Annotated in this window: 208 protein-coding genes, 2 tRNA genes, 1 other RNA gene and 2 pseudogenes (2 of these 213 running past the window's edge); 99 read left to right on the top strand and 114 right to left on the bottom strand. The window is 66.9% G+C overall.

Annotation, left to right across the window (positions count from 1 at the left end):
- From LRA87_RS15295 to LRA87_RS15290, 3 genes and pseudogenes are all read left to right on the top strand, one after another.
- Positions 1–359: the 3' end of a hypothetical protein gene (locus LRA87_RS15295; RefSeq protein ID WP_230632738.1), read on the top strand. 454 nt of this gene lie to the left of the window's left edge; 359 of the gene's 813 nt are visible here — the last part of the coding sequence; the start codon falls outside the window, past its left edge; it ends in the stop codon at positions 357–359.
- Positions 356–532: pseudogene (locus tag LRA87_RS18510) on the top strand (pentapeptide repeat-containing protein); the annotation flags it as partial. The gene LRA87_RS15295 and the pseudogene LRA87_RS18510, both read left to right, overlap by 4 nt.
- A gap of 219 nt (positions 533–751) precedes the next feature.
- On the top strand, positions 752–1,015 hold the full coding sequence (locus LRA87_RS15290) for a hypothetical protein (protein WP_230632736.1): 264 nt from the start codon (positions 752–754) through the stop codon (positions 1,013–1,015).
- 12 nt (positions 1,016–1,027) lie between these two features.
- On the opposite strand, the gene LRA87_RS15285 is transcribed toward LRA87_RS15290, so the two are convergent.
- From LRA87_RS15285 to LRA87_RS15255, 7 genes are all read right to left on the bottom strand, one after another.
- Positions 1,028–1,465, bottom strand: a complete 438-nt coding sequence (locus LRA87_RS15285) for an ExbD/TolR family protein (RefSeq protein ID WP_230632734.1) — start codon at positions 1,463–1,465, stop codon at positions 1,028–1,030.
- A 516-nt stretch (positions 1,466–1,981) separates the two neighbouring features.
- A complete protein-coding gene (locus tag LRA87_RS15280) occupies positions 1,982–2,641 on the bottom strand; it encodes a thermonuclease family protein (RefSeq protein ID WP_230632732.1) in 660 nt (219 codons plus the stop codon).
- Positions 2,642–2,695: 54 nt separating this feature from the next.
- A complete protein-coding gene (locus tag LRA87_RS15275; protein ID WP_443024894.1) occupies positions 2,696–3,031 on the bottom strand; it encodes an HNH endonuclease in 336 nt (111 codons plus the stop codon).
- Between the two features lie 96 nt (positions 3,032–3,127).
- A complete protein-coding gene (locus LRA87_RS15270) occupies positions 3,128–3,781 on the bottom strand; it encodes an opacity protein (protein ID WP_230632730.1) in 654 nt (217 codons plus the stop codon).
- Positions 3,782–3,970: 189 nt separating this feature from the next.
- On the bottom strand, positions 3,971–4,588 hold the full coding sequence (locus LRA87_RS15265) for a hypothetical protein (protein ID WP_230632728.1): 618 nt from the start codon (positions 4,586–4,588) through the stop codon (positions 3,971–3,973).
- Positions 4,589–4,686: 98 nt separating this feature from the next.
- Positions 4,687–5,028 carry a DNA primase gene (locus LRA87_RS15260; protein ID WP_230632726.1) on the bottom strand — a complete coding sequence of 114 codons (342 nt, stop codon included), beginning with the start codon at positions 5,026–5,028 and terminating at the stop codon, positions 4,687–4,689.
- 63 nt (positions 5,029–5,091) lie between these two features.
- Positions 5,092–6,369 carry a multidrug effflux MFS transporter gene (locus tag LRA87_RS15255; protein WP_230632724.1) on the bottom strand — a complete coding sequence of 426 codons (1,278 nt, stop codon included), beginning with the start codon at positions 6,367–6,369 and terminating at the stop codon, positions 5,092–5,094.
- Between the two features lie 106 nt (positions 6,370–6,475).
- On the opposite strand from LRA87_RS15255, the gene LRA87_RS15250 reads away from it, so the two are divergent.
- Positions 6,476–6,964: a hypothetical protein gene (locus LRA87_RS15250; protein WP_230632722.1), complete on the top strand. Its 489-nt coding sequence runs from the start codon at positions 6,476–6,478 to the stop codon at positions 6,962–6,964.
- Between the two features lie 24 nt (positions 6,965–6,988).
- Here LRA87_RS15250 and LRA87_RS15245 read toward each other — a convergent pair whose 3' ends face one another.
- On the bottom strand, positions 6,989–7,444 hold the full coding sequence (locus tag LRA87_RS15245) for a peroxiredoxin (protein ID WP_230632720.1): 456 nt from the start codon (positions 7,442–7,444) through the stop codon (positions 6,989–6,991).
- Complete coding sequence (locus LRA87_RS15240; RefSeq protein ID WP_230632718.1) at positions 7,437–10,091, bottom strand: bifunctional [glutamine synthetase] adenylyltransferase/[glutamine synthetase]-adenylyl-L-tyrosine phosphorylase; 2,655 nt, start codon at positions 10,089–10,091, stop codon at positions 7,437–7,439. Before LRA87_RS15240 ends, LRA87_RS15245 begins: the two co-directional genes overlap by 8 nt.
- Positions 10,092–10,162: 71 nt before the next feature.
- Here LRA87_RS15240 and LRA87_RS15235 point away from each other — a divergent pair, with 71 nt between their 5' ends.
- Positions 10,163–10,336: a hypothetical protein gene (locus LRA87_RS15235; protein ID WP_230632716.1), complete on the top strand. Its 174-nt coding sequence runs from the start codon at positions 10,163–10,165 to the stop codon at positions 10,334–10,336.
- A gap of 16 nt (positions 10,337–10,352) precedes the next feature.
- On the opposite strand, the gene LRA87_RS15230 is transcribed toward LRA87_RS15235, so the two are convergent.
- Positions 10,353–10,931 (bottom strand): sigma-70 family RNA polymerase sigma factor, encoded by a 579-nt coding sequence (locus tag LRA87_RS15230; RefSeq protein WP_230781635.1) that lies wholly within the window; start codon positions 10,929–10,931, stop codon positions 10,353–10,355.
- Here LRA87_RS15230 and LRA87_RS15225 point away from each other — a divergent pair.
- A complete protein-coding gene (locus tag LRA87_RS15225) occupies positions 10,824–11,084 on the top strand; it encodes a hypothetical protein (protein ID WP_230781650.1) in 261 nt (86 codons plus the stop codon). The genes LRA87_RS15230 and LRA87_RS15225 overlap by 108 nt on opposite strands.
- Before the next feature lie 20 nt (positions 11,085–11,104).
- On the opposite strand, the gene LRA87_RS15220 is transcribed toward LRA87_RS15225, so the two are convergent.
- Together LRA87_RS15220 and LRA87_RS15215 are read right to left on the bottom strand one after the other, a co-directional pair.
- Complete coding sequence (locus LRA87_RS15220) at positions 11,105–11,242, bottom strand: hypothetical protein (RefSeq protein ID WP_230632714.1); 138 nt, start codon at positions 11,240–11,242, stop codon at positions 11,105–11,107.
- Positions 11,243–11,292: 50 nt separating this feature from the next.
- Positions 11,293–12,102, bottom strand: coding sequence for a response regulator (locus tag LRA87_RS15215; RefSeq protein ID WP_230632712.1), 810 nt, complete (start codon positions 12,100–12,102; stop codon positions 11,293–11,295).
- A 125-nt stretch (positions 12,103–12,227) separates the two neighbouring features.
- Here LRA87_RS15215 and LRA87_RS15210 point away from each other — a divergent pair, with 125 nt between their 5' ends.
- The 3 genes from LRA87_RS15210 (at position 12,228) to LRA87_RS15200 (ending at position 14,526) form a co-directional block, all read left to right on the top strand.
- Positions 12,228–12,518: a NepR family anti-sigma factor gene (locus tag LRA87_RS15210; protein ID WP_230632710.1), complete on the top strand. Its 291-nt coding sequence runs from the start codon at positions 12,228–12,230 to the stop codon at positions 12,516–12,518.
- A gap of 53 nt (positions 12,519–12,571) precedes the next feature.
- Positions 12,572–14,119: a sensor histidine kinase gene (locus LRA87_RS15205; protein WP_230632709.1), complete on the top strand. Its 1,548-nt coding sequence runs from the start codon at positions 12,572–12,574 to the stop codon at positions 14,117–14,119.
- Between the two features lie 272 nt (positions 14,120–14,391).
- Positions 14,392–14,526 (top strand): entericidin A/B family lipoprotein, encoded by a 135-nt coding sequence (locus LRA87_RS15200; RefSeq protein WP_230632707.1) that lies wholly within the window; start codon positions 14,392–14,394, stop codon positions 14,524–14,526.
- 171 nt (positions 14,527–14,697) lie between these two features.
- Here LRA87_RS15200 and tatC read toward each other — a convergent pair whose 3' ends face one another.
- The 10 genes from tatC to LRA87_RS15150 all read right to left on the bottom strand — a co-directional run bounded on the left by tatC (position 14,698) and on the right by LRA87_RS15150 (position 23,871).
- Positions 14,698–15,483, bottom strand: a complete 786-nt coding sequence (gene tatC / locus LRA87_RS15195) for a twin-arginine translocase subunit TatC (protein WP_230632705.1) — start codon at positions 15,481–15,483, stop codon at positions 14,698–14,700.
- Positions 15,480–15,893, bottom strand: coding sequence for a Sec-independent protein translocase protein TatB (gene tatB, locus LRA87_RS15190; RefSeq protein ID WP_230632703.1), 414 nt, complete (start codon positions 15,891–15,893; stop codon positions 15,480–15,482). The genes tatC and tatB overlap by 4 nt, the downstream gene beginning before the upstream one ends.
- Positions 15,894–15,923: 30 nt before the next feature.
- Positions 15,924–16,163, bottom strand: coding sequence for a twin-arginine translocase TatA/TatE family subunit (locus tag LRA87_RS15185; RefSeq protein WP_230632701.1), 240 nt, complete (start codon positions 16,161–16,163; stop codon positions 15,924–15,926).
- A 27-nt stretch (positions 16,164–16,190) separates the two neighbouring features.
- Entirely contained in the window at positions 16,191–16,757 is a 567-nt protein-coding gene (gene scpB, locus LRA87_RS15180; protein ID WP_230632699.1) for an SMC-Scp complex subunit ScpB, read from the bottom strand.
- Entirely contained in the window at positions 16,754–17,479 is a 726-nt protein-coding gene (locus tag LRA87_RS15175; RefSeq protein ID WP_230632697.1) for a segregation and condensation protein A, read from the bottom strand. The genes scpB and LRA87_RS15175 overlap by 4 nt, the downstream gene beginning before the upstream one ends.
- Before the next feature lie 4 nt (positions 17,480–17,483).
- The gene (locus LRA87_RS15170; protein ID WP_230632695.1) at positions 17,484–18,485 is read right to left on the bottom strand and encodes a glycoside hydrolase family 3 N-terminal domain-containing protein; all 1,002 of its coding nucleotides are present in this window, start codon (positions 18,483–18,485) and stop codon (positions 17,484–17,486) included.
- Positions 18,486–18,730: 245 nt separating this feature from the next.
- Positions 18,731–19,450 (bottom strand): SPOR domain-containing protein, encoded by a 720-nt coding sequence (locus LRA87_RS15165; RefSeq protein ID WP_230632693.1) that lies wholly within the window; start codon positions 19,448–19,450, stop codon positions 18,731–18,733.
- Positions 19,450–21,174, bottom strand: a complete 1,725-nt coding sequence (gene argS, locus LRA87_RS15160; RefSeq protein WP_230632692.1) for an arginine--tRNA ligase — start codon at positions 21,172–21,174, stop codon at positions 19,450–19,452. Before argS ends, LRA87_RS15165 begins: the two co-directional genes overlap by 1 nt.
- A 56-nt stretch (positions 21,175–21,230) precedes the next feature.
- Complete coding sequence (locus LRA87_RS15155) at positions 21,231–22,370, bottom strand: DUF1501 domain-containing protein (RefSeq protein ID WP_230632690.1); 1,140 nt, start codon at positions 22,368–22,370, stop codon at positions 21,231–21,233.
- 4 nt (positions 22,371–22,374) lie between these two features.
- Positions 22,375–23,871, bottom strand: coding sequence for a DUF1800 domain-containing protein (locus LRA87_RS15150; protein ID WP_230781634.1), 1,497 nt, complete (start codon positions 23,869–23,871; stop codon positions 22,375–22,377).
- A 195-nt stretch (positions 23,872–24,066) separates the two neighbouring features.
- Here LRA87_RS15150 and LRA87_RS15145 point away from each other — a divergent pair, with 195 nt between their 5' ends.
- Complete coding sequence (locus tag LRA87_RS15145; protein ID WP_230632688.1) at positions 24,067–24,360, top strand: hypothetical protein; 294 nt, start codon at positions 24,067–24,069, stop codon at positions 24,358–24,360.
- A 142-nt stretch (positions 24,361–24,502) separates the two neighbouring features.
- On the opposite strand, the gene LRA87_RS15140 is transcribed toward LRA87_RS15145, so the two are convergent.
- The 21 genes from LRA87_RS15140 to LRA87_RS15040 form a co-directional block, all read right to left on the bottom strand.
- On the bottom strand, positions 24,503–25,681 hold the full coding sequence (locus tag LRA87_RS15140) for a deoxyguanosinetriphosphate triphosphohydrolase (RefSeq protein WP_230632686.1): 1,179 nt from the start codon (positions 25,679–25,681) through the stop codon (positions 24,503–24,505).
- Entirely contained in the window at positions 25,678–27,867 is a 2,190-nt protein-coding gene (locus tag LRA87_RS15135) for a tetratricopeptide repeat protein (protein ID WP_230632684.1), read from the bottom strand. The genes LRA87_RS15140 and LRA87_RS15135 overlap by 4 nt, the downstream gene beginning before the upstream one ends.
- 234 nt (positions 27,868–28,101) lie before the next feature.
- Positions 28,102–29,610 (bottom strand): cell division protein FtsZ, encoded by a 1,509-nt coding sequence (gene ftsZ, locus LRA87_RS15130; RefSeq protein ID WP_230632682.1) that lies wholly within the window; start codon positions 29,608–29,610, stop codon positions 28,102–28,104.
- Between the two features lie 110 nt (positions 29,611–29,720).
- Positions 29,721–30,983, bottom strand: a complete 1,263-nt coding sequence (ftsA, locus tag LRA87_RS15125) for a cell division protein FtsA (protein WP_230632680.1) — start codon at positions 30,981–30,983, stop codon at positions 29,721–29,723.
- On the bottom strand, positions 30,983–31,930 hold the full coding sequence (locus tag LRA87_RS15120; RefSeq protein ID WP_230632679.1) for a cell division protein FtsQ/DivIB: 948 nt from the start codon (positions 31,928–31,930) through the stop codon (positions 30,983–30,985). The genes ftsA and LRA87_RS15120 overlap by 1 nt, the downstream gene beginning before the upstream one ends.
- Positions 31,927–32,832, bottom strand: coding sequence for a D-alanine--D-alanine ligase (locus LRA87_RS15115; protein WP_230781633.1), 906 nt, complete (start codon positions 32,830–32,832; stop codon positions 31,927–31,929). The genes LRA87_RS15120 and LRA87_RS15115 overlap by 4 nt, the downstream gene beginning before the upstream one ends.
- A 23-nt stretch (positions 32,833–32,855) precedes the next feature.
- Positions 32,856–33,761, bottom strand: coding sequence for a UDP-N-acetylmuramate dehydrogenase (gene murB, locus LRA87_RS15110; RefSeq protein WP_443024893.1), 906 nt, complete (start codon positions 33,759–33,761; stop codon positions 32,856–32,858).
- A complete protein-coding gene (locus LRA87_RS15105) occupies positions 33,755–33,955 on the bottom strand; it encodes a hypothetical protein (RefSeq protein WP_230632677.1) in 201 nt (66 codons plus the stop codon). Before LRA87_RS15105 ends, murB begins: the two co-directional genes overlap by 7 nt.
- On the bottom strand, positions 33,952–35,367 hold the full coding sequence (gene murC, locus LRA87_RS15100; protein ID WP_230781631.1) for a UDP-N-acetylmuramate--L-alanine ligase: 1,416 nt from the start codon (positions 35,365–35,367) through the stop codon (positions 33,952–33,954). The genes LRA87_RS15105 and murC overlap by 4 nt, the downstream gene beginning before the upstream one ends.
- Complete coding sequence (gene murG / locus LRA87_RS15095) at positions 35,367–36,524, bottom strand: undecaprenyldiphospho-muramoylpentapeptide beta-N-acetylglucosaminyltransferase (protein ID WP_230632676.1); 1,158 nt, start codon at positions 36,522–36,524, stop codon at positions 35,367–35,369. Before murG ends, murC begins: the two co-directional genes overlap by 1 nt.
- Positions 36,509–37,741 carry an FtsW/RodA/SpoVE family cell cycle protein gene (locus tag LRA87_RS15090; RefSeq protein ID WP_230781630.1) on the bottom strand — a complete coding sequence of 411 codons (1,233 nt, stop codon included), beginning with the start codon at positions 37,739–37,741 and terminating at the stop codon, positions 36,509–36,511. Before LRA87_RS15090 ends, murG begins: the two co-directional genes overlap by 16 nt.
- An 11-nt stretch (positions 37,742–37,752) precedes the next feature.
- Positions 37,753–39,048: a UDP-N-acetylmuramoyl-L-alanine--D-glutamate ligase gene (gene murD / locus LRA87_RS15085; protein WP_230632674.1), complete on the bottom strand. Its 1,296-nt coding sequence runs from the start codon at positions 39,046–39,048 to the stop codon at positions 37,753–37,755.
- Positions 39,045–40,115 (bottom strand): phospho-N-acetylmuramoyl-pentapeptide-transferase, encoded by a 1,071-nt coding sequence (gene mraY / locus LRA87_RS15080; protein WP_230632672.1) that lies wholly within the window; start codon positions 40,113–40,115, stop codon positions 39,045–39,047. The genes murD and mraY overlap by 4 nt, the downstream gene beginning before the upstream one ends.
- Complete coding sequence (locus LRA87_RS15075) at positions 40,116–41,510, bottom strand: UDP-N-acetylmuramoyl-tripeptide--D-alanyl-D-alanine ligase (protein ID WP_230632670.1); 1,395 nt, start codon at positions 41,508–41,510, stop codon at positions 40,116–40,118.
- A gap of 103 nt (positions 41,511–41,613) precedes the next feature.
- A complete protein-coding gene (locus tag LRA87_RS15070; RefSeq protein WP_230632668.1) occupies positions 41,614–43,029 on the bottom strand; it encodes a UDP-N-acetylmuramoyl-L-alanyl-D-glutamate--2,6-diaminopimelate ligase in 1,416 nt (471 codons plus the stop codon).
- 10 nt (positions 43,030–43,039) lie between these two features.
- A complete protein-coding gene (locus LRA87_RS15065) occupies positions 43,040–44,755 on the bottom strand; it encodes a peptidoglycan D,D-transpeptidase FtsI family protein (RefSeq protein WP_230632666.1) in 1,716 nt (571 codons plus the stop codon).
- The gene (locus tag LRA87_RS15060; RefSeq protein WP_230632664.1) at positions 44,752–45,390 is read right to left on the bottom strand and encodes a hypothetical protein; all 639 of its coding nucleotides are present in this window, start codon (positions 45,388–45,390) and stop codon (positions 44,752–44,754) included. Before LRA87_RS15060 ends, LRA87_RS15065 begins: the two co-directional genes overlap by 4 nt.
- Positions 45,387–46,325 carry a 16S rRNA (cytosine(1402)-N(4))-methyltransferase RsmH gene (gene rsmH, locus LRA87_RS15055; protein ID WP_230632662.1) on the bottom strand — a complete coding sequence of 313 codons (939 nt, stop codon included), beginning with the start codon at positions 46,323–46,325 and terminating at the stop codon, positions 45,387–45,389. The genes LRA87_RS15060 and rsmH overlap by 4 nt, the downstream gene beginning before the upstream one ends.
- A complete protein-coding gene (locus LRA87_RS15050; RefSeq protein ID WP_230632660.1) occupies positions 46,322–46,822 on the bottom strand; it encodes a division/cell wall cluster transcriptional repressor MraZ in 501 nt (166 codons plus the stop codon). Before LRA87_RS15050 ends, rsmH begins: the two co-directional genes overlap by 4 nt.
- Before the next feature lie 312 nt (positions 46,823–47,134).
- Positions 47,135–47,380, bottom strand: coding sequence for a hypothetical protein (locus tag LRA87_RS15045; RefSeq protein WP_230632658.1), 246 nt, complete (start codon positions 47,378–47,380; stop codon positions 47,135–47,137).
- A gap of 90 nt (positions 47,381–47,470) precedes the next feature.
- Complete coding sequence (locus LRA87_RS15040; RefSeq protein WP_230632657.1) at positions 47,471–48,439, bottom strand: cysteine synthase A; 969 nt, start codon at positions 48,437–48,439, stop codon at positions 47,471–47,473.
- Between the two features lie 105 nt (positions 48,440–48,544).
- Here LRA87_RS15040 and LRA87_RS15035 point away from each other — a divergent pair, with 105 nt between their 5' ends.
- The 5 genes from LRA87_RS15035 (at position 48,545) to aat (ending at position 52,584) form a co-directional block, all read left to right on the top strand.
- The gene (locus LRA87_RS15035) at positions 48,545–49,855 is read left to right on the top strand and encodes a Y-family DNA polymerase (RefSeq protein ID WP_230632655.1); all 1,311 of its coding nucleotides are present in this window, start codon (positions 48,545–48,547) and stop codon (positions 49,853–49,855) included.
- Between the two features lie 81 nt (positions 49,856–49,936).
- On the top strand, positions 49,937–50,323 hold the full coding sequence (locus LRA87_RS15030) for a hypothetical protein (RefSeq protein WP_230632653.1): 387 nt from the start codon (positions 49,937–49,939) through the stop codon (positions 50,321–50,323).
- Between the two features lie 109 nt (positions 50,324–50,432).
- Positions 50,433–51,143: a ParA family protein gene (locus LRA87_RS15025; protein ID WP_230632651.1), complete on the top strand. Its 711-nt coding sequence runs from the start codon at positions 50,433–50,435 to the stop codon at positions 51,141–51,143.
- A gap of 106 nt (positions 51,144–51,249) precedes the next feature.
- Positions 51,250–51,810 (top strand): hypothetical protein, encoded by a 561-nt coding sequence (locus LRA87_RS15020; RefSeq protein WP_230632649.1) that lies wholly within the window; start codon positions 51,250–51,252, stop codon positions 51,808–51,810.
- A 45-nt stretch (positions 51,811–51,855) separates the two neighbouring features.
- Positions 51,856–52,584 (top strand): leucyl/phenylalanyl-tRNA--protein transferase, encoded by a 729-nt coding sequence (aat, locus tag LRA87_RS15015; RefSeq protein WP_230632647.1) that lies wholly within the window; start codon positions 51,856–51,858, stop codon positions 52,582–52,584.
- A 35-nt stretch (positions 52,585–52,619) separates the two neighbouring features.
- On the opposite strand, the pseudogene LRA87_RS15010 reads toward aat, so the two are convergent.
- The 7 genes and pseudogenes from LRA87_RS15010 to LRA87_RS14980 all read right to left on the bottom strand — a co-directional run.
- Positions 52,620–52,853 (bottom strand): annotated as a pseudogene (locus tag LRA87_RS15010) (DUF2155 domain-containing protein); the annotation flags it as partial.
- Positions 52,854–53,065: 212 nt separating this feature from the next.
- Entirely contained in the window at positions 53,066–53,461 is a 396-nt protein-coding gene (locus LRA87_RS15005) for an NADH:ubiquinone oxidoreductase subunit NDUFA12 (protein ID WP_230632645.1), read from the bottom strand.
- A 48-nt stretch (positions 53,462–53,509) separates the two neighbouring features.
- Positions 53,510–54,025, bottom strand: a complete 516-nt coding sequence (locus tag LRA87_RS15000) for a hypothetical protein (RefSeq protein WP_230632643.1) — start codon at positions 54,023–54,025, stop codon at positions 53,510–53,512.
- 24 nt (positions 54,026–54,049) lie between these two features.
- Positions 54,050–54,808, bottom strand: a complete 759-nt coding sequence (locus LRA87_RS14995) for a Crp/Fnr family transcriptional regulator (RefSeq protein WP_230632641.1) — start codon at positions 54,806–54,808, stop codon at positions 54,050–54,052.
- Between the two features lie 232 nt (positions 54,809–55,040).
- Entirely contained in the window at positions 55,041–55,520 is a 480-nt protein-coding gene (locus tag LRA87_RS14990; RefSeq protein ID WP_230781629.1) for a DUF192 domain-containing protein, read from the bottom strand.
- Between the two features lie 19 nt (positions 55,521–55,539).
- On the bottom strand, positions 55,540–56,154 hold the full coding sequence (locus LRA87_RS14985; protein ID WP_230632639.1) for a cold-shock protein: 615 nt from the start codon (positions 56,152–56,154) through the stop codon (positions 55,540–55,542).
- Positions 56,155–56,218: 64 nt separating this feature from the next.
- Positions 56,219–56,761 (bottom strand): regulatory protein RecX, encoded by a 543-nt coding sequence (locus LRA87_RS14980; RefSeq protein ID WP_230632637.1) that lies wholly within the window; start codon positions 56,759–56,761, stop codon positions 56,219–56,221.
- A 98-nt stretch (positions 56,762–56,859) separates the two neighbouring features.
- Between LRA87_RS14980 and LRA87_RS14975 the strand changes: the two genes are divergently transcribed.
- Both LRA87_RS14975 and LRA87_RS14970 read left to right on the top strand, forming a co-directional pair.
- Positions 56,860–58,629 carry a fatty acyl-AMP ligase gene (locus LRA87_RS14975; protein WP_230632635.1) on the top strand — a complete coding sequence of 590 codons (1,770 nt, stop codon included), beginning with the start codon at positions 56,860–56,862 and terminating at the stop codon, positions 58,627–58,629.
- An 85-nt stretch (positions 58,630–58,714) separates the two neighbouring features.
- Positions 58,715–61,072 carry a putative bifunctional diguanylate cyclase/phosphodiesterase gene (locus tag LRA87_RS14970; protein ID WP_230632633.1) on the top strand — a complete coding sequence of 786 codons (2,358 nt, stop codon included), beginning with the start codon at positions 58,715–58,717 and terminating at the stop codon, positions 61,070–61,072.
- A gap of 16 nt (positions 61,073–61,088) precedes the next feature.
- Here LRA87_RS14970 and LRA87_RS14965 read toward each other — a convergent pair whose 3' ends face one another.
- The 7 genes from LRA87_RS14965 to LRA87_RS14935 form a co-directional block, all read right to left on the bottom strand.
- Positions 61,089–61,442 (bottom strand): DUF3140 domain-containing protein, encoded by a 354-nt coding sequence (locus LRA87_RS14965; RefSeq protein WP_230632631.1) that lies wholly within the window; start codon positions 61,440–61,442, stop codon positions 61,089–61,091.
- A gap of 130 nt (positions 61,443–61,572) precedes the next feature.
- On the bottom strand, positions 61,573–61,851 hold the full coding sequence (locus tag LRA87_RS14960; protein ID WP_230632629.1) for a hypothetical protein: 279 nt from the start codon (positions 61,849–61,851) through the stop codon (positions 61,573–61,575).
- Positions 61,851–62,777, bottom strand: a complete 927-nt coding sequence (locus tag LRA87_RS14955; protein WP_230632627.1) for a hypothetical protein — start codon at positions 62,775–62,777, stop codon at positions 61,851–61,853. The genes LRA87_RS14960 and LRA87_RS14955 overlap by 1 nt, the downstream gene beginning before the upstream one ends.
- A gap of 204 nt (positions 62,778–62,981) precedes the next feature.
- Positions 62,982–64,376, bottom strand: a complete 1,395-nt coding sequence (lpdA, locus tag LRA87_RS14950; protein ID WP_230632625.1) for a dihydrolipoyl dehydrogenase — start codon at positions 64,374–64,376, stop codon at positions 62,982–62,984.
- A 37-nt stretch (positions 64,377–64,413) separates the two neighbouring features.
- Positions 64,414–64,797: an acyl-CoA thioesterase gene (locus LRA87_RS14945; RefSeq protein ID WP_230632623.1), complete on the bottom strand. Its 384-nt coding sequence runs from the start codon at positions 64,795–64,797 to the stop codon at positions 64,414–64,416.
- Positions 64,794–64,994 carry a hypothetical protein gene (locus tag LRA87_RS14940; protein ID WP_230632621.1) on the bottom strand — a complete coding sequence of 67 codons (201 nt, stop codon included), beginning with the start codon at positions 64,992–64,994 and terminating at the stop codon, positions 64,794–64,796. The genes LRA87_RS14945 and LRA87_RS14940 overlap by 4 nt, the downstream gene beginning before the upstream one ends.
- A 7-nt stretch (positions 64,995–65,001) precedes the next feature.
- Positions 65,002–66,354: a pyruvate dehydrogenase complex dihydrolipoamide acetyltransferase gene (locus LRA87_RS14935; RefSeq protein ID WP_230632619.1), complete on the bottom strand. Its 1,353-nt coding sequence runs from the start codon at positions 66,352–66,354 to the stop codon at positions 65,002–65,004.
- A 110-nt stretch (positions 66,355–66,464) separates the two neighbouring features.
- Here LRA87_RS14935 and LRA87_RS14930 point away from each other — a divergent pair, with 110 nt between their 5' ends.
- Both LRA87_RS14930 and LRA87_RS14925 read left to right on the top strand, forming a co-directional pair.
- The gene (locus LRA87_RS14930) at positions 66,465–66,920 is read left to right on the top strand and encodes a universal stress protein (protein ID WP_230632617.1); all 456 of its coding nucleotides are present in this window, start codon (positions 66,465–66,467) and stop codon (positions 66,918–66,920) included.
- Between the two features lie 55 nt (positions 66,921–66,975).
- A complete protein-coding gene (locus LRA87_RS14925) occupies positions 66,976–68,262 on the top strand; it encodes a M20/M25/M40 family metallo-hydrolase (protein WP_230632615.1) in 1,287 nt (428 codons plus the stop codon).
- Between the two features lie 179 nt (positions 68,263–68,441).
- On the opposite strand, the gene LRA87_RS14920 is transcribed toward LRA87_RS14925, so the two are convergent.
- The 4 genes from LRA87_RS14920 to LRA87_RS14905 all read right to left on the bottom strand — a co-directional run bounded on the left by LRA87_RS14920 (position 68,442) and on the right by LRA87_RS14905 (position 71,488).
- The gene (locus tag LRA87_RS14920; protein WP_230632613.1) at positions 68,442–69,710 is read right to left on the bottom strand and encodes an RcnB family protein; all 1,269 of its coding nucleotides are present in this window, start codon (positions 69,708–69,710) and stop codon (positions 68,442–68,444) included.
- A 159-nt stretch (positions 69,711–69,869) separates the two neighbouring features.
- Positions 69,870–70,352 carry a GAF domain-containing protein gene (locus LRA87_RS14915; protein ID WP_230632611.1) on the bottom strand — a complete coding sequence of 161 codons (483 nt, stop codon included), beginning with the start codon at positions 70,350–70,352 and terminating at the stop codon, positions 69,870–69,872.
- A gap of 28 nt (positions 70,353–70,380) precedes the next feature.
- On the bottom strand, positions 70,381–70,806 hold the full coding sequence (arfB, locus tag LRA87_RS14910) for an alternative ribosome rescue aminoacyl-tRNA hydrolase ArfB (protein ID WP_230632609.1): 426 nt from the start codon (positions 70,804–70,806) through the stop codon (positions 70,381–70,383).
- Between the two features lie 16 nt (positions 70,807–70,822).
- Entirely contained in the window at positions 70,823–71,488 is a 666-nt protein-coding gene (locus tag LRA87_RS14905; RefSeq protein ID WP_230632607.1) for an RluA family pseudouridine synthase, read from the bottom strand.
- A gap of 46 nt (positions 71,489–71,534) precedes the next feature.
- Here LRA87_RS14905 and LRA87_RS14900 point away from each other — a divergent pair, with 46 nt between their 5' ends.
- Positions 71,535–72,299 (top strand): M15 family metallopeptidase, encoded by a 765-nt coding sequence (locus LRA87_RS14900; RefSeq protein WP_230632605.1) that lies wholly within the window; start codon positions 71,535–71,537, stop codon positions 72,297–72,299.
- Between the two features lie 28 nt (positions 72,300–72,327).
- Positions 72,328–72,513: a hypothetical protein gene (locus LRA87_RS14895; protein WP_230632603.1), complete on the top strand. Its 186-nt coding sequence runs from the start codon at positions 72,328–72,330 to the stop codon at positions 72,511–72,513.
- Here the strand turns inward: LRA87_RS14895 and trmB are convergent, their stop codons facing one another.
- Complete coding sequence (gene trmB, locus LRA87_RS14890; RefSeq protein WP_230632601.1) at positions 72,514–73,194, bottom strand: tRNA (guanosine(46)-N7)-methyltransferase TrmB; 681 nt, start codon at positions 73,192–73,194, stop codon at positions 72,514–72,516. It lies immediately after the preceding gene.
- A 97-nt stretch (positions 73,195–73,291) separates the two neighbouring features.
- Here trmB and LRA87_RS14885 point away from each other — a divergent pair, with 97 nt between their 5' ends.
- The 3 genes from LRA87_RS14885 to LRA87_RS14875 are packed head-to-tail and all read left to right on the top strand — an operon-like array spanning position 73,292 to position 75,144.
- Positions 73,292–74,131: a formate/nitrite transporter family protein gene (locus tag LRA87_RS14885; RefSeq protein ID WP_230632599.1), complete on the top strand. Its 840-nt coding sequence runs from the start codon at positions 73,292–73,294 to the stop codon at positions 74,129–74,131.
- Entirely contained in the window at positions 74,128–74,727 is a 600-nt protein-coding gene (locus tag LRA87_RS14880; RefSeq protein WP_230632597.1) for a phosphatase PAP2 family protein, read from the top strand. The genes LRA87_RS14885 and LRA87_RS14880 overlap by 4 nt, the downstream gene beginning before the upstream one ends.
- 60 nt (positions 74,728–74,787) lie before the next feature.
- On the top strand, positions 74,788–75,144 hold the full coding sequence (locus LRA87_RS14875; RefSeq protein WP_230781628.1) for a PilZ domain-containing protein: 357 nt from the start codon (positions 74,788–74,790) through the stop codon (positions 75,142–75,144).
- Between the two features lie 94 nt (positions 75,145–75,238).
- On the opposite strand, the gene metK is transcribed toward LRA87_RS14875, so the two are convergent.
- Together metK and lnt are read right to left on the bottom strand one after the other, a co-directional pair.
- Positions 75,239–76,456, bottom strand: coding sequence for a methionine adenosyltransferase (gene metK, locus LRA87_RS14870; protein ID WP_230632595.1), 1,218 nt, complete (start codon positions 76,454–76,456; stop codon positions 75,239–75,241).
- Positions 76,457–76,496: 40 nt separating this feature from the next.
- A complete protein-coding gene (gene lnt / locus LRA87_RS14865) occupies positions 76,497–78,038 on the bottom strand; it encodes an apolipoprotein N-acyltransferase (RefSeq protein ID WP_230632593.1) in 1,542 nt (513 codons plus the stop codon).
- A 245-nt stretch (positions 78,039–78,283) separates the two neighbouring features.
- Here lnt and LRA87_RS14860 point away from each other — a divergent pair, with 245 nt between their 5' ends.
- Both LRA87_RS14860 and LRA87_RS14855 read left to right on the top strand, forming a co-directional pair.
- Positions 78,284–78,718 carry a VOC family protein gene (locus LRA87_RS14860; RefSeq protein WP_230632591.1) on the top strand — a complete coding sequence of 145 codons (435 nt, stop codon included), beginning with the start codon at positions 78,284–78,286 and terminating at the stop codon, positions 78,716–78,718.
- Positions 78,715–79,017: a polyhydroxyalkanoic acid system family protein gene (locus LRA87_RS14855; protein ID WP_230632589.1), complete on the top strand. Its 303-nt coding sequence runs from the start codon at positions 78,715–78,717 to the stop codon at positions 79,015–79,017. The genes LRA87_RS14860 and LRA87_RS14855 overlap by 4 nt, the downstream gene beginning before the upstream one ends.
- An 18-nt stretch (positions 79,018–79,035) precedes the next feature.
- Here LRA87_RS14855 and LRA87_RS14850 read toward each other — a convergent pair whose 3' ends face one another.
- The 3 genes from LRA87_RS14850 to wrbA all read right to left on the bottom strand — a co-directional run bounded on the left by LRA87_RS14850 (position 79,036) and on the right by wrbA (position 81,570).
- A complete protein-coding gene (locus LRA87_RS14850; protein WP_230632587.1) occupies positions 79,036–79,572 on the bottom strand; it encodes a response regulator transcription factor in 537 nt (178 codons plus the stop codon).
- Positions 79,569–80,849 (bottom strand): ATP-binding protein, encoded by a 1,281-nt coding sequence (locus LRA87_RS14845; RefSeq protein WP_230632585.1) that lies wholly within the window; start codon positions 80,847–80,849, stop codon positions 79,569–79,571. Before LRA87_RS14845 ends, LRA87_RS14850 begins: the two co-directional genes overlap by 4 nt.
- Positions 80,850–80,970: 121 nt before the next feature.
- Positions 80,971–81,570, bottom strand: a complete 600-nt coding sequence (gene wrbA, locus LRA87_RS14840; RefSeq protein ID WP_230632583.1) for an NAD(P)H:quinone oxidoreductase — start codon at positions 81,568–81,570, stop codon at positions 80,971–80,973.
- 121 nt (positions 81,571–81,691) lie between these two features.
- On the opposite strand from wrbA, the gene LRA87_RS14835 reads away from it, so the two are divergent.
- Complete coding sequence (locus LRA87_RS14835) at positions 81,692–82,615, top strand: LysR family transcriptional regulator (RefSeq protein ID WP_230632581.1); 924 nt, start codon at positions 81,692–81,694, stop codon at positions 82,613–82,615.
- Here LRA87_RS14835 and LRA87_RS14830 read toward each other — a convergent pair.
- The 7 genes from LRA87_RS14830 to LRA87_RS14800 all read right to left on the bottom strand — a co-directional run bounded on the left by LRA87_RS14830 (position 82,594) and on the right by LRA87_RS14800 (position 87,434).
- The gene (locus tag LRA87_RS14830; protein ID WP_230632579.1) at positions 82,594–83,346 is read right to left on the bottom strand and encodes an SDR family NAD(P)-dependent oxidoreductase; all 753 of its coding nucleotides are present in this window, start codon (positions 83,344–83,346) and stop codon (positions 82,594–82,596) included. The genes LRA87_RS14835 and LRA87_RS14830 overlap by 22 nt on opposite strands.
- Before the next feature lie 759 nt (positions 83,347–84,105).
- Entirely contained in the window at positions 84,106–84,417 is a 312-nt protein-coding gene (locus LRA87_RS14825) for a hypothetical protein (RefSeq protein ID WP_230632577.1), read from the bottom strand.
- Positions 84,414–85,526: a hypothetical protein gene (locus LRA87_RS14820; RefSeq protein ID WP_230632575.1), complete on the bottom strand. Its 1,113-nt coding sequence runs from the start codon at positions 85,524–85,526 to the stop codon at positions 84,414–84,416. The genes LRA87_RS14825 and LRA87_RS14820 overlap by 4 nt, the downstream gene beginning before the upstream one ends.
- Positions 85,527–85,703: 177 nt before the next feature.
- Positions 85,704–86,099 carry a hypothetical protein gene (locus LRA87_RS14815; protein ID WP_230632573.1) on the bottom strand — a complete coding sequence of 132 codons (396 nt, stop codon included), beginning with the start codon at positions 86,097–86,099 and terminating at the stop codon, positions 85,704–85,706.
- A complete protein-coding gene (locus tag LRA87_RS14810) occupies positions 86,096–86,530 on the bottom strand; it encodes a hypothetical protein (RefSeq protein WP_230632571.1) in 435 nt (144 codons plus the stop codon). Before LRA87_RS14810 ends, LRA87_RS14815 begins: the two co-directional genes overlap by 4 nt.
- A gap of 16 nt (positions 86,531–86,546) precedes the next feature.
- Entirely contained in the window at positions 86,547–87,221 is a 675-nt protein-coding gene (locus LRA87_RS14805; protein WP_230632569.1) for a hypothetical protein, read from the bottom strand.
- 137 nt (positions 87,222–87,358) lie between these two features.
- A tRNA-Thr gene (locus tag LRA87_RS14800) sits at positions 87,359–87,434 on the bottom strand.
- 163 nt (positions 87,435–87,597) lie between these two features.
- Here LRA87_RS14800 and LRA87_RS14795 point away from each other — a divergent pair.
- Positions 87,598–88,878 (top strand): PAS domain-containing protein, encoded by a 1,281-nt coding sequence (locus LRA87_RS14795; protein WP_230632567.1) that lies wholly within the window; start codon positions 87,598–87,600, stop codon positions 88,876–88,878.
- A 27-nt stretch (positions 88,879–88,905) separates the two neighbouring features.
- Here the strand turns inward: LRA87_RS14795 and LRA87_RS14790 are convergent, their stop codons facing one another.
- On the bottom strand, positions 88,906–89,721 hold the full coding sequence (locus LRA87_RS14790; protein WP_230632565.1) for a hypothetical protein: 816 nt from the start codon (positions 89,719–89,721) through the stop codon (positions 88,906–88,908).
- Positions 89,722–90,152: 431 nt separating this feature from the next.
- Between LRA87_RS14790 and LRA87_RS14785 the strand changes: the two genes are divergently transcribed.
- Positions 90,153–94,757, top strand: a complete 4,605-nt coding sequence (locus LRA87_RS14785) for an NAD-glutamate dehydrogenase (RefSeq protein ID WP_230632564.1) — start codon at positions 90,153–90,155, stop codon at positions 94,755–94,757.
- A gap of 113 nt (positions 94,758–94,870) precedes the next feature.
- Here the strand turns inward: LRA87_RS14785 and LRA87_RS14780 are convergent, their stop codons facing one another.
- From LRA87_RS14780 to LRA87_RS14735, 10 genes are all read right to left on the bottom strand, one after another.
- Positions 94,871–95,953: a PepSY-associated TM helix domain-containing protein gene (locus LRA87_RS14780; protein ID WP_230632562.1), complete on the bottom strand. Its 1,083-nt coding sequence runs from the start codon at positions 95,951–95,953 to the stop codon at positions 94,871–94,873.
- Positions 95,950–96,249 carry a ribbon-helix-helix domain-containing protein gene (locus LRA87_RS14775; RefSeq protein WP_230632560.1) on the bottom strand — a complete coding sequence of 100 codons (300 nt, stop codon included), beginning with the start codon at positions 96,247–96,249 and terminating at the stop codon, positions 95,950–95,952. Before LRA87_RS14775 ends, LRA87_RS14780 begins: the two co-directional genes overlap by 4 nt.
- Positions 96,242–96,925 carry a Fe2+-dependent dioxygenase gene (locus LRA87_RS14770; RefSeq protein WP_230632558.1) on the bottom strand — a complete coding sequence of 228 codons (684 nt, stop codon included), beginning with the start codon at positions 96,923–96,925 and terminating at the stop codon, positions 96,242–96,244. The genes LRA87_RS14775 and LRA87_RS14770 overlap by 8 nt, the downstream gene beginning before the upstream one ends.
- 53 nt (positions 96,926–96,978) lie before the next feature.
- The gene (locus tag LRA87_RS14765) at positions 96,979–99,483 is read right to left on the bottom strand and encodes a TonB-dependent receptor (protein WP_230632556.1); all 2,505 of its coding nucleotides are present in this window, start codon (positions 99,481–99,483) and stop codon (positions 96,979–96,981) included.
- 54 nt (positions 99,484–99,537) lie between these two features.
- A complete protein-coding gene (locus LRA87_RS14760; RefSeq protein WP_230632554.1) occupies positions 99,538–100,641 on the bottom strand; it encodes an NAD(P)H-dependent flavin oxidoreductase in 1,104 nt (367 codons plus the stop codon).
- Positions 100,638–102,464, bottom strand: coding sequence for a cobaltochelatase subunit CobT (gene cobT / locus LRA87_RS14755; protein ID WP_230632552.1), 1,827 nt, complete (start codon positions 102,462–102,464; stop codon positions 100,638–100,640). Before cobT ends, LRA87_RS14760 begins: the two co-directional genes overlap by 4 nt.
- Positions 102,464–102,730, bottom strand: a complete 267-nt coding sequence (locus LRA87_RS14750) for a hypothetical protein (protein WP_230632550.1) — start codon at positions 102,728–102,730, stop codon at positions 102,464–102,466. Before LRA87_RS14750 ends, cobT begins: the two co-directional genes overlap by 1 nt.
- Positions 102,727–103,209 (bottom strand): DUF2778 domain-containing protein, encoded by a 483-nt coding sequence (locus LRA87_RS14745; RefSeq protein ID WP_230632548.1) that lies wholly within the window; start codon positions 103,207–103,209, stop codon positions 102,727–102,729. The genes LRA87_RS14750 and LRA87_RS14745 overlap by 4 nt, the downstream gene beginning before the upstream one ends.
- 3 nt (positions 103,210–103,212) lie before the next feature.
- Positions 103,213–104,217, bottom strand: coding sequence for a cobaltochelatase subunit CobS (gene cobS / locus LRA87_RS14740; RefSeq protein ID WP_230632546.1), 1,005 nt, complete (start codon positions 104,215–104,217; stop codon positions 103,213–103,215).
- A 109-nt stretch (positions 104,218–104,326) separates the two neighbouring features.
- Entirely contained in the window at positions 104,327–105,019 is a 693-nt protein-coding gene (locus tag LRA87_RS14735) for a winged helix-turn-helix transcriptional regulator (RefSeq protein WP_230632544.1), read from the bottom strand.
- A 65-nt stretch (positions 105,020–105,084) separates the two neighbouring features.
- Here LRA87_RS14735 and LRA87_RS14730 point away from each other — a divergent pair, with 65 nt between their 5' ends.
- The 5 genes from LRA87_RS14730 to LRA87_RS14705 are packed head-to-tail and all read left to right on the top strand — an operon-like array spanning position 105,085 to position 108,218.
- On the top strand, positions 105,085–105,525 hold the full coding sequence (locus tag LRA87_RS14730; RefSeq protein WP_230632542.1) for a VOC family protein: 441 nt from the start codon (positions 105,085–105,087) through the stop codon (positions 105,523–105,525).
- Entirely contained in the window at positions 105,522–106,232 is a 711-nt protein-coding gene (locus LRA87_RS14725; protein ID WP_230632540.1) for a glutathione S-transferase family protein, read from the top strand. The genes LRA87_RS14730 and LRA87_RS14725 overlap by 4 nt, the downstream gene beginning before the upstream one ends.
- Complete coding sequence (locus tag LRA87_RS18505) at positions 106,229–106,945, top strand: DUF1428 domain-containing protein (protein ID WP_443024892.1); 717 nt, start codon at positions 106,229–106,231, stop codon at positions 106,943–106,945. Before LRA87_RS14725 ends, LRA87_RS18505 begins: the two co-directional genes overlap by 4 nt.
- Before the next feature lie 14 nt (positions 106,946–106,959).
- On the top strand, positions 106,960–107,751 hold the full coding sequence (locus tag LRA87_RS14710; RefSeq protein ID WP_230632538.1) for a VOC family protein: 792 nt from the start codon (positions 106,960–106,962) through the stop codon (positions 107,749–107,751).
- Positions 107,748–108,218 carry an SRPBCC family protein gene (locus tag LRA87_RS14705; protein ID WP_230632536.1) on the top strand — a complete coding sequence of 157 codons (471 nt, stop codon included), beginning with the start codon at positions 107,748–107,750 and terminating at the stop codon, positions 108,216–108,218. Before LRA87_RS14710 ends, LRA87_RS14705 begins: the two co-directional genes overlap by 4 nt.
- Before the next feature lie 123 nt (positions 108,219–108,341).
- On the opposite strand, the gene LRA87_RS14700 is transcribed toward LRA87_RS14705, so the two are convergent.
- On the bottom strand, positions 108,342–108,896 hold the full coding sequence (locus tag LRA87_RS14700; RefSeq protein ID WP_230781626.1) for a DnaJ domain-containing protein: 555 nt from the start codon (positions 108,894–108,896) through the stop codon (positions 108,342–108,344).
- A gap of 95 nt (positions 108,897–108,991) precedes the next feature.
- Here LRA87_RS14700 and LRA87_RS14695 point away from each other — a divergent pair, with 95 nt between their 5' ends.
- The 6 genes from LRA87_RS14695 to LRA87_RS14670 all read left to right on the top strand — a co-directional run bounded on the left by LRA87_RS14695 (position 108,992) and on the right by LRA87_RS14670 (position 113,079).
- Entirely contained in the window at positions 108,992–109,288 is a 297-nt protein-coding gene (locus LRA87_RS14695; protein WP_230632534.1) for a BolA family protein, read from the top strand.
- A 3-nt stretch (positions 109,289–109,291) separates the two neighbouring features.
- Positions 109,292–110,005, top strand: coding sequence for a glutathione S-transferase (locus tag LRA87_RS14690; protein WP_230632532.1), 714 nt, complete (start codon positions 109,292–109,294; stop codon positions 110,003–110,005).
- A 75-nt stretch (positions 110,006–110,080) separates the two neighbouring features.
- A complete protein-coding gene (locus LRA87_RS14685; protein WP_230632530.1) occupies positions 110,081–110,530 on the top strand; it encodes an NUDIX hydrolase in 450 nt (149 codons plus the stop codon).
- Positions 110,520–111,419 carry a pirin family protein gene (locus tag LRA87_RS14680; RefSeq protein WP_230632528.1) on the top strand — a complete coding sequence of 300 codons (900 nt, stop codon included), beginning with the start codon at positions 110,520–110,522 and terminating at the stop codon, positions 111,417–111,419. The genes LRA87_RS14685 and LRA87_RS14680 overlap by 11 nt, the downstream gene beginning before the upstream one ends.
- Before the next feature lie 124 nt (positions 111,420–111,543).
- Positions 111,544–112,428, top strand: coding sequence for an alpha/beta fold hydrolase (locus LRA87_RS14675; protein ID WP_230632526.1), 885 nt, complete (start codon positions 111,544–111,546; stop codon positions 112,426–112,428).
- Between the two features lie 168 nt (positions 112,429–112,596).
- Positions 112,597–113,079, top strand: a complete 483-nt coding sequence (locus LRA87_RS14670; protein ID WP_230632525.1) for a DUF1090 family protein — start codon at positions 112,597–112,599, stop codon at positions 113,077–113,079.
- A gap of 33 nt (positions 113,080–113,112) precedes the next feature.
- Here LRA87_RS14670 and LRA87_RS14665 read toward each other — a convergent pair whose 3' ends face one another.
- The gene (locus LRA87_RS14665; RefSeq protein WP_230632524.1) at positions 113,113–114,375 is read right to left on the bottom strand and encodes a DUF2254 domain-containing protein; all 1,263 of its coding nucleotides are present in this window, start codon (positions 114,373–114,375) and stop codon (positions 113,113–113,115) included.
- Between the two features lie 122 nt (positions 114,376–114,497).
- Between LRA87_RS14665 and hisG the strand changes: the two genes are divergently transcribed.
- From hisG to LRA87_RS14645, 4 genes are all read left to right on the top strand, one after another.
- A complete protein-coding gene (gene hisG / locus LRA87_RS14660; protein WP_230632523.1) occupies positions 114,498–115,160 on the top strand; it encodes an ATP phosphoribosyltransferase in 663 nt (220 codons plus the stop codon).
- Complete coding sequence (hisD, locus tag LRA87_RS14655) at positions 115,157–116,452, top strand: histidinol dehydrogenase (RefSeq protein WP_230632522.1); 1,296 nt, start codon at positions 115,157–115,159, stop codon at positions 116,450–116,452. Before hisG ends, hisD begins: the two co-directional genes overlap by 4 nt.
- Positions 116,453–116,516: 64 nt before the next feature.
- Positions 116,517–116,786, top strand: a complete 270-nt coding sequence (locus LRA87_RS14650; RefSeq protein WP_230632521.1) for a hypothetical protein — start codon at positions 116,517–116,519, stop codon at positions 116,784–116,786.
- Positions 116,787–116,980: 194 nt separating this feature from the next.
- Positions 116,981–117,535 (top strand): fasciclin domain-containing protein, encoded by a 555-nt coding sequence (locus tag LRA87_RS14645; protein ID WP_230632520.1) that lies wholly within the window; start codon positions 116,981–116,983, stop codon positions 117,533–117,535.
- A gap of 179 nt (positions 117,536–117,714) precedes the next feature.
- On the opposite strand, the gene LRA87_RS14640 is transcribed toward LRA87_RS14645, so the two are convergent.
- Entirely contained in the window at positions 117,715–117,975 is a 261-nt protein-coding gene (locus LRA87_RS14640; protein WP_230632519.1) for a hypothetical protein, read from the bottom strand.
- A 121-nt stretch (positions 117,976–118,096) separates the two neighbouring features.
- Between LRA87_RS14640 and nusB the strand changes: the two genes are divergently transcribed.
- The 5 genes from nusB (at position 118,097) to LRA87_RS14615 (ending at position 125,675) form a co-directional block, all read left to right on the top strand.
- Positions 118,097–118,555 carry a transcription antitermination factor NusB gene (gene nusB / locus LRA87_RS14635; protein WP_230632518.1) on the top strand — a complete coding sequence of 153 codons (459 nt, stop codon included), beginning with the start codon at positions 118,097–118,099 and terminating at the stop codon, positions 118,553–118,555.
- A gap of 217 nt (positions 118,556–118,772) precedes the next feature.
- Positions 118,773–119,672, top strand: a complete 900-nt coding sequence (gene thiL / locus LRA87_RS14630; protein WP_230632517.1) for a thiamine-phosphate kinase — start codon at positions 118,773–118,775, stop codon at positions 119,670–119,672.
- A 148-nt stretch (positions 119,673–119,820) separates the two neighbouring features.
- Positions 119,821–121,989 carry a sodium-translocating pyrophosphatase gene (locus LRA87_RS14625; protein ID WP_230632516.1) on the top strand — a complete coding sequence of 723 codons (2,169 nt, stop codon included), beginning with the start codon at positions 119,821–119,823 and terminating at the stop codon, positions 121,987–121,989.
- Positions 121,990–122,085: 96 nt separating this feature from the next.
- A complete protein-coding gene (locus LRA87_RS14620) occupies positions 122,086–124,068 on the top strand; it encodes a S9 family peptidase (RefSeq protein ID WP_230632515.1) in 1,983 nt (660 codons plus the stop codon).
- A 158-nt stretch (positions 124,069–124,226) separates the two neighbouring features.
- A complete protein-coding gene (locus LRA87_RS14615; RefSeq protein WP_230632514.1) occupies positions 124,227–125,675 on the top strand; it encodes a DNA methyltransferase in 1,449 nt (482 codons plus the stop codon).
- 112 nt (positions 125,676–125,787) lie between these two features.
- On the opposite strand, the gene LRA87_RS14610 is transcribed toward LRA87_RS14615, so the two are convergent.
- Positions 125,788–126,090 (bottom strand): hypothetical protein, encoded by a 303-nt coding sequence (locus LRA87_RS14610; RefSeq protein WP_230632513.1) that lies wholly within the window; start codon positions 126,088–126,090, stop codon positions 125,788–125,790.
- 540 nt (positions 126,091–126,630) lie between these two features.
- Between LRA87_RS14610 and infA the strand changes: the two genes are divergently transcribed.
- The 13 genes from infA (at position 126,631) to LRA87_RS14545 (ending at position 141,575) form a co-directional block, all read left to right on the top strand.
- A complete protein-coding gene (infA, locus tag LRA87_RS14605; RefSeq protein WP_017977808.1) occupies positions 126,631–126,876 on the top strand; it encodes a translation initiation factor IF-1 in 246 nt (81 codons plus the stop codon).
- A gap of 17 nt (positions 126,877–126,893) precedes the next feature.
- Positions 126,894–127,463 (top strand): Maf family protein, encoded by a 570-nt coding sequence (locus tag LRA87_RS14600; RefSeq protein WP_230632512.1) that lies wholly within the window; start codon positions 126,894–126,896, stop codon positions 127,461–127,463.
- Entirely contained in the window at positions 127,456–128,397 is a 942-nt protein-coding gene (locus tag LRA87_RS14595) for a ribonuclease (protein ID WP_230632511.1), read from the top strand. The genes LRA87_RS14600 and LRA87_RS14595 overlap by 8 nt, the downstream gene beginning before the upstream one ends.
- Positions 128,394–128,567, top strand: a complete 174-nt coding sequence (locus tag LRA87_RS14590; protein ID WP_230632510.1) for a DNA gyrase inhibitor YacG — start codon at positions 128,394–128,396, stop codon at positions 128,565–128,567. Before LRA87_RS14595 ends, LRA87_RS14590 begins: the two co-directional genes overlap by 4 nt.
- A 40-nt stretch (positions 128,568–128,607) precedes the next feature.
- Positions 128,608–128,683 (top strand) — tRNA-Phe (locus LRA87_RS14585).
- 102 nt (positions 128,684–128,785) lie between these two features.
- Entirely contained in the window at positions 128,786–132,364 is a 3,579-nt protein-coding gene (locus tag LRA87_RS14580; RefSeq protein WP_230632509.1) for a hydantoinase B/oxoprolinase family protein, read from the top strand.
- The gene (locus LRA87_RS14575) at positions 132,364–133,017 is read left to right on the top strand and encodes a DUF969 domain-containing protein (RefSeq protein ID WP_230632508.1); all 654 of its coding nucleotides are present in this window, start codon (positions 132,364–132,366) and stop codon (positions 133,015–133,017) included. The genes LRA87_RS14580 and LRA87_RS14575 overlap by 1 nt, the downstream gene beginning before the upstream one ends.
- Positions 133,014–133,913, top strand: coding sequence for a 5-oxoproline transporter, DUF979 family subunit (locus LRA87_RS14570; RefSeq protein ID WP_230781625.1), 900 nt, complete (start codon positions 133,014–133,016; stop codon positions 133,911–133,913). Before LRA87_RS14575 ends, LRA87_RS14570 begins: the two co-directional genes overlap by 4 nt.
- Positions 133,910–134,914 carry a DUF2891 domain-containing protein gene (locus LRA87_RS14565; RefSeq protein WP_230632507.1) on the top strand — a complete coding sequence of 335 codons (1,005 nt, stop codon included), beginning with the start codon at positions 133,910–133,912 and terminating at the stop codon, positions 134,912–134,914. Before LRA87_RS14570 ends, LRA87_RS14565 begins: the two co-directional genes overlap by 4 nt.
- Before the next feature lie 294 nt (positions 134,915–135,208).
- Positions 135,209–135,637 (top strand): hypothetical protein, encoded by a 429-nt coding sequence (locus tag LRA87_RS14560; RefSeq protein WP_230632506.1) that lies wholly within the window; start codon positions 135,209–135,211, stop codon positions 135,635–135,637.
- Complete coding sequence (locus LRA87_RS14555; protein ID WP_230632505.1) at positions 135,634–136,890, top strand: efflux RND transporter periplasmic adaptor subunit; 1,257 nt, start codon at positions 135,634–135,636, stop codon at positions 136,888–136,890. The genes LRA87_RS14560 and LRA87_RS14555 overlap by 4 nt, the downstream gene beginning before the upstream one ends.
- Before the next feature lie 87 nt (positions 136,891–136,977).
- Complete coding sequence (locus LRA87_RS14550; protein WP_230632504.1) at positions 136,978–140,157, top strand: efflux RND transporter permease subunit; 3,180 nt, start codon at positions 136,978–136,980, stop codon at positions 140,155–140,157.
- An 11-nt stretch (positions 140,158–140,168) separates the two neighbouring features.
- Entirely contained in the window at positions 140,169–141,575 is a 1,407-nt protein-coding gene (locus LRA87_RS14545) for an efflux transporter outer membrane subunit (protein WP_230632503.1), read from the top strand.
- Between the two features lie 3 nt (positions 141,576–141,578).
- Here LRA87_RS14545 and bla read toward each other — a convergent pair whose 3' ends face one another.
- The 6 genes from bla to LRA87_RS14515 form a co-directional block, all read right to left on the bottom strand.
- Positions 141,579–142,445 (bottom strand): subclass B3 metallo-beta-lactamase, encoded by an 867-nt coding sequence (gene bla, locus LRA87_RS14540; RefSeq protein WP_230632502.1) that lies wholly within the window; start codon positions 142,443–142,445, stop codon positions 141,579–141,581.
- Between the two features lie 86 nt (positions 142,446–142,531).
- Positions 142,532–142,948 (bottom strand): MarR family winged helix-turn-helix transcriptional regulator, encoded by a 417-nt coding sequence (locus LRA87_RS14535; protein ID WP_230632501.1) that lies wholly within the window; start codon positions 142,946–142,948, stop codon positions 142,532–142,534.
- Positions 142,945–144,132: an HlyD family type I secretion periplasmic adaptor subunit gene (locus LRA87_RS14530; RefSeq protein ID WP_230632500.1), complete on the bottom strand. Its 1,188-nt coding sequence runs from the start codon at positions 144,130–144,132 to the stop codon at positions 142,945–142,947. The genes LRA87_RS14535 and LRA87_RS14530 overlap by 4 nt, the downstream gene beginning before the upstream one ends.
- Complete coding sequence (locus LRA87_RS14525; RefSeq protein WP_230632499.1) at positions 144,129–146,267, bottom strand: type I secretion system permease/ATPase; 2,139 nt, start codon at positions 146,265–146,267, stop codon at positions 144,129–144,131. The genes LRA87_RS14530 and LRA87_RS14525 overlap by 4 nt, the downstream gene beginning before the upstream one ends.
- The gene (locus LRA87_RS14520) at positions 146,264–147,571 is read right to left on the bottom strand and encodes a TolC family protein (protein ID WP_230632498.1); all 1,308 of its coding nucleotides are present in this window, start codon (positions 147,569–147,571) and stop codon (positions 146,264–146,266) included. Before LRA87_RS14520 ends, LRA87_RS14525 begins: the two co-directional genes overlap by 4 nt.
- Before the next feature lie 114 nt (positions 147,572–147,685).
- On the bottom strand, positions 147,686–156,916 hold the full coding sequence (locus LRA87_RS14515) for a BapA/Bap/LapF family large adhesin (protein WP_230632497.1): 9,231 nt from the start codon (positions 156,914–156,916) through the stop codon (positions 147,686–147,688).
- A 237-nt stretch (positions 156,917–157,153) separates the two neighbouring features.
- Here LRA87_RS14515 and LRA87_RS14510 point away from each other — a divergent pair, with 237 nt between their 5' ends.
- From LRA87_RS14510 to LRA87_RS14500, 3 genes are all read left to right on the top strand, one after another.
- Positions 157,154–157,402 (top strand): hypothetical protein, encoded by a 249-nt coding sequence (locus tag LRA87_RS14510; protein WP_230632496.1) that lies wholly within the window; start codon positions 157,154–157,156, stop codon positions 157,400–157,402.
- Between the two features lie 125 nt (positions 157,403–157,527).
- Complete coding sequence (locus LRA87_RS14505; RefSeq protein ID WP_230632495.1) at positions 157,528–157,707, top strand: hypothetical protein; 180 nt, start codon at positions 157,528–157,530, stop codon at positions 157,705–157,707.
- Positions 157,708–157,758: 51 nt separating this feature from the next.
- Positions 157,759–158,031 (top strand): hypothetical protein, encoded by a 273-nt coding sequence (locus LRA87_RS14500; protein ID WP_230632494.1) that lies wholly within the window; start codon positions 157,759–157,761, stop codon positions 158,029–158,031.
- A gap of 135 nt (positions 158,032–158,166) precedes the next feature.
- Here the strand turns inward: LRA87_RS14500 and LRA87_RS14495 are convergent, their stop codons facing one another.
- On the bottom strand, positions 158,167–160,005 hold the full coding sequence (locus tag LRA87_RS14495) for a YhjD/YihY/BrkB family envelope integrity protein (RefSeq protein ID WP_230632493.1): 1,839 nt from the start codon (positions 160,003–160,005) through the stop codon (positions 158,167–158,169).
- A gap of 203 nt (positions 160,006–160,208) precedes the next feature.
- On the opposite strand from LRA87_RS14495, the gene LRA87_RS14490 reads away from it, so the two are divergent.
- Positions 160,209–161,528: a DUF418 domain-containing protein gene (locus LRA87_RS14490; protein ID WP_230632492.1), complete on the top strand. Its 1,320-nt coding sequence runs from the start codon at positions 160,209–160,211 to the stop codon at positions 161,526–161,528.
- 21 nt (positions 161,529–161,549) lie between these two features.
- Here LRA87_RS14490 and LRA87_RS14485 read toward each other — a convergent pair whose 3' ends face one another.
- Complete coding sequence (locus tag LRA87_RS14485; RefSeq protein WP_443024891.1) at positions 161,550–163,487, bottom strand: rhamnogalacturonan lyase; 1,938 nt, start codon at positions 163,485–163,487, stop codon at positions 161,550–161,552.
- Between the two features lie 371 nt (positions 163,488–163,858).
- Here LRA87_RS14485 and LRA87_RS14480 point away from each other — a divergent pair, with 371 nt between their 5' ends.
- From LRA87_RS14480 to LRA87_RS14440, 9 genes are all read left to right on the top strand, one after another.
- Positions 163,859–167,116, top strand: coding sequence for a TonB-dependent receptor (locus tag LRA87_RS14480; protein WP_230632491.1), 3,258 nt, complete (start codon positions 163,859–163,861; stop codon positions 167,114–167,116).
- A 107-nt stretch (positions 167,117–167,223) separates the two neighbouring features.
- Positions 167,224–168,018: an IclR family transcriptional regulator gene (locus LRA87_RS14475; protein WP_230781623.1), complete on the top strand. Its 795-nt coding sequence runs from the start codon at positions 167,224–167,226 to the stop codon at positions 168,016–168,018.
- An 18-nt stretch (positions 168,019–168,036) separates the two neighbouring features.
- Positions 168,037–168,798 carry an SDR family NAD(P)-dependent oxidoreductase gene (locus tag LRA87_RS14470; RefSeq protein ID WP_230632490.1) on the top strand — a complete coding sequence of 254 codons (762 nt, stop codon included), beginning with the start codon at positions 168,037–168,039 and terminating at the stop codon, positions 168,796–168,798.
- Between the two features lie 133 nt (positions 168,799–168,931).
- The gene (locus LRA87_RS14465) at positions 168,932–170,452 is read left to right on the top strand and encodes a rhamnogalacturonidase (protein WP_230632489.1); all 1,521 of its coding nucleotides are present in this window, start codon (positions 168,932–168,934) and stop codon (positions 170,450–170,452) included.
- A 73-nt stretch (positions 170,453–170,525) separates the two neighbouring features.
- Positions 170,526–170,840: an L-rhamnose mutarotase gene (rhaM, locus tag LRA87_RS14460; RefSeq protein WP_230632488.1), complete on the top strand. Its 315-nt coding sequence runs from the start codon at positions 170,526–170,528 to the stop codon at positions 170,838–170,840.
- The gene (locus LRA87_RS14455; RefSeq protein WP_230632487.1) at positions 170,833–173,889 is read left to right on the top strand and encodes a beta-galactosidase; all 3,057 of its coding nucleotides are present in this window, start codon (positions 170,833–170,835) and stop codon (positions 173,887–173,889) included. Before rhaM ends, LRA87_RS14455 begins: the two co-directional genes overlap by 8 nt.
- The gene (locus LRA87_RS14450) at positions 173,886–175,097 is read left to right on the top strand and encodes a glycosyl hydrolase 53 family protein (RefSeq protein WP_230632486.1); all 1,212 of its coding nucleotides are present in this window, start codon (positions 173,886–173,888) and stop codon (positions 175,095–175,097) included. The genes LRA87_RS14455 and LRA87_RS14450 overlap by 4 nt, the downstream gene beginning before the upstream one ends.
- Positions 175,098–176,213: a beta-galactosidase BglB gene (bglB, locus tag LRA87_RS14445; RefSeq protein ID WP_230632485.1), complete on the top strand. Its 1,116-nt coding sequence runs from the start codon at positions 175,098–175,100 to the stop codon at positions 176,211–176,213.
- A 163-nt stretch (positions 176,214–176,376) separates the two neighbouring features.
- On the top strand, positions 176,377–177,930 hold the full coding sequence (locus LRA87_RS14440) for an MFS transporter (protein WP_230632484.1): 1,554 nt from the start codon (positions 176,377–176,379) through the stop codon (positions 177,928–177,930).
- A 397-nt stretch (positions 177,931–178,327) separates the two neighbouring features.
- Here LRA87_RS14440 and ssrA read toward each other — a convergent pair.
- Positions 178,328–178,669, bottom strand: a transfer-messenger RNA (tmRNA) gene (gene ssrA / locus LRA87_RS14435).
- A gap of 42 nt (positions 178,670–178,711) precedes the next feature.
- Between ssrA and LRA87_RS14430 the strand changes: the two genes are divergently transcribed.
- Entirely contained in the window at positions 178,712–179,143 is a 432-nt protein-coding gene (locus LRA87_RS14430) for an RrF2 family transcriptional regulator (protein WP_230632483.1), read from the top strand.
- Between the two features lie 41 nt (positions 179,144–179,184).
- Here the strand turns inward: LRA87_RS14430 and mscL are convergent, their stop codons facing one another.
- On the bottom strand, positions 179,185–179,628 hold the full coding sequence (gene mscL / locus LRA87_RS14425; RefSeq protein ID WP_230632482.1) for a large conductance mechanosensitive channel protein MscL: 444 nt from the start codon (positions 179,626–179,628) through the stop codon (positions 179,185–179,187).
- 109 nt (positions 179,629–179,737) lie between these two features.
- On the opposite strand from mscL, the gene LRA87_RS14420 reads away from it, so the two are divergent.
- Genes LRA87_RS14420 through LRA87_RS14405 form a run of 4 tightly spaced genes read left to right on the top strand, consistent with a single transcriptional unit; the run spans position 179,738 to position 182,454 of the window.
- Complete coding sequence (locus LRA87_RS14420; RefSeq protein WP_230632481.1) at positions 179,738–180,343, top strand: LemA family protein; 606 nt, start codon at positions 179,738–179,740, stop codon at positions 180,341–180,343.
- Positions 180,344–180,348: 5 nt separating this feature from the next.
- Complete coding sequence (locus LRA87_RS14415; protein WP_230632480.1) at positions 180,349–181,257, top strand: TPM domain-containing protein; 909 nt, start codon at positions 180,349–180,351, stop codon at positions 181,255–181,257.
- 1 nt (position 181,258) lies between these two features.
- Complete coding sequence (locus LRA87_RS14410) at positions 181,259–181,930, top strand: TPM domain-containing protein (RefSeq protein ID WP_230632479.1); 672 nt, start codon at positions 181,259–181,261, stop codon at positions 181,928–181,930.
- Positions 181,927–182,454, top strand: coding sequence for an NUDIX hydrolase (locus LRA87_RS14405; protein ID WP_230632478.1), 528 nt, complete (start codon positions 181,927–181,929; stop codon positions 182,452–182,454). Before LRA87_RS14410 ends, LRA87_RS14405 begins: the two co-directional genes overlap by 4 nt.
- Before the next feature lie 27 nt (positions 182,455–182,481).
- On the opposite strand, the gene LRA87_RS14400 is transcribed toward LRA87_RS14405, so the two are convergent.
- Both LRA87_RS14400 and hrpB read right to left on the bottom strand, forming a co-directional pair.
- Positions 182,482–182,763, bottom strand: coding sequence for an ETC complex I subunit (locus LRA87_RS14400; RefSeq protein ID WP_230632477.1), 282 nt, complete (start codon positions 182,761–182,763; stop codon positions 182,482–182,484).
- 11 nt (positions 182,764–182,774) lie between these two features.
- Positions 182,775–185,234 carry an ATP-dependent helicase HrpB gene (hrpB, locus tag LRA87_RS14395; protein ID WP_230632476.1) on the bottom strand — a complete coding sequence of 820 codons (2,460 nt, stop codon included), beginning with the start codon at positions 185,232–185,234 and terminating at the stop codon, positions 182,775–182,777.
- An 87-nt stretch (positions 185,235–185,321) separates the two neighbouring features.
- Between hrpB and LRA87_RS14390 the strand changes: the two genes are divergently transcribed.
- Both LRA87_RS14390 and LRA87_RS14385 read left to right on the top strand, forming a co-directional pair.
- A complete protein-coding gene (locus LRA87_RS14390) occupies positions 185,322–185,642 on the top strand; it encodes a hypothetical protein (RefSeq protein ID WP_230632475.1) in 321 nt (106 codons plus the stop codon).
- A 139-nt stretch (positions 185,643–185,781) separates the two neighbouring features.
- Positions 185,782–186,708 (top strand): cation diffusion facilitator family transporter, encoded by a 927-nt coding sequence (locus LRA87_RS14385; RefSeq protein WP_230632474.1) that lies wholly within the window; start codon positions 185,782–185,784, stop codon positions 186,706–186,708.
- A 47-nt stretch (positions 186,709–186,755) separates the two neighbouring features.
- Here the strand turns inward: LRA87_RS14385 and LRA87_RS14380 are convergent, their stop codons facing one another.
- On the bottom strand, positions 186,756–187,766 hold the full coding sequence (locus LRA87_RS14380; RefSeq protein ID WP_230632473.1) for a polyprenyl synthetase family protein: 1,011 nt from the start codon (positions 187,764–187,766) through the stop codon (positions 186,756–186,758).
- Between the two features lie 101 nt (positions 187,767–187,867).
- On the opposite strand from LRA87_RS14380, the gene LRA87_RS14375 reads away from it, so the two are divergent.
- From LRA87_RS14375 to tmk, 3 genes are read left to right on the top strand one after another with little or no spacing between them, the layout of a single operon-like run.
- Positions 187,868–188,146: a chorismate mutase gene (locus tag LRA87_RS14375; RefSeq protein WP_230632472.1), complete on the top strand. Its 279-nt coding sequence runs from the start codon at positions 187,868–187,870 to the stop codon at positions 188,144–188,146.
- Between the two features lie 22 nt (positions 188,147–188,168).
- Positions 188,169–188,558, top strand: a complete 390-nt coding sequence (locus LRA87_RS14370; RefSeq protein WP_230632471.1) for a DUF2147 domain-containing protein — start codon at positions 188,169–188,171, stop codon at positions 188,556–188,558.
- On the top strand, positions 188,558–189,196 hold the full coding sequence (tmk, locus tag LRA87_RS14365; protein WP_230632470.1) for a dTMP kinase: 639 nt from the start codon (positions 188,558–188,560) through the stop codon (positions 189,194–189,196). Before LRA87_RS14370 ends, tmk begins: the two co-directional genes overlap by 1 nt.
- Before the next feature lie 53 nt (positions 189,197–189,249).
- Here the strand turns inward: tmk and LRA87_RS14360 are convergent, their stop codons facing one another.
- Positions 189,250–190,026, bottom strand: coding sequence for an enoyl-CoA hydratase (locus LRA87_RS14360; protein WP_230632469.1), 777 nt, complete (start codon positions 190,024–190,026; stop codon positions 189,250–189,252).
- Between the two features lie 11 nt (positions 190,027–190,037).
- On the bottom strand, positions 190,038–191,081 hold the full coding sequence (locus LRA87_RS14355) for an enoyl-CoA hydratase/isomerase family protein (RefSeq protein WP_230632468.1): 1,044 nt from the start codon (positions 191,079–191,081) through the stop codon (positions 190,038–190,040).
- 104 nt (positions 191,082–191,185) lie between these two features.
- Between LRA87_RS14355 and LRA87_RS14350 the strand changes: the two genes are divergently transcribed.
- Entirely contained in the window at positions 191,186–194,182 is a 2,997-nt protein-coding gene (locus tag LRA87_RS14350; RefSeq protein WP_230632467.1) for a PAS domain-containing protein, read from the top strand.
- Positions 194,183–194,309: 127 nt separating this feature from the next.
- Here LRA87_RS14350 and LRA87_RS14345 read toward each other — a convergent pair whose 3' ends face one another.
- The 4 genes from LRA87_RS14345 to LRA87_RS14330 all read right to left on the bottom strand — a co-directional run bounded on the left by LRA87_RS14345 (position 194,310) and on the right by LRA87_RS14330 (position 199,603).
- Positions 194,310–195,926 carry an NAD-dependent malic enzyme gene (locus LRA87_RS14345; RefSeq protein WP_230632466.1) on the bottom strand — a complete coding sequence of 539 codons (1,617 nt, stop codon included), beginning with the start codon at positions 195,924–195,926 and terminating at the stop codon, positions 194,310–194,312.
- 12 nt (positions 195,927–195,938) lie between these two features.
- On the bottom strand, positions 195,939–197,429 hold the full coding sequence (locus LRA87_RS14340) for an alginate export family protein (RefSeq protein ID WP_230632465.1): 1,491 nt from the start codon (positions 197,427–197,429) through the stop codon (positions 195,939–195,941).
- Between the two features lie 131 nt (positions 197,430–197,560).
- Positions 197,561–198,898 (bottom strand): dicarboxylate/amino acid:cation symporter, encoded by a 1,338-nt coding sequence (locus LRA87_RS14335; protein WP_230632464.1) that lies wholly within the window; start codon positions 198,896–198,898, stop codon positions 197,561–197,563.
- 207 nt (positions 198,899–199,105) lie between these two features.
- Positions 199,106–199,603 carry a methylated-DNA--[protein]-cysteine S-methyltransferase gene (locus LRA87_RS14330; RefSeq protein WP_230632463.1) on the bottom strand — a complete coding sequence of 166 codons (498 nt, stop codon included), beginning with the start codon at positions 199,601–199,603 and terminating at the stop codon, positions 199,106–199,108.
- A gap of 277 nt (positions 199,604–199,880) precedes the next feature.
- On the opposite strand from LRA87_RS14330, the gene LRA87_RS14325 reads away from it, so the two are divergent.
- The 4 genes from LRA87_RS14325 to LRA87_RS14310 all read left to right on the top strand — a co-directional run bounded on the left by LRA87_RS14325 (position 199,881) and on the right by LRA87_RS14310 (position 206,148).
- Positions 199,881–200,645: a histidine phosphatase family protein gene (locus tag LRA87_RS14325; RefSeq protein WP_230632462.1), complete on the top strand. Its 765-nt coding sequence runs from the start codon at positions 199,881–199,883 to the stop codon at positions 200,643–200,645.
- Positions 200,642–201,505, top strand: a complete 864-nt coding sequence (locus tag LRA87_RS14320) for an NAD(P)H-hydrate dehydratase (protein WP_230632461.1) — start codon at positions 200,642–200,644, stop codon at positions 201,503–201,505. Before LRA87_RS14325 ends, LRA87_RS14320 begins: the two co-directional genes overlap by 4 nt.
- Before the next feature lie 170 nt (positions 201,506–201,675).
- Positions 201,676–203,286 (top strand): DUF5597 domain-containing protein, encoded by a 1,611-nt coding sequence (locus LRA87_RS14315; protein WP_230632460.1) that lies wholly within the window; start codon positions 201,676–201,678, stop codon positions 203,284–203,286.
- Between the two features lie 9 nt (positions 203,287–203,295).
- Positions 203,296–206,148, top strand: a complete 2,853-nt coding sequence (locus LRA87_RS14310; RefSeq protein ID WP_230632459.1) for a TIM-barrel domain-containing protein — start codon at positions 203,296–203,298, stop codon at positions 206,146–206,148.
- 188 nt (positions 206,149–206,336) lie between these two features.
- On the opposite strand, the gene LRA87_RS14305 is transcribed toward LRA87_RS14310, so the two are convergent.
- Genes LRA87_RS14305 through LRA87_RS14295 form a run of 3 tightly spaced genes read right to left on the bottom strand, consistent with a single transcriptional unit; the run spans position 206,337 to position 211,426 of the window.
- Positions 206,337–207,923, bottom strand: coding sequence for an alpha-L-fucosidase (locus LRA87_RS14305; protein WP_230632458.1), 1,587 nt, complete (start codon positions 207,921–207,923; stop codon positions 206,337–206,339).
- Positions 207,920–208,909: an alpha/beta hydrolase gene (locus LRA87_RS14300; RefSeq protein WP_230632457.1), complete on the bottom strand. Its 990-nt coding sequence runs from the start codon at positions 208,907–208,909 to the stop codon at positions 207,920–207,922. The genes LRA87_RS14305 and LRA87_RS14300 overlap by 4 nt, the downstream gene beginning before the upstream one ends.
- A 57-nt stretch (positions 208,910–208,966) precedes the next feature.
- Positions 208,967–211,426 (bottom strand): glycoside hydrolase family 3 N-terminal domain-containing protein, encoded by a 2,460-nt coding sequence (locus LRA87_RS14295; protein WP_443024888.1) that lies wholly within the window; start codon positions 211,424–211,426, stop codon positions 208,967–208,969.
- A 180-nt stretch (positions 211,427–211,606) separates the two neighbouring features.
- On the opposite strand from LRA87_RS14295, the gene LRA87_RS14290 reads away from it, so the two are divergent.
- From LRA87_RS14290 to LRA87_RS14280, 3 genes are read left to right on the top strand one after another with little or no spacing between them, the layout of a single operon-like run.
- The gene (locus tag LRA87_RS14290; protein WP_230632456.1) at positions 211,607–213,631 is read left to right on the top strand and encodes a glycoside hydrolase family 97 protein; all 2,025 of its coding nucleotides are present in this window, start codon (positions 211,607–211,609) and stop codon (positions 213,629–213,631) included.
- A gap of 16 nt (positions 213,632–213,647) precedes the next feature.
- Complete coding sequence (locus LRA87_RS14285; RefSeq protein ID WP_230632455.1) at positions 213,648–214,409, top strand: SGNH/GDSL hydrolase family protein; 762 nt, start codon at positions 213,648–213,650, stop codon at positions 214,407–214,409.
- The gene (locus LRA87_RS14280; RefSeq protein WP_230632454.1) at positions 214,409–215,878 is read left to right on the top strand and encodes a carboxylesterase/lipase family protein; all 1,470 of its coding nucleotides are present in this window, start codon (positions 214,409–214,411) and stop codon (positions 215,876–215,878) included. The genes LRA87_RS14285 and LRA87_RS14280 overlap by 1 nt, the downstream gene beginning before the upstream one ends.
- A gap of 33 nt (positions 215,879–215,911) precedes the next feature.
- On the opposite strand, the gene LRA87_RS14275 is transcribed toward LRA87_RS14280, so the two are convergent.
- Positions 215,912–216,817 carry an ROK family protein gene (locus LRA87_RS14275; RefSeq protein ID WP_230632453.1) on the bottom strand — a complete coding sequence of 302 codons (906 nt, stop codon included), beginning with the start codon at positions 216,815–216,817 and terminating at the stop codon, positions 215,912–215,914.
- Positions 216,818–217,007: 190 nt separating this feature from the next.
- Here LRA87_RS14275 and LRA87_RS14270 point away from each other — a divergent pair, with 190 nt between their 5' ends.
- Entirely contained in the window at positions 217,008–218,249 is a 1,242-nt protein-coding gene (locus tag LRA87_RS14270; RefSeq protein WP_230632452.1) for an ROK family protein, read from the top strand.
- Complete coding sequence (locus LRA87_RS14265) at positions 218,246–220,093, top strand: glycoside hydrolase family 9 protein (protein WP_230632451.1); 1,848 nt, start codon at positions 218,246–218,248, stop codon at positions 220,091–220,093. The genes LRA87_RS14270 and LRA87_RS14265 overlap by 4 nt, the downstream gene beginning before the upstream one ends.
- Here LRA87_RS14265 and LRA87_RS14260 read toward each other — a convergent pair.
- Both LRA87_RS14260 and LRA87_RS14255 read right to left on the bottom strand, forming a co-directional pair.
- Positions 220,068–221,090, bottom strand: a complete 1,023-nt coding sequence (locus LRA87_RS14260) for a cupin-like domain-containing protein (protein ID WP_230632450.1) — start codon at positions 221,088–221,090, stop codon at positions 220,068–220,070. The genes LRA87_RS14265 and LRA87_RS14260 overlap by 26 nt on opposite strands.
- 113 nt (positions 221,091–221,203) lie before the next feature.
- A complete protein-coding gene (locus tag LRA87_RS14255) occupies positions 221,204–224,548 on the bottom strand; it encodes a TonB-dependent receptor (RefSeq protein WP_230632449.1) in 3,345 nt (1,114 codons plus the stop codon).
- 223 nt (positions 224,549–224,771) lie between these two features.
- Between LRA87_RS14255 and LRA87_RS14250 the strand changes: the two genes are divergently transcribed.
- The 4 genes from LRA87_RS14250 to LRA87_RS14235 all read left to right on the top strand — a co-directional run.
- Complete coding sequence (locus LRA87_RS14250) at positions 224,772–226,268, top strand: tryptophan halogenase family protein (RefSeq protein ID WP_268934870.1); 1,497 nt, start codon at positions 224,772–224,774, stop codon at positions 226,266–226,268.
- Positions 226,265–227,707, top strand: a complete 1,443-nt coding sequence (locus LRA87_RS14245) for a tryptophan 7-halogenase (protein WP_230632447.1) — start codon at positions 226,265–226,267, stop codon at positions 227,705–227,707. Before LRA87_RS14250 ends, LRA87_RS14245 begins: the two co-directional genes overlap by 4 nt.
- On the top strand, positions 227,704–229,176 hold the full coding sequence (locus tag LRA87_RS14240) for a tryptophan halogenase family protein (protein ID WP_230632446.1): 1,473 nt from the start codon (positions 227,704–227,706) through the stop codon (positions 229,174–229,176). Before LRA87_RS14245 ends, LRA87_RS14240 begins: the two co-directional genes overlap by 4 nt.
- A gap of 67 nt (positions 229,177–229,243) precedes the next feature.
- On the top strand, positions 229,244–230,686 hold the 5' portion of the coding sequence (locus LRA87_RS14235; protein WP_230632445.1) for a sensor domain-containing protein. The gene runs 1,164 nt beyond the window's last position; 1,443 of the gene's 2,607 nt are visible here — the first part of the coding sequence; the start codon lies at positions 229,244–229,246; its stop codon lies beyond the right edge, outside the window.

The raw sequence follows: 230,686 nt of genomic DNA, 5'->3' as shown, positions 1-230,686 counted from the left end.
ATAGTTGGCAGTTAAGGCCATCAAGCGGTGACAAACTCGAAGGGAAGGTTTGGGACGCCGTCAACGAACCGCGAGGCCGGGTTCGCGATACAAGAAAATCACAGTCTGCAATAGAAGGCACTTGTAGGATTGAGGTAAGGTGTAAAAAAGAAGATATACTAATTGAAGATCTTTCTCTTAAAGACGAAAGCCTTTTAACTAGGCTTATCAAGGATAATGGATATCTCACTCGGGTAGCAGCCGCCGAGTCATACATCAGATCTAAGATCCAATCCCTGGGACTTTCTACTAAAAACTACGAAGATCCTTTTGGAGACATTTGCCTTGGCGAAGCTCAAGTTGAGCCTCTTACTCAATGACATCTCATTGGTCGAATATAATTGTTACTATTCTCAATAGTAGGACGGTCGATCTCCGTCAGTTAGCTGAGATAGCTGGATATGATCCCGAAAATTTTTATGTTGGATCCGACCTATCAAAAGCGGATTTGAGAGGACAAGATCTTCGAGATATTAATTTTCACGGTGCAAACCTGCGCGGCTCGCTGATCGATAGCCACACTAAATTTAACGAGGAATGGGATCCGCGCCTTGATTGGAAAAAGACTCGGAGAAAGAGGCATACTTTACTACCTCACGACCTTATAAAATTGGTAACGATCTTTCAACGAGCGTCAAACTACTCATCACCAGGCTGGGCAATTAGAGGGCTGCTTTCATACACATCCCACGCGTTAAATAATGAGTCTTTGATGGATTACTGGGCATCAAAGATAATGGAAGATAAAGTATTTGATCCGTTGTTTTATGCAGCAACAAAAAAGAGGGAGCAGTACGTTCTTACGGTGAAAGATGATCTATATAACAGCCTTCTCCAATATACAGTGGGGCTGAAGACCAGAAGTGCCGCGATGATTTTGGGTATTTTAATGGGCCTTGCGATATGGGCTGAGCAAAACCCAAACCGCGCCATCCAATTCAAAGTGTCAGAGCCAGACTGGCTAGATCAATTCTAGTCTGTTTTACTCTCACTCCACCATCCCCTCATTCCCCGCAAACCCCAGCCGCGTGATCCCCGCGCGCTTCACCTCGGCCAGTACCTGATCGAAGCGATCATAGCGCGCCTCCGGATCGGTGCGCATCACCAGCAGCGCGGCAGGGTCCGCGCGCAACGCCTTGAACCGCGCCGGCATCGCCGCATCCGCCAGCGCCACGCCGTCCAGCGTCACCTCCCCGCCGCGCGCCAGCACCAGCGGGTGCGTCACCGTCTCGCTCGGCGGCGCGTAGCCCTGCGGCAGGTCGACCGCCACCTTGTGCAGCACCGTCGGCAGCGTCAGGATCATCATCACCAGCAACACCAGCATCACGTCGATCAGCGGCGTGATGTTCAGCTCCGATAGCGGCTCCTCGAACGCCGGCGATCCGGCGAAACTGCGGGAGGGGGAGAAGGCACGCTGGCGTAGCATCGGAACTCTCCTTGGCTATGTGATGGTATGACATCACGATCCCGTCCCGCCGTCAAGCGCGCGTCATCCCGTCCCCGGATCCGGCGGCAATGTGGTCCGCCTATCCTGCCGCCGCCATGCTCCCTCGCCGCGCCCCTCCCGCAGCCGCTGGACCGCATTGCTCCGCGTCGGCGGTCCGGTGGCTGGCCTGTGACAGCGCCGGCACACCCTCACACGACGGCAGTCCGGCAAGCCCCGCCGCCACCACGATCCCGACGCCAGCGGCGGCGCCGCCGACATCACCGATCTAACCGCGCTCGCCTGTGTCATCGGCCGACAGGATCGCTCGACGGAAAACGCTATGGCAAACCACCGGACTTCCCCGACCCCTGTCCTGTAGCCCGGACCTATGCCCGGACCGGAAGGGCGCACATCATCCCGATCCCGCCGACGGCGCGACACGGACGATCGGGCCGACGTCCAGACGGGTCGCCGCACGCGAAACGCTCGACGTCCCCGACGTCACACCGCCGCGTCTCAGGCCCAGCCGCACCATCCGCGCCGATGGCCGCCGTCGTACCGCCGCGCCAGTCCTTCCCCGACCAGCCGCTCGCCCAGCGACACGCCGTCGCGCATCACCACCGCCAGCCGCCGGCCATAACGGTCGTGCGGGCGCTTGTACGGCGCGATCGTCACCGGTCCGGCGTTGAGCAATTCCTGCATCCGCACCGTCGCCCGCTCGCCCAGCCGCGCCTCCCGCGCGCACCGCGGCGGGTGCGTCTCCGGCGTGTCGATATCGGCAATGCGGATCGTCTCGCCGGCGAATTTGAAGGTGTCGCCGTCCACCACGCAATCGCCATCATGCCCGCGGCGACAGCGACCGAATTGTGCAGTGACGGCCTCGCCCGCCGTGGTCGCACGCGTCGGCGTCGGCATGGACAGTCCATCCGGCAACGGCGGCAGGTCGATGGCGCCCGCCGGCCACGTCACCCGGCCCGGATGCGGCAGCTCCACGGTCATCCCGGCAGGCAGCAGGGCGTGCCAGTCGGTCCCGCGCAACGACGGCATCGCCAGCCCCAGCATCACCCCCAGCAGGGCGATCCGCAGCTGCGCCCACCGCCCGGCACCCTGCCGCCGCCGCCCGCGACTCGACGCGCCGCCGCTGATCGCGCGTGCAAAATCAAACACATACTCCATGAGTCGGGCATGGACATAAAAAGCTGAAGGATCGATTACCGACCCGCATCGTCCTCACCGCCGTCGACGCACCGGTGCGGAAAAATCGGCGGGCTTGTCCGCGATCCAGGCCGCGAACCGCGCGATACCGGGATGCGCCCGCAGCACCGCCGGGTCGGCATAGGTGCGCGCCAGCTCCGCATTGGGGATCAGCGCATGGACGGTCCGGTGACAGATCGGGTGGACCGCAGCGGTGATCCGTCCGCCCTCCGCCTTCGGCACCAGATGATGCCACTCGACTTTGCACCCCAATGGCCGCTCGCATATCGGACACGGCGGCATCGCGACCTCGCGCGCCGCCCGCTCCGCCGCCTCGATCAGCCCCGCCCTGCGCTTCACCCGTCCGACCATGACGGGGAATATAGGTGCTGCGACAGGCGCTTGCATGGAAAAGGGCGGGCCTGCCGAAGCAGACCCGCCCTCGCCTGTTGCCCTGACGGGAAACGCTTAGAAGTGCGCGACCACACCCGCCATCGGACGGAAGCTGTTCGCGTCGTCGAAGGTCGAGACCTCCATGCGCAGGCGCAGGCCCGAATTGCCGGTGATGCCGCCCAGACCGATGTCCTTCGGACCGATCTCGGCACCGACGCCATAGACCGTCGCATGGTAATCGCGGTTCAGGTCGCCGGCGACGCCCGGAGCGAACTTGTCGAAGTTGTTCCAGCGATAACCGACCTTGCCGTAGAACAGGCCGCTGTCACCGGCGCGGAAGCCGAAGCGACCGTATGCGCCATACTGCCAGTCGATATCGCCCGACACGCCCTTGGCGACCGAACCCTCGGCACCGACGAACACCGGCCCCAGCGGCACGTTCACGCCGACGATGCCCTCGACCAGCGCGCCGTCCAGCTTGTAGCCGCGCGGCTGCGCGGGGATACCGGCGACTGCCTCGCGATCGAACTGCTCCCAGCCGCCCATCACGGCGACATACGGCTCGATGCCGAACGCGCGGGTGCCATCGGGGGCACGCGGCGCGGTGTCGACCTGCGCATCGGTGGCGACCGTGGTGTCGGTCGTGCTGGTGGCCGACATGTCCTGCGCGAACGCGGGGACGGCAAAGGACGCTGCCGCAACGGCGGCCGCGAGGGCGAGCTTACGCATGTGTGATTACCTTGTATTGCCTCAACTCGGGCCGCGACGCCGCAGCGTCGATCAACCCAGGTCCGTCCAAACCCCGCAATTACGGCTTTGTTGCAGCGCATCGCGGCATTTGCGTGGAACCGGAAAAGATGTGGCTTCCACGCCACACTTCCTGTCACTGGGATGAACGAAGTGGCTGATTTACGTAGGTTAGTCGATCGTTGTTGCAGACTTGACGGGACGTGGTTTCATCTCGCTACTGCGAATACGCCAGTCATGCGCATGCGGATCGTCGCTCTCGATCCCATCGGCGGCCTTATGCAAGACCACCGGCCCTTCCAGCCGGAACGGACCGCCGGACTTCAGGGAACCGGTAACGACGACAGGCACGGTGATGTACCGCTGCCCCGCCCCCGCATCCGCGTCGAAGGGCGTTCCCACGGTGGCGCGATACGTCGCATATCGCTCGAAACTCGCGGCAAAGGCCTCCCGCGTCATACCGGACGCGGCGCCGCCATCGTCCCACAGCGCCCAGGCCTCGTCATAGCGCCTCGCAGCCAGGGCATTGGTGTAGCGGCGGACGACCCCGGCGGGCGACACATCGTCCACACCGGCAACCGGCGTCGTCGAAGCGGCCGGCGACGGTGCCGCGGCGGGAGCGCCGGCGTCCGGCATCGCCGCATAATTGGCGATGTCGGACTCGGCCTTGGAAGCCGCCGCCGCCACGTCGACGGTATTCCCACCACCGCCGCCACCGGAACAGCCCCCGATGGCCAGCAACGGGATCAGCGCCAACGACGCCACGACCGGGAATAGAGCGATACGCATGTCACTGGTCCGATACACAGGAAGGCGGCACGAACGCCGCCCCCACCGCTTCGTTCCCCGCGAACCACGGGGCCGACGCCAGGCCCCGTGAGACCGGCCTACGGACGCAACGCCGTGTCGTCGCTATCCTTCATGTCCTCGTCGTCGGCCGTGCCGGCGTCGAAATCGTCCTGCGCATCGTCCTCGTCCATGTCCTCTTCGTCCATGGTGACGCTGGCATCGGTCTCGCCGACCTCCTCGGAATCCATATCGATGTCGTCGATCGATTCCTCTTCGGCGTCGTCGTCGCCCAGATCGGGGTCGAGGTCGGTCAGCACCGTTCCGTCGCTCGGGCCGTTGCGCGTCGCCTCGAGGATCTCGGCGCGCTGGCTCTCGTCATACCCTTCCTCGTCGTAGCCGTCGTCGCCCGATCCGTGGCCCATGACCTGATGTCCGCCCATTACAACCTCCATATGTGTGGGGTGCGAACGGCGGGACCGCGACGGCGGTTCCCCCGCGACGCGTCAGGCCGAACGGAACAGGCGACCGCGCTCGGTCAGCGCCACTACCGTCAGCGCCACAACGCCGCAGATCAGGAACCCCGCAGCCAGCGGCGCGGTGCTGCCATCGAACGCCTGACCGATGACGACGCCGATCACCGCGCCGAACGTCACGCTGGTAAAGCCCTGCACGCTCGATGCGGTGCCGGCGATTCCGCCCATATTCTCCATCGCCATCGACGAGAAGTTCGACGTCGCGAGGCCGAAGCACCCCATCGTCAGCGCCTGCAGCACGACGAACCCCACCAGCGTTTCGTATCCGGCAAGCGCGATGGCCAGGTGGATCGCGCTCAGCACCACCAGCGCGGTGACCGCGCTGTGGCTGATCAGCCGCGTCCCGAGCCGCATCACCAGCCGCGCATTGGTCAGGTTCGCCGCCGCCATCAGCATCGCCGTCAGCGCGAACATGACCGCCAGCAGCGTCGGCCGTTCGAACGTGTCGAACATGATCTGCTGCACCGAATTCAGATAGCCGTACAGCGCGCCCATCAGCGACGTCGACGCCAGCGTATAGCCCAGCGACCAGCGATCCCCCAGCGTCTGCTTCCACCCCGCCGCGATACGCGCGATCGACAGCGGCTGCTGCGCCTCGACCGCCAGCGTCTCCGGCATCCGCACATAGAACCACGTCCAGATGCCGATGCTGATCCCGGCGATCACCCAGAAGATGCCGCGCCAGTTGGCGAACAGCAGCACCGTCTGGCCGAATGCGGGGGCGAGCACGGGGACGATCATGAACACCATGAACGCGATCGACATGACGCGCGCCATCGGCCGCCCGTGATAGCAGTCGCGCACCATCGCCACCGTCGCGACGCGGGTGGCGGCGACCATCGCCCCGCCGAACACGCGGGCGGCAAGCAGCAGCGTGAAGCTGGCGGAGATCGCACAGGCCACGTTGGCGATCGCATAGCCGCCGATCGCGAACAGCAGCACGGTCCGCCGGCCGAAGCGGTCCGCGAGCGGTCCGTGCGCCAGCTGCGCGATGCCGAATCCCAGGACGAAGGCGGTGATGATGAACTGCCGCTGGTTCTCGGTCGCCACGCCCAGCGCACGGCCCATCGCGGGCAGCGCCGGCAGCATCGAATCGATGCCCAGTGCCGCGAGCGACATCAGCGCCGCGACCAGCGCGACGAATTCGGTGAAGCCGATCGGCGCGCCGCCCATGGCGGGCGTCGGATCGGCAGCGACGGGCGGAACGCCGGATGTCACCGGCGCGGTGGATGCAGTTATTCGGGTCACGATGCTGTCCTGATACGCGCCGAAGCCGTCCGGCGGAACCCCGCTTGAACCCTGCGCCACACCGGCCTACGTGTATTGGAACAACAACACACGAACGGGATGACCGATGAACCGCACGCTTATGCTCGCCGCCACGCTGGCGCTGCCGCTCGCCGCCTGCGATCGCTCCGGACAGGGTACGTCGGTGTCGATCAACGCCGATGGCGGCAACGTGCTGGGTGCGGTCGATGCGCGCGCGGGTGAGGTCAAGCTGAACGTCCCGGGCTTCTCGGGGCAGATCAAGCTGCCCAAGCTCCAGCTGGACGCCTCCGATTTCGATCTCAACGGCGTGCGGCTGTATCCCGGCTCGACGATAGACAATATGGATATCACCGGCGACGGCAAAGGCGGCGGCGTCCGCATCCGCTTCACCAGCCCGGCCACGCCGGAAGACGTCCGCGGCTGGTTCCAGCAGCGGCTCGGCAAAGCGGGCTTCACCATCACGCCGTCCGGTCAGGGTCTCACCGGCACGACTAATGAAGACAAGCCGTTCCGCCTCGACCTGACCGGTGATGGCGAACGGCAAGCCAAGGGAACGATCGTGCTCGGCAGCTGAGCCCGATCGACCGGAACCGGTCCGCTACAGCGCGCGGACCGCGTCCAGTACTGCGGCGGCGTGGCCGGGCACCTTGACCTTGCGCCACGATCGCACCAGCCGGCCGTCCGCCCCGAACAGGAAGGTCGCGCGCTCGATCCCCATGTACGTCTTGCCGTACATTTGCTTTTCTCCCCACACGCCGAAGGCGTCGCAGACGCTGCCATCCTCATCGCTCGCCAGACCGACGGTCAGGCCATGCTTCGCGACGAACCTGGCGTGTTTCGCCGGCGGATCCTTGCTGATCCCCGTCACGCTCGCACCGGCCGCGGCGAACGCATCGGACAGGCTGGAGAAATCCTGCGCCTCGCGCGTGCAGCCCGGCGTATCGTCCTTGGGATAGAAATAGACGACCGCCGGCATCGGCAGGTCGGTCAGGCGGACCGGCATACCGTCGGGCATCGTCGCCGTTACCGCGGGCATCGTCATACCGTCATCCATGCGTCTCTCCCGTCATCCGGTGCCAGGCGGTTTCTACGTCGTGGCGTGTCGCGGCGAAGCCGGCAAGCACCGCGTCCCAATCGTCACGCTGCAAGGCCCTTGCGATCAACGCGCGCGTCGCCGGCGGCGGCTCGGCGGCATCCGGCGCCACCAGCCGTAATGTGACGAGCAGACGCGTCAGCAGCGCGTTCGCATCCACCAGATTCGCCGGCAGCAGATCCCGCCGTACCAGCGCGTCGATCGCCTTGCCCAGATGTGGATCGAAACCGGCCCGGTGCTGCAATTGCGCGAGATGGACGGTGAATTCCAGGTCGACGAGGCCGCCCGGCAACAGTTTGGCATCCAGCGGACCCTGCGGTGGTTTGTGCCGGGCCATCTCCGCCCGCATGTCCGCGGCTTCCGCAACCAGATCGCGCGATGGTCGCGCGCCCTGCAGCACTTCGGCGATCACCGCCGACGCTGCCACCCGCGCGGCAGGAGAACCGAAGACGGGACGGGCGCGGGTCAACGCCATATGCTCCCACGTCCAGGCCTCCTCGCGCTGATACCGGGCGAAGGACTCGAGCGATACGACCAGCGGTCCCTGCGTGCCCGACGGCCGCAGCCGCGTGTCGACGGCATAGAGCGGCCCGGCCGCGGTCGGCACCGACAGTGCCGCACTGACCCGCTGCGCCAACCGATTGTAGTACAGCGTCGCGCCCAGCGGTTTCCCGCCATCGGATTCCCGGCTGAAATCCCCCGTGAACAGATAGACGAGGTCGAGGTCGCTGGCATGCGTCAGCGCCCCTCCGCCCAGTCGTCCGTACGCGAGGATGATCAGTTCGCTGTCCGGCACACTGCCATGCACCTGCTCGAAGGCCGCAACCGTCGCCTGCGCCAGGACCTCGATCGCGGCTTCCGCGAGCCGGGCGTAGCCGGACGCCGCGTCGAGCGGGTCCGCGACCGCCGCGACGACCTGCGACCCCAGCGCGAACCGTTTTTCGCCGATGACGCGGCGGACATGATCCAGCAGCGCCTGATAATCGCGCGCCTCGCCGGTCCGCATCTCCGCCGCCAGCCGGTCCACGCTGTCGAGCGGTTCGAACGCGCTGGCATCGATCAGCCAGTCGATCAGTTCCGGCCGTGTCGCCAGCGCATCGGCCAGCGGGGGCGCATGGCTCAGGATCGTCGCCAGCAGCGCGGCCAGACCGGGCCGGGCTTCCAGCAGCCGCAAGATATTGATCGCGCTCGACAGGCGCTCCAGCAGCATGTCGAGCCGCAACAGCGCCGCCGCCGGATCGGGCGCCGCGACCAGCGCCGGCATCAGCACCGGCAGCACCGCTTCCAGCGCATCGCGCGCCGCTGCGCTGCGCAACGCCGGATAACGACCCGCGCGCCACACTGCGATCCGGCCCGCCGCCGCCTCGCCGTCGTCGAAACCGATATCCGCCAGCCGCGATGCCAGGGCCTGCGCTTCGTGCGGAAAGGCCGCGGATCGGCCATCGTCCAAGGCATCGTAGATCCGCCCCGCCGTCTCGACCGGCCGGCGAAGCAGCGCGATCAGCTCGCCGCCGGCGTCCAGCCCATGCAGCTTCGCCACGTGATCCAGCGCGGCACCCGACGGCAGGACATGCGTCTGGCGATCGTCGATCATCTGCACGCGATGCTCGATCGTCCGCAACACCGTGTAGGATTCCGTCAACGCGCCGGCCTGCTCGTCGTCTATCCATCCGGCGACCGCGAGTGCCGCGAGCGCGTCCCGGGTCGCGGGCAGGCGCAGTGCCGGATCGCGCCCGCCATGGATCAGCTGGTGTATCTGCGCGAAGAACTCGGCCTCGCGAATACCGCCCCGGCCTCGCTTCAGGTCGAACCCCGGTCCGAACGCCTGCCCGCTGGCATAATGATCGCGGATGCGCCGCGACAGATCGCGGATTTCGCCGATCGCACCGAAATCGAGGCCACGTCGCCAGACGAACGGGCGGATCGCATCGAGGAAATACGCGCCCAGCGCCATGTCGCCCGCCGCAACGCGGGCGCGGATGAACGCCGCCCGTTCCCACGTCAGCGCCTGACTTTCGTAATAGCCGATGGCGCCACCCACCGGCAGTGCGATCGGCGTCACCTCGGGGGACGGCCGTAGTCGCAGGTCGACCCGCAGCACGTATCCATCGCCATCCCGCGCCTGCAACAATTCGACGACCCGCTTCGCGATGCGCACCGCCGCCTCTTCGGGCTCCTCACGTGCCCGGCGGGGCAGTGTCGCCGGATCGAAGATCAGGATCGGGTCGATGTCCGAAGAATAATTGAGTTCGCGGCTGCCCTGCTTGCCCAGCGCGATGGCGGCAAAGCCGCAGGGTTCCGCGCCCGGCGTGCGTTCCTCGATCGCCGCGCGGATGGCACGATCGAGCGAGCGATCGGCGAAGTCGGTCAGCGCATGCGTCACCGCCGTCAGATCGAACGTGCCGGACAGGTCGCCGATCGCCACGCTCAGCGCCAGTGCCCGGCGATCGAGGCGCAACTGCCGGCCGATCGGCATGTCGGGACGGGCGGTGCTCCACTCCAGGTCGATCACGCCGTCGGCCAGCCGTGCGGCCAGTTCCGGCTCGCGATCGATCAACAGCGCCAGAAACGGCGCATGCTGTCGTGCCCGCGACAGGGCATCGTTCATGTCCGGTAACATCCGCACCTCCGTCCGACGCATATGCGCAACATTTCCGGAAGACGGTCGTTGAGCATGGTATGACGATGGACCAGCATCACGTATCGGGAAAGGCGGAACGCGGCGACTATATCGTGCGCGGACCTAGTCCTGCGGACGCGATCGGCCACACGTTGCGCGGCATCTTCCGCGAAACGACGCTGCCTGACGACTTCACGGTATTGCTGCACCGGCTCGATCGCGTCGTGCACTGAACCGGCCGCCGCGGCGTCAATGACCGCGGCTGAGTTCGTCCACTTCGCCCATAATCGTGTCGAGAGCGGTTTTGTTCACGTCCGTCTCATGCTCGCGACGAGAGGGCAAGGACCCCTCGGTAAGAATAGTCTCCAGCGCCACCCGCCCCCGCGCCACCCGACTCTTGATCGTGCCCACCGCGACCTGACAGATTTCCGCCGCCTCTTCATAGGCGAAGCCGCCTGCACCGACGAGGATCAGCGCCTCACGCTGCGGCTGCGGCAGGTGCAACAACGCACGCTGCATGTCGCCGAGTTCGACGTGACGGTCTTGGCTGGCCGGTGCCGCAAGGATTCGATCCGCGACCAGATCGTCCCACTCACCCTTGAAGCGGGCGCGTCGCATCTGCGACAAGTACAGGTTGCGCAGGATGATGAACGTCCAGGCACGCATGTTGGTCCCAGCCTGGAAGCGCTGACGCGCCGCCCATGCCTTCAACAACGTTTCTTGCACCAGATCGTCGGCAAGATCACGACTGCCAGACAGGGATCGACCAAAGGCCCGAAGATGGGGAATGACCTGCGCGAGCTGCTTCTTGAACTCGGGATCGGACAGGGCGACATGTTCGACGGGCTCAATCGGCGCGTCGTCGTCTTCATAGTCATCATCACGCGAAGCAGGCTGGGTCATGCAAATCCGTTCGAAGCCGGGGACATTGTTGCCGCCTCAGACGACAAGGTAATGATCCTCTTCGGCAAATTCCAGTGAAGTGTCCGGACCGGGCCAGTTCAGCGCAGGATCAGGAACGCAAAGATCGCGATGACCAGCACCAACGATATACCAAGTACATATCGGGTCACGCCCGGCGTCGCACCCGCACGGGCTTCGGTGGTGGTCACATGCACTGTTTCGTTCGGATCAGCCATGATCGTCAAACCCCCGAAGTCCGTTTTGGGTCCGTAACTTTTTTTCTGGATTAGGCCAGCGCGGCGGGGATCGTGGCCTGATCGAAAAACAGCGCTTGGCTTATCGCCGCCTTCACCGTCGACCGCTGGAACGGCTTGGTGATCAGGAACGTCGGCTCGGGCCGCTCGCCGGTCAGCAGGCGCTCGGGGAACGCAGTGATGAAGATTACCGGAACTTCGAATTCGGCAAGGATGTCCTTCACCGCGTCGATGCCCGAACTGTCGTCCGCCAGCTGGATGTCGGCGAGCACCAGGCCTGGCCGATCCTCCATCGCCAGCGCGACCGCTTCGTCGCGGGTCACTGCGACGCCGGTAACCTCATGACCCAAGTCGCGAACGATCGTCTCGATATCCATCGCAATGATCGGCTCGTCCTCGATGATCAAAACCCGCGCCCGTGTCTGCTTCTCGATCTCGGCCAAGGCTTCGGCAACCAGCGTTTCAACCTCGCTGGTATCGACCTCAATCAGATACGCTGCGTCTTCCGGGGTGAAGCCCTCCATGGCGGTCAGTAGCAGCGCCTGACGCGACAATGGCGTCATTCGCGCGAGCCGAGCACGTGCAACCGCCTCCGTTCCTTCCGCATCGCTCTGCGAGGTCTGCTCTTCGCCGTCGACATTCGCCGACGACCAAATCCCCTGGAACATACGGTATAAGCCCAGCCGCGGATCAACGTCGCGCGGGAACTGGTCGGGGGCGGCGACAATCGCCTCCAGCGTCGCGCGGACATATTTGTCGCCCTGATGTTGGCTGCCGGTCAGGGCTCGGCCATAGCGCCGCAGGAAAGGAAGATGCGGTGCGAGTTGCTGTCCAAGCGACATGGGTGGTGTTCACTCCCTGAAATACTGAACGGACGCCTGATCTGTGCCTGCGTCCACGGCTTTGCAACGGTGTTTGTCGAAGAACCCAGCCGCCCCCTTCGGACCTGCGGAATTTTCGCGCGTCGATGGAACCAACGAACGCGACTTTGGTTTCATCGGCAATTGAATGGGCAAACCGCTTCGAAAAAAGCGGCCCCGTTTGCGTTGCGTCGATTGCCCGGTACGCGCCGGGCCACCAGGGGGACATGTTGGAATTGCCCGGCGACAAGGATAAGAAAACGTCTTCCAAGAAGTCTCCTGCAAGGGTTCAGAGCAAGGATCGCGACATGGGCGCGGCCCTGCGTTCTGCCTATCAGAGGACAATCGATGAAAGCGTTCCGGATGAAATGCTCGACCTGTTGAATAAGCTCGCCTAGCAGGGGGCATGGCCTCCACGTTAGACGCTGCCTCATCCACCCGACGCGCGGCGATGGCTCCGGTGTCGGCGTTTTCACGCCTGCCCACGGGCGCCAAGCTATTTATCACATTGAGCATCGCGCTTCTCTTGCTCGCACTCATCGCGATCGGTGCGACGCTTCAGACCGGCCGAACCGCCGATGCGGAAGCGCGGGCCAGGTTGCGCATCGCTGCCAATGAAAGTGCGCGAAGTATCGCTATCGAGTTGGTCGGCGACATGACTGCCTTGCGCGTCGCCGTGAACGCGTTGCAGGTCGATGCCGCCGACGCCCCTAGCTGCGCCCGCGCTCAGGGCGTCTTCGCGCAACAGGCAACGACAGGAACGCGCTTCTCGATCGTTGACCGCAATGGCCGGCTTTTGTGTGGCGAGGCGCTGGATAACGACGTCACCCTCGATACCAGTACCGCGGTAGGGGCAGCGGTGATACCCGATCGCGGATTGATCCTCGCGATTGCTGGCCCGCGCCGCGGTCCCAGCGCACGCGTGTTCTTCCCGCGGAATTTTCTAGCCCGGCTTGCGGCCCCCGCCAGCAGGGCCATGCCTCTCGCCAGCGCCCTGATCCATGACGACGAGACGCTGGATCTGGCGTCTATTCCCGATCTCGGCCCACTCGATCGGGTCGAGACAGTCACGAATGACCTCGGCCTCGGCGGCCTGACGCTGCGGACCAGTATCCGCAGTGCCCCTATAACCTCCTCATTCCTCGTCGCTTTGATGCTCCCGCTGCTCATGTGGGCCGCCGCGGCGGGCCTGTCGTGGTTCATCGTTGACCGGCTGCTGATCCGTCCACTGCGTCGGCTGCGCGCCAGCGTCGCTTCCTATACGCCGGGCGAGGAGATCGATCCTGGTAAGCTCGGCCCGCTACCGGCGCAGGAGATTCGTGAGCTCGGCGATACCTTCCGCGCGATCAGCCGCACCGTCGCGTTACATGAGGCAGGGCTCGCCGATGCCGTGGTGCGCCAGACGAAGCTGACGCGTGAGGTGCATCACCGCGTGAAGAACAACCTTCAGGTTATCTCCAGCCTGATCAACTTTCACGCCCGCGGGGCGCCCAGTCCCGATGCGACCGCCGCCTACGCCTCGATCCAGCGCCGCGTCGATGCGCTTGCGGTCGTGCATCGCAACCATTTCGCCGAAATGGAGGATAACCGCGGTCTCAATCTGCGATCGGTGATCGGCGAACTCGCCTCCAACATTCGCTCGACAGCGCCCGAAGGAGCAACCAGCCTGTCGATCTCGCTCGATATCGACCCCTACCTCGTCAACCAGGACGTGGCGGTCGCCGTTGCGTTTCTTGTCACCGAAACGATCGAACTCGCGATGAATTGTGATCCCGCTGCGCAAATACGCGTGGCCATCAACCCCGGCGACGATGCGAACAAGGCCAAGCTGCGCGTGGTATCCCGCGCCTTCGTCGAAAGCGAAACGCTGCAGGCACTGTTATCGACCCGCTATGGGCGAGTGATGGAAGGACTGTCCCGACAGCTTCGCGCTCCTCTCCACCACGACCCGATGGTTGGCGCATACGAGATCGCGATCGCCGTCATCGGCCGCGACTGACACCCCGGCTCTCTCAACAAATTCCGGACTGGGCAGGGAACCACCGTCGGACGCCGGTGTTATGCAATACGGATCGCGACCTTATGCCCCCCCCGCTATCGCGATCCACGACATAGGCCCGAAAGCATTCACCCTCCCCCCGGTGATGTTTTCGGGCCTTTAACGTTGCGGCCTCCGCCCATTGCGTTGGACTCCGATCAATGAGTTGCGCAGCCGGAACGAATGTCCGTCCCGAACATTTCATCATCGGTTTATATGCCTCAGGAGGTTCTATGCGTAAGGTTCTTGGAATGGTCGTCATTGCCGGCGCGCTAATGGTCAGCGCCTGCAACACGGTCGAGGGCGTCGGCAAGGACGTCAGCTCGGCGGGCAGCACAGTCGCCAAGACCGCTGACGACGCCAAGTAAGCGCATTCTGCTGTATCAGGCTGGCAGGCCCTCGCTCGCAAGAGCGGGGGCCTTTTAATTTAAGCGAAATATGGAAGCTGGTCGCACACCGGCGACAAACATTAGACGAGGCGCAGCCCGCGCGGATATCAGCATGCGCTGTCGAGTAAACTAGTGCCCATCGGACCGACCTCAGGCTTCAACGATGTCAGTCCCCGCCTCCTTATGCCGCTTCCGCTCTGTGAACCAGATACCGATGATCGCAACTTCGTAGAGCAAAATCAGCGGCACAGCGAGTAGCACCTGACTCATAAGGTCGGGCGGCGTCAGCACCGCCGCAATCGCAGTCGCGCCCACGATCGCGTAGCGCCGCGCGGCAATCAGCTGCTTGCGAGTAACGATCCCTGCCCGTTCCAGCAGCATCAGCAGCACCGGCAACAGGAAAGCGAGGCCGAACGCGAACAGGAATTGCATCACGAACGACAGGTAATTGCCGATCGCGGGTAACGCTTCCTGATTGACGCCGCCAACATTGCCCTGAAAGCTCAACAGGAAATGCAGCGCCATCGGAATTGCCATATAATAGGCCAGTGCCGCGCCGCCGATGAACAGGACCGGGGTCGCGAGGATGAACGGCAGCAATGCGCGCTTTTCCTTCCGATACAGGCCAGGAGCGACGAATTGCCACAATTGGTTGGCGATCACCGGAAACGAGATCATCATCGCCGCAAAGAATGCGACCTTAACCTTGACGAAGAACGCCTCAAATATCTGCGTGTAGATCACCGTCTTCTGCCCCGCCGACAGCAGAGGCTGGACGAGAAAGGCAAAGATATCCTCAGCAAAAAAATAGCTGACGCCGAAGGCCACCACCAGCGCGGCCATGCAATACAGCAAACGCCGCCGCAACTCGATCAGGTGATCCAACAACGGCGCCCGGCTCGCGTCAATCTCGTTTTCGATTTCCGGCTCGCTCATGAGGGAGTGCTATCAGGCCGAGCAGAGGGTTGATGGTCGGCGGCTGGAACCACCATCGTTTTTTCTACCATCGCCGGTGCGTCGATCCCGGATGATTGCTGTGCCGGCTGCGCGCCCGTGGCCGGCGCAGGCACGCCCGGCTCGGCAGCCGCAAGCGATTCGGCATCGGACGAAACCGGATGTTCCGCCATGATCCGCGCGTTCTCCGCGGCCCAGCGCTTCTCCATCTCCTCCAGTTCGGCCTCGCGTACCATGTTATCGAAGCCCTGCCGGAACGAGCGACTCACGCCACGCGCCTTGCCGACCCAATAGCCGACGACACGCATCGCCTTGGGCAGGTCTTTCGGCCCGATCACTACCAGCGCCACGATAGCGATCAGCAGGAATTCGGACGAGTCTACGCCGAACATGGGAAGCTATAGCTCTGTATCGAAGCTGGTTTAACGGTCGTCGCGAACGCGCTCGCCATCGCGATCGAAAGCGGGCTCGGCAGCCTTCTGCGCTTCGATCCGCGGCGCAGGCTTCGTCGCGGCGTCGTCGTCCTGCTCGGCCATGCCCTTCTTGAAGTTTTTCACGCCCTTGGCGACGTCGCCCATCAGGCTTGAGAATCGTCCACCACCCAGCAGCAGGATTGCGACGACGGCAAGAACGAGCAGATGGATCGGGCTGAAGCTGCCCATGGCGTATCTCCTAGAATGCCGTTCCATCTAGTCGCTCTCGCGGTCGTTTTCCACCTCCAAAGCAAGATCGACCGGGTCGAGCAGTCCAGCTGCCTTCAAATCGTCGATACCCGGTAGATCGCGGCGACTTTCCAGCCCGAAATGCGCGAGAAAATCCGGCGTCGTCGCGAACATCAGCGGCCGCCCCGGCACCTCCCGGCGTCCCGCTGGTCTCACCCATCCCGCCTCCATCAGCACGTCGAGCGTTCCCTTGCCCGTCTGCACTCCGCGGATCGACTCGATCTCTGCGCGCGTCACCGGCTCGTGATAGGCGATAATTGCCAGCGTCTCGGTTCCGGCCCGGCTCAACCGCTGCACGTCCTCGCGGTCGCGGCGCAGTAGATGCGCAAGGTCCGGGGCCGTTTCGAAATGCCACCGTTCGCCCCGGCGGACCAGCATGACCCCACGCCCCGAATAGTCGGCCCTCAGGCGCGCCAGCGTAGCGCGTACGTCGATGTCGCCGACATGGGCGCGGATACTGTCAACGCTCATCGGCTCGGCCGCGGCGAACAGCAGCGCCTCTACTGCACGCACGGCATCATCAGATGGCCTCATGCGATCGACCGGATGTAGAGGGGGGTGAAGGGGGCTTGCTGGAGTAGTTCTACGCGCCCTTGTTTGGCGAGTTCGAGTGCGGCGAGAAATGACGATGCGAGCGCCGATTTGCGTAGTCGTCCCGAGCCATCCGGCAGGAAGCTTTCCAGCGTCGACCAGTCGATCCGGGTGCCCACGAGTCGCGACACCCGCGCGAGCGCCGCCTCCAGCGTCATCACCTCGCGATCGGCGACGACGTGCATCACCGGCCGCGTCCGCGCGCTGACCCGACCATACGCGGCGATCAGGTCGTAGATATCCGCCTGCCACCGCGACCGCCGCACCACCCGCAGCCCTTCCGGCGCGCGTCGCATGAACACGTCGCGCCCCAGCCGGTCGCGCGCCATGAGCCGCGCCCCCGCTTCCCGCATCGCATTCAGCCGCTCCAGCCGCGATTGCAGCCGCAACGCCAGTTCTTCCGGATCCGGCTCGACCGCCGGATCGCGCGGCAGCAGCAGCGCCGATTTCAGATATGCCAGCCACGCCGCCATGACGAGATAATCGGCCGCCACCTCCAGCTTCAGCGTCTGGCGCTGGTGGATGTAGCGCAGATATTGCTCGACCAGGGCCAGGATCGACAGCTTGCGCAGGTCGACCTTCTGCGACCGCGCGAGCGTCAGCAGCAGGTCGAGCGGCCCTTCCCACCCTTCCAGGTCGAGCGTGAGTTGTTCCGGCTCAGCCATCGCCTCAGGCGAGCGCGAGCAATGCGTCGCGCCGCGCTATCAGCGCGTCGAAGTCGCCCGTGGGGGCACCGACGCTCGCCATCGCCCGGTCGAGCCGCGCCCGCGCCGCGTCGCCGATCGCACCGAGTCGTCCGGCGATCTCGACCATCTCGTCCATCCGCGCCCAGCAATCGAGCACGAGGTCGCAGCCCGCGGCGATCGCCCCCGCCGCCTTTTCGCCCGCGGTGCCGGACAGTGCCTTCATATCGATATCGTCGGTCATCAGCAGCCCGTCGAAGCCGATCGCACCGCGGATGATATCGGCGATCACCGTCGACGACAGCGTCGCCGGATGCTCGCGATCCCAGGCCTCGAAAACGATGTGCGACGTCATCCCCATCGCCGCATGCGACAGCGTGCGGAACGGCTCCAGATCGACCTCCAGCGCCGCCGCGTCCGCGGTGACCGTGGGGAGCAGATGATGGCTGTCCACCCGCGCACGTCCGTGCCCCGGCATATGCTTGACCACTCCGACGACGCCGCCGGCCGCCAGTCCTTCCAGCATCGCCCGCCCGAGCGCGGCGACCTGCATCGGCTCTGCCCCGTAGGCGCGACAGGTGATCGCCTCGGTGGTGTCGGGCTGCGCGACATCGACGATCGGCGCGCAATCGACGGTGATGCCGACCTCCGCCAGCATCAGCCCGAGTGCCTGCCCATTGGCACGCATTGCCTGGATCGCCGACATCGGTGCGGTCCGATAGAGCGCATCGAACGCCGGCCCCGCGGGGAACGCCGGCCATTCCGGTGGCCCCATCCGCGCGACGCGGCCGCCCTCCTGATCGATCAGGATCGGCAGGTCGTCGCGTCCGGCGAGTTCGCGCAGCGAATCCGTCAGCGCCCGCACCTGCGTGCGGTCGGCGATGTTGCGCTTGAACAGGATATAGCCGGCGGGCTCCGCGTCCGCGAAGAACGCACGTTCGTCGGAGGATAGCGCAAGGCCGGCGATGCCGAAGATGACGGGCTTCATGCCGCGTGGTTAGCGAGTCGAGGGAAGCGACGCTAGGGTTTGGCAAATCCTCCCCGGCACGCGGGGGGGGGGGGGGGGGGGGGGGGGGGGGGGGGGGGGCGGGGGGGGGGGGGGGGGGGGGGGGGGGGGTGGGGAGAGGCAGCGCCTACGTGGCGGTGACGGTGGGGGCCTTCGCACTGTCACCGCCATGTGAAGAGCCCCCCTGAACATCCCGCGATGCCGGACACCCCTGTTTCGGGAAGACGCTAGCTGGCGACGAAGCAGCTTTCGCCCGCTACGCGCAGACGTCCGCAGATGTCGGCGGCCTGATTGGCGCTGCCCGCGTTCACCCGCAGGCGGTACAGGGTCCGCCCGCCCGTCGCGACCGACTGTACCGATTGACCCAGTGGTGCCAGATAGCTGAACCGCTTGGAGAAACCGTTCCAAGCCGCCTTGGCCGCCACCTCGCTGGGATAGGCGCCAAGCTGGACGAGCGAACCGCTGCCCGCTGCGCCAGCGGCTGCGCCGCGCTGCACCGTCACCGGCTGCGTCGCCACCAGTCGCCCGCCGGACGCCGGCACCTGCGCCACCGCATTGCTGCCACCGCTCGCGGAAGGCCTGGCATTCGGTGCGACCCGGCGGCCCTCGATCGGCCTCTCCGGCACCGCATTCAGATCGATCGACCCGTTGCCCGCCTTGCCCGCGCTGGTGGCGATGGCGGCGTCGCCCTCGCCCTTCACCTTCAACCCGCCGGGATCGTCCGGCTTGACCTTGTAGTCACCCTCTTGCGCGGCGATCAACTGACCGTCGGCGGACTGGCGCGTCTGAAGCGCGTAGATGCCGTAGATGATCGCCGCGAGCACCGCGAGGCCGAGCACGACCATCGCGATAACCTTGCCGATCGGTGCTCCACGCTCCTCGTCCGGCTCGACGGTTTCGAGCCACGGCAGGCGGTCCTCCTCACGCAGGTCCATATCGTCCGCCATCACTTCATCTCCGAAACCGCGACAACACCCATGATGCTGAGCCCGTTACGAATAATCTGTGCGACCGCTGTCGCCAAGAACAGACGTGCACGCGTGGCATCATGATCCTCGACCACCAGGAAGCGACGATCGGGACGGTCGTTACCGACGTTCCACAAGGCATGGAAAGCCGCCGCCAAGTCATAGAGATAGAACGCAATTCTATGCGGTTCACGTGCCATCGCCGCGGTCTCGACGATACGCGGGAACTGCGCCGCCAGCTTCACCAGCGCCAGCTCCTCCGTATCAAGCCGGGACAGATCCGCCGAACCGCCGACGATCCCCGCCTCCGCGGCACGACGGTGCAGCGATGCGACGCGGGCATGCGCATACTGGACGTAGAACACCGGATTGTCCTTCGACGCCTCGACCACCTTGGCGAAGTCGAAGTCCATCTGCGCGTCCGACCGGCGCGTCAGCATGGTGAAGCGCACCACATCCTTGCCCACTTCGCGCACCACATCGGCCAGCGTCACGAAGTTGCCGGCGCGCTTGGACATCTTCACCGGCTCGCCACCGCGTAGCAGCCGCACCATCTGGACCAGCTTGACGTCGAACCGCGTCTTGCCGCCGGTCAGCGCCGCAACCGCGGCGACGATCCGCTTGACCGTCCCGGCATGATCTGCACCCCAGATGTCGATCAGTTGATCCGCCGACTGGCTTTTCTGGAAGTGATAGGCGAGATCCGCGCCGAAATAGGTCCATTGCCCGTTGGACTTCTTGATCGGCCGGTCCTGATCGTCCCCGAACTGCGACGAGCGGAACAACGGCAATTCGACCGGTTCCCAATCGTCGGGCGTTTCGCCCTTCGGCGCTTCAAGCACGCCGTCATACACCAGCCCGCGTGCGCGCAGCTCCGCCTCTGCCGCCTCGGGCTTGCCCGCCGCCTGCAATTCCGCCTCGGACGAGAACAGATCGTGGTGAATGCCGAGAAGGGCGAGATCGTCCTTGATCATCACCAGCATCGCGGCGACCGCGCGGGTGCGGAACAGCGCGAGCCACTCCGCCTCGGGCGCATCGACATAGCGATCGCCGAATTCACCGGCGAGTTCCTGGCCGATGCCGACGAGATAATCGCCCGGATACAGCCCCTCGGGGATCGTGATCGTCTCGCCCAGCGCCTCGCGGTAGCGCAGGTGGGTCGAGCGCGCGAGCACATCGACCTGCCCCCCGGCGTCGTTGACGTAATATTCGCGGATCACCGTATGTCCCGCAAACTCCAGCAGGCTGGCGAGTGCGTCGCCGACGACGGCGCCGCGGCAATGGCCCATGTGCATCGGCCCGGTCGGGTTCGCCGAGACATATTCGACATTGACGCTCACGCCCTTGCCGAGCGTCGAGCGGCCGTAATCGTCCCCACCCGCCTGAATCTGCGCCAGCTCGTCCCGCCACGCCGCATCGGTCAGCCGCAGGTTGATGAAGCCCGGTCCGGCGACGCTCGCTTCGGCCACGTCGTCCAGCTTGCCCAGTTCGGTCGCCAGTGCCTCCCCCAGCGCCCGCGGATTGATCCCGGCCGGCTTGGCGAGCACCATCGCCGCATTGGTCGCAAGATCGCCATGCGTGACGTCGCGCGGCGGTTCGACCGTGACGTTCTTGCGATCCAGCCCATCCGGGAGCGTTCCGGCGGCAGTCAACGTGTCGAGGGCCGTCGCGACATGCGCGGCGAAGCGGGTGTAAAGCGTCATGAGCGTCCGTTCGGCAAAAGCGCCGCGCTCTACCGCACAACGCCGGCCGGTTCAAATCACGCGCGCAGCAGCCCCTCGATCGCCGCGGTCCTCGCGCCGGCCGGGAACAGTGCCGCCATCGCCCGCGCCGGCTCCACCCCGAAATGGCTTGCCACCGCGCCGCCGATGAACGCATCGAGCGGCGTCGTCGGCTTCAGGTCGCGGCCCTCGTACAGGTTCGCCGGTGCGAGACCAGGCCAGTCGCCCAGCACGCGCCCGCCCTTCACCGCACCGCCGAACAGCATCGCCGCGCTGCCGGTGCCGTGATCGGTGCCGCCGGTGCCGTTGACCGCGACCGTCCGCCCGAATTCGGTTGCGACCAGCACCAGCGTATCGTCCCACACCGGCCCCAGCCCCGCCTGCAATGCGCCGAGCATCGCATCCAGCCCCTTCAACTGCTGGGCCAGCCGCCCCCGCTGGCCGGCGTGCGTATCCCAGCCGCCGGTTTCGATCGTGGCGATCCGCGCGCCGTTGGCGGGGGCGAGCAGCCGTGCCGCCAGCGCGCCCGTCGCGGCGGCGTTGCGGCCATTGTCCTGCGCCAGATCGCTGGTCAGCTGCCGCGTCGTCAGCGCCTCGTTCCACAGGGCATGCAATTGCTGGTCGCCCTGATACAATTGCGTCACCCGCGCCAGCAGGTCGTCGGAGGCATCGGGCAACGACGAGGGCGCGTAGCTCGCCACCTCACGCCGCCCACGCAATGCCATCGGCACCGTAGCGGCGATCGCGATCGCCCTGGCATCGTCCGTCGGCACGACGCCGAGCAGCCGGTTCATCCAGCCGTCCTTCAGCTGGTACGCGCCGGTGCCGCCCGTCTCCAGCACGTTCTGCCCGTCGAAATGCGACCGGTCGCGGTACGGCGAGGCGATCGCATGCGCGAACAGCGCCTGCCCCTTGCCGTACAGCCCGGCGGCATTGGTCATCGCCGGATGCAGCGCGAACATCGCATCCAGTTTCGTGCCCGCGGTCAGGTCTTCCGCCAGCACGCCGCGAGCGCCGACGAAGGCCGGATCGCCCACCGCGCCGATCGTGCCGAGGCCGTCCGCCGCCCCGCGCTGGATGATAAACACGAACCGTTTGGCCGTCGCCGCCTTCGCGAACGCCATCCGGGGGGCGAAGGTGCCGAGCAGCCCGGCCGCGATAAAAGAGCGTCGATCCATGATCCTACCTCCGCATCATTTCGGGCGATACCAGCAACAGTGCGAGCGCCTGCCCGGGGCTTTCGGCGCGCGACAGTGCCTGCGTCGTCGCGGGCGACACCGCCGCCGGAAACAATCGCTCCGCCAGCGCCCGCGCATCCACGCTCGCGCCGGATCGCGCGGCGAACCGCTCCGCCGCCTCGACCCGGCGCATGATAGCGTCGGGACCGGCCCAGGCGGGCGCGCTATCGTCATATCCGATCGGCTGGCCCGGCTTCCATACCGGCTGGCCGAGCTGGTTGAGCAGCCCGAATGCCGCCTGCGGCTTCACCTCCGTCAGGCCCAGCGCGCGATAGGCGGCGATCGACCAGTCCCACGGTGTGCGGAACTTGGCGGGTGCCGGCGTCCACGCTTCGGGTGACGCGATCAGCGCGCGGTACACCGTCGGGAGGTCGCCACCCGATGTCAGGAACGCCCGCTCCAGTCGCGCCACCATCGCCGGCGGTGGCGTGTCACCGGCGAAGTGCCGCGCCAGCTTGGTCGCGATATGCCGCGCCGTTGCCGGATGGACCGCCAGATCGGCCAGCACCGCGCGCGCCTGTGCCTCGCCGGCCTGCGGATATCCCTTGCCCATGATCGTCCGTGCGCCGGGCTGATGGACCGCCGCCGCGAAGACGAAGCTGCCCGGCGTCGCCGCGCCGGCCAGCCGCGCGCCTGGCCCGCCGCCGATCCCGCCGACCGTCCAGCCCGTCATCGCCCGCGCGAATTCGGTGACATCCGCCTGCGAATAGCCGGTGCGCACGCCGAGGGTGTGCAACTCCATGATCTCGCGCGCCAGATTTTCGTTCAACCCGACCTTGCGCCGCCCGCGCGCGCCGATGCGCAAGCCGAGTGGACTGTCCGGCCCCACCGACACCGCCTGATCCAGATACAACAGCATCGCCGGATGCCGCTCGACCGCGAACAGCATGTCGGCGAAGCGGCCCATCACATGCGGCCGGATCGCCTCCATCTCCAGCGTCCCGGCGAGGCCGACCAGTTCCAGCTTGTCTGCGCTGACCGCGAAATGGTTCGCCCAGAAGTGCACCAGCCGCTCGGCAAACGGCGTGTCGCTGACGATCGCCGCATCGGTGCGGGCGCCGATCAGCGCCACGTAGCGCCCCTGCGCGATGCGACGTGCGGCCTGCCGCGCTGCCATCGTGGCATCCCTGCGCGTCGGTGTCTCCGCCATGGCGGGATCGTTCGCCGGGGCCTGCGCAGCCATCTGCATCGGCGCTTCTGCCGTGTCCGCTGCGGGGGATCGCCCCGATGCCATCTCCTGCCGGATCGTTCGCTGTTCCGCCTGCCAGGCGGCCAGATCGGCCGCGACCAGCGCACTCGTGGGCGCAGACGCCACGGCCGCAGGCGCTGGCCGGTAGCGTGCGATCTGGTCGACGAGCCAGCGTCGCGGATCGTTGGGCGCGGGTTGGTCCGGCCGCGCACCCAGCCCGAATCGGTTCCATGCGATGGCAGCGTCCGACATCATCGTTGCTCCTCGTTCCCTGATGCCGTGTGCGCCCCAATTGTCGCAGAACTATGCCGGTGGACGATTGCGGCGGGTGCAATCGTATACGGATGTCTTTGCAGTTGAGGTCTATGCTGCGCTGCAATAACTGCTGGGTTCGAAAGTTGGGAAGGACCTGATCAGGCTCGACGCTTCAAATTGCGGGAGACGATCATGCGCAAGACCTTTGCTATTCTGGCCACCGTTGCAGCCACGCTGACCTCGACGATCGGCATGGCCCGCGAGGGCGAGCGGACGTTCCGGCATGAGGGGCAGACCTATGTCTACACCACCACGGTGTCCGACGGCCGTCAGGTCATCAGCGGCCGCCGCTATCCTGCCGGTGCACCCTTCCGCCTCGTGGTGCGCGGCAATCGCGTGACCGGCACGGCGGGCGGCGTCCCCGTTTCGTTCAGGACCGCCGACGCGAAGGGCGCGGTCAAGGGGACGCAGCTGGCCTCGCGTTGAACGGTACCGGACGATCGCACGACCCGGGGCAGCACCAGCCGCCCCGGGTCGTTTCGTGTCACCGCGACGGCTCCCTAGCTGGATCGGAGCCACTTGCGGGTCGGGGAGTCACCGCCGGGCACGATGTCGAGACGGGGTCCGGTCAGAACCCTTCCGGCAGATCGATCTTGCCGACCAGTTCGCGATATCGCGCGATCGCGTATCGATCGGTCATGCCTGCGATGAAATCCGCGATATGCCGGCTGCGCTCCGGTTCGGCGGCGGGAACATCCTCCGCCCATTCGTCGCTCATCGCTGCGGGATCGGCGCGATAGGCGGCGAACAACCCGCTGACGATGCCGTGCGCCACCGCCGCCGCCTCGAGTTGCCGCGGATGATGATACAGGTTCGCATACATGAAGCGCTTCAGATCGCGCTCCTCCTCACGCATCGCGGGCGAAAAGCCGCACAAGGGCGATCCCGCGTGCCGCACGTCGTCGGCGCTCGCCACACCCGATGCGGCGACCCGCCGCGTCGTCTCCTCGATCAGGTCGTTGACCATCGTCCCGATCTGGCTGCGCACCAGCTCGCTCGCCAGCCGCTTCGGCGCGACGTCGGGGAAGCGCGCGCACGCCGCCCCCCATCCCCGCGCCACGATCGGCACCGCCAGCAACTGGTCCAGCGTCAGCAAGCCCGCGCGCAGTCCATCGTCGATATCGTGGTTGTCGTATGCGATGTCGTCCGCGATCGCCGCCACCTGCGCCTCGAGACTGGCGTGCGTCGTCAGATCGAGCGGAAAGGTCGTATCCGCGGCACGCAACGCCCAGCCGGGATGCCGCACCGGGCCATTATGCTTCGCCAGACCCTCGAGCGTTTCCCACGTCAGGTTCAGCCCATCCCAGCGGGGGTACGGCCGCTCGATGTGCGTCAGCGCGCGCAGCGTATGGCCGTTGTGATCGAAGCCCCCCGCATCGGCCAGCGCCGCCTTCAGCGCATCCTCGCCGGCATGGCCGAACGGCGGATGGCCGATATCGTGCGCCAGACACAGCGCCTCGGTCAGGTCCTCGTTAAGCCCCAGCACCCGCGCGATCGTCCGGCCGATCTGTGCGACCTCCAGACTATGGGTCAGGCGAACACGGAAATGATCGCCATCCGGCGCCATGAATACCTGCGTCTTGTGCCGCAGCCGGCGGAAGCTGATCGAATGGATGATCCGGTCGCGATCGCGCTGGAAATCATCGCGTGGCCCACGCACGGCGATCGGTGCGGTGCCGGTCTGCTCCTCGTACAACCGGCCTCTGCTCCGGGCCGGATCGGAGGCCCAGGGCGCGCGGGACGTCACTTCGCGGGCAACTTCGTCACCGCCTGCCCGGCATCGCTGGTGAAGGTGAACGCCGACACGCCTTCCCTGGCAAGCTGGTTGACGAACGCTCGCGCCTCGGCGTCCGTCCTGAACGGACCGGTCAGGACGCGGTTGGTCGCGCGCAACGGCGTCGACCAGCCACCGCGGCTGCCGAATACCGCCGGCGCCTTCGCCTTCACCGCGGCATAGGCCTTGGGCAGATCGCCGGCATAGGCACCGCCCGCCACCTGTACCCAGACCCGCGCCGGGTTGGCGCGCGCCGCCTTCTTCTCCTCCGCTGCAGCCTTCGCCTCGGCCAGCTTCTTTTCGTCCGCCAGTTTTTTGGCCGCGAGCGCCTTCTTGTCCGCCACTGCCTTGCGATCGGCAGCACGTTTATCGGCTGCGGCCTTCGCCGCGAGCGCCTTCTCGGCCGCCGCGTCGCGCTCTTCCTTGGCCTTCGCCTCGGCGATCACGCGCGCAGCCGTTTCGGGCGGCGGTACTGCGGCAGTTGCCGTTGGCGCGGGCCGGGCGGGCTCGGCGACGCCGAGCTCCGCCGCCGGGATCGAAAGACCCGCGACGATCCGCGCCAGAACCGAATCGGCCTCGGCCCGCGACGGCGGCGCCGTGAACGCCGGTGCCGGTGCCGGTGCCGGTGCTGGCGGCGCGACTTCGACGACGGCGGACGCGGATCGGGTGGGGAGCGCCGCCATGTTCGTAGCCGCATTCGTCGGCGACGCCGTGGCCGCCCCGATTGCCTTCCCCGGTGCCGCCACGACGGTCGCCGCCGTTTCGACTGCGGGTTGGGTCGGCGGCGTCGTGAAGCCCGGTGCGATCGCCCGCGACGTGACCGCCGGGGTCGGTGCGGCCGCCGGTCCGGCCGAGCCGACCGGTGCCGGAGCAACCCGCGTCGTCGCCGCCACCTGCGTCGATGGAGGCGTCGACGCAGGTGGCGACACAGACGATGCTGCCGGTGTCGACGCCGCTGCCGCCGCCAGATTGGCCGCACGCGCAGCCTCACCGGGCCGGGCGGCAGCCGCCGGCTGTGTCGCCGTCGGCAGCACCGCCGAGGTCGCCGGCGCGCTTGCGACGCTATCGGCACGGGGGGTCGCCGTCAGTGGCACGCTTCGCGTTTCGGTCGGTAACGGCTGGACCCTGGCCAGCGCCGCGGTCGCATCCTGATAGGTCGGGCGCACCGCGGCGGCCGGCACGCTCTGCCGCCCCGGCCGCAAGGTGGCCGCCGGTTGCACGATCGTGTTCGACGCCAATGCAACCCCGGCATCACGTCCGCTCTCCCGACCACGCCGGTCGCGTCCGCGCCGATTGCGATCTTTCCGGTCGGACGCGGCGGGCTGTACCGCCGCCAGCGCCACCGGCTGCACTTCGGGCGCGAGTTGCGGCAGCATCGGAGCAAGGCGCGCATCGGCGACCCGCTCCGGTGTCGCATGCACCTCACCAAAATGCACCGCGAAGGCGCGGTCCGCGGCGGGCAGCGACGGCAGGCGTTGGAAAAACGGCTGCAATCCCTGAGCCATACCGGGCGGCAGCATTGTGGTCGCGATCTTCTCCGCTCCCGCCTGATCGCCCCCCATCGCCAGCACGAAGGCACGGATGCGCCACGCACTGCGATCCGATTTGCGCAGCAGCGGATCGAGTTGCTCCAGCGCCGTGTCCCGTCTGCCGGAAATGCCCAGCGACAGGGCATAGCGCTTGACGATCTCGTCATCGGGGCGGGCCTTCAGCGCCAGCCTGTAATCCCGTTGCGCCCGCTCCTGCTGGCCGATCAGGTCGTACGCCAACCCGCGATCCGCCGCGAAGTTGCGCGCGTCGTAACCCGCTGCCTCGGCTTGCGAGAAATATCGGAGCGCCTCACCCGGCCGTTCGGAGCGGACCAGGATCGACCCCTCGCCCGCCTTGATCCGCGGATCGGTCGCCGACACCTTCTCGGCGCGCGCAAAGAGCGACGCCGCACCGCTGAGATCGCCCAGCGACAGCGACAGGTCCGCCGCGGCGATCAACGCGTTGAGATCGCGGGGATTGGACGCGAGCGCTCGCATCTGTTCCGCAAGGCGATCGGCACTGGTGGTGCCGGGCAACGCCTGCACCACCTCCTGCGCCAGAAGGGCGGCAGGCGCACTCGCCACCAAAAGAGCGGCGGGCGCCAGTAAAGCGGAGGTCAAGAAACGCATGGGATCGCCCCGACTAGAGCGCAGAGCGGCTGAACCGGCAATGTCCGATTCCGGCGGGCGCGATGAAGTGAGGCTGGATGACGACGAAAGCGGGATGTACGGCGTGGGGCGCCGTAATGCCGTCAGGAATGGCGCGATAGGTCGGCCCGCCAGGCGTATCCCGACAAACCGTGTTCCGTCGGGCAGATCCCCGGCGGAGGCAGGCGGCGCCCGGGGCGCCGCCCCACCCGACGCTTACTGGTTGTTCTGCCGATGCAGGAACCGCGGAATGTCGATCGCGTCCTTGGCGTCGCCGTCCGTTTCCTCACGCGCCGGACCGCGGGCCGCATTCGACATACGCTCGAACAGGGTTCCGCCCAGCTTCACCCGCGGCTGAGGCGCCGCATCGGGCGCTGCGGCCTCGCTACCGGGCGCGATCCACGGGCGACGACCGGCTGCCGCCTCGGGCGCCGGCGCACGTGCCGCTGGCTGCGGCTCCGCGCGGGGTGGCGCTTGCGGCACGATCGTCTCCGCACCCAGCACCAGTTCGTCATCCGCCGATTCGGCGGCCGGTGCGGGCGCTTCCGCCTTGACCGCATCCGCCGGGCCGAGATCGAGCGGAGCAGGCTCTGCCGCTGGCTGCGGCGTGAACGACACCGACGGCGCAGGCGCAGCGGCGGGCGCCGCCTCGCTCACGCCGCTCGGACGGAACGAGGTGCTGTCGTCGGTTTTGCGCCCCATGCCGAAGCTGAACGATTTGGCGCTCTCCGGCGCCGGCGCCGATTGGCCCGGCTTTGCGTCCGAATCGATACCCGTCGCGACGACCGACACGCGAATGCGGCCTTCCAGTTCCGGATTGAACGCCGAACCCCAGATGATGTTGGCGTCGGGATCGACCAGATCGCGGATATGATTCGCCGCCTCGTCGACCTCGAGCAGGCGCATGTCGTCGCCGCCGGTGATCGAGATGATGACGCCCTTCGCGCCCTGCATGCTGACGCCGTCGAGCAGCGGGTTGGCGATCGCCTTCTGCGCCGCCTCCAGCGCGCGATTGTCGCCGCTCGCCTCGCCGGTGCCCATCATCGCCTTGCCCATCTCCTGCATCACCGAACGGACGTCGGCGAAGTCGAGGTTGATGAGGCCGGGCATGACCATCAGGTCGGTGATGCCGCGGACGCCCTGTTGCAGGACCTCGTCCGCCATCTCGAACGCTTCCTTGAACGTCGTGTTGGCGTTGGCGATCAGGAACAGGTTCTGATTGGGGATGACGATCAGCGTATCGACGTACTTCTGCAGTTCCTCGATGCCGCCCTCGGCGCTCTTGGCGCGACGGTTGCCCTCAAAGCTGAACGGCTTGGTGACGACGCCGACGGTCAGGATGCCCATATCGCGCGCCGCCTTGGCGATCACCGGCGCCGCACCGGTGCCGGTGCCACCGCCCATGCCGGCAGCGATGAAGCACATGTGTGCGCCCTCGAGCCGCTTGGCGAGATCGTCGATCGTCTCTTCGGCGGCCGCACGGCCGATCTCCGGCCGCGAACCCGCGCCGAGACCTTGCGTGATCTTCGCGCCGAGCTGGATGCGGTGCGGTGCGATCGACGATTTCAGCGCCTGCGCATCGGTGTTGGCGACGAGGAAGTCGACGCCCTGCACGTCGGCGCGCATCATGTTGGCGATGGCGTTGCCGCCGGCACCACCGACGCCGATGACGGCGATACGCGGGGTCAGTTCGTCGACCTCTGGAGTGATGAATTCGATGCTCATGACCTGACTTTCTCCGCCCCTACCGGTGAACGCGCCGGGACCTTGATTAACCTTTTGCCTCAACGACTCGCAACGTTCCACAGAAAACGAAGGCAAGCCATCGACGCGGCTCAATAATTCGCGCGCGCCGCCTGGATCAGCTTGCGCATCATGCCCATGCCCTTCTGGCGATGAACGGTAGTTTGCTGCGGAGCGACCCCGCGCAGATCGATCGGGTCGGTCGCCGCATAGAAGGCGAGCCCCGCCAGCGTCGCGAACGCCGGCCCGCCATGCGCTTCCGGCAGCGCGGTCAAACCGCGTGGCCGACCGATCCGCACCGACCGCCCGAGCGCCTGTTGCGCATAATCGGCGATGCCCTTCAGCTCGGCACCGCCGCCGGTCAGCACGACCTGACGTCCGACCGGCCCTTCGAACTTCAGATGTGCGAGCGCCTTGCGGACCTCGTCCATCTGATGCTCCAGCCGCTGGCGGACGATGCCGATCAGCTGCGCCTTGGTGATCTGCATCCCGCCATGCACGTCGTCCTCGGCGGCGATCGGCATCACCGGGATCATCTCGTGATTGTCGCGGGGGGAGGCGTTCGCGCTGCCGTGGAAGCACTTCATCCGCTCCGCCTGCGCGCGGCGGGTGCCGAACGCGCTGGCGATATCGTCGGTGATGTCCTGCCCGCCCATCGGGATCGAATGCAGCCCGACCAGCATGCCGCCGGCGAACAGCGAGACGTTGGTGATGCCCGCACCGATCTCGACCAGTGCGACGCCCAGCTCGCGTTCCTCCTCCGACAGACAGGCGAGCCCGGTCGCCACCGGAGACGCGATAATCGACTTCACCTCGAGATGCGCCGAGCGCACACACAGGTCGAGGTTGCGCACCGGCGACCCATCGGCGGCGACGACGTGGATGTGCACGCCGAGCCGGTCGGCATGCAGCCCGAGCGGCTTCTTGACGCCGGTCAGCCCGTCGAGCGTGTAGAGCGCCGGCTGCGCGTGCAGCACCATCCGTCCCTGCGGATCGATCGAATTGCGCCCCGCCGCGAGCAGGGCGTCGATATCCTGCTGTTCGACGCGGTGGCCACCCAGTTCGAACTCCACCTCTGCGACGTCGCTGACGAGGCCGCCGGCGGAGAAGCCGACCCAGACATTCTCGATGTTGATGCCCGCGATCCGCTCGGCCTGCTCGACCGCCTCGCGCACCGCCGCCTCGGTCGCGGCCATGTCGGCGATATAGCCGCGCTTGACGCCGCGACTCTCGCGTTGACCGGTGCCGAGCACGATCAGCTCGCCCCCGTCACCCTTTTGCGCGATCATCGCCGACACCTTCGACGACCCGATGTCGAGCGCCGTGATCAGCCCCTCCGGTGCAACCTTCGCCATTATCCCTCAGCCCCCGCATGAGAATCCGCCACGCCACCGTCGTTGGTGGTCGTGGTCGGCGATGTCGTGATTTCGCTCGGGTCCGGCACGTTGTGCGCCATGCTGGCCCCGGGCTTGCGCGCGACCAGCTTCGCCGGATCACGCATGTCGAACCGGATCCAGCCGCGCCCCAGCAACGGGCGTGCGCCATCCAGTTCGGCGAATTTCAGCAGCGCTCCCGGCGCGCCATCCTCGGGCAGCGCCAGCGTTTCGCCGCTGTCGAAGGTCAGATCCCACCGGCGATTGCCGATCCACGTCGCCGCCTTCACCCGTGGTTTCAGCGCCGGCGCGGCGGCGAGCAGCGTCTGGTACGCCGCCTCTTGCCGGTCCGCGCCCGGCCCGATGACGAGCGGCAGGTCGGGGATCGCATCGGGACGCACCGGCTCCAGCAGCACGCCATCCTTGTCGATCAGCGTCAGCTGGCCGTTGTCCTGCCACACCGCGGCGGGCGAGCGTTCGACGATATCGACCAGCAGCGTGTCGGGCAGCCGGCGCGAGACGTGCGCATCCGCGATCCAGCCGTAGCGCAACAGCTTCTGCCGCACCGATTCGAGGTCGACGAGCGGCATCGCCCGGCTCTGCTGGTCGAGCGCCACGGCGTAGACGCTCATCCGGTCCATCCGCTTCAGGCCGGTGACCTCGATCTGCTCGACGCGGAAACCCGCCTGCCCCGCCCCTTCGGCGATGGCGGTGCCGATCATGCCGGGGATGCCGATCCACGTCACCGCGGCGAGCGCGAGCGCGATGCCGCCGCCGGTGATCGTCCACGTCGCCGCCTTGCGGATCGTGTCTTCGCTGACCGGCACCGCGGACACCGCGCGCTCGAACAGCGTCGCCTTGCGTACCGGTTGCCTGCGCCGCGCGCCCGGTCGCTTGGGCGGCGGCCCGCGCTTGATCGTGCGACTCATCCCGCGCGATCCCGCAGCGCTTCGTCGACGATCGCCTGGACCAGCTCGGCATAGCTCATGCCCAGATGCCGCGCCTGTTCGGGGACGAGGCTGAGCGGGGTCATGCCCGGCTGCGTATTCACTTCCAGCAGGAACAGACCGTCGACGTCGCGCTCGTCGTCCCAGCGGAAATCGGATCGCGAGGCACCCTTGCAGCCGAGCAGGCGATGCGCTTCGAGCGCGAGGCTCTTGCAGGCTTCGGCGATGCGATCGGGGATATCGGCGGGGCAGACGTGTTCGGTCAGGCCGTCGGTGTATTTGGCGTCGAAATCGTACCAGCCGTTCCTAGGCTTCAACTCGGTCACGCCCAGCGCGCGGTCGCCGAGCACCGCCGTCGTCAGCTCGCGCCCGCGGACATAGGGCTCGGCCAGCAATTCATCGAATTCCTGCCACGGCCCCTTCACGTCGCGGCCGATCGGGTTGCCGTAATTGCCGTCGTCGGTGACGATCGCGACGCCGACCGACGACCCCTCGTTGATCGGCTTCAGCACGTATGGACGCTGGAGCGGATCGCGTGCGTGAATTTCGGCGGACTTGACGATGCGGCCGCCCGGCATGGGGATGCCGGCGGGGACCAGCACCTGCTTGGTCAGCACCTTGTCGATCGCGATCACCGACGTGGCGAGGCCGGAGTGCGTATAGGGGATACCCATCAGGTCGAGCATGCCCTGCACGCTGCCGTCCTCGCCGGGCGACCCGTGCAGCGCGTTGAAGACGAGGTCGGGCTGCGCCTCCGCCAGCCGCGCGGCGACGTCGCGCCCCATGTCGATGCGCGTGACGCGATGGCCGAGCGATTCGAGCGCGTCGGCACAGCCATTGCCGGATTGCAGCGAGACCGGTCGTTCGGCCGACCAGCCGCCCATCAGCACCGCGATGTGCAGCCCGCTCACGCCGTCACCCCGACCCGCTGGATTTCCCATTCCAGCGTCACCCCCGCATGCGCCTTCACCTTGTCACGTACCTCTTCGCCCAGCGCCTCGATATCCGCCGATGTCGCGGCGCCGAGGTTGAGCAGGAAATTACAATGCTTTTCGGATACCTGCGCATCGCCGCGGGTCAAGCCGCGACAGCCGGCGGCGTCGATCAGCGCCCAGGCCTTGTGCCCCGCCGGGTTCTTGAAGGTCGATCCGCCGGTCTTGCTGCGCAGCGGCTGCGACGCCTCCCGCTCGGCGGCGATACGGTCCATCTCCGCGCCGATCGCAGCGGGTTCGGCTGCATGGCCGCGGAACGTCGCGGCGATCACCACCGCGCCATCCGGCAATGCGCTGTGGCGATAGGTGTAGCCGAGATCGCCCAGGCTCAACGTGCGCCGCTCGCCCGATCGCAGCACCACGTCGCACTCGACCAGCACGTCCTTCACCTCGCGGCCATAGGCGCCACCGTTCATCCGGACGAAGCCGCCGACCGTGCCGGGGATCGAACGCAGGAACTCGACCCCGCCAATCCCCGCATCGCGCGCGGTCGAGGACACCAGAATGCCGCTCGCCCCGCCGCCGCAGCGCAAGGTGGTCGCGTCCAGCCGATCGACCTGCGCGAAAGCCTTGCCCAACCGGATCACCACGCCCGGCACGCCACCATCACGGACGATCATGTTGGAACCAAGGCCGAGCGCCATGACCGGCACGGCGGGATCGAGATCGCGCAGGAACGCGGCGAGGTCGTCGGCATCCTTCGGCTCGAACAGCCATTGCGCCGCCCCACCCGCCTTGAACCAGACCAGCGGCGCCAGCGCCGCCCGCTCGGTCAGGCGCCCGCGCACGGTCGGCAGATCGAGGACGGCATCGCCTACCAAGGCCCGACGCCCCACAATCGGGTCCACGCCTGGAACGCGGCGAGGTTCGCTTCGGCCGCCTTGCGCGTCGCCTCCTGCGCCTGCACCATCGCCTCGCCCGCGCCGACCGCGTGACCGCCGGCATCGAGCGACTTGCGCTGCGCATCGAGCATCTGCTTCTGGAGCTTCAGGCTCGCATCGAACCAGTCGTTCATCGCCGTTCCCCGATCGCAGCGGCCAGCCCTGCGGCCCACTTCGTGATGTCACCAGCGCCGAGGCAGACGATCATGTCGTTCGGCTGCACCGTCGCGGCGAGTTCGTCCGCCAACGCGTCCGCATCGGCCACGGTCGCCGCCGAACGATGGCCGCGCCGTTTCAATCCGTCGACCAGCGCCTGCGCGTCGACGCCCTCGACCGGCGCTTCGCCGGCGGCATAGACCGGGGTTACAAGCACGCGATCGGCGTCGTTGAAGGCGGTCTGGAAGTCTTCCATCAGCGACGCCAGCCGCGAATAGCGGTGTGGCTGGACGACGGCGATCACACGCCCTTGCGCGCCTTCGCGGGCCGCCGCGAGCACCGCACGGATCTCGACCGGGTGGTGACCGTAATCGTCGATGATCGTGACGGCCCCGGTCTCGACGGGCACTTCGCCGACCTTGGTGAAGCGTCGCTTGACGCCGCCGAACGCGGAAAAGCCCCGCTGGATCGTTGCGTCGGGGATGCCGAGTTCCAGCGCCACACCGATCGCCGCCAGCGCATTCTGGACGTTGTGCCGGCCCGGCATCGGCAGTTCGATATTCTCGATCGACCGTGTCGCGCCATCACGGGTGCGGACGATGCATTCGAAGCGGTTGCCGCCCGGGACTGGCGTGACGTTGACGCCGCGGATATCCGCCTGCGCAGAGAAACCGTAAGTGACCACGCGTCGGTCGCGCACCCGCGGCAGTATGTTCTGCACTTCGGGATGGTCGAGGCACAGCAGCGCCGCGCCATAGAAGGGTACGTTCTCGACGAACTCGACGAACGCGTCCTTCACGCCGTCGAAGCTGCCGTAATGGTCGAGATGTTCGGGATCGATATTGGTGACGACCGCGATCGTGCCATCGAGGCGCAGGAAACTGCCGTCGCTCTCGTCCGCCTCCACCACCATCCAGTCGCTCGCACCCAGCCGGGCGTTCGAACCGTAGCTGTTGATGATGCCGCCATTGATGACGGTCGGATCGACACCGCCAGCATCGAGCAGCGCGGCGACCATCGACGTCGTCGTGGTCTTGCCGTGCGTGCCGGCGACCGCGACGGTGGATTTCAGCCGCATCAGCTCGGCCAGCATCTCGGCGCGGCGGACCACCGGGATGCGCCGTTCCAGCGCCGCCTCGACCTCCGGGTTGGAGCGGACGATCGCGGTCGATGTCACCACCACCGCCGCATCCGCAACGTTGCTGGCGGCGTGGCCGATCGCGACGGGAATGCCCTTGTCGCGCAGCCCCTGCACGACATAGCCCTCGGCCACGTCCGATCCCTGTACGGTGTAACCGAGGTTCTTCATCACCTCGGCGATACCCGACATGCCGATGCCGCCGATGCCGACGAAATGGATCGGTCCGATGTCGGTCGCAACGCCGCGGATCATGCGAAAGCTGCCTTCTGCTTGGCAGGTTTTCCCACCGGGAGTCGCGACAGTGGCGCATCAAGGCTCTCGACCAGATCGGCCAGGTCGCTCACCGCCTTCGGTCGCCCGACGCTCTTCGCCCGCGTGGCGGCATTCTCGAGCGCGGCGGGATCGAGGCCCAGCTTCTGCATCTGCTTGGCGAGTTCCACGTTGGTGAATTCGGGCTGCGGGATCGTGCGTGCGCCGCCCGCCCTGGTGATCTCGCGCGCATTCGCCGTCTGGTGATCGTCGGTCGCACCGGGCAACGGCACGAGGATCGCCGGACGACCGGCAGCGGTCAGTTCGGCGATGGTCGAAGCCCCCGCACGCGCAATCACCAGATGCGCCCACGCCAGTTGCTCGGGCATGTCGGGCAGGTAGGTGGCGAGATCGGCCGGGATCTGGTGCTCGGCATATTTCGCACGCACCGCATCGATATCCTCGATCCGCGCCTGATGCGTCACCTGCAACCGGCGACGGAAGGTGACCGGCAGCATCGCGAGGCCGTCCGGCACCACCTGACTCAGAACACTCGCACCCTGACTGCCCCCGGTGACGAGCACGCGGAAGATGCCGTCCTCTTCCAGCAAGGGATAGGGCCGGGTGCGCAGTGCCAGAACGGCCTCACGCACCGGGTTGCCGACGAGATGGACCTTGGGCGACAGCTTCGCCGCCAGCCGCTCGGTCAGCTTGTACGACGTCGCAATGGCGGCAACACGGCTGGCGACCAGCCGGTTGACGCGGCCCAGCACCGCATTCTGTTCGTGCACCGCGGTCGGGATCTTGTCCGCGAACGCCGCCAGCAACGCCGGCATGGCAGGATAGCCGCCGAAGCCGATCACCGCGGCGGGCTTGAACGTGCGGTACAATTCGCGTGCCATCGCCCGCCCGCGCACCATCTCGCGCACCGCCGATGGCCAGCCGAGCGGCTTCTTCACCTGAAACCGCCCGGCGGGCAGGACGTGTGTCTGGATGCCCTCGAACAGCCCCGGGAAGCGCACGCCGCGCGCATCGCTGACCAGCGCCACGCGATGACCGCGCCGGGTCAATTCCTCCGCCAGCGCCGCCGCGGGGACCATGTGTCCGCCCGTACCGCCGGCGGCGAGGACGTAATGCTTGCTCAATTCGAACCCCATCTGACCACATACGGACTGCGCGTCAGGAACGGATTGCGCCGTGTGAACGCCAGCAGCAAGCCCATCCCGATCGACAGCGCGATCATCGACGATCCGCCATAGCTGATGAACGGCAACGTCATGCCCTTCGACGGCGCCAGCCCGGTGTTGACCGCCATCGACACCAGCGCCTGCGCGCCGAACTGTACTGCCAGCCCCGACGCGGCGAGCAGCTTGAATTCATCCTGTTCGTCCAGCAGCTTGACGAACACCCGCACGACGATCGCGAGGAACACCAGGGCGATGATCGAACAGGCGATCAGGCCGAATTCCTCGCCGATCACCGAATAGATGTAATCGGTATGGGCCTCCGGCAGGCCGAACTTCGCCGTACCGCCGCCGGGGCCGGTGCCGGTCCAGCCGCCGCTGGTGATCGTCGCATGCGCGGCGTTGGTCTGGAAGTGATCGCTCGCGCCCTCACCCTCGACGCCGGGAAACAGGAACGCGTCGATGCGATTGCGCGCGGTGCCGTAGAACATATAAGCGGCGACCAGCCCGACCGGCACCATGCCGATGATCGTACCCAGAATGCGCATCGGCGTGCCGGCGATCATGAGCAACGCCATCCATACGGTGCAAAAGATCACCGTCTGGCCGAAATCGGGCTGCAACATCAGCAGCACTGCAATCGTGCCGGTCAGCCCGCCGGTGATGAGGACGGTCGGCAGCTCGGGGTCCTTGGCCTTCAGCGACAACAGCCACGCCACCGTGACGATGAACAGCGGCTTGAGGAATTCCGATGGCTGGAACGAGGCGAAGCCATAGCCGATCCAGCGCCGCGCGCCGTTGATGCTGTTCCCCACGAACGGCGTCAGCGCAAGGCAGACGATCAATATGCCCGCGCCGACCAGCGCCAGCCGCCGTGCGAGCGGCACCGGTAGCATCGACACGCCGAACAGCACCGGCAGCGACACGCCGACCCAGATCAGCTGCCGCCAGAAATAATAGAGCGGGGTGAACTTGTGATGCTCGCCCGAATAACGGACCGCGGTCGCCGGGCTAGCCGCCGCCACCGCGATCAGGCCGATCGCGATCAGGAACAGCGTCAACAGCAGCAGCATCCGGTCGATGTCCCAGAACCACGTGCCGAGCGGCGACGAATCGCCACGCCCGCCGCGCCGCTTCACCCTGGCGATCAGCGTGTCGCTCGTGGGCTCCGCCCCTATCGGCTCCGCCATGCTCGTGCCGTTCATGGAAGGGCCTCCACCGCAGCCCGGAATGCGGCCCCGCGATCTTCGTAATCGCGGAATTGATCGAAGCTAGCACAAGCCGGCGACAACAACACCACGTCTCCGTCGCGTGCGGCAGCGGCAGCATGGGCGACCGCGGTGGCGAGGTCGCCCGCCGCCTCCACGGCCGGGACTCGGCCGGTCAGCAGTTCGTGGAACAGCGGCCCCGCCTCGCCGATCGTGTACGCCGCGACGACGCGATCGAAATAGGGCGCGCAGGCGTCGAGGTCGTCACCCTTGCGCTTGCCGCCGACGATCCAGTGGATGCGCCCGAACGCGCCGAGCGCCGGCGCGGTGCTTTCGGGATTGGTCGCCTTGCTGTCGTCGACGAAGGTCACGCCATCGCGGACGGCGATCGTCTGCATGCGATGCGCCAGGCTGACGTAGGTGGCGAGGCCCCGGTCGATATCGGCTTCGGACACGCCCAGCGCCTTGGCGACCGCGATCGCGGCAAGGGCATTTTGCGCATTATGCGGGCCTTGCAGCGCCGGCCACCGGCTCTGGTCCATGCACACGCCGGGCGCGATCTTGGTCAGGTGCTCGCCCCGCGCCGACAGGCTGCGTGCGATCTGCGCCGATGCCGCATCGCCGATGCCGATCACCGCGTCATGATCCGGGGACTGCATCGCGAAGAGGTGCGCCTTCGATGCGGCGTAACTCTCGAACCCGTCATATCGGTCGAGATGATCGGGCGTGATGTTCAGGAGCACTGCGATCTCGCAGTCGAGGCTCTGCGTCAGGTCGATCTGATAGCTGGAGAGTTCCAGCACGTAGACGCCGCCTTCCGGCAGCGGCTCCTGACCCAGAATGGGCAGGCCGATATTGCCGCCCATCGATGTGGGCCGGCCGGCGGTGGTGAGAATATGATGGACCAGTGCGGTCGTCGTCGACTTGCCGTTGGTGCCGGTGATGCCGACGACCGTGTGCGCCGGCAGTTCGCTGCGGGCCTGCGCGAACAGTTCGATGTCGCCGATCACCGGCACGCCTGCCACCCGCGCCCGCTCGACCAGCGGATGCGTGTTGAGGGGTACTCCCGGCGACACGACCAGTCCCGCCGCGCCTTCGAGGTTCAATGTCGCGATGTCGTGGACGATGACCCCGTTCACCCCGGCCGCACGCTCGCGTGCCGCGGGATCGCTATCCCATGCCACGACATGCGCGCCGCTCTTCGCCAGCGCCCGTACGGTAGCGAGGCCGGAGCGCGCCAGACCCAGCACGGCGTAACGCTTGCCCTCGAAGGTCCTGGAGGCGATCACCGCAACTTCAACGTCGACAGGCCGGCGAGCGCCAGCACGAGGCTGATGATCCAGAAGCGGATCACGACGGTCGGCTCGCTCCAGCCGAGTTGCTCGAAGTGGTGGTGGATCGGCGCCATGCGGAAGATGCGCTTGCCGGTGCGCTTGTAGAAGAACACCTGGATGATCACCGACATCGCTTCTGCGACGAACAGGCCGCCGACGATGCCGAGCACGATCTCGTGGTGCGCGACGACCGCGATCGTGCCGAGTGCGCCGCCCAGCGCTAGACTGCCGGTGTCGCCCATGAACACCGCGGCGGGCGGCGCGTTGAACCACAGGAAGGCGAGCCCCGCGCCGACCACCGCGCCGCAGAAGATAGCCAGCTCACCCGCCCCCGGCACGTGCGGGATGCCGAGATAGGTCGCGAACTTCACGTTGCCCGCGAGATAGACGATCAGCATGAACGCGACGCTGGCGATGATCACCGGCATCGTCGCCAGCCCGTCGAGCCCGTCAGTCAGGTTCACCGCGTTGCCGAACGCGACGATCGTGAACGCCGCGAACAGCGGGAAGAAATAGCCGAGATCCAGGTACATGCGATCGGTGAACGGCAAATACAGATGCGGCCCGTTCTGCCCCATGATGATCCACGACGCAGTGCCGGCGATGGCGAATTCCAGCAACAGGCGCGTACGGCCGGAGACGCCGGCGGTGCTCGCCTTCGTCACCTTGTCGTAATCGTCCATGAAGCCGATCGCGCCGAAGCCCAACGTCACGAACAGGCAGGCCCAGACATAGGGGTTGCTGAGGTCCATCCAGATCAGGATGGCGAGCGCCATGCTGGTCAGGATCATCAGCCCGCCCATCGTCGGCGTGCCGCGCTTGGCGAGGTGCGTCTGCGGTCCGTCGGCGCGGATCGGTTGCCCCTTGCCCTGCCGCACGCGCAGCCAGCCGATGAAGCGCGGACCGATGATCAGCCCGATCAGAAGCGCCGTCGCCACCGCCGCCCCGGTCCGGAAGGACTGGTAGCGGATGAGGTTCAGCAGCCCGGTGAAGCCCAGGTGCTCGGCGATCCAGTACAGCATTTACGTTCCGACCCCCTGCGCCTGCGACGCGCCAGCATTGGCGAGTCCCGCGACGACCCGCGACAACCCGACCCCGTTAGACCCCTTGACGAGCAATGCATCGCCGGCGCGAGCCAGATCCTTCAGACGGCCGAGCGCTGTCGCAGCGTCGGGCACATGCATGACTTCGACCCGCCCCTCAAGGGCTTGCGCGAGCGGCGTCATCGCTTCGCCGACGAGCAGCGCCGCTTCGACGCGTGCGGCCAGAATGGGGTCGGCCAGATCCGCGTGATAACCCGCCGAGGCATCGCCGAGTTCGCGCATCTCGCCCAGCACTGCGATATGCCGTCCCGGCTCTTCGGCAAGCACCGCGAGCGTCGCCCGCATCGATGCCGGATTGGCATTGTAGCTTTCGTCGATGACCAGCATGTCGCCACCCACGGCGGGCGCGAGGAAGCGGGCGCCGCGGCCGGCCAGCCCGCCCATCTCCGCCAGCGCGAGGCCGACGCGCGCCAGATCGGCGCCTGCTACGTCGACGGCGGCAAGAACGGCGAGCGCGTTGGATACCCAATGCATGCCCGGCTGCGACAGGGTGAACGACAATTCCCGATCGCCCAGTTTCGCGGTGACGAACGAGGCGCCGGAGGGCAACCGCATCGCCTCTACCGCGCGCACGTCAGCGCCCTTGTCGAGGCCGAAGGTGATCGTGCGCGCGGCATAGGGCGCGGCGGCGGCGATCAGCCGGTCGCGGTGCGGGCTGTCATAAGGCACGATCGCGACGCCACCGGGTTCGAGCCCACGAAAGATCTCGCCCTTCGCATCGGCGATGGCGCTTTCGTCGGCGAAGAACGCGGTATGGGCGGGTGCGATCGCGGTCACGATCGCGATGTGCGGGCGAACCAGCCCGGTCAGCACGCCGAGTTCCCCGGCGTGGTTCATCCCCATTTCGAACACGCCGACCTTCGTGTCACGCGGCATGCGGGCGAGGCTGAGCGGCACGCCGGTGTGGTTGTTGTAGCTCTTCACCGACCGGTGGACATCGCCGGGTAGCGACCGGTCGAGGGCCGCGAACAATGCTTCCTTGGCGCTGGTCTTGCCGACCGAACCGGTGACGCCGATTACCGTGCCCGCCATACGTGCCCGCGCCGCGCGGCCGAGATCGTTGAGCGCGGCAAAGGTGTCGGCGACGCGGACGTGCGGATGCGCCGTATCGGCCGATACGATCGCGCCCGCAGCGCCTTGCGCGAAGGCCTGGTCGAGGAAGCGATGGCCGTCGGTACTGTCGCCGGTCAGCGCGACGAACAGATCGCCCGGACCGACCTCTCGGCTGTCGAAGGCGACGCCACCGGCGGCAAAGTCGGCAGCGGCGACGCCATAGGTGGCGGCGGCAATCTCCGCGGCAGTCCAGAGCGTCATCCGACCCTCCCCGGCACGGGAAGGGAAACTGCGCTCGCGAAGCGTGGTGGAGTAGGACTTCCGCAAAGGACAGGTTCGCGACGGTGAGCGGCGCGCCGGCCCATCACGCCGCGCACTCGCGTGCGACCGTCACGTCGTCGAACGGCAATTCCATGTCGCCGACGATCTGGCCCTGCTCATGGCCCTTGCCGGCGATCAGGACGATATCCTGCGCCTCCGCCTGCTGGATCGCAAACCGGATGGCCTCGCGACGGTCGCCGATTTCGCGCGCCTGCGTCGCCCCCTTCAGGATCGCGGCGCGGATCGCCGACGGGTCCTCGGTCCGGGGATTGTCGTCGGCAACGATAGCGATGTCGGCTTGCATCTGCGCGACCTGCCCCATCGTCTCGCGCTTGCCGGCGTCGCGGTCTCCGCCCGCCCCGAACACCACGATCAGGCGTCCGCCGGCATGCGGCTTCAGCGCCGCGATCGCCGCTTCCAGCGCATCGGGCGTATGGGCATAATCGACGTAGACGGGCGCGCCGGTCCGCGTGATCACCGCACGCTCCAGCCGCCCTCGAACCGGCTGCAATCGGGCAAGGTCAGAAATCGTCCTGGCGACGTCGCCGCCGGTCGCGATCACCAGCCCCGCCGCGACCAGCGCGTTCGCTGCCTGATAGCCGCCGATCAGCGGCAACGTGACGCGATGCGTCTGCCCCTCCGCCTCGATCGTCAGCCCCTGCCCCAGCAAGGTCGGATCGCGGCCGACCAATCGCAGCGTGGCGCCGCGCTCGCCGACCGTCACCAGCCGGTTGCCGCGCGCCTGCGCCAGATCGATCACCCGCGCCGATTCGACGTCGTCCGCCCACACCACCGCGGTGCCGTCCGTGCTCAGCACCTCTGAAAACAGCCGCAGCTTGGCCGTGAGATAGGCGCCCATGTCGCCGTGGTAATCGAGATGATCGCGCGACAGATTGGTGAACGCGGCAGCGGCGACGTTCAGACCCTCGGTCCGATATTGCACCAGCCCGTGGCTCGACGCCTCGAACGCGACGTGGGTCACGCCCTCGCGCGCCAGTCCGGCGACGTTGGACAGGAACGTCACCACATCGGGCGTGGTCAGCCCGGTCGTCACCCGCTCGTCCGCGGTGGTGACGCCCAGCGTGCCGATCGAGGCGGCATGTTCGCCCGCCATCCGCCACAATTGCCGCGTCATCTCGACCGTCGAGGTCTTGCCGTTGGTGCCGGTCACCGCCACCGCGACACCGGGAAACGGCGCGAAGAATTTGGCGGCCAGCTGCGCGAAACATTCGCGTGGATTTTCCGCATGGATAGCCACTGCGCCATCCACCGTCACGCCCGGCCGTACGACGATCGCTACCGCGCCCGAGCGCACCGCCTCTGCGATATAGTCCTCGCCGTTCACCCGCACGCCCTGGAAGGCGCCGAACACGGTGCCGGGTGCTACCTTGCGGTGATCGATCGCGAATCCGGTGACGGCGACGTCTTCGCCACCGCCGGTCAGGGTTGCCAGCTTCATCGGTCCGCGCTCACTGACCGGTCGGCGTCGTGCGGCTGGGGTCCTGCCACAAGGTCGGGACGATGTCGGACACGTCGATATCGCGCGTCGCGTCGGGAACGACGCCGAGCATCGCGCCCACTCGCGAAATCGTCCGGCCGACCACAGGTGCGGCGTTCCACGCAGCGGTTTTCCACCCGCCAGTCTCCTTCGTCCCCAGTGGCGAATCGAGCATCGCCAGCACGACATAACGCGGCTGATCCATCGGGAACGCCGCGGCGAAGGTGGCGACATTGCGCGACCGATCGTAGCCGCCCGCCACCGCGGCCTCCGCCGTACCCGTCTTGCCGCCGACGCGATAGCCCGGAGCTTCACCCTTGCGGCCCGTGCCGCGCAGGACGATCAGCCGCAGCATCTGGCGCATCCGCGCGCTGGTCTGCTCGCTGATCACGCGGCGACCGACCGGGGCGTGGCCCGGTGCGACCTTCAGCAGCGTCGCCGGCCGCCATACCCCGCCGTTGACCAGCGCGGCATAAGCGCTGGCGAGGTGCAGCGGCGTCACCGCAATGCCATGGCCGTACGCCGTCGTCATCGTCGTCGTGCGCGCCCAATAGGTCGGCATCAGCGGACGCCCCTTCTCGCGCAGCTCGATATCGGGCTTGGTGTCGAAGCCGAGCTTGCGGAACATCGTCTGCATCCGCTGCGGTCCGATTTCGTCGGCCACCCGCGCGGTCGCGATGTTCGACGAATAGATCAGTGTTTCCGCCATGTTGAGCCAGCGCTTCGGATCACCGCGCTCGTCGTGGATGGTATAGCCGCCGACCTTCAGCGGATGCGTCGCGTCGAACCGGCGCGCGAACGACGTCACCACCCCGGTATCCATCGCCGTCGCCATCGTGATCGGCTTGAACGTCGATCCCAGCTCGAACACGCTCTGCGTCGTGATGTTGCGCAGTTCTTCGCTGCCCGCCATGCCGACGCGATTGGGGTTGAACGTCGGCAGAGAGACCATCGCGATCACCTCGCCGGTCGCCACGTCGAGGACGATGCCGCCTGCGCCGCGCGCCGAGAAAGTGCCCATCGCACGGCCGAGTTCGCTCTCCATCGCGGCCTGCACGCGCGCGTCGAGCGACAATGCCACCGGCTGGCCTGCCTTGGTCGGATCGAGCAGCCGCTCGTCGAGCACGCGCTCCATGCCGCTCATGCCGTGGCCGTCGGTCGACAGGAAACCGAGCGCGTGGCTCGCCATCGTCGATTGCGGGTACAGCCGCTGCGTCTCGCGCGCGAACACCAGTGCCGGTTCGCCGATGGCGTTGACCTGTTCGACCAGTGCCGGACTGGCGCGCCGCTGGAGATAGACGAAGCTGACGTTGCGGGTCAGCTGACCATAGAACCACGCCTGATCGCCGCGATCGGGCATCAGGGCCGCCAGACGGCTGGCGATCTCCATCTTGTCGCCGATGATCTTCCTGGGGTGGACCGCGATCGTCCACGCGTCGATCGTACGGGCGAGCGGCGCGCCGTTGCGATCGACGATGTCGCCACGCGCCGCGAGTGCCGCGACCCGCGCCTCCGCCTCGCCGCCCGACAGCACGCCCAGCATCGCCAGCCGCCCGATGACCAACGTCACCGCCGCCGCGAACAGCATCAGCAACATCATCAGCCGCGTATGCGACGTCGCCACCAACGCATGGCGTTGGCCCGCGCTACGCCGCTGCGGCACCGGACGGGCGACGATGACGGTCAACGCTTGCGGGCCTCCGCACGCGCGCTGCTGAGGATATCGCCGAGCGTCGTGTCGGACAGCAGCTTCTTGTCGAGCATCGCCACAGCCTGCGGCCGGACCTTGGCGACTGCCGCCTTGCCGCGAGCCGCCTCGTCCAGCTTGGCGATCAGCGGCGCGCTCTTCGCGATCGCGGCGACACGGATCACCGCGCGTTTGGCGGTCGGCATGGCGGCGGCAACCTGAATGACGGCGGGCGTAGCGGCGGCAGGAGCAGCGGTCGGAGCCGGCGTGGCGATCGTCGGCAGCGACGGCACGACCAGCGCGGCGGTCTGCATGCCCGGCTGCATCGGCAGGCCGATCTGGTTGACGTCGAGGCTGGCGAGCGCCGCTTCGTCAGTGACGAACTGGTGCGCGACCGGCGCGGCGAGCGCCAGCGTCTCGCCGTTCCACTTTTCCAGCTGGGCGAGGTTCGCACGTGTCTCGAACTCGGTCTCGAGCGCGCGGATATCGCGCTCGGCGGAATCGATCTTGCGATCCATGCCTTCCAGCTTCTTGCGCTCCGCCGCGACCTGCAGCGACACCAGGTAGAAACCGAGGACGATGGCGACGCAGCCACCGAACCACCCGATCCCCTTGAACCGATACGCCGCAGTCATAATGCCACCTCCGCCAAGTCGTTGCTGTTCCAAGCGGGGGCCGCCGTCCGCCGCGCAGTCCGTAAAGTCGCCGATCGGGCGCGCGGGTTGCGCGCCACTTCCGCCTCGCCCGCACGCACCGCACGGCCGACCGCTTCGAAACTGGGTGCCACCACCGTACTCGCCTGCGGCAGGTGCCGCGAACCGCCGGGGGTATTGCCCGACCGGTCGCGCAGGAATCGCTTGACCATGCGATCCTCCAGACTGTGGAAGGTGACCACCGCCAAACGACCGCCCGGCTTCAGCGCGCGCTCGGCCGCGGCAAGGCCGTCCGCCAGTTCGCCGAGCTCCCGGTTCACGTGGATGCGAATCGCCTGGAAGGTGCGCGTCGCCGGGTCCTTCTTGTCATGCGGGCGGTAGCCGAGCGCCTTGCGCACGACGTGGGCCAGCTCCGACGTCCGGGTCAGCGGGCGCGCGGCGACGATCGCGCGCGCGACGCGGCGCGACTTGGGCTCGTCGCCGTAATGGTACAGAACGTCGGCGATCGCCTCTTCGTCCGCTTCGTTGAGGAAGTCGGCCGCACTCGCGCCCTCCTGCGCCATCCGCATGTCGAGAGGGCCGTCCGACTGGAACGAAAAGCCGCGCTCCGCCTGATCGAGCTGCATCGACGACACGCCGATATCCATCGTCAGCCCGTCGACCGGACCGTCCAGCGCCGCCTCCAATGCGGAGAAGTCGCTGTGCACCAGCGTCAGGCCGGGAATGTTCGCTGCGCGGCCCACGGCGATCGCGTCCGGATCGCGATCGAAGGCGATGACCTGCGCGCCGGTCGCGAGGATCGCACGCGTGTAGCCGCCGGCGCCGTAGGTGGCATCGACCATCGTTTCGCCCGGGGCGGGAGCGAGCGCGGCGATCACCTCTTCGAGCAGCACGGGGACGTGGGGCGCATCCGTCACAGCGCTATTCCCTTGTCCTGACAGTAATAGCGGCAGGCGGCGACCATCTGCGGCGCGATGCCCGGCGTCGACAGCAGGGTCTTCGGATCCCAGATCTCGATATAGTCGAGCGTGCCCCAGAAGAAGGCGTGCGCGCCGATGTTGGCGTAGAAGCGGGGAAAGCCGGGCATGATGAAGCGCCCGGAACCATCGAACGGCACCGCTTCGCCATTCGCGCCGCCGCGTTTGATATTGTGATCGATCTTGCCGTCGACACCGCGCGACAGGGCGACACGTTCGTTCAGTTCGCGCTTCAGTTCGGCGATGTAGGCGGGGTCATAGGCGATCAGGCAGGGCTGATCCTCGTGCGCGGCGATGATGACGGTGCCGCCGTCCTTGCCGTCGGCGCGGGGCGCATTCTCGGCCAGCGTGCTGCGGAGCGCGTTGGGGATGGCGACCCGTCCCTTGTCGTCGACAAGAGCAAGTCCACTTCCCTGATAATCGCCCCTTTCCGACACGCCCGTCTCGCACCCTGACGCGCACGGCTCACCGTTTCGAAAAACGGCCTGTCGCCGTCTCTCGACGCCTTGCGAAAACGCAAATCGGTGATGCCTGCCCCGTTGTTGACCGTTGGTATCAACAGGCCACCGGGGAAGCAACGGGATTTTTGGGGATGAGCGGGGAAATCACACCCGATGTCAGGCTATCCGGTGTTGATGTGACCCCGTTCCGACGACAATACGCGGCGGTTGCCCGATTGCTGCAGGCGCAAGGCCGGGACCGACGGCATTCCTGTCCCCGGATTTCCCCGAACTACGGCGATAATGATATCAGCGGGCGGCCTGGCTGTTGGCCGTCGGCGGTGCGACGCCGAGTTCGGCCAGCGGCTCGCCCGATCCGTCGATGGCGGCAGCGCCGGCGTTGGTCATCGCCATGTTCGCGACCACGTCCGCCTGCGCCGATCCGGCGGTCGCGATCGGCCGCTCTCGCGTGGCGGAACCCAGGATTGCGCTGGCGACGACGATCAGCAGCACCACGGCGACGAGGCCGATGATCCCGACCTTGATCCGTTGCATCGTCTGGTGCGTGTCTCTAGCGGCTCTCATCTTGCCGTGTCGCTGTACCGCTTCGTCATCCGTTTGTCGAATGGCGGACAAACGGGCGACTCACCCCAGTCCCTTGGCTGCACGCCATTCCGGATCGTGGAGCGTCGACAGATAGCGGAAGCCGGTATCGCACAGGATCGTGGCGATCCTCTTTCCGGGTCCCAGATGCTCCGCCAGCCGCACCGCGCCGGCGACGTTGATGCCCGACGACAGGCCCAGACACAGCCCTTCCTCGTCGAGCAGTCGCCGCACCCAGCGATAGCCCTCCTGATCGGAAATGCGGAACTGCGTATCGATCGGGGCGCCTTCCAGATTGGCGGTGATCCGCCCCTGTCCGATCCCTTCGGCCACCGACGTTCCCTCCGACCGCAATTCGCCGTTGGCGTAAAATTCGTACAGCGCCGCGCCATGCGGATCGCTGAGCGCGATGCACACGCTTTCATCCTTCGCCTTCAGCCCGAGCCCGACACCGGCGATCGTCCCGCCGGTGCCGGCCGCGCAGGTAAACCCGTCGATCCGGCCGTCCATCTGCTGCCAGATCTCCTCCGCGGTGCCGACGATATGCGCACGCCGGTTGGCGACGTTGTCGAACTGATTGGCCCAGATCGCATTGTCGCGCTCCTCGGCAATCCGGCGGCTGGTATGCACGAAGTGACAGGGGCTGGCGTAGGGCGCTGCGGGCACCAGCACCAGTTCGGCCCCGAGCGCCCGCAGCGTATCCATCTTTTCCCGGCTTTGCGTCTCGGGCATGACGATAATCGTCCTGTAGCCCTTGGCGTTGGCGACGAGCGCCAGCCCGATGCCGGTGTTGCCTGCCGTCCCCTCGACGATCGTACCGCCGGGGTGCAGCACGCCGCGCGCTTCGGCATCCTCGACGATCGACAGCGCCGCGCGATCCTTCACCGAAGCCCCCGGGTTGGCGAATTCGCATTTGCCGAAGATGTCGCAGCCGGTCGCCTCGCTTGGTCCACGCAGACGGACGAGGGGCGTGTTGCCGATCAGGGCCAATGTGTCGGGGGTCGTATGCATCACTGCTAGATGGCGTGTGGCAACGCGAGCGGCAAGCGAAGCTGATCTTGGGGTGTATGAAGTCCCCACTCCCGGCTGCACCTGTGTTCTGCTAATGTTCCGATCATGCCGTCCGCGACTCGCCAGCCCCTGGACCTCCCGCCACGGCCGCTGCGCTGGCTATTCCTCGACCTCAATTCCTACTTCGCCAGCGTCGAACAACAGCTTCAGCCGGCGCTTCGCGGCAGGCCGGTCATCGTCGCGCCGGTGGGCAGCGATACCACCGTCGCCATCGCCGCCTCGATCGAGGCGAAGCGTTTCGGCATCTCCACCGGCACGCCGGTGTGGGAAGCAAAGCAGCGGTGCCGCGAACTGATCGTCACACCGGCGCGTCACGAGAAATACGTCGAATTCCACGAACGGATCGTCGCCGAGGTATGGCGCCACATTCCCGTGACTCGCGTCTGCTCGATCGACGAGATGGCCTGTCGCCTGCTCGACAACGAGAACGATCGCGCCTCGGCCGAGGCGCTCGCGCGGCGGATCAAGGCAGGTATTCGCGCCCGTGTCGGCGATCGGCTGACCTGTTCGGTCGGCATCGCACCCAACCGCCTGCTGGCGAAACTGGCGTCCGACCTGCAGAAGCCGGACGGCCTCGTCACCTTCGAGGCGGGCGATCTGCCGCAGGCGCTCTATCCACTGGCATTGCGCGAGATTGCGGGGATCGGCGCGAAGATGGAAGGACGGCTGGCGCGCGACGGCGTCAACGATATCAGGCAGCTTTGCGAGCGCCGTCCGCGCGATGCCGGCACCGCATGGGGCGGCACCAACGGTGATCGGCTCTGGTATCTGCTGCACGGCGTCGATCTGCCGGAAAAGGCGACGATGTCGCGGACGATCGGTCACAGCCACGTATTGTCGCCCGGCCGACGCGGCGCCGATCCGGCCCGCCTCACCGCGCGACGACTGGCGTTGAAGGCCGCGAGCCGACTGCGTCGCAAGGCCTGCCGCGCCCGCCTGCTGGTTCTCCATGTGAAGTTCGAAGATGATAAATCCGCCTGGCGCACCTCGTGCAAGCTGCCGGCGACGCAGGACAGTTTCGTCGTGCTCGAACGGCTGGAGACGTTGCTTCCGCGTTTGCGCGACGCGTGCCGCGGACGGCCCGGTGGCGGACAGCTGCGGATGATCGGAGTGACGCTGTGCGAGATCGAACCCGCGGTCGGGGAGCAGGGGTCGCTGTTCGCCGCACTCGATCCCGACGATCCGCTGGCCCGTGAAACACGTGGACTGTCGCTGTCGCGGGCGATGGACCGGATCAACCAGCGTTTCGGGCGGCATGCCGTCAGTGTCGGACCGATGAACGGCGGTCGACTGGACCGGATCGGCACCAAGATCGCCTTCGGACGAATCCCCGACCTCGACGAATTCCACGAATGACCGCAATTTGAGACAGGGTCTCACATATATCAGCCATCCAGCTTGACGCTCCGTGCTGCATGCGCAAAGCGTCGTGGCGCTATGAAGAGCCCCCTCCTCCTCTCCGCCACTGCCGCGCTGCTTGCGCTGGCTGCCTGCAACTCCAAGCCGGCCGAGCCCGATGTGCTCGATTCCAATCCTGATCCGATGGCGACCGAACTCGCCAATCGCGCACCGGTCGAACTGCCGCCGTCGATCAAGGCGGAGAAGACGTTCCGCTGCAAGGACAACAGCCTGTTGTACGTGACGCTGTTCAACGGCGACAAGCTGGCCTTCGTGAAGACGACGCCGACCGGCACGATCAACCGCCTGACCGCCGAAACCGCCGGCGATCCGCTGACGGCCGAGGGTGGCTGGTCGCTGACCGGCACGCCGTCGAGCATCACGGTGACGCAACCGGGCAAGCCGTCGCAGACCTGCAAGTCGTAAGCGTTTCGGCATAACACGAAACCGGGCCGGCGGATGTATCCGCCGGCCCTTTGCTTATCGGGCGCGGTAGCGGATTGCTGGGACGGGTCCGTCCCGGTACCATCCCGCCATGGCTACGATCGCGATCTACAGTTCGAAGGGCGGCGTCGGCAAGACCACGCTGGCGATCAACCTCGCCTGGTGCTCTGCAGTCCGGTCGAACCGCAGGACGGTGCTGTGGGACCTCGATCCGCAGGCGGCGAGCACGTGGATGCTCGATCGCACGCCGGGCGGTGATCAGGCACGCGCCGTGTTCACACGTGACAGCAAGGTCGCCGCGCATGTCCGGCCGACGGATATCCCCGGGCTCGATCTGATGCCTGCCGACGCCTCGCTCCGCACGCTCGACATCCTGTTGCACGACATCGGCAAGCGGCGGCGCCTCGACCGCCTCATCGAACGGCTGGGCGACTACGATCACGTGCTCCTCGATTGCCCGCCTGGCCTGACCGAGACCAGCGAACAGGTGATCCGTGCCGCCGATCTGATCGTTCTGCCGGTCATCCCGTCGCCGTTTGCCCAGCGTGCGCATGACGAGGTCGTGCGTCACGTCGGCGGCAAGGTGCCGGTCCTGCCCGTTCACACGATGGTCGATCGCCGCCGCCGGCTGCATGCGGATGCCGTCGCGGCGCAGCCCGACTGGCCCACGATCCCGATGGCCAGCGCGGTCGAAGCGATGGCCGAGCATCGCGCGCCGCTGGGCAGCTACGCGCCCCGATCGGCGGCGGCGGTCGCGTTCGGCAACTTGTGGACGACGATCGAACGCCGCCTGTCCGTGTGATGCCGTGCCGGTCTGCACCGGTCCTGCACGATCCTTCCTCCAAAGGCATGTTTCCCGACCTGTGCCCCCGACGCTATGATCCAGCCATCGTTCAGGGAGCTTTTCGATGGCACAAGCCTATGCACAGGAAACATCGCGCCGGGGTCAGCGCTTGCGGATCGCCGTCTGGGCGGGCGCGGCGGCGATCCTGACGCTGCCACTGGTGGCGATGCAATTCACCCGCGAAGTGCGATGGACCGCCGCCGACTTCGCATTCGCCGCCGTCTTGCTGTTCGGCTCCCTTGGCGCCTTCGAATTGTTGACGCGGCGGATGCAGGTGCCCGCCTTCCGCGTGGCCACCGCCCTGCTGCTGCTGGGCACGTTCCTGCTCATCTGGATCAACGCCGCGGTGGGGATCATCGGTGAAGAGGGCAATCCGGCCAACCTCATGTTCGCCGGTGTACTCGGCCTCGGCGCAGTTGGCGCGGTATATAGCCGCTTCCGTCCGACCGGCATGGCCCGCACCGCCGGAGCGATGGCGGCCGCCCAGATCGGCGTCGCGCTGATCGCATTCTCCGGCTTCGCAGGTTCGGTAGCGGGAAGCGAACAGCCGGTGCTGGGACTGACCGCCGTCTTTACGCTGCTCTGGCTCGCGGCGGCGGCGCTGTTCGCCCGGGCCGTGCGCTGACGGCACCTTGCCATCGGCCACTGGACGCGCCACCTGTCCGGTTCGATGGAGATGCTCGATCCGCAACTCGTGCTCGGTGCCTATGCGATCGGCGTGTTCCCGATGGCAGACGATCGCGACGCCGACAGCGTCTATTGGGTTGAACCGCGCACGCGGGCGATCCTGCCGCTCGATGGCTTCCACCTGTCGAAATCCCTGCGCAAGAGGATTTCGCAAAACCGTTTTCGGGTAACCGCCGACACCGCGTTTCACCGGATCATACAGCTGTGCGCCGAGAGTGCCGAGGATCGTCCGGAGACCTGGATCAACACCGGCATCGAGCGGTCGTTCATGGCATTGCACCACCTCGGCTTCGCCCATTCGATCGAATGCTGGGACGGCGACGAGCTGGTCGGCGGCCTCTACGGACTGGCACTGGGGCGCGCGTTCTTCGGCGAATCGATGGTTAGCCGCCGCACCGACGCGTCGAAGGTCGCGCTGGCGTGGCTCGTCGCCCGGCTGCGGGCCGGCGGGTTCGCGTTGCTCGACTGCCAGTTCCAGACATCTCATCTCGCCTCGCTTGGCGCGGTGGAGATCAGCCGGACGGATTATTGCGCGTTGCTGGCCGCCGCGCTCGACGAGACCGCCGGCTCCGCCGCTTCCGTCGGCGCATCGCCGCCGGCCGGAGATTTCTTCGCGCTCGAACGCCGGGCCGGTTCGCCGCTCGCCAGCGAGGTCGTATCCGGCCCCGTCGCCGGCCACGACATCGTGCAGCTCTTGGTCCAGACGTCGTAGACCGGGTGCTGCACGACGTTCAGGCCCGGCCGTTCCTTGAACAGCCAGCCCGAGAATGCCCGTCGCCAGTGTCGGTCGCTGCCGCGGACATCCAGTTGCACGAAGCTGCCGGTCAGCTGGTCCTGCTCCCACGGTGCCGTCCGTTCGCAGGCACGCAAGCGTATGATGGCGTCGCCGACGCGCACCGCCTGACCGGGCTTCAGCGTGACGTCGCGGCTGACACCGTTACGCTTGTTGAGCAACCCGACGATGGCGACCCGTTGCGCCATCGGCGTTCCTCCGGTCGGCAGGGCGACATCGCTCGCGGCGACGGTCTCGATCGTCTGCGCGTCACCGGCCGCGTCCGGCAGCAATTCCTGCGATGCGACCACCGGGCCGCTGCCACTCGATCGGTGCAGCGCGCGATAGCCGAACACCCCGGCGATCGCCAATGCCACCAGCAGGATGCCGGCGGCGAGCCAGCGTCCGACGCGTGGCGATCTCACCCTTCGGGCGTCCACGCCTCGTAATCGCCGGTCGCGGCGGCGCGTTTGCCGCCCTTTTCCAGCGAACCCGAGGGGCGATAGGCGAGCGGCGTGCCGGTCATGTTCGGCACCGCCGGCTTCTGCCACGCGCGGACGGGCGGCATCGCGCGATCGGGTACGTCGTCGATGTGATGATGCAGCCAGCTGAACCATTCGGGCGGCACGCGGCTGGCGTCGTTCGCGCCCTCGTAGATCACCCAGCGGCGTACGCGGCCGCTGCCGTCCTTGCCACCTTCGTAATAGACGTTGCCGAGCGTGTCGGTCCCCATCTGCGCCATGCCACGCAGGCCATAGAGCATCGTGCCCCATGACGCGCCGTTCCACCAGGTGAAGGGATTGAGGTTGATGCCCATGATGCCCCTGCGCTTACCCGCGTCTCGTCCGCCCTTCAACCGGGATCGTCATCGGCTGCACAGCTGTGCACAGGCGGTCGCGACGGCATCGTGCATCGTCGGCTTGTTGAGCAGGGGCAGCTGACGGTAGCAGGCCGGAATGTCGTGCCGATCATAGCCGGTCACCAGCAGGAGCGGGATCGCGCGCTTTGCCAGAAGAGCGATAAGCGGGAACGACGCCTGCCCACGCAAATCGATGTCGATGACGGCATAGTCGATCTCGTTTCCGCACACCGCCGCCGTGGCTTCGTCGAGCGTCGCGATCGGCCCGACGACCCGGGCGCCGAGATCACGAAGCCGGATGCTGATATCGTCCGCGATCAGATATTCGTCCTCGACGACCAGAACGCGTTTGCCATGAAGATCAGTGTGGTTTCCTGAAGTCATCTGATCGGTGCCTCGTTCGCAGACGCCACGATACGCAGCAACGTCGGGTTGGGCGGCTACATTCCACCAGTACCGCAGGGATCCGTGCGACACCCTGTAACGACCTATGCAGGGCCGCGGTAAATTGGCTATACCCATGTTATCGAAAGAGAATTTAGGTGATCAAGCGGCCGGAAACTCCGGAGCAGCCTGATCGTCGAAGAGCATGAAGGTCGGCACGAAGTCGGCAAGGTCGGTAAGCCGGTCCCAGTCGTGGATCTCAACGACGTGCCGGTGCATCGACAGAATGCCCTCCGCTCGCAGGGTCTGCAGCGTCCGGCTGACGTGAGCGGACGTTATCCCCATCGCATCGCCGATCTGTTCCTGACTGACGGGCAGCCGGTATCGATGTCGGGTGCCGAGGTTCGCCCGCTCCATCCGCATGGCCATCTCACACAGAAGATGGGCGACGCGGGCGCGCGAATCCTTGCGTCCGACGTTGGCCACCCATTTGGCGAGGATTGATGCGTCGACCGTCGTGTCTCGCCAGAATGCCATTACGAGGTTCGGGTATCTGGCGGCGATCACGCGGAGATCGGCATGGGCGATCTGCAGCACGACCGCCGTGCTGAGCGCCGTAATGCCCCAGCCCGTGACGGGGGCCACGACGGAATGCAGATCGCACATGTCGCCGGCGATGTGGAATGCCGTGATCTGCCGCCTGCCGTCCGCCATCTGGTCGAACCGGCCGACCAGCCCCTCTGCGACGAGCGATACGAAATGGACGTCGCGGCCGGGAAGGATCAGATCGCGGCGCGCGGGGACCTGCTTCTCCTGACCGTTAAGACCGAGGATCGCGGCCTGTTCCTCGTCGCTCAATCGCGAACGCAGCAGCAGACGTTCAAGGAATCCAGACAAGGCCGCGTGGTTCGGGGTCGTCATGACGTGTTCCGGTTGCAGGCAAGAGCACGTCACATCTCTCAGTCGCCGCGGCCCAGGACACTGATCGACGATGGCCGATCCTAGCGCAGGTTATCCGCACCCGTAACAAACCTATGTTTTCGTACGACATATTCGGTCCCGAACCTCGCGACCGGAGGCGTTGAACGGTCCCGAGATCAGCCACACGCCCGCCGGCATGCGGCCGATTGCGACGCCCGCCGCGGGAGACGCCTCATTTCGCCCAGCTGACCTTGTCGCCTTCTGCGATACCCAGGTCCGCGGCACGGCCGCCAACGATCTCCAGCACGGCGGCGACCGGTTCGCGCGAGGTCACCGGCGCTTCGGAGAACGGTACGGTATTTTCCGCGATCGTCGCGATCGTACCGTCGGCGCGGATGAACAGGATGTCGAGCGGGGTCGGCGTGTTCTTCATCCAGAAGCTCGCCTCGCGCGGGGCGCCGCCGTCCGCCGGATAGGGGTGGAACAGCATGCCGCCATCGGGCTTGAGGTCGGTGCGGTACATCAGGCCCTGCGCCTGCTGCGCGGCGGTGACGGCGCGCTCCACCATGAAGACGTGCCGCCCACGACTGCCGGTAACGGTCACTGCCGTAGTCCCCTGAGCGGCGCCCGCCACGTCCGCCGCCGCATCGGGTCGGCCGGAACAGCCACCGATCGCCAGCAGCAGAACGGCCGCCGCCGCAATCCCTTTCATCGACACCGCCGCCACGCCTTCATTCCTCTTCGACGCTTACCGCCAGCGGTCCCTTGCGCCCTGCCACGATCCGGACCCGCATCCGCTGTTCGGGTTCGATCGCCATGATCCCCGCGCGGCGCAACGTCTCCATGTGAACGAAAACATCGCAGCCATCGCTGTCACGCACCAGAAAGCCGTAGCCTTTCAACCGATTGAACCATTTGACCATGGCCCCTTCGAATGCACCGGCGTCATCGATCAACGCGACCGGATCGACCCTGTCGACCGCACGCGGCGGCCGCGGTGGCTCCTCGACCGCCTGGCTCAGGTCGATCGCCAGCACCTCACGCGCCTGATAGCCGCGCCCGCGCTGGATCGACAGCGTCTCGACCCGCGCACCTTCGGGCAGGCTGCGCCGGCCATGGGGCTGGAGAACCGAAAAGTGGATCAGGACGTCGCCCAATGCCGCATCGTCGGCGACCGCAAAGCCGAAACCGCGGGTGACATCAAACCATTTGATCACGCCCGCGACGCGGATGGCGCCATCGTCCTCGATTGCAGCGGTTTTCGTGGAGGCGGGCGCATCGACGCGATCGCCGGGCATCACCCCGTCGTCGTGCTCGTCGCCCTTACGTTGCGGCTCGCTACGCATCACTGCACCCCTGTTGACGCTACGCTAGCACGGTTCATCGCTGCTGCAATTGCGAAAGACCTGATCAGCGCAATTCTTCCAGCTCGTCTTCACTGCGCGCAAAGACGATGCGACGCGCCAGCTCGAAACCATGCCCGGCGCGCATCATCGCGGCGAGTTGCTTGTCGCGGACCTTTCGATCCTCCGTCGGCGGCCCGAACGGACCGATCCGCTTGCGCCGTGCAAAGATCAGCGCGGCATCACCCGCCCGTTCCTCGATCGCAGGCGCGAGATCCTGCGCATCGGCCTCGGCGATATGCGCCTGCCGCAGCGCGACCGAAACCCGCCGTGCGCCGAGGCCACGACGACCCAGCGCGGCGGCCTTGCTTTCGGCATACAGGCGATCGTCGACATAGCCCAGATCGGCCATCCGCTGCGCCAGTCCGCGCGGATCGGCGGCTGGCCCGTCCCAGCCACGCTCGCGCACCTTGCGGGACAGGTATTCGGCCAGTTTGCCGCGTGTCGTGGCGAAGCGTTCGACGTAACGCAGCGCCAGCCGTTCCAACGCGGCGGCATCGAGCGGGGGTATGGCACGGCGTTCGCGGGGGGCGTCGGGCTTCACGGCCATGTTGTTGCCACACTGGGGACGGATTGAGAACGATGATCGCGCGTTATAGCGTGAGGATTACGACAGCCGCGGGTCGCGGCGAGTGAACAGGATTTTCGATGACCCAGCAGTCTGCGCCTTCGCCGACGCCTCCCATGGCCGCTACGCCGACGCTCGACGGCCTGCCGCGTCGCTATGCGGACTTCGCCACGCTGGGCGAGGCGCTGGACTATGCCGCGCAGGGGCAGCGTGGCCTCAACTTCCACGACGCACGCGGAACGCTGGCCCGTGCCTATACCTTCGCCGAGCTGCGCGACGATGCGATCGCGATGGCGCACCGGCTGATCGCGGCGGGCGTAGGGCCGGAGGATCGCATCGCGCTGGTCGCCGAAACGGGTCCGGAATTCGCCGCCCTGTTCTTCGGCACCGTCTATGCCGGTGCATGGCCGGTGCCGCTGCCCCTGCCGACGTCGTTCGGCGGACGCGATTCGTATATCGAGCAATTGCGCGTCCAGCTCGCCAGTTGCGACCCAAGGATGCTGATCTTCCCGCCCGAGCTGGCGGCGATGGCGGCGGAAGCGGCGAAGCTCGCCGGGACCGAGGGGATCGACTGGTCCGAGTTCCAGACGCGCGAGGCGACGGCGGTGGCACTGCCGCAGGCGGACGGACAGGCGATCGCCTATCTGCAATATTCCAGCGGCTCGACCCGCTTCCCGCACGGCGTCGCGATCACACATCATGCGCTGCTCAACAACCTCGCCGCGCACAGCCACGGCATGGAGATCGACGGCACCGATCGCTGCATTTCGTGGCTGCCCTGGTATCACGACATGGGTCTGGTCGGCTGTTTCCTGTCGCCGGTCGCCAATCAGGTGTCGACGGATTATCTGAAGACCGAGGATTTCGCCCGGCGCCCGCTGGCGTGGCTGGACCTGATCAGCCGGCACGACGGCACCGCGCTCAGCTATTCGCCGACATTCGGATACGACATTTGCGCGCGCCGCATGTCGTCGCAGACCAAGGCGAGCGACCGGTTCGACCTGTCGCGCTGGCGCGTCGCGGGCAATGGCGCCGACATGATCCGTCCCGACGTGATGCAGGCTTTCGTCGACGCCTTCGCCGATGCCGGGTTCAAGGCCAGCGCGTTCCTGCCGAGCTATGGCCTGGCCGAGGCGACGCTCGCGGTATCGTTGATGCCGCCCGGCGAAGGCATCCGGGTGGAGCTGGTCGAAGAGACGCAGCTGTCGGGCGGCGGCGAATCGCTCGCGGCCAACGACGGCCCGCGCCCGCAGCGCTTCCGCGCCATCGTCAATTGCGGCAAGCCGGTGCGCGACATGGCCGTCGAGATTCGCGAAGAGGACGGCACCCCCCTGCCCGACGGCGCGATCGGCAAGCTCTGGTGCAAGGGGCCGAGCGTAATGGTCGGTTATTTCCGCGATGACGCCGCGACCGAAGCGTGCATGAGCGATGGCTGGCTGGACACCGGCGATATGGCCTACATGTCGAACGGCTACATCTACATCGTCGGCCGCGCCAAGGACATGATCATCGTCAACGGCAAGAACCATTGGCCGCAGGACATCGAATGGGCGGTCGAGCAATTGCCGGGCTTCAAGGCCGGCGATATCGCCGCCTTCGCGATCACCACGCCGGGCGGCGAGGAGACGCCGGCGGTGCTGGTCCAGTGTCGCAGCAGCGACGATGCCGAACGCCAGCGCCTGCGCGAGGAAATCCGCGAGCGTGTCCGTTCGGTGACGGGCATGAACTGCGTGATCGAGCTGATCCCGCCGCGTACGCTGCCGCGGACCAGCTCGGGCAAGCTGAGCCGGGCGAAGGCGCGCAACCTGTATCTGAATGGCGATATCAAACCCTATGCGATCGCTGCCTGACCGGTTCGTCCCGGTGGCGCGTTTTTCGACCGCCGGGACCCGCTCATAACGATACGTCAACCTCACCCGCTTAATCGCTGATCGGGTGAGCCAGGATATCGCCCCCGCCACGGATCCGACCGCGATCCGCTTCTCGCAATTGCTCGGCTTCAGCGATGGTGCCGACGCCGCGCAATGGGCCCGCATCCGTTCGACCCAGCTGGACGCGGGGCGTCAGCTCGCGCTGTTCCTGCTCGCCGCCAATTTGAGCGCCGCAGCGATGACCGTGTCGCTGTTCGCCGACGAAGTGCGGCATATGCTACTCACCGGATGGGCGGCACTGGTCGCGATCGTATCGGTGGCGGTTGCCGTTCGCCGCCTGTCGACCCGCCACCGCGACGGGGGCTATGCGACGCAGGCCGATCTTCGAACGACCGCAATCGAAGGCGTGGCACTTGCCGCGGCCTGGTCCATCCCCTGCCTCGTCTTCGATCCGCATCCGGGATCGAACAGCGCCTATGTACTGTGGATGATCCTGTCGGTGCTGATGACGGCCGGCGCGGTCGCCATGGCACCGTTGGCGCTGGCGACGATCGCCTTCGTCGGCGGTCTGGGGACCATCGTCACCGCAAAGTTACTGCTGCTGCACAGCTTCGCCGCCGCCGGTGCGACTTCGCTGTTCACGGCGATGCTCGTCATCATCTGCCTCAATCGCGCGCGTTCGCTCGTCGTGATCCGCGCGAGCCAGATGGCGCTGGGCGAGCGCGACGAGACGGTCAGCCTGTTGCTGCGCGAGTTCGAGGAGACGAGCGCGGACTGGCTGTGGGAAACCGACGCCGCCCGCCGCGTGATCAAGGCGTCGCCGCGCTTCGCCTATGCCTGCGGTCTCGACCCGGTCACGATCGAGGGTATGCCGTTTCTGCAGGTGCTCGCCGGGCCGACCTGGGAATCCGGCAATTTTTCGGCCGGGCTGCGCAGCCTCGCCGACAAGCTCAAGACGCGCGAAAGCTTCCGCGATCTGCGTTTGCCGCTCGACGTGCGGGGCGAGGAGCGGTGGTGGGAACTCGCCGCGAGCCCCCGTTTCGACGAGACCGGGTCGTTCTGCGGCTTCCGCGGTGTCGGCTCCGATGTGACCGAACAGCGCGCCTCGGCGGACAAGATCAACCGGATGGCTCGGTTCGACACGCTGACGGGTCTGCCCAACCGCCTGATGGTCAACGAGACGCTCGTCCGCGCGATGGCGGATGCCGACAAATGGGGCCGGCGCTGCGCGTTCATGATGATCGATCTCGATCGATTCAAGGCGGTCAACGACACGCTGGGCCACCCGATCGGCGACCGTCTGCTGGGTCGTGTATCCGAACGGCTCGGCCAGTTGATGAGCGAAAACGAGATGTGCGGGCGTCTGGGTGGCGATGAATTCGCCGTCGTGATGCGCGATGCGACAAATACCGCCAAGGTGGAAGGCCTCGCCCGCCGGATCATCGAAACGCTGTCGCGCCCCTATGAAGTCGACGCGCACACGCTCTACATCGGCGCCTCCGTCGGGCTGGCGATCGGGCCGCGGGACGGACGAACCGCGGAGATGCTGATCCGCTCCGCCGACCTTGCGCTATACCGTGCGAAAGATGCGGGCCGCGGCGTATACCATGCCTACGAGCCCGAACTGCATGTTCAGGCGGAAGAGCGCCGCGTGCTCGAGATGGCACTGCGACAAGCGCTCGATAACGGCGAGATGCATCTTCACTATCAGCCGGTCGTCGATGCGGGCACCGGCGGACTGAAGGGGTTCGAGGCGTTGCTGCGCTGGCAAAGCCCGCAATTCGGCAACGTTTCGCCTGCCAAGTTCATACCGCTTGCCGAAGAGGCGCGACTGATACAGCCGATCGGCGAATGGGTGTTGCGCACTGCCTGTGCCGAGGCGGCGACATGGCGGTCGGATGTGCGGATCGCGGTGAACGTGTCCCCCGATCAGTTGCAGAACCCCCATTTCGTCACGGTCGTGACGTCGGCCCTGGCCAATTCGGGCTTGTCGGCGGAACGGCTCGAACTGGAGGTGACCGAGAGCGTCTTCATGCATGAAGGCCTCGGTGCGACCAAGGTATTGGAGCGCATCCTCGACCTTGGCGTCCGGCTCAGCCTGGACGATTTCGGGACCGGCTATTCGTCGCTGGGGTATCTGTCGCGAACGCGCTTCTCATCGATCAAGATCGATCGCAGTTTCGTTCAGGGCGCGTCCAAGGGTGTGAAGGAGGCGATCGCGATCATCCGCGCGGTCGTGGCGCTGGCCCAGAGCCTCGGCATGGCGACCACGGCCGAAGGCGTCGAGACCGAGGCCGAGCATCGGATGGTCCAGGACCTGGGCTGTACCAAGGTGCAGGGCTATTATTTCGGGCGACCGCTACCCGTCGACGAGGCGCGGTCCCTGGCTACCCGCCGGTGGGACGATACGGCGGCAGCCTAGCCGTGAAGGGTGCGGGTCACGTCTTCATGGGATCGTGGCCCCAGTTCATCAGCGAATAGCGCCAGTCGCTCCGGGCGACATCGTCGGCTGGACCGCCCTGCGCCAGATGGCGGTGAACGTATCCGACGACCTTTTTCATATGGGCATAATCGTCGTCGGTGAGATCGGCCTTCTTCGTCCGCTTGATCGCGACGATCCGTTTGCCGGAGCGATGCCCGACGCTTTCGCCCGATCCTTTGCCATCCTCGCCCTTCCAGCCGACCCGCTTGCTATCGTCGCTCTCGAGGAAGCGCTCCAGTTCGGCGGGCGCCATGTTCACCGCGTCGCTGAAGTCCTTGTAAGTGTGTTCGTGATCGGTGTGCGTCGTCATGGCCTTCTCCCGGCGATTATCGTGCGATTCACGGAACCGCACGGTCCCACCGATAACGCGAAACGACGAACCGGGTGCCGGACGTGCTGCACGATCCGCAAGCCGCGCAGCAGCTCACGCCAGATCGAGCCTATGCAGCAGGCATGCGATAGGCGGTGACGGTCTGCATCTGGCCGGTTACGAAGACGATGTCGGTGTCGATCACCACACCGGGCGGCTGGGCCAGCGGCATGCCGGGACAGAGCAGGATGTTGCGTGTGCCCGCCTGATCGGTGTCGTAGCTGCCGATCGTCTCCCCTGCCTGATTGCCGATACCGATCAGCGCCTTGCGCGGCCCATCCAGCTCCGTCAGGGCCAACTGCAACTCGGCCAGGCTCAACGATGCGTCGAACGCCTTGTGCTTGATCATCAGAACGCCACCTTCGTTTCCGAGGAAATACGGGTCATCAGCGCCGTCATCGCGCTACGGGTGCAGTAGATCGCTTCCACGCGATCACTGATCGCGTTCGCCTGATCCGCAACGGGCAGAGCCGGGTCGGACCCGATGAGGGTGCTGATGTCCTGCAACGTCTTCGCGTCGGCCGCGAGTGCCGGCTGCAACCGGTCGATTGCCGCCGCGAAAGTATCCCAGTCCCGCCCCACACCTTGCTCCGGACGGCTGCAAGCCGGCGTGACGTTCTCGTACTTCGCTTCCGCCTTCGCCTGTTCCTTTGTTGCGGAAGCGGTAAGCTGGCCGATCGCGGAATCGATGCTGGCGCTGTTCTGGTACGCGAACAGATCGACGACCGCCTGTGCGAGCGGATACGCCTTGGTGTCGCGCCCGAGCCCCGCCATGATCGGTGTCCGCGCGGCGATCCTCTGCGCATCCATGCTGGCGAGGATGGCAGGCAGCGTGCGCTCGAAGTACACCTCCTTGCTCAGAGCCGCCTTGGTTCCCGTCAGTCCGGCCCCACCCGCCGACAGGACATTGGCCAGAGAGGTGGTCACCACCGATCCGGCACCCGTCAACGCGAGCACCCCGAGCTCCAGCCCGAAATTGGCGCCTTTGGACTGGGCGGACAGCTTGCTGCGGAATTGGAGATAGCGGGCGTCGATCGCCGCCATCTGCACGGCAATGAACGCATCGCGATACGACTTCGACACGTCGGACGAGGCTTCGATCCTGTCCGCCGCCATCGCGAGCCCGTATTTTCCATCGGACGCGAGATCGACGATGCTACGCAGCGGAATAACCGTTTTCGGCACGCCTGAAAACGAGGCGCATCCGCCCAGCATGGCAGGCAAGAGCCACAACGCACCTGCGCAATAGCGTGGTGTCGCAATCGTCCTCGTCATATGTCAGCTCCCCCCGCCATCGACTTAAAGCCGACTGGAGGAAGCTGCACGCATCAGGTCCGATGCACAATGGCCGGTGCGGCCACACCCGGTACAAGTGCGGCCGTTTTGGATGTACCGCCGGTACCTAGCAGGCCCGGACTGGCTGACGGATACGCTGTGCCCGGCATGATCCGCGTCTCCGCCCGCGAATGCGGTTCGACTCTAGAAGTGAATCGCCCGATTGTACGACGACAATACGCTCTCATGCATCATTTCGCTCAGCGTCGGATGGGCGAACACCGTCTCCATCAATTCATGCTCGGTCGTTTCAAGCTGGCGCGCGATGACATAGCCCTGGATCAGCTCGGTTACTTCGGCGCCGACCATGTGCGCGCCGAGCAGTTCGCCGGTCTTGGCATCGAACACCGTCTTGACGAAGCCTTCCGCCTCGCCGAGCGCGATCGCCTTGCCGTTGCCGATGAAGGGGAATTTGCCCGCCTTCACCTCGTAACCCGCTTCCTTGGCTTTGGCCTCGGTAAAGCCGACGCTGGCGACCTGCGGGCGCGAATAGGTGCAGCCCGGGATGTTCCACGTCTCGAACGGATGCGGGTTCTTGCCGGCGATCTGCTCGACGCAGACGATGCCCTCGTGGCTCGCCTTGTGCGCCAGCCACGGCGCGCCGGTGACGTCGCCGATCGCATAAATGCCCTCGACGTTGGTGCGGCCATAGCCGTCGACCTTGATATGGCCGCGATCGGTTTCGACGCCCAGCGCTTCCAGACCGATGTTCTCGGTGTTGGGGACGATGCCGATCGCAACGATGGCATGGCTGAACTCGGTCGACGTCACCTTGCCGTCCGCACCCTTGATCGCCGCGGTGACGCCGTTCGCACCGGTTTCCAGCTTTTCGAGGCCGGACTTGGTGAGGATCTTGATGCCCTGCTTGGTCAGCGCCTTGTGCATGAATTCGCTGACTTCGGCATCCTCGACCGGCAGGATGCGGTCGAGCATTTCGACGATCGTCACGTCGGCGCCCATGTCGTTGTAGAAGCTCGCGAATTCGACGCCGATCGCGCCCGATCCGATGACCAGAAGCTTGGTCGGCATCACCTCCGGCACCATCGCGTGGCGATAGGTCCAGATGCGCTTGCCGTCGGCCTTGGCGAACGGCAGATCGCGGGCGCGTGCACCGGTGGCGATCATGATGTGCTTGGCTTCGAGGTCGAGCGTCTTGTCGCCCTGCTTGACCTGCAACTTGCCCTTCCCGGTGAGCGCGCCGACGCCTTCGAAGACCTGGACCTTGTTCTTCTTCATCAGGCCCTTGACGCCGGCATTGAGCTGCCCCGCCACCTTGCGGCTTCGATCGACGATCTTGCCGAGGTCGAACGAGACGTTGTCCGCCTTCAGCCCGTAAGCATCGGCATGGGTCATGTAGTGATAGACTTCCGACGTGCGCAGCAGCGCCTTGGTCGGGATGCAGCCCCAGTTGAGGCAGATGCCGCCCAGCCGCTCGCGCTCGACGATGCCGACCTTCAGGCCGAGCTGGCTCGCGCGGATCGCCGCGACATAGCCGCCGGGACCGGAGCCGAGGATAAGGAGGTCGAAGGTATCAGCCACGTTGGGAGGTCCTTACCGGGGAGGTTTCAAACAAATATCAGGCGAGCGGCGCGACGGGGCGCGGCTTGCGGTCGGCGTCGGTGGCGACGAAGATGAAGCGCGCCTGCGTCACTTTGCACGCGTCTTCGGCATGACGGGCACGGCGCCACGCCTCGACCTCGATCGTCATCGACGTGGTGCCGACCGCGGCGAGCCGACCGTAGACGGACACTTCGTCGCCGACGAGCACCGGCGCGTGGAACTTCATCGCATCGCAGGCGATCGTCACCGCCCGGCCACGGGCGTGGCGCGACGCCACCGAACCGGCTGCCAAATCCATCTGGCCCATCAGCCACCCGCCGAAGATGTCGCCATAGGGATTGGCGTCGGACGGCATCGCAGTGACGCGGATCGTCGGCGACCCCTCGGGAAGGCCGCTCATGCGCGCCTCCGGTCGATCGCGCGGGCGCGGCGCAGCGGGCCGATGCCCATCAGCACCGTCGCCAGCATCGCCCCCGCGCCGCACCACCAGATCACGTCACGTCCCAATGGATAGGCCCAGGCTGCGGCCCACGTCATCGCCACCGCCGCCACCAGCCCGGCAGCGATGTAGAGCAATTCGACCGTGGTCCGTGCCATCGCGAGATCAGGCGAGCATGCCGAGCGGCCGCTCGACCAGCTCCTTGAACACCTTCATCAGCTGGGCGCCGTCGGCACCGTCGATCGCACGGTGATCGAAGCTGCCGGTCGCGGACATCACGGTCGCGACCGCCAGTTCGCCGTTCACGACATACGGCCGCTTCTCGCCTGCGCCGATCGCCATGATCATGCCCTGTGGCGGGTTGATGACCGCCTCGAACTGCTTGATGCCGAACATGCCCATGTTGCTGATCGACGCGGTGCCGCCCTGGAATTCCTCGGGCTTCAGCTTGTTCTCCTTGGCGCGGGCCGCAAGGTCCTTCACCTCGGTGGAGATCGCCGACAGGCTCTTGGTGTCCGCACCCACGACGATCGGTGTGATCAGGCCCGACGGCGTCGACACCGCGACCGACACGTCGGCGCGCTTGAAGCTGATCAGCTGATCGGGCGTGAACATCACGTTGCACTTCGGCACCGCGATCAGCGCGACGCCCAGCGCCTTCACCAGCATGTCGTTGACCGACAGCTTGACGCCGCGGCTCTCCAGCGACGTGTTCAATTCGCCACGCAGCTTGAGCAGCGCGTCGAGCTGGATATCCACCGTCAGGTAGATGTGCGGCACCGTCTGCTTCGATTCGGTCAGGCGACGCGCGATCGTCTTGCGCATGTTGCTGAGCTTGGTCGCCTCGTGCGGGATATCCGGCACGGCGGCGGGCTTGGCAGCAGCGACGGGCGCGGCGGCAGCGGGCGCAGCGTCGCTCTTGGCAGAGGCAGGCGATGCGGCGGCACCGGGCTTGGCGCTGTCGACGTCGGCCTTGACGATGCGACCGTTCGGACCTGATCCGGTGACGCCCGACAGTTCGATGCCCTTTTCGGCGGCGATGCGGCGGGCGAGCGGGCTGGCCTTGACGCGCTGGCCATCACCACCCGAAGGCGCAGCACCGGCGTCGGCGGGCTTGCCGTGATCCTCGGCTTGCGTGACATCACGCTCGGCGGGCTTGGCCTCGGTGCCGGTCTTGTTCGGATCGGTCGGCTCGGGACGGCCCTTGAACTGGTCGTCGGCGGGCTGGGGCGTCTCGCTCTTTGCCGCGGGAGCCGATACGGCGGACGCATCCTCGCCCTCTTCGGCCAGGATCGCGATCACCGCGCCGACCTTCACGCCATCGGTGCCCTCGGCGATCACGATCCTGGCGATCACGCCTTCGTCGACCGCCTCGAATTCCATCGTCGCCTTGTCGGTTTCGATCTCAGCCATGATGTCACCGCTCTTGACGGTGTCGCCTTCCTTGACGAGCCACTTGGCGAGCGTACCCTCTTCCATCGTCGGCGACAGCGCGGGCATCTTGATCTCGATCGACATGCAGGTCCTCTTGCCTGGGGAGCAGGTATTCCCCTTCGCCCGCAGAGGCCAAGGGGTCAAGCCTTGCGCGTCGGGAAGCCGCGGGCCACGTAGCGGAAAAGGGGTCAGCCATGCGCATCTATCTGGTCGTCATCGACGAAAGCCCGGAGGCGGAGATCGCCCTTCGCTTCGCCGCGCGTCGCGCGGTAAAGACCGGAGGCGGCGTGGAAATCCTGACACTGATCCCGCCGCAGGAGTTCATCGCATTCGGCGGCGTACAGGCGACGATCGAGGAAGAGGCGCTGCTGCACGCCGAGGGGCTGGTCGCCGCGGCAGCAGGGACTTTGGTCGAGGAATCGGGACTGAAGCCGGCGATCACCGTCCGCCAGGGCGAAGGACCGAAGATCATCCGCGACATCATCGCCGCCAATCCCGATATCGCTGCGCTGGTGCTGGGCGCGGCAGCGAGCGGCGCGCCGGGCAAGCTGGTCGCCCATTTCGCCGGGACCGACGCCGGCGCGCTGCCGGTGCCGGTGATGATCATTCCGGGATCGCTGACCCGGGAGGCGATCGACCGCCTGAGCTGATCTGCGCATAAACGAGGGCTTGAGCCGACGCGCGGAGCGGGCCACACCGGTCGGCATGTCCATGCTGATCCTGATCGCCGCAGCGGCGGCTCCTGCTCCCGCCCTTCCCCAGCCCAACCCCGCCCGGTTGCAGAGGGACGTCGCGGCGATGGTCGGCTTCGGTACGCGCCACACCCTGTCCTCCACGACCGATCCGAAACGCGGCATCGGTGCGGCGCGCAACTGGGCGGCGAAGCGATTCGAGGCGATCGGCCGCGAATGCGGCGGCTGCATCAGGGTCGAGCGGATCAGCCGCAGCTTCACCGGTCCGCGCGCGCCTAATGGCGTGGTGGTCGAGGACGTGCTCGGGATCCAGCCGGGGCGCGACCCCGATCGCGTCATCATCATCGGCGGGCATATCGACAGCCGCGTCACCGACGTGATGGATGCGACCAGCGATGCGCCGGGCGCCAACGACGATGCATCGGGTGTGGCGCTGGTGCTGGAAGCGGCGCGATTGTTGTCGAAGCGCAGGTTCGACGCGACGATCGTCTACGTCGCCTTTTCCGCCGAGGAGCAAGGGTTGTGGGGCGCGGAACTGCTGGCGGACACCGCGCAGAAGCGCGGCTGGAACGTCACCGCAATGCTCAACAACGACATCGTCGGCAACTCGCTGGGTCAGGGCGGCGTGGTCGACGCCAACCGCGTGCGTGTGTTCTCGGAGGGCATTCGCGCATCGGAAGACCTGCCGCAGCAGCAGCGCCGCCGCGGCGAAGGTGGCGAGGACGACGGCCCCAGCCGCGCGCTCGCCAAGACGATCGACGGCATCGCCGATGCGATCGCCGGCAGGTTCGACGTCGTGATCGATCGCCGCCCGGACCGCTTCGGGCGTGGCGGCGACCACGAACCCTTCCTGAAGCGCGGCTATCCTGCCGTCCGCTTCTCGGTCGGCGCGGAGAATTGGGACCGCCAGCATCAGAATTTGCGGACAGAGAAGGGCGTCGTCTACGGCGACACGATCGAGGGGATGGACTTCGCCTATCTGGCGAAGGTGACCGCGATCAACGCGGCGACGATCGCCCGTCTCGCCGCCGCGCCTGCCGCCCCGGCGACCGTGGGACTGGTCGGCGACCTGTCGCGCGACACGCAGGTCAGCTGGACCCCGGTGCCGGGCGCCGCCGGCTATCGCATCCGCTGGCGGGCGAACGACACGTCCGCATGGGCCAAGTCGCAGGATGTGCAGGGAAGCAGCGCGGTCCTGAAACAGGTGCCGGTCGACGACAATTTCATCGCCGTATCGGCGCTCGCGGCGGACGGGACGGAAAGCTTGCCGACCTTCGGCGGGCGCGCCCCGCGGAGATAAGGGGCAGGCAGGAGCGGAGTGTCGCCGCAACCCGCAGCCGGCCGCGACGACCGGGTTTGCTCCGCGTCACCGGCACGCATTGCAGCCGGACATGACGATGCCGTCCTGCGCGGCGTTCATGCAGGACGGCATCGCCTCGACCCCGATCGGATCGCCGCTCGAAGCCGAGCGTTAGCCGATTAGCGACAGAGGCACTTCGGCGCCGGGCGCCATACGCGCTTCGACTTGGTGCGCACCGTCGGCCTGGGACGATAGGTCACCGTATCCTCGAAGATTTCGGTCGTCGTGGTGGTCACCACCGGTGCGGTCTGGACGACCACCGTCGTGGTGGAAGCGCCGGGATAGTAATAGCCGCCGCTGTAGTAACCGCCCGCCCCGCCCGTCGTCGTCACCGTGGTGGTGCCGTCGGCGGAGCGCCAGTTCGATCCACCGTCGCGATAGGCGACCGGCGGCGGCGGGCCACGATCCGGAGCGACCGGCACGGCATGACCACGATCGTAGCCGGCGGGCGGCGGCGGTGGGCCGCGGCGATCCTCTGCCTTGTCGATCGCGTAGCCGGCCGCGGCACCGACGCCCGCGCCAATCAGCGTGCCGCCCAGTCGGTTTCCCCGGCCGGCGATCAGGTTGCCGGCGACGCCGCCCACCACAGCACCGGTCACCGCACCACCGACACCATTGTCGCGGCGATAGTCCCGCTGTTCGTAGCTGGAGTCGTTGTAGGCACGATCGTCATACCCGCGATCGTCGTAGCCGCCATCGGCATAGACGCGATCGTCGCCGGCATAACCGTCATCGTACCGGTCCCAGTCGATCCCGCTACGCGTGTCGTAGACCGAACCACGACCGTCGACGAGCACCGCGTCATCGTAATAGCGCACCCAATTATAGCCGTAGCTCGGCTGGGTCAGGCCATACGTCTGCCAGTCGCTGACGTAGAAGCGCGGTGCGACCCAATAGCTGGGCAGCGCATAGCCGCGGTACGGGCGGCGGTAGGCGCTCCAGCCGCCCGGCGCGTTCGCCCCGCCCCACCAGCGACCACCGACCTTGCTGCCCCAGCGCTGCTGGCCGGCGTGCACCATCGGCGGACGACCGCCCTGATTCCAGCCGTTCGGCATTTGCGGGCGTCCCGGCTGGACATGACCGGGCTGAACGTGGCCGGGCTGCATCGGGTGCGGCTGCATCGGCTGGACATGACCTTGCTGTCCGCCGCCTTGCCACGTCGCGGGGCGCCATGAGCCGGCTTGCCCGCGCTGCCACTGACCTTGCCGCCGCATCTGCATAGGAGCCTGCTGGTGAATGACCTGCGGCGGCGCCATGCCCTGACGCGGCGCATGGAAGGTCGCGCCGGGTCGCATGCCGGCCGGGCCGTGCGCCACGACGCGATCCTGCGCGCCGGCGCTACCGGCCACCAGTGCCAGTCCAGCCGTCGCGATCAACCAGCTACGCATCGTCTTCTCCCTGTTGCCGGAACCCCGCCCCCGGCGCCGACGGTTAACACAATCTTGACGATCCGCTTACCACCGGCCTTTCCGAGTCGCCATAGCGCCGCCACGCAACTGCCTGTCCCGAATCGGATCAGCGCCGGTCCACAGTCGCAGGGAACCCGATCAACCGAGCCGCGTCGCAAGTATCGCCGCCAGCGCCTCGCACCCTGTCGCATCCCCGGCATCGAATCGCGCGGGCTCCGGACTGTCGAGGTCGAGTACCGCGATCACCGCCCCGTCGCGAACGATCGGCACCACCAGTTCCGACCGGCTCGCGGCATCGCAGGCGATATGGCCGGGAAAGGCATGGACATCCTCGACCAGCTGCGTCGTCGCAGTCTGCGCAGCCGTGCCGCACACGCCCTTGCCGAACGGAATGCGGATACACGCAGCCTTGCCCTGAAACGGTCCGAGCACCAGCTCGTCGCCTGTTGTCCGGTAGAAGCCCGCCCAGTTAAGGTCCGGAAGATACTGCCAGATCAGCGCGGCGGCATTGGCCATGTTGGCGATGCCATCCGGCTCGCCGGCGGTCAGCGCGTCGAGCGCCGATAGCAAATCGCGGTACAGATCGGCCTTGGAGCCGGCGGAGATATCGAACTGGTACATGGGCCGCGATGTAGGCGCGGCCATTCCCTCAATCCAGCCGTACCCTGCCACGTCCGGCCTTTACCGTGCTGCGGCCCTTCTTCTCATCCACCCGCCGCGCCTTGGCCGACTTGCTGGGTTTGGTCGGGCGACGCTTCTTGGGAACGATCGTCGCGTCATGAATGAGCGCGACCAGCCGCTCGCGCACGTCGCGCCGGTTCATCTCCTGCGACCGGCTGCCTTCGCCACGCAGCGTCAGCACCCCGTCCTTGCTCAGCCGCGACCCGGCAAGCACGCTCATCCGCTGCTTGACCATGTCGGGCAGGCCGGGCGATCCCCACACGTCGAACCGCAGCATCACCGCGCTGTCGGTGGTGTTGACGTGCTGGCCGCCGGGGCCGGACGAGCGGGTGAAGCTCTCCTCGATCTCGCGTTCGTCGATCGCGATCGAGCGTGTCACCTGGATCAGCGGCATCGTCCCGCCGCCGTGCTCAGGCCGGTTCTGCCGACGCGATCCCCGGCCACACGCCAAAACGCTCGGGCAACGGGGCTTGTCCGACGATCGGTTCCTTGCCCACGCGCGGCACGGTCAGCGCCGCAGCGTGCAGCATCATGCCGCCCGGCTCGCCGCCGCCGTAATGGGGATCGCCGAGCACCGGCAGGCCCAGCCCGGTCGCGGCATGCACGCGGATCTGGTGCGTCCGGCCGGTTGCCGGGCGGAATTCGACCAGTGCATGGCCATCGCGCGTCGCAACCACGCGCCATGCGGTGCTGGCGGACTTGCCGTTCGGATCGGAGACGATCCGCCAGCCCTCCTCACGCGTGCTGACCTTGCCCAGCGCCATGTCGATCACGCCCTCCGACTCGGTGGGCACGCCGGCGAGGATCGCGAGATAGCGTTTCTCCACCTCGCCCCGCTCGAACGCTTGCTGAAACTTCGCGTGCGCTTTCGGATTACGCGACAGCAACAGGCAGCCGCTGGTGTCGCGGTCCAGCCGATGCACCGCCACAGGCCAGCGTTTGAAGCCGAACTTCAGCGAATCGAGGTGATTTTCCAGACTGAGGGAGCCGTCGCGCGGCTTGTCGACCGGCAGCCCTGCGGGCTTGTCGATGACCAGAGCCTCGCCGTCGATGAACAATACGCGGTCGCCATGCATGCGAAACGCCTTGCCACTCCCCGCCCCTTCGCGCCAGAGCCGTCGTATGCGCTGCGTCCTCCCCCTGCTGCTCGCCGCGATCCTTGCCTCGCCCGCGCAAGGACAGGTGTGCGCCGGCGCCGCGGCCAGCATGGCGAGCGACGGCCGCGTCTACGGCCATCTGCCCTACGGCGATGCCGCCCCGACCGAGCTCGTCGTCGCCCCCGCCGGATTCGCGCTCAACGGCTGCATGGTCCGGCGCGACATCATCCCAGACCTCGAACGGCTCATCGCCGCGGCCGCCGGCGATCCCGCCGTTATGGGGCAGTTGCGCGCGCTGTCGTGCCACCGCTCTATCATTCGTCAGGCCAGCGTATTCTGCCGCGAACACCCCGACGCCGGCGGCGACCCCGATGCGACCCGCGCGATTTCGGTCGCGCCGCCGGGGCACAGCGAGCATTCGACCGGTTATGCGCTCGATTTCGCCGTGCGCCCGGCAAACGGCTGTCCCGACGCCGAAGCGTGTATGGCCGCGACACCGGCGGCGCGCTGGCTGGTCAAGAATGCCCCGCGTTTCGGGTTCGAAATGTCCTTTCCCGGCGGCAACAAACAGAATGTGAAGTGGGAACCCTGGCACTGGCGCTGGGTCGGCACCAGCGCCGCCGCACCCGGGGCCGCCCGCGCCCGATTTCTGTTCGGCAAGGCGCGCGCCCAGTTTCCCGCCGATCCCGCGGTCGATCCGCTGGTAACGATCGCCAGCGTAACGCCGGTCGCGTTCGTGGCCGTGCCGCCATGGGTCGAACCCGGCAAGAAGAAGCGCCGTCGCCGATAGCCGCCTGCCTCCAGCGAGGAGCCGTCCGATGTTCATGGATTTCCGCGACCAGCCGCCACCGCCCCGTTGGGAGCCTAGGCCGGGTCGCCGGCGGCTTACGCCGCGTGAGCGCAAGGCCGTGGAAGCGATCCTGCTGTTCAACGCCGTGATGCTGGTCTGCGGCCCCCTCGCCGGCGCAACGCTGCTTCAGGCGATTCCGGCGCTGTTCCGCTAGTTACTGCCGGATATACCGGAAATACCAGACCTCGTGCCCTTGTCGCCGCGCCTTGCGTTCGTAGCGAGTTTCCGGCCAGTCGTCGGGCCGGGTCAGGAAGTCGCCGGGCTTGCGCGCGGTCCACTCGAAATCGCGACGCTGGTTCATGATCATCATCGCCCAGCGGCAATAGGTCGGATCGTCGGTCCCCAGCCGGAACTCGGCGCCCGGCTTCAGCTTGGCGGCGATCGCATCGAGCGGACCGTGGTTGATCATCCTGCGCTTGGCATGCCGCGCCTTCGGCCACGGATCGGGGTGGAGCAGGTAGACCCGGCTCAGGCTGGCATCGGGAAGCCGTTCCACCACCTCCAGCGCATCGCCCATGTGGAGACGGACGTTGCTCAGGCCGCCGTCGCGGATATGTCCGAGCGCGCCGACGACACCGTTGAGGAACGGCTCGCAACCGATGAAGCCGGTGTCGGGACGCATCGCCGCCTGCCCGGCGAGATGCTCGCCCGCACCGAAACCGATCTCCAGTTCCAGCGGCCGTTCGTCGCCGAACAGAGCCTGCGCATCCAGCGGTCCGGCTTCGGCTATGCTCAGCGGTGCCAGCGTCTCCTCGACCAGAGCGGCCTGGCCGATGCGCAGCTTATGGCCCTGACGGCGGCCGTAAAGGCGACGGATGGTAGTGGGATCGTTCATGGTGGCGCGCCCTAGAACGTTTGGCGCGGCAGGGAAACGCCACGTTTGCGGGAAAGCGGTGGAGCAAAGGGTGCGCATGATCCGTTGCAGCAGCGTAATGGCCGAACACACCTCCGACAGCGCATCCGCCAGTTCTTCCCACAGCGACAACGACGATCTGAAGGCGGCCGATGCCAAGGATCTGCATCGTACCGTTCGTGAAGAGGGGGAGGAAGAGTTACGCCGCCCCGCGCTCTCGCTGTTCTGGTCCGGCCTGGCGGCGGGCGTGGCGATCAGTGTGTCGCTGGTGACCGAAGCTGCCTTGCATGCCGCGTTGCCCGATATGCCGTGGCGTGAACTGGTGGTCGGTCTGGGCTATCCCGTCGGCTTTCTGGTGGTGATCCTCGGCCGGATGCAATTGTTCACCGAAAGCACGATCACGGCGATGCTGCCATTGGTGACCCGGCCGTCGCGTTGGGCGCTGACCCGCACGTTGCGACTGTGGGGGATCGTGCTGGGTGCCAATCTGCTGGGTACGATGATCGCCGCGCTGGCGCTGGCCAGCGGCGCGATGGGGAGCGACGCGATTCGTGAAGCGGCGATCGCCATTTCGCTCGGTATCACGGAATTGTCGGCAGGGCGGACCTTCGTCAATGCGATCCCCGCCGGGTTCATGATCGCCATCCTCGCCTGGGCGCTGCCGAATGCGCGGGACCAGAGCGTGCTGGTGATCGTCATCTTCACCTATGTGCTCACCATCGCGGGCTTCAGCCATTCGATCGTCGGTTCGGACGAGGCGTTCCTGCTGATGTTCGCCGGGCGGACCGGCATATGGCAAACGATCGCGGAATTGATCGCGCCGGCCGTGCTGGGCAATCTCGTCGGCGGAGCAGGCGTGTTCGCGCTGCTCGCCCATGCGCAAGTTCGCGGCGAAATGCCGCAGGGAGACGACAGTTGAGCAAGAAGGGCAAGAAAGCCGCCAGGAAACTCGCAAAGGCGGATCGCAAGACGACCCACGACATCGCCGCCCATCGCGATACGGTACCGGCCCGGATCGCCGGGCTGTTCGGGGAACTGGCGGACCAGCCGCAGTTGATCACCGCATCGATCGGTACGATCGCGGCCGGCCTGATCGTCCGGCGACCCGATCTGGTTCGCGGCGGCGCGCGCATGCTTGCCGCGCATCTGGTCGCCACCGCCGCGAAGACCGCGATCAAGCGGTCCTTCGACCGCACGCGTCCGGCGAAAGCCTTGCGCGACGGCCATCGCTTCCGCGCGGGCGACAGCACGGATCACGAGCTCAACTCCTTCCCGTCCGGCCATACCGCGGGTGCCGTCGCGGTCGCCCGTGCGGCATCCCGCGAGATTGATGGCGCGGCTGCGCCGGCCGCGCTCGGCGTCGGTGCGATCGCCGCGATCCAGCCGGTGGCGGGCAATCACTATCTGTCGGATGTCATCGTCGGCGGTGCCATCGGGTGGATCGCCGAAGCACTCGTAGACCTGGCCTTCGACCGCATCGTGTCCGCAACCGGGACCATCTCGTCGGATCGATAGGCAGATTTTCGCCAAAGTTTACCGTCGCTTCAGAAAGCCATGACAGGAACGGGCGTGGAGATGCCCATGGACAGCCCGCCCGAACCCGCCCGCGAAAAGCGCAGCAGCGTCATCGTACGCGCGATCGTACATGGCACGAACGGCACGCAGGCGGAGCGAAGGGTGCGCAACCTGTCACGCTCCGGAGCTTGCATCGAGCATGACGGCGATTTGACGAACGGTACGACCGTGTTGTTGCAGATGGGTGCGCTCACCGACCTGCCGGCCGTGGTCGTATGGGTCACCGAACGGCTTGCCGGCCTGCGTTTCGCGGACGCCGTCGATCTGGAAGAGGCTCGCAAGCCGCGCGGGACGGGCGTCAAACCCAAGGCAGGCTGGATGACCGACATGAACGATGCCTATCGCAGACCCGCCTGACAAGATTCGGCAAGCGTCGTGCCGGACATGACGAACCCCTCCGCATCCATCGATACGGAGGGGTTGGTCGTTCAGGCCGGTCGGGCGTCCCGGTTCAGGCGACGGCGGCTTTCAGTCGATCGACGAGGTCGGTCTTTTCCCAGGTGAACAGGTCGCCTTCCGGCTCGCGGCCGAAGTGCCCGTAGGCCGCCGACTTCACGTAGATCGGCGCATTGAGCTTCAGATGCTGGCGAATGCCCTTGGGCGTCAGGCGTACGAGCTGTGGCAGCACCTGTTCCAGCTTCGCTTCGTCCACCGTGCCTGTGCCATGCGTGTCGACATAGACCGACAAGGGTTCGGCGATGCCGATCGCATAGGACAACTGGATCGTGCAACGCTTGGCAAGACCCGCGGCGACGACGTTCTTCGCGAGGTAACGCGCAACATAAGCTGCGGAACGATCGACCTTCGTCGGGTCCTTGCCGCTGAACGCGCCACCGCCGTGCGGCGCGGCGCCGCCGTAGGTGTCGACGATGATCTTGCGTCCGGTAACGCCGGCATCGCCATCCGGCCCACCGATCTCGAACGCGCCGGTCGGGTTGATGTAGACCTTGGTCTCGTCGGTCACGAAGCCTTCCGGAAGGATGCCGGTGAAGACGCCGGTGACGTAATTCTTCAGCACCTCGTACTTGGCGGGATCCGCGTTCTCGCCCTGCAGGCAATAACCCGCCTTGTGCTGGGTCGACACGACCAGCGCGACCGCACGGACGGGCACGCCGTTCTCATAAGCGAGCGTCACCTGGCTCTTGGCGTCGGGCTCCAGGAACGGCGCCGCGCCCGAGTGGCGATCGGCCGCCATCGTCTCGAGGATCTTGTGGCTGTAATAGAGCGTCGCCGGCATCAGTCCGGGCGTCTCGTCGGTCGCATAACCGAACATGATGCCCTGATCGCCCGCGCCCTCGTCCTTGTTCGACCCCTCGTCGACACCCATCGCGATTTCCGCGGACTGGCCGTGCAGGTTGTTCTCGAACGTGAAGGTTTCCCAGTGGAAGCCGGTCTGTTCGTAGCCGATCCGGCGAACCGTCGCGCGTACCGCAGCCTCGATCTCGTCGAGCGCGCCGTCGGCCCATGCGCCGTTCTCGTACACGCCCTTGCAACGGATCTCGCCCGCCAGCACGACGAGATTGGTCGTCGTCAGCGTTTCGCACGCGATGCGCGCCTCGGGGTCCTTGGACAGGAACAGATCGACGACCGTGTCGCTGATCTGGTCGGCGACCTTGTCCGGATGGCCTTCGGAAACCGATTCGGACGTGAAGATATAGCTGCTGCGCATCACTGCCTCATAACGATATAAAGATGCCTTTATATCGGCCCTACCGCTCGCGGGGGCGGATGGCAACGGCGGCGATGACGAACATCAGCGCGACGATCAGCGCCGCCCAGTTGCCGATCCGGCTGAACGGCGTCGGCGGGAACGCGGGCGGCATCGCCATCTCGATCGCGCCCGCGGTCTCGTGCGGCACGGCGGCGAGCAATCTGCCGTCGGCGGCGATCACCGCCGAGATGCCGGTCGGCGTCGATCGCACGATCGGCAGCCCTTCCTCGATCGCGCGCATCCGCGCCTGCGCCAGATGCTGCGGCGGCCCCCAGCGCCCGAACCACGCGTCGGTGGAAGGATTGAAGATCATGCGCGGCCGATGCGACGGATCGACGACGTGGCCAGAGAAGATGATCTCGTAACAGATCTGGAAACCGATCGCACCGAAGCCGGGAACCTCAAGCGTGCGCGGTCCGGGACCGTCGTCGAAATCGAAATCGCCCGGCACCAGCCGCGCCAGCCCCAGCGGGCGTAGCAGCCACGGCATCGGCAGATATTCGCCGTACGGCACCAGATGCGCCTTGTCGTAGCGCCCGACGATCTGCGCCTTCGCATCCAGCGCGAACACGGAATTGGATGCACCGGCCACGTCCCCCTGCGCATCGAAGCGCAACGGCGTATGACCGGTCATCAGGATATCGCGCGGACCGAGCCGCTGCGCCAGCCGCCACCGGTTGAACAGCGGACTCTGGCCGTCGTATATCCACCGGGGATAGCCGCTCTCCAGATAGTCGCGGATCACGCCTTCGGGCCATAGTACCAGTCGCGGCCGCGGCCCGGGCTTGCCCGACTGGCGGAGGAGCGCGGCAAGCATCAGCTCCTGATCGTCCTCGCCGCGCGCATCCTGACCGATGTTCGGTTGCACGACGCGCAGCAATGGCGCGTCCGGTGCGGCGGCGGGTGCCTGCGTCCACGATGCCGAGATCGCGGCAAGCGTCAGAGCCGCCGCGATTGCCGCCGACATCCGCCAGCGGCGCTGCGCCAGCATCAGCAGCGATACCGCCGCCAGCACCGTCACGCCCGACAACGCATAGGTGCCGATCCATGCCGACAATCGCGCGACGCCGATCACGGGCAACCAGATCACGCCGATCGGGTCCCAGGCATAGCCGGTGAACAGCACGGCGCGGAGGTATTCGCTGCCGATCCATGCGGCGGCGAAGACCAGCGCGTAGCGGGCATCCGGCCTCCGTGCCCGCCCGAATTGCCAGCCGATCGCTGCCGTCAGCATCGGGAATACCGCCAGATACAACGCGAGGCCGACCGCGGCGAAATAACCGAGCACCGGCGGCATCTTGTCCTGAAAGTCGAACGCGTGCTGAAACCAGTTGTTGTTGATCGTGAAGTGCCCGACGCCCCAGCACCAGCCGATCCATACGGCCCTGCGCCGTGTCGACGCGGCATGGACCAGCATGGCGAGGCCCGCGAGACCGATCACGGTGAGCGGCCATATTTGCAGCGGCGCAAAGCCGGTTGCGGCGATCGCACCGAGCAGCAGCGCTATGAAGGCAGGACGGCGGGTTAGAAAGCTAGGCATCGCCGCGGCATGTAATGGCGCGCCACGCAAAAGTCCTGCCCTGCGAAAGGAGGACCGAAGCAAGATGCAAACGATACGTGCAGTCCCGTCCGCGGGGAGGCAAGCATCGAACTCCAGACCTGAGCGCAATGCTTATGCGCCCGTCAGCGCAGGCATGCGCCCCCCTCCGGCCGGTGACGACGGAATGGACAACCTCGCCTTCAAGACAGTGGCATCTGTCCCTGCCCCGCCCTATCTCCGTCGAGATGAAGCTGCGCCCGTTCCACCTCGCCTTTCCGGTCCACGACCTTGCCGCCGCTCGCGCCTTCTACGGCGGCACGCTCGGCTGCGCGGAGGGGCGTTCGAGCGATCACTGGATCGATTTCGATCTGTTCGGACACCAGATCGTCGCGCATCTCGATCCCGCCGCGCACGCCGTCGCAGTATCGAACGCGGTGGATGGGCACGACGTCCCGGTGCCGCATTTCGGGGTCGTGCTGACGATGCCCGACTGGCAGTCGCTGAGCGAACGCGTGGCCGCCGCCGGGGTGCGTTTCGGTATCGAGCCGCACATCCGCTTCCAGGATCAGCCCGGCGAGCAAGCGACGATGTTCTTCCAAGACCCATCCGGTAACGCGCTGGAGTTCAAGGCGTTCGCCGACGATGGGATGCTGTTCGCGACCACAAAGGACCCCGCATGAGCGCCCCGATCGAGATCAACGTTCCCCATCAGCTCGGCAAACAGGCGGTCCGCGACCGGCTGGACGGCGGTATCGGCAAGATCGGCCGGATGATTCCCGGCGGCGCGCAGGTCGATCACCGCTGGGAAGCGGATACGATGCACTTCACCGTGCAGGCTATGGGGCAGTCGATCGGTTGCCGCGCAACGGTGTCCGACACCAACGTCCATGCCATCGTCGACCTGCCGGGCTTCCTGGGCCTGTTCGCCGGCAAGATCCGCGACGTGATCCAGCAGGAAGCGCCGAAATTGCTGAAGTAGATCGTCGGCTTACGGGGGTCACCCCATGTGCCGCTTGTCGAGCTTTCGCGCCAGCGTGCGGCGGTGCATCCCCAGACGCCGGGCCGCTTCCGAGATGTTGAAGTCCACGTCCGCCAGCGTCTGATGGATATGCTCCCATTCCAGCGTCTTGATCGAGGTCGGTGGCGCGGGCGCGATCGTCGCACCGGCATCGCCGTCGACGCGCGCGAACGCCGCCTCGATATCGTCGGTATTGGCAGGTTTGGTGAGATAATTTGTCGCGCCCAGCTTGATCGCCTCGACCGCGGTAGCGATGCTGGCGAAGCCGGTGAGGACGACGATCTTCATGCTCGCGTCGAGCGCATGTAGCGCCGCGACGCATGTGAGCCCGGACGCGCCGCCCAGCCGCAGGTCGACCACCGCATAATCCGGGCGGAAATCCGCCACCTGCGCCTCCAGACCGTCCGGCCCGGATAGCGTCGCCACCGCATAGCCGCGCCGTTCGAAAGACCGCGCCAGCGTTCGCGCGAAACTGGCGTCGTCCTCGACGATCAGCAGCCTGCGGCCCCCGGTCATGCCGTCGTCAACGCGAGGCTGGCGATTGGCAGACGCAGGACCGTCTCCGCGCCACCGTTCCCGAGATTGCGCGCCTGCAATGTCCCCCCGAGCGTCCGCAGCACATTGGTCGCAAGGAACAACCCGAGCCCCGCTCCCTTCCGATCCTTGCTGCTGTTGTAGGGGCGCCCGAGCGCGGCGAGCACCTCGGCGGAAAAACCGTTGCCATCGTCCCGTACGCTCATCACCACGATCCCGTCCTCCAAGCCCGCAGTCAGCGTGATCGCGGATGCGCCGGCTTCCGCCGCATTGTCGAGCAGATTGGTCAGCGCCTGACCCAGGGCGCGATCCGCGACGATCGGCCGGTCATCGCCCAACCGATCCTCGAACAGGACGCGGCCCGGCCACGCCGCGACGATGCCGGTCAGGAACCGGCGCAACGTCGTTCGTTCGGGCGCCTCACCGGTCACCTCGCCCGCCGCGAACAGGATGCCCGAGACGATCGACTTGCAGCGCATGACTTCCGCCTGCATCTCATCGACTTCCGCCGCCAGCCGCGGCTCGCGACGGATGGCCGGTTCGCTCTTCCAGTCGCCGAGCAGGACCGAGATCGACGACAGCGGCGTCCCGAGTTCATGCGCCGCACCGCTCGCGAGCAATCCCATGCGGATGATATGATCCTCTTCGGCCGCGCGCTGGCGCATCGCGGCGAGATGCGCGTCCCGACTGCGCAAATTGGCGGCGATCCGCGTCACGAACAGCACCAGCAACACCGCCGCCAGCACGAAATTGCACCAGAGACCAAGGATGTAGGCCGGCGACAGGCTGGTCGCCAGCCAAGGCGGCAAATTGAGCGGCGGACTGGCCAGCGCGACGATCGCGAACGCGGCGGACGTGATCCCCACCAGCGCCCAACTCGACCAAGCATGCAGCAGCACCGCACCCATCACCACCTGCAACAGGTACAGCGACACGAAAGGATTGGCGGCGCCCCCGCTCAGGTGCAATTGCACGGTCAGGGCGACGACATCGCACACCAGCGCGCCGAACAGCTGGAAATTGGTCACCGGCCAGTGCGGATGCCCCAGCCCCGTCATCACGTTGAGCATGACGAGCGCGGCGAGCACGACCGCCATCGGTGCGACCGGCAGCTGGATGCCAAGCCCGTAATGGACCGTCAGGATCGTGGCACATTGTCCGCCGACGGCGAGCCAGCGGAGCAGCACCAGCTGGCGCATGTTGCGGGCCGCGGCATCTTCGGGCGCGGGCGGCGGCAGGCGGATAGGATGCGTGGCCATCGCCGCGAGTGTAGGCGCGATCCCGGCTGAGCGCGACAGCGCTCTGCCTCCCCGATACCCCCGCGCATCCTGCATTCGCGGGGGTATCGGGAATATCGGTGCGGCGAGCGCCGGCGTTTGCCTACTTCAGCTTGGCAGCAGTCTCCGCGATGCGCTTGCCCTGATAACGGGCACCCGCCAGTTCCTCCTCATGCGGCTGACGCGAGCCGTCGCCACCCGCGATCGTCGTCGCGCCATACGGCGAACCACCGCGAACTTCGTCGACGCCCATCTGGCCCTGGAAACCATAATCGAGACCGACGATCGTCATGCCGTGGTGCAGCAGGTTGGTAATGATCGAGAACAGGGTCGTCTCCTGCCCGCCATGCTGGCTGGCGGTGGAGGTGAACGCGCCGCCAACCTTGCCGACCAGTCCGCCGCGCATCCACAATCCACCGGTGGTGTCCCAGAAGCTCGCCATCTGGGCGGGCATACGGCCGTAACGGGTCGGCGCACCGACGACGATCGCGTCGTAATTCGCCAGCGCGTCGGGACCTTCGATCAGCGGATGCGCCGTATCGGTCTTGAAATGTGCCGCCTGCACCACCGCATCCGGCGCCGTTTCGGCGACGCGGCGGATGTCGACCTCGGCACCCCCGGCGCGCGCGCCTTCGGCGACCGCGTCCGCCATCTGCTCGATATGGCCATAGGAAGAGTAATAGAGCACCAGAACCTTGGTCATGCGAACGTCTCCAATAAATCTCGTCGACGCCAAGATGGGCGGCGTCGATCGTCGCGTAAACGGAAACGATGGAAACCGATCGTTTCCACGCTAGGTTCCTCCCGCCATCCGGAGGACGAATATGCGACTACCCGATCTGGAAGCCTGGGCGATCTTCGCCGCCGTCGTCGAGCATCGCTCGTTCAGCGGCGCCGCGGATGCGATCGGGCTGAGCAAGGCGACCGTATCGAAGGCAATCACCCGGTTGGAAGAACGGATCGGCCAGTCACTGTTCGCCCGCACATCGCGCCGGCTGGCCCTGACCGAAGCGGGCAAGCCCCTGGCCGAACACGCCAAACGTATCCTTGCCGAGGCACAGGCTGCGGAGGAGGCGGCACGCGATGCGGCCAGCGCACCGACTGGCCGGGTCCGTTTGGCGACACCGATGAGCTTTGGGATCAGCAACGTCGCGCCACTGCTCGCCCGCTTCCTCGCCGCGCATCCGGGCATCGAGATCGACCTGCATTGTTCGGACGCGAGAGTGGATATCGTCGCGGAAGGGTTCGATGTCGCGCTGCGGATCGGCGATCTGCCCGACAGCAGCCTGCGCGCGCGCCGGCTCTGCTCGATCGCAGCGCATCTGGTCGCCGCGCCCACCTATCTGATGGCGCACGGGACCCCGACGCATCCGTCGGAACTCACCCGGCACCGCATTCTCGGCTATTCGAACGTGCTCGGCCCGTGGCGATTCCAGCATGCCGACGGCGGCGATGTCGCGATTAGGCCGCAGGGGCCGCTGACGGCGAACAGCGGCGAGGCGTTGCTGCCGACCCTGATCGCCGGTCTCGGCATCGCGCGCCTGCCCGGCTTCATCGTCGGGCCGCACATCGCCAGCGGGGAGGTGGTGGAGATACTGCCCGAATGGGCGCCGGAACCGATCGGCCTTCACATCCTGACGCCGCCCAGCACGCTGCGTCCGGCCCGCGTCGAGGCGCTGATCGCGTTTCTGTCAGCCACGCTGCACGATCCGTGTGCGGTGAGGGATCAGCCCGATCGCGCAACCTGAAATCCCGCGAACGACTGACTGACCGGCATCAACTCCAGCCGGTTGATGTTGAGGTGCGGCGGCAGCGTCGCGACCCACAGCATCGTCGCTGCGATATCCTCCGCCGTCATCGGATCGGCGCCCTTGTAGAGCGCGTCGGACGCCTGCTGACTGCCGCCGGTGCGCACCTTGGTGAACTCCGTCTCCACCATCCCCGGCTCGATCGAGGTGACGCGCACGCCCTTGCCATGCAGGTCCGACCGCAGGCCGAGCGAGAACTGCTCGACGAAGGCCTTGGTGCCGCCATAGACGTTGCCGCCGGCATAGGGGTAGGTCGCGGCGACCGACGACAGGTTGATGATCGCACCCTTGCGCGCGATCAGCCCGGGCAGCAGCCGATGCGTCAGCGATACCAGAGCCGTGACGTTGGTCGCGATCATCGTCCGCCAGTCGGCCGGGTCCGCCTCGTGCGCCGGTTTCGTACCCAATGCGAGCCCCGCATTGTTGATGAGCAGATCGATCGCCCGCCAATCGTCGGGCAGGCTCCCCAGCGCCGCGTCCATCGCGTCGTCGTCGGAGACATCGAACGCGAGCACATGGACCGATTCCGCCCCCAACCTCGCCTGCAACACCGCCAGCCGGTCAGCCCGCCGTCCGGTCGCGATCACGCGCCAGCCCGCGCCCACGAACTCCTCGACCGCAGCAAGGCCGATGCCGGAGGTCGCGCCGGTGATGAAGGCGGTGGGTGTCATGATGTATCCCTCGGTTGGATTCGCGAGCCGTTCGCTTCGAGACCGCTAGAACCAAATGCCGGCCCGACAATCAACCGGTCTCGCCGCGATGAAACGCCGCCGGCGAGACGGCAACCGAGTAACCCCGCTTTCAGCCCCCCGCGTCGCGCAGCGTGTCCAGCTCGGCCAGCATGACCGGATCGTCCGCCCGCCAGCGCCTCCTCAAGGCAGAAGGTAGAGGCGACGTTCCGCACCACCTCTTTCCCCGCCGTATCGAGGGTCGGTTTATCCTCGTCGGTCAGCTCAACGCGCAACCTGATGTGCGATCATGGTTTCACTACGCTTGTCTTGATGTTGGTGACGTTCATCGGTTTGGAGCGCCCTGGCCTTTACCAAGGAGGGGGAGACTCCCGAACTTTAACGGCCGATGCTGGGCCAGCACTTCGGATTTCCGCAAGAGCTGAGTTCGCGCATTTGGTGCTTGATCACCTTCCATTTGCGGTCGGTAATGTAGTCCGCCTGGAAGCGGCCGAACTTCACGGGACGTTTCGAACCTTGTATCGGAACATTTCAGTAACAAGACTCGCTTCATCAAGCGGGCGGGTAACTCAAGTGACAGCGGTACACTCAACCTGCCCATTCGCAATCAAGGCTTTCGAACAAGGTGGTGCCCCACAGGGGACAAAGCTGGGTATTGGAAGATTTAGTCAGTCGTCAGTAACGCAACGCATCGACGCTGGATCACGCGGCCATACGTTTGACGCACCCACGTCTCGTCGTTTAGCCCCTTCTGTCGCGCTCCGCCTCTAACGCGGCCAATTTGATGGGATCGTCGGCTGCCAGCGCCTCTTCGAGGTAGAAGCCATGGGGTATATCGCGCACCACCTGTTGCGCCTCGCCGCTGTATCCTTCCGCTATAACCGGGAATGCGTCCACCAATTCACGTAAAAATCCCTTGTCCATCTCTTGGAGATGACCGCCGAGCGCTTCCATCATTTTCACGGCGGTATCGAGGTTGAGGTCTTCCTCGTCGGTAAGCTCGAGAAAAACGACATATTCTGCGATAATGCCCGCAACCTGCATAGCAATCATGGTTTGACGACCTTTACGTGGATGTTGGTGACGTTCATCGTCTTAAATAATCTCAAGGCCTTGGCCTTCTGGATCGCCGTGGGAACCTCCCACAACCCGATCAGGCGGTGTTCGGCCAACACAGCCGACTGCCGCACGATCTGAGCTCGCGCGCGCGGCCTGTCCACGACAGACCATTTTCGGTCGATCACGTAATCGCCCTGGATGCCGTCAAACTTTACAGGCCGCTTCGAGCCGTCGGCCATTGTCCGTATCAATGTCGGGGCTTGACCGGGACGCGCGCCGGCTGCTGCGTCGTTATACAGCTTCCATGGTTTTTTGGATTTGCTCGTTTCCCTGATCCAGCCGATCTGCGGCGGATCATAGCTCGTGCGCGGCACCGCCTTGCGCAGCCGACTCAATCTGGAGACCTTGCTCAGCGCCGCCCCGGGTGCTGCCACAAGCGCAATGTTCCCAGCAACCGTTCCCGATGCGCGGCCGATATCTCGGCTGGCGCTGGCGCTGGCGCTGGCGCTGGCCGCACGGGAAACTTGGATAAGGGCGGGCGCATCCTCAGCAGCGATCGCGGCATCGATCACACCCGCGATTCGGTGACCGGCGTTGCGAACCGTGGTCGCCGGATTCGTCGTTAGCGCAGCATATACTCCCGCCGCCGTTCCTTTCCCAACATCGTATAGCCCCTCGCCGACTCCACCGACAAATTCGGTAAGAGAACCTGGTTCGTTACCGGGCCGCCGCCCGTCTATACGCCCGGGCCGCACCGCTGGTGAGGCATAGGTCATCGGCTTTCGGCGCTCTCTCTTCGGCAGTTGAGCAGGCTGTGATCCCGCGATCGGCAGTGACGCGATCCGCGACTTTCTAAGTTTCCCTAAGGCAGAAGGGCCGCCAGCGCTGGCCGACGTCCGACTGCTTCCCCTGTTAATACCATCGGCCTCTCCCGCTCCATAACGGTGTCCCGAGCCAGCAAAGGTGAATCGGCCATCTGCCGGATCATGCCACGGGTTGAACTTGAGTTCGAGACCGTCAGGACTGCGTACCGGTGGCAGCGTACCTGTTCGCAGCCACCATGAAAAAGCACTCGACTGCCCACCGCCTGCTATCCTGTTCATGCCGCTCCGCCTTTCATTACGGTGAGAACATCTGAGCAACATTCCGCAACAAGTCAAGTTTGGACATTACGGGCCAGCGGGACGGTGCCCACCTCGGTCGTCTTCAAAGTACGTCTTTTAAAGAATGGTGCCCCACAGAGGACAAAGCTGGGCACTCAAATTATTGGGAAATTGCGATCAGTCGCCGGTGACCTCGCCCTCATCGTCCGGCAGTTCCTTTCGGACGCGCCGGTTGCGAACGTCCTTCAGCACGTCCTTCATCTCGAACAGCAACGCACGACCCTCGTCCGTCTTCCCGTTGGTGTCGTCGTGGTCGGCCGCAAATAGCGCCTTGGCCCGCACGGCTAGGTTCATCAGCGACGCATAGCGCTCCTCGCCCAGCTTTTTGCGGACGACCTCGAATCCGCCGGTAAGCGTGTGGAACTCGCTGTCAATATTTTGCCCGGGAAAGTCGCCGAGACGGTCCACGAATGTCGGCGCATCCAGGATCATCGACCCCAATAGGTCGTTGATCTCGCTTAGCGAGCCGGGAATGTAGGGTTTGGGATTGAAGTAGGGGTTCGGTCTGCTCATCGTTTCGTCTCCGGACGAGGAATAGCATAGGTGTGGTCGGATCCGAGCTGGCGCGGGCGGATGATGACCACGCGGCTCGGACGGAAATCGGCGTCAAAGAATCCTCGAACTTGCGGTGTGCTCAGCGTCTTGCGGGTCAGGGTTACGTCGAACGCCACGTCGTTCACCCGCGCATCGGGACGGCGATAGGTCAAATCGCCACCCGAACTATTGTTCTCCCTCCGATTGACCCTCACCGGCCCCGCGCCTGCCGAGTCGATGCCGATTTGGTTATATTGCCTACGAAGGCGCAAACGCACCTGCTGATCCACATAGTTGCCCAGCGCTTCCTGATCAGACAGCCTCGGTGTGAGCCGACCTGCCTTAAGCAGCGCCACCCCCTGGTCATATGCCTCATCTGTGCGTCGTTGCACGAAGCGAAGCGTCTCCACCTGCAGCGACTCATAGTTACCCCTCACGCGCAGTGACTGCAGCGCGCTGGAAACGCAGATCGTTCACCTTCGCTGTCAGGCCCTGTATCGTCTCGATCCGATTGCCGAGCGTGTCAGTCGGCACAATCTCGTCATAATGCCAGGCAGGATCGATAGCCTTGATCTGAGCTGAAAGCTGCCGCGTTTGATTCTGCAGCACCTCCGCGGTCATTGCCTCTGCAGGGCCGGTGAGATCGAAGAGGTTGTCAGCCACTGCGACCACCGCGCCGCCGGGCGAGTTGCGAAGTCCTGGGAACGACTGTTCCAAGGTCATGGGATCCTCGAAGGCTCGGGTGTTCCCACCCCGCCCAACCACCGGTCTCTGCGGAGGTGCCGCAAGTTGCGCTCCGATATGTTGTTCGATTGCCGGCGGGTTTGGATGGGTAGATGCCCGACGGCCTCCCGTCTGCCCACCAATTGTCGTCGCGGAATCCAGCGCGTCCGAGTTCCGGGGGCGGACATTCGCATATCGTGCCGAAATCCCGTCGGTGCCCGACGCTCCGCCGGGAGCAAAGGTGAACTGCCCGTTGCGGGGATCGTGGTAGGGATTGAACTTGAGTTCGGTTCCGTCAGCCAGCCGAACCGTGGGAAGGTGCCCGGTCCTCAGCCAGCGCCCGAAAGCGCGCCGTTGTTCCTCCAAGTCGATGACCATGATGCCGCCCCGCTCCGTTGCAGCCGGAACATAAGAGCAACATTCTCCAACAGGTCAAGCCCAAGCCAGCGCGCGCGCGTTATCGAGTCACCATCAGGTGACCAGCTCCGTCCTCTACGGTCCTAGATTTTAGAGTGTGGTGCCGCTTACAGGACTCGAACCTGTGACCCCCGCATTACGAATGCGATGCTCTACCAGCTGAGCTAAAGCGGCACGGGCGAAGCGGCCATCAGGCCGTTCGGGGGTGCGCCTAACAGGTCGATCGGGGGCTGACAAGCATCGCTTTGCATTCGCGGCTTTACGACCCGTTTACCACAGCCGGCGCACAAGCGGTGTCGAACCGGGGCTGCAAGGTCCGCGTATGAAGGGTTTGGGCATGGATAGCGCACGCGACTTCGATGGCGAGCGACTGGCGATCGACGATGTGATGGATGTGGAGCTGGATCACGGCGGCGTCGATGAGGCGGGCGTCGACGATGCGATGTTCGACCTGGGCGGCGACGAGCGACGAATGCACGTACGCGCCTACAATCACTGGGTTTCCCTGCTGAAGGGTCGCGCCTATCCGGGCATCGACGATCTGGATCCCGCCAATATCGGCGATTTCGGCCCGCACAGCGTGCTGCTGGATTTCACCGACGGGATCGAGAATCCGACGATCGCCTATCTCGGCCGCAGTCTTCGCGAGGAATGCGGACTGGAGGTCAGCATCACGCGAATCGCCGATGTGCCCGGACGATCCCTGCTGTCGCGCCTCACCGATCATTATCTGCAGATCATCGCAAATCGCGCGCCGATCGGCTTCGAGGCGGAGTTCGTCGGTACGCGGGGCCGCACCACGCTGTATCGCGGCATCCTGATGCCCTTCTCATCCGAGGGCGAGACTATCGACTTCATCTATGGCGTCATCAACTGGAAGGAGATGGTGGACGCGGATACGCAGGCCACGCTGGACGCTGAACTCGACGCCGCCGTGCGGACGGCTCCGAAGCCCGCCCCCGATTCGCAGGTGTGGGCCGATGGCCCGAGCGGCGGGTTCGAATCTTCGGAAGAGCCGGTTGATACGCTGCCGACCGGATCGCTCGGCGACCAATTGATGATGGCACGCGAAAGTGCCGCCGCCGTACGCGCCGCCGATACCCGTGGTCGTGCGGCGCTGTACCGGGCGCTGGGCCGCGCGCATGACTTCGCCATCGCCTGTGAAGAGGATGCCGACGGCTATGCCGCGCTGCTTGAATCGTCGGGGTTGAAGGTGCAGCCGCGCGCGCCGCTGACGCCGATCGTCAAGCTGGTTTTCGGCGCGGACTACGACAAGACCCGGCTGGCCGAATATGGCGCCGTGCTGGCCCATGCCCGTCGGCATTATATCGTTGCGGGCGAACTGGCGCGGTTTCTCGACGCGGCGGACGGTGGGATCAAGGCGGTGGTCGCCGCCGAGCGCGCGGTCAAACGTCCGGTCAAGCGGCCCGACGTGTTCGACCGCGTCGCCGCTGAACTGCGCGTACTGCCGACGCTCGGCAATGTGGCGATCGGCGCGGGCTCGGATGAATTCGTCGTGTTGCTGGCACGCGCCGGAGCAGACGGCACGGTCGACGTCATCAAGCGGGTCGAGGGCAAGGGACTGGTCGACAGTATCGTACGCAAGGCGGCGGCCTGACACCGCTCGCGTGATGGGCGCTCAGGCTCAGGCGAGTATGGCCGAGCGATTGTCGCGTCGTGCCGGGCAAGTCCAGCCCAGCGCCACCGCCACGCTGCCCGCCATCAGGCCGAAGAGCATCAGCCATGTCAGTGGTAGCCCTGCCGTCGTCAGGAATGCGGCGATCCAAGACGGGCTTTTCGCCAGCGTCTCGAACCCCACGATCTGCACGGCGATCACCGCCGCTGCCACCGCCCATGGGCGACCGGCGCGCGGATCGCGCCGCCATAACCACAGCGCGACGATCCCCGCGCAGAGGTTGGCGCATTGCGCGCTCCAGCCGAAGATCGGAAAGTCCTGCGGTCCCCGGACGACGAAACCGGGAACCGTCTGCGCGAGAACGCGGCCGAGCACGGGGCTGACCAGAGGCAGAGCGGTGGAGAGCATATAGCCGGCGTGCAATCGAACGTCGTGCCGGTGCCGCAACGCCATGCCGGCCGCGTAGAGCAATGCGCCGAATGCGACCGCGTCGATGAATGCCAGGCGCGCGCCCCAGAGCGCATAGAAGGGATTCCCGCCGAGGGTGCCCGCCGCCATCGAATGGATCACTCCCATCGCACCGGCGGCGAACAATGGGATCGCGACGAACGTCGCCAGCCCCAGCGTGCGATGCACCGCGATCAGCCCACGCTGTGGCGTCCAGCTTTGCACGAGCAGGAGCAGCATCCACAGCGAGGCGGTGATGCCATGGGCATGAAAGCCGGGCGACGCCGTTGACAGAACCGTGAAATAACTGCGCTGAAATGCGAAAACAGTGGCGACGATCAACGCGACGATGAACATCCAGGCGTGGCGATACGGCATGATTCCCCCCGAAACCAATACGAACTCGAGAGAGACCATAAGCCCCCCGCCCGGCGAGTCCATCGCCATGCACGATCATGCTGGATCGCCATGATTTTCGTGGTCGGTGTCTCGTCAGCTGGCATCAGCGACCCCGCCTTTTTACGGCACCTGTCGAAACGCTTGTTACTATTACGATATGCTTGCTGATTGCCTCGGCACTTCATGAAGCCGGGCCGATCGACACTCGATACATCCACCTCGAGTGTGTTCATTGCGAGCGTAACGAGTGCAGAGGGTAAACCGCCGAACGCTCATATGGGCGATCCGATAAGGGAGCCGGTGGCCGATCCGGCACCACCTCGCTTTTGCCATAGAAAATTGCGCGTACACGCAATTTTCGCAGCGCAGCAAAGCTTGAGGTCCGCAGCCGAGGGGAGCATAGGCACCCCATGGCCGACCAGAACCAGAGCATGGCCGAGGCGCTTGCCGCCCGGCTGACCAAGGGCGCGCTACCGGGAGAGTTGACCGGCTTCGGAGAGGCGGAACGCGCCGCCGCTGCCGCGTTCGTCGCGCAGACCGCCGCGCGGCGTGAACCCGGCAAGCCGGCGATCGCGCTGGAAGCGATCGCATCCGACGACGTCCGCCGCCGGATGCGGCTGGCGATCGTCAACGACGACATGCCGTTCCTGGTCGATTCGATCGCGGCATCGATCGGCGAACAGGACCTCGACATCGACCGGGTGATCCACCCGGTCGTCCGCGTCAACCGCGACAGCGACGGCGCGCTGACCGACATCGGTGGGGCCGGCAATCCCGAATCGATGATCTATATCGAGCTGGAACGCGCCGATGCGCGCGACCGGCGCGGGCTGATCGAGGAGCTGACCGCAGTTCTCGCCGACGTTCGTGCCGCCGTCACCGACTGGCCGCAGCTGCAACGCGCGATGGCGCGCGACGAAGCCACGCTGCCACAGGGCGAGGGCGCGGCGCTGCTGCAATGGTTCCTGGACGGGCAATTCACCCTGCTGGGCCATCAGGTCTGGCGACGTGACGGCAGCGCCGGCGAGGCACTGGGGCTGGCACGCAACCCGCATCAAACGCCGGTGCTGGCGGAGGTAAGCCGCACCCTTGCCATCAAATGGTTCGAGGATGGTGGCGACGCACCGCTGCTGCTCAAATCCAGCCTGATCTCCACCGTCCACCGTGCGGTGCCGCTCGACCTCGTTATCGTTCCGATCATCGCGGCTGGCGAGATCACCGGCCTGTCGATCCATGCCGGCCTGTGGACCAGCGCCGCGCTGAATGCCCGGCCGCGTGACATCCCCGTGCTGCGGGCCCGGCTGGCGGCACTGGAAGCGAAGTTCGGCTTCGATCCCAAGGGGCATGCCGGCAAGGCGTTGACCCACGCGCTCACCGCGTTGCCGCACGATCTGGTCGTCGCCTTTCCCGCGCCGGCGCTGGAAGAGGTCGTACTCACCGCAATGAGCCTTGCCGATCGGCCGCGGCCGGCGCTGGTGCTGGTCAAATCGGCGCTCGGCCGGCACCTGTTCGCATTCGCCTGGCTGCCGCGTGACGACCTGACCACCGCGCGCCGCGTGGCTATCGCGCAGATGCTGACCGAAGCGTCAAACGGCACGGTACTCAACTGGTCAATCAGCCTCGACGACGGCGTCGTCGCGCTGCTGCGCTATACGATCGACCTGCGCGGCTCCGGCCGGATGCCCGACACCGAACCGCTCGCCGAACGTCTGCGCCGTATGGTCCGCGGCTGGGTGTCGGACGTCGAGGCGGCACTCGCCGAACAGGTGCCGCCGGCGCGTGCGGCGCGGCTGGCGCTGCGCTGGGCGCAGGCCTTCCCGCCCAATTACCGCAATGTCAGCAGCCCAGCAGAGGCCGCGGCCGACATCCTGCGGATCGCACCTCTGGAAGACGCCGATGCGCGTTCGGTGCGCATCTTTCCGGTCGTGCCGGGCGAGGATCGCCAGCTGAAGATCTACAAGTCGCACGGCGCGCTGGCGCTGTCCGACGCGGTGCCGGTGCTGGAGAATTTCGGCTTCCGCGTCATCGGCGAACTGCCGACGCGGCTGCGCGAGGACAATGACAGCTTCGTCCACGATTTCGTCGTCGAGACCGACGCGACCGACGCCAACGATCCCGCAACGCTGGAAGCGGCGATCGCCGCCGCGCTGGAGGGCAAGGCTGAGAATGACGCCTTCAACCGGCTGCTCGTCGACGTCGGCCTGTCGCCGCAATCGGTGGTGCTGTTGCGCGCCTGGTTCCGCTACCTGCGTCAGGCCGGGCTGCCGTATGGACTGACCACGGTGGTCGACGCGCTGCGGCGCGCACCGAAGCTGACCAAGGCGCTGATCGCCCGCTTCGCCGCCGCGCACGATCCGGCCAACCTCGGCGGCGACGTGATCGCAGCGGACGCGGTGATCGAACGCGGGCTGGATGCGGTGTCGGCGATCGACGACGACCGTATCCTGCGCGCCTATCATCACCTGATCGGTGCATGTCTGCGCACGAACGCTTTTGCGCCCGCGGCGGCGGAAGCACTGGCGTTCAAGCTCGACAGCCATCTGATCCCCGGCCTGCCGGCGCCGGTGCCCTGGCGCGAGATCTGGGTCTATTCGCCACGCATCGAGGGCATTCATCTCCGTGCTGGGCCGGTTGCGCGCGGAGGGTTGCGCTGGTCCGATCGCCGCGACGATTTCCGCACCGAGATCCTGGGCCTGATGAAGGCGCAGCGCGTCAAGAATGCAGTCATCGTACCCACCGGCGCGAAAGGCGGCTTTTATCCGAAACAGCTCCCCTCGCCCGCGATCGATCGCGACGCTTGGCTGGCGGAAGGAACGGAGAGCTATCGCATCTTCATCCGGTCGCTGCTGTCGATCACCGACAATATCGTCGATGGGACGGTGGTGCATCCCGATGGCGTCGCGGTGCTGGACGGCGAAGACCCCTATTTCGTGGTCGCCGCAGACAAGGGGACCGCGACGTTCAGCGACGTCGCAAACGCCCTCGCGCTGGAACGCGAATTCTGGCTGGGCGACGCCTTCGCCAGTGGCGGCTCGCAGGGTTACGACCACAAGGCGATGGGGATCACCGCCAAGGGCGCGTGGGTCTCGGTGCAACGCCACTTCGCAGAGCGCGGCGTCGACGTGCAGACGCAGCCGATCCGCGTCGTCGGATGCGGCGACATGTCGGGCGATGTGTTCGGCAACGGCATGCTGCTGTCGAAGGCGCTCAAGATCGTCGCGGCGTTCGACCACCGCCACATCTTCATCGATCCCGACCCCGATCCCGCCGCGAGCTGGGACGAGCGTGCCCGCATGTTCGCGCTGCCACGGTCGAGCTGGGCGGATTACGATACGTCGCTGATCAGCGCCGGCGGCGGCGTCTGGGCGCGAAGTGAAAAGGTCATTCGGCTGTCGGCGCATGCGCAGGCGGCGCTTGGCATCACCCAGGCCGAACTCGATCCCGCTGCGTTGATCTCGGCGATCCTGAAGGCGCCTGCCGACCTGTTGTGGTTCGGCGGCATCGGCACCTACGTCAAGGCGGCGGCGGAGAACAACGCCGCCGTCGGCGATCCGGCCAACGATCGGCTGCGCGTCAATGCCGAGGCGCTGCGCGTCACCGCGATCGGCGAAGGCGCGAATCTGGGCGTAACGCAGGCTGCCCGCATCGCGTTCGCGCAGGCCGGCGGTCGCATCAACACCGACTTCATCGACAATTCGGCGGGCGTCGATTGTTCGGACAACGAGGTCAACATCAAGATCGCGCTCAACCGTGAGATGAACGAAGGCCGGTTGACCTTCGACGATCGCAACACGCTCCTCGCCAGCATGACCGACGACGTCGCACATCTGGTGCTGGAGGATAATCGCCTGCAGACGCTCGCGCTGTCGATCGCCGAGGCGGACGGCGCACCGGCGATCCCGAGCTATGTCCGCGTGATCGAAATCTTCGAGAGCGCGGGACGACTGGACCGTGCGGTCGAGGGGCTGGCCGGCAACGAGGATCTGCTGCGGCGCGGACAGGAAGGGATCGGTCTGAGCCGGCCCGAACTCGCGGTGCTGCTGGCGACCGCCAAACTGGCGTTGCAGGACGGGATCGAGCGCACGCCGCTGGCGATGGCGCCCGAACTGGCCCCCGACTTGTATGCGGCGTTCCCTGCGGCGATGCAGCGCGATTATGCGACCGCGATCGACGAGCACCGGCTGCGGCCGGAGATTGTCGCGACGAAGCTTGCCAACCGTATTGTTAACCGTCTCGGCATCCTGATTCCGTTCCAGCTCGCCGAGGAAGAGGGCGAGGCGATCGCCGACATTGCGGCGATGTTCGTGGTGGCGGAGCGGCTGTTCGGGCTCGATGCCCTGTGGAGCGACATCGAGCGCGCCGACATCACCGAGGGCGCGCGGATCGCGTTGTTCAACGAGGTGGCGCTGGCGACGCGATCGCACATCGCCGACTTGTTGCGGGCGACGGCGCCGGGAACGTTGCCGGGTGCGGTGCTCGATCAATTGGGCAAGGGTATCGCCCAGCTGGAGGGGCAGACCGCCTCGCTGCTGCTCGAGGAAGCGAGCGCGCAGAGTGCCCGCATCACGGCGCAATTGCAGGCGGCAGGCGCACCGGTCGATCTGGCGCAGCGCGTCGTCCGCCTGTTCGATCTGGATGGCGCGGTCGGGCTGGCGGCGCTGGGCGAACGGATGGGACTGGACGAGATCGAACTGACGCGGGCCTTCACGCATCTGGGTCAGGCGCTCGGCCTCGACTGGGCGCAGGCGGCGGCGGCGCGGATCGAATCCAGCGATCCCTGGGAGCGGCTGTTGCTCGCCGGGCTGGCGCGCGATTTCCAGCAGCAGCGGCTGGAATTCCTGTCGCGGAACGGCGGCAGCGATCCGCGCGGTGCGGTGACCGACTGGCTCGCAACCAATGCCGCGCGAATCGCGCAGTTCAAGCTGGTGATCGATCGTGCGCGGCATGCGGCACAGCCGAATGCCGCGATGCTGGCGCAGATCGCAGGGCAGGCGCGGGTGCTGCTGGGGCGGTGATGGTCGTCGGGTGAGGCGGTGGGCGGTGATGCGGCCGCTTGATGCGTTACGTCGACCGGCACCCAGCCTTCATTCGTCATCCCGGCATACACCGCGATGACGGACAGTTGTAGTTATCCGCCGCTGCCCGTCCCTCTGATCGCCGCCTTCGCCCGCCATTCGCGCGCGCGCCACCACATAATCACCCCGGTCACTGCGAGCGCCGCTGGCAAGACGCCGCCGAGGAAGATCACCACCTGCCAGACGATACCCATTCCGTCGCCGTCATGGATACGCCGCATCAGCCGCGCCGCGCCGCCCGACTGGCGGGACGCGACCGCCACGGCGATGCCGCCATCGTCCGCGACCTTCACCGTCCCGCCGCCGGCATAGGTCACCGTCCAGTCGGGTGAGCGGGTCGTCGGCCAGGAAATGCTGCGGATCGCGCCGCGGCTTGCCGTCGCCGCGCGTTCGATGACGACACCGATCGGCTGAGCCGGATCGTCCAGCGCCTGCGCCCGCATGGCCGCGGCGCGATCGGGGCCACGTCCGCCGCCGAACACACCCGGAAAGCTGATCCATACGCCGGTCAGCGACAGCACGAACAGCGGGACCGATATCCAGAAGCCCATCAGGAAATGCAGGTTCGTCTCGGTGTTGCGGTGCCGGCGCCAGCGCAATCCCTTCACCCACGCTCCGACCGTCGGCCACCACAGCCACAATCCGGTGAAGCTCGACACCAGCATCGCCACACCGATCCAGCCGACGATCTGCCGCCCGACGCCCGGCACCTGCAAACTGCCGTGCAGCACATGAAGGAAGCGGACGACGCCCGAATTGCTTGGCGCGACCTGCAATATTCGCGCGGTCGGTGGGTCGAGGTAGACCATGGTGCGCACCGGCGGGCCACGACGACCTGTCGAAGCCCCGGCCGGCTGCGCGGCGATTGCGACCGGCCCGCCATCCCCGGGTATCGTCAGCTGCGATATACGATCGCCCGGTTTCAGCGCGGCGCGCGCGGCGGCGACATAGGTATCCGCTTCGATTAGCGTGCTGCCTGTCACCGCATAGCGAGCCGGATTGACCATCCGGTCGAGCGCATCGTGCCAGACCAGCGCCGCCCCCGACAACGAAAGCGGTATGACGAGGATCGCCAGCGTCAGTCCGATCCATTTGTGGACTTGGAACCAGAGCTTCCGCCATGCCAGTCTGCTCATCCGTCGCTCCCGTCCCCCGGGATTGGGGTCGCATGCAGGCCCTGTGCGGTCAACCGCGCGGCGAACAGCCAGCTGCGCAATGCGCTGGCGAGGTTGGGCGGTTCTTCCGCGGCGATACGGAGCACGTCGACCTGCGCGACCAGTGCCGACAGCGGCAGTCCATGGGCGATCGCGGCCAGTTCCAGCGCCCGCCAGAACGCGGGTTCGAGGCTGATCGAGGTCTGATGGCCGGCGATGGTGATGGACCGTTTTACCGGTCCTTCGAACCCGAACGGCGGCGCTACGATCTCAGGCATCGGCCCAGCGGCGCAGCAGATTATGGTAGATGCCGGTCAGCCGGACCACCGCCGGATCGCCCTGCCCCAGCGTGGCGGCGACCGACTGGACCGCACCGTCGAGTTCGAACAGTGTCCGCCGCTCGCCGTCGTCGCGGACCATGGATTGCAGCCAGAAGAAAGACGCCGTTCGTACGCCGCGCGTCACCGGTGTCACGCGATGCAGGCTGGAGGCGGGATACAGCACCAGATGGCCGGCGGGCAGCTTCACCGTCTGTGGCCCGAACTGGTCCTCGATCACCAGCTCGCCGCCATCGTAGGCATCCGGGTCTTCGAGAAACAGGGTCGCCGACAGGTCCGACCGGATCCGGAATTCGGTGCCGCGCTGGATACGGATCGCATTGTCGACGTGCAGGCCGAAATCCTGCCCGCCGGCATAGCGATTGAACAACGGCGGAAACACCCTGAGCGGCAGCGCCGCCGCGAAGAACAGCGGGGACCGGCCGAGTGCTTCCAGCACCATGGCCGCCGCCTCGCGCGCCGCCGGCGCATCCTCCGGCAGTTGCTGATTGCGCTTGGCGAGCGCCGCCTGCGGACCGGACGTGACATTACCGTCCACCCAGTCCGCCGCGTCGATCAGCGCGCGCAGCCGGGCCACGCCATCGGCGTCGAGCACATCGGGTATCGCAATCAGCATGTCATGGCTCGTCCGGTCTCCTCCCCGCCGGGGGCGGGGAGAAGTAGCAGACTTCAGAAGCTGTAGAACAGGCTCAACACTGCCGAGCGTCCCTCGCCGGGTGCGGCCCAGCCGTTGTTGCGGATGCCGGTGTAGTATTTTTCGTTGGTGAAGTTCTGCACGTTGATCTGCGCGGTCAGGCCGCCAGCAAAGCTGTAGGCCATATAGGCGCGATGGATCAGGTAATCGTCCGAACGATAGACCGGGGTCAACGTCGCCGTCGCGGTCAGCGGCGCAGCCAGCGCCGGATTGTTGAGCGCGAAGCTGCCCTGATAGGTCAGGCCATAGCCTACCTCGAGCCCGAACGGCAGCTTGTAGGTGGTGAACAGGCTACCCGAATGTTTCGGGGTCTGGATCAACTGGCTGTCGCGTTGCGGATCGAGAACCGCCGTGTTGTTGCCGCACGGATTGGCCGTGGTGCTGGTATTCGGACTGGTCAGGCAGCGGTCCGATACCGACTGCAGCACCTTGCTGTCGAGATAGGTGTAATTGGCGAAGATCGTCCACGCGCGCGAGACGTTGCCCGAAGCACCGATCGCGATGCCGTCCACCCGGCTGCGGCCATCGAGCACCTGCGTCGTGGCTGGCAGCGCTGGGTCGTTCGAGGTGACCCGGTAATTGGTGCGTTCGTTACGGAACACCGCTGCGGTCAGTTCCAGGCGACGGTTGAACAGCCCGGCCTTAATCCCCGCCTCGTAATTCTTGGCGGTTTCGGGTGCGACCTGACAGGGGTCGAACGTCACGTTCTGGCCGTTGACGACCGACGTTGTCGCTGCGCCGCAGCCGAGGCGCACCGTCGAGGAGGACGGTGTCCTGGCATTGCCGTAGCCGCCGTAGATGCTGACGTCCTTCACCGGATGGAACACCGCGCCGATGCGGTAGGAAAACAAACGTTCGTCGCTTCGCTGCGGCAGTTGTGCGGCGGCGGCCACCTGCGTCGACCCCGGCGGTACGATCGTCAGCGGCAGCGTGCGGAAGCGGGCCTGCTGCGTTTCCCACCGTACGCCGCCGTTCAGCTCGAAATAGCGACCGAGTTCCAGCGTATCGAACAGATAGACCGCGACGTTGGTGGTTTCCGCCCTGGACTGCGCGGTGACGGTGCGGTTCACCGGGCCGGTGTAGACGGTGTCCGGGTTGCTGATCGCGATCGGCGGCAGCACCAGCGCCTGTCCCGCCGTGTTGCGGATCAGCGATGCCGAGGTGATCGCATAATCCTCAATGGACGCCGACATGCCGACATTGGCGACGTTGCGGATGCCGCCCTTCTCGCCCGTCTCGAACCGGATATCGGTCTGGTTGACGAGCAGCTGGTTCTCCTGATCGCGGACGAGGCCGCGCGGACCGTTGGGCTGGAACGTGCCGGGCGCTACGGTCAGCACGAGCGGATTGGCTGCGGTACGGAAGACGCCGGCTGCATCGACGACGTTGGTCAACGACGCGGTGCACGCGCCTCCCGTCGGGGTGCGATTGGTGGCAGCAAGGCAGTACGTCCCCTGTGGTGCGCTGGTGACGCTATACTGGCCGACGCGCTGCCAGCGGGTCAGATTGCGGACCGACAGTTGCTCGTTGACCTGATGCCGGAACGTCGCGGTGAAGCGATCGACCGTCGTATCCTGCCGGTCGAGGTTGCGGATGCCAAAATAGTCGCTGCGGTCGACGCCGGGGATTTCACCGTCGAACAACGCGTTCTTGTAATAGGGCACGCCATAGATCGGCGTGTTGCGATCCTCCTGATGGACATAGGCGAGCGTCAGGCTGGTGGGTCCGTCGATGCCGATCGTCACCGACGGTGCGATGCCCCAGCGCTTGTACTTCTCGACATCACGACCGGGCACGTCGTTGCGGTGATAGGCGCCGTTCAGGCGCACCGCGACATTGTCGCCGATGCGGCGGTTGGCGTCGATCGCACCCCGATAATATTCGTCCGTGCCGACCGATCCCTGGATGATCGTCAGATCCTCGGCGCGCGGTTCCTTGGTGACGAGATTGATCGTACCGCCGACGCTACCCGATCCGTTGAAGACCGAATTGGCGCCGTTGTAGACCTCGATCTGCTGGATATTGAACGGATCGGTGCGGCTATATTGCGCGCTGTCGCGGATGCCGTCGACGGTGATGTCGTTGTTGGCGGAATAGCCGCGCAGGTTGATGCTGTCGCCATAGCCGCCGCCACCTTCGCCCGCACCAAAGGTGATGCCGGGGATCGTCTGGAGCGCGTCGCGCAGGGTCTGAAGGTTCTGCTTGCGGATCACCTGATCGGAGATGACGGTGATCGTCTGCGGCGTATCGATGATCGCGCTGGTCGCCTTGGGACTCTCGACGACCGCCACGGCGGCCTCGCCCTTGCCGTTGACGACGATCTCGTCGCGCTCGACGGACCGCTTCGCATCCTGTGCCTGCTGATCGGCGATCGCCTTCGCGCGCTCGGCCGCGGTTGCCGGCGCCGTGTCTGCTGCCATGGCAGGCGCGGACGCGATGAAGCCGACGCACGACAGTGCGATGAAATGCGATTTGGTCATGTAGATCCCCTTTGTCGAAGGGGCGCTTAATGCGAATGATTATCATCGTCAACGCTATTGAGAGTCACACGCAGAAAAGTTCCGGCCGATGCGACATGCGGAGAGTTCGGCTACCAGTGTTGCGATGAGATCGGCGGTCGGTACGCTGCGTACGAGCGGTGCACCTTGCCCCGCCCATTGTGCACCGAAGCCCTGTTCTCCCGTGGCTCGCGCGGCTGCATGCAGCGCCTTGCCGGCATCATAGGCGATCGGATAATCCGGCGGCCGGTGATTGCCGACTCTGCCGTCCAGCGCGGTGAAGCGATTGGCGAGCGCACGGGCGGGGCGACCGGAGATCAGCGACGTCATCACCGTATGCCACGCAGCGGGTCCGGTCAGCGCTGCGCGATAGGCTTCGTCCGCGGCGGATTCGGGACACCCGACGAACGCCGTGCCGAGCTGTGCGGCCACCGCACCCAGATCGAGGGCAGCGGCGATACCGGCACCGTCCATGATGCCACCGGCCGCGATCACGGGCAGACGCGTCGCGCGCACCAGCAGGCGGGTCAGCGTCATCGTGCCGAGCGCATCGTCCGGCGCATCGGGATCGAACATGCCGCGGTGGCCGCCTGCCTCGATTCCCTGCGCGACGATGGCGTCGATGCCGGCGGCCTCAATCGCCTGCCCCTCCGCCACGCTGGTCGCCGTGGCGAGAAGCAAGACGCCGCGCCCGCGTAATGCTGTGATCGTGTCAGCGGGCGGTAGCCCGAAGTGGAAACTGACGACCGGCGGCGCGGCTTCGACCAGTAGCGCCAGCATGGCGGGATCATCTGCAAAGCTGGGGTAGATCGCGCGCAATTCCGCCGGCGGCTCCGCGCCGAATGCCGCGAATTGCGGTGCAAGCCACGACAGCCACCGGGCTTCCCGCTCACGATCGACCCGTGGGGTCGGATGCACGAACAGGTTGACGTTGAACGCGCGGTCGGTGTGGTCGCGTACCGAGGCGATCGTCGCCGCAGCCTCGGTCACCCCAGCGGCGCCCAACGCGATCGATCCGAGTCCGCCGGCATTCGACACTGCCGCAGCCATGGTCGGCGTGGACACTCCTGCCATCGGCGCCTGCACGATCGGCAGGACAACCCCGATGCGGTCGAGCAACGGCGCGGTCGTACCGCTCATGGCGTGTCGAACAGCGCCGCCAGTTGCTCTATGATCGTGCCGCCCAGTTGCTCGGCATCCATGATCGTCACCGCGCGGGCATAATAGCGCGTTACATCGTGGCCGATGCCGATCGCAACCAGTTCGACCGGCGACTTACCCTCGATCCAGCCGATCACCTGCCGCAGATGGCGCTCCAGATAGCTGCCCGAATTGACTGACAGGGTCGAATCGTCGACCGGCGCGCCGTCGCTGATGACCATCAGGATGCGGCGCTCTTCGGGGCGCGCCATCAGGCGGGCGTGCGCCCATAACAGCGCCTCGCCGTCGATGTTTTCCTTCAGCAGCCCTTCGCGCATCATCAGGCCAAGGTTGGTGCGTGCACGCCGCCACGGTTCGTCCGCCTTCTTGTAGACGATGTGGCGGATATCGTTGAGCCGCCCCGGCTGTGGCGGGCGTCCGGCCGCAAGCCACGTCTCGCGCGCCTGCCCGCCCTTCCATGCCCGCGTGGTGAAGCCGAGGATCTCGCTTTTCACGCCGCAACGTTCCAGCGTGCGGGCAAGGATGTCGGCACTGATCGCGGCGATGCCGATCGGGCGGCCGCGCATCGATCCGCTATTGTCGATCAGCAGCGTCACCACGGTGTCGCGGAAATCGGTCTCGCGCTCGATCTTGTAGCTCAGCGACTGGCCAGGGGTGACGACGACGCGGGCGAGGCGCGCGGCATCGAGCATGCCTTCGTCCTGATCGAAGTCCCACGAACGAGACTGCTGCGCCATCAACCGACGCTGCAAGCGGTTGGCGAGCTTGGACACCGCCGATTGCAGATGCGCGAGCTGCTGGTCGAGATAGCCGCGCAGGCGAGCTAGTTCATCGGCGTCGCACAGGTCGGTCGCCGCGACGACCTCATCGAATTGCGTCGTCCACGGCTTGTATTCGAACTGCGGCATGAAGTCGCTGTTCGGGCGATTGGGGCGGACCGGCTGCATCCCCTCATCGCCGTCGTCACCGGGTTCGCCGTCGAGATCGTCCATCGATTCGTCGCCGAATTCCTGGCCCTCGCCCTCGTCGCTGTCCGATTCCTGCGCCTCGCCGCGGGCATCGACTTCGCCATCGCCCTGCCCGGCCTGATCATCGTCGCCTTCCTCGCTTTCGTCCTGCTGCTGTTCGTCGCTGCCCTCATCCTCCGAGCCGCCGTCGTCGGCGTTTTCGGGCAGGATCTCGCCCTCGACCAGTTCGAGGTCTTCGAGCATCTTCATCGCGAGCGACTGGAACGCACGTTGGTCGTCGAGGGCGAGGTTGAGCGCCGACAGGTCGGTGCGCTCGTCGATCCATTCACGCACCAGCGCCAGACCGGGTGCGGCGGCGGCCGGCGATTCGATCCCGGTCAGTTTTTCCCGCACCAGCAGCGACAGCGCCGTCGACAGCGGGACTTCCTCGCGAGTGCGGGCGCGAGTGATCGGGTCGGCCCGCAATCGAACGTCGAGCGCGTGTGCCAGATTTTCGGAGATACCCGCATAGCCGCGGCTACCCAGCGCCTCGACCCGCGCGGTTTCGACCGCGTCGAATACGGCGCGCGCGACGGCTTCCGGCGGCGCCGCCTTCAGGTGCATCGCGCTATCGTGATGCCGCAATCGCAACGCGAAGCCATCGGCGAATCCGCGCGCCTCCGCGACCTGCTCAGCGGGCAGTGCGCGTGCGGGCATCGGCACCTTGATATGCTTGCCGCTTTGCGTCGGCGCGTCGGCGGTGAACGCCAGTTCCACCTCAGGCTCTTCCGCGATTGCACGCGCCGTGCCGGCAAGGACGGCCTTGAACCGGTCGAGAGGGGTTTCGTTCGCCATCAGTTCCGTATTTCCGTCGGCCGGACCGTGCCGCGCCGCCTGCCAAAGAGCGTGACGATCGCCACTGCTGCGCAAAACGCCACAACGAAGCACAGGATCATAAAGAGGTCCTCGGTATCCTCGATACCCAACCCGCCCAGACGGCCCGACAGCGCACTGACAGCGAGCCCGACGCTTTCAGGCCAGTGGATACGACCGAGCACCCAGGCGATCGCCAGCGTCAGCGCCGCGATCGCTGCGCCACGCGCGGTTCGGCCTCGTATCACGACACGACGATCATGCCATAGGCACGCCCGCCACCTTTCGGAATGGCGATCGTCTGCCCGTTACGCAATGCGGCGGCGAGACGCGTGAAATCGGCCAGACGTTGCAGCGTAACGCAGCCTTCGCTGATACCGAGCGGGCCGACCGGATGCAGCCGGAACTCGCCGCGACGGACATGCCCGACGAAGGTCTCGTCATCCAGTCGGCCGTCATCGCGAAGCAAGGCGAACCAGCTGGAATGATCGATGCCCGACCACGTATCCTTGACGAAATCGCGCAGCCAGCCGAGCCGCCCACCGCTTTCGCGATCGACGATGTAGTAGCTGCCGGGCGGCAATGGCCCGATCTTCGCGACGCCCACACCCTTCGGATCGTTGCGCCAGCGTCCAGAGCCCGAGAAGGCGGCGAAGCTCCCGACACCCGGCGCCACCAGCGTCGACATCGCCCGGCTGTTGAGCGCGAAGGTGCAGGCGATCGCCACGCGTCAGGCCTTCCCTACAACGCTTTCGGGCAAGTCCTTGCCGAAAACGCGCTGGTAATATTCCGCGACCAGCGGGCGTTCGTTCTCGTCGCACTTGTTGAGGAACGACAGGCGGAACGCGAAACCCACGTCGCCGAAGATCAGCGTATTCTGCGCCCAGGTGATGACGGTGCGCGGGCTCATCACGGTCGAGATGTCGCCGTTGATGAAGCCCTTGCGCGTCATGTCGGCAACGCGGACCATGTTGTCGACGGTCTTCTTGCCTTCCGGCTTGTCGTATTCGCCGGACTTGGCGAGCACGATCTGCGATTCGATCGCGGCGGGCAGGTAGTTCAGCGTGACCACGATGTTCCAGCGGTCCATCTGACCCTGGTTGATCTGCTGCGTGCCGTGATACAGGCCGCTGGTGTCGCCGAGGCCGACCGTGTTGGCGGTCGCGAACAGGCGGAACCACGGGTTCGGCCGGATGACGCGGTTCTGGTCGAGCAGCGTCAGCTTGCCTTCCGTTTCCAGCACGCGCTGGATCACGAACATCACGTCTGGACGGCCCGCGTCATATTCGTCAAACACCAGCGCGGTCGGCGTCTGCAACGCCCATGGCAGCAGACCTTCGCGGAATTCCGTCACCTGCTGCCCGTCGCGCAGCACGATCGCGTCGCGGCCGATCAGGTCGATGCGGCTGATGTGCGCGTCGAGGTTGATGCGGATGCACGGCCAGTTGAGGCGCGCCGCGACCTGTTCGATGTGGCTCGACTTGCCGGTGCCATGATAGCCCTGCACCATCACGCGGCGGTTGTGCGCGAAGCCCGCCAGCACCGCCATCGTGGTGTCCGGGTCGAAGACATAGGCGGGGTCGAGGTCGGGGACGCGCTCGTCCGCCTCGCTGAAGGCAGGGACCTGCATGTCGCTGTCGATCCCGAACAGGTCGCGCACGCCAACCATTTTGTCGGGGGCGTCCATGATCGTCGTTTCGCGGCTGTCTGGCTGGGTGTTCGGGATATCGGTCATCGTTATCGGGGCACCATTCGGGCTGGGGCGAGTGTCTAGCGACCCCTCCCAACGCGCGAAGCGAGCGAACGGCGCAACGGATATGCAGTGGAAACGGATCGCCCCGCCGTCAAGCCGCCGCGGGCGCGATCTTGGCCGGCAGCGCGAACAGATCGGCGAACCGTTCGGCCAGCGCGCGGTCGCCGGACAAGCGCAGCGATCCGTCCGCCTCGGCCTCCGCCAGCGGTCGCTTGACGTAGATCCACAGCGCCAGCGACGTCGGATCGGTGTCGATCACCACGTCAGCATCCGCCGGCTCTCCACGCGCGATCGTCAGCGCTCCGCGCTCCAGCCGCGCGAGGAAGCGGTCGCCGGCCAGCAGGAACCCGATCGTCATCGCCAGATCGCCGGACTTCGCCCCATCGATCATCGTGCGCAGCGACAGCATCGCCGACGCGGGCGAGAACGGCCGCGTCGGGTCGTGGAGCGGCGATCGCGTCGCCCAGCGCCCCATCGTCTGCAACACCGGTTCGATTTCGTAACCCCAAGGGGTCAATTCGTAGACCTGCACCGACGCGGGCGACGGCAACATGCGACGGACGAGCATGCCGCCCGCCTCCAGTCCGTCGAGCCGCTGGGTCAGCACGTTGGCGCTGATCCCGTTCAAATGCGCCTTGATCTCGCCAAAGCGGCGCGGCCCGAACATCAGTTCGCGCAGGATCAGCAGCGACCAGCGTTCGCCGACGAATTCCAGCGCCATCGCGGTTCCGCAGGCATCGTCGTACCATCGCCTGTCGAGCTTGGTTACTTTTTCTGACTTCATAGTTGCTTTATGTAAGCATCCGGCGCATCCATTGCCAGAGACGATTCGGAGAGGAAGCGTTCGCCATGCCAAAGATGATCTTCGTGAACCTGCCGGTGCGCGATGTCGCCATCGCCACCGATTTCTACACGGCGCTGGGGTTCGAGAAGAATCCGATGTTCTCGAACGAACGGGGATCGTCGATGACATGGTCCGATAGCATCGCCGTCATGCTGCTGGACCACGCCTTCTACGCGACCTTTACCGATAAGCAGATCATCGATGCCCGCACGCAGAGCGGTGCACTGCTGGCGCTGTCGTTCGACGACCGCGCGGCGGTGGATGCGATCACCGAAGCCGCACTAGGCGCGGGCGGGCGCGAGCTGCACGATCCCGAGGATCACGGCTTCATGTACAGCCGCGCGTTCGAGGATCCGGACGGGCATGGCTGGGGACCGTTCCACATGGACATGGCCGCCGCCGAACAGGCGATGCGCCAGCCGGCAGATCAGGCGGCGACGTCATGATCCCGACGATCACCGCGTTCGACTGGGTGCCCGGCTTCGCCCGCGGGCAGGTGCGGGACCTGCGTGTTCGCTGGGCACTGGAGGAAGTCGGCCAGTCGTACGACGTCCGCTACCTACCGCAAGGCGGTCAGAAGCAGGCCGATCACCGCAGCAGGCAACCGTTCGGACAGGTGCCGACCTACGAACAGGGCGACCTGACGCTGTTCGAATCGGGTGCGATCGTGCTGCACATCGCGGAGACGCACAGCGGCGACCTGTTGCCCGCCGATCCGGCCGCCCGCGCCCGCGCGATCGAATGGATGTTCGCCGCGCTCAACTCGGTCGAGCCGGCGATGATGGACCATGCGACCTGCACCCTGTTCGAACGCGGCGAGCCATGGTCGGCGCAGCGCCTGCCCTCCGTCCTGCGGCGGATCGACGACCGGCTCCGCGACCTGTCGCAGCGGATGGGCGAGCGGACGTGGCTGGACGGCGATGCCTTTACGGCGGGCGACCTGCTGATGATCAGCGTGCTGCGCATCGTCGCGGACGATGGCCTGCTCGATCCTCACCCCAACCTGTCCGCCTATGTCGCGCGCGGCGAGGCGCGGCCTGCCTTTCGCCGCGCGCTGGATGCGCAACTGGCGGGCTTCACCGGCACTGCGCCGCCGGGAATCGCCGCGTGGCTGAAGGCGCAGGGACTGGACACGAAGGAGGACGTTCGATGACCTATGTGGATGGCTTCGTCGTCGCGGTGCCGACGGGCAAGCGGGACGCCTATCGCGAGCATGCCGCCAAAGGCTGGGCGATGCTGAACGCGGCCGGCGCCACCCGCAATTGCGAATGCTGGGGCGACGATGTTCCGCACGGGACGCTGACCGACTTCCATCGTGCGGTGCAGGCGACCGCCGACGAGACGGTGGTTTTCAGCTGGATCGAGTATCCCGACAAGGCGACGCGCAATGCGGTCGCCGCGCGGATCATGGCCGATCCGAAGATGGAGGAACTCGCCGCGACGATGCCGTTCGATGGCAGGCGGATGATCTATGGCGGGTTCGAGGTGCTGGTCGAGACCGGCACGCCATCTGCCGCAGACGGTTATGTCGACGGATTCCTGATGGTGGTGAAAGACCGCACGACGTATCTGGCGATGGCCGAACGTGCCGAAGCCGTATTCCGCGACCACGGCGCCACTCGCGTGGTCGAGGCGTGGGGCGACGATGTCCCTGCCGGCAAGGTCACGGGCTTTCCACAAGCGGTGCAGCTGCAGGACGGCGAGACGGTGGTGTTTTCCTGGGTCGAATGGCCGTCGAAGGCGGTGCGCGACACCGGCATGGCGGCGACGATGGCGGACGAGCGCATGCAGACCGCGCCCGAGGACATGCCCTTCGACGGCAAGCGCATGGTCTACGGCGGGTTCGCCAAGCTGTTCCAGTCCTGACGGGAGCGATGACGATGACCCTGACCGATGGCCATCCGATCTGGTTCGAACTGAGCACGCCGGACCACGTCGCCGCCGCCACCTTCTACCGGCAGCTGTTCAGCTGGACGACCCGCACCTCGCCGGTGGTCGAGCATGGCGGGTACGTGATCGCCTCTGCCCCCGATGGCGACGGCATCGCCGGGTTGATGACACCTCCGCCGGGGGCGCCGCCGGGTGGCGGCTGGTCGATCTATTTCCTCAGCCTCGATCTCGCCGCGACGCTCGTCAAAGCCGGCGATCTCGGCGGCAGCGTCGCTTTCGGTCCGATGGACATCCCCCACGTCGGCCGGTTCGCGGTCCTGCTCGATCCGCAGGGCGTGCCCTTCTCGGTGATGCAACCGTCCACCGAGGATCCGGCCCGTCCGTTCAAACAGGCCGACGACGCGCATGGCCATGCCGTGTGGATCGAACTCGCCACGCCCGATCCCGACGCCGCCTTCGCCTTCTACGGCGGCCTGTTCGGCTGGACGAGGGAAGGCGCGATGCCGATGGGCGAGATGGGCGAATACGCGTTCCTCGGCGCGGGTGAGGCTCGGCCCGGCGCGGTGATGTCGAGCACCCTCACCCGCGCACCGCAGCAATGGAACAGCTATTTCCTCGTCGTCGACATCGACGCCGCGGTCGCGACGGCGGAGGCCGGTGGCGGCAAGCTGATCCAGGGTCCCGACCCGATCCCCGGCGGCGACTATTCGGCCAACATCGTCGATCCGTACGGGCATCAGCTCGGCATCGTCGGACCGCGCAAGGGAGGAGACGCCGCATGAATTACGAATTGTCGATCACCCGCCTGATCGATGCACCGGTCGATGCGGTCTGGCGCGCATGGACCGAGGACACGGGCGCGTGGTTCTGTCCGAAGCCGTGGATTGCCGAGTTCGTGACGCAGGACCTCGTCACCGGCGGCGCATCGGTGATCGTGATGCGTGGGCCGAACGGCGAGGAGAACCGGCTGGAGGGCGTGTACCTAGAGGTCGTACCCGGCGCCCGCATCGTCTCGACAGACGCATTCACCGCCGGCTGGCACCCGGCAGGCCCGTTCATGGTCCGCATCGACACGTTCGCGGACGAAGGCGGCAAGACCCGCTACACCGCGACGGCGCGGCACTGGACCGCCGAGGCGCGGGACAGCCATGCAGCGATGGGGTTCGAGGCCGGCTGGGGCGCTTCGATCGACCAGCTGGAAGAGATTGCGGTAACGGCGCGGGCGAATACGCCGCACATCGCGGAATAACACGCCCCGCCTTTTCTGGCGCAGAACCGCGATCGCGAAGGGACGTGATCTGGTCGAACCGTGCCAGCCGCGCACCGTCCCGGAGCGACGACGAACATCGAAGCCCTGCGAACTGATAAGGCGTTACACGAACGCAGGTGCCTGTCGCAGTTGCTGGTATGCCGCGATCACCTTTTGCAAGCTCGCCTCGTGGCTGCGATCGCCGCCGTTCCTGTCGGGATGATATTTGCGGACCAGTTCCGAATAACGCTTTCGCAGGGCGGAGCGGTCCGAATCCGGTGCCAGTCCCAGCACCTTCAGGCTGATCCTGTCCTGCCCGGACAGCGGCTTGCCGTCCGGCCGGTCGGGTGCGACCTCGCGCCGGTAACGGGCGCCGATCGCGTCGAGCGGATCGCTGAAGTCCGCCCAGCGCGGTCCGGCATCGCCGGTGCCAGCGCGCGCGAACGCACGCGTCTCCCGCTCCCAGCCCGCCAGCGGACGCTGGGCGTGGTGGATCTCGTCCGCGGTCATCCCGTTGAAATAATTGTAGCGGCTGTTGAAGGCCCTGACGTGTTCGAGGCACATCCAGCGGAATGCGCCCGGACCGCCGCCGTCCCCCGCACCTTCCAGTGGCGGCGCACGGAATTCGCCCGGCTCTTCGCATCCCGGCTCGGCACACACCCGGCCCTGCGCTTCCATCCGGCCGTGAAACCGCGTCTGCGGCCGTTCCTTCTTCTCGCTCCCGCGCGCCACGAACGCTCCCTAATCTTGCGCAATTCCGCTATATAGGCGCGATGAACGACACCGCTACCGCTCCCGCCTCCGTTCCCTTGGCGGACATCATCGCCGCCCGTCTGACCGCGGCACTCGATCCGACGCACCTCGAGGTCGTCAATGACAGTCACCACCATGCCGGCCATATGGGCGACGACGGCACCGGTGAATCGCACTTCACGGTGATCGTCGAAAGCCCCGCCTTCATCGGCGCCAGCCGCGTCGCGCGGCAGCGGGCGGTGAACCAAGCGCTCGCCGATCTGTTGTCCACGCGCATCCATGCGCTCGCCATCCGGGCCCGCGCTCCCGGAGAATGACGAATGGCCTATCGGCTGTGGTACTGGCCCTCGATCCAGGGGCGCGGCGAGTTCGTTCGCCTCGCGCTCGAAGCCGCCGGCATCGACTATGAGGATTGCGCGCGGGACGCGGGCGTCGAGGCGATGATGGCGGATCTGGAAGCGCGCGCCGCCAACGGCCGGGGCCCGTTCGCGCCGCCCTATCTGGCGCTCGATGGCCATGCCGTGGCGCAGGTCGCCAACATCCTCCAGTTTCTGGGCCAGCAGCACGATCTGGTGCCGTCCAACCTCGCCGACCGATACTGGCTCAACCAGTTGCAGCTGACGATCGCGGATCTGGTGGCGGAGGTGCATAACGTCCACCATCCGGTCGGCATGATGGACTATTACGACGACCAGAAGGCCGAGGCGGCGCGGGCCGCGACGCAGTTCCGCGACGAGCGGCTGCCGAAATACCTCGACCATTTCGAGGATGCGGCGCGGCAGGGGCCGAGCCACTGGCTGATCGATCACCGCTGGACCTATGGCGACACCTCGCTGTTCCAGCTGGTCGAGGGGCTGCGTTACATGTTCCCGCGCCGGATGGCGACGCTGGCGCCCAACTATCCCCATCTGCTGCATACCCATGCAGCGGTGGGCGAGTTGCCGGGTATCCGGGCCTATATGAAAAGCGATCGGCGGCTGCCGTTCAACGAGGATGGCATATTCCGTCATTATCCGGAGCTCGACGGGGATTGAACGTGAAGGAGGAGCAATCCAGCGTTTCCCGATTGCCCCTTCGCACCGCCCGACACGCGCCGTAGAACCCGGTCCATGGTTCGCATCCCCCGCCCCGCCGCCCGCATCCTACTCGTCGATGCGGGCGGCCGCGTGCTGCTGATGCGCTTCACGCCGGTCGATCGCCCGCCTTTGTGGTGCACGCCGGGCGGTGCGGTCGATCCCGGCGAAAGCTACGAAGCCGCCGCCCGCCGCGAATTGTGGGAGGAGGTCGGCCTCGACATAGACTGCGGCCCGCAGGTGGCGCAGCGCACCGCCGAATTCCTGACGTTCGAGGGGGTCGAGGTGACGGCCGACGAGCGCTATTTCCGCGTGGATGTCGACACGCACGAGGTGCGGGCCGGCGCGCTGACGGCGCTGGAGCAGCGCCTGCTGGCGGGCTCGCGCTGGTTCGATCCCCGCGAACTGGCCGACTGGCCGGAAACCATCTACCCTGCCGATCTTGCGGCACTGCTCGAAGCAACGGAGCCCCACCATGCTCGATGATTTCGTCCTTCAGACCATTACTCCGGTCACGCACGATCTGGGCGGGTTCAAGGTCCACCGGACCTTGCCGAACAAGGAGCGGACGATGGTCGGGCCGTTCCTGTTCTTCGACCAGATGGGACCGGCGCATCTGGGGGTCGGCAACGGCATCGACGTGCGCCCGCATCCGCATATCAATCTGGCGACCGTCACCTATCTGTTCGACGGAGCGATCGATCATCGCGATTCGCTCGGCACCAGCGCGCGGATCGAGCCGGGCGCGGTCAATCTGATGACCGCCGGTCACGGCATCGTCCATTCGGAGCGATCGCCCGGTGACGAGCGCACCAACGGTCCGAATTTGTCCGGCATCCAGACCTGGCTGGCGCTGCCCGAGGCGCAGGAGGAGATGAACCCGGCGTTCGAGCACGTCGCCAAGGCGCAATTGCCGACGATCGAGGCGCATGGCGCCCGTGCGCGGATCATCATGGGCGACCTGTGGGGCGTCGCCGCGCCGACCACGACCTATGCGGGCACGATCTATGCCGACATCGTGCTCGATGCCGGCGCCAGCATCCCGATCGACGCCGCGGCGGAAGAGCGCGCGGTGTACCTCGCGATGGGCGAAGCGACGCTGGAGGGCGTGCCGCTGGAACCGATGAAGCTCTACGTCCTGCGTCCCGGCATCGCGGCGACGCTGCGCTCGTCGAGCGGCGGACGGGCGATGCTGGCGGGCGGCGACGCCTTCAAGACGCCGCGCCATGTCTGGTGGAATTTCGTTTCGTCCAGCCGCGAACGGATCAACGAAGCCAAGCGCGCCTGGAAAGCCGGTGAATTCCCGGTCGTGCCCGGCGACGACAAGGAATGGATCCCGATTCCCGAAGTACCGAACACGGTGAGCTATCCGTAACGCCTGCTCGCACTACCGCGATGGCGCGAACCCAATATAGTGTCCCCGCCTCCGCGGGGGCACATGATCGGATGCGAACAAGACCATAAGAACCCAAGACCATAAGAACCAAGGAGAGCCATCGATGACCACTCCCCCGCTGCAACGCATCGCCCTCTCCACCGGCGTCGAACTCGACGTCGCGATCGCCGGCGATCCCGCGCATCCGCCGGTCATCCTGCTCCACGGCTTTCCCGAATCACACCGCACCTGGCGCGGGATCATCCCCGACCTCGCCCGCGACCATTATGTCGTCGCCCCCGACCAGCGCGGCTTCGCACGATCGTCCAAGCCCGAAGGCGTCGAACATTACGCGGCCGACAAAATTCTGGGCGACCTGATCGCACTCGCCGACCATCTGAAAATCGATCGCTTCACGCTCGTCGGCCACGACTGGGGCGGCGCGATCGCGTGGATGGCGGCGCTCGGTCGACCGGATCGCATCGCGCGACTGGTGATCGTCAACGCGCCTCACCCCTATCTCTTCCAGCGCGCGCTGTTCGACGAGCCGGAGCAGCGCAAGGCCAGCCAGTATATCACCCGCTTCCGCGACACGACGATCGATCGGGGGCTGACCGGTACGGGGCTGGAGAAGTTCCTCGGATCGACCTTCGCCCATCATGTCACGCACGCGATCGGCGGGGCGGACAAGGCGGCGTACCTCGACGAATGGTCGCAGCCGGGGGCGATGACGGCAATGCTCAACTGGTATCGAGCATCGGGCGTCGTGGTGCCCGCGATGGGCGAGGATGCGCCCCGCCCCGCCTTCCTCGACAAGCCGTTTCCCCCGGTGACGCAGGATACGCTGGTGATCTGGGGCATGCGCGATTCGGCCTTGTTGCCGGTACTGGTCGACGATCTGGGGCCGTACGTGCCGCGGCTGACGGTGGAGAAGATCGACGCAGGGCATTTCGTGCCGTGGGAAAAACCCGATGCGGTTGTCACGGCGATGCGGCGCTGGAACATCTGAAGCGGTACGGCGCCTGTCTCCTCGCCCCCCGGGAGAGGGGGCAAGCCCGGCACAACCCTTTCGCAACGCTGACCAAAACATTCCTCATGCGTTCAGCCGATGCGGCGCAAAACGCCGCCATGCCGCATCCTTCGGGACGCGGCGGATCGTTACGAGGAGAGACGTATCATGCGTAAGTTCATCATCGCCGCGCTGGCTGCCGCGACCATCCTGCCGGCCGGAGCCGCCACCGCGCAAAGCGGTCGTGAAGTTCGGCAGAGCCAGCGCGAGGTTCGCCAGAGCCAGCGCGAACTGGCCGAAGCCCGCCGCTATGGCGACCGCGGTGATATCCGCGAGGCCCGCCGCGAAGTGCGTGAGGATCGCCGCGAGCTGCGCGAAGACTGGCGCGACTATCGCCGCAGCCACCGCAACGTCTATACCCGCGGTGCCTATGCCGGCCCGCGCGGCTATCGCTATCGCCCGGTGAACGTCGGCTATCGATTCGCCCCGCAATATTACGGGCAGCGGTACTGGATCAACGACTACAACACCTATCGCCTGCCGCGTCCGGGCTACGGCTATCAGCGCTGGGTCCGCTACGGCAACGACGTGGTGCTGGTCGATACGCGGTCGGGTCGCGTCGCGCAGGTATACAACCGCTTCTTCTACTGAGCCGGTCGACCGGGGCGGTTCGGGCCGCCCCGGTCAGCCCCGGTGAATGTCGCCGCTGCGCAAGGTGGCGACATCGTCCGCGTCCAGCGCATCTTCGGCGCGGGTCATTGCGGACCGGGACGCGGCCCGCGCCGCCGCGCCGAACCGTGACGGCGCATGGTGCGCCAGCGCCGTCAGCGTCGCCTGCAGGCGCAACTGCACCTCTACTACCCCCGCGCCGTCCCGCGCGATCGGGCGGAAAGCGTCGACGAACAGGTCGTCCACGTCGAGATCGGGTACATGCACCCGGTCGAACCGCCGCTCGCCGTCCGCCGGTGTGTCGACCAGGGCGGCGAGCACCCGATGCGCGCCGCCGATGACGCGGATGGCGGTGCCGGGATCGTTGACGGCCGGCGACAGGGCGCGCGACGCGATTTCGGCCAGCACGATCAGGCCGAAGCGCGGATCCTGATCGAAATTGCGGTCGGGCTGGATCGAGAAGGCATCTGCGATCGACACCGATACCGCCGCCGACAGGGATTCGTCGCAACGTCCCTCGATCCGGGCCACCGGGCGGGCCGGATGGACGAACGACCCCGGCAACGTGGCGACATGGACGATCAGGTCATGTCGGGTCGCGATCCGGCACAGCGCGACCATATCGATGTGGCCGACGTACCCGGTGCCGTCGACACACACGGCGACGGCATCGGCCGGAACCGAGACGGCGCACGTCCCGCCCAGACACGGCGCCTCCGCCCAGGCGGTCATCGCCTCCAGCGCTGCACGCTCGACCCGCTCGATCGTGTTCTGCACCCGGCCGAAGGTCGACAGGTGCTGGATCCAGCGCAGCAGCGTGATCGCGATGATCGCGACGATCACGACCGATGCGAAAAACAGGACGACCCGGCCCTTGTCACCGTAGAATCCGGTGGTCAGCGCGATGATCCCGACGATGCTGAACAGGAACGTACCGACGAACGTCGACAGCGCGTTCTGGGTGAAGCGATCGGCGATCAGCAATTGGGTCGCGCGCGGCGTCACCGTGCTGGTCGCCGCGCCATAAGCGGTGACCGCCGCAGACAAGGCGAAGGTGGTGACCGCCAGCATGCTGGACGCGAGGATCGTCAGGATGTTGTCGACCGCCTTGCCCCCGACGGTCAGGCTGAGCTCGTCGGGAATGACGGGCGCCAGCCATGCCGCCACCAGCGCGGTCAGCACGCCGGCGATGCTGAACAGCGACGCCCGCAACCAGATTTGCCGCGTCAGCCGTTGCAGCAGATACGCGCCCTTGCCCGCCAGATACCCGCCCGTCACGATGCCCCCCCCAGATTGCGATCCATTCGACAACGCGCCATCGCCCGGATCGGCACATGCGGTGATCCGACCACGTTGGCGGCCGTGTTGCACGCGTCCCACCCCACCGGTAAGGCCCGCCTGTGCCGACACCACCCCTAGTCATCGCCGTGCCGAAAGGCCGCATCCTCGCCGAGGCCCTTCCCCTGCTCGCCCGTGCCGGCGTGCATCCGGAGGCGGCGTTCGGCGATCCCGACAGCCGCGCGCTGCGCTTCGCCACCGATGTGCCGCATATCGAACTGATCCGGGTGCGGGCGTTCGATGTCGCCACCTTCGTCGCGCACGGGGCGGCGCAGCTCGGCATCGTCGGGTCGGACGTGCTGGCGGAGTTCGATTATTCCGAACTCTATGCGCCGGTCGATCTCGGCATCGGCCATTGCCGCATCTCGGTCGCCGAACCGGTCGCGATGGCTGCGACCGACGATCCGCGCGGCTGGAGCCACGTCCGCGTCGCCACCAAATATCCGCACATCACGGCCGCACATTTCGCCGCGCGCGGCGTGCAGGCAGAATGCGTCAAGCTGAACGGCGCGATGGAGCTGGCCCCCACGCTGGGCCTCGCCCCGCGCATCGTCGACCTCGTCTCGTCGGGCCGCACGCTCAAGGAGAACGGACTGGTCGAGGTCGAGGTGATCGCAGAGGTGACCAGCCGCCTGATCGTCAACCGCGCCGCGATGAAGACCCGCCCTGAAGTCGTGCCGCTGGTCGAGGCATTCCGCCGCGCCGTCGCAGGAGCCGCCAAGTGATCCGCCTCGACACCACCGACGCCGGGTTCGCCGACGCGTTCACCGCGCTGGTCGAGGGGCGCCGCGAAGCCTCCGCCGACGTTACCCGCGATGTCGCCACCATCATTCGCGCCGTCCGCGACGATGGCGAGGCGGCGGTGGATGCCTTCACCCGCAAGCTCGATCGGCACGACCTGTCCGAAACCGGCTGGCGGATCGAACCCGCCGCTTGCGCCGCGGCGTACGAGGCGCTGGAGCCCGAACTCCGCCACGCGCTGGATCTCGCCGCGACCCGCATCCGCGCCTATCACGAACGTCAGAAGCCGGAGAATACCGACTATACCGACGCCGCCGGCGTTCGCCTCGGCGCACGCTGGAGCGCCGTCGACGCAGCCGGCATCTACGTCCCCGGCGGCCGCGCGGCCTATCCGTCGTCGCTGCTGATGAACGCAATCCCCGCCAAGGTCGCCGGCGTCGAACGTCTGGTGATGGTCACGCCCACGCCGGACGGCCAGATCAACCCCCTCGTCCTCGCCGCCGCGCACCTCGCCGGGGTGGACGAGGTATGGCGGATCGGCGGCGCGCAGGCGATCGCCGCGCTCGCTTATGGCGCCGGCCGCATCCTGCCGGTCGATGTCGTCACCGGCCCCGGCAACGCCTGGGTCGCCGAAGCCAAGCGCCAGGTCTATGGCGTCGTCGGCATCGACATGGTCGCCGGCCCCAGCGAGATCGTCGTCGTCGCCGATGCGAGGAACGATCCCCAAACGACCGCCGCCGACCTGCTCAGCCAGGCCGAGCACGACACCACCACCCAATCGATCCTGTTCACCGACGATGCCACCTACGCCGATCGCGTCGCACGGGCGGTCGACGACGAACTCGCGATCCTGCCCACCGCCGCCGTGGCGCGCGCGGCATGGGACGCCAACGGCGCGATCGTCGTCGTGGAGACACTCGAACAGGCCTGCCCCCTGATCGACCGCCTCGCCCCCGAACATCTGCAACTCGCGGTCGACGATCCGCAGTCCCTGTTCGACCGCGTCCGCCACGCCGGCAGCGTCTTCCTCGGCCGTCATACGCCGGAAGCGATCGGCGATTACGTCGCCGGTCCCAACCACGTCCTCCCCACCGGCCGCCGCGCCCGTTTTGCCAGCGGCCTGTCGGTGCTCGACTTCATGAAGCGCACCAGTTTCCTGGGGCTGGACGAGACCGCGCTGGCAGAGCTCGGCCCGGCAACGGTCGCGCTGGCCGAGGCCGAAGGCCTACCGGCACATGCGCGGTCGGTAGCGCTAAGGCTGCGGCTGAACCGGTAGCGAGGCGGGCGAACGCCTGTAAGCGCCCATTCCGGATATTTGGCGCAGATCGTAGGATAGCGTGATGAACGACGATACCAGCTTACGAATGATCCAAGTTGCCCTGCACTGGGCCTGGGACCCGATCGGCGTGCGGGGTATCGAAGCGGCTGCGGACGAGTACGACATTTATGCGCCTCGGGTGCTCGAAATGCTGAAAGCCGATGCGCCCGTGGAGCAAATCGCCGACTATCTTACGAGCGTCGTTCGGGATCGAATGGAGCTTCCGGTGCGGCCCGACCGGGACAGGGACCTGTCGTCCATGCTGCAACAAATGTTCGTCATCACCCGGTAAGCAGTCCGACCGCTTTCCACCCACTTTCGGCATCACCAGCACCGCTTGGTCATCCAACAGGAGCGACCTTCACAAAGTTCTCCGCCGCCTCAACGCTCTAGCCGATCTCCTATCGCTACCCTCATCCATTCCCGACCCGGCAGCGTACCTCCTTCCAGCAACCCTCACCGGGTGCGACACGAGAAGGATGCCCCATGACGAAATTCCAGTTCCGCAGCGCGATTGCCGCCGTTGCCCTGCTCGCCGCGGGTCCCGCGATGTCGGCCGCCAAGAACCCGATGGTCGGCGGCGCCGCGATGCTCACGACCCGCAACATCGTCGAGAATGCGGTGAATTCGAAGGATCACACGACGCTGGTCGCCGCGGTCAAGGCCGCCGGCCTGGTCGAGACGCTGTCGGGTCCCGGCCCGTTCACCGTGTTCGCACCGACCAACGCCGCCTTCGCCAAGCTGCCCGCCGGCACCGTCGACACGCTGGTGAAGCCGGAGAACAAGGCGACGCTGACCAGCATCCTGACCTATCATGTCGTCGCCGGCACGATGACGTCGAAGCAGCTGGTCGCCGCGATCAAGGCCGGTGGCGGCAAGGCGACGCTGACCACGGTACAGGGCGAGCCGCTGACCGCATCGCGCATGGGCAACAAGATCATGCTCACCGATGCCAAGGGCGGCATGAGCCACGTCACGATCGCCGACGTGATGCAGTCGAACGGTGTGATCCACGTCGTCGACACGGTGCTGATGCCGTAAACTACGCCTGATTTCCTTCCCGCAATGGAAAGGGGACCGTTCGGCGCAAGCCGAATAGTGGAGGGGGAGGCAGGCAGCGTCCGCGATATCGCGGTTCGTCGCCTACCTTCCCCTCCGTCATTCCCGAACTCCCTCGCGGGAGAGGCTTAAAGGTGTCCCGGCCGATCCGGACACGTGACCTACCGCCCCTGCCCCGGCGGCACGTTGGTGACGCCCGGACGCGTCACGCCCTCCGCCTCCATCGCGCTGTGGCGCAGGTACATATACGCCCCCGCCCCGAACAGCGGTGCGATCGAGGCCATCGCCCAGATCAGCGCGATGCGGCGCGAGCGCAGGCGATGCGACCGGCCCAGCCAGATGCCGACGGCTGCCATCACCACCGATAGCGCGACCAGCCACAGCACGACACCGATGACCACATTATCCGAGCTATCACCCATGTTTAGCCTCCATCCTCGTCCCTTGAACGCGGAACGAGCCAAGGCGTTTTTGGATGCCCCGGCGCGCGCGCAACGGGCAAAGGGGTGACGGATGGCGCCCGGACGACTACATGCCGGCCCGATGTCACGAACCTCGAACCGCACTCAGGCGCGCGCCGCCGCCCGCCTCGCCGCCGTCCAGGCACTGTACCAGCACGAAATGGAGGGGACGGCCGTGCCCGCCCTGCTCCATGAATTCCACAACCACCGGTTGGGCGCGACGATCGAGGACGCCGAATATGCCGAAGCCGATCAGGATTTCTTCGACGATCTGGTGAAGGGTACCACCGCCCGTGGCGGCGAGATCGACCTCGCGATCGAAAAGAAGCTGGCGAGCGGCTGGACGCTCGCTCGCCTCGACAAGCCGATGAAGGCGATCCTGCGCGCCGGCACCTACGAACTGATGGCCCGCGCCGACGTGCCGGTCGGCGCGACGATCAGCGAATATGTCGACGTCGCCCACGCCTTCTACGAACGGCGCGAGACCGGCTTCGTCAACGGATTGCTCGACGGGATCGCCAAGGACGTGCGGCCCGCCTGAGGCCTCCTGACGGAGACTTTATCCGCCGTCCCCCGCGAAGGGGGGCGCGCCGCTACGTCGTGACGGAGGGGGAGGTAAGCGACGGACCCGTTCCGAAGGACGCCGCGTATCTCCGCCGCTCGGCTGGCGCCGAACGGTCCCCCTTCCCCTTGCGGGGGAGCAATCCGCATCGTTGAGTGGGGCAACCGGAACGGCCCCGGTAGAGGGAGCAGCACAGATGACCGAAGCCGACTTCCTCGCCGCCTTGCGGACCCTGCCGCTCCATCCCTCCGCACGCGGCCTGCGCGACGATGCCGCACGGCTGGTCCACGCCCCCCTCGTCGTCACCACCGACACGCTGGTCGAGGGCGTCCACTTCCTGTCGACGGATACGCCGGCAGACGTGGCGTGGAAGGTCGTCGCGACCAACCTGTCCGACATTGCCGGCAAGGGAGCGAAGCCCGACGGCATCCTCCTCAACTATCCGCTGAGCGACGACGCATGGGACCGCGCGTTCCTCGTCGGGCTGGGCGACGTACTGACCGCATGCGGCACCGCGCTGCTCGGCGGCGACACGATCCGGCTGCCCGCGGGTGCGCCGCGCGTCATCACCGTCACCGCCTTCGGCTGCGACACGCCGGCTCCTCCCCGCGGCGGGGCGGGCGAGAACGACGCGCTGTGGGTCACCGGCACGATCGGCGATGCGGGCGCCGGCCTCGCCATCGCGCGCGGTGCGGACGGCCCGGTCGCGCTCGTCGACCGCTATCGCCGGCCGACGCCACGCCTGGCCGAGGGCCGCGTGCTGTCGCGGATCGCGCATGCGATGATGGACGTCAGCGATGGTCTGCTGATCGATGCCGCCCGCATGGCCGACGCAAGCGGCCTCGCCGTGATTCTCGACCTCGCCACCGTGCCGCTATCCGCGGACTATCGTGCCTTTGCCGGCGATGACCGCGATGCGCGTCTGAGGGCGGCCACGGCAGGCGACGATTACGAATTGCTGTTCGCGATGCCCGCCAACACGGTCCCGCCCGTACCCGCCACGCGCCTCGGCCGCTTCGCACGCGGCGAGGGATTGAAGCTCCAAGACGGAAGCGAGGCGGTTCCGCTGCCGGACAGGATCGGGTTTCAGCATTAGGCGTCACCCGTCGTCCCACACATGGGGGTGATCAGACGGCCTTAACCTCAATCGCTTGCGCTTGTCCCCGCATCGCCATAGCCTCCGCCCAACCGCACGAGACCGGGGTCACACCGGCCGGGCGTCAACAGGAGAAGGATATGCGGGAATGACCACGGTCGCCATCGCCATCCTCTGCGGCGTCATCGCCGTGGTCTATGGTTTCATCACCAGCCAGCAAGTGCTGCGCGCGTCGCCCGGCGATGCCAAGATGCAGGACATCGCCGCCGCCATCCAGGAGGGCGCCAAGGCCTATCTGGGCCGGCAATACACCACCATCGCGATCGTCGGCGTCATCGTCGCGGTCATCCTGTTCTTCGCGCTCGGCACGATCTCGACGATCGGCTTCGTCATCGGCGCGGTGCTGTCGGGCGTCGCCGGCTATGTCGGCATGAACATCTCGGTCCGCGCCAACGTGCGCACCGCCGAGGCTGCGCGGACGTCGTTGCAGGGCGGCCTGACCATGGCGTTCCGATCGGGCGCGGTCACCGGCATGCTCGTCGCCGGGCTGGGACTGCTCGCGATCAGCACCTTCTTCTGGTATCTCACCGGACCCGCGGGCCACGCCCCCAACGACCGCATCATCGTCGAAGCGCTGACCGCGCTGGCGTTCGGTGCCTCGCTCATCTCGATCTTCGCGCGCCTCGGCGGCGGCATCTTCACCAAGGCCGCGGACGTCGGCGCCGACCTCGTCGGCAAGGTCGAGGCCGGCATTCCGGAGGACGACCCCCGCAACCCGGCTGTCATCGCCGATAACGTCGGTGACAATGTCGGCGACTGCGCCGGCATGGCCGCCGATTTGTTCGAGACGTACGTCGTCACATTGGGCGTCACCATGATCTCGATCGCGCTGCTGATCCGCGCCGATGCCGCCGAACTGATGCGGCTGATGACGCTGCCGCTGCTCGTCGGCGGCGTGTGCATCATCACCTCGATCATCGGCACCTACATGGTCCGCCTCGGCAAGGGGACGATCATGGGCGCGCTCTACAAGGGGTTCTGGACCTCGGCATTGCTGTCGATCCCGGCGATCTATTTCGCCACGCAATATGTGCTCGGCGACCTCAGCCGCACCATCGGCAGCGCCGGCTTCCTCGACGCGGTGTCCGACGACCTGACGACGGGCTTCGACCGCCCCGCCGCGGTGGCGGGTGCGATCCCCAGCTTCACCGGCATGGACCTGTTCTGGTGCATGGTCATCGGCCTCGCCGTCACCGGGCTGATCGTCTGGATCACCGAATATTACACCGGCACCAACTATCGCCCGGTGAAGTCGATCGCTGCCGCCAGCCAGACCGGTCACGGCACCAACGTGATCCAGGGCCTCGCGATTAGCCTCGAATCGACCGCGCTCCCCACCTTGGTCATCGTCGTCGCGGTCATCGCCACCTATCAGCTCGCTGGCATCATCGGCATCGCCTTCGCGGCGACCGCGATGCTCGCGCTCGCCGGCATGGTGGTGGCGCTCGACGCCTACGGACCCGTCACCGACAATGCGGGCGGTATCGCCGAGATGGCGGGCCTGCCCGACGACGTCCGCCAGCGCACCGATGCCCTCGACGCGGTCGGCAACACGACCAAGGCAGTGACCAAGGGCTATGCCATCGGCTCCGCCGGCCTAGCCGCGCTGGTGCTGTTCGGCGCGTACACCACCGACCTCCAGACCTACTTCCCTGACGTCACCGTCGATTTCAGCCTGTCCAACCCCTACGTCATCGTCGGCCTGCTGCTCGGCGCATTGCTGCCCTATCTGTTCGGCGCGTTCGGCATGACCGCGGTCGGCCGCGCGGCGGGCGCGGTGGTCGAGGAGGTGCGCGGCCAGTTCCGCGACAATCCCGGCATCATGCTCGGCACCAGCCGGCCAGACTACGCCCGCACCGTCGACCTCGTCACCCGCGCCGCGATCAAGGAGATGATCGTACCCAGCCTACTCCCCGTCGTCAGCCCGATCGCGCTCTACTTCATCATCACCGCGGTCGCCGGTCAGGCACAGGGCTTCGCTTCGCTCGGCGCGATGCTGCTCGGCGTCATCGTCTCCGGCCTGTTCGTCGCGATCTCGATGACCAGCGGCGGGGGCGCGTGGGACAATGCCAAGAAATACATCGAAGACGGCAATTACGGCGGCAAAGGCTCCGAAGCCCACAAGGCCGCGGTGACCGGCGACACCGTCGGCGATCCGTACAAGGACACCGCCGGCCCGGCGGTCAACCCGATGATCAAGATCACCAACATCGTCGCGCTGCTGCTGCTCGCGGCGCTGGCGGGCGGGGGCGGCTGATCCGGGCACGAGCATGGCGGGTCTGCGGACTTGCCATGCTCGTGCCGCGTCGCCAGACTTCACCGCACAGAATAACGAGGGGGCTTGGGGGTTTACATGCGGATGATGGTCTCTGGCGCTACGGCAGTGGTCGTGGCGGGCGCGCTGACATCGGCCGGTGCGCTGGCACAGGTCCGGCTGGAGCCGGCGAAGGCGGCAGCGGCGTTCGGCGAGCGTGAGAGCATTTCGGACGCCAGCCTGTCACCCGATGGCACCCGCGTCGCCTTCATCTCGCCCGGCCCCAAACAGGCGACCGTCGTACAGGTGCTCGATATGAAGTCCGGCAGCGTGAAGCCGGTGAATTACGCCAATGGCGACCCGATGACGCTCAGCAGTTGCGGCTGGGCATCGAATACCCGGCTCGTCTGCTCGCTATACGGCGTTTCCAACCGAGAGGGGGCGTGGAGCAGCTATTCGCGATTGATCGCCATGGATGCCGACGGCAACAACCCGACGCCGCTGGGCATCATGCAAACCGCCCAGGACTACATCAGCCGATCCGATGGCTATGTCGTCGACTGGCGTGACGGCGCGACCGACAAGGTGCTGATCGCCCGCAATTACGTGCCGCTGAAAAGCAATTCGATCACCGTCGGCAGCAAGGCGCAGGGTCTGGCGGTCGACCTGCTCGACACCCGCACCGGGAAGGTCGACCATATCGAAAGCGCAGACCCGATCGTCGGACGCTACATCGGCGATGGCACCGGCAATATCCGCATAAAGGCGCAGTACGAGGCGTATCGCTTCGGCTGGCAGGGCAACGGCAAGGTAAGCTATTATTATCGTACCGCCGGCAGCAAGGACTGGAAGCCGTTTTCCGTCTATTCGCAGGTCGACGAGACCGGGATGGTGCCGCTGGCGGTCGATGGCACTGCCAATGTCGCCTACGTCATCGAAAAGACGAAAGGGCGCGACGTGCTCTACCGCGTCGCGCTGGACGGTTCGATGAAGAAGGACCTCGCCTTCGCCGATCCCGACGTCGATGTTTCGGGCGTCCTGACGGTCGGCCGTCGCGGCCGCGTGGTGGGTGCGACCTTTTCCAAAGAGCGTCGGCAGGTCGGCTTCTTCGATCCGGAATACGAAAAGCTCGCCACCGGCCTTTCGCGGGCGCTGTCGACCCTGCCCCTCATCAACATCGTCGATTCCAGCGCGGACGAGAAGATCCACCTGATCTATGCCGCCAGTGATACCGATCCCGGCCGCTATTTCCTGTATGATGCGAACAAGAAGAGCCTCGTCCCGCTGGGCGCCGATCGTCCCGCGCTCGCCGGCACCCCGCTGGGGGCGATGCGGCCGATCACCTACAAGGCTGCGGACGGCACCGATATCCCGGCGTATCTGACCATGCCCCCCGGCGGCGCGGCGAAGGGATTGCCCGCCATCGTCATGCCGCATGGCGGCCCGGCATCGCGGGACGACTGGGGCTTCGACTGGCTGGTGCAGTTCTTTGCCAACCGCGGCTATGCGGTCATCCAGCCAAATTATCGCGGGTCGAGCGGCTACGGGCAGGACTGGTTCCAGCAGAACGGCTTCAAATCGTGGAAGACGGCGATCGGCGACGTCAATGACGCAGGTCGCTGGCTGGTGAAGGAAGGAATTGCCGATCCGGCGAAGCTCGCCATCGTCGGCTGGTCCTACGGCGGCTATGCCGCGTTGCAGTCTCAGGTGGTCGATCCCGACCTGTTCAAGGCGGCGATCGCAATCGCCCCCGTCACCGACCTCGGCGCGCTGCGGACCGAGATCGGAGCGCTCGACAAGATTGGCCAGGATTATGTCGGCGACGGCCCCCATCTGCAGGATGGATCGCCCGCCCGTCATGCCGCCGCCTTCAAGGCGCCGGTGCTGCTGTTCCACGGATCGAAGGATATCAACGTGGCAGTCGACGAATCGCGCCTGATGGACAAGCAGTTGCGCAGCGCAGGCAAGAAGAGCCAGTTGGTCGTCTATCCGCTCATCGACCACCAGCTGCGCGATTCGGAGGTGCGTATCGACCTGCTGACCAGGGCGGACGCATTCCTTACCAAGGCGCTGGGCAACTGACCTCGCCCCGCGTGGATCGTCGGCCTGACGATCCACGCGGCGATTTGCTCCGGTCCGGATCATCTTGACGCTCGACCAGCACGTCCAGCGGCGGTTCGGCACCGTTACGGACGGACTGGCGCGATCCCGCCCGCACCACTCGCGCCACACTGCGGCGCATGCGAAACCGCCCCGACAACCACCTGTACTATGGCGACAACCTCGGCGTGCTCCGCGATCATATCGCCGACGCCAGCATCGACCTCGTCTACCTCGACCCGCCGTTCAACTCGAACGCCAGCTACAACATCCTCTTCAAATCCCCCACCGGCACCGGCAGCGACGCGCAGATCGAGGCGTTCGAGGATACGTGGGCATGGAACGACACCGCCGAGGATGCCTTCGACCAGGTCCTGAAAAGCGGCAACCTGCGCGCCTCGGAACTGCTGCGCGCCATGCGCTCGTTCCTCGGCGAGAACGATATGATGGCCTATCTGGCGATGATGGCGATCCGCCTTATCGAACTGCACCGCAAGCTGAAGCCCACCGGCAGCCTGTTCCTCCACTGCGATCCCACCGCCAGCCATTACCTCAAGCTGCTGCTCGATTCGGTGTTCGGCGCGCAGCGCTATCGCAACGAAATCGTGTGGTGCTACACCGGCCCCGGTTCCCCCGGCATGCGTCAGTTCATGCGCAAGCACGACGTCATCTTCTGGTTCAACAAAGGCGATAGCTGGACGTTCAACGCCGATGCCGTCCGCGTCGAACACAGCGCCAAGACGCGCGAGAATTACAAACCCGGCCTGATCGGATCGGGCTTCGTCGGCGCAGATCACCTGATCCATGAAAAGGGCAAGGTGCCGGAGGATTACTGGAATTACGCCATCGCCCCGCGGGGCAAGGAATACCTCGGCTATCCCACGCAAAAGCCGATCAAGCTCCTCGAACGCATCGTCGCTGCTGCGTCCAACGAAGGCGACGTCGTCCTTGACCCGTTCTGCGGCTGCGGCACCGCCGTCCATGCCGCGCAAAAGCTCGGTCGCCACTGGATCGGCATCGACGTCACCCACCTCGCCATCTCGCTGATCGAGAAGCGGATGCAGGCGGCCTTTCCCGATGCCTCCTTCACCGTAGAGGGCACGCCCAAGGACCTCGCCTCCGCCGACGACCTCGCGGCGCGCGACAAATACCAGTTCCAATGGTGGGCGGTGTCGATGGTCGACGCCGTCCCCTACGGCGGCAAGAAGAAGGGCGCGGACGGCGGGATCGACGGCCTCATCTACTTCAAGCCCGACGGCAAGCGCACCGAACGCGCGATCGTCTCCGTCAAGGGCGGCGACAATGTCGGCGTCACGATGATCCGCGACCTGCATTCCGCGATGATGCGCGCCGAGGCACCGATCGGCATCTTCGTCACCCGCGCCACCCCGACCCAGCCGATGCTGAAGGCCGCCGCTGCGGTCGGCCGGTTCGAGGACGGCTTCGGCCGCACCTATCCCCGCCTCCAGATCCTGACGATCGCCGACCTGTTCGCCGGCAGGAAGCCCGACCTCCCCTACCCCGACCCCACCGCCGCCTTCCGCCGCGCGGCGCGCGAGGACATGGGGAAACAGGGGTCTTTGTTATAGGCGGGCAAGGCCGACGCGTGTCTGGTCTAGGTCAGTTACAGGTGTCTTGGCGATCATCGCCCAAACCCGGACGTAGAACGTCGGTATGGGTGAGCCAGTAAGCTGCCGTTCCTTAATGCCGGAAGCGTTGCTGCAACTTCTTCATCAGAGAGACGATGAGCGCAGCAGGGATGCCGCCAACGATGCATCCCGCCGCAACCCAAAGCGCGAGCATTACGAGCATAATCGCGAACATGCCGAGTTCTTGCCATGCCCCTATCTGCCATGGCTCCATGAAGATCACGCCAAAGCTGTAGGATAGAATGAAAGGCGCTCGAAAGCCCGGACCGTTCTTTGATAAGACAGCCGCGCCGATGATCCAGCAGGCAGTAACTACTGCAGCGAGCGGAAGCACGATGAGGCCGGAAAAGTCCATTGGGTAGAGTTAGCGGCAGCTTTAACGATGATCCAGCCGCAAACCGGCCGGTCCGATTCCCTCCCAGAACAAGACATAGCTGCTCGACTTCCAGCCGAACCGCATCCGACGACTTCCCCCGCATCGGGACCGACCCCGCTGATCATCAACGCCGCGGTTCATAAACCGACGCAACGCCCCCGCACGAGCATTGATGCCGCCCGACAAACCCCTGTCCTACACGCTCCGAATCTGCCAGCGAGCCGCCACGACCGCTCTTTGAAAACCTGCATCCCCCTCCCGCCGCCGCTGCGCATGGCACGGCAATCCCCACGCCGGGGTTCGGCGTCATCGCAAGGATGCATTCCGACCCGGACGTACCGTAAAGTTCGGCAACTTCCCCGGCGCAGCCGACGTTGCGGAACCACCTCGCCGCTCCCATATCCACTCCACGCAGGCGGCGCGGTACGATGGCGGATCGCCAGCCCCGCCCGCATTGCTTCCCTTTTTCGGTGGCCTGCGCTAAGGGCGCGCCCGATAGACGCGAACAGAGGTTGATTTTTGGCCAAGGAAGAACTGCTCGAGATGCGCGGCCGCGTGGTGGAATTGCTCCCCAACGCGATGTTCCGGGTCCAGCTCGAAAACGATCACGAGATTCTCGGCCACACCGCCGGCAAGATGCGCAAGAACCGCATCCGCGTGCTGGTGGGTGACGAAGTGCTGGTCGAACTCACCCCCTACGATCTGACCAAGGGGCGGATCACCTACCGCTTCATGCCCGGCCGCGGCGGCCCCGGCCCGCAATAAGCAGCCGCGCGGCACCCATGCCGCTGGTTCTCGCCTCCTCCTCGCCGCGCCGGCGCGACCTGCTGGCGCGCCTTGGCTGCGTGCCCGATCGTATCGTCTCGCCGGCGATCGACGAGACGCCGCGCCGGGCGGAGCCACCGCGCGTCTATGCCCTGCGCCTCGCGGTGGAAAAGGCACGGGCGGTCGATCGCGCTGCGGATGAGGCGGTCATCGCCGGCGATACGACGATCGCGCTCGGCCGCCAGATCCTGCCACCGGCCGAGACGGAGGCGGTCCAGCGCGATCTGCTGACGCGCCTCTCCGGCCGTCGCCACCACGCGCTGTCTGCGGTTTGCGTCATCGCCGCGGACGGCACCGAGCGCACCCGCCTTTCCGATACGATCGTCGCCTTTCGCCCGCTTTCTCCTGCCGAGATCGACGCCTATATCGCCTGCGGCGAAGGGCTGGGAAAAGCCGGCGGCTATGCGATCCAGGGCCGGGCCGAGGCGTTCGTTCGCTTCATCCACGGCAGTCATTCGGGCGTCATCGGCCTGCCGTTGACCGAGACGCGCGCGCTGCTCCGTGCCGCCGGATTGCCGCTTGCCTGAATGGATTTACGAGGCAGGGATCGGCGAATGCCGCGCCGCGCTGATCGATGACGGCCAGATCGTCGAGGCTGCGATCGAGCTCCCCTGCCCCTTGCGGCTCGGCACGGTCGCATCGGCCCGTCTGATCGAACTGACCGCGGGCGGCATGGGCCGCCTCGACATCGGCGGCGAAGAGGCGGTGATCCCCCGCATCCCCGCCGGCATCACCAAGGGCGCGGCACTGACCGTCGAGATCGTCCGCGAGGCGATACCGGAACCCGGCCGCCCCAAGCCACCGCGCGCGATCGGCACCGACGCCATCCCGGCGCTCGGTCCCGACCTGCTCACCCGCCTGCACGCCAGCAGCCATCGCGTCCGCATCCTGCGCGCCCACGAACCCGACGCGCTCGAAGCGGCCGGCTGGTCCGAACTGCTGGAAGAGGCGACCGGCGGGGCGATCGTCTTTCCGCTCGGTGCGCTGCGGATGTCGCCGACGCCGGCGATGACGCTGTTCGACGTCGATGGTCCGCCGCCGCTCGACCCGCTTGCCGTCGCCGCCGCCCGTGCCGTGGCCCACGCGATCCACCGACACGCGATCGGCGGGTCGATCGGCGTGGATTTTCCGACCCTCGCCAACAAGGCCGGGCGCCAGGCGGTTGCGGAGGCGATCGACGCCGCCCTGCCGCAGCCGTTCGAACGGACCGCCGTCAACGGATTCGGCTTTCTCCAGATCGTCCGGGCCCGGCCCCGCGCGTCGCTGCCGGAACTGCTGCGCGCCGACCCGGCCGCGGCGGCGGCACGCGCGACGCTGCGCCGGCTGGAGCGAGAGCCGCCCGGCAGCCCGCTGCGCCATCGGTTGCCGCCCGCAGTCCATGCCCGCCTGACGGCCCGGCCGGACTGGCTGGCGGAGCTCGCCCGGCGGACCGGCGTCACCCATCAACTGGACTGCGCATGACACCCAAGCCCTGCCCGATCTGCCGCAAACCCGCGACACCCGACCACACGCCCTTCTGCTCGCGCGGCTGCCGCGATCGCGACCTTCTGCAATGGCTGAGCGAAGGATATCGCGTGCCGATGAAGGAAGAAGAGCAAGACGGGCTGGACAGCGACGATCGGGCTGACTAAAGGCGCGCTTCCGAACGCGGCGATGCCCGCGCTCCACCCTGCCCGGGTAGCTCAGTTGGTAGAGCATGCGACTGAAAATCGCAGTGTCGGCGGTTCGAATCCGTCCCCGGGCACCACCTGTCCATGATGATCGATACTTGGGCTAACCGCCATGCGGCATGGCGTTCGCCCGACCGCGCGACATCGACAAGCGCCGACGCCGCTGCGATAGGTGCGATATGAACCCTTCTGCCGACGTACCCGCTCCCCTGCGCCGTATCGCGATCGACCGGGGGGGCACGTTCACCGATGTCGTGGCGGAGCGCGCGGACGGGAGCATCGCGGTCGCCAAGCTGCTGTCGGTCGATCCCGGCCGGTACGACGATGCCGCGGTCGAGGCGGTGCGCCGGCTCAGCGGTGTCGGTGATGGGGCGCTGCCGGTCATCGACGTGCGGATCGGCACCACCGTCGCGACGAACGCGCTGCTCGAACGCCGGGGCGAACCGACCGTGCTGGCGATCACGCGCGGCTTCGGCGACGCGCTGACGATCGGCTATCAGGACCGTCCCGACATCTTCGCGCGCGCGATCCGCAAACCGCCGCCGCTGCCGGACCGCGTGATCGAGATCGACGAGCGTGTCCACGTCGACGGGCAGACGATCACGCCGCTCGATCCGGACGCGGCAGAGGCGGCACTGCGCGCGGCCTTCGACGATGGGCTGCGCAGTATCGCAATCGTCCTCATGCATGGCTGGCGGCATGTCGCGCATGAGGAGGCGCTTGCGGCGATCGCCACGCGCATCGGCTTCACCCAGGTGTCGGTCAGCCACCGCCTGTCACCGCTCGTCCGGCTGATCGCACGTGGCGATACCTCCACGGCGGATGCCTATCTGTCGCCGATCCTGCGCCGCTATGTCGATGGCCTGACGACCGCGCTCGGCGGTGCGCCGCTGTTCATGCAATCGTCCGGTGGGCTGGCGGAAGCGCATGCCGTCAGCGGCAAGGACGCGCTGCTGTCCGGCCCCGCCGGCGGTATCGTCGGCATGGCCGCAGCGGCAGGAGCGGCAGGGGTCGCCCGCGTCATCGGGTTCGACATGGGTGGCACCTCGACCGACGTATCGCTGTGGGCGGGCAGCTTCGAACGGCGGCAGGAAGCGGTGATCGGCGGCATCCGCGTGTCGACCCCGATGCTGCGGATCGACACGGTCGCGGCGGGGGGCGGATCGATCTGCCGCTTCGATGGCGGCCGCTTCCTCGTCGGGCCGGAGTCCGCCGGTGCCGATCCCGGCCCCGCCTCCTATCGACGCGGCGGCCCGCTGACCGTCACCGATTGCAACCTGATCCTCGGCAAGATCGTGCCCGCGCATTTTCCGGCGGTGTTCGGGCCGGATCGCGATGCACCGCTCGATCGGGCTGCCGCGCAGGCGCAACTCGACACGCTGCTCGACGCGGTGGAGGCGGCGACCGGTGCGCGTCCCGATCCGCACGCGGCTGCGCAGGGCCTGGTCGATATCGCCGTCGCCAGCATGGCGAACGCGATCAAGGCGGTGTCGGTGGCACGGGGCCACGATCCGTCCACCTATGCGTTGATGAGTTTCGGCGGCGCCGGCGGGCAGCATGCCTGCCTCGTCGCCGATGCGCTCGGCATGACCGAAGTGCTCGTCCATCCCCTCGCCGGCGTGCTCTCGGCTTGGGGGATCGCGCTCGCCGACCGGCGGGTGATGCGACAGCGGACGATCGGCCTGCCGCTGTCGGACGATGGTTGGCGCAGTGTCCTCGTCGAACTGGCCGCCGACGCGGTAGCGCAGCTCGGCGAGGATGCGGTCGTCGAGGCGATCGCCACCTTGCGTTTCGCGCGCACCGATCAGGGGATCGACGTTCCGGTCGGCGATACCACCACGATGGCCGCAGACTTCGCGACCGCACATCGCGACCGCTTCGGCTTCGACGGCGACGATGCACTGGTCGTCGAGCGGCTGCAGGTCGAGGCGGTGCTGGCGACCGCACGACCGGCTGCGATCGGCGTAGGCGGCGGCACGGGCCCGGTCGAACACGTCGATGTGACGATGGCGGGTGACCGGCACCGCGCGCCGCTGCATCGCCGCGACACGCTGGGTGCGGGTGCCCGTATCGACGGGCCGGCACTGATCGTCGACGACACCTCGACCATCGCGGTGGAAGCCGGCTGGACGGCATCGGTCCTGGTCGACGGCACGCTTCGCATCGTCCGGACCGCGCCGCGCGGCATCGTCCAAAGCGGCGCCGGCGATGCATCCGTCGACCCCATTCGGCTCGCGATCTTCTCGGGGTTGTTCATGGGATTGGCGGAGGAGATGGGCTCCGCGCTCCAGCGCAGTGCGGCATCGGTCAACATCCGCGAGCGGCTCGACTTCTCCTGCGCGATATTCGACGCCGCCGGTCATCTGGTCGCCAACGCGCCGCACATCCCGGTGCATCTCGGCTCCATGGGCGATTGCGTCCGCCATCTCATCGCCAGTCGTGCCGCCGATGGACGCGGCATGCGACCGGGTGACGCCTATGCGGTCAACGATCCGTACCGCGGCGGCACCCACCTGCCCGACATCACCGTCGTCCAGCCGATCTTCGCCGGACAGGACACCGCCCCCGCCTTTTTCGTCGCGGCACGCGGCCATCACGCCGACGTCGGCGGCACCAGCCCCGGATCGATGCCCGCCGACAGCCGCAGCATCCACGAAGAAGGCATCGTCTTCGACGACGTGCTGGTCGTCGCCGAAGGGCGGCTGCGCGATGCCGAGTTGCGCGCGCTGTTCGCCGGCGGCGCGCACCCGGCGCGCAACATTGACCAGAACATGGCCGACCTCGCCGCCCAGCTTGCCGCCTGCGCGCGCGGTGCGGCCGGCCTCGGCCGCCTCGTCACCGAACAGGGGCTGGCGGTGGTCGCGGCGTACATGGAGCATGTGCAGGCGCATGCCGAAATGCTCGCGCGCCGTGTCGTCCGCGACCTCGCCGACGGCAGCTTCGCCTACGCGACCGACGATGGCGCGTTCGTCCGCGTCGCCGTGCGGATCGATCGCGATGCGGGTGCGATCACGGTCGACTTCACCGGCACCAGCGAACAGCGTCCGGGCAACACCAACGCGCCGCTGGCGGTGACGCGCGCGGCCGTCCTCTACGTCCTGCGTACCCTGGTCTCCACCGACACCCCGCTCAACGACGGGTTCCTGCGCCCGGTCACCTTGATCGTGCCGGAGGGATCGATGCTCAATCCGCGCTTCCCCGCCGCCGTAGTCGCGGGCAACGTCGAGACGAGCCAGGTCGTCACGGATGCGCTGATGGGAGCGCTCGGAGCGATGGCGGCGAGCCAGGGCACGATGAACAACTTCACCTTCGGCGACGAAACGCGCCAATATTATGAAACGATCGCCGGCGGTGCCGGTGCCGGACCGGGGTTCGCCGGCGCGCACGCGGTACAGACGCACATGACCAACAGCCGCCTGACCGATCCCGAGGTGCTGGAAACCCGTTTCCCCGTTGTACTCGAATCCTTCGCGATCCGCCGCGGTTCCGGCGGCGCAGGCGCATGGCCCGGCGGCGACGGTGCGACGAGGCGGCTGCGCTTCTGTCAGCCGATGCGCGCAAACATCCTGTCGAATCGTCGCCGCATTCCTCCCTTCGGCATGGCGGGCGGTGACGAAGGTGCGGTCGGCGCGAACCGGATCGAGCGCGCCGATGGCCGCATCGAACCGCTGGCCGCCGTCGCCTCGGCGGACATGATGCCGGGCGACGTCTTCGTCATCGAAACGCCCGGCGGCGGCGGTTACGGGAGCGCGGGCTGATGCTGGTCCTTTCGGGTGTCGTCGTGATCGCGCTCGGCTTCCTGCTGCGCTTCAATCCGCTGCTGGTGATCGCCGCCGCCGCCCTTGTCACCGGCCTTGCCGCCGGGCTCGATCCGATGGCCGTGCTGGCCCGGTTCGGACACGCCTTCAACGAAACCCGCTACGTCACCGCCATCTACATGGTGCTGCCGGTGATCGGCCTGCTCGAACGCGCCGGCTTGCAGGCGCGGGCACGAGCCCTCGTCGCCGGGCTGCGCGGCCTTACCGCAGGTCGGCTGCTCGCCGGTTACCTGCTGTTCCGCCAGCTGTCCGCCGCGCTCGGACTCACCGCCATCGCCGGCCACGCGCAGACCGTACGGCCATTGGTCGCGCCGATGGCAGAGGCCGCGGCAGACCGTCAGGGCGGCGCCGACCCGGAACGGATCCGCGCGATCGCCGCCGCGACCGACAATATCGGCCTGTTCTTCGGCGAGGATATCTTCATCGCCATTGGATCGATCCTGCTGATGAAGGGCGTGCTCGACGGCTATGGCTATCATGTCGAACCGTTCCACCTCTCGATCTGGGCGATCCCCGCCGCCATCGCCGCATTCCTGATCCATGGCGCGCGCCTGTGGCTGCTCGACCGCAGGCTGGCGCGGCAGACCCGATGATCGGTCTGAACCTCGTCTATCTGGTCGCAGGCGCGTTCTTCGCGGCCTGCGCCTTGCTGGGGCTGATCGACCGGCGCTGGGCCAACGCGCTGTTTCATGCGCTGCTCGCCACCTCGTTCTTCGCCGGCGACCGGATCGGCGATATCGGCAACGGCGTGCTCGTCCTTGCGCTGATCGCGACCGCCACGTCGGGGCGCATGCGGCGGGGCGAGCCGGTCGAACATCGTGCGCCGCATGGCCCGCTGCTCGTCCTCGCGCTCGCCATCCCTGCATTGACGCTCGTGGGAACCCTGCTGTTCAAGCAGATGCCGACATGGATCGATCCCAGACAGGCGACGATGGTGGCGCTCGTCTGCGCCGTCCTCGCCGCGTTCGCCCTGTGCCACATCATCTTGCGGCCACCACCGCTCGCCGGCGTGCGGGCGGGACGGCGGTTGCTGGACGAGATCGGCTGGGCCGCGCTGATGCCGCAATTGCTCGCCAGCCTCGGCGCGGTCTTCGCGGTCGCGGGCGTCGGCAACGTGGTCGGCGGGCTGATCGGGCTGGCGATACCGGGGGGCAGCGTGTTCGGTGCCGTGGTCGCTTACGGCCTGGGCATGGCGTTGTTCACGATCATCATGGGCAACGCCTTCGCGGCGTTTCCGGTGATGGCGGCGGCGGTCGGCATCCCCTTGCTCGTCCACCGGTTCGGCGGCGATCCCGCGCCGGTCGCCGCGATCGGCATGCTCGCGGGCTTTTGCGGCACCTTGCTCACCCCGATGGCGGCGAACTTCAACATCGTGCCCGCCGCGTTGCTCGACCTACGCGACCGCTATGGCGTGATTCGTGCGCAGGTCGCGACCGCGCTGCCGCTCCTGCTGTTCAATATTCTGCTGCTATGGTGGGTGATACGATGACGACACCGGACACCGGCCCGACCATCGGCCTCGACGCCGCGATGGCCAGCCGCTTCGCGCGAATCACGCTGGCGCATATCGGCCTGCAATATCCCTACAAGCTCGACCTCGTCCTTACCGGCCCGCAGGATGCCGTGCCGCCCGCAACGCTGCACCCGATCTTCCACGGCAGCTTCGACTGGCACAGCTGCGTCCACGGCTGGTGGCAGCTGCTGACGCTGCGGCGCCTGTTCCCCGACCTGCCGGAGGCCGCGGCGATCGTCGAACGCGCCGATGCGATGCTGACGCCCGCACTGGTCGCCGGTGAACTCGCCTATCTCGACCGCCCGATGAGCGGCGGGTTCGAACGCCCCTATGGCTGGGCATGGCTGCTCGCGCTGCATGCCGAGGCCGAGCGGCACGACGCACCATGGGCGGCGGCGCTGGCGCCGCTCGCCGCCGCCTTCGCCGCGCGTTTCTCCGCCTATCTGCCGAAACTCACCTACCCGATCCGGGTCGGCACTCACTTCAACACGGCCTTCGCGCTGGTGCTCGCCCGCGACTGGGCGACCGGGCGGGACGCGCATCTTGCGGCGCTGATCGATGCGCGGGCGCGTGACTGGTTCGGCGACGATCGGGGCTGTCAGGCGTGGGAGCCATCGGGCGATGACTTCCTCTCCCCTGCCCTGACGGAGGCGCTGCTGATGAGCCGCGTCCTGCCGCCTGCCGAATTTGCCGCGTGGTTTGCGGCATTCCTCCCCGATCTCGCATCGGGCCAGCCAAAAACGCTGTTTCGCCCGGCGCACGTGTCCGACCGAACCGATGGCAAGATCGCCCACCTCGACGGCCTTAATCTCAGCCGCGCATGGTGCTGGCGCGCGATCGCGGATGCGCATTCCGGCACGGTTCCGCTCGAAGCCGTTGCGAACGACCATCTCCAGACAAGCCTGCCCCACCTCGACGAAGACTATATGGGCGCTCACTGGCTGCCGACCTTCGCCCTGCTCGCATTGATCCGCTGAGCCGCATCGGTTAAAACGTACCTGCCGGTACAGAAAGCTGTTGACGCAGCAGCGACCGGGTTTATATACCACTCAGTATAGAACGTGGCGCTTGCGAAGCGACAGCCACGCGCCACCCGATGCGTCGCCGTCCGAGTAAGGGACGGCAAACTGGATATTCAGCCGGAGCGATCCGACGGCGCACAGCCTGTGCGCCGATCGTAGCCGTTCGCCAACATCGACCATCAGCCTCGGACCGGGCGTCCGCGGGCAACGACCCGCCGTGTCCGCACGACATGATCAAGGGAGATCATCATGGCCTATCTTTCCTTTACCGAACTCGGCCCCGACGGCATCGTCGCAGTATCCGGCCCGGTCGCAGACCTCGTGCCGCGCATTGCGGCTGCGTCGCGTACCGGAGAACGGGCAACTGCCGCACGGCTCAGCGCGCTCGAATGGTCGGTGGTCGCACTCGCCGCCAAGGACCCGCTGTCGTCGCTGCGGACGCCCGGCCGGATGGCGGTCGCCATGGCCGCCGTGTTCGGTGATCGCCGGCGCTCCGCGTTGGCAGACCCGCGACTGGAGGCGCTGCGCCGGATCGCAGTGCTCAGCCGCCATCAGGGTTACACCGTCGCCCCCACCGAAATTCGCGCGTTCGTCGCCGCCGGCTTCAGCGAGGATCACTACGAACTGATCGTCGACAGCCTTCGTGCCGCAACCCGCAGCGCTGGAGCCCGCGCATGAACATGCATGTTCCCATCGAAACCTCTGCAGCGGATACACCCGCCGCGGCACCGCATCGGCGTTGGCGCAAGGGTGCGCTCGTGCTCGTCCCGCTCGTGATCGCCGGGCTGGGCTATGGGCTGATCGACCATGATGCCCCCGCCGTCGCCGCGCCGCCGCCGCCCACCGTCACGGTATCGCAGCCGCTGGTGCGCGAGGTGAACGAGTGGGACGATTATGTCGGCCGGTTCGAGGCGAGCCGCAGCGTCGAGGTGCGCCCACGCGTGTCGGGCGCGGTCACCGCGATCCACTTCACCGACGGCGCGATCGTGCGGAAGGGCCAGTTGCTCTTCACGATCGATTCCCGCCCCTTCGCCGCCTCGCTCGCCGAAGCGCGTGCCGGTCTGGCGAGCGCACAGAGCGACGTCGCCCTTGCCCGCGCCAATCTCGACCGCGCCAACCGGCTCGTCGCCGATGACGCGGTGTCGAAGAGCGACGTCGACCAGCTCAACGCCCGCCTGCGTGCCACCACCGCCAGCCTCGCGGCGGCGCAGGCCCGCGTCCGATCGCGCGCGCTCGACGTGGAATTCACGCAGGTCCGCGCGCCGATCGCCGGTCGCATCTCCGATCGCCGGATCGACGCGGGCAACCTCGTCGCGGCGGGCGATTCGAACGGCACGCTGCTGACCACGATCAACGCGCTCGACCCGATCTACTTCACCTTCGATGGGTCGGAGGCACTGTTCCTCAAGACCAGGCGCGCCGCCGCGTCGGGCGCCGACGTGACGCCGGTGGAGGTGAAATTGCAGGACGAGGGCGACTATCGCTGGAAGGGCCGGCTCGACTTCACCGACAATGGCCTCGACCCCAAGTCGGGCACGATCCGAGGTCGTGCGGTGCTGGCCAATCCCGGCCTGTTCCTGACGCCGGGCCTGTTCGGCAACATGCGCCTCGGCAGCGGCGGCACCACTCGCGCGCTGCTGGTTCCAGACTCGGCGGTGCAGACCGATCAGGCGCGCAAGACGCTGCTGACAGTGGCACCGGACGGCTCGGTCGCAGCCAAGCCGGTGCAGCTCGGCCCCGTGCTGGGCGGGCTGCGCGTGATCCGCGCCGGCCTGTCGCCGAACGACCGCGTCGTCATCAGCGGCACGCAGATGGCGATGCCCGGCACCAAGGTCACCGCCAAGCCCGGCCGCATCGCCCCCACGGCGGATGCCGCGCCACCCGGCGGCGGCGGCGCTCCGCTCGCGGGCGAAGTGACCTTCGCCCGGTAACACCCACTCACCCTCACCCAGGCGCATCGCCGGTGAGGGTGAGACCGACATGCCTGTCGAACTCCATCCTCTTCCGGGGAGCCTGCCATGCGCTTTTCGCGCTTCTTCATCACGCGCCCGATCTTCGCCGCGGTCATCGCGGTCATCATCACGATCGTCGGCGCGATCGCCTATTGGGGTCTGCCGGTCTCCCAATATCCCGACATCGTGCCGCCGACGGTGACGGTCACCGCCACCTATCCCGGCGCGTCGGCCGAAACCGTCGCGGAGACGGTCGCCGCGCCGATCGAGCAGGAGATCAACGGCGTCGACAACATGCTCTACCAGAGCAGCCAGTCGACCGGTGACGGCACGGTCACGATCACCGTCACCTTCAAGCTCGGCACCGATCTCGACGCCGCGCAGGTGCTGGTCCAGAACCGCGTCGCGGTCGCCGTGCCCCGCCTGCCGGAAGAGGTGCAGCGCCTCGGCGTCGTCACGCGCAAGACCTCGCCCGACTTCCTGATGGTCGTGAACCTCGTGTCGCCCGACCACAGCCTCGATCGCGGCTACATCTCCAACTACGCACTGACTCAGGTCCGCGACCGGCTGGCGCGCATCGACGGCGTCGGCGACGTGCGGCTGTTCGGCGCGCGCGACTATGCGATGCGCGTGTGGATCGATCCCGGCCGCGCCGCCGCGCTCAACCTGACGGCAGGCGATATCGTCTCGGCCCTGCGCGCGCAGAATGTGCAGGTCGCCGCCGGCACGCTCGGCCAGCCGCCCTATGCGAACGGCAGCGCGTTCCAGCTCAACGTCGAAACGCAGGGTCGCCTCGTCGATCCGGCGCAGTTCGGGCAGGTCGTGATCCGCACCGATGCGGACGGCCGCCAGGTCCGCGTCGCCGATGTCGCGCGGGTCGAGCTCGGCGCCGCCGATTACGGCTCCAACACCTATCTGTCGGGCGAACCCACCGTCATCGCCGCCGTCTTCCAGCGCCCCGGATCGAACGCGCTCGCCGCGGCCGAGGCGGTCAGCGCGGAGATGAACGCGATGGCGAAGGACTTCCCCAAGGGGCTGGAATACCGCGTCATCTATAACCCGACCGAGTTCATCGCCCAGTCGATCGACGCGGTGAAGCATACCCTCGTTGAGGCGATGATCCTCGTCGTGCTCGTCATCCTCGTCTTCCTGCAGAAATGGCGCGCGGCGATCATCCCAATCGTGGCCATTCCCGTGTCGCTGATCGGCACCTTCGCGGTGCTGGCGGCGCTGGGATACAGCCTCAACAACCTGTCGCTGTTCGGGCTGGTGCTGGCGATCGGCATCGTCGTCGACGACGCCATCGTCGTGGTCGAGAATGTCGAGCGCAACCTCGAGCGCGGGCTGACCCCGCTGGAGGCGGCACGTACGTCGATGGACGAGGTGTCGGGCGCGTTGGTCGCGATCGTGCTGGTGCTGTGCGCGGTGTTCGTGCCGACGCTGTTCCTCACCGGCCTGTCGGGTGCCTTCTACCAGCAGTTCGCGGTGACGATCTCGACCGCGACGATCATCTCGCTGCTGCTGTCGCTAACGCTGTCGCCGGCGCTCGCCGCGATGCTGCTCAAGGCGCATGTCCATGCGGAGCACGGCAACCGCCTGACCCGCACCGTGCGCCGCGCCGGCGATGCGTTCAACCGCGGGTTCGAGCGGCTGAGCGCCCGCTACGCCGCGCTCACCGCCGCGCTGGTCGCCCGACCGAAGCGGATGATGACGGTCTATCTCGGCCTGATCGCCGCCACCGGTGCGCTGTTCTGGGCGACGCCGTCGGGCTTCATCCCGGCGCAGGATCAGGGCTACTTCCTGACCGTCGTCCAGCTTCCCTCCGGCGCGTCCGTCGAACGCACCGATGCCGTCGTGCAAAAGGTCGCCAAGCGCATCCTGCCGCTGGCGGGGGTCAAGGGCGCGGTGATGCTGGCGGGCTTCGACGGTCCGTCGCAGACGCTCGCCCCCAATGCCGCCGCCGCCTACATCCCGCTGAAATCGTTCGAGGAACGCGGCGAGCTCGGCGTCACCCTCGCCAGCATCATGGACGAGGCGCGCAAGGCAACCGCGGATATCGACGAGGCCCGCATCCTCGTCATCCCGCCGCCGCTCATCCAGGGCATCGGTTCGGCCGGCGGCTATCGCCTGATCGTGCAGGACAAGAACGGCGGCAGCTACCAGAAGCTGGGCGAGGAGACGGGCAAGCTGCTCGCCAGGGCGAACCAGACCGAGGGGCTGGCGCAGGTCTTCACCTTCTTCGATTCCGCCACGCCGCGCATCTTCGCCGACATCGACCGCGCCAAGGCGGACATGCTCGGCGTCCCCCCGGAACGCGTGTTCGAGGCGTTGCAGGTCTATCTCGGCTCGGCCTTCGTCAACGACTTCAACCTGCTGGGCCGCACCTACCGCGTCACCGCGCAGGCCGACGCGCCGTTCCGCGCGACCACGGCGGACATCGCCAACCTGAAGACGCGGTCGAACAGCGGCGCGATGGTGCCGATCGGATCGGTGTCGACCTTCCGCGACAAGACCGGGCCGTACCGCGTCACCCGCTACAACCTCTTCCCCGCAGTCGAGGTCGATGGCGACACCGCGCCCGGCTATTCCTCCGGTCGCTCGCTGGTGACGATGGAAAAGGTCGCGGCCGAGACGCTGCCGGCGGGTTACGGCACCGAATGGACCGGCATCGCCTTCCAGCAGAAGGCGGCGGGCAGCACGGCGGCGATCGTCTTCGCGCTGGCGGTGGTGTTCGTCTTCCTCGTGCTGGCGGCGCAGTATGAAAGTCTCGTGCTGCCGCTGTCGATCATCCTGATCGTGCCGATGTGCCTGCTCGCGGCAATGATCGGCGTGAACCTGCGGGGGATGGACAACAACGTCCTGACCCAGATCGGCCTCGTCGTGCTCATCGCACTCGCCGCCAAGAACGCGATTCTCGTCGTCGAATTCGCCAAACAGGCGGAGGAACAGGACGGCCTGTCGCCGGTCGAGGCGGCGGTGCGCGCAGCGCAGGACCGGTTGCGGCCGATCCTGATGACCAGCTTCGCGTTCATCCTCGGCGCGGTGCCGCTGCTGATCGCGAAGGGTGCCGGTGCCGAGCTGCGGCAGGCGCTGGGGACCGCGGTGTTCTTCGGCATGATCGGCGTCACCGGCTTCGGCCTGCTGTTCACGCCCACCTTCTACGTCGTGTGCCGCGCACTGGGCGATCGTATCGCCCGCCGCCGGCACGCCGCCAGCCCCGCGCCCCACGCACTGCCGGCGGAATAAGGAGCAAAACCATGCGTGCCATCCTCGCCACCGTCTCCGCACTGGCCACAGCACTGGCCCTCGCCGCCTGCGCGACCGGGCCCGACTATGTCGCCCCGCAGACGCCTGCCGCCGCGGCGGGGCCGTTCCTGTCGACCAGCACGGCGGTCGATCCCACCGCCCCCGCCAGCGAACGCTGGTGGCAGCTGTACGACGATCCCGTCCTCGACGGCCTCGTCACCGACGCGCTCACGGCGAACACCGACCTGCGCGGCGCCGCCGCCCGCCTCGCCCGGGCCCGCGCCTCCCTTCGCGAGGTTCGGGGCGACCGCCAGCCGCAGGGCAATGTCAGCGCCAGCGGCAATTACGGCCGCGTGTCCGAAATCCAGACGATCCCCGGCGTCGATCGAGAGGGCTGGCGCGTCGATGGCGGCCTCAACGTCTCCTACGAAGTCGACCTGTTCGGCCGCATCAGCCGCAACGTCGAGGCGGCGCGGGGCGACGTTGGCGCGGCGCAGGCGGACCTCGACGCGGTCCGCGTGTCGATCGCCGCCGAGACCGCCCGCGCCTATGCCGACGCCGCCTCTGCCGCCGAACGCATCGCCGTGGCGGAGCGGATCGTCGCGCTGATCGACCGCTCGCTCGGCGTCACCTCGAACCGGGCCAAGGTCGGCCTGACCACCGGCCTCGACACCGCGCGCATCGCCGCATTGCGCGATCAGCGCCTCGCCGACATCCCCGCGATCCGGGCGCAGCGTCAGGCGGCGCTGTTCCGGCTCGCGACGCTGACCGGACGTGCGCCCGCCGACCTGCCGCCGATCGCCGCCGCCCGCACGACGACGCTGCGCCTCGATCGCCCGATCCCGATCGGCGACGGAGCGCAGTTGCTCGCCCGCCGTCCGGACGTGCGCGCCGCCGAACGCCGCCTCGCCGCCGCCACCGCGCGGATCGGCGTCGCCACCGCCGATCTGTACCCCAAGATCAGCCTGGGCGGATCGATCGGCCAGACCAGCACCGGCCTCGGCGACCTGTTCGGCGGCGGCCCCCTGCGTTGGCTGCTCGGCCCGCTCATCAACTGGAACGTCAACCCGACGAAGGCGCGCGCGCGCATCGCCGGTGCGGAGGCCGATACGCAGGCGGCGCTCGCAACCTTCGACGGAACCGTGTTGCAGGCGCTCGAGGAAAGCGAAACCGCGCTGTCCGCCTATGCAAACGCCCTGCAACGCCGCACCGCCCTGCAATCGGCGCGCGATGCTGCCGCCGCCGCCGCGCGCATCACCCGCGCCCAGCAACGCGAGGGCCAGATAGACAGCCTCGTCGCGCTCGACGCCGAACGCACGCTCGCGGATACGGAGGCGACGCTCGCGCTCGCCGATGCGCAGATCGCCACCGCGCAGGTGGACGTGTTCAGGGCGCTCGGCGGCGGCTGGGCCGCCTGAGTGCTACCGGCTCCGCTCCTCGCGCAGTCGCATCGCCAGCGCCTGCCCGGAAGCGGCGGCATAGGCCTGGCACGCGCCGGCCTCCGTCCGGAACCGGTCCGTGCGTCCGCCCTGATCCGCATGCGCGGTGATCAGGATATCGCACGGGATACGGCGCATCCGGGCGTGGCTGCGGGCGAACGCCGCGACGATCGGCCGGCCAGCCGCCACGGTGTAGCGATATCCGTCCGCCGACACGGGGTTGAGGCTGGAGGCGAAGACGATCGCGCGGCACTGCGCGCGGGCGCACGAACGCCAGCTCCAGCTCATGCTGCCCATCGTATGGCCCGGTGTCGCCTCCGCGCGGATCGCCACGCTGCCCAGGCGCAGCACCTCGCCGTCGCGCATCACCTTTACCGTGCCGACCGCGGGAAAGCGGCTGTCGTATCCCCGCTGCGGGTCATCCGCCGCAAGCCTCCCCGAGCGCAACCCCTCGGCCCCGCGCACGCTGGCGACCACCGTCGCACCCGTATCGCGAGCCAGTGCTGCAATCCCCCCGGCGTGGTCGAAATGTGGCTCGGTGCTCAGAATGTAGCGGATGTCCCGCGGTCGAAAGCCCAGTTTCGCGACATTGGCGAGGATCGCGGGCGCGGCCTGCGGCAACGCCCCGTCGATCAGGATCAAGCCTTTACCGGTGTCGATCAGCGCCACGTTCAATCCGCCGAACCCGACCAGATAACTATTGCCGAAAACCCGTACCGGCGGCCGGGGCGCGAGCCATTCCGCGGTATGATCGCCGACGATCGGCCGGGTCAGCGGATCGGCCCGACGTTGTGCGTCGGCCGATCCCATCGGCGTCATGGCAAGAAGTACGGCTATGGCGGCGCGCATGGATCATCCCGTCGATCGGTGGAGCGCACCTTGAACCATGCGCAGCGCCGATACGCCAGTGCCGGGGTTCCAGCCTCGATCGCCGGCTACCCGCGCGTCGCTCCGGGCTGAAACGACTTCGGCGTGGCCGGCGCCTCTCCATCCTCGCCGCGGTGATCGAACAGGTGCGCCAGCATCGCCGCCATCGCGGTCTGGCCCGCTTCGGTCAAACCGACGTGGACGCGGCGGTGATCGGCGGGATCGGCCTGCCGTTCGATCAGGCCCGCGTGTTGCAGCCGGTCGATCCGCCGCATCGCGCTCGCCGGACTTTCGCCCGACAGCAGGATCAGGTCCTTCACGCACAATCGCTCGGCGGTGCATCTGGCGATGAACAGGTCGATCATCATGTCCCACGCCGGATCGACCAGCAGGTCGCGCGGCAGAAAGGCACTCATCGTCGCGCGCAATTGCCGCGCCTGACGGGCGCAGGCGAGCAGCGCGGGGGAATGCGCGATATCGGTCATCGTTCGCGCAGGGCCTCCTTTGCCCGGTTGAGCGGCTTCAGCAGATATTGCAGCACGGTCTTGCTGCCGGTGTGGATGTCGACCGTCGCGACCATGCCGGGCGTGATCGCGAACCGCTTTCCGGCCTTGTTGACCAGGCTGTCCGCCTTCGTCCGGACGAACACGCGATAGTACAACACGTCGGGTTTCACCTCGTCGCGGATCGTATCGGGCGAGATGCTGGCGACGGTGCCGTCGAGGCCGCCGTAGATTGAATAGTCGTAAGCGGTCACCTTGACGCTCGCCGACTGGCCCGGACGGATGAAGGCGATGTCGCGCGGCTGGATGCGCGCCTCGATCAGCAGGCGTTCGTCGAGCGGCACGATCTCCATCAGCTTGCCGTTGGGCGGCACGACGCCGCCGATCGTCGACACCTCGATATTCTTGACGACACCGCGCACTGGCGAGCGCAGCGTGAGGCGCGACAGCGTGTCGGACCGGCCGCGGACGACGGGAGCGAGGCTGTCGACCTCTTCGGTGACCTTGGCGAGGTCCTGCCGCGCCTCGACCATATATTGCGAGCGGAGGTCCGCCTTCTTGAGTTCAAGATCGGCCCGCTGGCGTTGCAGGCGCAGCACCTCGACGCTGCTCGCCGCACCGACCGCGATCAGGCGCTGGCCGATCGTCACCTCTCGCCCGATCAGCGCAAGGCTCTGGTCGATCAGCCCGATCGAGGATTGCAGGCTGCTTCGACGCGCCGCGTAGAGGCGACTTTCCGCCGCTTTCAGATCGGGAAAGCGGTCGAGTTCGGCGGGAAAGGACAGCGGTGTGCCGTTCGCCTCCGCCCGCAGGCGCGCTGCACTGGCGAGGGCGGCGCGATATTTGGCGGCGCTTTCCTCAACCGTCGATCCCGCCTGCGTCGGGTCGAGCTGGGCGAGCAACTGTCCGGGCGTGACGATGTCGTCCTGCCGCACGGTCAATTTGGTGAGGATGCCGCCCTCCAGCGACTGGATCACCTGCTCGCGGCTGGTCGGGACCACGCGCGCCTCTCCGGTCGCCACCTCGTCCAGGTCCGCGAACCAGGCCCACAGAAGCGCGGCGGCGAACAGCGCGGCCAGGATCCAGACCAACCGCGTCGCATGGACGAGGCGAGCCTCCCCCTCTCCGCCGAACAGATGGTCGTCGTCGATCGCGATGCCGGTCATGCCGCCGCACTCCGCGTGCCGCGCATTTGCGCGAGGATCTGATCCTTGGGTCCGTCGAGGACGACGCCGCCGTTGTCGATGACGATGATGCGATCGACGATCTCCAGCATCCGCATGCGGTGGGTGGCGACCACCAGCGTTCGCGTCCGGCTCCATCCGCCAAGCTGTTGAATGAAGTGACGTTCGGCCCCCTCGTCCATCGCCGCGGTCGGTTCGTCGAGCAGCGCGACCGTCGGCTGGCGGAGCAGCAGACGCGCGAGCAGCAGCGTCTGGATCTGTCCGCCCGACAGGCCGATGCCGCCCTCCTGCACGATATGACCGAGCCCCTCGCGCAGGCGGCGGACCATCGTATCGGCGCCGACCATTGCCAGCACCCGTCCGATCTCCGCGTCCGACGCGGCAGGCGCGCCCAGCGTCAGGTTCTCACGCAGCGTGCCGTGGAACAGGCGGCTGTTCTGGGTAAGCAGGCCGATGTCGCGGCGAACGTCGGCGGGATCGACCTGATGCAGCGCCAGACCATCGACCAACACCTCGCCCGCGACCGGCTGGAGCATGCCGGACAGCCCCTGCAGCAGCGTCGATTTGCCCGCGCCGTTCCGCCCCAGCAGCGCGATCCGCTCGCCCGCCCCGATATCGAGGCTGGCGACCGTGAGCGCGGGCGGTGCGTTGGGATCGCCATAGGTGAAGACCGCCGATCGCAGCGCGAAGTCGCCTGCTACCGCAGGCAGCGGGATACGGTGATCGGCATCCGCGCTGTCGACCGGCAACGCCATGATCTGGTTGAGGCTGCCCATCGCCACCTTGGCATGCTGCAACCGGCCGAGCAGCTGCGTCACCTGCGCCATCGGCGCCATCATCCGCGACCCCAGGATCGACGTGGCGACAAGGACGCCGGTGGTGATGGTCCCGGCGATGACCATCGGTGCGCCGACGAAGATGATCGCGGCATAGACACCGTTCTGCACGCTCTGCGTCCACACGGACAGGCCGTTGGTAAGGCCGCGCAGGCGCAGCTGTGCCTCGCCGGCGACGGCATTGTAGTGGTTCCACTGGTGGTGGAAGCGCTCCTCCGCCTGCAATGCCTTGATGTCCTCGATCCCCTGCACCGCCTCGACCAGCATCGCGTTGCGCAGCGAGGATTCGCGCATCGATTCGGTCGCGAGGATGCGCAACCGGCGCTGGGCAAGAAGGCCCGGTAACAATAGCAGGACAAGCGCCCCAAGCGGCACCAGCGCCAGCCCGCCACCGATGTACCAGAGCAACCCCAGGAACATCAGGAAGAACGGCATGTCCGCGACCGTCGCGACAGTGGTCGAGGTGAGCATGTCGCGGACCTGATCTAGGTCGCGGAGCTGCGCGATGAAGGTGCCCGTTGACGCTGGCCGTGCCCGGTTACGCACACGCAGCGCGTGGCCGAAGACCCTGTCGGATATGCGCAGGTCCGCGCGCTTGCCCAGCACGTCGACGATATTCGTCCGCAACCGGCGCAGCAGGAAGTCGAATCCGATCGCGATCAGCACGCCGACGAACAGGATGGTCAGCGTCGGGATCGACCCGGCCGGTACGACCCGGTCGTACACCTGCATCGAGAAGAGCACGCCGGCGAGCCCCAGCACGTTGGTGACGACCGATGCCACCATGACGTGGCCGTAGGATCGCGCGTCCGCCATCAGGATGTCGCGCAGCCAATGGTCCTGAAACGGACGGATATAGGTGTCGATGCGCGCATCGGGCGTCGAACGCGAGGGACGTGGAATGACGAACCCCGTCGCGGCGTCGGTCAATTGCGTCAGCGGCAGACGGGTCTGGCCACCGCGATCGCCGGGCAGGATCATACGGGCATGGCCGTCGGCGTCGATACCCTCGATCAGTGCGATCTCGCCATCCGCCAGCCGGGCAATCACCGGCAGTCTCCAGCTGGTCACGCGCATGCCGTCCGCGGGCGCGAACTGCACGCTCAGCCCGGTGGCCCTCGCGAGCGTACGGATACGTGCCTCGTCGTCGCTGCCAAGGTCCCATTGCGCCGCCAAGCGCGCGCGCTGTTGCGATACCGGCAGCCGGTAATGCCCTGCAACGCGGCCGAACAGGTCGAGCCAGCCGTCGATCGACGGCACCGCAGTCAGATGCGCGGTCACAACGTCACCCCGCGCACCGACGTGCCGGACAGGTGGAAGGCATCGCGCATCCGCCCCGACAGGAACAGGCAGTCGACCTGCAACCGACGCAAATTCTGCGTGATGTCGACCGCCTGAAAACGGACCTGCTGCAATTCCTGTTCGGCGTTGAGCAAATCGACCAGCGTCCGCGTACCCATCTCCAGATACTGGATGCGATACAGGCGCCCGGTCTCGCGCATGTTGCCCTCGCGCGACGCCAGCGTGGCGACGAGTTGCGACAGGCTGTCGATCTGCTGCTGCGCCTCAGCGAGGCGTTGGCCGGTCTCGTTACGGACGCGCCGCTTCGCCGCTTCCGCCGCTTCCAGCTCGTAGGATGCGCTGCGCACCCTTGCTTTGGTGATGCCGCCACCGAAGATGTTGCCGCTGACGCGCAGCCCGAAATTGTAGATGCTGCGGTTGCCGAACGGCGACCCGATATCGGTGGACGCATCACCACCCACCGACAGCGTCGGATAGCGGTCGGCGCGGTTGCGCCGCAACGCGGCGGCGGCACGTTCCGCCTGTGCGTCGGCGACCATGACGGCGGGTACCATGTCCCACGTGGGCGCAGGTCCGGCGCAGCTGCGCATCAGCCAGTCCGGCACGTCCGCCGACACCGTCGCCGGCGGCGCGTCGCGGCCGAGCAGATAGGCAAGATTGCTCGCCCAGCGCCGCTCCTCCGCCTCCACCGATGCGAGATTGGCGATGGCGGCCTCGACCCGCGCCTGCGCCTGAAGCGCGTCCGAACGGGTCGCCGCGCCCAGCGCCGACCGTTTGCCGACCAGATCGCTGATCTCGCGGATACGGTCGGCCTGTTCGCGGGCGATCACATGCTGCGCCGATGCCCGCTGATATTCGACGACGGCATAGGCGGTGTCGCGGATCAGCGCATCGATCGCGAGCAGCATCTCGGCACGCCCGATACGGGTGCCGGCGCGCGCGCCCGCGACCTCGCTCGACACCTTGCCGAAGTCGTAGAGCATCTGCGACACGCCGACCTGCGGCCGTGGTCGCCACGTCCCTGACACGCGGCTGTCATAGCCGCTACCGACGCCCGCGCTGACCGTCGGCAGATAGCCGGCACGCGCCGCCTTCACGTCTTCCGCCCGTGCGGCCAGCGCACCGGCCGCCTCGATCACCGACGGATGCCATGCCACCGCTTCCCGAGCAGCGGTTTCCAGGGTGATCGCGGCAGTCGGACCCGCGGCGGCGCCACTGGTTCCGATGGTCAGCAGGATGCCCGCACCGAGCAGCCTGATACGGTCTGATAATGGATAGATCATGGTATCCCGGTCCTCTCCCGCGATCAGGAAAGGCCCGGGGGATTTAACAAACAGTGTAGAAGAACTGACCTTTATCCACTTGAAATCATTCGTAATAACACCCGGAATGGGCCCTTATACAACATGATTGAAAGCAGTTTCGTCGCGGTACTGTTCCGGTGTCGTAACCAGGTAGTTGAGCGGGTCGGCAACGGCAGGCATCGGCGCATCGAACGCCATCACCGGTCGCACCGTTTCGGCTGGATCGGTGGTTTCGACGCCGCCTTGCGTACCGAGATAATGCGACAGGACATCCTCGACCTTACCCCTGCCTTCGAACAGATCGTAGGTGGCGGCGACCGTCGCTCCCGCATCCGGCGTGCCGGGATGAGCCTCGACCGCAACGGGCGTCAACGCGTCCAGCGGGATCACGTCCGCCTCCACCGCCAGCGCATCGGCGGGGATGGTCGATGACGATGCCGACGATACGATAGCGGCACCATCCGCCGGCACGTCGATCGTCACGCTCAGCGTCGCCGTGGCGAGTACCCCGTTCGGCTGCACCAGCTGATAGGTGAACGTGTCGAGGAGGTCGGTCGCCGAATAGCCCAGCGTCGCGCTCGGCTGATAGACGTACCCGCCGGTCTCGTCGACGGTCAGCGTGCCATGCTGCCCGACCAGCGCGACGGGCGTATCGCCGACTTCGGTGAAGCCACCGCCGGTGTTAACGCGAATGGCGGCGAACGGCGTGTTGGCGACATCGTTGTCGAATAGATTGCCCGTCGCCGTTTCCCGCGTGGCGAGGGTGTAATCGTCGAGGAACGTGGTGGTCGATCCCAGCGACACGGCCGTCGTGAAGGTGCCGAGCGCCGCGCTGCTGCCGACCGTATAGGTGTAGCTGCCGCTCGGCAGATCGTCGATCGTGAAGGTTGCCCCGGTGCCGATCGGCAATCCCGCCAACGACGGTATCGTCTGCCGCAGGACCAGTCCGCCCGCGCCGTCGAACACGCTCAGCATATAGCTTGGCAACAGCGAGATCGACAGATTGGGCTGCCGCACGGCGGTGATCGTGATGTCCGCCAAGGCATCGGGCGCGACGACGAAACTCCCCGTTCCAAGCCCCGTCGACGGTTGCAGCAGGCCGCCCGGCTGCGAGGTGAACGTGAACGCCTGCGTTACCGGAGCGGTCGTCACGACGTTGGCGAAGGTCACGTCGACCGCGGCGACATCGGCATTGGCGACCGGCGACCCCGTCACATCGGGGCTACCGATGGTGATCGACAGGTTCGCGCTCTCCACCTCCCCGTCGCCGGGATCCAGCAAGGTATAGGTGAACACGTCGGTCTGGCCGATCGCGGCCGCGCTCGCATCCGGCGTGTAGCTGTAGCTGCCGTCCGGATTGATCGTCAGCGTGCCCCACGCGCCATCGACCACGCTGCCGCCCGCCGAGACCGTGCTGGTCACGCCGTTGACCGTGACGCTGGTGACGCGCGTACCCGGCGACACCACGTCGACCTCGCCGTTCGGACCGGCATCGACGATGACGTTGCCGACTGTGGCGGCGGGCGTCGCACCGGCGACATCGGTGAAGTCGGAATCGACACCGGTCACGGTAAGATTGCCCAGCAACCCGATGCCGGCCGCGCCCTGATAGGTCAGGAACGCGCGATATTGGCCCGGCCCCAGCGTCTCGGTCGCGCTGAGATTGCCGTTCAGCAGACCGATATCGAGCAGCGATGCGGGGCCGTTACCGCTGACCGCGACCCATTGCGTCCCTTCCAGCCGCTGGACCACGACGGCGTAATTGCTGGCGACGCCGATGTCCGCCAGCGCGTCATAGGTGAATCTGGCGTCGAGGGTGTGTCCTTCGGCGACGCTGAAGCGAACGTTGTCGACGGCGAGCACCTGCGCCTGCAGGTTGACCAGCCCGAGCGAGACGAGCGCGACATAATCGGCCCTGCCCAGATTGACCGGTGTCGTGACCGGCACGAGGTCGATCGAGGCGGTGTCGGAATTGTCGAACGCCCGGATATCGAACGGGGCGGCAATGTTGGCCGGTCCCGAGACATTGCCCGCGCCATCCGCCTGCGTCACCGACAGCGTGCCGCCCGCAGCCTGCGCCGGCGCCAATGTGACCGTGAACCCGCCATCGGCGGTGACGGTGCCGCTGCCGAGCAGGACGCTGTTCGCGCCCCTGACCTCGACGCGCGCACCGGGTTCACCGGTGCCGGTCAGCGTCGTGCCGTCGCCGGTCACTGCCAGAGCGGTGGGTGGCGGTGGCGCGGTAAGATCGGGCGCCACCGCGATCGTCCCGCCGGACGCATTGCCGGCGGGGTCCCGCTGCGTCGCGACGACGGATTCGCCGTTCCGCTGCGGGACATCCAGCACCACCTGATAACCGCCGCCACTGGCGACCACGCCCGTGCCGAGGACGGCACCCGCCGCGGTGGTGATGGTGACGGTCGCGCCGGGTTCGCCGATGCCGGTCACCACCCCGCCCGTCCCGTCGACCACCGCGGTCGGCGCCGCCGGGGCGGTCAGATCCGGTGCGATCGCCGGGATGGGGGGCGAGACGTTGCCCGCGGCATCCGACTGGACGACGGTCAGCACCTCGCCATTGCGCTGCGGGACGTCCAGCGTCGCGCTATACGTCCCGCCCGCACCGACGATGGCGGTGCCCAGCACGGTACCACCTGTGCCGGTTACGGTGATCGTCGCGCCGGTTACGCCCGCGCCGACCACGGCGCCACCATCCGCGGTAACGGCCGCGGTAGGCGCGAGCGGCGCAGTCGTATCGGGAGCGACCGGATTGGCCGGGGGCGAGACGTTGCCGGCACGATCGGCCTGCGTGACGGTCAACGTCTGGCCGTCGAGCTGCGCCTGCGACAAGGGCACCGCATAATTACCCGATGCATCGACGACCGCGTTACCGAGCGACGCCCCGTTCGCGCCGCTGACCGTAACCGTCGCACCCGGTTCGCCCCGGCCCGTGACTAGCCCGCCATCGGCCGAGACGCTTGCGGTCGGCGCAAGCGGCGCGGTCGTATCGGGGGCCACCGGGTTGGCCGGGGGCGAGACGTTGCCGGCGCGGTCGGCCTGCGTGACGGTCAACGTCTGGCCGTCGAGCTGCGCCTGCGACAAGGGCACCGCATAATTGCCCGACGCATCGACCACCGCGTTACCGAGCGGCGCCCCGTTCGCGCCACTGACCGTAACCGTCGCACCCGGTTCGCCCCGGCCCGTGACGAGCCCGCCGTCGGCCGAGACGCTTGCGGTCGGCGCAAGCGGCGCGGTCGTATCGGGAGCGACCGGATTGGCCGGGGGCGATACGTTGCCGGCACGGTCGGCCTGCGTGACGGTCAACGTCTGGCCGTCGAGCTGCGCCTGCGACAGGGGCACCGCATAATTGCCCGACGCATCGACCACCGCGTTACCGAGCGACGCCCCGGTGGGGTCACTGACCGTAACCGTCGCACCGGGCTCACCCCTGCCAGTGACGAGCCCGCCGTCGGCCGAGACGCTTGCGGTCGGCGCAAGTGGCGCGGTCGTATCGGGCGCGGCGATCTGCGCGATACCGGAGGCGTTGCCGGTCGGATCGCGTTGGCTCGCCCCCAGCTGTTCGCCATTGGTCTGCGGCGGCGTCAGCGGCACGACGAACGTACCGTCGGGGGCGACGATCGCCGAACCGATCGATACGCCGCCCGCGCCGGTGATCGTCACCGTCGCGCCCGGTTCGCCGGTGCCGGTGACACTCGTGCCATCGGTGGTTACGACCGCGTTCGGCAAACCCGGAGCGGTGAAGTCGGGCGCGACGAGCGGCGTGGCTGGCGAGGTATTGCCGGAGGAATCGCTCTGGCTGACCAGCAGCGCCTCCCCGTTGCCCTGCGCCGTCGCGAGCGTGACGGCGTAGCTGCCATCCGCCGCGACGATCGCGCTGCCGAGCGGCGCGCCACCCGGACCGGTCACGGTGACGGTGGCACCCGCTTCGCCGACGCCCGTCACGGTCGCACCATCGACACCGATCGCGGCAGTTGGCGCGGCTGGCGCTGTCGTGTCGAGCGCCGCGTCGAAGGCCGGTGGCGACACGTTGCCGGCGGCATCCGACTGGGTCGCCGACAATGTTTCGCCGTTGAGCCGCGGTGGTGCGAGCGCGATGGTGAAGCTGCCGTCGGCGCCGACCGGTACGGTGCCGATGATGCTGCCATCCGGGTTGCGCAACGTGACGGTGGCGCCGGGTTCGCCGGTCCCGCTCGCCGACGCGCCATCCGCGGCGATCGACAGCGTCGGTGCGACCGGCGCGGTGAGGTCCGGCGCGACCGCCTCGACCGGCGGCGAGACGTTGCCACCACCATCGGTCTGCGTCGCGTTCAGCCGTTCGCCATTACGCTGTGCCGGATCGAGCGATGCGACGTAGCGGCCATCCGCGGCCACGACGGCGAGCCCGACGACCGCACCCGCGGCGTCGGTGATGACGATCCTGGCGTTTGGTTCGCCATTGCCGGTGACGCTCGTCCCGTCTGCGGCGACGCTGGCCGTGGGGGCTGCGGGCGCCGTAAAATCCGGCGCGACCAGCGCGATCGGGGGGGAAACGTTGCCGGCCGCATCCGCCTGCGTGACAGCCAGCGCCTCGCCGTTGGTCTGTGCCGGGGTCAGCACCGCCGCATAGGCGCCGTTGGCCGCGACAGTCGCGGTGCCGAGCGCGATGCCGCCGACGCCGCGTACGGTGATCGTCGCGCCGGGCTCACCGGTGCCCGTCACCACGCCGCCGGTGCCGTCCAGCGCCGCGGTTGGCGCAGCGGGCGCGGTGAGATCGGGCGCGATGGCGGTGGCCGGCGGCGAAACATCGCCGTCCGCCTCGGTCTGCGTGACCCGCACGACCTCCCCGTCGACACGCGCGGGGGCCAGTACGACGCTGTAATTGCCGTTCGCGTCGGCGATGCCGGTGGCGATCACCACCCCCGTCGCGTCATAGACGGTGATCGTCGCTCCTGCGATTCCGGCGCCGTTCACCGATGCGCCATCGGCACCGACGACAGCGGTGGGCGCGTCCGGATCGCTGTCCGCGACCAGATCGGGCGCGACTGTGCTGGTCGTCGGGGAAACGTTACCCGCCGCATCGGCCTGCCGCACCGACAACACTTCGCCGTCGGTCTGCGGCGGGGTCAGAGGTGCGACATAGCTGCCGTCGGCGGCGACGGTCGCGCTGCCGATCACAACACCCAGCGGATTGCGGATCGTCACGGTGGCGCCGGGCTCTCCCGCGCCGCTGACGGTCGTGCCGTCCGCCCCGACGATCGCCGCGGGCGCGGCGGGGGCGGTCAGATCGGGGGCCACCAAACTGGCCGCCGGCGATGCATTGCCTGCCGCGTCCGTCTGCACGACCGCCAGCGTCTGCCGATCGACCTGCGGCGTCGCCAGCGTGATGGTATAGCCACCCTGTGCGGTGACGATGGCGCTGCCCAGCGCGTTGCCGGTCGTATCGGTGACGGTGACGCGGGCGCCCGGTTCGCCGGTGCCGCTCACGATCGCCCCGGTCGCGTCGAGGGTCGCGACCGGCGCCGGCGGCGCAGTGATGTCCGGCGCGACCAACGAGAGCGGGGCCGAGGCATTGCCGGCCGCATCCGTCTGCACGACGGCGAGCGTCTCGCCGTTTGCCTGTGCCGGTGACAGGGGTGCGGTATAGCGGCCGTCCGATGCGACGTCTGCCGTACCGATCACCGTTCCGGCTGCGTTCGTCACCACGATGCGGGCGCCGGGTTCGCCCGTTCCGCCGACGCTCACGCCATCGGCGGCGATCGTCGCGGTCGGCTGCGCCGGTGCGGTGAGATCCGGCGCGACTGTGCTCGCGGCGCCGGAGACGTTGCCCGCCGAATCTGCCTGCCTTGCCTCCAGCCGTTCGCCGTCGACCTGCGCCGGGTTCAGCGTCGCACTGTAGCGGCCATCCGCCGCCACCGTCGCGCTGCCGATACGCGTGCCGTCCGGATCGGTAATGGTCACACGGGCACCGGGTTCACCGGTCCCGGTCACGACGGTGCCATTGGCATTGACGCTTACCGTAGGCGCTGCCGGCGCGGTGATGTCGGGGGCGGTCAGCGCGATCGTCGGCGATACGTTGCCCGCCGCGTCGGCCTGCGACGCCGTCAACGCCTCACCATTCGCCCGCGCGGGTGTCAGCGCAACCGTATAGCTGCCATCGGATGCGACGACCGCCGTCCCGATCACCCCGCCGCCGGCATCCGCGACGGTGACGGTGGCGCCCGCCTCGCCGATGCCGCTGACGGCGCTGCCGTTCGCGCTGACGATCGCGGTCGGTGCAGCCGGCGCAGTGATGTCGGGTGCCGCCGCAGCGGTGGCCGGCGAGACGTTGCCTGCCGCGTCGGTCTGGGTGACCGCGACCGTGCCTCCGTTCGCCTGCGCCGGTGCCACCGGAACGGCGAAGCTTCCGTCCGCGCCGACCACGCCGCTGCCGATCGTCGTGCCGGACCCATCGCGAACGGTGACGGTCGCGCCCGGCTCGCCAGTACCGGTCACGAGGCTGCCGTCCGCGCCGACGTTCGCCACCGGCGCGGACGGCGCCGTGATATCTGGCGCGGCGACACTGGTCGGGGCGGACACGTTGCCGGCGGCATCGCTTTGGGTCACCGCGATCGTTCCGCCGTTTGCCTGTACCGGGTTCAGGATAACGGCGTAATCGCCCTGCGGATTGACGGTGGCTGTTCCGATCGCGGTGCCATCGGCGGTGCGCACGATCACCGTGGCGCCGGCTTCTGCGGTGCCGGTGACCACCACGCCCCCGGCGTCGACGGTTGCGGACGGCGCTGGAGGGGCCGTCAGGTCCGGTGCGATCGCGACCGTCGGCGGCGATATGTCGCCATCTGCGTCGGTCTGCGTGACGCGGATCGTCTCGCCGTCGATCCGTGGCGGGATCAGCGCGACGCTGTAACTGCCATCCGCGCCCGCGACGCCCGTGCCGACCACGATCCCGTCGCCATTATAGAGCGTGACCCTGGCGCCCGCGTCGGCGGTGCCGGTCACCGCGCCGCCATCGGCAGCCACCGCAGCCGTCGGTGCATCGGGTGCGGTGTCGACGATCAGGTCCGGTGCGGCGACGGTGACGACCGGCGACGCATTGCCGGCCGCATCGACCTGCCGAACGGACAATAGCTCGCCATCCGTCCGGGCGGTCGACAAGGTCACGACATACGTGCCTTCCGCGCCGACCACGGCCGTACCGATCACCGCGGCCAGCGGATCGCGGACGGTGACGGTGGCTCCCGCCTCGCCCGTGCCGGACACGCTGGTGCCGTCGGCGGACACGATGGCGACCGGTGCGGGTGGCGCGGTGAGATCGGGTGCGGTGAGCGGCGTCGCCGCCGAGACGTTGCCGGCGGCGTCGACCTGGGTCACGCCGAGCGACTGACTGTTCACCTGCGGCGTCGCGAGCACGATCGTATAGCTCCCCTGCGGTCCGACGGTCGCGCTGCCGATATCCGCACCACCGGCGTCGCGGACCACGACCCGCGCCCCTGGTTCCCCCAAGCCGCTGACGATGGTCCCGGTCGCATCCAGCGTCGCTACGGGAGCGCCGGGCGCGGTGACATCCGGCGCGGCGATCGTGATGCCGGGCGAATCGTTACCGGCGGGATCCGTCTGGCCGATGGTCAGCGTACCACCATTCGCCTGTGGCGGGCTCAACGCCACGACATAGCCACCGTCCGCCGTTACCACCGCGCTGCCGACCACCACGCCCGACGCATCGCGGATCGTCACCGTCGCGCCCGCCTCGCCACGCCCGGTGACGGTCGTACCCGTGGCGTCGATCGCCGCGCTCGGTGCGGCCGGTGCCGTGATGTCCGGAGCCGCCAGCGTCGCTGCGGGCGATACGTTGCCGGCGGTGTCGGCCTGCACGACCGACAGCGAACCGCCATTCGCCTGCGTAGGGGAAAGCGTCGCAGTGTATGTCCCATCGACTGCCACCACAGCCGTGCCGATCACCGCCCCCGATCCGTCGCGGATCGTCACCGTAGCGCCTGCTTCGCCGCGGCCGGTGACCGCAACACCCGTGGCGTCGATCGCCGCGCTCGGTGCGGCCGGTGCCGTAATGTCCGGAGCCGCCAGCGTCGCTGCGGGCGATACGTTGCCGGCGGCGTCCGCCTGCACCACCGACAGCGAACCGCCATTCGCCTGCGCTGACGACAGCTTCGCGGTGTATGTCCCATCGGCTGCCACCACGGCCGTGCCGATCACCGCTCCCGACCCATCGCGGATCGTCACCGTTGCTCCAGCCTCGCCGCGCCCGGTGACCGCCACACCCGCAGCGTCGATCGCCGCGCTCGGTGCGACCGGTGCTGTGACGTCCGGAGCCGCCAGCGTCACCGCGGGCGATACGTTGCCGGCGGCGTCCGCCTGCACCACCGACAGCGAACCGCCATTCGCCTGCGCGGGAGAGAGCGTCGCGGTGTACGTGCCATCGGCTGCCACCACGGCCGTGCCAATCACCGCTCCCGACCCATCGCGGATCGTTACCGTAGCGCCCGCCTCGCCGCGCCCGGTGACGGTCGCACCCGTGGGATCGATCGCCGCGCCCGGCGTGGCGGGCGCAGTGATGTCCGGGGCGATCGCCGGCGTGCCGGCGGACACGTTGCCCGCAGCGTCGGTCAGGGTGACGACCAGCGGTTCGCCGTTCGTCTGGGGTGGTTCGAGCGTCACGGCGTACGTGCCGTCCGGACCGACCACGCCGCTGCCGACGACGATGCCCGCGCCATTCCGCACGTCCACCGACGTGCCGGGTTCGCCGCGCCCGCTCACCTGCACGCCATCGCCGCGCACCGCTGCCGTCGGCGCCGCCGGGGCATCGCGGTCGGGGGCGGTGTTGCCCGATCCGTTGCCCGGATCGGGCGGGCCACCGACGTCATCATCGTCATCGCCCCGGTCGTCGTCACCACCACCGCCGCCCGCCACGGCGGCGACGGCGCCGGCCGCGGCCAACCCGCCGAGCAGCATCGCCGGCACTGCCAGCGACGATCCGTTGCCATCCCCGCCCGCCGCGAGCAGATCGTCGAGATCGACCAATGTCGTGAAGCGTGGCGCACCCGTCCCGATGCGGGCATGCCATAACGTGCCGTCACTTTCGCGCAGCACGAGGTCGTTCGGTGCCGCCGCGCCCCCGTCCGGATAGAAATCGGCGATGCGAACCTGTTCGCCGGTGACCAGTCGGATGACGAGATCCTGCCCCTGCCGCTCGAACCCGGCGACCTCGGCACGCGCCAGATCCAGCCGGACGATGCTCGGCGCGTCCAGATCGATCGCATCCGCAGCCACCTGCACCACGGCACCCGTCGCCTTCGAGATCACTTCGACGTTCATCACTCGCTCCCTTTCGGCCCAGCCCCGACGGGGTCGCCGCGCGACCCCGCTCGTCCGCCGCCCCCATTCGGGTGACGGCGGACGACACAGCTGATTTCTCTGAAGCAAAAACCGCGATGTCATGGTGCGGCTGCGATCATTCCGATTTCGGAATCAATTCGGGTTGTGGCGCATCATCGCACCTTTACGCTGAGGGAACTTGGCCAATGCGATACGCCAGCGAAAGGATCAGATTGGATGTTGAACGACAACGATGATGGTTCGATTATCATCATGGCCGGCGACATCGAATACTATCGAAGGCGTGAATTGCATGAACGCCGCATGGCGCGCCGCACGCGTTGCAAGCATGCCCGGCGCATCCATGCCAATCTCGCCGGTTTCTACGCCAGCCGCCGTGCAGCCATCGCGCCGGGGCCGCCGGCCGGCCCGTCATTCTGGCAAACCGTGCTCGACTGGTTCGCCGGCCTGCGGCCGCGCGTCTAGCTCGTCACCCGGACGCGACCGTCTCGTCGATCACCCGCAAGCGGATGCGACGAATCGATCCATTTTGGTAGTTAACGGCAGGAACGGTGATTCGTCGGGCGGGTTGTGTGCCCATGAGTCATCCTTTGCCCCATCTGTTCGCGTTCGAGGAAGCAGACCATCTCACCCGCGTTCACCTCAAACTTGCACTTGAGGATATCGGTTTCGCCGTGGACGAACGGGAACGCACCATCGCGATACTCGGCCACGGCGGAACGGCGCAACCTGTCGCCAAGCCTCTGGATACCCCGCATAAAACGAGATAGGCTCACCATCGATCAACAGGCGGCGGCAACAGGTCGTCATCAGGAGGCGGTATGAAGACGGTGTCCTATATCTGCGCGGCGATATTGCTGGCGTCCGGTCATGCCGCGGTCGCGCAACAGACGACCGCCACCCCCACCGTACCGGCGGACGCAACCGCGGCCGCAGCAGCGCCGACGCTAACCGAGGCGGAGCAGGCGACGATGAAGAAGTGCGCGAAAATGGCACCGGCGCAGCAGGCGCAGAGCTCGAAATGTTCGGCAGTCATGACAAAGGCCGGCAAGGACGATCCCGCCAAATCGCGTGGCCCCGGACCGAGCCGATAGGGCGAACTGCAGGGGAATTAGCGCCCCGCCTTGGGTGCTGTCCGTAGGACGGGGCGCCGGTCTCCGTAGTGACCAGTCGTATGCTTGTGCGCTAATCCGCGCCGCGACAAGTGAAATCGCGGCGCGTGTGCGTCATCAATGCGCGATTGGCGATGCATCGAACCCCGTCAGCAGCATCGCGATATCGTCGTAATGCGCGATGGCGCCCCCGAGCGCCCCATCGTCGAAGCCGCCCGATCGCACCGCGATCGCGGCGATCCCGCAGCGTTTTGCCGCCTCGATGTCATAAGGCGTATCGCCGATTACGATGGCACGTTCTGGGCGCGACCCAACCTTGGCCAATGCAGCGGCGAAGATGTCGCCAGCCGGCTTGGTCGTCGAGACATCGTCTTTGGACGTCGTCGCATCGACCAGGTCGCCGGCGGCCAGCAGGCGGACGTAATGATCCAGTTCCTCGCCGTTCGCCGACGAGGCCAGCACGACCTTGCGGCCGCTCTCCTTCGTCCGGCGGAGCATGTCGGTTGCGCCGGGGAACGGCCGGACGAGATCGAGGTAGCGCGCCTTGAAGATCTCGCCATGACGCCGCGTGAGCGTCTCGCGCTCGGCTTGCGACACGCCCGGCAGCAACGCGGGTACGAGCAGGTCGCCGCCCTTGCCGATCTGGCCATGGATCGTACCGCGGTCGAAGACGTGACCGCTCTCGCGGAACGCCCGTTCCCAGGCGTCGACGTGAAAGTCGTTGCTGTCGACCAGCGTCCCGTCGAGATCGAACAGGACGGTCTCGATCCGGGCACGCTCGCGCATCAGCCATGCCGCCAGTGCACCCGCGCCCAGCAACGCCGCGCCGGCACGCGCGCGCCCTCGCTTGCGCATCAGGCGCAGGCCCACCGTCGCCACGGCACTGGTCGCCCAGCCGGCCTTGCCGATCCCCGCGGCGTGTCCTGCATGCGCGACCATCCGGCTGGCGGCGAATTCGGCCGTTACGCCTTGCCGGCGCCGGTGGCTTTCGGCGGGGACGGCACGCTCCACCCGGTCTCCTGCGACGTGATCCGCAACCCACGATCCACGCTCGCCGAGCGGTCGTGACGCGCCCGTGGTCGTATCCTGCGCGGTCTGATGTTCCAGTTCGGCGTTCAGCTCGGCGCCGAACACGAGGATGTAGCTCGACAGGTACAGCCACGTCATCATCACCACGACCGCGCTCAGCGAACCGTAGGTCGCGTTGTAATTGCCGAAGTTGGCGACGTAGAGGCCGAAGCCGATGCTGAGCAGCAGCCAGCCGACCGCGGCGAATGCCGATCCGGGCGTCAGCCACAGCCAGCGCGCCTGCGATCGCGATGGCCCGAAGCGGTACAGGGTCGCCGCCGCCCCGGCGCCAGCGGCGAGCAGCAGGGCATAGGTCGCGAGCTTGCCGATCACGACGACGACGCCCGGTGCACCCGGCAGCAATGCCTGCAACTGCCCCAGCGCGGCGATCGCCACCGCCGCGACCAGCGCGACGACGACGGCCGCCAGCGTGATGCCCAGCGCCAGCAGGTTGACCTTGATGAAGCCCCGCTTCTCCTCTTCCTCATAGGCGACGTTGAGCGACGTGATCACCGCGCCTGCGCCGTTCCGGGCGCCGAACAGCGCGAGGCCAAGGGCCAGCAACAGCCCGAACCCCTTCTTGCCGTCTGACGACTGGACGACGTTCATCAGCTGTTCGCCGACCAGCTTCGCCGCATCAGTCGGCATCACCGCGGTCAGCTGGTTGACGTTTGCGATCACCGTCTGCGGATCGGCGATCAAGCCGTAACTCAGCACCACCGCACCCAGCAGCGGCACCAGCGCTAGGAATCCATAGAAGGCGACGCCCGCGGCGATCAGCCCGACGTTGTCGCTGCTGGTCTCCGCCCAGGTTCGCCGTAGCACGGCCTTCCAGCCGCCCGCCGGCAGCGCCCATGGGCTAGTTGCCTGATGCCCTTGATCGTCCACGTTAGCTCGCCCCTTTTTACGTCACGTGGCAAGCGAACCGGCAGCGGCGAACAGTGTTCCGATGTCCGGTACAAAGGTGGCAATTCCCGTTTCGGCACGGCGGTGGCTGCCGTTAATGGCTGGTGCCCCGCCGGCGGTGTGCGGCAAGGGCGGGGTGCCGGGGGGCACGTTTTTTAACGCGAATCGAAATATTTGGCATCGTGATGTTGCATCCCCCCGCCCCCTGCGATCCGACCACGTCGGCCGAGCGTATCCATACGCTCGACGTCCTGCGCGGAATAGCGATCTGCGGCATCCTGCTGATGAACATCCACGGCATGGGCGATGTCGCCGATTATCCGCTGACTCACTTTCCGGCCGAATGGAACCTCGAATGGGCAAGCTGGGGTATCCAGACGCTGTTCGTGCAGGGCGCGATGCGCGGGCTGTTCACGCTGCTGTTCGGGGCCAGCATGATCATCATGCTACGCCGGGCGGAGGGCACCGGCGCTTCGGCACGCCCGCTGGACGTCTGGGCGCGGCGGTGCATCGCGCTGATGGGGTTCGGCGTGGTGCAATGGCTGGTCTTCCTGTGGCCGGGCGAGATCCTGTGGAATTACGGGATCAGCGGCCTGTTCCTGCTGGCGTTCCGCTCCGCACGCCCGCGAACGCTGCTGATCGCGGCGGCGCTGCTGACCGCCGGCCTTGCCGCCAACGGCGCGTTCTGGACGCATCAGCAGGTCGTACAGCTGGAACAGGGCGACGCCGCCGCCACGCGGCTGCAAGCGGGTCAGCCGGTGACGAGCGACGATCGTGACGCGATCGCTGCCGAACGCGCTCACCGCAGCAGCATCCGCTTGACCGCCGTCGAGCGTGCCGAACGCATCCGGCAGCGCACGCATCTGTTGTCGCTGCTCCACTGGAGCGGTGGCTATTGGATGCGCGAGAACCTGACCATCACGGGCTGGGTCGATATCGGCGAGAGCATCAGCTTCATGCTGATCGGCATGGCGCTGTTCCGGCTCGGCATCCTGACCGGCGCGGCATCCACCGGGACCTATCGGCGATTGCTGCTCTATGGCTATGCGGGCGGGCTGCTGCTGCGCGGCCTGCACGTCGCCCTGATGGCGCGCACCGGCTTCGACATGGGATCGCCGCTCGCGCCCGGCTGGGAATGGGTCTTGGCGGAGGCATCGTTCGAACCCGCACGCCTGCTCGTGACGCTGGGCCATGTCGGCCTGGCCGTGCTGCTGTTCCGCGGCGGGTTGTTCGGGCAAGCCGTCACGCTGCGGGCATTGGGGCGGATGACGCTGTCGGTCTATTGCCTGCAATCCATCCTCGGCGCGGCGATCTTCTACGTCGGCGGCTATGTCGGAATGCTGTCGCTGCCGCAGCTATGGCTGGTCGCGGCAGCGATCTGGGCGATCTCGGCCCTGGTGTGTCGCTGGTGGCTCGCCACGCATGCGATGGGACCGGCGGAGACGCTGCTGCGCACCATCGCTTACGGCAGCCCCGACGCCAGGGTCCATCCCGTACCCCTGTAAAGGCGCGGGATGGACCCCGGATCACTCGGCGGTGTCGCCGGGCGTCCGGCTACCCGGAAAATAGCCCAGATGCGGCGGCTGGTTGTAGGCGGTGTTCTGCCACGCCACGCCCATGCGATAGATGGGATCGTGCATCAGCGTCACCAGCCGGTGCGTCGTCGGATAGGGAGTGACATAGATCCGCAATTCGCGATTGTCCGCGGATCGCCACATCACCTCCTCGCGCCAGTCCCCCAGAATGTCCGCCTGCAACGCCGGGTTCGACTTGGTGCCGTTGTTCGATGCGACATCGTCGGGATGCAGCAACGGTATCGCGCTGCCGGTCCGCCAGTCCCATTTGCTGACGGTCGTGCCGTCGAGCAATTCCTGCAGCAGATCGCCGTCCCAATAGAGCGCGAAGTTGGTCTGGCGTGGCGCCGGTCCGATCGCATTGCCCTTGACGTCGAACAGCTCGCGGCTGTTCGATCCCCAGAATTCCGCACCGACGTAGCGCGGATCGAGGTCGGCGGCGACGCCGCGGCCGGTGTCCTTCTCGGCGGGCTTGCTCCACAACACCTGACCCGTCCGCGCATCGAGCAGGGCTGATCCGATCTGGCCGTTGCGACGGACCTCCTCGTGCACGCCCCATTTCTCCAGACCCGGCCGACCGGGATCGAGGTCGGCGACGTGCATCGCGTCGCCATGATACAGCGGCTGCGTCCACAGCCCCTTGCCATTGTCGTCGATCGCCATCGATCCGTAGATCACCTCGTCGCGACCATCCGCGTCGACGTCGGCGATGCTGAGTTCATGGTTGCCGCGGCTCTCATAATCGGCGTTGCCCGGCGCCGCGCTGTCGAACGTCCAGCGCCTGGTCAGCTTGCCGCCACGATAGTCGTACGCCGCGACCACCGTCCGCGCATAATAACCGCGGCCGAAGATCATGCTCGGCAGCGTGCCGTCGAGATAGGCGACGCCTGCGAGGAAACGGTCCGACCGGTTGCCATAACCGTCGCCCCAGGTGTCGCGCAGCTGTTCGAACGTCGGATTGCCGCCCGGAAACCGCGGCGGATCATAGGGTGCGCTCGCCAGGGCGCGGCCGGTCCTCCCCTCGAACACCGTCAGATATTCCGGGCCTTGCAGGATGCGGCCCTGCAGGCGCGCAACCTTCGTGCCGTCGGGGAGCAGGGTGGCCCCGGTGCGATCGGGTTGTGGCACCTCGCCGACATGACCGCGCCAGTCGGCCTTCGCATCGCCGATGGCCCTGCCCGTCCCGTCGACGGTGCCGTCGGCGGTCTTCACCGCGATCTCCGCCCGGCCGTCGCCATCGAAGTCGAAGACCTGGAACTGGGTATAATGCGCGCCAGCCCGAATATTGCGGCCGAGGTCGATCCGCCACAACTGCTTGCCCTCCAGCGTATACGCGTCGAGCAGCACGTTGCCGGTATAGCCCGCCTGACTGTTGTCATGGCTGTTGGTCGGGTCCCATTTCAGCACCACCTCGTACCGGCCGTCACCGTCGAGGTCGCCGACCGACGCGTCGTTGGCGGTGTAGGTATAGGCTTGCCCATCGGGCGTGGTGCCGGCCGACGGTGCGATCAGCGGGATCGACAGATAGCCGCGCGGCAGCATCAGGGCCGGCTTGCTCGTCGCAGCCGCGCCGCGCACACCGATTGCCTTGATCGTATAGCGGCTGGTGGCACTGCCCTGCGCATCGACGAACGATGTCGCGCCGCTCACCGCAGCCGGGTTGATCTTGCGACCGTCGCGGTAGACGTCGAACCCGAGCCCTTTCGGGTCGGTAGCAAGCAGCCGCCAGCTGATCAGCCAGCCGCCATCCTTGGCGGGTGCCGCGACGACACCGCGATCCAGCGTCTCCAGTACGCGTCCGGGCGCCGCGGCGGCGATCGCGCCACCGGGCATCGACAGCGATCCGGCCAGCAGGGCCGCCAGCATGCCATTGCGATTGATGACCTTCATGATCTTCTCCCATAACCGTTTCGTCGGTGCATCACGATCCGGCGAATCCGCATTGTCTCAATAATCATGATTGCATTTCAAATTTTGGCAACATAGGAACGGAACTCTGGCCCAGTATATGGACACGGGCAGGACGGCATGAAACGCCGCCGATGACGGTAACAGCCGCATCGTACTGGAGGGGACGCATGATGACATTGCCATTGCCGCGAACCGATCGATCCGCGCCGCACGCCAGCGTGCCCGCCGCCGGACCGCATCCCGCCGGGTAACGCCCGTATCTGGAACACGTCACACCACATCAGCATGGGGCGATTGCGACACGCAACGCCCACAGGCCGCTCCACGCGGCATCCAAGGGGAGATACGATATGACCATCAGCCGAGGCACCCGCCGCACGCTCGCGACCACCTCCGCGCTCGCCATCGCGCTGGGCTGCGCGATCGCACCCGCCAGCGCCCAGACGACCAACGGTCAGGCGCCCGCGCCGGGCGCGCGTCCGGAAACGGCCCCGCCGGAAGACCGCAACATCGCGCCGTCGTCTGCGGCCGTCGAGCCGAAGGCAGCAGCGGAAACCCCGGCCGCCAATCCCCCGGTGCAGGACGCCGCACAGGCCGCTCCCGCCGCACAGGATGCAGCACAGGCCAGCCCCGAAGCCTCGCCCGAAGACATCCTGGTCGTCGGCACCCGCGCCTCGCTGCAATCGGCCATCGCCCGCAAGCGCAACGCCGGCACCGTCGTCGACTCGATCGTCGCCGACGACATCGCCAGCTTCCCCGACAAGAACATTGGCGATTCGCTGTCGCGCGTCACCGGCGTGCAGCTGAGCCGCGATTTTGGTGAAGGCACGCAGGTATCGATCCGCGGCGTCGAACCGGACCTCAACCGCGTCGAGATCAACGGCGTCAGCCAGGTGTCCGCAACGGGCACCCGCGCCGGCGACTTCCGCGAGCTCGCGACCGAGCTGGTCAAGTCGATCGACGTCTACAAAGGTTATTCGGTCGACCTGACCGAGGGCGGCATCGGCGGCACTGTGTCGGTCGAAACGCGCAAGCCGCTGGAACTGAAGAAGCCCCTCGGGACGCTCGTCTTCTCCGAACAGCATCTCGACACCACGCAGGACTGGCGTCCGCGTGGCACGCTGGTGCTGGGCACCCCGAGCCTGTTCACCGACCGCCTCGGCGTCCTGCTGAACGTAACCTATGACGACAAGACGACGCGTCAGGATTATATCAGCAACACCAACTTCAACCGCTTTGCCGATTTCGATCGTACGGATCAGAAGACGGTAGCGAACTCGACGTATTCGGCATTCAACACCTATGGCAGCTGCGCGGGCGTCACGGGCACCACCGCGGCATCCGCCACGGCCAATCGCCTCGCCTGCGAAACCCAGTTCTTCGACTGGATCCCGTCGACGGTCCGCTATCGTAATCTTGTCCGCCGCGACAAGCGCATCTCGGCCGACTTTACGGCGCAGTATGAATTCACCAACAACTTCCGCGTGTTCGGCGAAGCACAGGTAAACAACCGCAACCAGCGACTGTCGGACACCAACTATGCCATCGATACGTCGCGGTTCGAACGCTTCCAGACCGACGCGCCACTCGCCGCCAATGCGTCCGGCGGCACCTCGCGTCCGCAGATCACGCGCGGCACCGCTACGGTGGATGAGAATCACGTCGTCACCAGCTGGACCAACGCGCTCAACTCGGTGAACATCGGCACCGCGGCGGCCCCCAATTTCAACGGGTCGAGCAACATCCTCAGCGTTCAGCGCCGCGATTTCGACTATGATCAGAAGTCCAAGTATTTCCTCGGCGGCTTCGACTGGAATGTCGATCGCATGCAGATGAAGGGCCTGATTTCCAAGGCGACGGCACGCACGATCAACAACACCAATCTGGTGTCCTATTCGACTGGCGTAGGCGGCATTGCGGTTGATCGCCGCAATGATCTCGGCCTGCCGGTCTTCATCTATCCGAGCGCGATCAACCCCGCCGATCCCAGCATCTATGCCGACTTCAATCGTCCCGGTAATGCGGGGCAGGCGGGACCGACGGTTCAGTACCGGCCGCAGGATTTCAACAACTCCGAATTCCAGTTGAAGCTCGACGTCGACTATGAAGTCGAAGCTGGTCCGCTGAAGAGCATTGAATACGGCGGTCAATACCGCGAGCAGAAGTTCCTGAACTACACCAACGGCGGCTTCCGCCTTCTGTCCGCGCCGGGCGTTACGCCACTGGTCTATCAGACGGACAACAACCAGTCGTTCACCACCACGATCGACCGCGTAAATGCACAGGTGCCGGTGCGACGCAACGGCAACAACTTCAACATTACACAGGCCGAATATCAGCAGCTGATCGCCGGCAACAGCGGCATCAGCGGCGGTGCACCGCTGTTCACCGGTCTCAGCGTCGTTCCCGAAAGTGCCCCCAGCCGGATTGCGGTGCCTCTGTTCAATCAGGCGGTACTGGAGCGATATTACGACTTGTCGCGTTTCAATCAGGACACCGTGCGCTTCGCCGATGGCTTGCCGCAGATCCCGAACATCAAGATCGATGAGAACATCACCGCCGCCTATCTGAAGTTCAATCTCGATAGCGACGTGCTCGGCATGCACCTGACCGGCAACGGCGGTATCCGCTATCTCAAGACGACGGATACCGGCACCGGCACCAACGTCAGCCGCATCACCCGGCGGAACGCGGCGAACACGGCCAACGAAACCGTCGTACTGGCGGCACAGCAGTTGTCGCTGAAGAACAGCTACACTGACTGGCTGCCGGCGTTCAATCTCGCGCTGGAGATCACGCCGAACCTCGTCGCGCGCGCGAACTGGGCCAAGAACCTCGCACGCCCAAGGCCGACCGATCTGGTGCCGAACATCAACTGCCTCGACGACGTTACGATCGCGGCGGCGGACGACACCTGCACCGCGGGCAATCCGAACCTCGTCCCCTATCGCGCCGACCAGTGGGAAGTGAACCTCGCCTGGTATCCCAACCGCGATACGTTGCTGAGCCTCGGCTATTACAAGAAATACGAGAAGAGCTTCGTGGTGCCGAACGTCACCCGTTCGGGTGTCGACCTGTTCGGCGATGGCCTGCTCTACACCGTGCGCCAGCCGGTCAACGGCTTCGGCGCCCTCCTCGACGGTATCGAGGCGAGCGCGCAGACCGCCTTCACCTTCCTGCCCAAGCCGTTCGACGGGTTCGGCGCGTCGGGCAACGTCACGTGGGCGCGCGCGATCCGCACAAACCTGACCAATTCGGCGACCGGTTTGCCGCTCGACGAATATCCCGGCCTTTCGAAGTGGACGTATAACGCCAGCATCTTCTACGATAAGGGCTTCCTGAATGCCCGCATGAGCTACAACTACCGTTCCGACTGGCTGGTCACTGTCGCTGACGCGAACAACGGCAACCTGCCGATTTATCGTCAGGCCGAAGGCTATCTGGACGGCAAGGTGACCTTCCGCTTCCCGGAATGGCATTACAGCATCTTCATGGAGATGCAGAATATCGGGAAGGAATATTCCCGTTCGTATGTCAAAGGCATCGGGACGCAGGAAGTCTACTATCCCGGCCAGCGGTTCTTCGCCGGTTTCCAGCTTAAGTTCTGACCCGTTCCTCCCCCTCGGCCGGTCGTCGCTGCTGCGGCGGCCGGTCGCTTGTTACATTGCCAGGATGTAAGAAGGAGTCCTAAGGAGTGGACATGAGCACCACGGCAATGATCGACAAACCCGACGCCCCCAATCTGGCTGGCGGTTCGGTTGGCGCGGGCAGCCAGACGCTGATGCGCGGGCTCGACCTGATCGAGGCTGTCAGTCACGAAGTGCTGACGTTGAGCGAACTCGCGACGAGGCTCGACCTCACCAAGAGCACGACCCACCGGCTGCTGTCCGCGCTGGTCGATCGCGGCTACCTCGCCTTCACCCCGCGCGCCGGTTACCGGCTGGGGCCGAAGCTGCTGCTGCTCGGCACGCTGGCGCAGGCCCAGGCCGATCTGGTGCAAGTCGCGCGCCCGCATCTCGAGGAACTCGCCGCCTCGACCGAGGATACCGTGCACCTCGGCGTGTTCGACGGCGATTTCGCGCTCTACCTCGACAAGGTGCCGGGCCGGCGCCGCATCACCATCTCCAGCCGTGTCGGCGATCGCCAGCCGCTCAGTTCGACCGGACTCGGCAAGGCGCTGATGATAGACTCGCCTCCCGCCTATTGGGACGAGCGCTTCGCCGCGGATCAGGCGGCGGGATCGATGAAAGCGGACGCCGCGGTCTGGCGGGAGCGGATGGAAGGCTATGCCGCCTGCGGCCGCGCCTTCGACCTCGAGGAGAACGAGGACCAGATCCGCTGCGTCGCGGCACCGATCCGCGATGCCGCCCGCAAGATCGTCGGCGCCATCAGCGTGTCCACCGCCGCGCAATATATGAGCGACGATCGCATGACCGCGCTGTCCGACGAAGTCCGCGCCACCGCAGACGCGATCAGCCACGAACTCGGCTTCGAGCCGTCCACCGACTGAAGACCCAAGGAGAATAGGATGTTGCTCGAAGGCAAGACCGTGCTGGTCACCGGCGCGTCGGCCGGCATCGGCCGCGCCGTGGCGATCGGCTGCGCAAAGCACGGTGCGAACGTCGCGCTGAACTTCAGCCGCGACGTCGACGGCGCCAACGCCGCCGTCGCCGAGATCGAGGCGCTGGGCCGCAAGGGCATCGCGGTGCAGGGCGACGTGTCCGATCCTGCCACCGCGACCGATTTCGTCGGCAGGGCGGTGGCGGCGCTGGGCCGCGTCGACGTGTTCGTCAACAATGCCGGCATCTGCCCCTTCCACGCCTTTCTCGACATGCCGGTCGAGACGTTCGAGCGGACGATGAAGGTCAATCTGCACGGCGCCTATTTCATGGTTCAGGCGGCGGCGAACCAGATGGTGAAACAGGGCGACGGCGGATCAATCATCGCCATGTCGTCGATCTCGGCGCTGGTCGGCGGCGAATACCAGACGCATTACACCCCGACCAAGGCGGGCCTGCATTCGCTGATGCAGTCCGTCGCGATCGCACTCGGCAAGCACGGCATCCGCTGCAACTCGCTGTTCCCCGGCACGATCCTGACCGACATCAACAAGGACGACCTCGCCGATCAGGCGAAGCGGTCGTACATGGAGGGCCGCATTCCGCTCGGTCGCCTCGGCCAGCCGGAGGACCTCGTCGGGCCGACCGTCTTCCTCGCGTCGGACCTGTCGCAATATGTCACCGGCGCTTCGCTGCTGGTCGACGGCGGCGCCTACGTGAACCTGCAATAGGACAGATGGTGGAGCCGACGCTCACCAAATCCCAGCCGTCACCCCGGACTCGTTCCGGGGTCCACCGTACCGCGAGGGAATCCCTCGCGGATGAGTGGATGCCGGAACACGCCGGGCATGACGGATGTGCGTGGTGAGAACGCCAGTCACACGCAGGGACGTGGGTGTCGGCATTGCCGCCACCATCCTCCTCCCCTTCCCCGCCCATGCCGCGAAGATGATCGACGTCCGCGACCACGGCGCGAAGGGCGACGGCAAGGCGCTCGACTCCCCCGCGATCAACGCCGCCATCGCCGCCGCGGCATCGCGCCCGCAAGGCGGCACCGTCACCATCCCCGCCGGCCGCTACCGCTGCTACTCGATCCGCCTGCGCAGCCGCGTCACCATCGTGCTGGCCAAGGGCGCGGTGATCGAGGCCGCGACCGGCACGGGTTACGACCTGCCGGAAGACAACGGCGAGCAACTCTACCAGGACTTCGGCCACAGCCATTGGCGCAACAGCCTGATCTGGGGCGAGGATGTCGAGGACGTCGCGATCACCGGCTCGGGCGCGATCCATGGCCTCGGCCTGACCCGCGATGGCCCCGGCGCGCGGTGGAAGGCACAGACCGGCGAACGCCCGCTGTCGATGCGCCAGATGACCGCAGCGGAGATCGCGAAACTCGAACCCGACGCCACCCGCATGAACGGCCTCGGCAACAAGGCCATCGCGCTGAAGAACGGGCGTAACATCCGCCTGTCCGGCTTCACGATGCACCAATGCGGCCACTTCGCCATCCTCGCGACCGGCACGCGGGGCCTGCACATCCACGACCTGTCGATCGATACCGATCGCGACGGCATCGACCTCGATTGCGTCGCCGACACGATTGTCGAACGCTGCCGGGTCAACACGCCCAATGACGACGCGATCGTTATCAAGAGCAGCTTCGCCCTCGGCCGCGCCATCCCGGCGGAGAATGTCGTCGTGCGTCACTGCGCGGTCAGCGGCTACGACCTCGGTACGATGCTCGACGGCACCCGCCGCACGACGCAACTCCTCGCCCCCGATCGCGACCGCCCCACCGGGCGCATCAAGCTCGGCACCGAGAGCAACGGCGGCTATCGCAACATCCTTATCGAGGATTGCACCTTCCACCATTGCCGCGGCCTCGCGCTGGAGACGGTCGATGGCGGCGTCATGGAGAACGTCGTCGCGCGCCGGCTGACGATGCGCGACATCACCACCGCGCCCCTGTTCCTGCGCATCGGTGACCGCCGCCGCGGCCCCGCCGGCACCGGTGTTGGGGCGATCCGGGGCGTGCTGATCGAACAGGTCGACGCCAGCGGCATCGATCATCGCTTCGCCGCCATCATCGCCGGCCTGCCCGATCGCCCCGTCGAGAACGTCCGCCTGAAGGACATAAGCCTCACCTACGCCGGCGGCGGCACCGCCGCGGACGCCGCCCGCCGGCCGGAGGAACTCGCCACCGCATACCCCGAACCGAGCATGTTCGGCGTCACGGCGGCCTGGGGCCTGTGGGTCCGTCACGCGCGCGGGCTGGTGATCGACGGCCTGACGCTCGCCACCGCCACGCCCGACGGCCGCCCGCCATTCCGGGTCGAGGATGCGACCGACCTGCGTGTCACGAACACACCACTCTGGCGCGCTTAGCGTTTGACGGCGACCGGATAACGGCTTACCAAATCCTACATACCAATTCCATATAATGGTCTGGAGGGGTTTCGTGTCGATCCACGCATTCAAGATGCAGCTGAAGCCCGGCGTCATCGACGAATATCGCCGCCGCCACGACGAAATCTGGCCCGAACTGTCGACGCTGCTCACCGACAGCGGCATCCATGATTATTCTATTTTCCTCGACGAAGTCACGCTGTCGCTGTTCGCGGTGCTCAAGCTGGCCGAGGACAACGACCGCGACGCGCTGCCCGACCATCCGGTGATGAAGCGCTGGTGGGATTACATGGCCCCGCTGATGGAGGTCGAGCCGGACAACCGCCCGGTCGAAACCCCGTTGCCGATGATCTTCCACCATGATTAAGCGCACTGCGGGCGGGATGCTCGCCTTCCTGCTCGCCACCACCGCGCACGCGCAGGTCGCCAAACCCACCGAAAACCTCGCCGCGCCGGTGAAAACCTTCGGCCGCGTTAGCTACGACGCGCGCTCGCTGATGATCGATGGGAAGCGCCAGGTGATCTGGTCCGCCGAATTCCATCCCTTTCGCCTACCCAGCCCCGACCTGTGGCGCGACGTCCTGCAAAAGCTGAAGGCGAGCGGCTTCAACACCGTCGCGATCTACTTCGACTGGGGCTATCACAGCCCGAAACAGGGTGTGTACGACTTCACCGGCATCCGCGACATGGACCGCGTCCTGCGCGAGGCGGCGGAAGAGGGTCTGTACGTCATCACCCGCGCCGGCCCGTACGTGAACGCGGAGCTGTCGCGCGGCGGCTTCCCCGGATGGCTGGTCAACCAGCGCGGCCGCGCCCGCACCGACGATCCCGCCTATATGGCGGCGGCCGACGAATGGCTGACCCGGATCGACGCGATCATCGCCCGCCACCAGATCAACAATGGTGGGACGGTCATCCTCCACCAGATCGAGAACGAGCTGGCCCTCACCACCCCGGCCCAGCGCCGCTACATGGACCACCTCTACGCCAAGGCGCGCGGCGACGGCATCACCGTGCCGCTGTTCCACAACGATCAGGGCCGCAATGGCTATTGGGTGCCAGAGAGCAGCAAGGTCGAGAACGTCGTCCACGGCCCCAACGACCTCTACGCTTTCGACGGCTATCCCGGCGGCACCTGCACCGTGGCTGGCAAGCCGACGCGCGGATCGGCCGCACCCGACTGGGGCTATTACGGCCCCGGCGGCGCGAAGGGCGGCGCATCCGCCTCGCCCGACACGCCCGCCTTCCTCGCCGAATTCGGCGGCGGCTGGTTCGATTATTGGGGATCGAACGGCGGCTACGAATGCAACGCGATCCAGCGCGGCAAGCGATTCCAGCGCGTGTTCTACGGCACCAATCTCGCCAACGGCATCGACATCCAGAGCGTCTACATGGGCTATGGCGGCACCAGCTGGGGCTGGTTGCCTGCCCCAGTGGTGTTCACCAGCTACGATTACGGCTCCGCCATCTCGGAACCGCGCGAACTCCGCGCGAAGGCGGAGGAGATGAAGCAACTGGGCGGCCTGATCGCCACCGTGCCCGACCTCGCCGGCATGGTTCCGGCGGGCGAGCCGGTCGTGTCGTCGCCCAACGTGCAGGTCTATCACGACAAAAGCCCGGAGACCGACGCGCGCTTCCTGATGGTGACGCACAAGCCGTCGAACGGCAGCACCGACGATGGCTTCACGATCACCGCCGACCTGCCCGACGGCCGCTACACCTTTCCTGCCGCCGAGCCGATGCGCCTCAACGGCTTCGACGCCAAATGGCTGGTCGCGGGCGTGACCATCGGCAAGCAGCGGTTGGTCTATTCGACGTCCGAGCTACAGGCGGCGTTGAGTGCGGACGGCAGCGACCTGATGCTGCTCTACGGCCGCGCCGGCGAAAACGGCGAGACGGTGCTGCGCTACGCCTCCGCTCCACAGGTCCGCGTGCTCGAAGGACAGGCGACCAGCCAGTTCGACGCAGCGAAAGGCGACCTGCGCCTCAACTACCCGCACCAGGGCCGCGCCGTCGTGCGGATCGAGGGCGGCGGCCGTCCGCCGCTGACGCTGATCCTCGCCGACGAGGCTGAGGCAGTCCGCTACTGGCGACAAGGTCCCGCCCTCGTCCGCGGCCCGGCGCTCGTCCGTAGCACCACCCGTGATCCTGCGAACGCAGGAACCCAGAGCCAGAAGCATACCGCCCGTGACCCTGGGCTCCTGCGTTCGCAGGAGCACGGTGGCACCCTTTGGCTGAGCGGCGACACACGGGAAGCCACTCCGTTGGAAGTCTGGGCGCCCGCGACCTTCAGGACGATCCGCTGGAACGGCCAGCCAATCGCGATGCGCACCACGCCGATCGGCAGCCGCGTCGCCACCCGCCCGCTTGCCGGCCCCGCCGCCGTCACGTTGCCGTCGCTGACGTGGCGTGCCGCCTACGGCTCGCCCGAGACGCAGCCCGGCTTCGACGACAGCACATGGCAGGCGGCGGAGGGCAAGCCCTACGCCAGCATCACCGCGCGGCCCGATGGCCAGCCCAATCTGTCGATGGACGCCTACGGCTTCCACGACGGCGACGTCTGGTATCGTGGCCGCTTCACCGGCACGCCCGACGCGAGGCAGATCGCCCTTTATTACGGCGCGGGCGGCTCCGGCATGGTGCAGGTGTGGGTCGATGGCGAGTTCGTCGGCCAGCACGAGTTGCCCGGCGGCCTGCCCCGCCCGATCACCACCGGCACCGCCCGCTTCGACCTGCCCGCCAGCGTCCAGGGCAGCGGCGAGCATGTCGTCAGCATCATGGTCCGCAACAACGGCCACAACTGGGACCTCGACAGCGACGACGCGCACAAGGAAGCGCGCGGGCTGATCTCCGCCTCGATCGAGGCCCCCGGCGGCCGCAGCTTCGCCGTGCCGATCGCGTGGAAGATCCAGGGCAAGCAGGGCGGCGAAGACCTGCCCGATCCCGCCCGTGGCGTCGCCAACAACGGCGGCCAGTACGGCGAACGCAACGGCTGGCACCTGCCCGGCTTCGACGATGCAAAGTGGCAGGCCGCACCTGCCAGCGTGCAGCCGGGTACGACATGGTATCGCACCCGCTTCGACCTCGCGCTGCCCAAGGGGCAGGACACGACGGTCGCCGTCGCGTTCGGCGATACGACGACACCGCGCTCGGTCGCCAGATACCGCGCATTGCTGTTCGTCAACGGCTGGAACATGGGCCAGTTCATCGCCCATGTCGGCCCGCAACGCGTCTTCCCGATCCCCGAGGGTATCCTCAACCACCACGGCACGAACACGATCGCGCTCGCCGTTACCTCCGATGGCGCGCCCGGCGACGTGCTGGAGCCGGTGAAGCTGTTGACGATGCGCTCGGTCAAGGGCGGCCTGCCGGTGACGATGGTCGCCGCGCCGCAAAGCCCGGCGCCGCCGAAATGACCGCGATCACCCGCCGCACGCTCGGGCTCGGGGTAGCCGCCGCCGGTGTCGCTGGCCTTGCCCCCGCACGCGCCGCCGCGACCCGCCCGTGGCCCTATTTGCTCGGCGCGGACGTATCGTGGCTGCCCGAGGACGAGGCCGCCGGCGCGACCTATCTCGCCAACGGTAAACAGCGCGATCCGCTCACGATCCTGCGCGATGCCGGCTTCAACGCGATCAAGCTGCGCCTGTTCGTCGATCCCGCCAACGGCTATTCGAAGGGCAAGCCCGGCGGCCCGTGGTGCGACATCGCGCAGACGGTCGCGTTCGGTCGCCGCATCAAGCAGGCCGGCTTCCACTTCTCGCTGACGCTGCACTATTCCGACACCTGGGCCGACCCGCAGCATCAGGACAAGCCCGCCGCCTGGGCGACGCTGCCCTTTGCGAAGCTGGTCGACGCCGTCCACCGCCACACCGTCGACGCGCTCACCGCGCTGAAGCGGGGCAACGCCTACCCCGACCTCGTCGTGATCGGCAACGAGACGACGTTCGGCATGCTGTGGCCCGACGGCCGCGTGCCGCTGACCATCCCGACCGGCAATCCGCAGACCGATGCGGTGCACATGAACGTACCGGGCGCAGGCGGTTACGACCGCTTCGCGGCGCTACTGAAGGCCGGGATCGCCGGCGCACGCGAAAGCACGCCCGACGCGAAGGTCGCTGTCCACAACCATCTCGGCCGGCACTGGCCGATCGTCCGCCACTGGATGGACCAGTTGATCGAGCGCGGCGTCCGCTTCGACGCGACCGGCTTCTCCTGCTACCAGCAGGCGGCACAGGGCGATTGGCAGCGAACGTTCGACGGCTTCACCAAAGCCTATCCGGACCACGGCTTCATCGCGCTCGAATATTCGTCGCGCAAGCGCTACGTCAACGACCTCGTCCATGCCCAGCCGAACGGCTGGGGCAGCTTCATCTGGGAACCGACGCGGCATCAGGAGGCGATCTTTACCCGCGGCGGCATCAACGCCGGCGAAGGCCCGAAGCCCAACCTGCTCTCGCAAGGCATCAACGCGGCGGAAGCACCGGGCGCAGCACCCGCGCCCGCCGGCCCGAAGCCCCCGGAACACCACGGCGGCCGCTACGACGCCGATCCCGCCTTTCTCGACCTCTACCGACAGATGGCGCGCGATTATGCCGCCACCCCGTTCAAGCCCAGGAGACACTAATTGGCCGCCCTCACCCACGACATTCCCCGGCAGGAGGTCACCGCCGCCATCGCCAAGCTGATGGACAACCTCGTCAACATCAAGGACGAGACCGGCGAATTCCTGCTCCATCTGGAGGATGGCCGCATCATCGACACCAAGGGCTGGGCCGGCTGGGAATGGACCCACGGCGTCGGCCTGTTCGGCATGTGGCGCTATTACGAACAGACCGGCGACAAGGCCGCGCTGGCGATCATCAAGCAGTGGTTCGAGGATCGCTTCGCCGAGGGCACGCCGACCAAGAACATCAACACCGTCGCGCCGTTCATCACGCTCGCCTACCTCTACGAGCACGAGCCCGATCCGCGCTACATCCCCTATCTCGACACCTGGGCCGAATGGCTGATGGCGCCGGACGGCCTGCCCAAGACCGAAGAGGGCGGGTTCCAGCACATCGTCTACAACGACGAGAATCCCGGTGAGATGTGGGACGACACGCTGATGATGTCGGTGCTGCCGCTCGCCAAGATCGGCCTGCTGCTGAACCGCCCGCATTATATAGAGGAGGCGAAGCGCCAGTTCCTCGTCCACATCAAGTATTTGTTCGACAAGAAGACCGGCCTGTGGTTCCACGGCTGGGACTTCAACGGCCGGCACAATTTCGCCGAGGCGCTGTGGGCGCGCGGCAATTGCTGGGTGACGATCGCGATCCCCGAGATCATCGAGATCCTCGACCTTCCGCAGGGCGACGCGCTGCGCATGTTCCTGATCGACACGCTCGAGGCGCAGGTGAAGACCCTCGCCGAGACGCAGGATGCGGACACGGGCCTGTGGCACACGCTGATCATGGACCCGTCGAGCTACCTCGAAGCGTCGGCGACCGCGGGCTTCGCCTATGGCATCCTGAAGGGCGTCCGTAAGGGCTATCTGCCGCGCCATTACGAGACGGTCGGCATCAAGGCCGTCCGCGGCGTCCTCGCCAACATCGACGACGCCGGCGAGCTGAAACAGGTGAGCTTCGGCACCGCGATGGGCGACACGCAGCAATTCTACAAGGACATCGCCCTCACCTCGATGCCCTACGGCCAGAGCCTCGCGATGGTCGCCCTCGGCGAATTCCTGCGCACGTACATCTGACACGAACATAAGCCCCTCCCCTTCAGGGGAGGGCACCTCAATTTCTCCCCTCCCCTTCAGGGGAGGGGCTGGGGGTGGGGGATGTCTCACCGAGACCGACGCCCGCGGACAGGCCCCACCCCAACCCCTCCCCTGAAGAGGAGGGGCTAACAGGACACAGCACATGGCCACCGACCCCCCAAAGACCTTTGGCGCCGCCGCACCCGTTCTGCCAACCGCACCATCACGCCCGGTGCATTGGTACAACCTCCTCGCCTATGGCTCGAACGACGTCCTCGGCGCCGGCTCGATGGCGGTCATCTCGACGTGGATCCTGATCTTCTACACCAGCTTCTGCGGCCTTTCCGCGGTGCAGGCGACGATCATCTTCGGCGTGGCGCGGGTGCTCGACGCGTTCACCAGCCCGCTGATCGGCCATGTCTCCGACAATATCGGCCGGACGTGGCTGGGACGGAAGTTCGGTCGCCGCCGCTTCTTCATCCTCGCCGCGATCCCCTTGCTGCCCTCGTTCGCGATCATGTGGGTCGCCGGGCAGAGCTTCTGGTATTATCTCGTCACCTACGTGTTGTTCGAGATGGTGTACGCCATGGAGATCATCCCGTACGAGACGCTCGCGTCGGAAATGGCGACCGATTACAAGACCAAGGCGAAGTTCGCCGGCGCGCGCATCCTGTGCGGCCAGTGTTCCGCGATCGCCGCGGCGTTCCTGCCGGCATGGCTGATCGCGTATCTCGGACCGGATTCACCCGACACCTACCTCTATATGGGCATCATCTTCTCCGCCCTGTTCATGGGTGCGGCGGGGCTGCTCTATACCTTTAGCTGGGAACGCCAGCGACCGCCCGAACTCGCCGAAACCGAAGTCCACGACAAGCCGACGCTCGGCGCGGCATTCGCGGCACTCTACCGCAACCTGTTCTCGACGCTGCGTATCCGTGCGTTCCGCCTGCACCTCGGCATGTATCTCGGCGGCTATATCAGCCAAGACATCTATAACGCCGCCTTCACCTATTTCGTGATCTTCGCGCTTGCCGGTTCGACCGCGATCGTCGGGCAGCTGGTCGGCGTCACCTATATCGTCCAGCTGGTCGCCGTGGTCCTCGCGATCAACTTCGCGCTGCGCCTGTCGCCGGCCGCCGCCTACCGCTTCGCCGCACTCAGCTTCGCGATCGGTGTGGTGATCTTCCTCGCCATGTACGCCGCCGGCTACACCGCGACCTCGGCCTTGTTCTGGCTCCCGGTCGTGTTCGCCGGCCTCGGCCGCGGCGCGCTCAACTACATCCCGTGGGCGACCTACAATTACATGGCGGATGTCGACGAAATCGTCACCGGTCGCCGCCGCGAAGGCGCATTTGCCGGCGTCATGACCTTCGTCCGTAAAATGAGTCAGGCGCTGGCCGTAATCCTCGTCGGGCAGGTGATGGGTGCATCCGGCTTCGTGTCCAAGGCGACCACGCAAAGCCCGACCGCCATCGCCGCCATCGTCGGGGTGCTCGGCGCAGGTACATTGGCGATGCTGATCTTCGGATCGCTGGTATCGACCCGCTTCCGCCTCGACCCGCGCACCCACGCGATCCTGCTCGACGAGATCGAGCGCTTCCGCAGCGGCGAACGCCAGCCCGCCGATCCGGAACATGCCGCGGTGGTCGAGGATTTGTCCGGCTGGTCCTATGACCGCCTGTGGGGCAACAACCCGGTGGCCGGGGCGCAGCGGTAGGGACAACCGCTAGCGATTCGTCCGATACCTTATTCCGTCATCCCGGCGAACGCCGGGACCCATGGAGGCGCTGGGCTGGTGATAGGATGGAACCGCAGCGATCTGGCAGCCATGGTTCGCCGGGATGACGGAGGGGATAGGGCAAGACGGACGGCCCTCACACCACTCGTCATCCCCGCGCAGGCGGGGATCCATAGTCGCGACCGTAGCGACGGAGCCGTGAGGCCAGCCAATATGTATCCCCGCCTACGCGGGGATGACGAAATGAGGGTATGGATTCCGCCGGTGCGGGGTAGCGGACCTACGACATGATTCTCGCCTGCGCAGAGACGACCCAATGGTCCCGCCATATCGAAAAAGGTGGGGAGCTTCTGTTGCCCGGTGCTCCCCGTACCGCTGGAATCCCTTCTGTTGCCCGGTGGGTCCAACCGCGTAATCTTGGTATAACGTCAGGCCGTTAGGCCATCAGTTACGCCGCAATCGCGAGTGCTTCGTTATCGTTGGCACTTGTGTAATGGGCCGTTGCGGTGGTCCCATTCCGAGCGAAAGACAGCGCATTTCAACACACGTCGATCCTAGTTCGGCCCCGTCATCGCATCTGATCGCTCAGTTGCGGTGGTGGAGCCGCCGGGTACTGCCCCCGGGTCCGCTGCGTCTATGCAACGCCACCGTTTATCGCCATAGCCGGCTGGAAGCCGGCCCGTCCTATATAGGCGAGACGACAAGCGTCTGCAATCCGCGCCTTTCACTCGCCACATTATGCGCTCATACGGCGGCCATCATGTTGACCCAGCGTTCCCGCTACGCGCTGCGCGCGATGCTGTTCCTCGCCGAAGCACCCGCCGCCACCCCGCCCATCCCGATGGGCCGGATCGCGATCGCCGCGAACGTGCCGCGCAAGTTCCTCGAACTCATCCTCGCCGATCTGCGTGACGCCGGCCTGCTGGCTAGCACCCGCGGCAAGATGGGCGGCTACGTCCTCACCCGCCCCGCGCATCTGATTTCTCTGGGCGAGGTGATCCGCGTGATCGAAGGCCCGCTGGCGCTCGTTCCCTGCGTCAGCCGCACCGCCTATCGTCCCTGCAACGACTGCAAGAGCGAAGCCGATTGCGCCATCCGCCACGCGATGATGCGGGTTCGCGATGAGACGGCACGCATTCTCGATGGCACCAGCCTCGCCGATGCGACGGCGGAGCACCTCGTCGCTGCATAAGATACTCCTCCCCCGCCGGCACGGGGGAGAATCACAGGACATCAAACCCGCGGGCGCGCCTTCAGTTCGTCCCGGATTTCACGCAACAGCGTCACGTCCGCTGGCTCTACCGGCGCCGCAGCTGCCGGCACTTCCGGCTTCGGCATCAACCGGTTCACCGCTCGCACGATCATGAAGATGATGAAGGCGACGATCACGAAATTCGCCGCCTGCGTGATGAACTCGCCATAGCCCAGCAACGGCACTCCTGCCTTCTTCAGCGCAGCGTAATCCGAAAGCGAACCGCCGTAATTCGCGGGCACCGGTCCCATGCGCAGGAAATAGCCGGAAAAATCCAGCCCGCCGAAGATCTTGCCGATCACCGGCATGATCACGTCCTCGGTCAGCGACGTCACGATCTTGCCGAACGCCGCACCGATGATCACCGCCACGGCGAGGTCGAGCACGTTACCGCGCGCGATGAAGATCTTGAATTCCTTGAACATGATCGCGCGTCCCTCGTTACATGCCTGACGAACCGAGGTTAGGCGGCGAATAGCCCTTCGCCAAGCCCGATCACTGTCCTATATGCATAGGACAGAGCCGTTCAGGAGGATGTCCATGTCGTCGCTTCGCCCCATTGCCGCCGTTGCCCTCACCGCCACCGCAGCGGTGTCGCTGGCCGGCTGTGGCATCAATTCCGTGCCGACTGCGGAAGAGAACGCGAAGGCGCGCTGGGCGGATGTGCAGAACCAGTATCAGCGCCGCGCCGACCTGATCCCCAACCTCGTATCGACCGTGAAGGCGGCGGGCGCGCAGGAAAAGGACATCCTTGTTCAGGTTACACAGGCCCGCGCCGGCGCCAGTCAGGTCAAGCTGAGCGGCGATCAGCTGACCGACCCCGCCAAGATGCAGGCATTCGAGCGCGCGCAAGGTGCGGTGACGCTGTCCTTGCAACGTTTGCAGGAAGCGTACCCCGAGCTCAAAAGCCAGGGCAATTACACCACGCTGATGAGCCAGCTGGAAGGCACCGAGAACCGCATCACCATCGCGCGTACCGACTACAACACCGCGGTGCAGGCTTATAACACCCGCATCCGCACCTTCCCCGACGCTGTCGGCGCGCGCATCTTTTATGGCGCCAAACCGCTGACGCCGTTCGCGGCGACCACACCGGGCGCCGAACAGGCACCGACCGTCAACTTCGGGAATGCGAGCTGACGGGGATGATACGCGGCGTCCGGCTACTGGGGACTGTACGGGCGGCGCTGCTGCTGGTGCTGGCGTGGCTGATCGTCGCGCCGGCGGCGGCGCAGACCTTTCCGAAATTCACCGGTCTCGTCGTCGATGCCGCGAATGTCCTGCCCCCGGAAACGGAGGCGGCGCTGACGGCGAAGCTGGAGGCTTTGCAGAAAGATACCCGGCGCCAGCTGGTGGTCGCGACGATTCCGGACCTGCAAGGCTATTCCAACGAGGAATATGGTTATAAGCTCGGTCGCGATTGGGGCGTGGGGTTGCGCGACGTCAACAACGGCGTGGTATTGTTCATCGCCCCCAATGCACCGGCCGGTCAGCGCGGTGCGCGGATCGAGGTCGGTCGCGGCCTCGAGCCGATCCTGACCGATGCCCTGTCTGGCGTCATCATCAACACCGACATGCTGCCGCGACTGAAGGCGGGTGACATTCCCGGTGGGGTCACCGCCGGCGTCGATGCCATCGCGACGCAACTCCGCGCCTCGCCCGAGGAAGCGCAGGCGCGGCTGGACGCGGCGACGAAGCAATTCGATCAGGTCCACCGCCGCTCCGCCTCGAACGACAGCGGTGGCGGTGTGCCGTTCGGACTCGTCATCTGGGTAATCATCCTGCTGTTCGTGCTGATCCCGCTACTACGCGGGCGAAAGCGGGCGGGACCATGGGGCAAGCGCTATCGCAGCGATGGCGACGGCGGCGCGCTGCCGATCGTGTTGTGGAGCATCGCCAACGAGATCGGCCGTTCGCGCGGCAGCAGTTGGACTGGCGGGGGTTGGAGTGGCGGCGGCTCCGGTGGCGGCAGTGACGGCAGTTGGGGCGGCGGCGGCTTCACCGGTGGCGGTGGTGGCGATTTCGGAGGCGGTGGCGCCTCGGGGAGTTGGTGACATGCGCCTGACCGAAGCCGATCGCAACCGCGTTGCCGAGGCCGTGACCGCCGCGGAGCGCGACACCGCGGGCGAAATCGTTACGATCGTTGCCCGGCGATCGGACAAATATCACGACGTGGCGCTGCACTGGACGGTGCTCGCGATGCTGCTGATGCTCGCGATGCTGGCGTTCCGTCCCGGTGTGGCGATATGGCTGCACGGCCTCGTCGCCGATCCCTGGGATGGCGCGCCCTCGCCCGGCGGCCTGTTCACCGTCGCGCTGGTGTTGCTGGTGGTCACCTTTCTCGTCGTACGGCTGGTCCTGGCGTGGATGCCGCTGCGCCTCGCGTTGACACCGGGCGGCACCGAAGCGCGCCGCGTCCATGCCCGCGCGCGCGCACTCTTTCGGGCAAGTGCCGAGACGCGCACGCGCAATGCCACCGGCGTGCTGCTCTACCTGTCGCTCGACGAACACCGTGCCGAGATCATCGCCGACGCGACGATCCACGCTCGCGTGGAACCGGATGTCTGGGGCGAAGCGATGGCCGCATTGCTCGAAGCGACGCGCGACGGCCGGCCCGGCGACGGCATGGTCGCGGCGATCCGACGGATCGGCATCGTCCTTGCCGAACACGTCCCGCCCGCAGCGCACGACATCAACGAACTTCCGGACCGATTGATCGAACTATGACCATTGATACCGTGTGGCACGGCAAATACCTTTCCGTTCGCAAGGCCGGCAGCTGGGAATATGCCGAGCGAGTCGGTTCGATCACCGCTGCGGTAATCGTCGCGATCGATGGCGAGGGCCAGTTGCTGCTTGTCGAACAGCATCGCGTGCCGCTTGGCCGCACCTGTCTCGAACTTCCCGCCGGACTGGTCGGTGACGAAAACGCCGTCGAAGACGTCGCCGATGCGGCACGCCGCGAACTGGAAGAGGAAACCGGCTATCTCGCGACGATCGTCGAGGAACGCGGCGAATTCTACTCCTCGCCGGGCATGACCTCGGAAAGCTTCACTCTCGTCGTCGCGACCGGCCTCACCCGCACCGGCGATGGCGGCGGCGACGCGCAGGAGAACATCACCGTCCACCGCGTCGCACCGGAGGCGGTCGCGGGTTTCGTTGCCGAAAAGCGCCGAGCCGGCGTTGCGATCGACGCCAAGATGCTGTTGCTGCTCGGCAGCGGATTGCTCGCCGAAATCGCAGGGCAATAACGCGTCTACACGCGAAAAATCTTGGTCTTACCGGAAATTATCGGCGTAAGCCTGCAGCTTCAACTTGCGCTCCGGCGCCGCGATCAGTTCGTAATCGAAGCCTTGCGCCTCGCAATACGCCACCGCAGCCTCTTGCGAGGGAAAGCTCAACTTCACTTGGTCGCGCGTGTCGCCACTGCCGGCCCAGCCGGTCAGCGGATCGGGCTGCTTCGCTTCGGCGGGTTCGAATTCGAGGGCCCAGGTGTGCGTCCGGGCCTTGCCGGACTGCATCGCGTTCTTGGGGCGCTGAAATATACGGGCGGTAGGCATAGATTGTCCCTTTAGCGTGTCGTGGAGGCACGCGCATCAGCCTTTTTGGTGCGGAGCGTCGCCGACGCCGCGGCTGGATCGTCTGGCCACGGATGTTTGGGGTAACGCCCCCGCATCTCCTTCGCCACCGCAGTCCAGCTGCCAGCCCAGAACCCGGGCAGATCGCGCGTCGTCTGGATCGGTCGTCCCGCGGGTGAGGTCAGGCTCAGTACCAGCGGCACCCGATCCGATCCGATCGACGGATGCTCGCCGAGCCCGAACAGCGCCTGCACCCGCAGCTCTACCCGCGGTCCGCCCTCGGCCGCATAGTCGATGGCGTGCGTGCTCCCCGCCGGGCTGGTGAAGTCCGCCGGCGCCAGGCGGTCGACCTGCCGCATCGCATCCCAACCGACCAGTCCACGAATCGCATCGGTCAACGCACCCGCCGGGATCGCGTCCAGCCGCCGCCGTCCCTCCAGCAACGGCGGCAACCATTCCTCAAGCCGTTCGGCCATCAACGCCTCGATCGCAAAGCCGGCATAGGCAGCCCGCGCCCGCAACGCCTGTGCCCCCGCGCTCCAAGGCAGCAGCGCAAGACCGTGCGCCCGCACTCCCTCCAGCAACGCCGCCACGACCGCCGCAGGATCGGCCTGCGGATCGGGACCGGACGACAGGCGCAACGCCCCCAGCCGCCGCTCGCGCAAGGTCGTCACCCCGCCGCCGACCGGATCGAACTCCACCGTCCGCCGTGTCTCGATCTGCTGCCCGAACAGCCGCTCGATCGTCGCCAGCGTGATCGGCGCGGCGGCAAGAATGCGCGCAGCCGAAGCTGCGCCCTGCGTTTCTGCCACCGCCAGCCACTCCGCCCGTGCCAGCGCCGTCGTCGGATCAAGCCTGAATCCGCGGCCCCCGACCGAGGCCCAATATTCGCCGCTCGCATCCCGTCGTCGCGCGATCCGATCGGGAAAGGCGAGCGCGATCGGCACCTCCACACCCTCCCCGAACTCCCCGTCGCCACCACCTACGCCGCCGGCGCTTCCCGCAAAACCCGCCCAGCGCTCCGCCAGCCGACGCGCCGCCACTGCCTTGGTGCCGCGTTCGGTCCACCAGCGCCGCAGCCGCGTGTCGAGATCGGGGTCGTCTCCACCCAACCCACGTTCCGACAGCAGTACCGCGACCGCCGCCGCGATCCGCCCCTGCCCGATGCCTCCTGCGCGCAGCAGCATGTGCGCGAGACGCGGGGACATCGGTATGCCTGCGATCTGGCGCCCGTGTGCGGTCGGCCGTCCGTCGCCATCGATCGCCTGCAGCGTCGCCAGCCGCTCGCGCGCTGCCGCCACCGCTGCGGCCGGCGGCGGGTCGAGCCACGCCAGATCGCGCGGATCGCCGACGCCCCACAGGGCACTCGCCAGCACCAGCCCCGACAGATCGGCTTCCAGTATCTCGGGCGGATCGAAGCGCGGCAGGCCGCCGGTGGCCGCTTCTTCCCACAGCCGATACGCCACGCCGGGTCCCAGTCGTGCGGCCCGGCCCGCGCGTTGCGTCACCGCCGCCTGACTCGCCCGCTCGGTCACCAGCCGCGTCATGCCCGCCGCACGATCGTACCGAGGGCGGCGGGCGAGACCCGAATCGACGACGATGCGGATGCCATCCAGCGTCAGGCTCGTCTCGGCGATCGACGTCGCCAGCACCAGCTTGCGTCGCCCGTCCGGCTCCGGTCGGATCGCCGCGCGCTGCGCCGCGGAATCGAGGCTGCCGTGCAAGGCGTGAATGACGATATCCTCGGGCAGGTTGCCGAGCCGCTCCGCGGTCCGTTCGATCTCGGCGACCCCCGGCAGGAATGCCAGCACGCCACCCTCCGCCTCGCGCAACGCCTGCCGGATCGCGGCCGTCATCGCATCCTCGATCCGCACCTCACTTGCCCGTCCGAGATGCCGCAACGCCAGCGGATAGCTCCGCCCCTCGCTTTCCACGACCGGCGCATCGCCCATCAACGCGGCGAACCGCACGCCGTCCAGTGTCGCCGACATAGCCACCAGCCGCAGGTCCGGTCGTAGCGCGCCCTGCGCATCAAGCGCCATCGCCAGCCCGAAATCACCGTCCAGGCTGCGTTCGTGTACTTCGTCGAACAGCACGGCCGACACGCCGGTCAGTTCGGGATCGGACTGGATCCGTGCAACGAAGATGCCTTCGGTCACCACCGTCACCCGCGTCGCCGCCGACCGCCGGCTGTCCATCCGCGTCGCATAGCCGAACGTATTGCCGATCGGCTCGCCCGCCAGCGTCGCCATCCGTTCCGCCGCCGCGCGCGCCGCCAGCCGCCGCGGCGACAGCACCAGCACTTCGCCGTCGCACCATGACTCGGCAAGCAGTGCCGGGGCGACCGCCGTCGTCTTGCCCGCCCCCGGCGGCGCGACCAGCACCGCATTGCTCCCCACGCGCAGCGCGGCGAGCAGATCGGGCAAGACGGCAAGGATCGGCAGATCGGTCACGACGCGGCGCCCTTGCCACGGATCGCCACGCGACGCGACAGGGTGTGGCTGCTATGACTGTTCCCGCAATCATCAAGGAGACGCGCGATGGGCCTGTTGGACGGCATCCTCGGCCAGGTGGCCGGCAATCCCGAGATCGCCAATCTCGCAGCAAAGATAGGCCTGTCCCCCGAACAGGTTACCGCCGCCATCTCTGCCCTCGGTGCCGCGCACGTCCAGCCGGGGGACACCGTTAGCGGCGCGGCCGACTCGACCGGCCTGTCGCCCGACGTGCTGCAACAGATCCTCGCTCACCTCGGCGGCGAAGGTGCGTTGGGCAACCTGGGCGCGCTGCTCGGCGGTACGGGTGGAGCCGGTGGGCTGGGCGGCATGCTGGGCGGGCTTGGCGGCATGTTCGGTAAGTCGTGATCCATCCTCTCGTCGCCCCGGACGTGTTCCCGGGTCACGGCAGGACGGGAGGCCATCGTTCGGACCTTGCCATCGCGTCCTGGCATTTGCTGCCCCCGCTCTGGTAGCGACAAGCGTACATCACGATCGGGCTGGACCATTGGGCGGACATCATCACCACGGGCATGGCCCCGGACACCATCACGGCCATGATCATGGTCACGGCCACGCCCCTGCGTCGTTCGATCGCGCCTTCGCGATCGGCATCGCGCTCAACATCGCCTACGTCCTCGCCGAAGCGGGCGCGGGAATGTGGACCGGCTCGGTGGCCCTGCTCGCCGATGCGGGCCACAATCTTTCGGACGTCCTCGGCCTCGCCGTCGCATGGGGCGGGGCCGCGCTCGCGCGCAGTGCACCCACCAAGCGCTTCACCTACGGGCTAAAAGGCTCGACGATCCTCGCCGCGCTCGCCAACGCGTTGTTCCTGCTCGTGGCGCTGGGCGCAATCGTGATGGAGGCGGTGCAGCGGTTCGACGATCCTCCCGTCGTTGCGGGCTTGACCGTCTCGATCGTCGCCAGCATCGGCATCGCGATCAACGCGCTGACGGCATGGCTGTTCGCGCGGGGGCGCAAGGGCGACATCAACATCCGCGGCGCCTATCTGCACATGGTCAGCGACGCAGCGGTGTCGGCGGGCGTCGTCGTTGCCGGCATCGTCATCTGGTTCACCGGAATCGGCTGGATCGACCCGCTGGTCAGTCTGGTGATCGCCGCACTGATCCTGTGGCAGACCTGGGGTTTGCTACGCGAAACCGTGGAGATGTCGCTCGCCGCCGTGCCGCGCGCGATCGATTACGACGCCGTCACCACCGCCCTGATCGCCTTGCCCGGCGTGACGAAGGTCCACGATCTGCACATCTGGCCGATGTCCACTACCGAACCCGTGCTGACCGCGCATCTGGTCATCCCCGGCGGCTCTCCGGGCGACGGCTTCCTCGCCGCCGCACGCACGATGCTGCACGACCGGTTCGCGATCGGCCATGCGACGCTACAGGTGGAAACCGGCGATCAGTGCGACGGCTGTTGAAAGGCATTCAGGCGCAGGGGCAGACGGCGTAGCCGTACCTGCGTCCGTCAGTACGCCCGCGCGACCGCGAACTCGACCGCTTCGATCATCGCATCCTTGGCCTTGCCGTTGGCGAAGCCACCGATCGCGTCGATTGCGCGTTGGCCGTAATGCCGCGCGCGCGCCAACGTGTCGTCCACCGAGCGTGTCCGCCGTACCAGGTCGATCGCGTGCGCGAAATCCTCGTCCGCCGCACGCCGCCCCTCGATCGCATCCTTCCAGAACTTGCGATCGTCGGCGTCGCCCCGCGCATAGGCCAGGATCACCGGCAGCGTCATCTTGCCTTCGCGGAAGTCGTCGCCCGCATCCTTGCCCATCGTTCCCGCGTCCGACACGTAATCGATCGCGTCGTCGACCAGCTGGAAGGCGATGCCCAGATCGCGGCCATAGGCGTCCAGCGCCGCCTCCTCGCCCTCGCTTCGCTCCGCCACGACAGCGGAAATGCGACACGCGGCAGCGAACAGCGCCGCCGTCTTCGCGTTGATGATATCGAGATAGCGATCCTCGCCCAGATCGATGCGCCGTGCCGCGGTCAGCTGGTTGACCTCGCCCTCCGCGATCACCGCGGAGGCGTTCGACAGGATCTTCAGCACCTTCAGGCTGCCGTCCTCAACCATCAGCTCGAAACTGCGGCTGAACAGGAAATCGCCGACCAGCACGCTCGCCGGATTGCCCCAGATGATGTTGGCGGTGCGCTTGCCGCGGCGCAGGTCGCTGCCGTCGACGACGTCGTCGTGCAGCAAGGTCGCGGTGTGGATGAACTCGACCGACGCCGCCAGCCGGTGGTGGCGCGTGCCGGTGTAGCCGATCAGCCGCGCGCTCGCGAGCGTCAGCATCGGCCGCATCCGCTTGCCGCCCCCGGCGATCAGATGGCCGGCAAGCTCCGGAATCAGCGGGATCTGCGACTGCATGCGGTCGAGGATCACCTGATTGACGGCGTTCATGTCGCCCGCGACCAACTGGAGCATCGGCTCCAGCGAGGGCTCGCGGTTGTCGAGGCGGTGGATGGTAGCGGACATCTCGCCCCGCGCTCTGGCCCCTCGCCCGCGCGAACGCAAGTCTTGCTCGCAGCCGCAACACACCCCATGGGACAGGAAATCGGGCGGCAAAGGGCCACGACATGAGCGACGACGTGCTGCAGGGCTACCGCAAGAGCATCGACAATATCGATGCGGCGCTCGTCCACCTGCTCGCCGAACGCTTCAAGGTGACGCAGGCGGTGGGCCGGCACAAGGCGACATCGGGCCTGCCCGCCGCCGATCCGGGCCGCGAGGAACGCCAGATCGCCCGCCTGCGGCAGATGGCCGAAGAGGCGGAGCTGGACCCAGAATTCAGCGAAAAGTTCCTCCGCTTCATCATCGACGAGGTGATCCGCCACCACGAGAAGTTGCGCGGGTGAGCCGCGTCACCACGTGTCCGGCGTGATCGCCGCCCTGCTCCTCGCCGCCGTGGCACCGGCCGCCGTCGCCGATCCGCACGCGGCGATCCTGGGTATATGGCACAATCCCAAGAACAGCGTGGCGGTGCGCACCGGCCGCTGCGGTGACAAGCTCTGCGGCTGGGTGATCCGCGCGACTGAAAAGGCGAAGACCGACGTCGCCAGCAAGGGGTATCCGCCGCTGCTCGGCACCGCGCTGCTGCGTGAATATAGAAGGAACGGCAAGAATCGCTGGTCCGGGCAGATATACGTGCCCGATATGGGCCGGGCATTCGGATCGACCGTGACGATGATCGACGCCGACACGCTGAACGTGAAGGGCTGCCTGATCGGCGGCATGCTCTGCAAATCGCAAATCTGGCGCCGCGACTGATGGCCGGTGCGTTCATCGCGATCGAGGGCGTCGACGGGTCGGGCAAGAGCGGCGTCGTCCGCCACCTGATCGCCAGCTTGCGGGCCCAGGGGCACGACGTGCTCGGCACCCGCGAACCCGGCGGTACGCCGCAGGGGGAGGCGTTGCGTGGCCTGCTGCTTGCGGGCGAAGACGATGCCTGGGATCCGCGCGCCGAATTGCTGCTGATGACCGCCGCGCGCGTTCAGCATGTCGCCCGCATCGTGTTGCCGGCGGTGGCGGCGGGGCGTGTGGTGGTGTCCGATCGCTACGCCGGATCGACGCTCGCCTATCAGGGCGCAGGCCGCGGAATGGCCGAGCGGTTGATCCGGGATCTGCATGCTGCCGTGGTGGACGACGTGTGGCCCGACCTGACGCTGGTGCTCGACCTCGACCCGGCGGTGGGACTGGCGCGCAGCCGCAAGCGGCTGGCGGTCGATGCGGTGGACGAGGGCCGGTTCGAAAGTCTCGACCTCGCCTTCCACCAGCGCATTCGCGCCGCGTTCCTCGCTCAGGCGGCGGCGGCACCGGAACGACACGTCGTAGTGGACGCCGGCGGCACGCCCGACGAGGTGCAGGCCGCGGCGCTTGCTACGGTGGTGCGGTTTCTGGAACGGTAGGTCATCTTCACCCCGTGCGAAAGGGTGAGGACGACAGTCACAGGTAACGCCGGTTACTTCCCCGTCCACGCCCCCGGACGTTTCTCCACGAACGCCGCCATGCCCTCCTTCTGGTCGGCGGTGCCGAACAGCCCGTGGAACAGCCGCCGCTCGAACTGCACGCCCTGCGACAGCGTCGTCTCGAACGCCGCGTTGACCATTTCCTTGTTCGCCAGCACCGCCAGCGGTGCCATGCCGGCGATCGTCGCGGCGGTCTTCACCGCCTCATCGACCAGATCGGCGGCGGGGATCACCCGGCTGACCAGCCCGGCGCGCTCCGCCTCGGCGGCGTCCATCATCCGACCGGTCAGGCACATCTCCATCGCCTTCGCCTTGCCGACCGCGCGCGCCAGCCGCTGCGAACCGCCCATGCCGGGACTGACCGCCAGCTTCACCTCGGGCTGGCCGAACTTCGCGCTGTCGGCGGCCAGGATGAAGTCGCACATCATCGCCAGCTCGCATCCTCCGCCCAGCGCGTAGCCCGCCACTGCGGCGATGATCGGCTTGCGCGTCGCGGTCAGCCTTTCGTAGCCGCTGAAGTGGTTGCGGCCGTACATCGCGGCGAAGTCCATCGCCTGCATTTCCTTGATGTCCGCCCCCGCCGCGAACGCCTTGGCGCTGCCGGTCAATACCGCGCAGCCCTGCGAGTCGTCGGCATCGAACGCCGCGAGCGCCGCCAGCAGGTCGTCCAGCACCTGTGCGTTGAGGGCATTCAGCGCCTCCGGCCGGTTGAGTGTGATGAGCGTCACACGATCGCGCCGCTCGACGAGTATGGTCTGGTATTCGGCCACGGAAACTCTCCTTATGCGGGCGTCCACGCGTCCGCTTCCGGCAGCGGCGCGAAGATCTGGTCGATGACGTGATCGGTAACGCCGGCGGGCGTGGCGGGCTGCCAGCGCGGCGCATTGTCCTTGTCGACGATCACCGCACGCACACCTTCCAGAAAATCGTGGCGCTGCACGACGCGGCTGGCGACGGCATATTCCTGTGCCATCTCGTCGGCGAAGCTCTGCATCAGCCCGCCGTCGTATAGCAGCCGCAGCGACACCTTCATCGCCTGCGGACTTTTGGTCCGCAGCACCGCAAGTTGTGCCTGCGCGAACGCGCCATCGTCCGCCTCCAGCGCGGCGAACACCTCCTCCAGCGTGTCCGCAGCGAACAGTCGGTCGATGTCGGCGCGATGCGCCACCAGCTTCGGCTCGGGTGGCGCGATGCTCACTCGATCGAGGATCGCCTCGATCCCCTGCGGGTCGGCGACGATCCCCACCTTCGCCCCTTCCAGCGCCGTAGCCGGCAGATAATGCGTCGCCAGTCCCAGTGCGTGCGCCTCCGCACCATCCAGGCGGTGCCCGGTCAATGCCAGAAACTGGCCGATCCGCCCCGGCAGCCGCGACAGGAACCAGCCGCCGCCCACGTCGGGGAACAGGCCGATCCCGGTTTCCGGCATGGCGAAGCGCGTGTTTTCGGTCGCGATGCGAAAGCGGCAGGGCAAGGCGATGCCGACGCCGCCGCCCATCGTCACGCCGTCCATGAAGGCCACCGTCGGCTTGGCATAGGCGAACAGCCGATGATTGAGGCGGTATTCGGTGTGAAAGAACGCCCGCGCTGCCACACCATCGGCCGCGCCGCTCTCGCTCAGCATGCGGATGTCGCCACCGGCGCAGAAGCCGCGACCTTCGGCATGGTCCAGCATGACCGCCGCGACGTTAGCATCGGCGCGCCATGCCTCCAGCGCCGCCAGCATCCCCTCACACATCGAAAGGTTCAGCGCGTTCAGCGCCTTGGGTCGGTTCAGGCGAAGCCGTCCGACGGCGCCTTCGGTCGTGGTCAGCAGATCGTCGCTCATACCGGCAGCCTTTGACCCGCGGCACGCCCCACGTCCATACCGGACAGACGAAAACCTGCTCCAGGTGTTTGACACATATCGGGCAAGCGCTCATCTCACCGCCCATGTCCTCCATCCCCTCTGCGCCGACGCCCGCCCCTGCTGCCTGGCCGGTCGGCGGCGGCGAATGCGGCGCGCTGATTCGCGCATTCGACTGGAGCCGCACGCCGCTCGGTCCGGTCCACGACTGGTCGCCCGCGCTACGGACGACGGTGAGCAACATCGTCAATTCGCCGGTGCCCAAGGTCCTGATGTGGGGCGCTGGCCACATCATGATCTACAACGACGGTTACGCGCGCGTTGCCGGTGGTCGCCATCCGCAGGCACTCGGTGCGGACGTCAGGTCGGTGTGGCCCGACCTGTGGGAGTGGAATCGCGATATCCTGACGCGTGGGTTCGCCGGAGAGGTCGTCGCCTTCCACGATCAGCCGATGATGCTCGCCCGTGACGACGGCGCGGCGCAACGTTTCTTCCTCGACCTGTTCTACACCCCGGTCCATCTCGACGACGGCAGCGTCGGCGGCGTCATGTGTACGGTCATCGACAACACCGCCCGGATCGGCGCGGAGGTCGCCGTCGCCGCCAGCGCGAAGGAATTGCGCGCGATCACCGATGCGTTGCCGGTGCTGATCTCCTATGTCGGCGCGGACCACGTCTATCGCTTCGCCAACAGCTACTACCTCGACTGGTTCGGCCTGACGCCGGACCAGGTGACCGGACGACACTTGCGCGACGTACTCGGCGCGGAGATCTACGCCGAGCGCCTGCCGCTGATCGAGCGTGCGCTTGCCGGCGAATCGATCCGGTCCGAAGGGCGCATGTCGCATCGCGACGGCAGCTTCCGCCGTGCCGACATCCGGTACCTGCCCCGCGCCGACGCGGACGGAACCATCCTCGGCTTTCACGTCCTCGTCACCGATGTCGAGGAACGGGCGCAGCGCGAGGCGGCGGTGCGGGTCAGCAACGATCGCTTCCGCGCGGCGATGGAGGCGGTGCACGGTGTGTTGTGGACCAACACCGCCGATGGCCGGATGCTGGGCGAACAGCCGGGCTGGAGCGCGCTGACCGGACAGGATGCCGAAGCCTACAGCGGTTATGGCTGGGCGAACGCCGTCCATCCCGACGATGCCGACGCGACCGTGGCGGCATGGAACGCCGCGGTCGCTGCCCGATCGATCTTCATCTTCGAACATCGCGTCCGCCGCCATGATGGCGCATGGCGCAACTGCCTGATCCGTGCGCTGCCGATCAAGGATGCCGCGGGCGAGATCGTCGAATGGGTCGGCGTCCACACGGACATCACCGAACAGCGCGCCGCCGAACAGACGCTGCGCGATCAGGCGGACCATCTGCAACGGCAGGTCCGCCATCGCGAGCGTGCCGAGGAACAACTGCGTCAGCTCAATGAAAACCTAGAAGCCCGCGTCATCGCCGAAATCGGCGAACGCCGCGCAGCCGAAGCGGCACTGGCACAGAGCCAGAAGATGGAGACGATCGGCAAGCTGACCGGCGGCGTCGCGCACGATTTCAACAATCTGCTCCAGGTCGTTTCCGGCAACCTCCAGTTGCTGTCGAAGGACATCGCGGGCAACGATCGCGCCGAACGCCGGGTATCGAATGCGATGGCCGGCGTCTCGCGCGGGTCGAAGCTCGCGGCGCAACTGCTCGCCTTCGGACGGCGTCAGGCGCTTGAGCCCAAGGTCGTCAACGTCACCCGCTTCGTACAGGGCATGGACGACATGCTGCGCCGTGCGATCGGCGAGGGGATCGAGGTCGAGACGGTTTTCGGCGGCGGCCTGTGGAACTGCTTCATCGATCCTGCGCAGATCGAGAATGCCTTGCTCAACCTCGCGATCAACGCGCGCGACGCGATGAACGGCACCGGCAAGCTGACGATCGAACTCGCCAACGCCCACCTCGACGACGCCTATGCGCGCACTCACGAAGAAGTGCAGCCCGGGCAATATGTCATGCTCGCGGTCAGCGACACCGGCAGCGGCATGGCGCCCGATATCGTCGCCAAGGTATTCGAACCGTTCTTCTCGACCAAATTGGAGGGCAAGGGATCCGGGCTTGGCCTGTCGATGGTCTATGGCTTCGTCAAACAGTCCGGCGGCCACGTGAAGATCTATTCGGAGGTTGGCGAAGGCACCACGATCAAGCTGTACCTGCCGCGCAGTCGCGAGGCGGAGGATGTCGAGGTTCAGGTCGACACCGGTGTGATCGAGGGCGGCACCGAAACGGTGCTGGTGGTGGAGGACGACGACGAGGTGCGCGCGACGGTGGTCGAGATGCTCGGCGACCTCGGCTATCGCGTGCTGAAGGCGGTCGATGCGCAAAGCGCGCTCAACGTCATCGAAAGCGGCATACCGATCGATATGCTGTTCACCGACGTGGTGATGCCCGGCACGCTCAAAAGCCCGGAACTCGCGCGCAAGGCGAAGGAGCGCCTGCCGGACCTCTCTGTGCTGTTCACCAGCGGCTATACCGAAAATTCGATCGTCCACGGCGGGCGGCTCGATGCCGGCGTAGAGCTGCTGTCCAAGCCCTATACCCGCGAGGCGCTGGCGCGGAAATTCCGTCACGTCCTTGCCAACCAGCGTCAGCGCAGCGCCGGGCTGGCCGCGCGAGAGCTGACCAGCGCCCCCGTCGCGTTACGTCCGCCGGCAGGCGCGAAGGGCCAGATCACCGTCCTGCTCGTCGAGGATGACGCAGTTATCCGGGCGACCACCGCCGAGCTGCTACAGGCCAGCGGCTATGTCGTGGTCGATGCGGCGAGCGCGGAGGATGCGATGACCGCGCTGCAAACCGTGCCGATCGATGCGCTGGTGACCGACGTCAACCTGCCCGGCGCCTCCGGCCCGGAATTCGCCATCACCGCTCGCGAGCTACGGCCAGGCGTCGGAATTGTCTTCGCGACGGGTGACACCGCCGCAGTACCGAGTGGCACCGGCGCGGTGCTGCTGGCCAAGCCCTACGGCATGGAGGCGCTTCAGGCCGCGATCGCAGCAGCCCTGCCCGATGGCGCGGCAAAGCCCCGGCAACTGGAAAAGGAAATATGATTCCTCTCGCGAGGAGGGTCATGAAGCCGTGACGGAGGGGGAGGCAAGCTGCGCATTGGGCGAAGAACAGAGAAGCCTCCGCCATCGGTCGCATGTCCTCGTCCGCTAAAGCGCCGGTTGCGCCGGGTCAGCCATACGCAGCATCCCACATCAGCGCCGTGATCTGCTCCTCGCCAACCGCGCTCATCGTCGTCACTCCATCCGCGATTGCCGCCTGCGCCACGACCATCGCGATCCGCAATGCCACATCACGCAAGTCCTCGATCGGCGGCAGCAGCGTCTCCCCCTCTCCGCCCATTTCACCGAGCGCCCGCGCCGCCGCCATGAACATGCCGTCGGTCACCCGCGTCGCGCCCACCGCCAGTGCACCCAGTCCGACGCCGGGGAAGATGTAGACGTTGTTCACCTGCGTCACCCCCGCCACCCCGAACGGGCTGCCGGTGCCGACGATCGCACGGCCATCGGTCCATGCCAGCACGTCCGCGGGATGCGCCTCGGCCCGCGATACCGGATTGGAGAGCGGAAAGATCACGGGCCGGTCGCAGCCCGCAGCCATTGCCCGAACGACGGCTTCGGTAAAGCTGCCCGCCTGACCCGATGCGCCGATCAGCACGGTCGGGCACACCGCCTGCACCACTTCGATCAATCCGAGATCGCCCTGCGCATCGTGCGCCCAACCCGCAACTTCGGCGGGATCGCGGGCCAGCAGCACCTGCGGCGGCGTCAGCTTCGCCATGTCGGACAGCACCAGTCCATCGCGATCGACCGCCCAAATCCGCGCGCGTGCCGCCGCCTCGTCCAGCCCCTCCGCGCGCAAGGCCTGCACCAGCAACTCGGCGACGCCGCTGCCTGCAGCCCCTGCGCCGAACAGCACGATCCGCTGCTCCGTCAGCGCCGCGCCGGTGCGACGGATCGCCGACAGCAGCGTCCCCACCGCAGTCGCCGCGGTGCCCTGGATATCGTCGTTGAAGCTCAGCAACCGGTCGCGATAGCGCGCCAGCAGATCGTAGGCGTTGTGTCCGGCGAAATCCTCCCATTGCAGCAGCACGTTCGGCCAGCGCGCCGCCACCGCCTCGACGAAGGTATCGACGAACGCCGCATAGTCCTCACCCCGGATGCGCGGGTTGCGCCAGCCGACGTAGAGCGGATCGTCGCGCAAGCCCGCATTGTCGGTGCCGACGTCGAGCAGGATCGGCAGCACCTCTGCCGGATGAATGCCCGCGCAGGCGGTGTAGAGCGCCAGCTTGCCGATCGGGATGCCCATGCCGCCCGCACCCTGATCGCCCAGCCCAAGGATACGTTCGCCATCGCTGACCACGATTACCTTCACCCGGTCGAGCGCGGGATCGGCGAGGATGTCGGCGATGCGGTTGCGGTTGGGATAGCTCAGGAACAGACCGCGCGGCTTGCGCCAGATCTCGCTGAACCGCTCGCACCCCGCGCCTACCGTTGGCGTATAGACCAGCGGCAGCATCCGCGGCAGATCGGCCTGCACCAGCGCATGGAACAGGACCTCGTTCGAATCCTGCAACTCGCGCAGGAAGGCATAGCGGTGGAAATCGTCCGCCATCCCGTCCAGCACCCGCCGCCGCCGCACGATCTGGCTTTCCAGCGTCCCCACATGCGGCGGCAGCAGGCCGTGCAGGCCGAGCCGATCGCGCTCGGCTTCGGTAAACGCCGTCCCCTTGTTAGTCAGCGGATCGGACAACAGCGCGCGGGCGGCGGCATGGAATGCGGGGGACATGATCGATACCCTTCAGAAGCGAAAGCTGAGCCAGCCGGCGAGGAAATCGGAGCTCTTGAATCCCGCCTTCGTCAGCGACGGGCCGGCGGCGAGGTGTTCGTAGCGGCCGGTAAAGGACAGCCGCGGCGTGATCGACCAGATCGCCTGCAACCGGGCGACGTCGCCGATCTTGGCGTCGCCGATCCGCTGCGTCCCGGCGAAGGGCTGCCCGTTGGCGCGATAGACCGCGTCGGTGGTGCTGTCGCGCCAGGTCAGCTGGTATTCCGCGGTCAGCCGGACGTTCCTGATCGGCTGGAAGGTGACGTTTGGCGCCACCGCGATCAGGTTCGACGGGGTCAGGAAAAGGCCGTAGCTGTAATAGATATTGTTGCCGAACGGCGCATAGGCATCGCGCAGCTTGCCATTGCCATAACCGCCACCGCCACTCGCATAGTCGAAATGGACACCGACCCGCGGTGCGGTCTTCGCCTTGCCGATCCGGTACGTCTGCGCGAACAGCAATTGCCAGGCGTCGATGTCCTGATCGATGTAATGGCCATATTGATGGTTGATCGTCCAGTCGATCGTCACCGGACCGGCATCTCCCCAGATATGGGTGCCGATATAATAGCGCGTCGCCGGCCCGATCCGCCCGCCCCACGCGCCCACCGTGTTGCGCCGCCGCCAGAAAAAGGGGTCGATATACAGCTTCGATCCGCCCAGCCACGTCGTCGGTGCCGCAAAGCCCAGCGTCACGCCGGAAAACCGCCGCGCCGGATCGCTGACGTCGTCATCGGTGCCCAGATCGCCATATTGCGTCGGCTTCAGGTCGAACAGATCGGCTCGCACGCGGCTGCCCCGCGCCCATGCCCGGATGCCGTTCAGCGTATAGCGGATCGTATTGTTGTCGCGCTGTGACACGAGCAGGTTCGGCCCGTCGGTAAACTCCTGCCGGCCATAACGCGCGCCGATCGCCACGCCGGCGACCTCCGCATTGCCCTCGACGAAGGCCTGTTGCAGCACCAGATCGTTGCGCAACGTCGCCGCGGGGGCGCCGAGTTCGACGCCGGCGATGCCGCCGTGCGCAACCTCGGCGAAGGCGCGGAAATGCGGGCCGACGTGCAGATCGGCACCCCCGACGATGCGGTTGATATCCTGCCGCTGGGCTCGCGCGTCCCGCAGGTTCGGGTTGGTGGTGTGATTGACCCGCAAGCGCAGCTCGCCCGACAGTGTCAGATAGACATCGCCATCGCCATCGAGCGGCAGGAACTTCAGCCGGTCGAGAATGTCGTCGCGCTTCTTGGGATCGCGCATCACCCGCCAATCCTCTGCCCAGCGCGACAGATTGAAGCCGTTCGTCGTCGCACCGTCGCCCACGGCGGCGGAGGGATAGGATGTGACGATCGGCGTCGCGGGGTTGCGCGTCTGCCCGCTCTCGGTGGGTGCGACACTGGTTTGGGCCTGGGCGGCAGTCGCGAGGGTAAGCAAGACGGTGGCGCCCAGGGCGCTGGTACGATGGAACATGGATGTGATCCTTTCTGGGGCGACCCGCGCCCTCACCCTTCCGCCGCCTTGCCGCTCTCTCCCTAATTTCTGCGGGAGAGGAAACGGACGCCAAAGGCGACGATGGATGAGGGTAAGCGGGACGCGCTCCGTTATTCCGCGGGGACAGCGTCGGCGGGCATCTGGTCGACGCGCAGTGCCCGTCCCCGCAGCGCCGCATCCAGCTGCTCGCTGTCCAGCGCGCCTTCCCAGCGCGACACCACCACCGTCGCCACCGCATTGCCGATGAAGTTGGTCAGGCTGCGGCATTCGCTCATGAACCGGTCGACGCCCAGGATCAGCGCCATGCCCGCCACCGGCACGCTCGGCACGATCGACAGTGTCGCGGCCAGTGTGATGAAGCCCGCGCCGGTCACGCCTGCCGCCCCCTTCGACGACAGCATCGCCACCGACAGCAGCAGCAATTGCTGCCCCAGCGTCAGGTCGACGTTGCACGCCTGCGCGATGAACAGCGCCGCCAGCGTCATATAGATATTGGTGCCGTCGAGGTTGAACGAATAGCCGGTCGGCACGACGAGTCCGACGATCGACTTGGGGCAACCCGCCCGCTCCATCTTCTCGATCAGCGCGGGCAACGCGCTTTCCGACGACGAGGTGCCGAGCACCAGCAGCAGTTCGGCCTTCAGGTACGAAATCAACCGCAGGATCGAGAAACCGCACAGCCAGCTGACGGTGCCGAGCACGACGAGGACGAACAGCAGCGACGTCAGGTAGAAGGTGCCGACCAGCATCGCGAGATTGGCGAGCGTGCCGACGCCGTACTTGCCGATGGTGAACGCCATCGCGCCGAACGCGCCGACCGGCGCCGCCTTCATGACGATCGCGACGACCTTGAAGAAGGCGAGCGATACGTCCTCGAGCACGTTCAGCACCTTCGCGCCGCGGTCGCCGATCAGCGCGAGCGCGATGCCGAACAGGATCGACACGAACAGCACCTGCAGGATGTTGCCCTGCGTCAGCGACGACAGGAACGTGTCGGGGATGATCCCGGTCAGGAACCCGGTGATCGTGCTGTCATGCGCCTTTTCGGCGAACTCGGCGACCTTGCTGGTGTCGAGCGTGGCCGGATCGATGTTCAATCCTGCGCCCGGCCGTACCACGTTGGCGACGATCAGCCCGACGATCAGCGCCAGCGTCGAAAAGAACAGGAAATAGAGGAAGGCCTTGCCCGCGACGCGGCCGACCGCGCCCAGGTCGCGCATGCCGGCGATGCCGGTGACGATGGTCAGGAAGATGACCGGCGCGATCACCATCTTCACCAGCTTGATGAACGCATCGCCCAGCGGCTTCAGCGCCTCGCCGGTCGCTGGCGCGAAATGGCCGAGCAGCACGCCCGCGACGATCGCGATCAGCACCTGGAAATAGAGTTGCGCATACCACGGCTTCGCGGCCGGCGGCGTAACGGGTGCTTGCGCGATGCTGATGGTCATGGGCAGCCTTTCATCCTCTGTGACGACGCGACCGGACTCTTGATGGCCCTGAGCGTCGACGGAGCATGCCGCGATAGAAGACGCCGCGGCAACGGCTGGACGAGATTTAGTTATCCTTGTTCATCAATAACTTAGCGTTATGGGACAGGGTCAATTACCGTTCGGGTCGTGGCGTTGCCATGAAAGTGTGCCGAAAATTGCACACTGTCACAGCGGCAATTCCCCGGCGCGCCGCTCCAGCGCGAGCAGCGCCGCTTTCGCCTCCAGTCCTCCCGCGAAACCGGTCAGATGCCCGCCAGTGCCGACGACGCGATGGCAGGGCGCGACGATCGACAGCGGATTGCGTCCATTCGCCGCCCCGACCGCGCGGCTGGCACCGGGCCGCCCGATCTCGCGCGCGATCGCGCCATAACTGCGCGTCTCGCCATAGGGGATCGCCAGCAGCGCCGCCCATACGCTCTTCTGAAAATCCGTACCCCGCATGTCGAGCGGCAGGTCGAACGTCGTGACCTCGCCGGCGAAATAGCCGCGGAGTTGACGCATGGTTTCCATCAGAACCGGATGGGCATCGTCCGGTGCAAGCGGCCCGAGCCGAACGCGTAAGGGGTCGTCGTCTTCCCAAAGCACCGCGACGAGCCCGACATCGCTCGCAACGAGCGTCAGCAGTCCGACGGGCGATTCGATCGTGGCGGAGGACAGGGTCATATCGCGAGATTACAGCACCCACGTCTCCGCGCCATGTCCGTCGTCCCGGACGTGGTCCGCGGCTACCCTCTTCGAACATGGACCTCGCCTGCAAAGCCCGGAGCCCGGCTTCGACTGCACGGCTATGGCGCGAAGCGCGTCGCGGAGGCTCGGTCGCAGAACGGGCGAGAGGTCCCTGTTCGAAAGGCACAAGCGCCGATGTGTTCCGGGATGACGGAGCGTGCGGGACCTGAGAACGCCGCGGGAACGCCCTTCCCCCACCCTCGTTCACCGCGGCATGACCCAACGCTGGCCCGACACGCTCTGGATCGTCCGTCACGGCGAAAGCGCCGGCAACGTCGCGCGTGCGGCCGCCATCGCCGCGAGCGCGGACCGCATCCTGCTCACCGCGCGCGATGTCGATGTCGCGCTCTCCCCCCTCGGCGAGGATCAGGCGCGGGCACTCGGCCGCTGGTTCGCACGCGGCGAGGCGCATGGCCGACCCGACGTGTTGCTGTCCTCTCCCTATATCCGCGCCCGTGACACCGCGCGGCTGTTTCGCGACGCGGGCGGCTGCGACGCGGATGAGCCGATCTGCCTCGACGAACGGCTGCGTGAGAAGGAGTTCGGCATCGTCGACGGACTGACCACCAGCGGCATCGCGGCATTGCAGCCAGAACAGGCGGCGTTGCGGACATTGCTCGGCAAATTCTACCATCGTCCGCCCGGCGGCGAGAGCTGGTGCGACGTCATCTTTCGCCTCCGCGCGGTGATGGACACGATCGCGCTCCACTATCGCGGGCGCCGCGTGATGATCGTGGCGCATCAGGTCGTGGTGCTGTGCCTGCGCTACGTGATCGAGAATCTGACCGAGGACGAAGTGCTGGCGATCGACCGCGCCGGCAACGTCGCCAATTGCTCGGTCACCGAATACCGCTTCGATCCCGGCGCCGGCAAGGACGGCGGGTTGCGGCTGGTCCGCTACAACGCCACGGCACCGGTCGACGAAAGTCCTGTCGCGGTGACCACAGCCGACGACCCGATCGTGGGCGCACGCGGATGATCCCGTTGGACACGGCATGGCGCGCGGCGCATCCGCTACCGATGCCGTCGGGCGAGACGGACAAGAACAGCCGCGGGCAGGTGCTGGTCATCGGCGGCGCACGGCGGGTACCGGGTGCCGTGACGCTGACCGCCGAAGCTGCATTGCGGGTCGGCGCCGGCAAGGTGCGCGTCGCGACGATCGCCGCGGCCGCGATCCCGATCGGCCTTGCCATGCCGGAAATCGGCGTGCTCGCCCTGCCCGAGGATGACGATGGCAATATCGCGGTGAGCGAGGATGCGGCTCTGATCGCCACCCTCGACCATGTCGATGCGATCGCCATCGGACCCGGTATGGGCAAACCCGCCGCTGCCGCTGCGATCGTCCGCCGGGTCGCCCCGCGCGTGAAGCGGAATAGCATCCTGCTGCTCGACGGCGCCGCGGTCGCCGGGGCCGGGACGCTCGATGACCTGCTCTCGCCACTGGCCGGCCGACTGATCCTGACTCCGCATCCCGGCGAGATGGCGTCGCTGATGGGCTGCCCGTCCGATGCGGTCGGGCCTGCCATCGCACAGGACGCCGCCCGACGCTTCGGCGCCATCGTAGCGCTGAAAGGTGGCCAGACCGTCATCGCCGCTCCGGACGCCGAACCGCTGTGCTACGCAGGCGGTGGCGTCGGGCTGGCGACCGGAGGCTCGGGCGATGTCCTAGCCGGGGCGATCGCCGGCCTTGCCGCTCGCGACACGTCGCCCCGCGACGCCGTTGCATGGGGCGTGTGGCTGCATGGCGAAGCGGGACGGGCGCTGGCGCGGGACTTCGGGCCGATCGGCTTTCTCGCACGCGAATTGCCGCCATTACTCACGACGCTGCTACCGCGCTGAGCCGTAGCGCGCGCGCTGCGTTATTCCGAGTGCGCCGGGGTGACGGATGGGAGCGGCTCGCCCGACCATCCTCGCATTAACGAATTTCATCTTACTTAATCGCTGCGTCGCTGGTAGCGTCACCATCAACGTCGGCATCGCAAAGCCGGCGAGGGGGAGAGCGTCGCATCATGGCCGTCATACCACGTCACCTGACCGCGTTGCTCGCCCTCCTCGCCGCGACGCCCGCCGCTGCCCAGACCCAGCTGCCCCGCATGGTCAACCAGAACGGCCGCCATGCGCTGCTCGTCGACGGCGCGCCGTTCCTGATGCTCGGCATACAGGCGAACAACAGCAGCAATTACCCCGCCATGCTGCCCAAGGTGTGGCCGATGGTGAAGCGCATCCACGCGAATACGCTGGAGATTCCGGTCGCGTGGGAACAGATCGAGCCGGTCGAGGGGCGGTTCGATTTCAGCTATGTCGATGCTTTGCTCGCCGGCGCGCGGGAGCATGATACGCGGCTGGTGCTGCTGTGGTTCGGGACGTGGAAGAACACCAGTGCCGGCTATGTGCCGCAATGGGTGAAGACCGACGGCAAGCGCTTCCCCCGCATGCGCAAGGCGGACGGCACCGCGCATTACGCGCTGACGCCCCATGCCCGCACAACGCTGGAGGCGGACAAACGCGCCTTCATCGCGCTGATGCGGCATCTGAAGGCCGCCGATCCCGACCATCGCGTCATCATGGTTCAGGTCGAGAACGAGAGCGGCGTCTATGGCCAGAATCGCGACCTGTCGCCGGCGGCGCAGGCGCTGTTCCGCCAGCCGGTGCCGGCGGCGCTGAAGAAGCGCGGCGACTGGACCACCGCGTACGGCAAGCTTGCCGAAGCGGCGTTCAACAGCTGGTATGTCGGTCGCTACATCGACGAGATCGCCGCGGCGGGACAGGCGGTGCTCGACCTGCCGATGTATACCAATGCCGCGGTCGGCAGCCCGTTCGCGACGCCGGGCGAGGATGGCGGCGCGAGCGGCGGGCCGAACTGGCCGGTGATCGACGTGTGGAAGGTCGCGGCCCCGCATCTGGATGCGGTCGCGCCCGATATCTACAACCGCGATCCCAAGGCCTATGCCGCCTATTTGAAGCTGTACGACCGGCCCGACAATCCGCTGATGGTGCCGGAGACGGGCAATGCCGCGGATTATGCGCGCTTCCTGTGGAGCGTGCTGGGGCGCGGCGGCATCGGCTTCGCGCCGTTCGGGTTCGACGACACCGGCTACGTCAATTACCCGCTCGGCACCAAGGTTGTCGACGAGGCAACGGTGGCGGCGTTCGGCGACAAATATGCCCTGCTCGCACCGATCGCGCGGGCATGGGCGAAGCTCGCCTACGAACACCCGACCTGGGGCAGCGCCAAGCCCGCCGATGGCAGCGACGAAACCGCGACGCTCGGCCGGTGGAAGGTCGCCGCGCAATATGGCCTGTGGCAGTTCGGCGAGAAGGATTCGCCCTGGCTGAAGACCGATCCGCACCCGACCAGGGACCAGCAGGTCGGCGGGGCCGCGGTGATCCAGGTCGCCCCCGACGAGTTCGTCGTCGCCGGTTCCGACGTGCGCGTCCGCTTCGACCTCGCCACACCCGCGAAGGGCGAAAACACCCAGTTGCTGCGCGTCGAGGAAGGCAGCTTCGACGCCGCCGGCACGTGGCGCGCCTCGCACGTCTGGAACGGCGACCAGACCGACTATGGCCTCAATCTCACCCGACCCACGCTGATCCGCGTGACGCTCGGCACGTACCGCTAGGACCCGACGATGACCCGCACCCTCGCCCGCCTGACCGCCGCGCTTGCGCTTTCGACCTCCGGCATCGCGCTCGCATCGGAGGTGCAGCGTGTCGATCAGGGCGTCGTCGTCACGCCCGATAGCGGCCCCGCCAAGCGCGTCCGCGTCGTCGCTTACGGTGACGCCAGCTTCCGCGTCACCGCCGTCCCAGGCACCGACATCGCCGTCCCCGACAGCCTGATGGTCATCGCCAAACCGCACGGCGCACCGCAGATCACCCGGACCGCGGCGATGGTCACGCTGAAGCTCGCCAAGGCCACCGCCGAAATCCGCCTGGCCGACGGCCACGTCCAGTTTCGCGACGCCGCCGGCAAGCTCATGCTCGACGAAGCGATCCGCGCCTATGCTCCCAGCGTCGAGGGCAAGGCCTATCTCGCCACCAGCCAGCAGTTCAACCGCGCCACCGACGAAGGCTTCTACGGCCTCGGCCAGCACCAGAACCGGCAGATGAATTACAATGGCGAGGACGTCGAACTCGCCCAGCACAACATGGACATCGCGATCCCGTTCGTCGTCTCGACGCGCAATTACGGGCTGCTGTGGGACAACAATTCCATCACCCGCTTCGGCAATCCCAAGCCCTATGCGCTGGTGGGCGACGACATGAAGGTCAGCAGCGGCAGCAAGGCGGGATGGAAAGCCGATTATTACCTCGGCGACAAGCTGGCGGTCAGCCGGCAGGAACCGACGATCGCCTACCAGTTCATCCGCGATCAGGCACGCTGGCCGGCGGAGGCGAAGGCGCAGACCGTCGCCTCGGCGGACAGCGGCCAGAACACCGCGGGCAAGGTCGTCGGCAAGCAGCGCGTCGTCTGGACCGGCACCGTCCAGCCGACCGCGACCGGCACGCACAAGTTCCGCGTCTACGGATCGAGCTATTTCAAGGTCTACGCCGACGGCAAGCTCGTGATGGACCGCTGGCGACAGAACTGGAACCCGTGGTTCCACAACATCGATCTGCCGATGACCGAGGGCAAGCCGGTCGCGATCCGGATCGAATGGGAGCCGAACGCCGGGTACATGGCGTTCTTCCACAACGATCCCCTGCCCGAACCCGACCGCCATTCGCTGTGGCTATCGTCGGAGGCGGGCAAGGCGGTCGATTATTATTTCGTCGCCGGACGCGACATGGACGATGTCGTCGCCGGCTATCGCGGGTTAACCGGCAGGGCGCCGATGATGCCGCAATGGGCCTACGGCTTCTGGCAGAGCCGCCAGCGTTACGAGACGCAGGAGCAATTGCTCGGCGTGGTGCGCGAATATCGCAAGCGTCAGATCCCGCTGGATAATATCGTGGAGGACTGGTTCTACTGGCCGCAGGCCCAATGGGGCAGCCATCAGTTCGACAAGACGCGCTTCCCCGATCCGAAGGCGATGGTCGACGAGGTTCATGCGCTCAATGCGCAACTGATGATTTCGGTCTGGCCGAAATTCTATCCGAACACCGCCAATGCCAGGGAGCTGGCGGCTAAGGGGTTCCTGTATCAGGGCAATCTGACGGCGGGCAACAAGGATTGGGTCGGCCCCGGCTATCTCAATACCGATTACGATCCGTATTATCCCGAGGCGCGCAAGATCTACTTCCGGCAGGTGCGCGACAATCTGGTCAAGCTGGGCATCGATGCGTGGTGGATGGATGCGACCGAGCCGGACATCCATTCGAACCTGTCGATCGACGAGCGCAAGGCGGTGATGGGGCCGAACGCGCTCGGGCCGGGCGGCGCGTATTTCAACAGCTTCCCGCTGGTCCATGCGGCGGGATTTGCCGACGGGTTGCGGGCGGCGACGCCGGACAAGCGGCCGTTCATCCTGACGCGGTCGGGGTTCGGCGGGGTGCAGCGGGCGAGTTCGGCCTTGTGGTCGGGCGATGTCGCGGCACGCTGGGACGATCTGCGCGACCAGATTTCGGCGGGCGTCAACCTGTCGATGTCCGGCGTCCCCAACTGGACCCACGACATCGGCGGCTTCGCCGTCGAGGATCGCTACACCAACGCCGAACCGGCGGCACAGCCCGAATGGCGCGAGCTCAACCTGCGCTGGTTCCAGTTCGGCGCCTTCAGCCCGCTGTTCCGTAGCCATGGCGAAAAGCCCAAGCGCGAGATCTACGAACTGGGCGCCGACGACCCTGCGATGGCGGCGTCGATGCTCTGGTACGACCAGCTCCGCTATCGGCTGATGCCCTATATCTACACCGTCGGGGCGGACACGTTCCACAAGGACGGCAGCATCATGCGCGGGCTGGTGATGGACTATCCCGCCGATCGCAGGACATGGAACGTCGACGACGAATATCTGTTCGGCCGCGATCTGCTCGTCGCGCCGGTGACCACGTTCAAGGCGCGGTCGCGGTCGGTCTATCTGCCGGCGGGGGCGGATTGGTACGACTTCGCCAGCGGGGCGTTCCACAAGGGCGGGCAGAGCATAATCGCCGCTGCGCCGTATGAGCGGATGCCGCTGTTCGTGCGGGCCGGCGCGATCCTGCCGACCGGGCCGGCGGTGCAATATGCGCGCGAGCAGCCGGATGGGCCGATCGTGCTGCATGTGTTCACCGGGCGGGATGGTGCGTTCTCGCTGTACGAGGACGACGGCGTGTCGCCGGGGTATGAGAAGGGGCAGTTCGCGCGGGTGCCTCTGGCGTGGAACGAGGCGGCAGGCACGCTGACGATCGGCGCGCGCGAGGGGGGCTATCCGGGGATGCCGGCGAAGCGGGCCGTGTCGGTGCGGTTCCATACGCCGGGCAAGGCGGAGGCGGTGGACTTCGCCGAGAATGGCGCGACGGGGGTGGTGTATGAGGGGAAGCCGGTAACCGTGCGGATGCGGTGAGGGCAAGGCCGGGGTTGGGTGGCGATTGCCCTAAACTCCGGACGTGTTCGCTCCCCTCCCGGCAAGGGAGGGGTCGGGGGTGGGTAGAGGCCTGGCGCTACGGCTGGCCAAGACATGCGGTCCATCCGTATCGCCCGGACGCCACCCACCCCCAGCCCCTCCCTTGCAGGGAGGGGAGTCCGGCTGTCCTATACCAGCCCCGGTCCTTCGAGCATCACGACTGGCACCATCTCGCCCTCTCCCGCGCGTGATAGCGTGAAGACATGGCCCCGCACCGCCACCGGTCCGCCGCCGACCAGCGTCGCACGGGTGATCCGTGCGTCCTTCAGCAGCGGCACCGCCACCGGCGCGTCGGGCCATTTCAGCAGCGTCATGAACAGCTTGCCGGCTTTGGTGGTAAAGCGCACGTCCTCCGCCCCGAAAGCGCGGGTCTTGCCTTCGCTCATCACGCCGGTGTCGACGTTGGTCGGGCCGCCGCCGTAGACGCGCCATGGCCGCGAGCCGTAGATCGCCTCCTCACCGTTGCGGGCCATCCAGCGGGTGATGCCGGCGAGGATTGTTTCCTCCTCGGCGTCGATCGTGCCGTCGCCGCGCATCGGGATCGACAGCAGCAGGTTGCCGTTCTTGGACACCACGTCGCAGAGGCGCTGGATCACCTGTTCGGCGGGGACGTAGGAGCGGTCGGTGAAGCGGGCGCGATTGTAATGCCAGTCGCCGATGCAGGTGCAGGTCTGCCACGGGTCGGGACGAAGGTGGTCGCTGAACCCGCGCTCGATATCCTCGGTCATCGCAGCCCGTTGATAGGGGGTGAGCAGCTTGGCGGTCAGCACGCCCTCGACGCGGCCGTGTCGGGCGATGCTTTGTTGATAGTAATGCGCGAGCGCCTCGACACCGATCGATCCGAAGGGCAGCGCGGTGTCGTCGAGGTAGACGAGATCGGGGCTGTATTTTTCGACGAGGTCCTTCTGGCGGAGCAGCCATTGCGCCGGGAAGGCCGGGTTGGCGGCGGGGGCGTATTCCATCCAGCGGCCGTCGTGCACCTCGTGCCATGCGTCCATCGCGGCGGTTGAGCGGATGCCGTCGGGGGCGGCGAAACTGGGGCCGGTGTAGAGCTCCTGCGGGTCGAGGCCTTCCCACCAGGTGCCCTTGCCGTCCGCCTTGCGCAGCCGGAACGCGTCATAGCGTTCGCCGGCGCGCGGACCTTCCGGGTCATAGGCATAAGCGGTCTGCCACCAATGCCACGCATGCGAGATGTGGTTGCTGACGCCGAAGCGCAGGCCGGCGGCGCGGGCGTGGCGTTCCCAGGTGCCGACGATATCGCGCTTGGGGCCGACGCGCAGCGTGTTCCAGGCGTGGTGTTTACTGTCGAACGTGTCGAGATTGTCGTGGTGGCCGGCGAGCGCAACGAAATAGCGGGCACCGGCGCGCTTGTAGAGGTCGATCAGTCCGGCGGGGTCCCACGCCTCCGCCTTCCAGCGATTCTCGATCTCCATGAAGCCGGTGTCGGCGGGGTGGCCGTAGGTCTTCAGGTGATGGTCGTAGAAGCGGTTGCCCTGCTGGTACATCTGGCGGCCGTACCAGTCGCCGTATTCGGGCACGCATTGCGCGCTCCAATGCGCCCAGATGCCGAATTTGGCGTCGCGGAACCAGTCGGGGTGGCGGAACACCTCGCGGATGCGCGACCAGTTCGGATCGAGCGGTGCGGCGGCGCGGGTGGCCGCGGCACTGGCGAGGCCGGCCGCCCCGGCGAGGACGCCGCGGCGGCCGATCCTCATGCCGGGAAGATGCCCTTGCGCGCCGCATAGGTCGCGAACAGCGTCGGCCATGCGGCGGCCGGCGTCGTCTTGGGCAGGCGCACGCCGAAACCGTGGCCGCCTTCGTCGAACAGATGCATCTCTGCCGGACGCTGCGCCGTCAGCATCGCCGTGTAGATGGACAGACTGTTGGCGACCGGCACCGTGCGATCGTCGCTCGCGTGCGCCAGAAAGACCGGCGGCGTCGCCGCGGTCACGCGCCCGTCGACCGATGCGGCTGCGACCTCCGCGGCGGTCGGCGTGGGGCCGAGCAGGTTGTCGCGCGATCCCTTGTGCGTGATCGCGGCATCCATGCTGACCACCGGATAGATCAGCCCGGCAAGATCGGGCCGCGCCGACAACCGGTCGGCGGCGTCGACCGGTGCATAGACCGTTTCGCCATGGCGCGTCGCCAGCGATCCGGCGAGGTGTCCGCCCGCGGAAAAGCCGATGATCGCCACCCGCGCCGGGTCGACTCCAAATCCGGAGGCGCCATGACGGATCACCCGCATCGCGCGCTGTGCATCCTGCAACGGCACCAGCCGCCGGTCGCCCCACCCCTCGCCCGGCAGGCGATACAGCAGGATGAAACAGGTGACGCCGAGTGCGTTTAGCCACCGCGCCTGCTCCGTCCCCTCGTTGTCATAGGCAAGGAAGCCATAGCCGCCGCCCGGCATCAGCAGCACGGCCGCGCCGTTCGGTCTTGCAGGCCGCTTAACCACCAGCGCCGGCGTATCGATGCCCGTCATCCAGCGATCGTTGAAGCCCAGCGTCTTCGACCGTTCGTTGACCTTGCGGGCGATCCGCGATCCCTGCCGCCCGGGTATCGCGCCGGGCCACAGCGGCACCATCTCGTCACCCGGATCGACGGGCGCGATGGTCTGCTGCCCGGTTTGCGCGACGGCCCTGCCCGCCAGCATCAGGGCGGCAGCCCCGCCGATCACCGTCCGCCGCGTCAGGTCCTGCATTCCATGTCACTCCACCTGTTTCACGCAGCCTGTTCTATGCCGCCTGTTCTACGCCGCCTATTTCACGCCACACGTCACCGGTCCCGCCGGCGCACTCCCGACGCGAACGCCGGACACATCCACGCCCAGCGACCCTGTGCTGGCGAGCACGAACGGCTGCGTCACCTTGCCCATCGCGATCCCCTGATCCGCGAAACAGCGTAGCGGCACCGCGGCGGTCGTCCAGTCTCCCGGTGTCATCGCCCCGGTCAGCGGCACCGTTGCGGTCTTGCTGCCGTCGGCGATCCCCAGCGTCACCTGTCCCGCCGGCTTCGCGGTGACGCGATAGTCCACGATCAGGCTCAGCTGCCCGTTCGATTCCCGCGTCAGATCGATCGGCATTGCCTGCTCGATCGATACCGCCCCCTGTCCCTTCCACGTCAGGCGCAGGCTGTCCTCCTGAGCGGCGCGGTCGGTCCGTGTCTGGACCACGGCGCCGGCGGTGTTGATGCGCGCACCGCCCGCGACCCGGCCGCGCACGAACAGTGCGTTCTGATCGCCCGTCGTCACCTTCGGCCGGGTTTCGTCCAGCCGGCCGAGCGTGGCTCCGGCGGCATAGGTCAGGCCATAGCCCAGCGGGAACAGCGGGTCGTAGCCGGCATCGCGCCGGTTGAGCACGTTCTGGTCGATCCGCCTCGGCCAGCTGAAGCTCAGCTTGCCGCGAAAGTCGTTGGCAGACCGGCCGTCCTTGCCCGCGATCAGCACGTCGGCGACGCCGCCGCCCTCCGTTCCCGGCAGGAACGCCGCGACGAAGGCATCGGCGGCGTTCAGCTCCGGGTTCACCCACAGCGGCCGCCCCGACAGGAACACCGCGACCGTCGGCACGCCCGCCGCCTTCAGCGTCCGGAGCAGCGCCAGATCGCTCTTGTCGTCGGGGCTGTATTCCAGGCTGGGGCGATCGCCGGTGAATTCGGCGTAGGGCGTTTCGCCGAACACGACGATCGCGACATCGGGCTTGGTGGTGAAGGCCCCGTCCGCCGCCAGCGTCGCCTTGCCGCCGCCGGCGCGTGCCGCCTGCTCGATCCCCGACCAGATCGACTGGCCGTTCGGAAAGTCCGCGTTGGTGACGTCGGTCCCCTGCCAGGTGATCGACCAGCCGCCGGATTGCACCCCGATATCGTCGGCATGGCGGCCGGCGACGAGGATGTTCGCGCCCGCCTTCACCGGCAGGACGCTGCCGTTGTTCTTCAGCAGCACCAGCGATTCGCGTACCGCCTGCCGGGCGATCGCGCGATGCTCCGGCGACCCGAGCAGCGCGAACTTGCCCGACATCGGCCGCGACGACGGGCGGCCCGCCTCGAACGTGCCGGCGATCACCTTGACGCGCAGGATGCGGCGGACGGCATCGTCCAGACGCGCGGCGGGGATGATCCCGGCCTTCGCCGCGCGCAGCGTGTTGGCGTACAGTTCCTTCCACTTCGGGCCGGAATACATGAACATGTCGAGCCCGGCATTGATCGCGGGCGCGCAATCCTCGTTGGTGCAGCCGGTCACCTGACCATGCGCGTTCCAGTCGCCGACGGTGAAGCCCTGAAAGCCCCAGCGGCCCTTCAGCACGCCGGTCAACAGGCTGGCGTTGCCCGTCATCTTCTCGCCGTTCCAGCTCGAAAAGCTCGGCATCACCGTCAGCGCGCCGGCGGGCAGCGCGCTCATATAGCCCGCCGCATGCACGTCGCGCAGCACGCTCTCGGGCACCCGCGCATCGCCCTGATCGTGGCCGCCGGTGCCGCCGTCGCCCAGGAAATGCTTCACCGAAGCGATGACGTGACCCGGCGCCATGAAGTCCCGCCCGATCGTCCCCTGAATCCCCTCGACCATCGCGCCGGCATAGGAGGCGACGATCGCCGGATCCTCGGAATAGCTCTCGTAGGTGCGGCCCCAGCGGTCGTCCTGCACCACCGCCACCGTCGGCGCGAAGCTCCAGTCGATGCCGGTCGCCGCCGTCTCGGCCGCGGTTGCCGCGCCGATCCGCTTGATCAGCGCCGGATCGCGCATCGCGCCGAGGCCGATGTTGTGCGGGAACAGCGTCGCGCCGACGATATTGTTCGCACCGTGCACCGCATCGGTGCCCCATATCACGGGCACGACCGGGCGACCGTCGCTGCGCTTCACCGAAGCGTCGTAAAAGGCGTCGAACAGCTTCAGCCATTCCCGCGCCGGCGCACGCTCGTCGTTGTTCGGCGCGCTGTTGCCGCCGTTGAGGATCGACCCGAGCTTGTACGTCTCGAGGTCCGCGGGGCTGATGCTGGCGATGTCGACCTGCAGCAGCTGGCCGACCTTGTCCTCGACCGACATCTTCGCCAGCATCGCCGCGACCCGCGCCTCGACCTTCGCATCGCGCTTCAACTGCATCGGCAGGAGCGGCCATTGCCCGGGATGCGCCTGCGCGGAGGAAACCCCCTGCTGCTGCGCGATGACCGGTGTCGCGCCCGTCGCCAACGCGATCGCCGCACAGGCGGTGCCGAACCTCAAAGCCATCACTCTCTCCTCACCAGCCGTACCGTACCGTATCGTTCGTTCGTTCGTTCGTGCCAGCGGCACCAACCCCGTCGCGCGACAGCTGTCAACAATACATATTTCAATTTGGCTTTTCCGGCCGGCTGTGCTTCGTGATCGGGAAGGACGCCGTTCGACACGCGCGGCGGCGGGAGGATGACGATGGCGGCATATGGCACGGCGATCACGTCGATCCGGGCCGGGACGGCACGGGCCGCCCTGCTGGACGTAGCACTGGGTACGGCACTGGTAGCGGCACTGGGCGCAGCCCTGCTCGCGGCACCTGCCGCCGCGCAGACCGTCGCCTCGCCCGACGGTCGGGTGGCCGTGACGCTCGGCACCAGCAGCGACGACCAGCCGACCTATGCCGTCAGCGTCGGCGGGCGCCCGATCGTCACCCCATCCCCGCTCGGACTGGAATTCGAACGTTACGCCAAGCTGTCGAACGGCCTGCGCGTCGCATCGACCGACGCCGGCCGTGGCGAGGATCGCTATGCGCTGCCGGCGGGCAAGGTGTCGTCGGTGGCCGAACGCTACAACCAGATCGTCGTCCATATGGCCGAAAAGGACGGCCGGCGCCGCCGTCTTGACCTGATCGTCCGCGCCTACGACACCGGCATCGCGCTGCGCTACGCGGTCCCGCGACAGCCGAACCTCGCCACCCTGCGCATCGCCAACGAGCTGACGCAATTCGCCTTCGCCGCCGATTACGCCTGCACCGGGCTCAACCTCGGCAGCTTCGGCACCAGCCACGAAGGCGAATACGATCCGGTCGCGGCATCGGCCATCCGCGCGCACAATCTCTACGAACTGCCCTTCGTCTGCCAGACCGGCAGCGGCGGCCCGGCGATCGCCATCGCCGAAGCGGCGGTAGAGAACTGGCCGGCGATGTACCTGACCGGCACCGAAACCGGCGCGCTCGGCGTCGCGGCGAAACTGACCCGCCGCCCCGACGATCCCGCCATCGCGGTAAAGCTGGACGTCGCCGACGGCGTGGTCTCGCCGTGGCGCGTGGTGATGATCGCACCCGATGCCGGCACGCTGATCGAGAACACGCTGCTCACCAGCCTCAACCCGCCGGCCAAGGGCGACTTCGGCTGGGTGAAGCCCGGCAAGACCGCATGGGACTGGTGGTCCGGCCCGCTGCTCGCCGGGGTGCCGCAGGCGGGATCGAACGCCGCCACCGAACGCGCCTTCATCGATTTCGCAGCCTCGCTCGGCCTGCCGTACATGATGGTCGACGATGGCTGGTACGCCAACAGCGGCACCGGCCCGCTGGTGCTGCCGGGTGCGGATCCGACCCGTCCGCTTCCGGAAATCGATCTTCCCGGCCTCATCGCCTACGGCAAGGCTCGCGGCGTCGGCCTGATCCTGTGGATCAACTGGGAATTGCTCGATCGCGACATGGAGCGCATCCTCGGTTCCGTCGCGGATAGCGGTGCCAGGGGGATCAAGGTCGATTTCATGAACCGCGACGATCAGGACATGATCGGCTTCTACCACCGTCTCGCCGAGGCGACCGCGCGCCACCACCTGCTGCTCGACCTGCACGGCGCGACGCATCCGTGGGGCATGACCCGCACATGGCCGAACTTCCTGACGCAGGAGGGCGTGCTGGGCGCGGAATACAACAAGTGGACCCGGCGGATCACCGCGCGGCACAACATCACACTCGCCTATACGCGGATGCTGGCGGGGCCGCTCGACTATACCCCCGGCGGCTATCGCAACGCGACGCCCGCGACCTTCGCCATCGCCGCGACCGGTCCGCAGACGCAGACGACGCGCGCCGCCGAACTGGCGAAATACGTGGTGTTCGAAAGCCCGCTGCAATCGGTCGCCGACACGCCGGTTGCCTATCGCGGACAACCCGGCCTCGACTTCCTCGCCGCAGTACCGGCGACATGGGACGAAACCCGCTTTCTGTCCGGCACGATGGGGGAATCGATCGCGATCGCCCGGCGCAAGGATCGGACATGGTATGTCGGCGCGATGACCGACGCCGCCCGCAGCGTGACCGTGCCGCTCTCGTTCCTCGGCAAGGGCAGCTATACCGCCCGACTGTGGAGCGACGGCGCGACGGCGACCGATCTCGCCACCACCAGCCGGCGGGTCGACGCGGCGGCGACGCTGACGCTCGACCTGCACGCCGCGGGCGGCGCCGCCGCCATCCTCGCCCCACGCTGATCCGGAAGACCGTCGTATGAAACTTGCCATCGCCCTGCTGCTCGCCGTCCCGACCGGCCCCGCTCTCGCACAGTCGTTGCCGACCGCCGAACAGAAGGCGCAATGGGAACGCGAGGGCGAAGAGCGGCTGCACAAGGATTTCGGCTGGCTCGGTCGCTATCAGGAAGCGAATGCGAAGGTGACCGCACCGGCGAAGGTCGTCTTCATGGGCGATTCGATCACGCAGGGCTGGTTCGACATGATGCCCGCCTTTTTCACACCCGGCCGCTACGGTCGCGGCATCGGCGGACAGACGACGCCGCAGATGCTGCTCCGCTTTCGTCAGGACGTGATCGACCTGCATCCGCAGGTGGTGCAGATCATGGCCGGCACCAACGATATCGCCGGCAATACCGGGCCGATGACCGCGGCGCAGACGAAAGCCAATCTGATGTCGATGGCGGAGCTGGCGCGCGCGCATGGCATTCGTGTCATCCTCGCCTCGATCCCGCCGGCGGATCATTTCCCGTGGCGACCGGGCCTCGACACGGCGACGCCGATCGCCGCGATGAATGCATGGATGAAGGATTACGCCGCGCGCACCGGCGCGACCTACGCCGATTACTGGACTGCGCTGCACGACGGCGACGCGCTGAAGGCCAGCCTGACCTATGACGGGGTGCACCCGAACAAGGCGGGCTATGCGGTAATGGCGCCGGTGGCGGAGGCGGCGATCCGCCGTGCGATGGCGAAACCCGCGCCCGTCCACACCCCTGCCCCCGCCCCGATCGCGCGGTGATGATCGCACTGGCGCTCGCACTCGCGGCGGCGGGACCGGTGATCCGTACCGACCACGGCCCCGTCCGCGGCGAGGCGCTGGCGAGCGGCGGCGCGGTGTTCCGCGGCATCCCCTTCGCCGCGCCGCCGGTGGGCGCCTTGCGCTGGCGCGCGCCCCGGCCTCCGAGGCGCTGGACGCGAACCCGCGCCGCGATGGCCGAACACGCCGCCTGCCCGCAGGTCGTCTATGGCGACTGGAACCGGACCGCCGCCAACGCGAGCAGCGAGGATTGCCTGTTCGTCGACGTGCGCACCCCGTCACTGAACGGCGCGGCGAAGCTGCCGGTGCTGGTCTGGATCCACGGCGGCAGCAACCGGGCGGGGGCCGGCGGCGGCACGGTGGAATCGCGGATCACCGACAAGGGCATCGTGCTGGTCAGCGTCCAGTATCGCCTCGGCGCCTTCGGCTTCCTGTCGCACCCTGCGCTCAGCCGCGAACAGGGCGGGCGCAGCGGCAATTACGGCCTGATGGATCAACAGGCGGCGCTTCGCTGGGTCCGGCGCAATATCGCCCGCTTCGGCGGCGATCCGGCGCGGGTGACGATCGCGGGCGAATCCGCCGGAGCGATGGACATCGGGCTGCACATGCTCAGCCCCGGATCGCGCGGCTTGTTCGCTCAGGCGATCGCGGAGAGCGGCACGGCGGGCTTCGGCACCGCCCCGCGCACGCTCCAGGCCAATGAAGTCGTGGGTACGCTCATCGCAAGGGGGGCCGGCCTGCCTGCGGACGCGACGGCGGCGCAGCTCCGCAGGTTGCCGATGGCGGCGGTGCTGAAGGCGGACGCGCAGGTCGATGCACCCGGCCTCGACGACGACAGCTTCGTGTGGTTGCAGGCGGTGGTGGACGGCGCGGTGTTGCCCGACACGCCCGCGCACCTGTTCGCCAGCGGCCGGATCAATCCCGCGCCTCTGGTGATCGGCATCAATGCCCGGGAATTGACGCTCCACGGCGGTTTGCCTGCCGCCGCCGCGGCGGTACGCCGCGAATTCGGCCGCTACGCCGATCGCGCGCTGCGCTTCTACGGGTTGCAGCCGGGCGGCACGCCGGTGTCGGACGCGCGTCTGGGCGACGTGACGCTGCAACTGGCGAACGACATCACCTTCCGCTGTCCCGCGATCGCCGTATCGAATGCGCTTACCCGGCATGGCGGGACGGTATGGCAATATCAGTTCGACTACGCCCCGCCCGGCGGTACGGTGAGTCATGCCAGCGAACTCGGCTATCTGTTCAACCCGCCGCAGCCCGGCCAGCCGCCGTTGCAGGCCTATTGGGTGAACTTCGTGAAGACGGGCGAGCCGAACGGCGCGGGGCTGGTACGCTGGCCGGCGTACGATCGGAAGACCCGCGACTACATGGCATTCGATCAGGACGGGCCGGTCGCCAGGCGCGACTTGCGGCGCGATATCTGCGACCTGCGCGATACGCCCTGATCGCCATTCCGCGCCTTCGTCGCTGCTGGCTTGTCAGTTGCCCCACAGCCGGGCCGCACCGCGCACACCCGAACTGTCGCCCCATTGCGCCGCGACGATGCGCCCCTCCCAATCTCCGCCGAAGCTGTAGCGGTCGATCACCGCCGGCAGCGCATCGTATATCTCCGATACGTTGCTCATCCCGCCGCCGATGACGAAGACGTCGGGGTCGACGATGTTGGCGATCATCGCCATCGCCCGTCCCAGCCGGTCGACATACGCGTCGAGCGCCGCCTTCGCATGGGGCGTTCCGGCACGCGCCGCGGCGACGATGGCAGGCCCGGAATGCGTCTCGCCGCTGCGCGCCGCCATATCCTTTTGCAAACCGGTTCCCGACACCAGCATGTCGAGGCATCCATGTTGTCCGCACCAACAGGCGGGACCGGGATATTCCGCGGCGGTCATCCACGGCAACGGCACATGGCCCCATTCGCCGCCCATGCCGTTCGCGCCCTCGACGATCCGGCCATCGACCACCAGTCCGCCGCCGACGCCGGTGCCGACGATCACCGCGAACGCCGATCGCGCGCCCGTCGCGGCGCCGTCGACCGCCTCGGACAAGGCGAGGCAATTGGCATCGTTGGCCATCCGCACCTCACGGCCCAACGCCGCCTCCAGATCCTCGCGAAAGGTCCGGCCGTTCAGGAACGTCGCGTTCGAATTGCGCATGCGCCCGTCGCGCGGGTTGATCGATCCCGGGGTGCCGATGCCGATCGTGCCGGCACTGCCCGCATCTGCCTCTGCACGACCGATCAGATCGCGGACATCCCGGATCGCCTGATCGTAGTCGCCGGGGTTGGGCGTGCGGACCCGTGCCAGAAACGCACCATGGCGATCGAGCGCCGCGGCCTCGATCTTGGTGCCTCCGAAATCGATGCCGATCTGGATCACGTTCGTCATGCTCCTGCGCCGCTACTGCCGGCGACGGGTCGCCTCGGTCTGGATTGGTATTACATCGGCATAATAATAAGGCAAATTGAGATAATTCTAATGGTATGCGGGCCGGATTATCGTACCCAGACGGGGTGACGAATTCAGCGAGTGGGGATAGGCGTTCCTGACCCTGATAAAGCATGGAGCCACACTCGATATGCCGATCAGCTTCGGTTCCAAACCCGGCCGCCGTATCGATGCACAGACCTCGGACGGCCGCGACGCGCGTTTGTCGCGCAGCTTGTCGGGCACCAATCTGGAACGTGCCGGGGACTATAACCTGCGGACCGTGCTGCAGGCCGTCCGGCTCAATCGCGATACGACGCGGGTCGCCATCGCGCAGCAGACCGGACTGACCGCGCCGACCATCGCCAACATCACGGGTCGGCTGATCGACATGGGCCTCGTCCGCAACGCCGGCAGGATGCAGGGCGGCCGGGGGCAGCCGGCGCTGCGCTTGCAGATCAATCCCGAAGGCGCTTTCGGCATCGGCCTCAATATCGATCGCGACCATCTGACGCTGGTTTCGCTCGATCTGGCGGGACAGGTCCGCAGCCGGGTGACGCGCGAGGTCGCGTTCGCGATGCCGGACGACGTCTCCGCCTTCGTTCGCGACGTCCTGGACGATGTGATCGCGCAGGGCGGCGTGGATCGCGACCGGGTGCTCGGCGTCGGCGTGGCGATCCCCGACGATCTCGGACGCATCCGCCTGCCGCACCAGCCCGCCGGTTACGACAAATGGAACGAGGTCGATCTGGCCGCGCTCCTAAAAATAGTCCCCTGGCCCATCCACCACGACAATGATGCCGCCGCCGCGGCTGTGGGCGAGGCAGAATATGGGACTGCGTTCGACAATCCCAGCTTCTTCTATCTGCTGATCAGCGCCGGACTGGGCGGCGGGCCGGTGATCGATCGCTCCTATCATCGCGGCGCGAACGCCCGCAGCGGCGAGATCGGCCTGATGCCCGACATTACCGGCCGGCCCGGCGCGACGGTACAGGATACCGTATCGCTCTCTGCCTTGCTCGCACGAATGGAAGCGGAAGGTTTCGCCGATCCGACCGTCGCCGATCTCGCAGGTGACGACGCACGACTGGAGGATGTGGTGGCGGGCTGGCTGGCGGATGCGGTGCGCGCGCTCACCGCACCGCTGGTCGCGATCAATTGCCTGCTCGACCCCGACGCGATCCTGATCGGCGGGCGCCTGCCGATGCCATTGATCGACCGTCTCGCGGCCGGGCTGACCGCCGCGCTAGATGCCGTCCCGCAGCCCTCACGCGCCAAGATCATGCCCGCGGTGATGGCGCAGGATGCACCGGCGATCGGCGCCGCGATCCTGCCCTTCCTGGCGCATATCCTCCCGTCCGACGCGATCCTGATCCAGAGCGGCCGGCAATGACGACATGGCGGGTGCTGCTGCTCCTGATTGGGGCGGCACCCGTCGCAGCGGTGCCGGCCGAACCTTCGCCCGGCACGATCCGCATCGACCAGCTGGGTTACGAAACGACGGGCCCGAAGCATGCAATCGTCGCGACACCGGACCTGACACCCCTGTCTTGGACGCTGGTCGACAGCACGGGCGAGCCGGTCGCGACTGGCACGACGCGGCCCTTCGGCCACGACCCCGCATCCGACGAGACGATCCAGCGGGTCGACTTCACCGGTTTCATGATGACGGGCGAAGGCTATCGCCTCACGATCGGACGGCTTGGCAGCCAGTTATTCAGCATCGCCGACCGCCCGTTCGCCGCAGCCGCGACGGCGGCGATGAGCTTCTTCTATCAGCAGCGTAGCGGTGTGCCGATCGAGGCGCGCTACGTCCAGCGCCCGGACCTCGCGCGCGCCGCCGGCCACGCGCGCGAGATCGTCACCTGTTTCCACGGGCGTGATCAGCGCAGCGTACGCTGGCCCGGATGCGACTACCGCCTCGACGCCACCGGCGGCTGGTACGACGCCGGCGATCACGGCAAATATGTGGTCAACGGCGGCGTGTCCGCCTGGACGTTGCTCGACCTGCACGAGCGGCTTGCGGCCCTGGGCGATGCCGATGCATTCGCCGATGGCCGGCTGGCGCTGCCCGAGCGTGGCAACGGCCGCGACGATCTGCTGGACGAGGCGCGGGTCGAGGTAGCGTTCCTGCTGGCGATGCAGGTGCCGCAAGGGCGACGGGTGACGGTGGCGTTCAGCACCGACACCGGCGCTCCGGCCAAGGATTTCCGGACGATAGATGCGGGTGGTCTGGTCCACACCAAGGTGGCGGACGAAGCGTGGACGGGCTTGCCGATGGCGCCGGCCGCCGATCCGATGCGCCGCTTTCTCTACCCGCCATCGACGGCTGCAACATTCAACATGGTCGCTGTCGCCGCACAGGCGGCGCGCATCTGGCGGCAGAGCGATCCTGCCTTTGCAGACCGGGCGCTGGCGGCGGCGCGCAGGGGATGGGAGGCCGCGGAGCGCATCCCCGGTCTTCACGCCAGTTCGGATTTCACCGGTAGCGGCGGCTATGGCGACCGGCAGATTGCCGACGAACGTTTCTGGGCGGCGGCACAGCTGTTCGTCACCACCGGCGAGGCACCGTTCCGCGCTGTCGTGACCGCGGCACCATTCCTCCGCGACGGCAGCGTCGATCTTGGCTGGGGCAGCACCGCACTCGCCGGTGTGTTGACTCTCGCCACCGTGCCGAACGGATTGCCGCCCGACCTGCATGCCGTTATCCGGGACGAAATCGTCGCACGAGCCGACATGCTGCTCGCCGAGCGAGATCATAGCGGCTATCGGCTGCCCTTCTCCGGCGCGCATTATGGCTGGGGTTCGAATTCGACGCTGCTCAACCGCGCGATCGTGCTCGGTGTTGCCTATCAGATCACCCGCAACGCGGCCTATCGCGATGCCGTCGCCGATGTCGCCGACTACGTCTTCGGCCGCAATGCCCTCGATCGTTCGTTCGTCACCGGCTTTGGCGCGCGCACGACGCATCAGCCCCATCACCGTTTTTGGGCGCAGGCAGCAGATGCCCGCTATCCGGCGCCGCCGCCGGGTGTACTCTCGGGCGGTCCGAACGACAGTGCCCGCATGGACGACGGCGATCCCCTTAAGGGCCGCTGCGTCGGGCAGACGTGCTGGCGCGACGACTGGCGCGCCTTCACGATGAACGAGGTCGCGATCAACTGGAACGCGCCGCTGGTATGGGTGACGGCGTTCCTCGATGCTACGCGGATCAGGAGCGCCCGAGCGCCCGGATAAGATAGTCACGGATCCGCTCGGCTCGATCGGGTGACGCACGCCCAAGCACGCCGCGCGCCGGTTCCGGCAGGTGATCGGCAGCGCGTGACGCATCGGCGCCGAAAACATAGTGATCGAACCAGCCGCGAACCGCGTCGCGTTCGCCCTGCGGCAGGTCGCGCACGGCGACCAACGCGTGGATCAACGCCGCGAACGGCGATGCCATGGCCTGTTGCCCCCACCAATAATTCACCAGCACATTGAGCGGACCGATCGCCTTCACATCGTGCCACCAGAGCGAGGGGACATATATCGCATCGCCGGGTCCCAGCTCCGCGACCTGCATCTGCCCCATCGCTTCGGCGAAGCGGGGATAACGGTCGAGGTCGGGCGATTCGAGATCGACCATGCTGGTCGGCTGGCCGGCGATCGTCCGATCCAGCGGACCGACGTACAGATTGCTCCCCTGCTCCGGCGGGAACAGGACGAAGCGTCGGCGGCCGGCGACGACCGCGGCGATGTTGCTCGATATGTCGTAATGGGTCGACACGCGGCTGGCGTTACCGATCCAAAGGCGGGGCACGGCGTCGGGTGTGGCCAGCGGCAATGGGTTGGCCTCGACCCAGCCGGGAAACGTATCCGGGGCAGTGGCGGCGCCGGCATACAGAGCAGGTACGTCGGGATCGTCGGCCTGCGCAACGAGCTGGTCGAGCAGTACCGGCAGCAGCACCTGCGCCCGCTGGAAATTGAACCCCATGATATCGGGCGTGTAGAAGAACCGCCCGCGTTCCTCCGGCGCGGCGACCATGACATGCGCCGGACGGCCGCCGTTGAAACGCCGGATATAGGCGGCCATCGCGGCAGGTCCCCGCTGCCCTGCCTGCACAGCCGGCCAGTGTCGAACCAGTCCGCGCAGCACCGCGGGTTGATATGTCGGCACGACCTCTTCGGCGAAGCGCTGCGGCGTCATGTCACCGAATTCGCGGACGCGTGGGGCAAGATCGATGGCGCCTGTCATGTCTTGTCCTGTGAACGACCGGACGATTCCGTAGCCGCTTCCCGCCCCGATACAAAGAAGGGCGGAGCACCGCGAAGGTGCTCCACCCTTTCAGGGGGAGGAAAGCAAAAGGGTCAGAACGTTAGACGCGTCGTGATCGACAGCTGACGATCGCTCTTGAAGAAGGAGCGTGGGGCGGTGAGGCCTTGCGGGTTGAGCAGAAACACCGTCTTCGTCGTCGTATCGAGCAAGTTCTGCGCTTCGATGCCGATCTTGAAGTTTTTGTTCACCGTGAGGAATACCGATCCGTCAAGCTGACCGTTGCCGAGCGCATAGACCGGCAGGAACGGGAAGCAGCAGTCGCGGTTGGTCAGCAGGAACTTCGACCGCCAGCTATACGCGAAGCGGGTGTAGATCCCGCCCTTGTCATAGAAGGCGGCAACGTTGAAGTTGTACTTCGACAGACCGGCGAGCGGCAGGTTGTTGTAGATGCCGGTCACGTCGAGTGGTGGGCGCGATCCATCCGCCGAGCCATTGGTAGGCACGCCGTTCGGGATGTTGCTGGGATCGACGAAGGTAAAGGTCGCCTGCGTACCCAAGCCCGACAGCAATCCAGGCAGAAAGTCGTAGGTCTGCTGATAGCTTAGTTCTACGCCCTTGATCTTGCCATGGCCCGGCGCGTTCGCCGGACCGTTGACGGTCACGTCGAAGGTTTGGCCATTGTTGGTGTAGGGCCGCTGGAACCCGTAATTGTCCAGGATGATATTAGTGAGGTCTTTGTAGAAGAAGGCCGCCGTCAGCGAACCTACCTTGGCGAAATACCATTCGGCGGTCAGATCGAACTGCTTTGCCTCGATCGGACGGAGGTACGGGTTGCGGGCCGAAGCCTGGAAGCCATAGCTGCCCCTGGTGTTCGCGCCCGATGGCGAAACGAGGACGAAGTTGCGTAGATCGCCGAAGTTCGGCCGCGAGATCGCCTTGGACGCCGCAAAGCGGAACAGCAGCTTGTCGGTGGCTTGCAGCTTGACGTTCAGGCTGGGAAGCCAATTGCTGAACTTCTGTGCCGCGATTTCGGCGCGGTTGCCGTTGTTTGTACCGGGCACGTAGTTCGAAAACGCCTGAATGGCGGACTGCTGTGCCGCTGTGAGTGTACAGATGACCGGGATGGTCCCCTGCTGCGTGGGGTTCGCGATCGAATAGGTGCAATAGTTTTGCAGGTTGGTGTAGCGGGGCGGGTTCTGCGTGTCCGGCGTGAACACGTCGTTTGCCGACGGGAACGTCAATCGTCCGAACGATTCATCCTTGGTGTGGACGTAGCGAACGCCGATGTTGCCCGACAGGCTCATGCCGTTGCCGAAATCCTCGACCCCGAAGTCGGCGCGGGCGTAGGCGCTCCACGTCGTTTCGGTGTTGCGATACTCGGGCAACGCGCCGCGATCCTCGAGCGGCGTGTAGTTGCCGCCTCCGGCCTTGGTAACCGTGCGCAGAAGCGCGGTCAGGGCGTCATGATCGCGCATTATGTTGTCAGGGATGTAAAAGGCGTTGGGCGGCTGCACCGCCTGATTGCGATAGAAATCGTCGTACGCGAACAGCGATGCCTGATTGGCGGGCAGCGCGTTGAAGCCGACGGGGCCGCCACCGGTCCACGTGTCCGACACCGCGCCCCAATTGTTGTAGTCGTTGGTCCGCACGGTCTGATCGCGCTTGGCATAACGCCCGCCGGCCCGCACCTTGCGCAGGAAGCTGTCCTCGCTGACGTCGTAGCTCACGTCGCCGCGGAAGGCATATTCGTCGCCATCGTTGTCGGCGAGGTTGTTGAAGGCGTCGCGGAAATAGGTAGACGCCTTGCTGCCGAAATAGTCTGCGGTGTTACGGCCGTCGGGACGCAGGTTGACCTGCGGCACCTTGCCGCGCAGGTCGATGTCGACGCCCGAATAGGTCGCCATGTCGACGATGTCGTCACGATTGACCGACTTCGACTTCACATATTGGCCGTCGAGGTTGATGTGCAGACGATCGGTCGGATCGATCTTGGCGTTGAGCGAAAAATCCTGAGTCGTCGCTTTCTGGTAGAATGCGCGATTCGAGAAGGTCGTGAAGATGCCGTTGGGCGCGAACTGCGTCAGTTCGCCATAGCTGCCGTCGGCACGATTGCCGAACACCGCGCCCGAATTCTTGACGATCGATCCGCTGGTGAAAACGCCGTTCGCGTCATAGGTATTGGTGGTGCCGGCGCGCGGGAAAGTCGTGGTGACGTCGCCATAATAGACGTTCGGCTCGATCGTCTTTTCCAGCCAGTTCTGCTGCCCCTCGGTGCGCAGATATTGCGCGGTCAGCAGGAACGTCTTGGCCGCATTCTCGAACTGCGCCGCTGCCGACACGCCGATTCGCTTGCGATCAAAGGACTGGGTGCGTGAACCGCCGCCGACCGGGGTATAGACCGGGCCGACGCCGCCATTGGGCACCGGGAACGTATCGAACAGCGCCGACGAGAACGGCGTACCCGCGTTGATCGTGCGACCTTCGCCGGCATCCTGCACACCGTTGCGGTTGCGATCGTCGTTGTAGCGCGGCAGCATCGACGACAGGAACACCGAGTCCGAGCGGCTGTACTGCTGCGAATAGCTGGCGCTGGCGAGGATGCCGAAGCGGCTGCCGCCGGCGGTATCCCACTGTTGGCTGTAGAGGCCGACGACGGATGGCGCGCCGCGCTGCTCCATATCGCCCCAGTTCATGCTGCCCGACAGGTAGATCAGGCGCTGGTCCTGATCGAACGGCTTGCGGGTGTTGATGTTGACGGTGCCGGAGATACCGCCTTCGATCAGGTCGGCGGTCAGGTTCTTGAACACCTCGACAGAACCGATCAGCTCGCTCGGTACGTCGTTGAAGCCGATCTCACGACCGCCCGACACCGCAAAGGTGTCGCGGCCGTTGAATTCGCCGCGCACATAGCTGAGGCCGCGGATGACGACGCCCGAGCCCTCGACCGAGAAGTGCTGCGAGTCATTGGGCGCTGCGAAGCGACTGATCGCGACGCCGGGGACGCGCTGGAGCGCCTCGTTGACCGAGCGATCCGGCAGCGCGCCGATATCCTGCGCTGTGATCGCGTCGACGACGGTGTCGCTGTTCTTCTTGATGTTCTGCGCGGTGGCGAGGCTCTGGCGGACGCCGGTGACGACGATCTCGTCCCGCTCGGTCTCGGGCGGTGTGACCGCACCGTCCTGCGAACTGCCCGACGTGCCGGTGGTTGCGCCCGCCTGGTCGGTCGCGGTGGCACCGGTGCCGGTATCGACGCCGGTGGTACCGGACGTGGTGCCCTGCGACCCGTCGGTCACCGGCTTGGTCGGCGTCGCGCTATCCTGCGGGACCGTCCAGGCAAGCGCGGGCTGCGCCGCGCACAGCATGGCAAGGGCGGATACACCGATGCTGAGGTCGCGCAATCTGGTGCGGCCCTCCCGACGCGTGTCACGAACGATCATGTCTACCCCTTTCAGTCCTCATCCCGAGACCGTCCTCCGGTACAAGCCGGAAGATCTGTCGCCGTATGCTCACGAGCTTGAGTGCCCGCCCTGTATGATCGCGTCGTATCCCGACCCAAATCTTGTCACAAGCAGAAATATCGCAACTTGATATAAGTATTCGATGAGGTAGGCTTTCCTGCAACAGGTACGGCCGCTCCGGCCCGGCCGCGGGGGAGTGGATGTGGAGGCAGACCATCGCATCAGGGTCGTCGTCGTGGGGGGCGGCACAGCGGGATGGATGACGGCAGCCGCCCTCGCCACGCTGATTCCGGGCGCGGCCCGGGTCCATCTGGTCGAGTCGGCGGAGATCGGTATCGTCGGCGTCGGCGAGGCGACGCTGCCGCATCTGCGTGCGTTCGTAACCCGGCTGGGGATCGACGAGGCCGCGTTCATGGCCGCGACCAACGCGACGTTCAAGCTCGGCATCGAATTCCGCGATTTCGGTGCGATCGGCGAACGCTACATCCATCCGTTCGGCACCTATGGGCGGCCGCTCGCCGGCGTCGGCTTCCACCATTACTGGCTGCGGCGCGACCGAGAGGCCACCATTCCTCCGATCGGCGCCTTTTCGCTGGGCGTTGCCGCGGCTGCGGATCACCGTTTCGCCAGACCCGGCGACGATCCGGACGATCTCGCGAACAGTTATGGCTATGCCTATCAGTGCGACGCGACGCGGTTCGCGCCGTTCCTGCGCGCGCATGCCGAGGCCAGGGGGGCGGTGCGGACCGAGGGTACGGTGGCGACGGTCGAACGGCATCCGGAAAACGGCGACGTTACCGCCATAGTGCTTACCGACGGGAGCCGGATCGAAGGCGACCTTTTCATCGATTGTTCGGGCTTTCGCGCCCTGTTGATCGGCGGCACGATGGACGAGGCATGGGAGGACTGGTCGCACTGGCTGCCCTGCGACCGCGCGGTTGCCGCGCCGTGCGCATCACCGGAGGGCGGCATCGAGCCGTACACCCGCGCCACCGCGATGCCGGCCGGATGGCGTTGGCGTATCCCCCTCACCCACCGAGTCGGCAATGGATACGTCTATGCCAGCGCCTTTCTGTCCGACACCGACGCCATGGACACGCTGGTCGGGTCGATGGAAGGACGACCGCTCGCGGACCCGCGACTGTTGCGCTTTCGCGCCGGGCGGCGGCGGCGCAGCTGGGTCGGCAACGTATTGGCCGTGGGGCTCGCGTCCGGGTTCCTCGAACCGCTCGAATCGACCAGCATCTATCTGGTGCAGATGGCGATTACGCAGTTGATCGAGCATTTCCCGAACATCCGGGTGACGAACACGGATCGCGACGGGTTCAACGCTCTGGTCGATGGCGAATACGACCGGATCCGCGATTTCCTGATCCTGCACTATCACGCGACCCGGCGTGACGATTCGCCATTCTGGAATCATGTGCGGACGATGGCGATCCCCGCCAGCCTCGCCGAAAAGATGGCGCTGTGGCGGCAGACGGCACAGGTATCGCAATATCGGCACGGACTGTTCCTCGAGCCGAGCTGGATCGCGGTCTATCTAGGTCAAGGCGTAGTGCCCGAAGGTTGGGACCCGCGCGCCGACCTTCCCGACGCGGCGGCGCTGGATCGGGCGATGACGGCCCTGCACGACGGTATCGCCGCCACGGTGTCGGGCATGCCCGACCACGCAGCCTATCTGGCTGCCGCCGCGTGAATCGGCGCGAAGCCCTGCGCCGGATCGTCGTGATCGGCGGCGGCCCGACCGGCTGGTGCGCAGCGATCGGCTTCGCACGCGCTTTGCCGGGTGCCGAAGTGACGTTGCTCCCCCTGCCCCCGCCCCCTGATGCGTTGGCCGATCGATTGCCCGCGATCGGGCCGGACGCGATTGCGATGCTCGCCCAGATGGGCGTGGACGAGACGGCGCTGATCGCATCCGGTGCCGCGACGCATCGCGTGGGCGAACGCTTCGCATGGGGCGGCGACCCGTTCGCGATTGGCGATGGCGAGGGTGTGCCATCGCTTGCCGGAGCGGCGCTGCACCAGCTCTGGCTGACCCATGGCGAAGGGGCGTTCGGCGCATTGGTGCCTGGTGCCGTGCTCGCCGAGGCGGAGCGGTTCGTCCATCCGGTCGACGATCCCCGATCTCTGCTGTCTTGCATCGACTATCATCTGCGACTGGACGGCGCGAAGGCGACTCAGGTGTTCGCGCAGATCGCTGCCGCGGCGCGGATCCGCGTCGCTCCCGTCGTCTCCATCGCCGTTGAGCGGGCCGGCGATACGATCGCCGCGATCGAGGCCGGCGGCACGCGCTGGACCGCCGACCTGTTCGTCGACGCAAGCGGCCCCGCCGCGCTGCTCGCACCGCCGGACACGCGATGGATCGACTGGAGCGACAGCCTGTCGGTTGACCGGTTGTTGCTGAAGGTCGAGGGTGCACGCCCCTCACCGGTCGATCGGTACGAGGTAACGGGCAGTGGCTGGGCCGCACGCTGGCCATCGGGCACGCAGACGCTGGCGGCATTCGCGTATTCCAGCGCGACGACGACCGACGCGCGGGCCCGGCGACAGTTCGGCGATGGTGAACGGATCGTGGTGTGGGCGCGTCGCCGGGCGCAGCCGTACGCGGGCAACGTGCTGGCGCTGGGCGATGCCGCAGTGGCGACAGGGCCGCTCGGCTGGTGGGGGCTACCGCTCGCGCTGTCGAACCTGTCACTGGCGCTGGAACTCATGCCGGCGCGGACAAGCGAACCGCTGCTGATCGCCGAATACAATCGTCGGGCCACACTGCGTGCGGACAGGATCCACGCTTACATCGCAGCCTTTTATCTGGCGGGCACCCGCCGTAGCGGCGATTTCTGGCATGCGATGCGGACCCGGGCGGCACCGGACGAGCTTGCCACCGCGCTGGCGCAATTCGGTCAGCGCGGCACGCTGCCGCCGCTGGAAGAGGAGATGGTGCCGCGCGCACAATGGCGACAGGCGCTGATCGGCCTTGGCCTGCGACCGGTGCGGCACGATCCGGTGGCGCTGTCCATTCCGCGCGCAAGCGCCACGGCGTCTCTTGCCCAATTGCGCGCCGCGGTCGCATCGCTGCCCGGCCAGCTGCCCCCCTATCCCGCGTATCTGGCGGCGATGATGCGAGAAACACGATGAGCGGCGAACCGATCGGACGGGTGGTGATCGTAGGCGGTGGCACTGCCGGATGGATGGCGGCAGCCGCGGCGGCGCGGTTCCTCGACGACGGACGGCGGACGATCACGCTCATCGAATCGGATGCGATCGGCACGGTGGGCGTTGGCGAGGCGACCATCCCGCCGATCCGCGGTTTCAATGCACGATTGGGAATCGACGAGGCGGAGTTCCTGCGCGCGACTGGCGGCACGCCGAAGCTGGGCATCGAGTTCGTCGGCTGGACCGACGGGCGCGACCGCTACATCCACCCGTTCGGCACCCACGGCCGCGATATCGAAGGGCTGAATTTCCATCAGTTATGGTTGAAGCTGCGCCATGAGGCAGGGATCGGCAGCATTGAGGATTATGCGATGTCGGCGGTGGCGGCGCGCGCGCATCGTTTCGCCCCGCCTTCGCCCGATCCACGTTCGCCCTTGTCCGGGCTGGAATATGCCTATCATTTCGATGCGGGTCTCTACGCCGGTTTCCTGCGTAGCCGTGCCGAAGCGCAGGGCGCGGTTCGTGTCGAAGGGCGGATCGTCGGGGTCGAGCAGGACGAGCACGGTCACGTCACCGCCGTCCGGCTGGAGGGTGACCGCCGGGTCGAGGGCGACCTGTTCATCGATTGCTCGGGCTTTCGCAGCATGCTGCTCGGCGAGACGATGGGCGTGTCGTTCGAGGACTGGTCGCATTGGCTGCCGTGCGACCGCGCGTTGGCGGTGCCGACCGAACGCAGCGCGCCGCTGCTTCCGTATACGCGCGCGACCGCACATGGTGCGGGCTGGCAATGGCGGATCCCGTTGCAGCATCGCACCGGCAACGGCCACGTCTATGCGAGCGCCTTTACCGACGATGCGGAAGCGGAGCGGGTGCTCATGGCGCATCTCGACTCCCAACCGACCGCGCCGGCGCGCCAGCTGCGGTTCAAGGCCGGACGGCGGGCGCAGATGTGGAAGGGGAACGTCGTCGCGCTCGGACTGGCGGGCGGATTTCTCGAACCGCTCGAATCGACGAGCATCCATCTGATCCAGACCGGCCTCTCGAAGCTGTTCGGACTATTCCCCGACATGCGGTTCACCGACATCGAGCGCGACGAATACAATCGCCTGATGAGCGACCAATATGTCGCCATCCGCGACTTCATCATCCTGCATTATGCCGCGACGATGCGCGACGACACGCCATTCTGGCGATACGTCCGCACCATGCCGCTGCCGGACACGCTCACCCGTAAGATCGCGCTGTTTCGCGAGAAGGGCCGCATCTTCCGCTACGACGACGAGCTGTTCGCCATCCCGAGCTGGGTCGCGGTGATGCTGGGTCAGGGTATCATCCCGGATGGCTACGACCCAGTGGTCGATGCGCTCGATACCGAACGCGTCGCAGGAGCGCTGCGGCGGATGCGCGGGGACTATGCCGCCATGGCGCAGCAGATGCCGATGGCGGGTTAACACGGCCTCCAAACACCCGAATTGGTTTTGTTACACATATTTAAGCCGCTCCACCCAAACCCGCGCGATGGAATTCGACCTGAAAGGGGTGGGGGTGGATCGATTGGGAGAGCGTGGTTTCGAACGGGACGATACGTTCGGGCCCGGCTATTCCGATGCCGCCGATGACGATACGGTGATGCGTGCGCTGACTGCGATCGCAGCGTTCGAAGACCGTACCCCTCCGCTGGGCGGCGTGCTCAGCCAGGCGCGGATCGGGCTGCTCCACCGCGACCGGCAGCGACGGGTGCTGTCGGTCAACGACCGTTTTTGCCAGCTGGCCGGCCGCAACGCGGCACAGCTTTCCGGTCTGCCGATCGAGGAACTGATCCACCCCGACGACCTCGCGCGCGTGCAGCGTTTGCATGCCGAGCACATGGCACGGTCGATGCCCTTCGCGATCGAGACCCGGATCGTGCATCCCGACGGCACCGTTATCTGGTGCGGGATCAACGTGTCGTTCGTCTGCGATGCGAACGGCACCGCCACATCGACGATCACCATCGCGCAGGACATCACCGCAAGGCGCTTTGCGGAGGCGGAATTGCGCGAGAGCGAGGAGCATTATCGCTACACGGTAGAACTCAATCCGCAGATAAGCTGGACCGCACGCGCCGACGGGCAGATCGATGCGGTGAGCTCACGCTGGACGGAAGTTACCGGCAACGATCCACGGCATGCGATGGGAGAGCAATGGCTCGCTGCCCTCCATCCCGACGATGCCGCGCGGACCGCAGCTGCCTGGGGCGACGCGATCGCGAGCGGGGACGCAGTCGATCTGGAATATCGCTTGCGGACGCCCGCTGGCGAGTATCGGTGGTTCCGCTCCCGGGCCACGGCCAGGCTGGATGATACCGGAGCCGCCGTCCGGTGGTACGGGACGCTGGAGGATATCCACGACCGCAAGCTGGCCGAGCGGGCGCTGCGCGAAAGCGAAGAACGCTTCCGGCTCGCCGCGCATGCCGCAGGACTGGGCATCTGGGACTATGACGCGTTGGGGAATCGTCGCGAATGGTCCGACGAATTCAAGGCGATGCTGGGCCTGCCGCTCGAAACCCCTGCTACCGTCGCCACCGCGCTGGCATTGGTGATCCCCGAGGATCGGCACCGGTTGCAGGCGCTGGTGTCGGCGGTGGAGGCCGGCGACGGCAACCACCGGTTCGAGACGATGCTGCGCATCCACCGCGCCGACACCGGCGAGGAACGCTGGATCAAGACCGGTGGCTGGCGGATCGAGGCGCCATCGGGACGGCTCAGCCGCGTGCTGGTCACCACCCGCGACGTCACCGAAGAACGAACCGCGGAGGACCGCATCCGCTTCGCCGCGCTTCACGATACGTTGACCGGCTTGCCCAATCGTGCTGCATTCGGCGACCGGCTCGAATCCGCGATCGTGCGGGCGACGGCCACCGGCGGCAGCCTGGCGCTGGTGCTGTTCGACGTCGATCATCTGAAAGAAACGAACGATACC

It is taken from the genome of Sphingomonas sp. Leaf37 (genome assembly GCF_920939475.1).
GTDB lineage: Bacteria > Pseudomonadota > Alphaproteobacteria > Sphingomonadales > Sphingomonadaceae > Sphingomonas.
Note: the sequence above shows the minus strand (reverse complement) of the source record. Positions and strands in the feature narration are given on the sequence as shown.

Bases quoted from the DNA above. Each gene is read 5' to 3' on its own strand.
- LRA87_RS15290 (WP_230632736.1), top strand. From the start codon at position 752: ATGGATTACTGGGCATCAAAGATAATGGAAGATAAAGTATTTGATCCG.
- LRA87_RS15285 (WP_230632734.1), bottom strand. From the start codon at position 1,465: ATGCTACGCCAGCGTGCCTTCTCCCCCTCCCGCAGTTTCGCCGGATCG.
- LRA87_RS15280 (WP_230632732.1), bottom strand. From the start codon at position 2,641: ATGGAGTATGTGTTTGATTTTGCACGCGCGATCAGCGGCGGCGCGTCG.
- LRA87_RS15275 (WP_443024894.1), bottom strand. From the start codon at position 3,031: ATGGTCGGACGGGTGAAGCGCAGGGCGGGGCTGATCGAGGCGGCGGAG.
- LRA87_RS15270 (WP_230632730.1), bottom strand. From the start codon at position 3,781: ATGCGTAAGCTCGCCCTCGCGGCCGCCGTTGCGGCAGCGTCCTTTGCC.
- LRA87_RS15265 (WP_230632728.1), bottom strand. From the start codon at position 4,588: ATGCGTATCGCTCTATTCCCGGTCGTGGCGTCGTTGGCGCTGATCCCG.
- LRA87_RS15260 (WP_230632726.1), bottom strand. From the start codon at position 5,028: ATGGGCGGACATCAGGTCATGGGCCACGGATCGGGCGACGACGGCTAC.
- LRA87_RS15250 (WP_230632722.1), top strand. From the start codon at position 6,476: ATGAACCGCACGCTTATGCTCGCCGCCACGCTGGCGCTGCCGCTCGCC.
- LRA87_RS15245 (WP_230632720.1), bottom strand. From the start codon at position 7,444: ATGGATGACGGTATGACGATGCCCGCGGTAACGGCGACGATGCCCGAC.
- LRA87_RS15240 (WP_230632718.1), bottom strand. From the start codon at position 10,091: ATGAACGATGCCCTGTCGCGGGCACGACAGCATGCGCCGTTTCTGGCG.
- LRA87_RS15235 (WP_230632716.1), top strand. From the start codon at position 10,163: ATGACGATGGACCAGCATCACGTATCGGGAAAGGCGGAACGCGGCGAC.
- LRA87_RS15220 (WP_230632714.1), bottom strand. From the start codon at position 11,242: ATGGCTGATCCGAACGAAACAGTGCATGTGACCACCACCGAAGCCCGT.
- LRA87_RS15215 (WP_230632712.1), bottom strand. From the start codon at position 12,102: ATGTCGCTTGGACAGCAACTCGCACCGCATCTTCCTTTCCTGCGGCGC.
- LRA87_RS15210 (WP_230632710.1), top strand. From the start codon at position 12,228: ATGGAACCAACGAACGCGACTTTGGTTTCATCGGCAATTGAATGGGCA.
- LRA87_RS15205 (WP_230632709.1), top strand. From the start codon at position 12,572: ATGGCTCCGGTGTCGGCGTTTTCACGCCTGCCCACGGGCGCCAAGCTA.
- LRA87_RS15200 (WP_230632707.1), top strand. From the start codon at position 14,392: ATGCGTAAGGTTCTTGGAATGGTCGTCATTGCCGGCGCGCTAATGGTC.
- tatC (WP_230632705.1), bottom strand. From the start codon at position 15,483: ATGAGCGAGCCGGAAATCGAAAACGAGATTGACGCGAGCCGGGCGCCG.
- tatB (WP_230632703.1), bottom strand. From the start codon at position 15,893: ATGTTCGGCGTAGACTCGTCCGAATTCCTGCTGATCGCTATCGTGGCG.
- LRA87_RS15185 (WP_230632701.1), bottom strand. From the start codon at position 16,163: ATGGGCAGCTTCAGCCCGATCCATCTGCTCGTTCTTGCCGTCGTCGCA.
- scpB (WP_230632699.1), bottom strand. From the start codon at position 16,757: ATGAGGCCATCTGATGATGCCGTGCGTGCAGTAGAGGCGCTGCTGTTC.
- LRA87_RS15175 (WP_230632697.1), bottom strand. From the start codon at position 17,479: ATGGCTGAGCCGGAACAACTCACGCTCGACCTGGAAGGGTGGGAAGGG.
- LRA87_RS15170 (WP_230632695.1), bottom strand. From the start codon at position 18,485: ATGAAGCCCGTCATCTTCGGCATCGCCGGCCTTGCGCTATCCTCCGAC.
- LRA87_RS15165 (WP_230632693.1), bottom strand. From the start codon at position 19,450: ATGGCGGACGATATGGACCTGCGTGAGGAGGACCGCCTGCCGTGGCTC.
- argS (WP_230632692.1), bottom strand. From the start codon at position 21,174: ATGACGCTTTACACCCGCTTCGCCGCGCATGTCGCGACGGCCCTCGAC.
- LRA87_RS15155 (WP_230632690.1), bottom strand. From the start codon at position 22,370: ATGGATCGACGCTCTTTTATCGCGGCCGGGCTGCTCGGCACCTTCGCC.
- LRA87_RS15150 (WP_230781634.1), bottom strand. From the start codon at position 23,871: ATGTCGGACGCTGCCATCGCATGGAACCGATTCGGGCTGGGTGCGCGG.
- LRA87_RS15145 (WP_230632688.1), top strand. From the start codon at position 24,067: ATGCGCAAGACCTTTGCTATTCTGGCCACCGTTGCAGCCACGCTGACC.
- LRA87_RS15135 (WP_230632684.1), bottom strand. From the start codon at position 27,867: ATGCGTTTCTTGACCTCCGCTTTACTGGCGCCCGCCGCTCTTTTGGTG.
- ftsZ (WP_230632682.1), bottom strand. From the start codon at position 29,610: ATGAGCATCGAATTCATCACTCCAGAGGTCGACGAACTGACCCCGCGT.
- ftsA (WP_230632680.1), bottom strand. From the start codon at position 30,983: ATGGCGAAGGTTGCACCGGAGGGGCTGATCACGGCGCTCGACATCGGG.
- LRA87_RS15120 (WP_230632679.1), bottom strand. From the start codon at position 31,930: ATGAGTCGCACGATCAAGCGCGGGCCGCCGCCCAAGCGACCGGGCGCG.
- LRA87_RS15115 (WP_230781633.1), bottom strand. From the start codon at position 32,832: ATGGGCGGCTGGTCGGCCGAACGACCGGTCTCGCTGCAATCCGGCAAT.
- LRA87_RS15105 (WP_230632677.1), bottom strand. From the start codon at position 33,955: ATGAACGACTGGTTCGATGCGAGCCTGAAGCTCCAGAAGCAGATGCTC.
- murG (WP_230632676.1), bottom strand. From the start codon at position 36,524: ATGGGGTTCGAATTGAGCAAGCATTACGTCCTCGCCGCCGGCGGTACG.
- LRA87_RS15090 (WP_230781630.1), bottom strand. From the start codon at position 37,741: ATGGCGGAGCCGATAGGGGCGGAGCCCACGAGCGACACGCTGATCGCC.
- mraY (WP_230632672.1), bottom strand. From the start codon at position 40,115: ATGCTGTACTGGATCGCCGAGCACCTGGGCTTCACCGGGCTGCTGAAC.
- LRA87_RS15075 (WP_230632670.1), bottom strand. From the start codon at position 41,510: ATGACGCTCTGGACTGCCGCGGAGATTGCCGCCGCCACCTATGGCGTC.
- LRA87_RS15070 (WP_230632668.1), bottom strand. From the start codon at position 43,029: ATGAAGCTGGCAACCCTGACCGGCGGTGGCGAAGACGTCGCCGTCACC.
- LRA87_RS15060 (WP_230632664.1), bottom strand. From the start codon at position 45,390: ATGACTGCGGCGTATCGGTTCAAGGGGATCGGGTGGTTCGGTGGCTGC.
- LRA87_RS15045 (WP_230632658.1), bottom strand. From the start codon at position 47,380: ATGCAACGGATCAAGGTCGGGATCATCGGCCTCGTCGCCGTGGTGCTG.
- LRA87_RS15040 (WP_230632657.1), bottom strand. From the start codon at position 48,439: ATGCATACGACCCCCGACACATTGGCCCTGATCGGCAACACGCCCCTC.
- LRA87_RS15035 (WP_230632655.1), top strand. From the start codon at position 48,545: ATGCCGTCCGCGACTCGCCAGCCCCTGGACCTCCCGCCACGGCCGCTG.
- LRA87_RS15030 (WP_230632653.1), top strand. From the start codon at position 49,937: ATGAAGAGCCCCCTCCTCCTCTCCGCCACTGCCGCGCTGCTTGCGCTG.
- LRA87_RS15025 (WP_230632651.1), top strand. From the start codon at position 50,433: ATGGCTACGATCGCGATCTACAGTTCGAAGGGCGGCGTCGGCAAGACC.
- LRA87_RS15020 (WP_230632649.1), top strand. From the start codon at position 51,250: ATGGCACAAGCCTATGCACAGGAAACATCGCGCCGGGGTCAGCGCTTG.
- aat (WP_230632647.1), top strand. From the start codon at position 51,856: ATGGAGATGCTCGATCCGCAACTCGTGCTCGGTGCCTATGCGATCGGC.
- LRA87_RS15005 (WP_230632645.1), bottom strand. From the start codon at position 53,461: ATGGGCATCAACCTCAATCCCTTCACCTGGTGGAACGGCGCGTCATGG.
- LRA87_RS15000 (WP_230632643.1), bottom strand. From the start codon at position 54,025: ATGGGTATAGCCAATTTACCGCGGCCCTGCATAGGTCGTTACAGGGTG.
- LRA87_RS14995 (WP_230632641.1), bottom strand. From the start codon at position 54,808: ATGACGACCCCGAACCACGCGGCCTTGTCTGGATTCCTTGAACGTCTG.
- LRA87_RS14990 (WP_230781629.1), bottom strand. From the start codon at position 55,520: ATGAAAGGGATTGCGGCGGCGGCCGTTCTGCTGCTGGCGATCGGTGGC.
- LRA87_RS14985 (WP_230632639.1), bottom strand. From the start codon at position 56,154: ATGCGTAGCGAGCCGCAACGTAAGGGCGACGAGCACGACGACGGGGTG.
- LRA87_RS14980 (WP_230632637.1), bottom strand. From the start codon at position 56,761: ATGGCCGTGAAGCCCGACGCCCCCCGCGAACGCCGTGCCATACCCCCG.
- LRA87_RS14975 (WP_230632635.1), top strand. From the start codon at position 56,860: ATGACCCAGCAGTCTGCGCCTTCGCCGACGCCTCCCATGGCCGCTACG.
- LRA87_RS14965 (WP_230632631.1), bottom strand. From the start codon at position 61,442: ATGACGACGCACACCGATCACGAACACACTTACAAGGACTTCAGCGAC.
- LRA87_RS14960 (WP_230632629.1), bottom strand. From the start codon at position 61,851: ATGATCAAGCACAAGGCGTTCGACGCATCGTTGAGCCTGGCCGAGTTG.
- LRA87_RS14955 (WP_230632627.1), bottom strand. From the start codon at position 62,777: ATGACGAGGACGATTGCGACACCACGCTATTGCGCAGGTGCGTTGTGG.
- LRA87_RS14945 (WP_230632623.1), bottom strand. From the start codon at position 64,797: ATGAGCGGCCTTCCCGAGGGGTCGCCGACGATCCGCGTCACTGCGATG.
- LRA87_RS14940 (WP_230632621.1), bottom strand. From the start codon at position 64,994: ATGGCACGGACCACGGTCGAATTGCTCTACATCGCTGCCGGGCTGGTG.
- LRA87_RS14935 (WP_230632619.1), bottom strand. From the start codon at position 66,354: ATGTCGATCGAGATCAAGATGCCCGCGCTGTCGCCGACGATGGAAGAG.
- LRA87_RS14930 (WP_230632617.1), top strand. From the start codon at position 66,465: ATGCGCATCTATCTGGTCGTCATCGACGAAAGCCCGGAGGCGGAGATC.
- LRA87_RS14925 (WP_230632615.1), top strand. From the start codon at position 66,976: ATGTCCATGCTGATCCTGATCGCCGCAGCGGCGGCTCCTGCTCCCGCC.
- LRA87_RS14920 (WP_230632613.1), bottom strand. From the start codon at position 69,710: ATGCGTAGCTGGTTGATCGCGACGGCTGGACTGGCACTGGTGGCCGGT.
- LRA87_RS14915 (WP_230632611.1), bottom strand. From the start codon at position 70,352: ATGTACCAGTTCGATATCTCCGCCGGCTCCAAGGCCGATCTGTACCGC.
- arfB (WP_230632609.1), bottom strand. From the start codon at position 70,806: ATGCCGCTGATCCAGGTGACACGCTCGATCGCGATCGACGAACGCGAG.
- LRA87_RS14905 (WP_230632607.1), bottom strand. From the start codon at position 71,488: ATGCATGGCGACCGCGTATTGTTCATCGACGGCGAGGCTCTGGTCATC.
- LRA87_RS14900 (WP_230632605.1), top strand. From the start codon at position 71,535: ATGCGCTGCGTCCTCCCCCTGCTGCTCGCCGCGATCCTTGCCTCGCCC.
- LRA87_RS14895 (WP_230632603.1), top strand. From the start codon at position 72,328: ATGTTCATGGATTTCCGCGACCAGCCGCCACCGCCCCGTTGGGAGCCT.
- trmB (WP_230632601.1), bottom strand. From the start codon at position 73,194: ATGAACGATCCCACTACCATCCGTCGCCTTTACGGCCGCCGTCAGGGC.
- LRA87_RS14885 (WP_230632599.1), top strand. From the start codon at position 73,292: ATGGCCGAACACACCTCCGACAGCGCATCCGCCAGTTCTTCCCACAGC.
- LRA87_RS14875 (WP_230781628.1), top strand. From the start codon at position 74,788: ATGCCCATGGACAGCCCGCCCGAACCCGCCCGCGAAAAGCGCAGCAGC.
- metK (WP_230632595.1), bottom strand. From the start codon at position 76,456: ATGCGCAGCAGCTATATCTTCACGTCCGAATCGGTTTCCGAAGGCCAT.
- lnt (WP_230632593.1), bottom strand. From the start codon at position 78,038: ATGCCTAGCTTTCTAACCCGCCGTCCTGCCTTCATAGCGCTGCTGCTC.
- LRA87_RS14860 (WP_230632591.1), top strand. From the start codon at position 78,284: ATGAAGCTGCGCCCGTTCCACCTCGCCTTTCCGGTCCACGACCTTGCC.
- LRA87_RS14855 (WP_230632589.1), top strand. From the start codon at position 78,715: ATGAGCGCCCCGATCGAGATCAACGTTCCCCATCAGCTCGGCAAACAG.
- LRA87_RS14850 (WP_230632587.1), bottom strand. From the start codon at position 79,572: ATGACCGGGGGCCGCAGGCTGCTGATCGTCGAGGACGACGCCAGTTTC.
- LRA87_RS14845 (WP_230632585.1), bottom strand. From the start codon at position 80,849: ATGGCCACGCATCCTATCCGCCTGCCGCCGCCCGCGCCCGAAGATGCC.
- wrbA (WP_230632583.1), bottom strand. From the start codon at position 81,570: ATGACCAAGGTTCTGGTGCTCTATTACTCTTCCTATGGCCATATCGAG.
- LRA87_RS14835 (WP_230632581.1), top strand. From the start codon at position 81,692: ATGCGACTACCCGATCTGGAAGCCTGGGCGATCTTCGCCGCCGTCGTC.
- LRA87_RS14830 (WP_230632579.1), bottom strand. From the start codon at position 83,346: ATGACACCCACCGCCTTCATCACCGGCGCGACCTCCGGCATCGGCCTT.
- LRA87_RS14825 (WP_230632577.1), bottom strand. From the start codon at position 84,417: ATGATTGCTATGCAGGTTGCGGGCATTATCGCAGAATATGTCGTTTTT.
- LRA87_RS14820 (WP_230632575.1), bottom strand. From the start codon at position 85,526: ATGAACAGGATAGCAGGCGGTGGGCAGTCGAGTGCTTTTTCATGGTGG.
- LRA87_RS14815 (WP_230632573.1), bottom strand. From the start codon at position 86,099: ATGAGCAGACCGAACCCCTACTTCAATCCCAAACCCTACATTCCCGGC.
- LRA87_RS14805 (WP_230632569.1), bottom strand. From the start codon at position 87,221: ATGGTCATCGACTTGGAGGAACAACGGCGCGCTTTCGGGCGCTGGCTG.
- LRA87_RS14795 (WP_230632567.1), top strand. From the start codon at position 87,598: ATGGATAGCGCACGCGACTTCGATGGCGAGCGACTGGCGATCGACGAT.
- LRA87_RS14790 (WP_230632565.1), bottom strand. From the start codon at position 89,721: ATGCCGTATCGCCACGCCTGGATGTTCATCGTCGCGTTGATCGTCGCC.
- LRA87_RS14785 (WP_230632564.1), top strand. From the start codon at position 90,153: ATGGCCGACCAGAACCAGAGCATGGCCGAGGCGCTTGCCGCCCGGCTG.
- LRA87_RS14780 (WP_230632562.1), bottom strand. From the start codon at position 95,953: ATGAGCAGACTGGCATGGCGGAAGCTCTGGTTCCAAGTCCACAAATGG.
- LRA87_RS14775 (WP_230632560.1), bottom strand. From the start codon at position 96,249: ATGCCTGAGATCGTAGCGCCGCCGTTCGGGTTCGAAGGACCGGTAAAA.
- LRA87_RS14770 (WP_230632558.1), bottom strand. From the start codon at position 96,925: ATGCTGATTGCGATACCCGATGTGCTCGACGCCGATGGCGTGGCCCGG.
- LRA87_RS14765 (WP_230632556.1), bottom strand. From the start codon at position 99,483: ATGACCAAATCGCATTTCATCGCACTGTCGTGCGTCGGCTTCATCGCG.
- LRA87_RS14760 (WP_230632554.1), bottom strand. From the start codon at position 100,641: ATGAGCGGTACGACCGCGCCGTTGCTCGACCGCATCGGGGTTGTCCTG.
- cobT (WP_230632552.1), bottom strand. From the start codon at position 102,464: ATGGCGAACGAAACCCCTCTCGACCGGTTCAAGGCCGTCCTTGCCGGC.
- cobS (WP_230632546.1), bottom strand. From the start codon at position 104,217: ATGACCGATATCCCGAACACCCAGCCAGACAGCCGCGAAACGACGATC.
- LRA87_RS14735 (WP_230632544.1), bottom strand. From the start codon at position 105,019: ATGAAGTCAGAAAAAGTAACCAAGCTCGACAGGCGATGGTACGACGAT.
- LRA87_RS14730 (WP_230632542.1), top strand. From the start codon at position 105,085: ATGCCAAAGATGATCTTCGTGAACCTGCCGGTGCGCGATGTCGCCATC.
- LRA87_RS14725 (WP_230632540.1), top strand. From the start codon at position 105,522: ATGATCCCGACGATCACCGCGTTCGACTGGGTGCCCGGCTTCGCCCGC.
- LRA87_RS18505 (WP_443024892.1), top strand. From the start codon at position 106,229: ATGACCTATGTGGATGGCTTCGTCGTCGCGGTGCCGACGGGCAAGCGG.
- LRA87_RS14710 (WP_230632538.1), top strand. From the start codon at position 106,960: ATGACCCTGACCGATGGCCATCCGATCTGGTTCGAACTGAGCACGCCG.
- LRA87_RS14705 (WP_230632536.1), top strand. From the start codon at position 107,748: ATGAATTACGAATTGTCGATCACCCGCCTGATCGATGCACCGGTCGAT.
- LRA87_RS14700 (WP_230781626.1), bottom strand. From the start codon at position 108,896: ATGGAAGCGCAGGGCCGGGTGTGTGCCGAGCCGGGATGCGAAGAGCCG.
- LRA87_RS14695 (WP_230632534.1), top strand. From the start codon at position 108,992: ATGAACGACACCGCTACCGCTCCCGCCTCCGTTCCCTTGGCGGACATC.
- LRA87_RS14690 (WP_230632532.1), top strand. From the start codon at position 109,292: ATGGCCTATCGGCTGTGGTACTGGCCCTCGATCCAGGGGCGCGGCGAG.
- LRA87_RS14685 (WP_230632530.1), top strand. From the start codon at position 110,081: ATGGTTCGCATCCCCCGCCCCGCCGCCCGCATCCTACTCGTCGATGCG.
- LRA87_RS14680 (WP_230632528.1), top strand. From the start codon at position 110,520: ATGCTCGATGATTTCGTCCTTCAGACCATTACTCCGGTCACGCACGAT.
- LRA87_RS14675 (WP_230632526.1), top strand. From the start codon at position 111,544: ATGACCACTCCCCCGCTGCAACGCATCGCCCTCTCCACCGGCGTCGAA.
- LRA87_RS14670 (WP_230632525.1), top strand. From the start codon at position 112,597: ATGCGTAAGTTCATCATCGCCGCGCTGGCTGCCGCGACCATCCTGCCG.
- LRA87_RS14650 (WP_230632521.1), top strand. From the start codon at position 116,517: ATGAACGACGATACCAGCTTACGAATGATCCAAGTTGCCCTGCACTGG.
- LRA87_RS14645 (WP_230632520.1), top strand. From the start codon at position 116,981: ATGACGAAATTCCAGTTCCGCAGCGCGATTGCCGCCGTTGCCCTGCTC.
- LRA87_RS14640 (WP_230632519.1), bottom strand. From the start codon at position 117,975: ATGGGTGATAGCTCGGATAATGTGGTCATCGGTGTCGTGCTGTGGCTG.
- nusB (WP_230632518.1), top strand. From the start codon at position 118,097: ATGTCACGAACCTCGAACCGCACTCAGGCGCGCGCCGCCGCCCGCCTC.
- thiL (WP_230632517.1), top strand. From the start codon at position 118,773: ATGACCGAAGCCGACTTCCTCGCCGCCTTGCGGACCCTGCCGCTCCAT.
- LRA87_RS14625 (WP_230632516.1), top strand. From the start codon at position 119,821: ATGACCACGGTCGCCATCGCCATCCTCTGCGGCGTCATCGCCGTGGTC.
- LRA87_RS14620 (WP_230632515.1), top strand. From the start codon at position 122,086: ATGCGGATGATGGTCTCTGGCGCTACGGCAGTGGTCGTGGCGGGCGCG.
- LRA87_RS14615 (WP_230632514.1), top strand. From the start codon at position 124,227: ATGCGAAACCGCCCCGACAACCACCTGTACTATGGCGACAACCTCGGC.
- LRA87_RS14610 (WP_230632513.1), bottom strand. From the start codon at position 126,090: ATGGACTTTTCCGGCCTCATCGTGCTTCCGCTCGCTGCAGTAGTTACT.
- LRA87_RS14600 (WP_230632512.1), top strand. From the start codon at position 126,894: ATGCCGCTGGTTCTCGCCTCCTCCTCGCCGCGCCGGCGCGACCTGCTG.
- LRA87_RS14590 (WP_230632510.1), top strand. From the start codon at position 128,394: ATGACACCCAAGCCCTGCCCGATCTGCCGCAAACCCGCGACACCCGAC.
- LRA87_RS14580 (WP_230632509.1), top strand. From the start codon at position 128,786: ATGAACCCTTCTGCCGACGTACCCGCTCCCCTGCGCCGTATCGCGATC.
- LRA87_RS14575 (WP_230632508.1), top strand. From the start codon at position 132,364: ATGCTGGTCCTTTCGGGTGTCGTCGTGATCGCGCTCGGCTTCCTGCTG.
- LRA87_RS14570 (WP_230781625.1), top strand. From the start codon at position 133,014: ATGATCGGTCTGAACCTCGTCTATCTGGTCGCAGGCGCGTTCTTCGCG.
- LRA87_RS14565 (WP_230632507.1), top strand. From the start codon at position 133,910: ATGACGACACCGGACACCGGCCCGACCATCGGCCTCGACGCCGCGATG.
- LRA87_RS14560 (WP_230632506.1), top strand. From the start codon at position 135,209: ATGGCCTATCTTTCCTTTACCGAACTCGGCCCCGACGGCATCGTCGCA.
- LRA87_RS14555 (WP_230632505.1), top strand. From the start codon at position 135,634: ATGAACATGCATGTTCCCATCGAAACCTCTGCAGCGGATACACCCGCC.
- LRA87_RS14550 (WP_230632504.1), top strand. From the start codon at position 136,978: ATGCGCTTTTCGCGCTTCTTCATCACGCGCCCGATCTTCGCCGCGGTC.
- LRA87_RS14545 (WP_230632503.1), top strand. From the start codon at position 140,169: ATGCGTGCCATCCTCGCCACCGTCTCCGCACTGGCCACAGCACTGGCC.
- bla (WP_230632502.1), bottom strand. From the start codon at position 142,445: ATGCGCGCCGCCATAGCCGTACTTCTTGCCATGACGCCGATGGGATCG.
- LRA87_RS14535 (WP_230632501.1), bottom strand. From the start codon at position 142,948: ATGACCGATATCGCGCATTCCCCCGCGCTGCTCGCCTGCGCCCGTCAG.
- LRA87_RS14530 (WP_230632500.1), bottom strand. From the start codon at position 144,132: ATGACCGGCATCGCGATCGACGACGACCATCTGTTCGGCGGAGAGGGG.
- LRA87_RS14520 (WP_230632498.1), bottom strand. From the start codon at position 147,571: ATGATCTATCCATTATCAGACCGTATCAGGCTGCTCGGTGCGGGCATC.
- LRA87_RS14515 (WP_230632497.1), bottom strand. From the start codon at position 156,916: ATGAACGTCGAAGTGATCTCGAAGGCGACGGGTGCCGTGGTGCAGGTG.
- LRA87_RS14510 (WP_230632496.1), top strand. From the start codon at position 157,154: ATGTTGAACGACAACGATGATGGTTCGATTATCATCATGGCCGGCGAC.
- LRA87_RS14500 (WP_230632494.1), top strand. From the start codon at position 157,759: ATGAAGACGGTGTCCTATATCTGCGCGGCGATATTGCTGGCGTCCGGT.
- LRA87_RS14490 (WP_230632492.1), top strand. From the start codon at position 160,209: ATGTTGCATCCCCCCGCCCCCTGCGATCCGACCACGTCGGCCGAGCGT.
- LRA87_RS14485 (WP_443024891.1), bottom strand. From the start codon at position 163,487: ATGAAGGTCATCAATCGCAATGGCATGCTGGCGGCCCTGCTGGCCGGA.
- LRA87_RS14480 (WP_230632491.1), top strand. From the start codon at position 163,859: ATGACCATCAGCCGAGGCACCCGCCGCACGCTCGCGACCACCTCCGCG.
- LRA87_RS14475 (WP_230781623.1), top strand. From the start codon at position 167,224: ATGATCGACAAACCCGACGCCCCCAATCTGGCTGGCGGTTCGGTTGGC.
- LRA87_RS14470 (WP_230632490.1), top strand. From the start codon at position 168,037: ATGTTGCTCGAAGGCAAGACCGTGCTGGTCACCGGCGCGTCGGCCGGC.
- LRA87_RS14455 (WP_230632487.1), top strand. From the start codon at position 170,833: ATGATTAAGCGCACTGCGGGCGGGATGCTCGCCTTCCTGCTCGCCACC.
- LRA87_RS14450 (WP_230632486.1), top strand. From the start codon at position 173,886: ATGACCGCGATCACCCGCCGCACGCTCGGGCTCGGGGTAGCCGCCGCC.
- LRA87_RS14440 (WP_230632484.1), top strand. From the start codon at position 176,377: ATGGCCACCGACCCCCCAAAGACCTTTGGCGCCGCCGCACCCGTTCTG.
- LRA87_RS14430 (WP_230632483.1), top strand. From the start codon at position 178,712: ATGTTGACCCAGCGTTCCCGCTACGCGCTGCGCGCGATGCTGTTCCTC.
- mscL (WP_230632482.1), bottom strand. From the start codon at position 179,628: ATGTTCAAGGAATTCAAGATCTTCATCGCGCGCGGTAACGTGCTCGAC.
- LRA87_RS14420 (WP_230632481.1), top strand. From the start codon at position 179,738: ATGTCCATGTCGTCGCTTCGCCCCATTGCCGCCGTTGCCCTCACCGCC.
- LRA87_RS14415 (WP_230632480.1), top strand. From the start codon at position 180,349: ATGATACGCGGCGTCCGGCTACTGGGGACTGTACGGGCGGCGCTGCTG.
- LRA87_RS14410 (WP_230632479.1), top strand. From the start codon at position 181,259: ATGCGCCTGACCGAAGCCGATCGCAACCGCGTTGCCGAGGCCGTGACC.
- LRA87_RS14405 (WP_230632478.1), top strand. From the start codon at position 181,927: ATGACCATTGATACCGTGTGGCACGGCAAATACCTTTCCGTTCGCAAG.
- LRA87_RS14400 (WP_230632477.1), bottom strand. From the start codon at position 182,763: ATGCCTACCGCCCGTATATTTCAGCGCCCCAAGAACGCGATGCAGTCC.
- LRA87_RS14390 (WP_230632475.1), top strand. From the start codon at position 185,322: ATGGGCCTGTTGGACGGCATCCTCGGCCAGGTGGCCGGCAATCCCGAG.
- LRA87_RS14380 (WP_230632473.1), bottom strand. From the start codon at position 187,766: ATGTCCGCTACCATCCACCGCCTCGACAACCGCGAGCCCTCGCTGGAG.
- LRA87_RS14375 (WP_230632472.1), top strand. From the start codon at position 187,868: ATGAGCGACGACGTGCTGCAGGGCTACCGCAAGAGCATCGACAATATC.
- tmk (WP_230632470.1), top strand. From the start codon at position 188,558: ATGGCCGGTGCGTTCATCGCGATCGAGGGCGTCGACGGGTCGGGCAAG.
- LRA87_RS14355 (WP_230632468.1), bottom strand. From the start codon at position 191,081: ATGAGCGACGATCTGCTGACCACGACCGAAGGCGCCGTCGGACGGCTT.
- LRA87_RS14350 (WP_230632467.1), top strand. From the start codon at position 191,186: ATGTCCTCCATCCCCTCTGCGCCGACGCCCGCCCCTGCTGCCTGGCCG.
- LRA87_RS14345 (WP_230632466.1), bottom strand. From the start codon at position 195,926: ATGTCCCCCGCATTCCATGCCGCCGCCCGCGCGCTGTTGTCCGATCCG.
- LRA87_RS14340 (WP_230632465.1), bottom strand. From the start codon at position 197,429: ATGTTCCATCGTACCAGCGCCCTGGGCGCCACCGTCTTGCTTACCCTC.
- LRA87_RS14335 (WP_230632464.1), bottom strand. From the start codon at position 198,898: ATGACCATCAGCATCGCGCAAGCACCCGTTACGCCGCCGGCCGCGAAG.
- LRA87_RS14330 (WP_230632463.1), bottom strand. From the start codon at position 199,603: ATGACCCTGTCCTCCGCCACGATCGAATCGCCCGTCGGACTGCTGACG.
- LRA87_RS14325 (WP_230632462.1), top strand. From the start codon at position 199,881: ATGACCCAACGCTGGCCCGACACGCTCTGGATCGTCCGTCACGGCGAA.
- LRA87_RS14320 (WP_230632461.1), top strand. From the start codon at position 200,642: ATGATCCCGTTGGACACGGCATGGCGCGCGGCGCATCCGCTACCGATG.
- LRA87_RS14315 (WP_230632460.1), top strand. From the start codon at position 201,676: ATGGCCGTCATACCACGTCACCTGACCGCGTTGCTCGCCCTCCTCGCC.
- LRA87_RS14310 (WP_230632459.1), top strand. From the start codon at position 203,296: ATGACCCGCACCCTCGCCCGCCTGACCGCCGCGCTTGCGCTTTCGACC.
- LRA87_RS14305 (WP_230632458.1), bottom strand. From the start codon at position 207,923: ATGAGGATCGGCCGCCGCGGCGTCCTCGCCGGGGCGGCCGGCCTCGCC.
- LRA87_RS14300 (WP_230632457.1), bottom strand. From the start codon at position 208,909: ATGCAGGACCTGACGCGGCGGACGGTGATCGGCGGGGCTGCCGCCCTG.
- LRA87_RS14295 (WP_443024888.1), bottom strand. From the start codon at position 211,426: ATGGCTTTGAGGTTCGGCACCGCCTGTGCGGCGATCGCGTTGGCGACG.
- LRA87_RS14290 (WP_230632456.1), top strand. From the start codon at position 211,607: ATGGCGGCATATGGCACGGCGATCACGTCGATCCGGGCCGGGACGGCA.
- LRA87_RS14285 (WP_230632455.1), top strand. From the start codon at position 213,648: ATGAAACTTGCCATCGCCCTGCTGCTCGCCGTCCCGACCGGCCCCGCT.
- LRA87_RS14280 (WP_230632454.1), top strand. From the start codon at position 214,409: ATGATCGCACTGGCGCTCGCACTCGCGGCGGCGGGACCGGTGATCCGT.
- LRA87_RS14275 (WP_230632453.1), bottom strand. From the start codon at position 216,817: ATGACGAACGTGATCCAGATCGGCATCGATTTCGGAGGCACCAAGATC.
- LRA87_RS14270 (WP_230632452.1), top strand. From the start codon at position 217,008: ATGCCGATCAGCTTCGGTTCCAAACCCGGCCGCCGTATCGATGCACAG.
- LRA87_RS14265 (WP_230632451.1), top strand. From the start codon at position 218,246: ATGACGACATGGCGGGTGCTGCTGCTCCTGATTGGGGCGGCACCCGTC.
- LRA87_RS14260 (WP_230632450.1), bottom strand. From the start codon at position 221,090: ATGACAGGCGCCATCGATCTTGCCCCACGCGTCCGCGAATTCGGTGAC.
- LRA87_RS14255 (WP_230632449.1), bottom strand. From the start codon at position 224,548: ATGATCGTTCGTGACACGCGTCGGGAGGGCCGCACCAGATTGCGCGAC.
- LRA87_RS14240 (WP_230632446.1), top strand. From the start codon at position 227,704: ATGAGCGGCGAACCGATCGGACGGGTGGTGATCGTAGGCGGTGGCACT.